The 230,686-nt window shown below is 43.2% G+C and carries 178 protein-coding genes, 3 tRNA genes, 1 other RNA gene and 1 pseudogene (2 of these 183 only partly in view); 107 read left to right on the top strand and 76 right to left on the bottom strand.

Features of this window, described 5'->3' with window-relative positions:
- Both L2730_RS06210 and L2730_RS06205 read right to left on the bottom strand, forming a co-directional pair.
- A protein-coding gene (locus L2730_RS06210) for a PepSY-associated TM helix domain-containing protein (protein ID WP_248973794.1) crosses the window boundary here: on the bottom strand, window positions 1–1,162 show its 5' portion. Its footprint begins 473 nt before the window's first position; 1,162 of the gene's 1,635 nt are visible here — the first part of the coding sequence; its start codon is at window positions 1,160–1,162; its stop codon lies off the left edge, out of view.
- Window positions 1,163–1,164: 2 nt separating this feature from the next.
- Window positions 1,165–1,464: a hypothetical protein gene (locus L2730_RS06205; protein ID WP_248973793.1), complete on the bottom strand. Its 300-nt coding sequence runs from the start codon at window positions 1,462–1,464 to the stop codon at window positions 1,165–1,167.
- A 404-nt stretch (window positions 1,465–1,868) separates the two neighbouring features.
- Here L2730_RS06205 and L2730_RS06200 point away from each other — a divergent pair, with 404 nt between their 5' ends.
- The 3 genes from L2730_RS06200 to hpf all read left to right on the top strand — a co-directional run bounded on the left by L2730_RS06200 (window position 1,869) and on the right by hpf (window position 9,970).
- On the top strand, window positions 1,869–4,805 hold the full coding sequence (locus L2730_RS06200) for a TonB-dependent receptor (protein WP_248973792.1): 2,937 nt from the start codon (window positions 1,869–1,871) through the stop codon (window positions 4,803–4,805).
- Window positions 4,806–4,910: 105 nt separating this feature from the next.
- Window positions 4,911–9,245 (top strand): alpha-1,6-glucosidase domain-containing protein, encoded by a 4,335-nt coding sequence (locus L2730_RS06195; protein ID WP_248973791.1) that lies wholly within the window; start codon window positions 4,911–4,913, stop codon window positions 9,243–9,245.
- A gap of 368 nt (window positions 9,246–9,613) precedes the next feature.
- Complete coding sequence (gene hpf / locus L2730_RS06190; RefSeq protein WP_248973790.1) at window positions 9,614–9,970, top strand: ribosome hibernation-promoting factor, HPF/YfiA family; 357 nt, start codon at window positions 9,614–9,616, stop codon at window positions 9,968–9,970.
- A gap of 896 nt (window positions 9,971–10,866) precedes the next feature.
- Here the strand turns inward: hpf and L2730_RS06185 are convergent.
- The 3 genes from L2730_RS06185 to L2730_RS06175 form a co-directional block, all read right to left on the bottom strand.
- The gene (locus tag L2730_RS06185; RefSeq protein ID WP_248973789.1) at window positions 10,867–12,807 is read right to left on the bottom strand and encodes a monovalent cation:proton antiporter-2 (CPA2) family protein; all 1,941 of its coding nucleotides are present in this window, start codon (window positions 12,805–12,807) and stop codon (window positions 10,867–10,869) included.
- Window positions 12,808–12,809: 2 nt separating this feature from the next.
- Complete coding sequence (locus tag L2730_RS06180) at window positions 12,810–13,427, bottom strand: NAD(P)H-dependent oxidoreductase (RefSeq protein WP_248973788.1); 618 nt, start codon at window positions 13,425–13,427, stop codon at window positions 12,810–12,812.
- A gap of 335 nt (window positions 13,428–13,762) precedes the next feature.
- Window positions 13,763–13,957: a carbon storage regulator gene (locus L2730_RS06175; protein ID WP_248973787.1), complete on the bottom strand. Its 195-nt coding sequence runs from the start codon at window positions 13,955–13,957 to the stop codon at window positions 13,763–13,765.
- Window positions 13,958–14,336: 379 nt separating this feature from the next.
- Between L2730_RS06175 and L2730_RS06170 the strand changes: the two genes are divergently transcribed.
- Together L2730_RS06170 and L2730_RS06165 are read left to right on the top strand one after the other, a co-directional pair.
- Window positions 14,337–15,548, top strand: coding sequence for an NnrS family protein (locus tag L2730_RS06170; protein ID WP_248973786.1), 1,212 nt, complete (start codon window positions 14,337–14,339; stop codon window positions 15,546–15,548).
- A 74-nt stretch (window positions 15,549–15,622) separates the two neighbouring features.
- Window positions 15,623–17,026 (top strand): ammonia-forming cytochrome c nitrite reductase subunit c552, encoded by a 1,404-nt coding sequence (locus L2730_RS06165; RefSeq protein WP_428848436.1) that lies wholly within the window; start codon window positions 15,623–15,625, stop codon window positions 17,024–17,026.
- Between the two features lie 330 nt (window positions 17,027–17,356).
- On the opposite strand, the gene L2730_RS06160 is transcribed toward L2730_RS06165, so the two are convergent.
- Window positions 17,357–18,256, bottom strand: coding sequence for a 1,4-dihydroxy-2-naphthoate polyprenyltransferase (locus L2730_RS06160; protein ID WP_248973785.1), 900 nt, complete (start codon window positions 18,254–18,256; stop codon window positions 17,357–17,359).
- Between the two features lie 453 nt (window positions 18,257–18,709).
- Between L2730_RS06160 and L2730_RS06155 the strand changes: the two genes are divergently transcribed.
- The 5 genes from L2730_RS06155 (at window position 18,710) to ompW (ending at window position 22,571) form a co-directional block, all read left to right on the top strand.
- A complete protein-coding gene (locus L2730_RS06155) occupies window positions 18,710–19,609 on the top strand; it encodes an SDR family NAD(P)-dependent oxidoreductase (protein ID WP_248973784.1) in 900 nt (299 codons plus the stop codon).
- Window positions 19,610–19,672: 63 nt separating this feature from the next.
- Window positions 19,673–20,539, top strand: coding sequence for an acyl-CoA thioesterase II (gene tesB, locus L2730_RS06150; protein WP_220739762.1), 867 nt, complete (start codon window positions 19,673–19,675; stop codon window positions 20,537–20,539).
- Between the two features lie 41 nt (window positions 20,540–20,580).
- On the top strand, window positions 20,581–20,982 hold the full coding sequence (locus L2730_RS06145; RefSeq protein WP_248973783.1) for a YbaY family lipoprotein: 402 nt from the start codon (window positions 20,581–20,583) through the stop codon (window positions 20,980–20,982).
- A gap of 92 nt (window positions 20,983–21,074) precedes the next feature.
- Complete coding sequence (locus L2730_RS06140) at window positions 21,075–21,623, top strand: nucleotidyltransferase family protein (RefSeq protein ID WP_248973782.1); 549 nt, start codon at window positions 21,075–21,077, stop codon at window positions 21,621–21,623.
- A 297-nt stretch (window positions 21,624–21,920) separates the two neighbouring features.
- Window positions 21,921–22,571: an outer membrane protein OmpW gene (gene ompW / locus L2730_RS06135; RefSeq protein ID WP_248973781.1), complete on the top strand. Its 651-nt coding sequence runs from the start codon at window positions 21,921–21,923 to the stop codon at window positions 22,569–22,571.
- A gap of 72 nt (window positions 22,572–22,643) precedes the next feature.
- Here ompW and L2730_RS06130 read toward each other — a convergent pair whose 3' ends face one another.
- A complete protein-coding gene (locus L2730_RS06130; protein ID WP_248973780.1) occupies window positions 22,644–23,411 on the bottom strand; it encodes an SDR family NAD(P)-dependent oxidoreductase in 768 nt (255 codons plus the stop codon).
- 216 nt (window positions 23,412–23,627) lie between these two features.
- Here L2730_RS06130 and L2730_RS06125 point away from each other — a divergent pair, with 216 nt between their 5' ends.
- Both L2730_RS06125 and metA read left to right on the top strand, forming a co-directional pair.
- Window positions 23,628–24,029 (top strand): YbaY family lipoprotein, encoded by a 402-nt coding sequence (locus L2730_RS06125; RefSeq protein WP_248973779.1) that lies wholly within the window; start codon window positions 23,628–23,630, stop codon window positions 24,027–24,029.
- A 72-nt stretch (window positions 24,030–24,101) separates the two neighbouring features.
- Complete coding sequence (metA, locus tag L2730_RS06120; RefSeq protein ID WP_248973778.1) at window positions 24,102–25,049, top strand: homoserine O-acetyltransferase MetA; 948 nt, start codon at window positions 24,102–24,104, stop codon at window positions 25,047–25,049.
- Between the two features lie 215 nt (window positions 25,050–25,264).
- Here metA and L2730_RS06115 read toward each other — a convergent pair whose 3' ends face one another.
- Window positions 25,265–27,955, bottom strand: coding sequence for a TonB-dependent receptor (locus tag L2730_RS06115; protein WP_248973777.1), 2,691 nt, complete (start codon window positions 27,953–27,955; stop codon window positions 25,265–25,267).
- 701 nt (window positions 27,956–28,656) lie between these two features.
- On the opposite strand from L2730_RS06115, the gene L2730_RS06110 reads away from it, so the two are divergent.
- From L2730_RS06110 to L2730_RS06070, 9 genes are all read left to right on the top strand, one after another.
- The gene (locus tag L2730_RS06110; protein WP_248973776.1) at window positions 28,657–29,847 is read left to right on the top strand and encodes an acetyl-CoA C-acyltransferase; all 1,191 of its coding nucleotides are present in this window, start codon (window positions 28,657–28,659) and stop codon (window positions 29,845–29,847) included.
- A 176-nt stretch (window positions 29,848–30,023) separates the two neighbouring features.
- Entirely contained in the window at window positions 30,024–31,523 is a 1,500-nt protein-coding gene (locus L2730_RS06105) for a CoA-acylating methylmalonate-semialdehyde dehydrogenase (RefSeq protein WP_248973775.1), read from the top strand.
- A 208-nt stretch (window positions 31,524–31,731) separates the two neighbouring features.
- Complete coding sequence (locus L2730_RS06100) at window positions 31,732–32,889, top strand: acyl-CoA dehydrogenase family protein (RefSeq protein ID WP_248973774.1); 1,158 nt, start codon at window positions 31,732–31,734, stop codon at window positions 32,887–32,889.
- A gap of 47 nt (window positions 32,890–32,936) precedes the next feature.
- The gene (locus L2730_RS06095) at window positions 32,937–33,710 is read left to right on the top strand and encodes an enoyl-CoA hydratase (protein WP_248973773.1); all 774 of its coding nucleotides are present in this window, start codon (window positions 32,937–32,939) and stop codon (window positions 33,708–33,710) included.
- Complete coding sequence (locus L2730_RS06090; protein ID WP_248973772.1) at window positions 33,710–34,861, top strand: enoyl-CoA hydratase/isomerase family protein; 1,152 nt, start codon at window positions 33,710–33,712, stop codon at window positions 34,859–34,861. Before L2730_RS06095 ends, L2730_RS06090 begins: the two co-directional genes overlap by 1 nt.
- 55 nt (window positions 34,862–34,916) lie before the next feature.
- Window positions 34,917–35,822: a 3-hydroxyisobutyrate dehydrogenase gene (gene mmsB, locus L2730_RS06085; RefSeq protein WP_248973771.1), complete on the top strand. Its 906-nt coding sequence runs from the start codon at window positions 34,917–34,919 to the stop codon at window positions 35,820–35,822.
- A gap of 30 nt (window positions 35,823–35,852) precedes the next feature.
- Entirely contained in the window at window positions 35,853–36,611 is a 759-nt protein-coding gene (locus tag L2730_RS06080) for an SDR family oxidoreductase (protein ID WP_020913431.1), read from the top strand.
- 141 nt (window positions 36,612–36,752) lie between these two features.
- The gene (locus L2730_RS06075; protein WP_020913430.1) at window positions 36,753–36,986 is read left to right on the top strand and encodes a hypothetical protein; all 234 of its coding nucleotides are present in this window, start codon (window positions 36,753–36,755) and stop codon (window positions 36,984–36,986) included.
- Window positions 36,987–37,162: 176 nt separating this feature from the next.
- Window positions 37,163–39,199, top strand: coding sequence for a S9 family peptidase (locus L2730_RS06070; protein ID WP_248973770.1), 2,037 nt, complete (start codon window positions 37,163–37,165; stop codon window positions 39,197–39,199).
- Window positions 39,200–39,216: 17 nt separating this feature from the next.
- On the opposite strand, the gene cueR is transcribed toward L2730_RS06070, so the two are convergent.
- The gene (cueR, locus tag L2730_RS06065; protein WP_248973769.1) at window positions 39,217–39,606 is read right to left on the bottom strand and encodes a Cu(I)-responsive transcriptional regulator; all 390 of its coding nucleotides are present in this window, start codon (window positions 39,604–39,606) and stop codon (window positions 39,217–39,219) included.
- 110 nt (window positions 39,607–39,716) lie between these two features.
- On the opposite strand from cueR, the gene L2730_RS06060 reads away from it, so the two are divergent.
- From L2730_RS06060 to L2730_RS06045, 4 genes are all read left to right on the top strand, one after another.
- Window positions 39,717–41,960 carry a heavy metal translocating P-type ATPase gene (locus tag L2730_RS06060; RefSeq protein WP_248973768.1) on the top strand — a complete coding sequence of 748 codons (2,244 nt, stop codon included), beginning with the start codon at window positions 39,717–39,719 and terminating at the stop codon, window positions 41,958–41,960.
- A gap of 255 nt (window positions 41,961–42,215) precedes the next feature.
- Window positions 42,216–43,811: an ABC-F family ATPase gene (locus L2730_RS06055; protein WP_248973973.1), complete on the top strand. Its 1,596-nt coding sequence runs from the start codon at window positions 42,216–42,218 to the stop codon at window positions 43,809–43,811.
- 582 nt (window positions 43,812–44,393) lie between these two features.
- Window positions 44,394–45,155 carry a DUF6602 domain-containing protein gene (locus L2730_RS06050; RefSeq protein WP_248973767.1) on the top strand — a complete coding sequence of 254 codons (762 nt, stop codon included), beginning with the start codon at window positions 44,394–44,396 and terminating at the stop codon, window positions 45,153–45,155.
- A gap of 213 nt (window positions 45,156–45,368) precedes the next feature.
- Window positions 45,369–46,640, top strand: coding sequence for a GTP pyrophosphokinase (locus L2730_RS06045; protein ID WP_248973766.1), 1,272 nt, complete (start codon window positions 45,369–45,371; stop codon window positions 46,638–46,640).
- Window positions 46,641–47,090: 450 nt separating this feature from the next.
- Here the strand turns inward: L2730_RS06045 and L2730_RS06040 are convergent, their stop codons facing one another.
- Window positions 47,091–47,417, bottom strand: a complete 327-nt coding sequence (locus L2730_RS06040) for an outer membrane protein (RefSeq protein ID WP_248973765.1) — start codon at window positions 47,415–47,417, stop codon at window positions 47,091–47,093.
- 51 nt (window positions 47,418–47,468) lie between these two features.
- Between L2730_RS06040 and L2730_RS06035 the strand changes: the two genes are divergently transcribed.
- The 4 genes and pseudogenes from L2730_RS06035 to L2730_RS06020 all read left to right on the top strand — a co-directional run bounded on the left by L2730_RS06035 (window position 47,469) and on the right by L2730_RS06020 (window position 51,907).
- Window positions 47,469–48,452 carry a transposase gene (locus L2730_RS06035; protein ID WP_248973764.1) on the top strand — a complete coding sequence of 328 codons (984 nt, stop codon included), beginning with the start codon at window positions 47,469–47,471 and terminating at the stop codon, window positions 48,450–48,452.
- Between the two features lie 236 nt (window positions 48,453–48,688).
- Window positions 48,689–49,720 (top strand): acyltransferase family protein, encoded by a 1,032-nt coding sequence (locus L2730_RS06030; protein WP_248973763.1) that lies wholly within the window; start codon window positions 48,689–48,691, stop codon window positions 49,718–49,720.
- 386 nt (window positions 49,721–50,106) lie between these two features.
- A pseudogene (locus L2730_RS06025) lies at window positions 50,107–51,139 on the top strand (transposase).
- Between the two features lie 261 nt (window positions 51,140–51,400).
- A complete protein-coding gene (locus L2730_RS06020) occupies window positions 51,401–51,907 on the top strand; it encodes a DUF2059 domain-containing protein (protein WP_248973762.1) in 507 nt (168 codons plus the stop codon).
- A 242-nt stretch (window positions 51,908–52,149) separates the two neighbouring features.
- Here the strand turns inward: L2730_RS06020 and L2730_RS06015 are convergent, their stop codons facing one another.
- The 9 genes from L2730_RS06015 to L2730_RS05975 all read right to left on the bottom strand — a co-directional run bounded on the left by L2730_RS06015 (window position 52,150) and on the right by L2730_RS05975 (window position 62,512).
- Window positions 52,150–52,686 carry a porin family protein gene (locus tag L2730_RS06015; RefSeq protein WP_248973761.1) on the bottom strand — a complete coding sequence of 179 codons (537 nt, stop codon included), beginning with the start codon at window positions 52,684–52,686 and terminating at the stop codon, window positions 52,150–52,152.
- A 329-nt stretch (window positions 52,687–53,015) separates the two neighbouring features.
- On the bottom strand, window positions 53,016–56,585 hold the full coding sequence (locus tag L2730_RS06010) for a zinc-dependent metalloprotease (protein WP_248973760.1): 3,570 nt from the start codon (window positions 56,583–56,585) through the stop codon (window positions 53,016–53,018).
- Window positions 56,586–56,608: 23 nt separating this feature from the next.
- Window positions 56,609–57,481 carry a hypothetical protein gene (locus L2730_RS06005; protein ID WP_248973759.1) on the bottom strand — a complete coding sequence of 291 codons (873 nt, stop codon included), beginning with the start codon at window positions 57,479–57,481 and terminating at the stop codon, window positions 56,609–56,611.
- A 135-nt stretch (window positions 57,482–57,616) separates the two neighbouring features.
- Window positions 57,617–57,976 (bottom strand): hypothetical protein, encoded by a 360-nt coding sequence (locus L2730_RS06000; protein WP_248973758.1) that lies wholly within the window; start codon window positions 57,974–57,976, stop codon window positions 57,617–57,619.
- A 499-nt stretch (window positions 57,977–58,475) separates the two neighbouring features.
- A complete protein-coding gene (locus tag L2730_RS05995) occupies window positions 58,476–59,840 on the bottom strand; it encodes a leucyl aminopeptidase family protein (protein ID WP_248973757.1) in 1,365 nt (454 codons plus the stop codon).
- Between the two features lie 145 nt (window positions 59,841–59,985).
- Window positions 59,986–60,414, bottom strand: a complete 429-nt coding sequence (locus tag L2730_RS05990; protein WP_020913409.1) for a hypothetical protein — start codon at window positions 60,412–60,414, stop codon at window positions 59,986–59,988.
- 108 nt (window positions 60,415–60,522) lie between these two features.
- Entirely contained in the window at window positions 60,523–61,293 is a 771-nt protein-coding gene (locus tag L2730_RS05985; RefSeq protein WP_248973756.1) for a ribonuclease H family protein, read from the bottom strand.
- 39 nt (window positions 61,294–61,332) lie between these two features.
- The gene (locus tag L2730_RS05980; protein ID WP_248973755.1) at window positions 61,333–61,899 is read right to left on the bottom strand and encodes a DUF1415 domain-containing protein; all 567 of its coding nucleotides are present in this window, start codon (window positions 61,897–61,899) and stop codon (window positions 61,333–61,335) included.
- 19 nt (window positions 61,900–61,918) lie between these two features.
- Window positions 61,919–62,512, bottom strand: coding sequence for a LysE family translocator (locus L2730_RS05975; RefSeq protein ID WP_248973754.1), 594 nt, complete (start codon window positions 62,510–62,512; stop codon window positions 61,919–61,921).
- A 573-nt stretch (window positions 62,513–63,085) separates the two neighbouring features.
- On the opposite strand from L2730_RS05975, the gene L2730_RS05970 reads away from it, so the two are divergent.
- Together L2730_RS05970 and L2730_RS05965 are read left to right on the top strand one after the other, a co-directional pair.
- On the top strand, window positions 63,086–66,040 hold the full coding sequence (locus L2730_RS05970; protein WP_248973753.1) for a M9 family metallopeptidase: 2,955 nt from the start codon (window positions 63,086–63,088) through the stop codon (window positions 66,038–66,040).
- A 236-nt stretch (window positions 66,041–66,276) separates the two neighbouring features.
- A complete protein-coding gene (locus tag L2730_RS05965; RefSeq protein WP_248973752.1) occupies window positions 66,277–66,843 on the top strand; it encodes a DUF4136 domain-containing protein in 567 nt (188 codons plus the stop codon).
- An 88-nt stretch (window positions 66,844–66,931) separates the two neighbouring features.
- Here L2730_RS05965 and L2730_RS05960 read toward each other — a convergent pair whose 3' ends face one another.
- Entirely contained in the window at window positions 66,932–67,750 is an 819-nt protein-coding gene (locus L2730_RS05960; RefSeq protein WP_248973751.1) for a DUF2797 domain-containing protein, read from the bottom strand.
- 339 nt (window positions 67,751–68,089) lie between these two features.
- Between L2730_RS05960 and L2730_RS05955 the strand changes: the two genes are divergently transcribed.
- The gene (locus L2730_RS05955) at window positions 68,090–68,473 is read left to right on the top strand and encodes a hypothetical protein (protein ID WP_248973750.1); all 384 of its coding nucleotides are present in this window, start codon (window positions 68,090–68,092) and stop codon (window positions 68,471–68,473) included.
- 96 nt (window positions 68,474–68,569) lie between these two features.
- On the opposite strand, the gene L2730_RS05950 is transcribed toward L2730_RS05955, so the two are convergent.
- Window positions 68,570–69,070 (bottom strand): glycine cleavage system transcriptional repressor, encoded by a 501-nt coding sequence (locus L2730_RS05950; RefSeq protein ID WP_248973749.1) that lies wholly within the window; start codon window positions 69,068–69,070, stop codon window positions 68,570–68,572.
- 180 nt (window positions 69,071–69,250) lie between these two features.
- On the opposite strand from L2730_RS05950, the gene L2730_RS05945 reads away from it, so the two are divergent.
- From L2730_RS05945 to L2730_RS05920, 6 genes are all read left to right on the top strand, one after another.
- On the top strand, window positions 69,251–71,506 hold the full coding sequence (locus L2730_RS05945; RefSeq protein ID WP_248973748.1) for an ABC transporter permease subunit: 2,256 nt from the start codon (window positions 69,251–69,253) through the stop codon (window positions 71,504–71,506).
- 85 nt (window positions 71,507–71,591) lie between these two features.
- Entirely contained in the window at window positions 71,592–73,244 is a 1,653-nt protein-coding gene (pstA, locus tag L2730_RS05940) for a phosphate ABC transporter permease PstA (protein ID WP_248973747.1), read from the top strand.
- A gap of 31 nt (window positions 73,245–73,275) precedes the next feature.
- Window positions 73,276–74,094 carry a phosphate ABC transporter ATP-binding protein PstB gene (pstB, locus tag L2730_RS05935; protein ID WP_020913396.1) on the top strand — a complete coding sequence of 273 codons (819 nt, stop codon included), beginning with the start codon at window positions 73,276–73,278 and terminating at the stop codon, window positions 74,092–74,094.
- A gap of 24 nt (window positions 74,095–74,118) precedes the next feature.
- Entirely contained in the window at window positions 74,119–74,829 is a 711-nt protein-coding gene (gene phoU, locus L2730_RS05930; RefSeq protein ID WP_020913395.1) for a phosphate signaling complex protein PhoU, read from the top strand.
- 486 nt (window positions 74,830–75,315) lie between these two features.
- Window positions 75,316–77,304: a BCCT family transporter gene (locus L2730_RS05925; protein ID WP_248973746.1), complete on the top strand. Its 1,989-nt coding sequence runs from the start codon at window positions 75,316–75,318 to the stop codon at window positions 77,302–77,304.
- A gap of 175 nt (window positions 77,305–77,479) precedes the next feature.
- Complete coding sequence (locus tag L2730_RS05920; protein ID WP_248973745.1) at window positions 77,480–77,839, top strand: YajD family HNH nuclease; 360 nt, start codon at window positions 77,480–77,482, stop codon at window positions 77,837–77,839.
- 59 nt (window positions 77,840–77,898) lie between these two features.
- Here L2730_RS05920 and L2730_RS05915 read toward each other — a convergent pair whose 3' ends face one another.
- Entirely contained in the window at window positions 77,899–78,144 is a 246-nt protein-coding gene (locus L2730_RS05915) for a DUF1289 domain-containing protein (RefSeq protein ID WP_248973744.1), read from the bottom strand.
- 238 nt (window positions 78,145–78,382) lie between these two features.
- On the opposite strand from L2730_RS05915, the gene L2730_RS05910 reads away from it, so the two are divergent.
- The 12 genes from L2730_RS05910 to L2730_RS05855 all read left to right on the top strand — a co-directional run bounded on the left by L2730_RS05910 (window position 78,383) and on the right by L2730_RS05855 (window position 90,295).
- On the top strand, window positions 78,383–79,555 hold the full coding sequence (locus tag L2730_RS05910; RefSeq protein ID WP_248973743.1) for a chemotaxis protein: 1,173 nt from the start codon (window positions 78,383–78,385) through the stop codon (window positions 79,553–79,555).
- 183 nt (window positions 79,556–79,738) lie between these two features.
- Window positions 79,739–80,983 (top strand): methyltransferase, encoded by a 1,245-nt coding sequence (locus L2730_RS05905; protein ID WP_248973742.1) that lies wholly within the window; start codon window positions 79,739–79,741, stop codon window positions 80,981–80,983.
- A gap of 260 nt (window positions 80,984–81,243) precedes the next feature.
- Complete coding sequence (locus L2730_RS05900; RefSeq protein WP_248973741.1) at window positions 81,244–82,293, top strand: 3-oxoacyl-ACP synthase III; 1,050 nt, start codon at window positions 81,244–81,246, stop codon at window positions 82,291–82,293.
- A gap of 75 nt (window positions 82,294–82,368) precedes the next feature.
- A complete protein-coding gene (locus tag L2730_RS05895) occupies window positions 82,369–83,274 on the top strand; it encodes an alpha/beta fold hydrolase (protein WP_248973740.1) in 906 nt (301 codons plus the stop codon).
- A 6-nt stretch (window positions 83,275–83,280) separates the two neighbouring features.
- Complete coding sequence (gene oleC, locus L2730_RS05890) at window positions 83,281–84,987, top strand: olefin beta-lactone synthetase (RefSeq protein WP_248973739.1); 1,707 nt, start codon at window positions 83,281–83,283, stop codon at window positions 84,985–84,987.
- Between the two features lie 6 nt (window positions 84,988–84,993).
- A complete protein-coding gene (oleD, locus tag L2730_RS05885; RefSeq protein ID WP_248973738.1) occupies window positions 84,994–86,100 on the top strand; it encodes a 2-alkyl-3-oxoalkanoate reductase in 1,107 nt (368 codons plus the stop codon).
- A 46-nt stretch (window positions 86,101–86,146) separates the two neighbouring features.
- The gene (locus L2730_RS05880) at window positions 86,147–86,551 is read left to right on the top strand and encodes a GFA family protein (protein WP_248973737.1); all 405 of its coding nucleotides are present in this window, start codon (window positions 86,147–86,149) and stop codon (window positions 86,549–86,551) included.
- A gap of 38 nt (window positions 86,552–86,589) precedes the next feature.
- Window positions 86,590–87,033 carry a hypothetical protein gene (locus tag L2730_RS05875; protein WP_248973736.1) on the top strand — a complete coding sequence of 148 codons (444 nt, stop codon included), beginning with the start codon at window positions 86,590–86,592 and terminating at the stop codon, window positions 87,031–87,033.
- A gap of 39 nt (window positions 87,034–87,072) precedes the next feature.
- The gene (locus L2730_RS05870) at window positions 87,073–87,300 is read left to right on the top strand and encodes an amphi-Trp domain-containing protein (protein WP_248973735.1); all 228 of its coding nucleotides are present in this window, start codon (window positions 87,073–87,075) and stop codon (window positions 87,298–87,300) included.
- A 93-nt stretch (window positions 87,301–87,393) separates the two neighbouring features.
- A complete protein-coding gene (locus L2730_RS05865) occupies window positions 87,394–87,897 on the top strand; it encodes a rod shape-determining protein (protein WP_248973734.1) in 504 nt (167 codons plus the stop codon).
- 47 nt (window positions 87,898–87,944) lie between these two features.
- Window positions 87,945–88,448, top strand: coding sequence for a GNAT family N-acetyltransferase (locus L2730_RS05860; protein ID WP_248973733.1), 504 nt, complete (start codon window positions 87,945–87,947; stop codon window positions 88,446–88,448).
- A 269-nt stretch (window positions 88,449–88,717) separates the two neighbouring features.
- Window positions 88,718–90,295 (top strand): BCCT family transporter, encoded by a 1,578-nt coding sequence (locus L2730_RS05855; RefSeq protein ID WP_248973732.1) that lies wholly within the window; start codon window positions 88,718–88,720, stop codon window positions 90,293–90,295.
- Between the two features lie 80 nt (window positions 90,296–90,375).
- Here L2730_RS05855 and L2730_RS05850 read toward each other — a convergent pair whose 3' ends face one another.
- The 5 genes from L2730_RS05850 to L2730_RS05830 form a co-directional block, all read right to left on the bottom strand.
- Window positions 90,376–91,092 (bottom strand): 3'-5' exonuclease, encoded by a 717-nt coding sequence (locus L2730_RS05850; RefSeq protein ID WP_248973972.1) that lies wholly within the window; start codon window positions 91,090–91,092, stop codon window positions 90,376–90,378.
- 3 nt (window positions 91,093–91,095) lie between these two features.
- Window positions 91,096–92,979, bottom strand: coding sequence for a DUF294 nucleotidyltransferase-like domain-containing protein (locus L2730_RS05845; protein ID WP_248973731.1), 1,884 nt, complete (start codon window positions 92,977–92,979; stop codon window positions 91,096–91,098).
- A 489-nt stretch (window positions 92,980–93,468) separates the two neighbouring features.
- Complete coding sequence (locus L2730_RS05840) at window positions 93,469–93,918, bottom strand: energy transducer TonB (RefSeq protein WP_248973730.1); 450 nt, start codon at window positions 93,916–93,918, stop codon at window positions 93,469–93,471.
- A 171-nt stretch (window positions 93,919–94,089) separates the two neighbouring features.
- Window positions 94,090–94,950: a mechanosensitive ion channel family protein gene (locus tag L2730_RS05835; protein ID WP_283105667.1), complete on the bottom strand. Its 861-nt coding sequence runs from the start codon at window positions 94,948–94,950 to the stop codon at window positions 94,090–94,092.
- Between the two features lie 226 nt (window positions 94,951–95,176).
- A complete protein-coding gene (locus L2730_RS05830; RefSeq protein WP_248973728.1) occupies window positions 95,177–97,465 on the bottom strand; it encodes a peptidase U32 family protein in 2,289 nt (762 codons plus the stop codon).
- 112 nt (window positions 97,466–97,577) lie between these two features.
- Between L2730_RS05830 and L2730_RS05825 the strand changes: the two genes are divergently transcribed.
- The 6 genes from L2730_RS05825 (at window position 97,578) to L2730_RS05800 (ending at window position 101,075) form a co-directional block, all read left to right on the top strand.
- Entirely contained in the window at window positions 97,578–98,246 is a 669-nt protein-coding gene (locus L2730_RS05825) for a glutathione S-transferase (protein WP_248973727.1), read from the top strand.
- A 63-nt stretch (window positions 98,247–98,309) separates the two neighbouring features.
- Window positions 98,310–98,951 carry a Vat family streptogramin A O-acetyltransferase gene (locus L2730_RS05820; RefSeq protein WP_248973726.1) on the top strand — a complete coding sequence of 214 codons (642 nt, stop codon included), beginning with the start codon at window positions 98,310–98,312 and terminating at the stop codon, window positions 98,949–98,951.
- A gap of 48 nt (window positions 98,952–98,999) precedes the next feature.
- Window positions 99,000–99,407, top strand: coding sequence for a GFA family protein (locus tag L2730_RS05815; RefSeq protein ID WP_248973725.1), 408 nt, complete (start codon window positions 99,000–99,002; stop codon window positions 99,405–99,407).
- Between the two features lie 72 nt (window positions 99,408–99,479).
- The gene (locus L2730_RS05810; protein ID WP_248973724.1) at window positions 99,480–100,052 is read left to right on the top strand and encodes a GNAT family N-acetyltransferase; all 573 of its coding nucleotides are present in this window, start codon (window positions 99,480–99,482) and stop codon (window positions 100,050–100,052) included.
- Window positions 100,052–100,567: an SDR family NAD(P)-dependent oxidoreductase gene (locus L2730_RS05805; protein ID WP_248973723.1), complete on the top strand. Its 516-nt coding sequence runs from the start codon at window positions 100,052–100,054 to the stop codon at window positions 100,565–100,567. The genes L2730_RS05810 and L2730_RS05805 overlap by 1 nt, the downstream gene beginning before the upstream one ends.
- Window positions 100,568–100,751: 184 nt before the next feature.
- The gene (locus L2730_RS05800; protein ID WP_428848440.1) at window positions 100,752–101,075 is read left to right on the top strand and encodes an SDR family oxidoreductase; all 324 of its coding nucleotides are present in this window, start codon (window positions 100,752–100,754) and stop codon (window positions 101,073–101,075) included.
- 82 nt (window positions 101,076–101,157) lie between these two features.
- Here L2730_RS05800 and L2730_RS05795 read toward each other — a convergent pair whose 3' ends face one another.
- Window positions 101,158–103,230 carry a TonB-dependent siderophore receptor gene (locus L2730_RS05795; protein WP_248973722.1) on the bottom strand — a complete coding sequence of 691 codons (2,073 nt, stop codon included), beginning with the start codon at window positions 103,228–103,230 and terminating at the stop codon, window positions 101,158–101,160.
- A gap of 520 nt (window positions 103,231–103,750) precedes the next feature.
- Between L2730_RS05795 and L2730_RS05790 the strand changes: the two genes are divergently transcribed.
- Window positions 103,751–104,515 carry a cytochrome b/b6 domain-containing protein gene (locus tag L2730_RS05790; protein WP_248973721.1) on the top strand — a complete coding sequence of 255 codons (765 nt, stop codon included), beginning with the start codon at window positions 103,751–103,753 and terminating at the stop codon, window positions 104,513–104,515.
- 85 nt (window positions 104,516–104,600) lie between these two features.
- Here L2730_RS05790 and L2730_RS05785 read toward each other — a convergent pair whose 3' ends face one another.
- A complete protein-coding gene (locus L2730_RS05785) occupies window positions 104,601–105,446 on the bottom strand; it encodes a pseudouridine synthase (protein ID WP_248973720.1) in 846 nt (281 codons plus the stop codon).
- Between the two features lie 300 nt (window positions 105,447–105,746).
- On the opposite strand from L2730_RS05785, the gene L2730_RS05780 reads away from it, so the two are divergent.
- Window positions 105,747–107,480 (top strand): phospho-sugar mutase, encoded by a 1,734-nt coding sequence (locus L2730_RS05780; protein ID WP_248973719.1) that lies wholly within the window; start codon window positions 105,747–105,749, stop codon window positions 107,478–107,480.
- Between the two features lie 1,057 nt (window positions 107,481–108,537).
- Here L2730_RS05780 and L2730_RS05775 read toward each other — a convergent pair.
- Window positions 108,538–110,082 carry a KAP family P-loop NTPase fold protein gene (locus L2730_RS05775; RefSeq protein WP_248973718.1) on the bottom strand — a complete coding sequence of 515 codons (1,545 nt, stop codon included), beginning with the start codon at window positions 110,080–110,082 and terminating at the stop codon, window positions 108,538–108,540.
- Between the two features lie 889 nt (window positions 110,083–110,971).
- Here L2730_RS05775 and L2730_RS05770 point away from each other — a divergent pair.
- Window positions 110,972–111,607, top strand: a complete 636-nt coding sequence (locus tag L2730_RS05770; RefSeq protein ID WP_248973717.1) for a class I SAM-dependent methyltransferase — start codon at window positions 110,972–110,974, stop codon at window positions 111,605–111,607.
- A gap of 33 nt (window positions 111,608–111,640) precedes the next feature.
- Here L2730_RS05770 and panP read toward each other — a convergent pair whose 3' ends face one another.
- The 5 genes from panP to L2730_RS05745 form a co-directional block, all read right to left on the bottom strand.
- Complete coding sequence (gene panP, locus L2730_RS05765) at window positions 111,641–113,287, bottom strand: pyridoxal-dependent aspartate 1-decarboxylase PanP (RefSeq protein WP_248973716.1); 1,647 nt, start codon at window positions 113,285–113,287, stop codon at window positions 111,641–111,643.
- Between the two features lie 199 nt (window positions 113,288–113,486).
- Entirely contained in the window at window positions 113,487–114,644 is a 1,158-nt protein-coding gene (locus L2730_RS05760; protein WP_248973715.1) for a glycerate kinase, read from the bottom strand.
- A gap of 126 nt (window positions 114,645–114,770) precedes the next feature.
- Window positions 114,771–116,129 carry a GntP family permease gene (locus L2730_RS05755; protein ID WP_248973714.1) on the bottom strand — a complete coding sequence of 453 codons (1,359 nt, stop codon included), beginning with the start codon at window positions 116,127–116,129 and terminating at the stop codon, window positions 114,771–114,773.
- Between the two features lie 220 nt (window positions 116,130–116,349).
- A complete protein-coding gene (locus L2730_RS05750; RefSeq protein ID WP_248973713.1) occupies window positions 116,350–116,883 on the bottom strand; it encodes a type II secretion system protein in 534 nt (177 codons plus the stop codon).
- Window positions 116,884–116,963: 80 nt separating this feature from the next.
- Complete coding sequence (locus L2730_RS05745) at window positions 116,964–118,112, bottom strand: sugar diacid recognition domain-containing protein (RefSeq protein ID WP_248973712.1); 1,149 nt, start codon at window positions 118,110–118,112, stop codon at window positions 116,964–116,966.
- Window positions 118,113–118,464: 352 nt separating this feature from the next.
- On the opposite strand from L2730_RS05745, the gene L2730_RS05740 reads away from it, so the two are divergent.
- Together L2730_RS05740 and L2730_RS05735 are read left to right on the top strand one after the other, a co-directional pair.
- The gene (locus tag L2730_RS05740; protein WP_248973711.1) at window positions 118,465–120,621 is read left to right on the top strand and encodes a winged helix-turn-helix domain-containing protein; all 2,157 of its coding nucleotides are present in this window, start codon (window positions 118,465–118,467) and stop codon (window positions 120,619–120,621) included.
- A 638-nt stretch (window positions 120,622–121,259) separates the two neighbouring features.
- Window positions 121,260–123,284: a GEVED domain-containing protein gene (locus L2730_RS05735; RefSeq protein WP_248973710.1), complete on the top strand. Its 2,025-nt coding sequence runs from the start codon at window positions 121,260–121,262 to the stop codon at window positions 123,282–123,284.
- Window positions 123,285–123,418: 134 nt separating this feature from the next.
- Here the strand turns inward: L2730_RS05735 and L2730_RS05730 are convergent, their stop codons facing one another.
- A complete protein-coding gene (locus L2730_RS05730; protein WP_248973709.1) occupies window positions 123,419–123,556 on the bottom strand; it encodes a hypothetical protein in 138 nt (45 codons plus the stop codon).
- A gap of 608 nt (window positions 123,557–124,164) precedes the next feature.
- Here L2730_RS05730 and L2730_RS05725 point away from each other — a divergent pair.
- Together L2730_RS05725 and L2730_RS05720 are read left to right on the top strand one after the other, a co-directional pair.
- Window positions 124,165–127,002: a TonB-dependent receptor plug domain-containing protein gene (locus L2730_RS05725; RefSeq protein WP_248973708.1), complete on the top strand. Its 2,838-nt coding sequence runs from the start codon at window positions 124,165–124,167 to the stop codon at window positions 127,000–127,002.
- Window positions 127,003–127,250: 248 nt separating this feature from the next.
- On the top strand, window positions 127,251–129,653 hold the full coding sequence (locus tag L2730_RS05720) for a M6 family metalloprotease domain-containing protein (RefSeq protein ID WP_283105662.1): 2,403 nt from the start codon (window positions 127,251–127,253) through the stop codon (window positions 129,651–129,653).
- A 152-nt stretch (window positions 129,654–129,805) separates the two neighbouring features.
- Here L2730_RS05720 and L2730_RS05715 read toward each other — a convergent pair whose 3' ends face one another.
- The 13 genes from L2730_RS05715 to L2730_RS05655 form a co-directional block, all read right to left on the bottom strand.
- The gene (locus tag L2730_RS05715) at window positions 129,806–130,411 is read right to left on the bottom strand and encodes a uracil-DNA glycosylase family protein (RefSeq protein WP_248973707.1); all 606 of its coding nucleotides are present in this window, start codon (window positions 130,409–130,411) and stop codon (window positions 129,806–129,808) included.
- Between the two features lie 29 nt (window positions 130,412–130,440).
- Entirely contained in the window at window positions 130,441–131,025 is a 585-nt protein-coding gene (locus tag L2730_RS05710) for a hypothetical protein (RefSeq protein WP_248973706.1), read from the bottom strand.
- Window positions 131,026–131,237: 212 nt separating this feature from the next.
- Window positions 131,238–131,774, bottom strand: coding sequence for a hypothetical protein (locus L2730_RS05705; RefSeq protein ID WP_248973705.1), 537 nt, complete (start codon window positions 131,772–131,774; stop codon window positions 131,238–131,240).
- 2 nt (window positions 131,775–131,776) lie between these two features.
- Window positions 131,777–134,464: a lamin tail domain-containing protein gene (locus tag L2730_RS05700; RefSeq protein ID WP_248973704.1), complete on the bottom strand. Its 2,688-nt coding sequence runs from the start codon at window positions 134,462–134,464 to the stop codon at window positions 131,777–131,779.
- 247 nt (window positions 134,465–134,711) lie between these two features.
- Window positions 134,712–136,811 carry an MtrB/PioB family decaheme-associated outer membrane protein gene (locus L2730_RS05695; RefSeq protein WP_248973703.1) on the bottom strand — a complete coding sequence of 700 codons (2,100 nt, stop codon included), beginning with the start codon at window positions 136,809–136,811 and terminating at the stop codon, window positions 134,712–134,714.
- 12 nt (window positions 136,812–136,823) lie between these two features.
- Complete coding sequence (locus L2730_RS05690; protein WP_248973702.1) at window positions 136,824–137,810, bottom strand: DmsE family decaheme c-type cytochrome; 987 nt, start codon at window positions 137,808–137,810, stop codon at window positions 136,824–136,826.
- 104 nt (window positions 137,811–137,914) lie between these two features.
- A complete protein-coding gene (locus L2730_RS05685) occupies window positions 137,915–139,930 on the bottom strand; it encodes an OmcA/MtrC family decaheme c-type cytochrome (protein ID WP_248973701.1) in 2,016 nt (671 codons plus the stop codon).
- A gap of 356 nt (window positions 139,931–140,286) precedes the next feature.
- On the bottom strand, window positions 140,287–142,506 hold the full coding sequence (locus L2730_RS05680) for an OmcA/MtrC family decaheme c-type cytochrome (protein ID WP_248973700.1): 2,220 nt from the start codon (window positions 142,504–142,506) through the stop codon (window positions 140,287–140,289).
- A 473-nt stretch (window positions 142,507–142,979) separates the two neighbouring features.
- Window positions 142,980–145,262: a multiheme c-type cytochrome gene (locus L2730_RS05675; RefSeq protein ID WP_248973699.1), complete on the bottom strand. Its 2,283-nt coding sequence runs from the start codon at window positions 145,260–145,262 to the stop codon at window positions 142,980–142,982.
- A gap of 488 nt (window positions 145,263–145,750) precedes the next feature.
- Entirely contained in the window at window positions 145,751–147,907 is a 2,157-nt protein-coding gene (locus L2730_RS05670; protein ID WP_248973698.1) for an OmcA/MtrC family decaheme c-type cytochrome, read from the bottom strand.
- 70 nt (window positions 147,908–147,977) lie between these two features.
- Window positions 147,978–149,891 carry an OmcA/MtrC family decaheme c-type cytochrome gene (locus L2730_RS05665; protein ID WP_248973697.1) on the bottom strand — a complete coding sequence of 638 codons (1,914 nt, stop codon included), beginning with the start codon at window positions 149,889–149,891 and terminating at the stop codon, window positions 147,978–147,980.
- A gap of 33 nt (window positions 149,892–149,924) precedes the next feature.
- Window positions 149,925–152,048 carry an MtrB/PioB family decaheme-associated outer membrane protein gene (locus tag L2730_RS05660; protein WP_248973696.1) on the bottom strand — a complete coding sequence of 708 codons (2,124 nt, stop codon included), beginning with the start codon at window positions 152,046–152,048 and terminating at the stop codon, window positions 149,925–149,927.
- Window positions 152,049–152,060: 12 nt separating this feature from the next.
- Window positions 152,061–152,975 carry a DmsE family decaheme c-type cytochrome gene (locus L2730_RS05655; RefSeq protein ID WP_248973970.1) on the bottom strand — a complete coding sequence of 305 codons (915 nt, stop codon included), beginning with the start codon at window positions 152,973–152,975 and terminating at the stop codon, window positions 152,061–152,063.
- A gap of 493 nt (window positions 152,976–153,468) precedes the next feature.
- On the opposite strand from L2730_RS05655, the gene L2730_RS05650 reads away from it, so the two are divergent.
- From L2730_RS05650 to glnS, 3 genes are all read left to right on the top strand, one after another.
- Window positions 153,469–153,708 (top strand): FeoA family protein, encoded by a 240-nt coding sequence (locus L2730_RS05650; protein ID WP_020913325.1) that lies wholly within the window; start codon window positions 153,469–153,471, stop codon window positions 153,706–153,708.
- Entirely contained in the window at window positions 153,701–155,995 is a 2,295-nt protein-coding gene (gene feoB, locus L2730_RS05645; RefSeq protein ID WP_248973695.1) for a Fe(2+) transporter permease subunit FeoB, read from the top strand. Before L2730_RS05650 ends, feoB begins: the two co-directional genes overlap by 8 nt.
- 182 nt (window positions 155,996–156,177) lie before the next feature.
- Window positions 156,178–157,848, top strand: coding sequence for a glutamine--tRNA ligase (glnS, locus tag L2730_RS05640; protein WP_248973694.1), 1,671 nt, complete (start codon window positions 156,178–156,180; stop codon window positions 157,846–157,848).
- A gap of 84 nt (window positions 157,849–157,932) precedes the next feature.
- Here glnS and L2730_RS05635 read toward each other — a convergent pair whose 3' ends face one another.
- Complete coding sequence (locus L2730_RS05635; protein WP_248973693.1) at window positions 157,933–158,529, bottom strand: Yip1 family protein; 597 nt, start codon at window positions 158,527–158,529, stop codon at window positions 157,933–157,935.
- Between the two features lie 205 nt (window positions 158,530–158,734).
- Between L2730_RS05635 and miaE the strand changes: the two genes are divergently transcribed.
- Window positions 158,735–159,514: a tRNA isopentenyl-2-thiomethyl-A-37 hydroxylase MiaE gene (gene miaE / locus L2730_RS05630; protein ID WP_248973692.1), complete on the top strand. Its 780-nt coding sequence runs from the start codon at window positions 158,735–158,737 to the stop codon at window positions 159,512–159,514.
- 33 nt (window positions 159,515–159,547) lie between these two features.
- Here miaE and L2730_RS05625 read toward each other — a convergent pair whose 3' ends face one another.
- Both L2730_RS05625 and L2730_RS05620 read right to left on the bottom strand, forming a co-directional pair.
- Complete coding sequence (locus L2730_RS05625) at window positions 159,548–160,264, bottom strand: UDP-2,3-diacylglucosamine diphosphatase (protein ID WP_248973691.1); 717 nt, start codon at window positions 160,262–160,264, stop codon at window positions 159,548–159,550.
- Between the two features lie 10 nt (window positions 160,265–160,274).
- On the bottom strand, window positions 160,275–160,769 hold the full coding sequence (locus L2730_RS05620) for a peptidylprolyl isomerase (protein ID WP_020913319.1): 495 nt from the start codon (window positions 160,767–160,769) through the stop codon (window positions 160,275–160,277).
- Window positions 160,770–161,082: 313 nt separating this feature from the next.
- Here L2730_RS05620 and cysS point away from each other — a divergent pair, with 313 nt between their 5' ends.
- A complete protein-coding gene (gene cysS / locus L2730_RS05615; protein WP_248973690.1) occupies window positions 161,083–162,462 on the top strand; it encodes a cysteine--tRNA ligase in 1,380 nt (459 codons plus the stop codon).
- Between the two features lie 187 nt (window positions 162,463–162,649).
- Here cysS and folD read toward each other — a convergent pair whose 3' ends face one another.
- Window positions 162,650–163,504 carry a bifunctional methylenetetrahydrofolate dehydrogenase/methenyltetrahydrofolate cyclohydrolase FolD gene (folD, locus tag L2730_RS05610; protein WP_248973689.1) on the bottom strand — a complete coding sequence of 285 codons (855 nt, stop codon included), beginning with the start codon at window positions 163,502–163,504 and terminating at the stop codon, window positions 162,650–162,652.
- A gap of 552 nt (window positions 163,505–164,056) precedes the next feature.
- Here folD and L2730_RS05605 point away from each other — a divergent pair.
- The 9 genes from L2730_RS05605 to L2730_RS05565 all read left to right on the top strand — a co-directional run bounded on the left by L2730_RS05605 (window position 164,057) and on the right by L2730_RS05565 (window position 173,081).
- A tRNA-Pro gene (locus tag L2730_RS05605) sits at window positions 164,057–164,133 on the top strand.
- A gap of 63 nt (window positions 164,134–164,196) precedes the next feature.
- Window positions 164,197–164,273, top strand: a tRNA-Arg gene (locus L2730_RS05600).
- A gap of 8 nt (window positions 164,274–164,281) precedes the next feature.
- Window positions 164,282–164,357 (top strand) — tRNA-His (locus L2730_RS05595).
- A 255-nt stretch (window positions 164,358–164,612) separates the two neighbouring features.
- Window positions 164,613–165,917, top strand: a complete 1,305-nt coding sequence (tig, locus tag L2730_RS05590; protein ID WP_248973688.1) for a trigger factor — start codon at window positions 164,613–164,615, stop codon at window positions 165,915–165,917.
- A gap of 89 nt (window positions 165,918–166,006) precedes the next feature.
- Entirely contained in the window at window positions 166,007–166,618 is a 612-nt protein-coding gene (gene clpP / locus L2730_RS05585) for an ATP-dependent Clp endopeptidase proteolytic subunit ClpP (protein ID WP_220736740.1), read from the top strand.
- 84 nt (window positions 166,619–166,702) lie between these two features.
- The gene (gene clpX / locus L2730_RS05580) at window positions 166,703–167,974 is read left to right on the top strand and encodes an ATP-dependent protease ATP-binding subunit ClpX (RefSeq protein ID WP_020913314.1); all 1,272 of its coding nucleotides are present in this window, start codon (window positions 166,703–166,705) and stop codon (window positions 167,972–167,974) included.
- A gap of 148 nt (window positions 167,975–168,122) precedes the next feature.
- Window positions 168,123–170,480: an endopeptidase La gene (lon, locus tag L2730_RS05575; RefSeq protein ID WP_248973687.1), complete on the top strand. Its 2,358-nt coding sequence runs from the start codon at window positions 168,123–168,125 to the stop codon at window positions 170,478–170,480.
- 241 nt (window positions 170,481–170,721) lie between these two features.
- Entirely contained in the window at window positions 170,722–171,009 is a 288-nt protein-coding gene (gene hupB, locus L2730_RS05570; RefSeq protein WP_220736800.1) for a nucleoid-associated protein HU-beta, read from the top strand.
- A gap of 212 nt (window positions 171,010–171,221) precedes the next feature.
- A complete protein-coding gene (locus tag L2730_RS05565; RefSeq protein WP_248973686.1) occupies window positions 171,222–173,081 on the top strand; it encodes a SurA N-terminal domain-containing protein in 1,860 nt (619 codons plus the stop codon).
- An 853-nt stretch (window positions 173,082–173,934) separates the two neighbouring features.
- Here the strand turns inward: L2730_RS05565 and fabV are convergent.
- From fabV to pspF, 7 genes are all read right to left on the bottom strand, one after another.
- Window positions 173,935–175,137: an enoyl-ACP reductase FabV gene (gene fabV / locus L2730_RS05560; protein WP_248973685.1), complete on the bottom strand. Its 1,203-nt coding sequence runs from the start codon at window positions 175,135–175,137 to the stop codon at window positions 173,935–173,937.
- Window positions 175,138–175,464: 327 nt separating this feature from the next.
- Window positions 175,465–176,250, bottom strand: a complete 786-nt coding sequence (locus tag L2730_RS05555) for a peptide ABC transporter ATP-binding protein (protein ID WP_248973684.1) — start codon at window positions 176,248–176,250, stop codon at window positions 175,465–175,467.
- Window positions 176,231–177,238 (bottom strand): peptide ABC transporter ATP-binding protein, encoded by a 1,008-nt coding sequence (locus tag L2730_RS05550; protein ID WP_248973683.1) that lies wholly within the window; start codon window positions 177,236–177,238, stop codon window positions 176,231–176,233. The genes L2730_RS05555 and L2730_RS05550 overlap by 20 nt, the downstream gene beginning before the upstream one ends.
- A gap of 4 nt (window positions 177,239–177,242) precedes the next feature.
- On the bottom strand, window positions 177,243–178,133 hold the full coding sequence (locus tag L2730_RS05545; RefSeq protein WP_020913308.1) for an ABC transporter permease subunit: 891 nt from the start codon (window positions 178,131–178,133) through the stop codon (window positions 177,243–177,245).
- Window positions 178,120–179,151, bottom strand: a complete 1,032-nt coding sequence (locus tag L2730_RS05540; RefSeq protein WP_248973682.1) for an ABC transporter permease — start codon at window positions 179,149–179,151, stop codon at window positions 178,120–178,122. Before L2730_RS05540 ends, L2730_RS05545 begins: the two co-directional genes overlap by 14 nt.
- The gene (locus L2730_RS05535) at window positions 179,151–180,779 is read right to left on the bottom strand and encodes an ABC transporter substrate-binding protein (protein WP_248973681.1); all 1,629 of its coding nucleotides are present in this window, start codon (window positions 180,777–180,779) and stop codon (window positions 179,151–179,153) included. Before L2730_RS05535 ends, L2730_RS05540 begins: the two co-directional genes overlap by 1 nt.
- A gap of 66 nt (window positions 180,780–180,845) precedes the next feature.
- The gene (gene pspF / locus L2730_RS05530) at window positions 180,846–181,904 is read right to left on the bottom strand and encodes a phage shock protein operon transcriptional activator (protein WP_248973680.1); all 1,059 of its coding nucleotides are present in this window, start codon (window positions 181,902–181,904) and stop codon (window positions 180,846–180,848) included.
- Window positions 181,905–182,081: 177 nt separating this feature from the next.
- Here pspF and pspA point away from each other — a divergent pair, with 177 nt between their 5' ends.
- The 6 genes from pspA to L2730_RS05500 all read left to right on the top strand — a co-directional run bounded on the left by pspA (window position 182,082) and on the right by L2730_RS05500 (window position 187,593).
- Window positions 182,082–182,765 carry a phage shock protein PspA gene (gene pspA / locus L2730_RS05525; RefSeq protein WP_248973679.1) on the top strand — a complete coding sequence of 228 codons (684 nt, stop codon included), beginning with the start codon at window positions 182,082–182,084 and terminating at the stop codon, window positions 182,763–182,765.
- 20 nt (window positions 182,766–182,785) lie between these two features.
- The gene (gene pspB, locus L2730_RS05520) at window positions 182,786–183,019 is read left to right on the top strand and encodes an envelope stress response membrane protein PspB (RefSeq protein ID WP_020913303.1); all 234 of its coding nucleotides are present in this window, start codon (window positions 182,786–182,788) and stop codon (window positions 183,017–183,019) included.
- 66 nt (window positions 183,020–183,085) lie between these two features.
- A complete protein-coding gene (gene pspC, locus L2730_RS05515) occupies window positions 183,086–183,481 on the top strand; it encodes an envelope stress response membrane protein PspC (protein WP_020913302.1) in 396 nt (131 codons plus the stop codon).
- 78 nt (window positions 183,482–183,559) lie between these two features.
- On the top strand, window positions 183,560–185,005 hold the full coding sequence (locus L2730_RS05510; RefSeq protein WP_248973678.1) for a YcjX family GTP-binding protein: 1,446 nt from the start codon (window positions 183,560–183,562) through the stop codon (window positions 185,003–185,005).
- The gene (locus tag L2730_RS05505) at window positions 185,002–186,102 is read left to right on the top strand and encodes a TIGR01620 family protein (RefSeq protein WP_248973677.1); all 1,101 of its coding nucleotides are present in this window, start codon (window positions 185,002–185,004) and stop codon (window positions 186,100–186,102) included. Before L2730_RS05510 ends, L2730_RS05505 begins: the two co-directional genes overlap by 4 nt.
- A gap of 312 nt (window positions 186,103–186,414) precedes the next feature.
- Entirely contained in the window at window positions 186,415–187,593 is a 1,179-nt protein-coding gene (locus tag L2730_RS05500; RefSeq protein WP_248973676.1) for a trans-sulfuration enzyme family protein, read from the top strand.
- A gap of 109 nt (window positions 187,594–187,702) precedes the next feature.
- Here the strand turns inward: L2730_RS05500 and L2730_RS05495 are convergent, their stop codons facing one another.
- Complete coding sequence (locus L2730_RS05495; RefSeq protein ID WP_248973675.1) at window positions 187,703–189,097, bottom strand: SLC13 family permease; 1,395 nt, start codon at window positions 189,095–189,097, stop codon at window positions 187,703–187,705.
- Between the two features lie 386 nt (window positions 189,098–189,483).
- Here L2730_RS05495 and L2730_RS05490 point away from each other — a divergent pair, with 386 nt between their 5' ends.
- On the top strand, window positions 189,484–189,795 hold the full coding sequence (locus L2730_RS05490; protein WP_248973674.1) for a ComEA family DNA-binding protein: 312 nt from the start codon (window positions 189,484–189,486) through the stop codon (window positions 189,793–189,795).
- Between the two features lie 185 nt (window positions 189,796–189,980).
- An RNA gene (ffs, locus tag L2730_RS05485) (signal recognition particle sRNA small type) lies at window positions 189,981–190,077 on the top strand.
- 165 nt (window positions 190,078–190,242) lie between these two features.
- On the opposite strand, the gene L2730_RS05480 is transcribed toward ffs, so the two are convergent.
- Genes L2730_RS05480 through dinG form a run of 6 tightly spaced genes read right to left on the bottom strand, consistent with a single transcriptional unit; the run spans window position 190,243 to window position 195,727 of the window.
- Window positions 190,243–190,509: a late competence development ComFB family protein gene (locus tag L2730_RS05480; protein WP_248973673.1), complete on the bottom strand. Its 267-nt coding sequence runs from the start codon at window positions 190,507–190,509 to the stop codon at window positions 190,243–190,245.
- A gap of 42 nt (window positions 190,510–190,551) precedes the next feature.
- Window positions 190,552–191,472, bottom strand: coding sequence for a histone deacetylase family protein (locus L2730_RS05475; RefSeq protein ID WP_248973672.1), 921 nt, complete (start codon window positions 191,470–191,472; stop codon window positions 190,552–190,554).
- A 12-nt stretch (window positions 191,473–191,484) separates the two neighbouring features.
- Window positions 191,485–192,204 carry a DUF2057 domain-containing protein gene (locus L2730_RS05470; protein WP_248973671.1) on the bottom strand — a complete coding sequence of 240 codons (720 nt, stop codon included), beginning with the start codon at window positions 192,202–192,204 and terminating at the stop codon, window positions 191,485–191,487.
- Window positions 192,205–192,213: 9 nt separating this feature from the next.
- Complete coding sequence (locus L2730_RS05465; protein ID WP_248973670.1) at window positions 192,214–192,876, bottom strand: primosomal replication protein; 663 nt, start codon at window positions 192,874–192,876, stop codon at window positions 192,214–192,216.
- On the bottom strand, window positions 192,873–193,646 hold the full coding sequence (locus tag L2730_RS05460) for a sulfite exporter TauE/SafE family protein (RefSeq protein WP_020913272.1): 774 nt from the start codon (window positions 193,644–193,646) through the stop codon (window positions 192,873–192,875). Before L2730_RS05460 ends, L2730_RS05465 begins: the two co-directional genes overlap by 4 nt.
- A gap of 8 nt (window positions 193,647–193,654) precedes the next feature.
- A complete protein-coding gene (gene dinG / locus L2730_RS05455; RefSeq protein WP_248973969.1) occupies window positions 193,655–195,727 on the bottom strand; it encodes an ATP-dependent DNA helicase DinG in 2,073 nt (690 codons plus the stop codon).
- Between the two features lie 101 nt (window positions 195,728–195,828).
- On the opposite strand from dinG, the gene L2730_RS05450 reads away from it, so the two are divergent.
- From L2730_RS05450 to L2730_RS05400, 11 genes are all read left to right on the top strand, one after another.
- Complete coding sequence (locus tag L2730_RS05450; protein ID WP_248973669.1) at window positions 195,829–198,213, top strand: DNA polymerase II; 2,385 nt, start codon at window positions 195,829–195,831, stop codon at window positions 198,211–198,213.
- 232 nt (window positions 198,214–198,445) lie between these two features.
- On the top strand, window positions 198,446–199,669 hold the full coding sequence (locus L2730_RS05445; RefSeq protein ID WP_248973668.1) for a porin: 1,224 nt from the start codon (window positions 198,446–198,448) through the stop codon (window positions 199,667–199,669).
- A gap of 1,135 nt (window positions 199,670–200,804) precedes the next feature.
- The gene (locus L2730_RS05440; protein WP_248973667.1) at window positions 200,805–203,699 is read left to right on the top strand and encodes a TonB-dependent receptor domain-containing protein; all 2,895 of its coding nucleotides are present in this window, start codon (window positions 200,805–200,807) and stop codon (window positions 203,697–203,699) included.
- A 61-nt stretch (window positions 203,700–203,760) separates the two neighbouring features.
- Window positions 203,761–204,027 carry a hypothetical protein gene (locus tag L2730_RS05435; RefSeq protein ID WP_248973666.1) on the top strand — a complete coding sequence of 89 codons (267 nt, stop codon included), beginning with the start codon at window positions 203,761–203,763 and terminating at the stop codon, window positions 204,025–204,027.
- A 12-nt stretch (window positions 204,028–204,039) separates the two neighbouring features.
- Window positions 204,040–204,288 (top strand): hypothetical protein, encoded by a 249-nt coding sequence (locus tag L2730_RS05430; RefSeq protein WP_248973665.1) that lies wholly within the window; start codon window positions 204,040–204,042, stop codon window positions 204,286–204,288.
- A gap of 708 nt (window positions 204,289–204,996) precedes the next feature.
- Window positions 204,997–205,779 (top strand): DUF3450 domain-containing protein, encoded by a 783-nt coding sequence (locus L2730_RS05425; RefSeq protein ID WP_044555953.1) that lies wholly within the window; start codon window positions 204,997–204,999, stop codon window positions 205,777–205,779.
- Window positions 205,779–207,134 carry a MotA/TolQ/ExbB proton channel family protein gene (locus L2730_RS05420; RefSeq protein ID WP_248973664.1) on the top strand — a complete coding sequence of 452 codons (1,356 nt, stop codon included), beginning with the start codon at window positions 205,779–205,781 and terminating at the stop codon, window positions 207,132–207,134. The genes L2730_RS05425 and L2730_RS05420 overlap by 1 nt, the downstream gene beginning before the upstream one ends.
- Window positions 207,134–207,658 carry a MotA/TolQ/ExbB proton channel family protein gene (locus L2730_RS05415; RefSeq protein ID WP_044555952.1) on the top strand — a complete coding sequence of 175 codons (525 nt, stop codon included), beginning with the start codon at window positions 207,134–207,136 and terminating at the stop codon, window positions 207,656–207,658. Before L2730_RS05420 ends, L2730_RS05415 begins: the two co-directional genes overlap by 1 nt.
- A gap of 13 nt (window positions 207,659–207,671) precedes the next feature.
- On the top strand, window positions 207,672–208,076 hold the full coding sequence (locus tag L2730_RS05410) for an ExbD/TolR family protein (protein WP_020913264.1): 405 nt from the start codon (window positions 207,672–207,674) through the stop codon (window positions 208,074–208,076).
- A gap of 1 nt (window position 208,077) precedes the next feature.
- A complete protein-coding gene (locus L2730_RS05405) occupies window positions 208,078–208,698 on the top strand; it encodes an energy transducer TonB (protein WP_020913263.1) in 621 nt (206 codons plus the stop codon).
- A gap of 2 nt (window positions 208,699–208,700) precedes the next feature.
- The gene (locus L2730_RS05400; protein WP_248973663.1) at window positions 208,701–209,948 is read left to right on the top strand and encodes a tetratricopeptide repeat protein; all 1,248 of its coding nucleotides are present in this window, start codon (window positions 208,701–208,703) and stop codon (window positions 209,946–209,948) included.
- A 109-nt stretch (window positions 209,949–210,057) separates the two neighbouring features.
- Here L2730_RS05400 and L2730_RS05395 read toward each other — a convergent pair whose 3' ends face one another.
- Window positions 210,058–210,564 (bottom strand): diguanylate cyclase domain-containing protein, encoded by a 507-nt coding sequence (locus L2730_RS05395; protein WP_248973662.1) that lies wholly within the window; start codon window positions 210,562–210,564, stop codon window positions 210,058–210,060.
- A 120-nt stretch (window positions 210,565–210,684) separates the two neighbouring features.
- On the opposite strand from L2730_RS05395, the gene L2730_RS05390 reads away from it, so the two are divergent.
- The 6 genes from L2730_RS05390 (at window position 210,685) to L2730_RS05365 (ending at window position 216,265) form a co-directional block, all read left to right on the top strand.
- Window positions 210,685–212,463 carry a DUF885 domain-containing protein gene (locus L2730_RS05390; protein ID WP_428848439.1) on the top strand — a complete coding sequence of 593 codons (1,779 nt, stop codon included), beginning with the start codon at window positions 210,685–210,687 and terminating at the stop codon, window positions 212,461–212,463.
- A gap of 148 nt (window positions 212,464–212,611) precedes the next feature.
- The gene (locus L2730_RS05385; protein ID WP_020913259.1) at window positions 212,612–212,890 is read left to right on the top strand and encodes a peptidylprolyl isomerase; all 279 of its coding nucleotides are present in this window, start codon (window positions 212,612–212,614) and stop codon (window positions 212,888–212,890) included.
- A 32-nt stretch (window positions 212,891–212,922) separates the two neighbouring features.
- On the top strand, window positions 212,923–213,456 hold the full coding sequence (locus L2730_RS05380; protein ID WP_248973660.1) for a GNAT family N-acetyltransferase: 534 nt from the start codon (window positions 212,923–212,925) through the stop codon (window positions 213,454–213,456).
- 78 nt (window positions 213,457–213,534) lie between these two features.
- Window positions 213,535–213,768 carry an RNA-binding S4 domain-containing protein gene (locus L2730_RS05375; protein ID WP_248973659.1) on the top strand — a complete coding sequence of 78 codons (234 nt, stop codon included), beginning with the start codon at window positions 213,535–213,537 and terminating at the stop codon, window positions 213,766–213,768.
- Between the two features lie 18 nt (window positions 213,769–213,786).
- A complete protein-coding gene (locus L2730_RS05370) occupies window positions 213,787–214,173 on the top strand; it encodes a ribonuclease E inhibitor RraB (RefSeq protein ID WP_248973658.1) in 387 nt (128 codons plus the stop codon).
- A 121-nt stretch (window positions 214,174–214,294) separates the two neighbouring features.
- Entirely contained in the window at window positions 214,295–216,265 is a 1,971-nt protein-coding gene (locus L2730_RS05365; RefSeq protein ID WP_248973657.1) for an NERD domain-containing protein kinase family protein, read from the top strand.
- 80 nt (window positions 216,266–216,345) lie between these two features.
- On the opposite strand, the gene L2730_RS05360 is transcribed toward L2730_RS05365, so the two are convergent.
- Window positions 216,346–217,233: a LysR substrate-binding domain-containing protein gene (locus L2730_RS05360; RefSeq protein WP_248973656.1), complete on the bottom strand. Its 888-nt coding sequence runs from the start codon at window positions 217,231–217,233 to the stop codon at window positions 216,346–216,348.
- Window positions 217,234–217,354: 121 nt separating this feature from the next.
- Between L2730_RS05360 and L2730_RS05355 the strand changes: the two genes are divergently transcribed.
- Window positions 217,355–218,128 (top strand): TSUP family transporter, encoded by a 774-nt coding sequence (locus L2730_RS05355; RefSeq protein WP_248973655.1) that lies wholly within the window; start codon window positions 217,355–217,357, stop codon window positions 218,126–218,128.
- Between the two features lie 175 nt (window positions 218,129–218,303).
- Here the strand turns inward: L2730_RS05355 and L2730_RS05350 are convergent, their stop codons facing one another.
- The 4 genes from L2730_RS05350 to L2730_RS05335 all read right to left on the bottom strand — a co-directional run bounded on the left by L2730_RS05350 (window position 218,304) and on the right by L2730_RS05335 (window position 222,640).
- Window positions 218,304–219,554 (bottom strand): valine--pyruvate transaminase, encoded by a 1,251-nt coding sequence (locus tag L2730_RS05350; RefSeq protein ID WP_248973654.1) that lies wholly within the window; start codon window positions 219,552–219,554, stop codon window positions 218,304–218,306.
- A gap of 493 nt (window positions 219,555–220,047) precedes the next feature.
- The gene (locus tag L2730_RS05345; RefSeq protein ID WP_248973653.1) at window positions 220,048–221,436 is read right to left on the bottom strand and encodes a sensor histidine kinase; all 1,389 of its coding nucleotides are present in this window, start codon (window positions 221,434–221,436) and stop codon (window positions 220,048–220,050) included.
- Window positions 221,372–222,055 carry a winged helix-turn-helix domain-containing protein gene (locus tag L2730_RS05340; RefSeq protein WP_248973652.1) on the bottom strand — a complete coding sequence of 228 codons (684 nt, stop codon included), beginning with the start codon at window positions 222,053–222,055 and terminating at the stop codon, window positions 221,372–221,374. Before L2730_RS05340 ends, L2730_RS05345 begins: the two co-directional genes overlap by 65 nt.
- 45 nt (window positions 222,056–222,100) lie before the next feature.
- The gene (locus L2730_RS05335; RefSeq protein ID WP_248973651.1) at window positions 222,101–222,640 is read right to left on the bottom strand and encodes a PepSY domain-containing protein; all 540 of its coding nucleotides are present in this window, start codon (window positions 222,638–222,640) and stop codon (window positions 222,101–222,103) included.
- 444 nt (window positions 222,641–223,084) lie between these two features.
- On the opposite strand from L2730_RS05335, the gene L2730_RS05330 reads away from it, so the two are divergent.
- From L2730_RS05330 to L2730_RS05320, 3 genes are all read left to right on the top strand, one after another.
- On the top strand, window positions 223,085–224,227 hold the full coding sequence (locus tag L2730_RS05330; RefSeq protein ID WP_248973650.1) for an exonuclease SbcCD subunit D: 1,143 nt from the start codon (window positions 223,085–223,087) through the stop codon (window positions 224,225–224,227).
- Window positions 224,224–227,289: an AAA family ATPase gene (locus tag L2730_RS05325; protein WP_248973649.1), complete on the top strand. Its 3,066-nt coding sequence runs from the start codon at window positions 224,224–224,226 to the stop codon at window positions 227,287–227,289. The genes L2730_RS05330 and L2730_RS05325 overlap by 4 nt, the downstream gene beginning before the upstream one ends.
- A gap of 297 nt (window positions 227,290–227,586) precedes the next feature.
- Window positions 227,587–228,873: a peptidoglycan DD-metalloendopeptidase family protein gene (locus tag L2730_RS05320; RefSeq protein WP_428848435.1), complete on the top strand. Its 1,287-nt coding sequence runs from the start codon at window positions 227,587–227,589 to the stop codon at window positions 228,871–228,873.
- Window positions 228,874–228,924: 51 nt separating this feature from the next.
- Here the strand turns inward: L2730_RS05320 and L2730_RS05315 are convergent, their stop codons facing one another.
- The 3 genes from L2730_RS05315 to L2730_RS05305 form a co-directional block, all read right to left on the bottom strand.
- On the bottom strand, window positions 228,925–229,335 hold the full coding sequence (locus tag L2730_RS05315) for a hypothetical protein (protein ID WP_248973647.1): 411 nt from the start codon (window positions 229,333–229,335) through the stop codon (window positions 228,925–228,927).
- A gap of 71 nt (window positions 229,336–229,406) precedes the next feature.
- Window positions 229,407–229,913, bottom strand: coding sequence for a M48 metallopeptidase family protein (locus L2730_RS05310; protein WP_248973646.1), 507 nt, complete (start codon window positions 229,911–229,913; stop codon window positions 229,407–229,409).
- Between the two features lie 110 nt (window positions 229,914–230,023).
- Window positions 230,024–230,467, bottom strand: a complete 444-nt coding sequence (locus L2730_RS05305; protein WP_248973645.1) for a DUF3010 family protein — start codon at window positions 230,465–230,467, stop codon at window positions 230,024–230,026.
- A gap of 205 nt (window positions 230,468–230,672) precedes the next feature.
- Here L2730_RS05305 and L2730_RS05300 point away from each other — a divergent pair, with 205 nt between their 5' ends.
- On the top strand, window positions 230,673–230,686 hold the beginning of the coding sequence (locus tag L2730_RS05300) for a YHS domain-containing (seleno)protein (protein ID WP_248973644.1). It continues 433 nt past the right edge of the window; 14 of the gene's 447 nt are visible here — the first part of the coding sequence; it begins with the start codon at window positions 230,673–230,675; its stop codon lies off the right edge, out of view.

Genomic DNA, 230,686 nt, shown 5'->3' with positions numbered 1-230,686 from the left:
TATTGCCTTGCTTTAACTGTTTTTGTTGCTTTTGGCGAATTTTATTAGCCCACAGCAGTGTGCCGGTGGCAATCATGGCGCAGCCCATGATCCCTGAGATAAAGAAAAGTAACCGTAAAGCTGGACCCGAAAAACGACCGGTGTGCAGGGCGATTAAGGTGTCGTGGGTGTTTTGCGCACCAGAATCAGGCTCTACGCCGCTGTTGAGCAATTTGCCATCTACAGCATCAAACACAATGGCGGTTCTTCTGTCAGTCACGGTTTCGCCGGTATCTTTGTAAACATTAACTCTGCTGTTTCGGTCTCCAGGGTTGTTAATGACTACCTGCCTAATGGGCAAGTTTCCGAGAATTCCCTGGAGCTGAGGCAGTAAAGAGGTTAGTTGCACCATGTCTGCTGTTTCGCCAATTGGTTTAACCTGTACTCGACTTGGTCTTAACTCTTTACGAAAGGCTTGTGAGTCGCCATCGTATGCTGTGATTACTGCCCAAGGCATATACATCACCATTAAGGTCACTAGACCCGTATAGGTGATCATCAAATGGTAGGGTAGAGCAAGCACTGAGCTTACATTGTGAGCATCAAGCCACGAGCGACTGCCTTTGTTGCGTCTAAAGCTAAAGAAATCTTTAAAAATGCGCTTGTGAATCACAATACCGCTGATTAAAGCAATCAACATAAACATGGTACAGAAACCGACAATCCAGCGAGCAATTTTGGCTGGCATATAGTGCAGGTCAAAATGCAATCGATAGAAAAAATTACCGCCCTTGGTTTGGCGAACATCGGTGATAAGTTGCTCTTGATCCTTTTGCACGACATGCTCAATAAATTGACCACGTCGTTGACCCGCTTCCGGCTGCGTTTGCCAGCTATAGCTTAGATAGGGTTTGCGGTCTGTAGGAAAACTAATACGCCAATCTCGAGCGCCCTCTGCATGTTGAGATAGGTATTGCTGAGCCTTGTCTAATTCAGGCTCGATGAGGCTCGCATCATAACTTTGGATAACATTTTTATGCAGTTCAGGTTTAGTCCAAAGACTAATATCGTGCCGATAGTAGCTCAATGTTCCGGCAAAGAAAATCAATAGCAATACCCAACAGACAAGTAAACCAACCCAAGTGTGCAGCCAAGTCATGCTGCGAAAAAAGTTCTCTTTCATGGTTAGTTTATCAACCTAATCAACAGATAAAAAATACTGCTCAAACTGAGCAGATCTCGCCAAGCAACAAAATGATTCCTTACGCTGAACACCCAGATAATGGCTGTGGCATAAATTGAAAATGACAGCATCATTGCAGTCAAGGTGCTTTGAGCGGGGGCAAGAGGAATCACAATGGCTAGCAGACCCGACCCTGTCGCGGCCACTAGATAACCGGCAAATATAGCGGCAAGTAATCGAGAAACAATATTAAACGCTTGAGAGTCAATCAAAGGCTTAACATTAGAGTTTAGTGAGAACAAAGTGAATGCATCCGTATATTAGACGTAAATTTTGTGCGTCTAAATGTATAAATTGGAGCAACATTTTACATCATTAAATGTTATTGAGAACTGTTTTTATTCGCGTTTGCGTGTAAATGTTTGAATCCTGCGATGTATGTCGCAAAAAATGGCTTCTCACCAAAATTTGTGCATGAAGACACTTGGGCTGGTTGAACGTTTAATTTCATTTATTCAAAGACTTAAGTTGTTTTGCTTTTTGCTTGTTGTTATCTAAATGTTATGAATACGTATGCAGCGTGTTGTGGTTAAAATTCAACCTTGGCTAGTATGGCTGTTAAAAATAAGCCTAATGTCAGCTTAGTCTGAGTCGTATATGTAGACATTGGGTCACTAAAAAAGTCGCAAGGCGAAGGGGAAAACCAATGTCACACTTTAAACCCAGTGTTCTAACATTAGCGCTAGCTGCTGCAGGGTTGGGAGGCGCTTTTTTTGTTCAGCCTCTACAAGCAGCAGAAGATAACAAAACCAGCGATACGGTTGTGGCTGCAGAAGTCAGCAAACCTGCAGCTGAAAATAAAAATGATGCGGATGAGCCAGAAATTGAACGCATTGAGGTGACGGGGTATAGCCGCAGTCTTATCGACTCACTTAACCAAAAGCGTTATGGCGATACGGTATCTGAGCAGTTAAGTAGTGATGATTTAGGCTCGCTCCCTGATGTTTCTATGGCGGATGCCTTGACGCGTCTACCCGGTATATCAGCGGTACGTACTGGCGGACAAGCTGCAGAAATTAATATTCGTGGTATGTCGGGCGGGTTTGTATTTTCAACACTAAATGGCCGTGAGCAGGTCTCAACCAGTGGCAGTCGCAGCATTGAGTTTGACCAATACCCTTCAGAGCTCATTACATCAGCAGCCGTTTACAAATCACCTAAAGCTTCGTTAATTGAAGGCGGCGTTGCAGGTACCGTCGAGCTTGCCACCGCTAGCCCATTGGCTATTGATAAGCAGCACAGCTTTGTTGCTAACGTGCGCGGCATGTACAACGATCGCGCCAGCGAGGTTTATGGCGCTGAGGACTATGGTCACCGCCTGAGTTTTTCTTATCAAGGCAAGTATTTTGACGACACCTTAGGTGTCGCATTGGGTTATGCCCGCTTAGAGCAGCCAAGTGTAGCAACACAATTTATAGGTTTGGCTTATAACGATCTTAAGGATGTTGATGGACTTGCTGATGATAGCAATGGCCCTGAAGGCACTGATTCCGCTAAAGAGTACATAAGTGAAGGCTTTGAAGTGCAGCATTTAGGCGGTGTTGAGACCCGAAATGGCTATATGGGCGCAATAGAGTGGGCGCCTAACGATACGTTTACCCTGAAAGCTGACGCCTTTGTGTCACGTTTTGATAGCGAAGCATTTGCTCGAGGTTACCGAGTCAAATTGGGGGGGCCGAACGCAGCGGTTGCTAATCCAGTGCTGGATGGTAATGCAGTCATCGGTGGTAATTTTAACCGCACGTCACAAAGCTATACTCGCGTTGAAATCGTCAACGATGATAACCAAGATTATGATGAAGTTGACAGCTTTGGCATTAACGGAACCTGGCAGGCTACCGACAGTTTGAGTGTTTCCGCCGATGTGTCTTACTCTGCGGCAAAAAGTGATTTTAGAAATGGTTTGTTGTGGGCTAATGTCGCAGAAGATGCAACATTAGGCACGCCAATTTTCGATGAAAATGTAGCGATTAATTACCAGTTAAACGGTTTAGATCTGCCTAACGTTGGCTTTAATCAGGCTGAAGCTTTTTCCGATATTGATAAGGTGATGGTCAGCAAATACGGTATTTATCCTTTTGTAAATGAGGATGAAGTTAAAGCCTATCGATTAGATTTTAAATATGAGTTAGATAACGACTACATTGCTTCAATTGAGTTTGGCGCTCGCTACTCAGACAGAACCTACTCCAACGATCGTTCTGTGTTTGAATACGGTAATGATGGCGCGTTTTCAGCAACTGAGCCGCCATTACGGTTAACTGATGACATGACCACAGTGGTCGACTGGGAGGGAGACTTTAACTACTTCCCGTCGTATTTAGCGATTGACCTAGATAAGGCGCTTGCTGCTTGGTTCCCAGATGGTACGCCACAACCGGTGCAAACTTGGGGCAATGCCGATGGGGTTGATGATGCTAAAGGCTATACCAGCAACTACTCATGGTCGGTATTGCAAAGTGGCGAAGTGTACGAAAAAATCTTAGCTGCTTATGTAATGGTTAATTTTGACATGGAGCTTGGCGATCTACCTATTACCGGTAACTTAGGCTTGCGTCGTGTTGACACAGACCAGTCAGCGACCCTACTAGAGAACGTGAAAGGCGACCCTAGCTTAGGTGCTCAATATATTGTTGACGGTGTTGGTATTGTTAACAACTACTATGCGCCGACCATTAAAGGCATTGAATACACTGATTACCTGCCATCACTGAACCTTAATTTTAAGGTGACGGATGACTCTCAAATCCGTTTCGCTGCAGCGAAAGTAATGTCTCGTCCACCAATCAACCGCCTAGCGGGTGATGCTAGTGCTAATGTGAGCGATGATGGTGTGATCAATGGTTCGAGTGAAAACAATCCATTTCTCAAGCCGTTCTATGCCGATCAGTATGATATCTCTTATGAGTATTACCTACCAGATGGCGCGATTGTCGCAGCATTGTTCTATAAAGATATCGACTCATTCATTGAAAAGTTAGCCATCGACAATTTTGACTTTGCCGGTAACGGTTTTAACGTGCCTGATAGCATTGAAGATCCGGTTAGTGGTGAGCAGATTGAAACCACAAATGGCATTTACACCACAGCGGTAAACAACAATAAAGGCGGTTATATACGTGGTCTTGAGCTGGCATATACCCAAGTCTTTACTGCGTTACCTGATGGCCTCAATGGTCTTGGGTTGAACTTAAGCTACTCCTACACTGAAAGTGAAGTTGAAACGACCACAACGCTTGGCGGCGATGAGCAAACGCAATCGCTGCCGGGCTTATCAAACAATGTAGCCAGTGCAACGCTGTTCTACTCCTATGAAGGCTTTGAAACCCGTGTGAGTGCGCGCTATCGAGATGAGTTCGTTTCTGAACAAGTTGCAATTAACAATCAGGTCGTCAATTTCGCCGCAGAAACCGTGGTTGATTACCAAGCCTCATATCAAGTCAATGACGCAATAGGCGTGCTATTTCAAGTGAATAACCTCACCGACGAACCCACCAAAAGTTACTTTGGCAATGAAAGCCAAACCGGCACATTACAGTACTTTGGCCGGGAGTTTTATCTGGGGATGACCTTCACGCTGTAGTGACATTTGTAAAAAATTCAATCCAGGCAAGTCGTTGCATCAATCAGAAATAAAAAGACGCGGCTTGCTTAAATCAACGATTAAATAATTTAGGAGAAATCACTCATGTCGAGGATCTCTAATAATATATCTCTTTTAGCGCTGACTATCAGTGCGTTGAGTTTAGCGGGTTGTGGCGGAGATTCGTCAGAACCAGGTAGCGTGTTGCTTACTTGTAATGTACCTATGGTACCCGACACCGCTGGTACCAGTTGTGTCGCGCCTGAACCCATTAGTTGCCCAGCTCCAACGGTTCCTGATGAAAACAATGAGCAGTGCATTGTTGGCGCTGATCCAACTTTACCCGCGCCTGTATTCACCCCTGCCGCCAATCAAGCCGTGGTGTATTACAACAATGTGCAAGACGCTGACAACAGCCCAAGTGACCCAACTTATGATGGTTACCGGTTGCACACTTGGAACAATGATACGTGTGATGCCTATGCAGCACCGTTCGATAGCTCCGATTGGGCTAATGGTCATCAGTTTGATGGTATCGATCCTAACTACGGTGCTTACTGGATAGTGAACTTGAAAGAGGGTTATAGCGATTGCGGTAATTTCATTATTCACATTGGCACAGAAGGTTCGGGCAAGGCGCTTGGTGATGGCGATTTAAGTATGCCGTTGATGCAAGATGATGAAACATTTGTGCGAATGAACTTTACCCTGCACGGCGAACCGTCGGTTTTTGAATATCCGATATTAAGCTTAGGCGTGCAGCCGTTATCGATAACAGGCATGAGTGCACACTGGCTTGATGCTGACACACTCATTTGGAATCAAGATGATGCCGATATCAGTAACTTTAAGCTGCATTACTCTCTGAATGCAGATATTAGCGTTGAAGCGGAACCCGACCGGATCCTCAATAGTGAAACTGTTGCCTTAACCGCTGTTGAACTTAGCGATGCGCAGAAAGCACTGATCCCGCATATGGCTGACTGGAAAGCTTACAGCACCAATCTAACCGCTGATGAAGCTAAAGCGATTGTCAAAGCACAATTGGTTGTCGCTGCCCATAACGGCGATGACGTGCCAGTGGCTGCGACCTTTGTGCAGGCTGCTAAGGTGCTAGATGCACTTTACACGGTAGGAGAAAGCGATGCCGATGAAGCTAAACTTGGGCTAGATTATAGTGATGGTAGCGTAACCGCTTCTGTGTGGGCGCCAACGGCTCAAGCGCTAAAACTTAATATCTACAACGCTGATAAGAGCTTAAATCGTAGCGAAGAGATGAGCTTTGATACGATGACTGGGATTTGGTCATTCAAAGGCGATATGAGCCTAGATAGGCTGTTTTATCGCTTTGAAGTGACGGTTTACCACCCTTTAACTAAACAGTTAGAGACCGTTGAAGCAACCGACCCATACTCGCTTAATGTGTCAACCAATGGGCGTTACAGCCAATTTGTTAATCTAAGCGATGATGATTTAAAGCCTGAAGGTTGGGACGACCATAGCGTAGCCACTATTAATAACCCTGAAGATGCGGTGATCTATGAAGGCCATGTACGCGATTTTAGTATTCGTGATGAAAGTACCTCTAAAGCGAACCGCGGTAAGTATTTAGCTTTTACTGAAGAGGGTACAGCGCCTGTTGAACATCTTAAAAAGCTGGTGGCGAATGGTTTAACCCACTTCCACATGCTACCTGTAACTGATATCGCTAGTATTAACGAAGACAGTGCAGAGCGTATAGAGTTAACTGATACCTTGGGGATGTTGTGTGACAAAATTGATAATGCAGCAGATGCCTGTAGCACTCAAAATAAAGCCGCAACCATTGAGACAGTATTAGCTGACAGCCTACCAGGCTCAGCTGATGCACAGGCGATTGTAGAAGCCATGCGCGGCCTAGATGGTTTTAATTGGGGTTACGATCCACATCACTTTATCGCGCCAGAAGGCAGTTATGCCAGTTCAAGTGAGGGCACTGCGCGAGTACTAGAGCTCAGAGCGATGAACAAAGCTCTGCATGATATGGGGTTAAGGGTGGTGCTTGATGTGGTTTATAACCATACCAGCTCATCGGGACTTTGGGACAACTCAGTGCTCGACAAACTCGTACCAGGTTATTACCACCGTTATAACGAAGAGTCGGGTGTTATTGAGCGTTCAACTTGTTGTGAAAATACCGCGACCGAACACCGTATGATGGATAAATTTGTCAGTGACTCTATGGTGATTTTAGCTAAAGAGTACGGCTTTGACAGCTTTAGATTTGACGTGATGGGGCACATGCCTAAGCAGAGCATTCTCCATGCTCGCACTGCTGTACAAGCGGTTGATGCTGATAATTACTTCTATGGCGAAGGCTGGAACTTTGGCGAAGTCGCCGATAATCGATTATTTGAGCAAGCCACACAGGCCAATATGGCGGGCAGTGAAGTGGGCACCTTTAATGACCGCATTCGTGAGAGTGTTCGCGGCGGTAACCTGTTTAAACTCGAAGCATCGGATGACGCGCTGCGTGACCAAGATACCTTACGTCTATCGATGGCCGGTAATCTTAAAAACTACATCCTTAAAGATTTTAATGGCAATTCGGCAAAAGGCAGTAGCTTTAGCTGGAATAACCAACCAACGGCTTACACTTTAGATCCTGCTGACAGTATTAATTATGTCTCTAAACATGATAACGAAACTCTGTGGGATAACCTGCAATATAAAAATCCAATTGGAATGACATTAGATGAGCGTGTGCGGGTGCAGAATATCGCCGCGACATTGCCGTTACTCAGTCAAGGGATCCCATTCTTACAAATGGGTGGAGACCTACTAAGATCGAAATCAATGGACAGAAATAGTTATGACTCAGGAGACTGGTTTAACTGGGTTGATTTCACTAAAAATAGCCATAACTGGAACGTTGGTTTACCTCGAAAACAGGATAATGAAGCTAAGTGGCAGGAGATTGCTGGGATCTCGGCCAATCCTAATGCAGCTGCTTCAATGTCTGAAATTGAGATGGCTTCTAATGTCTTTAACGAGTTCCTAAATATTCGTAGTCAGAGCCCGTTATTTAGACTGACAACTGAAGCAGAGATCATAGAGCGTGTCGGTTTCCATAACGTCGGTAAGCGTCAAACTCAAGGTGTGATTGTGATGAGTATTGATGATGGCGCTGACTTAGTTGATATAGACCCTGCTATCGATGCGTTGGTCGTGATGGTGAATGCTAGTGCCAATGAGGTCAGCCACACTATACCTACAGCAACTGGGTTTGAGCTCCACCCAACTTTAATGTCGTCGGTTGATTCTACTGTAACTGGGGCTAGTTTTAGCGCTGGAGAGGGGGAAGGTAGCTTTACTGTACCAGCTTATACCAGTGCCGTTTTTGTTAAAGCTCAGGGCGATGCTCAAGGTTTTGGTTTAGCAGCCAATGCAACCGTTGGCGCACCAGATGTGGTGCCTTTTGGCAGCACTGAAGTCTTTGTGCGTGGTGGCATGAACGATTGGAGCGAATCGGACAAGTTAACCTACATTGGCGATGGTGAGTACCGCATCGCGATTACTTTAGCGGCTGGCGATTATGAGTTTAAAGTTGCTTCGGCTGATTGGAGCAGCGTAGATTTTGGTGGGTTATCTGCTGAAGAGGCGCAAGTTGAAGAGGGGGTTGATGAGCCATTAACTCGCTCTGGTGCAAACCTGCATTTTACCGCAGCTACCGATGCAACTTATGTGTTCTCGTTTAATGCAGCTGATAAAGAGGCACCTATCCTTAAGGTCTACAATGAAGAGCCTTTTGTTGGTACAGAAGTGTTTGTTCGCGGTGCCATGAATGGTTGGGGCACAGACGATACGTTAACCTACATGGGCGCAGGTGTTTATCGCGCTGATATTTCATTAGCAGCAGGTAACCATGAGTTTAAGGTGGCATCAGATGATTGGTCTACAGTGGACTATGGTTCTGGAGAATCAGACGCAGCAGTTTCCATTGAGGTAGCAGAGTTGCTGGCTGTTAGCGGCGCCAACATGACCTTTGAAGCTGTGGAAGCGACGACCTATGCGTTTATATTTGATGCATCAAATAGAGACGAGATCACCCTTACGGTGTATAAAGCTGAGATGTTTGCTGGTCATACAGTTTACATTCGTGGTGGCATGAATGGCTGGGGTGAGGTCGATGCCTTTAGCTATCAAGGCATGTCTACCTATACTGTCGATATCGCGCTAGAGGTAGGTGATAATGAATTTAAGATTGCCACCGGCGATTGGTCTACGGTTGATTTAGGAGCGGCGGCTGAGCAGGAGAATGTATCGCTTAATATCGGACAAGTTTTAGCCTCAAAAGGCGCTAATATGCATCTGAATATTACCGATGCTGGGACTTATAAATTTACCGTAACAGGACCCGATCCAAAGGCTCCAATATTTAGTGTCAGTAAGGTAAATTAGCGCTAAGTGTTTGATGTGAAAAAAAGCACTCATTTATTTTAAATTTATTTGTCAAAAGCGTGATAAAAACCCAGCTAAAGCTGGTTTTTTTGTCTAAATTAGTAGGAGGCAATTTTGATTAAGAGTGTATGGTTTATTTCTCGTTAGTCAGTAATTGTCCAATTCGCATATGTTTTAACCATAGTAAAATGACAAATTTATTAAAAACTGAAAATATTATTTTTTTGACTTTACTGATAGGCTCTGGGCTGCAGCGATTAGTGACAATTTTTGAGCAATAATTTGCGTAAATTTTTATTAATAAAGCTTGTAATTTAGCGCGCTAACCCCAAATGTATTAGAAGAAGTCATTGTAAAAAGGAAAACCTATGAAAATAAATCTTTCTGGTCACCACGTTGATGTAACTGATGTTGTTAAGCAGCATGTCCAAGAGAAGTTTTCGAAGATAGAGAGTCATTTTCCAACCCTGATCGCACTTGATATTATCATTGCTAAAGAGCATGGCGAATTCCAGGTTGAAATTAGAACCAATTATGAGGGAAGTCGAATTTCATCGTCAGGTACAGATCCAGTTATGTACCCAGCGATAACCAGCGCAGCTAAAAAACTCGATGCGGCACTAAAGCATCGTAAAGGCCAACTAAAGGCTGATCTTCATTCAAAGCCAGTGGTTACTACTCCAGAAATTGCCCATGAAAAAGTTCAAGAGATGAACTTAAGCTAATAGAGGCGTTTTAATAAGATCGCCCCGCGCTAATGAGTTAGCCCGGGGCTTTTTTATGCTTATACCAATTGCATTAAGTATTTGGCCAGCTCAGAACCCCTCAGTCCTTTCAATACAAAGCACATTGGTAAATTAATGGTTATACCAATTGCGTTAAGTATTTGAGCAGTTCAGACCCCTCAGTCTTCTCAATTAAAAGCGCATTGGTAAAGAAATGGTTATTCCCTTTTAAGCCAATGCAAAACAGAAGTGGAAAGACTGAGGGGCTCACGAAGTGCGACTTAGGTGAAAAAAATTGGCAAAACGTTATACCAATCAGTATAAAGATTTGATCGCTCAGCGAGAGTTTAGCGACTTTGAGGTAAGGTCATTAAATGCTCCTGCATTAATGACATTCACCACATCCATGTGGTTTGCAGTGAGTGAAGTACATAGTTATTCTACATTCAAGTTCATTAACACAGCATCAAAGCCGCTAAAACTCGCCTGTAAGGAGTGTTTTTGGCTTCCTACTTCTGCGTTGAATAAACTCATAAGGGAATAACCATTGTGTCATTACTCACTTTGGATTAGCCTGCCTTGAATTAGTTCGCCAAAAACACTCTGAGTAGATCAACTACTTATACTGATTGGTATTATATGCTTCGCTATGGGATTTGGATATACGACTAAATGGTCTATTTTGTTCCATACAAAATAAGACATTCCGGCCCTCCTTGGCGGTCAGATTTAGGAGGTACGAGACCAAGGATGGTCGAAGGTAGAATAATGCAGGAGCAATTATCGAGAGCGAAGCAGGATGCCTGAGCCGATAATAACTATTAGCTCAAACCCCACTACTTGCCTACAGCGTTTTGAATTGCCGCTGAATGGTCAAAATTTTAATACAACTGGTATTAGGTTTCGACTTCATCAGACTCAGATTTAGAGAACACCGTATGGTTATCTTTTGGCGGTGGTGTCCAGCCACGCTCCATTTTTGAAAAACTACGATAACGCTCATCTTTCATTGCTGCGCTGAGTGTTTCTTCCAACTGAATAAACATATCGCGGTAATGCACCAAGTGTTTATCATCTTCTGCGAACATCTTCCAAGATTCGTAGAGAGTATCTTTATGGGTCATTTCAGTTTCAAAAAAGATAGCTCGTTGTTGCTCCGCTTTAAAGGGGTGTACCCCTAGTTTGGTTAACGCATGTTTACCTAGTTGCAATGCCGAATGAAAGGTCTCACTGACCATAAAGTCAGCCCCCGCTTTGCGTAGGCGATATAAATTGCTCCTATCAAAAGCTCGGGCAAGCACGATGACATTAGGGTAGGTATGCTTGATATATTCCGTTAGCTCAACAGCTCTATCTGGGTTATCGATAGCAATGACTAGCATTTTGGCTTCAGCAATCCCTGCAGTGTGTAACAAATCCGGCTGTGTTGCATCGCCATAGTAACTTTTAGTTTTAATTTTTCTGAGATTTTCAACTTGCTGGGCTTCATGGTCGAGTACCACGGTTTTAAACCCATTGGTCACAAGCAGACGATTGACGACCTGGCCGAAGCGACCAACGCCTGCGATGATAACGGTGCCCTTCTCGTCGATAGTATCAGGGTCGCGGGTGTTTTCTGACTGCTCATAGCGCGGCAAGATCACTTTGTCATAGAAAATGAAGAGCCCGGGAGTGAGGAACATGGATATCGCAACGACAAGCGATAACATTTGTGCCAAATCAACTGGAATGACGTGGTTTTGCACGGTGTAGCTCAATAGTACAAAACCAAATTCGCCGGCTTGTGCAAGGCTCAAAGCAAACAGCCAACGGTCGCTATTCTTGATTTTGAAAATCATCGCCAGTACGAGTAATACGAGCGCCTTAATTAACATCACTGCTAATGTTATCGCCATTACCGGTCCGATATTGCTGGCGAGCACGGTAAAATCAATTCCCGCACCTACAGTAATAAAAAATAGCCCCAATAATAGCCCTTTAAAGGGTTCAATGACCGATTCAAGTTCATGCCTAAACTCACTGTTAGCCAGCACTACACCAGCTAAGAAAGTGCCTAAAGCGGGCGACAGCCCCACTAGACTCATTAGCGCGGCAATTCCTATGACTAACATTAGCGCGGTAGCGGTAAAAATCTCGCGTAAATTTGAGCTGGCAACATAGCGAAATAGAGGTCGGCTAAGATAGTTTCCGCCTACAACAACAGAAGCAATGGCCAGCAGCACCACAATGCCGTAAGCCCAGCCAGGAAGTCCAGCAACTAAAGACATCTCTTCATGGTGCTCTGCAGCCGATGCTGCGGCAGATTGCGCCTTCTCGATCAGCTCTGGTAATGCAAGTAATGGAATAAATGCCAACATAGGAATAACGGCGATATCTTGAAATAGCAGTACCGAAAATGCGTTTTTCCCACCTTCAGTTTTAGTTAGGTTCTTTTCGTTAAAGGTCTGCAGAACGATAGCGGTGGATGATAATGAAAATATCATCCCCACGGTAAGTGCTACGGTCCAAGTCAAACCAAATGTAAGCGCAATTCCCATCACCACAAATGTTGATAGAGCGACTTGGAGTCCACCTAGCCCCATTAGTTTATGGCGCATATCCCATAACATTCGTGGCTCAAGTTCAAGACCCACGAGGAAAAGCATCATCACCACGCCAAACTCTGCAAAGTGTTGCAAGGTGTTGGTTTCACTGCCTACAAGACCGGCAATAGGGCCTATGACAACACCTGCGATGAGGTAGCCTAATACCGAGCCTAAACCTAATCGTTTAGCGAGAGGAACGGCAATAACGGCAGCTGATAGATAGATAAAAGCTTGGATAAAGTAAGCGGTCATTATCAGTCCTTTATTAGCGTGGGTAGGTTTTCGTTAAGTTTCGGTAATGTACTGGCTTGTGTAATATCTAAGGTGTCATTAGCTAGCGCTGTTAATATCTTTTGCCAATCTTCGATGTGAGATTGCAATCGATTCTCTTCAAAGGCACTGCGGGCACAAAATAGCGCAAAAGGCGCTAGATAGGTCATACCGGTAAGGCAAGCTGTTTGCTCTAGCGGAGATAACAACTCCCTTAAAGTGAAGCTGTTATAACCGTCGTGTTGGTAAGCGGATTCACTGCCGCCAGCGCTGATAGCGCATAAAAAGGTTTTACCTTTTAAAGCATTACCATCAGCGCCATAGGCAAAGTTATATTCGAGCACAAGATCTTGCCACTCTTTTAGGATCGCTGGCGTTGAGTACCAGTACAGCGGAAACATAAATACAATGACGTCATGTTCAATCAGACGTTGTTGTTCCTTATCGATGTTGATCCTGAATGTTGGATATTCAGCGTAAAGGTCAACGGCGGTTACATTGTCCTGATGCACAGTTGCATTAAACAGCGGCTTGTTGATCTCTGAGCGTTCTTGAGAGGGGTGTGCATAAAGAACCAGAATTTTTTTTGTTGCTTCAACCATTGTTAATCCAGTTAAGTCATCCTAACTACTTGTTATTTAATCTAGCACATCGAGCTAAAAGCAATAACAATCTTCAGAGATAAACTAGGCTCTGTTGATCTTTCATGGTTGTTTTAGCCACAGCATATTGGCTATTCTGGCAAGGCCAAGACTATGTGGTTTAGTCATTCTGCACAAATCACCTACAACGCGCTTTCGCTTCGTTAGCTAAGCATCATCGCTCAAGTCATGTCCTAAATGGATTGAGCTTGAACAAAAACTAAGCTTAAAAAATCTACAACCAGTCGTAATAAGTTCAATACGCTGCGTTACTCTGGCACTCTATTGTTTGAGTATCATTTACAGTCTTGTAATTTTCGCTCAGCGTCGAGCGCTTCTGCACGCACAATATCAATCGATTTATCGGCTTTTACGCCGATGCGATTATCCTTAAAAATGTTGATTTCGATTTCACCTAACGAGTTGCCATGTTCATCGTAGATATTACTTAAAATTATCGCACTATTTACCGAGCGGGTGAGAATTAACATAATACATCCTTGTATATGAACTGCTGCTTCTAGTCTAGACTAATATATAAACCGTCGAGCTGTAATTTAGAGACTTATTTAGTTATTTCCTCTACGCCATTTAATAGGTGTTAGTGATTTTGCCAATGAAAACTGCAAATTATAGTTTAACCATTTAGCTGGTATTTTTTGTGAGTGAATCTTCTAACAGTCATTCTAAAGAGCGGTAATTTGATGTTTTATACCTATAAAGGAATAACCAAATCAGACAGATAACTACATAGTTCACAGAAGTCACAAACAACTTCAATATCATTTGTTATCGAAAATATTGCTCGATACACTAGTGCTACTATTTAAAGGTACATTAAAAATGCCTGTTAAAGATTAAGGCTTAACAATGCTAAATATTGATGATCCAGCGGCAACAGAGAAAATTCCAGCTTTGTTTCGATTAGGCTTTAGGCCGTTTTTTCTTGGCGGAGCAACTGTTGCGATGTTGTTTGTGCCGCTTTGGTTGGTGACTTGGTTCTATCCTGATTACAGCCTTTTTCAAACGGACTTTTGGGTAAAAGTGGTACCGCTATGGTGGCATCCCCATGAGATGCTTTTTGGTTTTGCATTAGCAATAGTATGCGGTTTTTTGCTCACATCAGTGCAAACGTGGACCAATCAACCGGGCATGAAAGGTTGGGCATTGGCGCTAACGTTTGGCTGCTGGCTACTTGCTAGAATAATGTTATTGCTGCCAGTTTCGATTCCGCTATGGTTGCCAGCGATCTTTGATTCCCTGTTTATTGGACTAACTGCTATCAAGTTGTGGCGCTGTATTTACAAGGTTAAGCAGTGGCACAATATCGGCTTTCCGATCATGCTGCTTGCAGCATTATCGATAAACTTACTCAGCTATTACGCGTTAAGTAGCAGAGATTTCTCCCTTAGCCTACAAATATGGCAAGCGATGATCTGGTGGTTAGGTTTACTGATCACTATTGTTGGTGGTCGTGTTATTCCATTTTTCACCGCGATAAGGATCAAGCAAACGAAACCAACTCCAATCGCTCTGTTAGAAAAAAGCTTGATTGTGGTAATGATAGTTTTAGTCATTCAAGCAATGACTAAAGTGCTGCCACAAGGCATTGAGCAGGGGTTATTAATGCTTGCTGGTGCGTTGCATCTTGGGCGTTGGTTGCGTTGGTTCCCCCATAGAACGTTAAAAGAGCCAATGCTTTGGTCACTGCATATCGCTTATCTTTTCTTGCCAATTACTCTGTTCGCACTTGCTGCCAATATTGATGACTCTATGGCTTATCGCCATTTAATACACCTGTTTGCAATAGGCACTTTGGCTGGAATTTGTTTGTCGATGATTTCCAGAGTATCCCTAGGTCATACAAGTAGAAATATCTATGAAGGGCCTAAGATGGCGGTTGCCTTCTTATGTATACCTATTGCAGCAGTGCTTCGGTCTTTAATGCCGATTATTGCACCCGAACATTATCAATTATGGTTGTGGTTAGCTGGAGCATTTTGGTCGTTAGCCTTTGCGATGTTTGTGGTGAACTATGCTTCAATATTGTCCAAGCCCCGTATCGATGGCCGACCTGGATAGTGCTGTCAATTTGAGTTCAGCTATATTGTTTAGATAAAGAATATAAAATATTAGTCAAGAAAGTTGAGAATTAGATGAGTGTAAAAATGTTAGTAAATGTCGTTAAAACTGCTGGGTTAGTGTCGCTTCTTTGTATGACCAGTTTGACCCAAGCGTCAGAGCCAAGTGCTGCAGCCAAAGAGCAAGCTGCCCGTGATGCGAGCTTGAAACAGAAGTTCCCTGTTCAATATGAGAGTTGGTTGGAAACCTCTGAGCAGACCGAGCGTGAAGATATGTTAGCAAGTTATCCCGCTGCGATTATTTTGTGGGCGGGCTCCTCTTTTGCGAAAGAGTACAACAGCCCTAGAGGCCATCATTTTGCGGTAGCTGATGTTACTCATACTCTGCGAACTGGCGTGCCGCCTAAAGCTGGAGATAAAGGTTTGTCAGCCAGTTGCTGGACGTGTAAAACGCCTGATGCCCCGCGCTTAATGAATGAGTTGGGTATTGAAGGTTTTTCAGCGAAGAACTTCACTGAAGTGGGTAAAGAGGTCAATAGTGTCGTTTACTGCACCGATTGCCACGTGGATGGAAAGGCAGAACTTGCATTGCCGCGACCACATGCCCAAGATGCGATGGCGAAAGTACATCTTCCTTTTGAAAAGCAAAATAACAACATGAAGGGTGCGCAGGTGTGTGGCCAATGTCATGTCACTTATTACTTTCAACCTGAACGCAGCAATAAAGTTAATATCCCTTGGATCTTTGGCAATAACGTCGATGATATTGAAAAGTATTATGACACCCGTCGTTTCTATGAATGGATCCATCCTATATCTCAAACGCCTATCTTAAAGGCGCGTCATCCTGAATTTGAGCATTGGAGTCGCAGTAAGCATGCTGAGGCAGGTGTTACCTGTATTACTTGTCATATGCCTGAAACTACTGATGAGCAAGGTAATAGCTTTACAAGCCACAAGGTAAGTAAAGCACTGGATCACTTTGATGAGGTATGCCAGAGCTGTCACAAGAGTGAGAAGAAAATCATTAGTGCGCTCGATAAAAACAAGGCAACGATTGACGCTAAAGCGCGTGAAGTCGAAGGGTTATTGGTTAAGGCACACTATGAGGCCGGAGCGGCTTGGGATGCTGGAGCGACATGGCCTGTGATGAATGATGCCATTATGGCTATTCGTCACTCTCAATGGCGCTGGGACTTTGCGATGGCGTCACATGGTTTGTATGCACATAACCCTGAAGAGGGGAATGCGCTGCTTGATATGGCACTAAGACAAGTAAAATATGCTCGTACATCCCTTGATGAAATTTTGAAAAAGTTTGATGTAAAGAGTGTTAACTATCCTGATATCAGCACTAAAGCCTCTGCTCATGCCGCTGTTGGTATTGAGCTTGAAAAGCTAACTGAAGCGAAGAAGAAGTTTATTAAAGAAGATGTTGATAAGAATTGGTCTGAAGTGACCAAGTACGGATACGAGTAACTAATTTAGTCATCTTAAGTGATATAAAAGCCAGCTGAATGGTTAATTTAGCTGGCTTTTTTGTGGGCTATGAAAACTAAATGCTAAGTAATACCAATCAGTATAAGAAGTTGATCTACTCAGAGCGTTTTTGGCACGCTAATTCAAGGCGGATAAATGACATAATGGTTGTTCCCTTATGAGTTTATTCAACACAGAAGTAGCAAGCCAAAAACACTCCTACAGGCGAGTTTTAGCGGCTTTGATGCAGCGTTAATGAAATTGAACGTAGAATAACTATGTCCTTCATTCATTGCCTTACCTCAAAGCCGCTAAACTCTCGCTGAGCGATCAAATCTTTATACTGATTGGTATAAGCAAATCAATGATGAGTCCGATACTAAATAAGGCACTAAAGATCATTGTGAGTTTTGCCGTGCGGCCAAGTAAAGGGTTAAGTGCTGCGCCTGTCACCTCGTTAAAGTCTCTACACAAAGTGCGGGCTAAGATAAATGCTAACCCAGCTAGCAGCACAGGTATTCCAGGAAGTGCTCCCATTAAAAAGCCAGCGATTATGATTGCAAAAGGCATATAGACAAAGCTTTGATAAAAAATACGCGCTTGGGCTAAACCAAGGCGCACTGCCAAAGTCTTTTTACCCGCCTTGATATCAGTGTCCATATCTCGAGTGTTATTGACCAGCATAATCGCTGCATTTAAAAAACCTATAGCAGAGCCGAGTAACCAAGCACTGCTGCTGGTTTCAGCAGCTTGTAGAAAGTAACTGCCAACCACAGCAACCAGTCCGAAAAAGACGAATGCAGCAACTTCACCTAAACCATGAGAAGCAAGTGGGTAGGGACCGCCGCTATAACCTAAAGCGCCTAATATTGCTGCTGCCGCAAGAAATGCTATTGGCCAACCACCATGCGCGATTAAGAACGATCCCACAATTAATGCAAGTATAAGGCATAGAGCCATCGCATTACGTACCGCATTGGGCGTTAACATGCCGCTTTGGGTGACTCTAATTGGGCCTACTCGTTCATCTGTATCAACACCACTTTTATAATCAAAGTAGTCATTGGCTAAGTTAACTGCGATTTGTAACAGCACAGCACATAGCATTGATATAACAGCGATAAACCAACTGAACTGTTCTAGCTGCAGCGCTAAAACATTGCCCACTAATAGTGGTCCAATCGCCGCTGGTAGGGTACGTGGGCGTATTGCTAATATCCAAGGATTCATTATTTATTATTACTTTACAGAGAGATACATCGACTGGTTGCAATGTAACAAAAGGAGGTATGTCACATATGATAGCAAGATTGACGGCATCTAAAAAGTGGATTTTATGTCGCCAATTACGTCGAAGTTAACATTATTGTCAACTTAAGGCTCTGGTCTGCTTAGCCATTTGAAATTTTAGAGCTAGCGCACACTTGTGCCCTAGTATTGTATGCAATATTGGGTATCTAGCTTAAACGTACGTATTTAGTATTCGCTTCTAAATATTTTAAGCCGTTGTTTGTGTTACAGGGAAGTGGCCTACATCCAAATCACTCGTAACTACAAATCTTAAGATATCGAAAGTGATTACGAGCATCATAAAGAGCTCGTATCTTCGCAGCACTGCAAATTTAGTGTATTGAAGCCGCTTGAGTGTGTAACCAAATTTTTAGATGTTTGAGGGCTAAGGACATGCGTTTTGAAGAGCAAGTTGCCATTGTTACTGGCGCCGCAGCGGGGTTAGGACGAGCTTATGCGATCGCTTTAGCAGAGCGTGGAGCGAAGGTGGTCATTATAGATAATGAGCCACTCTCAAGCAAAGACTCGGGACTACGAAGCTGTGCCAAAGCTATCACTACTCTAGGTGGAGATGTACAAGTTTTTTGCCTCGATATAAGTGATTCCGCCGCTGTTAACGCTATGGTTGATGACGTGATATCAGCCTGGGGAAAAGTAGACATACTCATCAACAATGCTGGGATTCACCGTTCATGCCCGTTCGAGCAGTTAAGTGAGTCGACATGGAAACGTCAATTTGATGTTGATGTAAATGGTAGCTTCAATATGACTAAAGCCGTGTGGCCAAGTATGAAGCGCAGTGGCTATGGTCGCATTATTATGACTTGTGCTAGTTCAATTTTTGGTGATGTCTATGAAACGAGTTTTAGTGCCAGTAAGATGGCCTTAATAGGGCTAGTCAATAGTCTTCATCTAGAAGGGCAAGAGTTCGATATCGCGGTTAATACCATTACGCCTCACGCCGTCACTCAAATGACTGCCGAACATTTAGCACCGACCGTTAGGCCTCTATTCTCAAAGACAACCGCGCTATCGGCAGTGCTCTATTTATGCAGTGGAAAATGCCCATCAGGTAAACACATACTCGCAGCTGCAGGTAGCATCAGTGAGGCAGAAATTATTGAATTTTCAGCCAGCCGCTTTACCGCTGAAGAGTGCACACCTGAGATTATCCATAGCCGTTGGGGGGATATCCACAGGACGAAGCCTTATCGCAGTCGATCATCGGGCGAAGCGCAGGTGCTTGCTTGGGCTAAAGCTTCAGCTGAACAGCGAGATATTGAGTTAGAGTAACACTAGCGAGGCGAGGTGAACTTGAGTTAAGCTAGCGCTAATAGTCACAACTTTTAGGTTCCGATGAGTCAAGTATTAGACGATCTTCTCGCGCTACTTTCCTTAGAGCAAATAGAGGAAGGGTTATTTAGAGGCCAAAGCCAAGATCTAGGTTTTGGTCATGTGTTTGGCGGTCAGGTTATGGGGCAAGCATTAAGCGCTGCCAAGCAGACCGTTTCTCCTGATCGTAAAGTGCACTCTTTACACTCCTACTTCTTACGTGCAGGTGATGAAAAGCTACCGATTGTCTATGACGTTGAAATTATGCGTGATGGCGGCAGTTTTAGTGCTCGCCGCGTCAAAGCTATCCAGAAAGGTCGACCTATATTTTATATGACCTGCTCTTTTCAAGTATTTGAAGAAGGTTATGAACATCAAGCTAAAATGCCTGAGGTTGAAGGTCCTGAGGGCTTGCTTAATCAGCAAGAGTTGGCGATGACACTGCAAGATAAAGTGCCAGCCAAAATGCTAGAAAAGTTCATGGCAGACACCCCAATTGAGATGCGTTTGGTTGACCCATGTAATCCAATGGCACCTAAAGCTACAGAACCTGTACGTCATGTTTGGATCAGAGCAAACGGTAAGGTACCAGAGAACTTCTGTGTGCATGATTATCTACTTGCTTATGCATCAGACTTTAACTTTTTGGTGACTGCTGCTCAGCCTCATGGCGTGTCCTTTTTAACGCCTGGGATGCGGATGGCGACAATCGATCATGCGATGTGGTTTCACCGACCATTCGATTTAAGTCAATGGCTGCTTTATAGTATTGAAAGCCCTAATGCGAGTGGCGGACGTGGCTTTGTTACTGGAAGGTTTTTCAATCAGCAGGGGCAATTAGTCGCGTCAGCAACCCAAGAAGGTCTTATTCGTATGACCAGTAAAAAATAGATAACTACAGAAGTGTTGAATTTGATATTCAGGAAGAGACAATGATTACTGCATTAAAAAAGTGGACTGTTTTATTATGTTTAATCGCATTGACGGGCTGTGTCACGGTTAAAGATGTGCCACCAGTCATGGTCAATGGCGCAGCGGGTTACCTGGAGAAGATAGCGCTACCGCAAGGGAGTTCTATTACAATAGCAATTATAGATTTCGATACGCCAGGCTCCATAATTGCGCAAAAAAGTTTTGATATTGTCAGAGCACCAGTGCCTTTTAAGTTTCTGTTGCCAGCAGATACCATTGATAGTGCTATTAACTACGGTGTAGTCGCGATGATCAAGTATAAAGGCCAGGTTATTTTCCAAACCTATGATCGCTTTCCTGTCATCAACAATGACAAGTTCACGACTGAAGTGCTTATGAAAGCGGTGCCTGCACCGAGGTAAGTCGATATTTTAATCAAGGAGCTACGGCTCCTTTTTTATTGCATTCCATTTGATAGCTAGGCTGTTAGCCGTTAATTGAGTTTTTAGCCGTTATGATTGAGCGCCGTAAACAGATTATTCAATGGTTAGAGGAGGATAAGTATCGCTACCAAGCATTATTGATAGCTGAAAGTCTCAACCTTCCTCAATGGATGCTGGCTGCCGGTTTTGTGCGAAATTTGGTTTGGGATAAACTGCATGCACTTAATTCTCGCCAGTTAAACGATATTGATCTTATCTACTTTGATGCAGATAACCTAGATCCTGAAATCGACAAGCACTATCAAAGTCAGCTCAACGCAAAAGCCCCCGAGTATCCTTGGTCGGTAAAGAACCAAGCGAGAATGCATCTGAAAAATCAAGATAGAGCTTACCATTCTTGTATTGATGCGATGAGTTATTGGCCTGAAAAGGAAACTGCGGTTGCTGCGAGCATAAGTCGTGCAGCTCAGCCACAGATAGAGCTATATTCCCCATTTGGTTGTGAAAGGTTATTCGAACTTACTGTTTCCCATAACCCTATCAAATCAAAGCTGCTTTTTGAGCAAAGATTGAAGAGTAAAAAGTGGCTTACTCATTACTCTCAATTGATTGTGATATAAATCGCAAACACCTCCCAAACTCCCCCTAAGTACACGTTAATCAAATGTAATTCAGTCGATGTGAGCCGGCTGCTTGGTTTTTGATCTTGCGTGTTGTATGTCACTAAAATTGAAGCTGCAACTTCAATGTACCTTATAAAAGCGTGATCGCGATCACTGGTAGCTATTACTAAATAGGTATTTGGTTTTGTTGTTGATCTGGATCAAAAAATGGTTGCGAATATTCTGGCAGGCTACGCGCAAATGTAAGGATATTGATAACAAAAACAGCAGCTCATGTTGTATTGATGGAGTAATATGATGAACAAAAATATCGTTTCTGGTTTGATCGCCACAGCCCTACTGACTACCGGTTTTACCTCTTCAGCACTAGCTCACCAAGCTGGTGATATCATTGTACGTGCTGGTGTTGCTGCAGTGACGCCGAATGAATCTAGTCCAGTTGTTGCTGACATTGCCGAGTTCAGTGTCAGCAACAATACTCAACTTGGCCTTAATTTTGGTTATATGCTTACCGATAATATCGGTATTGAGCTACTTGCAGCGACGCCATTTTCTCACGACATCTCACTGGGTTCTCTTGGAAAGATTGCTGAAACCAAGCACCTACCACCAACCTTAGTGGCGCAGTACTACTTTGGTAATGCCAACTCTAAGTTGCGTCCATATGTCGGTGTAGGTGTTAATTTCACCAACTTTTTTGATAATGAATTTACTCAGGAAGCTAAAGATTTAGGGCTTTCAGAATTGAGCTTATCAAACTCTTGGGGTGTTGCGGCGCAAGTCGGAATCGACTACCAAATGAATGACAATTGGTTGATCAACGCTTCAGTCTGGTATGCACAGATTAGTACAGACGTTACCTTTAACTTAGGTGATGCTCCGCAGAACGTTGAAACTGACATCGATCCATGGGTTTACATGGTGAGTGTGGGCTACACCTTTTAATCATATTGATTAACTTGGATTCCCCCCAATAAAAAGGAGCCTAATGGCTCCTTTTTATGTTGAACACAGAACCTAGTCTTTTTTAGCCGCTTTTTCAGCTTGCTTCTGTGCTTTAGTTTTCCAGTGACGGGTGTTGTAAACAAACTCAGGTAGTAGCTTTGTTAGCCAAGCAACAAGGCGCCAGCGTTTAGTGACATATACTTTGCGTTTGCCCGCTTTCATTGCTTTGATGACTTGTCTTGCGACTTCTGCCGGTGGAGATAACCAAATACGACTTTGCTGCAGGGCGGCTTTATCAAGCAGCCCCAGTTGGATATCGGTTATTGTTATAGGCAGTTTTAGCCTCTGGGCATGCATACTTAAACCTTCGAAGTAGTTTTCAGCAAAGGCTTTTGACGCATGGTAAGCAACGTTAGGCCCACCCCTTAAACCTGCAATCGAATTGATCGCGGCTAATTGACCATAACCTTGATCGCGAAATAGCCTGAAGGCGGTATTGCATATCGCTGAAAAGCCTTGCACATTAACCGTGATGATATCTTGCTCTGGTTGCCAAGGCAGCTCGGGGTCATAACTGTTTAGTCCAGTATTAACCAGTACCAGATGAGCACCTCCAAGAGAGTGCCACACTGCATTGAGTGTCGAAATTACCGCTTGCGGATCATCTATTTGCAATGGAAAAACCTCTGCCTTGGTTGGCAGAGATTGGCTAAACTCAATAAGAGACTGTGGATCTTGGGCTAATAAGGCGAGCTCTACGCCGTCATCAGCAAGCTGTTTTGCTATTTCACGGCTGAGTAATGAGCTAGCGCCGACAATTATTGCAGTTGCTTGTGTCATAAAGGTATTCGACTTCGAATCGGTCACTTATCATAGGAAGTTAAGTGTATTAGAACAAGATTAATTGTTTGTTGCTGTGACAAGGGTGCTGAGTTCTCTTCAGTGAAATGTTGTAATACCAGCCTGTGGCAGTGACATACAACGTGAATTCATACAAATTTCAAGTACAGACATATAGACTTCTAGAAGTCTTAATGTATTATTAGGAGCGTTAACATGAAAAACTGCGTTAAATTTTTATTCTCTTTTGTTGTTGCAGCGAGTTTGTTGTCGGGTTGTGCGACCTCTAATGCCATGGTCGAGATCCAAGGAGAGGTTTGGTACAAAGAGCGTATCGCCTTGCCTCCAGAAGCGGTCATTTCAATAAAAGTACAGGACGTATCTTTGATGGATGCGCCAGCGGTTGTAATAGCAGAGTTCGAGCGCAGTGATGTCAGTACGCCAACACCGTTTCAGTTTTTGATCAACAGAGATCAGTTTGAAGCTGGGCATACTTATACGATTGGGGCTCGCATTAGCCTTAATGACAAACTCATGTTTATAAATGAACAAGCATATAAAGTTGACCTAGACTCCTCAGAGCCAATGTCAGTTTTACTGCAGAAAGTGGCGCGGTAATAATCAGCTAGATTACGACTTCTAATCGGCGCCTTTTCTGTTTGATTTTTCTAATTGAATAAGAGGCGCTGTATGCCCGTTAAAATCCCTGATAATTTGCCTGCTGCTGAGATCTTAGAGTCGGAAAACATCTTTGTAATGTCTGAAACGCGCGCTGCGAATCAGGATATACGCCCGATGAAGGTATTGATCCTCAATTTAATGCCTAACAAGATTGAAACCGAAACGCAGCTATTACGTTTACTGGGTAATACGCCGCTGCAAGTCGATGTTGATCTGCTGCGTATTCACGATAAAGAGTCCAAGCATACTTCGATTGACCACATGAACAATTTCTACCGTGATTTTGAACAAGTGAGAAATAAAAACTATGACGGCCTAATTATCACCGGGGCACCGTTAGGGCAGGTAGAGTTTGAAGATGTTTCATACTGGGATCATATTCGAGAGATCATTGACTGGTCGCAGCAGCATGTCACTTCAGTGCTATTCCTATGCTGGGCAGCACACGCGGCGCTTTATCATTTATATGGTTTAAATCGCAGCTTACTAACCAGCAAACGCTCTGGCGTATTCTGCCATCAACGAACCCGTGAACATTTTCCTTTGTTGCGCGGCTTTGATGATGAGTTTTATGCGCCTCATTCTCGCTTTGCCGAGATGGATATTGAACAACTTAGAGCGCACCCAGAGCTACAAGTATTGACTGAATCAGATGAAGCGGGCGCCTATATGGTACTGAGTCGGAGTAACCGTAACCTGTTCGTAATGGGGCACCCTGAGTATCAAAAATCGACCTTAAAAGATGAGTATGACAGAGACTTGTCTCAAGGCTTATCACCTGAAATACCACAAAACTATTTTGGCAATGATGACCCAACTCAGCAACCCATAGCCCGTTGGCACAGCCATGGCAGTTTGCTAGTTAGCAACTGGCTAAATTACTACGTGTACCAGTTAACACCTTATAATCTTGATGATATGAGCGGCCGTACTCCGTGGGAGTCTGAAGTGTTGTAAGCTGCTTTGGTTTTTTTGAGATTTAATGAACCGATATCCATATCGATATTGGTTTTTTTGTCTAAGTTGGTGCAGATTATAAGGCGATTATGTTTGAGCTGTGATCTAGATTGAAAGAGCATAAAAAATGGCACTCAAGGAGTGCCATTTTTTGATTTAAACTCAGATTACTTTGGCATAGTTAAATAATTTAGCTAGCCTTAATAAATATGAAGTTAGAAGCGTTGGGTAAATGATGCCCAGTAGCTTCTACCGTTAATGTCATAAAGACTTGCTTCATAACCACCGTTATAGTCAAATGCAGGTTCTTCGTCTGTTAAGTTATTCACACCAAGGCTAATAGTATTATTCCATGGCATATCATAGGTATATGTCAGGGTGTGGTAAATTACAGAGTCAATTTCAAATGTTGAACCATTATCTTCAACAAAGTTTGTGCTTTGAGAGTCAATATAGTCAGCTTTGTAGTAAAGGTTATGATCTTCTGCAAAGAAGTAATTAGTGGTAAAGCTGATGCGGTCATCAGGGTTATCCCATTTACCAGCTTTGTTATGTGAAACGACAAGTGCACCGTCTTCAGGAGAAGTCTCTGTATACTTGATGTAGTGAGACCAAGCTAGACCTAGCTTAAATTCACCAATACCAGTTTCAAATGTTGCAGCAACATTTGCATCAATACCTTCACGTTCAGTTTCGCCTAAATTGATGTTTCTGTTTTGCATAGAAACAAGTCGACCAGCACTATTTCGTGTAACACTTGTACCAGGGAATAGATCGCCAAGTTCCGCTCTAGGTTGACCAGCAGCATCGGCAGCTTCCCATTGCTTTGCTAAAAACAGTAGTAGTGCATCTTCTCCCATTGTATCAATAAGATTGTCAGTAGACAGCTTCCAGTAATCTACCGTCATATTGATATTGTCGGTAATATCCCATACAGCGCCAAGGTTATAACTTTCTGACTCTTCAGGTTTTAGCTCAGTGTTCTTACCAATGTACGTAGGAATGTTGTCCTCAACTCCACATGAGTCAAGTTCCCCTGCTTCATAACATGATAGGTAGTTTGTAACGTCTCCCCAACCTTCAGAAGGATCTTGGTTTAACTGAGCCAAGCTCGGTGCTTTAAAGCCTGTGCCCCAAGATGCACGCAATAGCAACTGCTCAATAACGTTGTAACGAATTGAAACTTGTGGGTTAAATGTATCACCAAAATCTGAGTAATCGTCATAACGTGCAGCTAAGTTAAGATCTAGGTTTTCAAGAATAGGTAATGATAATTCAGTGAATACTGCTTTAATGTCGCGCTCGCCAATGCCACCACCGCCGCCACTTGCGCCTTTGATCTTTCCTGCTGCAGAAAGTGCATCAGCTTGAGAGTCGAGGCTTTCCTCACGGTAAGATGCACCTAGGTACATGCCAACACCGCCAGCGGGCAATTCGAAAATTTCGTATGACGCTCCACCAGAAATTTCGCTGTACGATGCCGTTTGACGCATATCGAAGTTGGCCGTAGCACCTTCAGGCATTGCAGATTTTGGATCACGAGGATCCCAGCCCTCAAATACACCAGTATCAGGATCTACAGAACCAAGCAGGTCACTTGCAGCTCTTGCTAATTCGTAGCCTGTACCCCAAACGAAGTTGTTATAACGGTTATAAGTTGCAGATAAATCCCAGTCGACTTCACCTGTAGTACCTGTGAGGCCAATCAGGATATCGTACATGTTGTCATGATTTTCTTTGTGGCGGTTACCTGAAGTGTCGTAACGATATTTCATCGAAGCACCTACAGGTGTCGCTCGAAGATCTAACCCTTCTGCTGTTGTATATGCAGGCATAGCTTCATTGAAATAAATAGTACCTGGAACGGGAGCAGATTGGTCAATGGTCTTATTGGCAGCCCAATAAGCGCGAGCTGTTAGCTCTATATCGTCAGTGATGTTGTAAGTGTAATTGATCAGAGTATTGGTACGCTCTCTATCAACGTCTAAAGCCGCTGCATGAGTGTAATCATATGCACATGCTGTATCTCCGCCGTACTTAGAGTCAGTTAAAGGACCGACGAAGCGTTCACCATAAACTTCTGCACAGGTTAGGTCGTTATTTGTGAAAGGGGCTAACCAAGCCCAGCCGCCGTTGCTTCCCATATCAAGTGTACGACCAGTTTGACTCAAACCTCTCCAACTTCTGTAATCTTGAGGATCGTCACCAAGACTTGGCATTGCAGCTGTATAATCACGGTCAGCCATTAGTACTTTTGACTTTTGGTAATGCTCCATAGTAAATACTAACGAACCAAGTTCTGAGTTCAAACCACCAGAAAATGAAAAGTTTTTGCTATTACCGCCTTCGGCTTCTGGACGCTCAACACGTGCTTTAAACTCAATGCCCTCAAAATCCTTCTTAAGAATGATATTGACTACACCTGCGACAGCATCAGTACCATATACTGCCGATGCGCCATCGGAAAGGATCTCTACTCGCTCGACAGCAGCTGATGGAATGGTGTTAATGTTAGCCGCATCTCCGCCCAATACTGGAGATTTTGCCATACGTTTACCATCAAGAAGGATAAGCGTATGTCCAGGTCCAGCCCCCTTAAGTTGAATAGTCGCTTGTGATGACCATGAGTTGTTTGCTGTGCCACCATAAGAGCCAAATGAGTTCAGGTTTGAAGCGCGAAGCGCATCGCCAACTGTAGTAAAGCCAGCAGCAATCATGTCATCAGCAGTAATAGTTGTTACTGGGCTCGCCCCCTCCATGTCAACACGCTTAATACGTGAACCTGTTACAGCAATGCGCTCAACTTCGCCATCTTCGTTTTGTTCTGCAGCGTATACTGGAGACGATAGCGCAACGATGCTACCGCAGGTTAGGCCAACAAATTTGGCCAATTTATTCATGTTCATACTCTTCCCTTAATAAATCCATTTCTAGTTATTCGACACAGCAGTAAAGATTGTTATCTTTTTGTTACTTTCGCGGTCGGTTTTTGTTATATCATATGGTGGATATTGTATGCAATTAACGCAGGGAGGAAATTGAGAGGAATAATTAAAGGAGGGTTTGTGTTTTTTTCAGAATAGTTAATTGGTAAGTGTTTAATTTCAGGGTGTTAGCGATCTTTTGTATGGTAGGTTAACACCCTTATGTTTCTGAGTTGTGTCCACTCTCCATACCTTGACTATTTTTCATGTTCATTGGTGGCGAGATCAAGGGATGAGGTACAGCACCCATTTTTATCCTTTCTTTTATCTGCTCTGCCTATTTTGGAAGTCATGACTGAGATAGCTGCGCTTTATTGGTAAAAGTCACAAAATCGATGCACTCAATTTTAACGCTGTAAATGCAAAGTGACATCTGCTGCTAATACTTTGGTAGATGTTTGACCAGCTAACGCTTGCTTTACGTTCGCGTAAACGTCACAGTGTGGAAATGTTGAGCGAGATCACATTTAGTCACTGAAAAATGTGAGGCCGATGACAAATAGACTTTGAGTCGAAAATTGTAGATTAAGTCATTGTTCTTACGCTTATTAATACTGATGTGAAAATAGAGTTTAAGCGTAAATCTCGCAGAGAATAAGCCTAATAGTATTACTGGAGTATTTATGAGTTCAGAACTGTCAAACCAAGATATCGTTATTGTTGCAGCTAAGCGCACACCAATGGGTGGATTCCAAGGGGCACTTGCAACCGTCGCTTCTCCAAAATTGGCGGCGACTGCGATTAAAGGTCTGATGCAGCACAGTGGCTTAGCGGGTGAGCAGGTAGATGAAGTGCTAATGGGCTGTGTACTGCCAGCAGGTCTTGGTCAAGCGCCTGCGCGTCAAGCGACTCTTGGTGCTGACTTACCTTTATCCGTCGGTGCAACCACTGTCAATAAAGTGTGTGGTTCTGGTATGAAAACCGTGATGCTTGCGCATGATTTAATTAAAGCTGGCAGCGCCAACGTGGTGATTGCTGGCGGTATGGAAAACATGAGCCAAGCGCCTTATCTGCTAGATAAAGCCCGCGGCGGTATGCGCATGGGTCATGGCAAAGTGCTTGATCACATGTTCCTTGATGGACTAGAAGATGCTTACACCGGCGGTGCAATGGGTACCTTTGCCCAAAACACAGCTGATGATTTTAACTTAACACGTGAGCAAATGGATGGTTTTGCACTCAGTTCGCTAGAAAAAGCGAATACAGCTATTGCAGCAGGCGCGTTCAATGCTGAAATTACGCCAGTAACAGTTGCGAATCGCCGTGGCGATGTTGTGATTGATACCGATGAACAGCCCGGTAACGCCCGTCCAGATAAAATCCCGACATTACGAGCAGCATTTGCTAAAGACGGCACCATTACAGCGGCTAACTCTAGCTCTATTTCAGATGGTGCTGCAGCGTTAATGCTAATGACCCGCGCACAGGCGAGTGAGCTTAAATTGGAAGTGATGGCCACTATTAAAGGTCACACAACCCATGCACAAGAACCTTCAATGTTTACTACTGCGCCAGTTGGTGCGATGAGTAAACTGCTAGAAAAAGTAAGTTGGAGCAAAGATGAGGTTGATCTGTTTGAGATCAACGAAGCCTTTGCTATGGTCACCATGTTGGCAGTGTCTGAGCTTGGGCTCGATAGCGAGAAAGTAAACGTTAATGGCGGCGCTTGTGCACTAGGTCATCCGATTGGCTGCTCTGGCGCACGTTTGCTGGTTACCTTAATCCATGCACTAAAAGCTCGCGGCCTTTCTAAAGGCGTGGCGTCACTGTGTATTGGTGGCGGCGAAGCAACTGCAATGGCGATTGAGCTTTAAGCGCTATTGGACGTAAGGTTTGAATATTAGTAATCAACAAGACTCGATTTAACTAACAGCCTGCAAGCTAGCTTTGTACTCCAGCGCTAGCTTGTAAAACAAAATAATAAAGGCGCTAGTTAAATCATCATTTTGCTCATCACTATCCCAGATAGATGATGAAAATAGGAAGCGATATGACCACTCAAGTTAAGCACTACATCGATGGCGAATGGATTCTAGGTAATGGCGAGCAGCAGATCGCCGTCACTAACCCTGCTAATAACGAAACAATAGCAGTAGTAAATGCAGCACTTCCAAGTGAGGTCGAAACGGCGATTGCCAGTGCAAAAACAGCATTTAGCAGTTGGAAAGAGGTACCTGTTTCTGAGCGTGCTCGCGTTATGCTTAGGTACCAACATTTGCTAAAAGAGCACCACGACGAGATTGCAACCATCCTTGCACAAGAGACGGGTAAAACCTTCGATGATGCAAAAGGTGATGTTTGGCGTGGTATCGAAGTCGCTGAGCATGCATGTAACATCGCTTCTATGATGATGGGCGAAACCGTTGAAAACGTAGCCCGTTCAATTGACACTTATAGCTACACCCAGCCTTTAGGCGTGTGTGCTGGTATCACTCCATTTAACTTCCCAGCGATGATCCCACTATGGATGTTCCCGCTGGCGATTGCTTGTGGTAACACTTTCATTCTTAAGCCGTCTGAACAAGATCCTATGACGCCGCAACGACTCATTGAGCTGTTTGAACAAGCGGGTGCACCAAAAGGTGTGGTGCAGCTAATTCACGGTGATAAGACAGCGGTTGATATTGTGTTACGTCACCCTGACATCAAAGCCATCTCATTTGTGGGTTCAGTGAATGTTGGCCAGTACATCTATAAAACAGGTACTGATAACCTTAAGCGCGTGCAAGCGTTTGCTGGCGCTAAAAACCACTGCGTGATCATGCCAGATGCTAACAAGCAGCAAGTGATTAATAACCTAGTTGGCGCATCTGTTGGTGCGGCAGGTCAGCGTTGTATGGCGCTTTCGGTTGCCGTCTTTGTTGGCGCAGCAAAAGAGTGGATCCCAGAACTAAAAGAAGCTATTGCTAAGGTTAAGCCCGGTCTTTGGGATGACAAAGATGCCGCTTACGGTCCGGTCATTAGTCCTGCTGCTAAGCAGCGTGTAGTCGGTCTTATCGCCCAAGGCATTGAAGAGGGCGCAGATTGCTTACTTGATGGCACAAACTTCACCGTTGAAGGTCATGAGTCAGGTAACTGGGTAGGTCCTACCATGTTCGATAAAGTCACTACAGAGATGAGTATCTACAAAGAGGAGATTTTTGGCCCAGTACTGTGTTGTATGAACGCTGAAACTCTAGAAGATGCGATTGCGATAGTTAACGACAGCCCATACGGTAACGGCACTTCAATCTTTACTGCCAGTGGCGCTGCAGCGCGCAAATACCAACATGAAATTGAAGTTGGTCAAGTAGGTATTAACGTACCTATCCCTGTGCCGCTACCTTTCTTCTCATTCACTGGTTGGAAGGGCAGTTTCTACGGCGACCAACATGCTTATGGTAAGCAAGCAGTGCGTTTCTACACTGAGACTAAAACGATTACTGCACGCTGGTTTGAGTCAGACATCGCCGTGGCATCAGCGCCAAACATGACCATTGACCTTAAGTAAAAGCAAAAGTTAATTGCCACCTCACTGAGGTGGCAATATTCGTTTAGCTAGTGGCTTTCAAGCCTAGTAAACGAACCCTTTAATAATGAATAGAGGTCAGCAGCGGGTGACATTACATACCCGCTAGCTAAAGACCCTTAGCCTATATTGCAGCAGCAATCATAAAGGCAATAGACAGTATTGTACCAAGTACAACAGGAGTACCCAGATGGACTTTAATCTGAATGACGACCAACGCCAGTTTGCAGATCTTGCACAACAGTTTTCTACCGAAGAGTTAGCTCCTTTTGCAGCCAAGTGGGATGAAGAGCATCACTTTCCTAAAGATGTCATTCAAAAAGCGGGCGAGTTAGGTTTTTGCTCTCTCTACTCGCCAGAATCAGAAGGCGGTATGGGGCTGTCACGCCTCGACTCGTCGATTATTTTTGAGCAGCTAGCAATGGGCTGTACCGCCACTACCGCGATGCTAACCATTCACAATATGGCCACTTGGATGGTCACTAGCTTTGGCTCACAAACATTACGTGATGAATGGTCTGAACAACTCACAACTGGCGAAAAACTGGCATCGTACTGCTTAACGGAGCCGGGTGCAGGTAGCGACGCGGCTTCATTGCAGACTAAAGCGGTACGTGATGGCGATGACTATCTAATTTCGGGCTCTAAAGTATTTATCTCGGGTGCTGGCGCAACCGAAATGCTGGTTGTGATGTGCCGCACTGGCGAAGCCGGTCCTAAAGGGATCTCTGCCATTGCGATTCCTGCAGATGCTGATGGCGTGAGCTATGGCAAAGCGGAAGACAAGATGGGCTGGAACGCACAGCCAACTCGCCAAATCACCTTTGACAATGTACGCGTACCAGTGAGCAACCTTCTGGGTGAAGAGGGGCAAGGTTTTACCTTTGCAATGAAGGGGCTTGATGGCGGTCGAATCAATATTGCTACCTGTTCAATCGGTACCGCGCAAGCAGCGCTTGAGCGTGCAACTGAATACATGAATGAGCGTAAGCAGTTCGGTAAACCTTTAGCAGCCTTTCAAGCGCTGCAGTTTAAATTAGCCGATATGGCAACAGAATTGGTTGCAGCAAGACAACTGGTACGTTTAGCCGCTTTTAAATTGGATCAACAAGATCCTGAAGCGACGGCATATTGCGCCATGGCCAAACGTTTCGCGACTGATATTGGTTTCCAAGTGTGTGACGCAGCGCTGCAGATCCACGGTGGTTACGGTTATATTCGTGAATACCCGTTAGAACGCCATGTACGTGACGTTCGAGTGCATCAGATCCTAGAGGGAACAAATGAAATTATGCGTTTGATTATCTCTCGTCGTTTACTGGATGAAAACGCTGGTGCAATTTTATAAGCATTAGGCTTTTCATTGTCGAATAAAATTATTTAAAAGGAGTTTCCATGTCACTGTTATTAGAAAAAATTGTCGGCCATACCGCGGTTATCAGCATGAATAACCCGCCGGCAAATACATGGACAGCGCAGAGCTTACAAGAGCTTAAAGAAAAAGTACTTAAACTCAATGATAACAAAGAAGTGTATGCACTAGTTATTACTGGTGAAGGCGAAAAGTTCTTCTCTGCTGGCGCCGATCTAAAATTATTCGCCGATGGCGATAAAAGTAATGCTGCAGATATGGCACGTTACTTTGGTGAAGCGTTCGAGACCTTGAGTGCCTTTCGTGGGGTATCGATTGCTGCGATTAATGGTTACGCCATGGGCGGAGGTTTAGAAGTCGCACTAGCCTGTGATCTGCGTATATGTGAAGAGCAAGCACAAATGGCATTGCCTGAAGCGACTGTCGGTCTGCTTCCTTGTGCAGGCGGTACCCAAAACCTAACAGCATTAGTCGGCGAAGGTTGGACTAAACGTATGATCCTCTGCGGTGAGCGCATTAAGTCGGCTAAAGCAGAAGCGATAGGCTTAGTTGAAGAGGTGGTAGCAACGGGCGATAGCTTTAATGCCGCAATGGCGCTTGCAGAAAAAGTAGCAAATCAAAGCCCGAGCAGCGTGGCAGCATGTAAACGATTAGTGCAAGCGGGTCGCACAATGCCGCGCGCAGAGGCGTTGCCACTAGAGCGCACTGAGTTTGCTGACCTGTTTGATACGCAAGATCAAACCGAAGGTGTTAGCGCATTCTTAAATAAGCGCAAAGCAGTTTGGAAGAACAGCTAATGACGACAACTTCTAATACGCAGAGTAACAGCGTGGTGTTCCAAACTTTGGGCACAGTGTCAGGTAAGCAGATAGGTGTTGCCACCCTTAATATCGAAAAAGCGTTAAATGCGTTGAATATAGAGATGGTGCAGGCACTTACTCATCAATTAGGCCAATGGCGCAGTGACAATAATATTGCGGCAGTAGTATTAGATGGCGCTGGAGAAAAGGCTTTTTGCGCAGGCGGTGATGTGAGGGCGATATATCACGCTGCGGTTGCAACCCCTGGTGCTGTGACCGCGCAAGCGACCGAGTTTTTTAGCCAAGAGTATCAGCTCGATTACCTGCTCCATAGCTTTGGCAAGCCAGTCGTGGTTTGGGGCGATGGTATCGTCATGGGCGGTGGGCTTGGTTTGATGGCGGGCGCCAGTCATCGCGTTGTCACTGAGCACTCGCGTATTGCGATGCCTGAAGTCACTATTGGCTTGTATCCAGATGTGGGTGGCAGTTACTTCTTAAACCGTATGCCCGGTAAAGCAGGGCTGTTTTTGGGAATGACTGCATACAACATGAATGGCGCTGATGCCCACTATGTTGGTATTGGTAACCACTATCTTAATCGTGACGATAAAGAGCTGTTATTTGATGCGATGGCAACCATTGATTGGTCAGATGACAAAGCGTTAAACCATGAGATGTTGCATGCGCTTATCGACGATATGCAAGCAGACTGTAAAACGCCATTAGCAGAGAGTCAGCTGCAAGCCCATCAAGCGCAAATCGATGAGCTAATGAGCGGTGATTTACCAGCCATTGTTGAACGCGCAAGCTCACTTGAGAGCGAGATTAAAGAGGCGCTGCCTTGGTTAGCCAAAGCCTGTAAAGTGATGGTAGCGGGTAGCCCAATAAGCTTGGCTTTGGTGCACAAACAGGCGCAACTAGGCACTGAAATGACTTTGGCTGAAGTGTTTAAGTTTGAGTTAGGTTTAAGTGTAAATTGCTGTGCTAAAGCAGACTTTGCTGAAGGTGTACGTGCACTGCTAATCGATAAAGATAGAAATCCAAATTGGCGATATAAAGACGTAGCTTCAGTACCCAATGAACTGTTGGTGTCATTGATGCAGTCACCTTGGGATGAAAATGATCATCCATTAAGGCTACAAAGCTAAACTATTTGTACAAAGGAAAGATTAACGCACTTGTAAAAGTGCCCAGGAGCAAAAGATGAGTACTGTTGCATTTATTGGTTTAGGAAACATGGGCGGCCCAATGGCCGTTAATCTAATTAAAGCGGGCTTTACCGTTAGAGTGTTTGACTTGGTTCCTGCGGCGATGCAAGCGTTAGCCGAGCAAGGCGCACTCACTGCAACAAGCGCATGTGGCGCTGCAGCAGGTAGTGATATCGTGGTGACAATGTTACCTGCGGGCAAACACGTGCGCAGCCTTTATGTTGGCGATGCTGATAACAAGGGGCTTATCGATGTGGTGGGTAAGGGAACCTTACTGATTGATTGCTCGACAATCGATGCTGACAGCGCTCGTTTTGTGGCAAACCATGCTGCTGATAAAGGTCTCGAATTTATCGATGCACCAGTCTCTGGCGGCACCGCAGGCGCTGCTGCTGGCACACTGACCTTCATTTGTGGCGGAACAGATAACGCCTTTGAACAGGCACAAGGTGTGCTTACTGCAATGGGGGCGAATATCTTCCATGCTGGTGGCCCTGGTGCTGGCCAAGTCGCCAAAATTTGTAATAACATGCTGCTGTCAGTATTAATGGTAGCAACGTCAGAATCTTTACAGATGGGCGTCGATCACGGGCTTGACCCAAAAGTGCTTTCTGACATCATGAAGGTCAGTAGTGGTGGTAATTGGACGCTAGATAAATATAATCCTTGTCCAGGGGTGATGGACTCGGTACCGTCATCCAACGATTATCAAGGTGGCTTTATGGTTGACTTGATGGTGAAAGACTTAGGATTAAGCCAAGAAGCGGCATTGTTATCGAATTCAAGCACGCCTATGGGAGCCTTAGCGCGCAGCCTTTATGTGAATCATGCACGTAAAGGCAACGGTAGAAGAGATTTTTCGAGTATTTTTGAGCAGTTTGCTCCTAGCTCATCAGAGTAATCAACAAGTAAAAAAATAAAGGGTAATTCAATGGATTTAAAAGATAAGGTAGTTGTTATCACTGGCGGTGCTGGTGGACTAGGTTACGCAATGGCGGAAAATTTAGCCGCTGCAGGCGCTAAGCTAGCACTTATCGACGTTGACCAAGAGAAGCTGGAAAAGGCTTGTGCCAACCTTGGGGCAACTACAGAAGTTCAAGGTTACGCACTAGACATTACCGACGAAGAAGATGTTTTTTCTGGTTTTCAGTTTATTAAAGAAGATTTTGGTCAAGTTAATGTACTGATCAACAACGCGGGTATTTTGCGTGATGGATTAATGCTAAAAGCCAAAGAGGGGCAGGTGATTGATCGCATGTCTTTCGACCAGTTTCAGTCGGTGATTAATGTGAATCTTACTGGCACATTCCTATGTGGCCGTGAAGCGGCAGCTGCGATGATCGAAACTGGCCAAGAGGGCGTTATAATTAACATCTCTAGTCTGGCTAAAGCGGGTAACATGGGGCAGTCAAACTACTCAGCCTCTAAAGCTGGTGTGGCGGCGATGAGTGTCGGTTGGGCAAAAGAGCTTGCGCGTTATAATATCCGTAGTGCGGCAGTCGCTCCAGGGGTGATTGAAACAGAAATGACCGCGGCAATGAAGCCTGAAGCGCTTGAGCGACTAGAAAAAATGGTGCCGGTTGGGCGCTTAGGGCAAGCTGAAGAGATTGCATCAACAATACGCTTTATCATTGAAAACGACTATGTAAATGGTCGTGTATTTGAGATTGATGGCGGTATTCGTTTGTAATATCAGCTTCAACAACATTAACGGGCTTAGGCCCGTTTTTTTATGGCAATATTCGCGACTGAACGGACGCCAATTGAACTATAGCCAAGGTATAGGCCATAATATAGCAAGACGTTATTGTTAAAGGAGTGTGGGGCTTAGATGGAGTGGTTAGAGAAAACGACTAAATGGATGATGCTTATTGTTGGCACTTGCGGCCTGCTGGTGATCTATTTCGGCTTTTTTTATTTGATGTTTAATGGACGAAGCACCGCCGTTATCCCTTGGTATATTTTAATCTCCCCGTGGATATGTATCTACTTTGGCCTAAAACAACGCACCCAAATTGAAGTGATACGTTGGTTTATGAGCAAGTTCAGCCGCAAACAACCTTAAGCTAAAGCTATACGACTAATAAAGTCTCTATACTGGATAGCAAGCAACCGATCCCTTTGGATTAAATACATTTAATTGCCGTTTCATTAATGCAGTTGATATAATCGCCATATTAGCTTTATCATCACTATAAGATTGAAAGCAACTTCATCACTCATATGATTTCTAGGCGGCCAATGAGATTTATATTTGCATCGATATTAACTGCTACCTTGTTATTGACCATTACTGGTTGTGACGTTTCGCCTAAAAAACAACCCAAAGTCGCCGATTCTGAAGCGCTGCCCGATGGTGTTCAGGTGGCTGATTATGGTAGCTGGAAATCCCCGGTTGATGCGGAGCATGTATACGATCTATCAGACAGTATTGGTGAGCTGCAAGTTACCACCGGCAGTATCTATTTCACCATACGCGATGAAAGTAATGAGGGGCGACGTGGTGTACAACGCATAGAAGAAAATGGCACTGTTACCGAAGCTATTCCATCGAATTTTGATATAGGCAGCCGAGTACACGAATATGGCGGCGCTCCCTTTGTTGCCATTGGCAATAGTTTGTTCGCCACTAAATACTCTGATCAGCTGTTATACCGTATTGCGCCTAATCAAACACCGTTTGCATTAACGCCTCCTGGAACGCGCCACGCTGACTGTATATCAAACCCAAGAGCTTCCCGCTTAATATGTGTTCGTGAAGACCATCGAGAGGCTGGCAAAGTCACAAATCAGCTGGTGGGCATTAATTTGAGTTATGCCGATGAAGGCGAGGTGCTTGCTACTGGCGCCGACTTTTACTCAACTCCAGTATTATCACCTGATCAAACTCAATTGGCATGGGTGACCTGGCAGCACCCGAATATGCCTTGGGACAACACCCAGCTATGGCTTGGCAATATTGATAACAAAGGTGCTGTTATTAATGTTAAACAGGTGGCGACGGAGCAGTCAGGCTCGATTATTCAGCCACTTTTTAGCCCTAGTGGGCAGCTATACTTTATCGCCGATTATAGTAATTGGTGGAATATTTACCGTTTAAATGAGCTGGGACAAGCTGAAATTGTATTGGCACAGGAAGGAGAGTTTGCTGTTGCTAATTGGCATCTAGGTAATCACAACTATGCATTCGAAAGTGATCAGACGATAGTTGCAAGTTACAACCATGAGGGGCAAGCAGGTTTGGTTCGAATCGACACTGAAAGTGGCGTAACAGAACCTATCGCGGTTGATTTTGCTGATATCGCTTATGTCACTAAAAGTGACGATGGAGTGATTTTTGTTGGCTCTAAAGAGACACCTGAAAAAGGGATTTATAAAGTGCAAGGTCGCGCTGCAGAGCTGATGTATGCGCCCAAATTGGCGGTCATGGACCCTAATTTCATTTCAAGAGCTGAAAGCGTTAGCTTTAAAACGGGTGATCGCGACACCGCTTACGGGTATTTCTATAAACCCGAGAATCCGAATTTTCAAGCGCCAGCAGGACAAGAGCCGCCTTTGGTGATGTTTCTGCACCGTGGCCCGACTGCACAAGCAAGTCGAGTCTTTAGGCGCGATATTCAATATTGGACCAGCCGCGGTTTCGCCGTTTTCGATCTGAACTATCGTGGTAGTACAGGCTTTGGTAGGGATTACCGCAATAGTTTATATGGTCAGTGGGGTCGTTCGGATGTAGAAGATGCTGTTCGCGCCGCAGGCTTCTTAGTTAATAGAGGTGATGTAGACGGTCGTAAACTGGCCATTAGAGGTTCTCGAGCGGGTGGCTTTACTGCACTGTCAGCGGTTGCCTATTACAGTACTTTTGGTGCCGCCGTGAGTTATTCAGGCATTAGCGACGCGCAGTCATTTAGACGTCATTCCAATAAGTTTGAAAGTAACTATTTAGAAAGGCTGATTGGAACAATCGATAACTATAAGCTGCGTTCGGCAATGAATAATTTATCAGGGATCAATGAACCTTTGCTGCTTATTCAAGGGGTGAATGATTCATTGATCCCCGCTGAACAAACATTGCAGCTTTATAATGCGGTCAAACGTAAAGGAACGCCGGTCGCTTACTTAGAGTTCAATGACGACGCAGCCAATCGCGTTTCCCCTGAAAGTAAAAAACGGGCGCTCGAATCTGAGTTATCTTTCTATGGTCAGGTATTTGGTTTTGAGCCAGCAGGAAAAACACCAACGCTTATCATTGAGAACATCGCTAACTTAAAGCGCAGATAAATATCCTGGCTAGATTATTAAGGGGTTGGACTAAGCCCCTTTAAAATGGCACAGTTAGGTTGTTTTCCGCCTTTACAATCATGTATTAGATGCTGTAACTGGTTTTTCAAATTAGTCAGGTGAGCAATCCTTTGCTCGACATCCTCAAGGTGGTGCTGGGCTAGTGCTTTCACATCGGCGGCATTACGCTGGCTATCTTGCTGCAGATCGAGTAGCGCTTTACAATCTTCTAAGGTAAACCCCAATGCACGGCAGTGATGTATAAAGCTCAAAGCATCAATCTGTGCTTGGCCATAATCTCGGTAGCCGTTATCGTTTTTTACCCCCTCCACCAAACCGATGTCATGGTAGTAACGTATGCTTTTTACTGACAAATTTGTCAGTTTTGCGACAGCGCCTATCTTCATTATTGCCCCACTCAAAAATAAATTGGATTGATGTTTGACTCTCCCCTTATGGGAGACATTACGCTTAATACATCAAAGGTTCAAATATTAAGCAGATCTGGAGCAGAACTATGCAATCAATCAACCTCTATGTGCCCAGTATGAGCTGTGCAAGCTGTGTCGCCAAAATCGAGTCAGCGTTTACGCAGGCTAATAACCAAACAAAACTAAATGCTGATATTAGCGCTAGGGTAAACCTTGCTGACAAGCAGGTGCAGGTCTTCGGTGAGATAACTGCAGACAAAGCCATTGCGTTGGTTGCAGCCGTTGGCTATCAGGCTGAGCTGCTACAAGATCCACGCAAAGGGGCACAGCAGAAACAGCGGGATGAAGCAAAAGAGTATAAAGTTCGCATTATTCAAGCTGTCATCGGCCTTGGATTAGGCGTGCCATTAATGTTGTGGGGCTTACTTGGCGGCGAGATGATGGTCAATAGCCCAACCCAGCAATTGAGTTGGGGCATTGTTGGCTTAGTGACGTTACTGGTGATGCTCACTACTGGACGGCATTTTTATCAAGGCATGTGGCGCGCAATAAAAGCCCGCAGCGCGAACATGGACACCTTAATTGCGCTAGGCACCAGCGCGGCATGGATTTATTCAATGTTGGTGGTCACTGCGCCGCAATGGTTCCCGGCTGATACACGTCATGTCTATTTTGAAGCCAGTGTGATGATCTTGGGTTTAATCAACCTCGGTCATGCTCTGGAGCTTAGAGCGCGGGGAAAAACCAGTGAAGCAGTGCAGCGCTTACTTGGTATGCAAGCCAACACCGCAATTCGGATAACCGATGCAGGCGATGAGGAGGTTGAGATAAACCAAATTAAGCTAGGCGATAAGTTACGCTTAAGGCCCGGCGCGAAAGTGGCACTCGATGGCGAGATTGTTAGCGGGCAAACATTGATCAATGAATCGATGTTAACTGGCGAGCCAGTGCCAGTGCACAAAGCTGAGGGAGACAGCGTTAATGCCGGTACCGTTAATGGTAATGGCAGTTTGATTTATCGGGTCACCGCGGGCGAAAAAGACACTAAACTGGCCAAAATTATTGAGCTAGTACAGCAAGCACAAACATCTAAAATGCCGATTGGCCGTTTAACCGACAAGATATCCGCCTACTTTGTACCAGCAGTCATCGTTATCGCACTAATAAGCGCCATTATTTGGTACCTAGCAGGCCCAGCACCTGCATTGTCACATGCGTTAGTCGTGCTCACTAGTGTGCTTATTATTGCGTGCCCCTGTGCACTTGGGCTAGCAACACCTATGTCGATTATGGCGTCAGTGGGACGTGCTGCAAAAATGGGAGTGCTGGTTAGAAATGGCGAGGCGTTGCAAACCGCCAGTAAAGTCACAACCGTAGTGTTAGATAAAACCGGCACGGTTACTCAAGGTGCGCCGCAGGTGACCGAATTTATTATGCTACAGCCACAAATGGATGAACAAAGCCTTCTCAGTGATGTGGCCGCGTTAGAGCAGCATTCTGAACATCCGCTCGCGAGTGCAATTTTAACCAAAGCCAAACAGTCGAATGCGACCCTGTTAGAGCCTGAGCTATTTACTAACCTACAAGGGCAAGGCATTACGGGCAAGGTAAAGGGTGCACAATACGCGATTGGTAACCTGAGCTTAATGCAGCATATCGGTATCGATGATGTTTCAGTGCACCAACCGCAAATATCTCGGTTAACAAGCTTGGGTAAAACGCCAGTATTTGTCGCTAAAAATCAGCATTTAGTCGCCATCATCGCAATAAGCGACCCAATCAAAGAGGATGCTGTAGCAGCCATAAGCGCGATGAAAAACAGTGGCCTCAAGGTGGTGCTATTAACTGGCGATAATCAGCAAACAGCCAATGCTGTGGCAGATGTCGTTGGCATTAGTACAGTATTTGCCAATGTGCTACCTGAGCAGAAACAGCAAAAAGTGCTAGAGCTGCAACAAAAGGGTGAGGTGGTCGCCATGGTGGGTGATGGCATCAATGATGCGCCTGCATTAATGAGTGCAGATATTGGCCTTGCCATGGGAAGTGGAACGGATATCGCCATCGAAAGCGCAGATTTTACGCTTTTGTCAGCAAGATTGATGGTGGTTGCAGAGACCCTAATGCTTGCAAAAGCCAGCATGAGAAACATCAAGCAAAACTTATTTGGCGCCTTTATTTATAACAGTTTAGGGATCCCGCTTGCAGCTGGCGTGTTGTTTCCATTTACCGGTTTATTACTAAGTCCTGTGGTCGCTGGCGCCGCGATGGCGCTGTCGTCACTCACTGTGGTCAGCAATGCAAATAGACTGCGTAAGGTAAAGTTGGTTTAACGTTATAGACAGAGATAAAAGCTGATTTCAGCTATAGCCAACTTTTTAATAGTTATCTCATTCGCTGAGGACGATCGCAGTTGATAATTTAGGCTAGAATGCTATAGTATCGCGCTTAATTTTATAGGCTGTACGCCCACTTGCGTGAGTCTTCGACCAGTAAGTTGAGGTGGAGTGAAGCACTCTACTCGATTTACTGGTTTTTGTTTTATCTATGATCTCTTTAAGTCATATAACCAAAAGCGGAATGTCACTTTGATTACTACAGCTAACATCACCATGCAGTTTGGCTCTAAGCCACTGTTTGAAAACATCTCAATTAAGTTTGGCGGCGGCAACCGTTACGGTTTAATCGGCGCCAACGGTTGTGGTAAATCAACCTTTATGAAGATCCTTGCCGGTGATCTTGAGCCAACTTCAGGTAACGTTTCATTAGATGTTAATGAGCGTTTAGGTAAGTTGAGCCAGAACCAGTTTGGCTACGAAGAGTTCAACGTCGTTGATACTGTGATCATGGGACACGCTGAGCTTTGGGAAGTGAAGAAAGAGCGAGATCGTATTTACTCTCTACCTGAAATGACTGAAGAAGACGGCATTAAAGTTGCCGATCTTGAGATGGAATTTGCAGAGATGGACGGTTACACCGCTGAATCTCGCGCTGGCGAACTGCTAATGGGCGTAGGTATTGGTGTTGACCAGCACTTTGGCCTAATGAGCGAAATCGCACCGGGCTTTAAGCTACGAGTGCTATTGGCACAGGCACTATTCTCAGACCCAGATGTACTGCTACTTGACGAACCAACCAACAACTTGGACATCGACACTATTCGTTGGTTGCAAGAGATGCTGAACCAACGTAACAGCACCATGATTATCATCTCGCACGATAGATATTTCTTGAACTCAGTATGTACTCACATGGCTGACTTGGATTACGGTGATATCCGCGTATTCCCAGGCAACTACGATGAGTACATGATGGCTGCACAACAGTCGCGTGAGCGTTTGATGTCTGACAACGCTAAGAAGAAAGCACAGATTGCTGAGCTTCAAGGCTTCGTCGCACGTTTCTCTGCTAACGCATCTAAAGCAAAGCAAGCCACATCGCGTGCTAAGCTAATCGACAAGATTAAGCTTGATGAAGTTAAAGCTTCTAGCCGTGTGAACCCGTTTATCCGTTTCGAGCAAGAGAAGAAATTGTTCCGTAACGCGTTAATCGTTGAAGAGCTCAGCAAAGGCTTTGACGAGCAACTGTTTAAAGACCTTAACCTTATTGCCGAAGTGGGTGAGCGTATCGCCATTTTGGGTGACAACGGTGTGGGTAAAACCACCTTGTTACGTACATTAGTACACGATATCCCACAAGATAGCGGCACTATTCAATGGTCTGAAAACTCATCGATTGGTTACTACGCCCAGGATCATGAGTCAGATTTCGAAAACGACATGACCTTGTTTGAGTGGATGAGCCAGTGGCGCAAGCCAGAAGATGATGACCAATCAGTACGTGGTTACTTAGGCCGTATGCTATTTGGCTCTGACGATATTAAAAAGTCAGTCAAAGTGCTTTCAGGTGGTGAAAAGGGTCGCATGCTATTTGGTAAGCTTATTATGCAAAAGCCAAACATCTTGCTACTTGATGAGCCAACCAACCACATGGATATGGAATCAATCGAGTCGCTCAACAACGCACTTGAGATGTATGAAGGTACATTGCTGTTTGTCAGTCATGACCGTGCATTCGTATCATCACTGGCTAACCGTATTATTGAGATCACACCAACAGGTGTTAATGATTTCAAAGGCACATACGATGAGTTCCTAGTCAGCAAAGGTGTCGTTGAAGGTTAATCCTTTAAACATTACTTTTTGACTAAAAGCCCGATGATGTCGGGCTTTTTTGTGGGCGCTGTTTAGGGCAAAGCGATTGTTTCCCTTTTGAATACCTGCAACATTTCTGAGTACCAATATCCATTGAGTGTCCTTTAGCGGACAGTTTTTTAAAGCAAAGATATTTATAATCAATTTGTGTAAGTAGGCGAGGGGGCTAATAGAGCACTATTCTTTTTGCAATATTTTTTCATCACTCGGAAAGATCGGTGCTTGTATTTTTACACTGTATTATTGGTTTTGTGCGGATAATCATCAAATTATGCGCAGTCAGTTCTCGGTTTGCTATTGAGCGAAAATAAAAAGAAGAGTAAATTCAAGTAAATAAAAGAGATCTTGCTCGGTTTGCAGGAGATACGAGGCAAACAAAGTGTGCATTGTCGTTTTTCCGGCGGCTGCTTTGAGCGGGTTTGTTAAAAACGACTGAAAATCAATCGCTTATTGATACACGCGCTGACAGATCTAACCTGATAAACGCGCAAGACGTGTATATAAATGTTAGGGCTCTAAATTCGAAGTAAACTGAACGTCGGAGATGTAGTAATGTTCAAAAAAAAATTTAAAATCATCCAAAAGCGTATGGATCTTCATTTAGAAGAGATTAGAGCTACGCTAAGTCATCGTGGAGATAGAGGCAGTTCTGCTGAGAGCATCCTGAAAGACTTTTTAAAAGAATATTTACCACCCTACAATAGGATTGGTGAAGGTGAAATAATTGATACCAAAGGTAATCAGTCAACTCAATTAGACATTGTTATCACAAATGATGGACAACCATTTTTAAATGATCTGTCAGGCCCTGAATTATTTATAATCGAAGGTGTATCATGTGTAGGTGAGGTTAAAACTAAGCTCAACTCTCAAGATGTAAATACACTAATCGAAAGCTGTATTACATATAAAAAGATTAAACCTGTAATTCAGCGTGGTACCATGACTTGTTCAAATCCTGAAGATACCATGCGTTTTGTAAACCATAGACCATATTTTATTTTTGCTTATGAGTCACAGCTAACGTTACAGACAATTCATCAGAAAATCACTGAACATTATGCTTTAAATGAAATACCATTAGAACATCAAATTGATGCAATATTCTGCTTAGATCGAGGTGCCATCTGGAATTTTGGTAATGGAAACGGGGCTTATCATTTTATTACAGACGATGGTAGCAAGTTGCCCGGTATTCATATTACAAATGACGGTAAAGATGGAGTATTATTCGACTTCATGACATGGCTCAGCTATGCCATGCCAAAAATCAATATGCCATCCTCACCAATTGAGCTCTACCTCAAGCCCTAACAAGGCACTTAAACGATACTAAAACAGCGGGTTACGTTTAGCTTCGTTACACATTTTAACTCTCTATTTTAGTCCGCTTAATGCGGCGTTATGTCTTTCTTAAAATGAGTTATAACCCACTTAAATAAAAGATATTTATCGTATAGCTGTATCGTTCCCGTTTAGAATGACATCTTTGTCGCTAGGGTTAGTTCTGCAAGAATGTAGGTAATTATGAGTGTAATTGAAGATTTTTTAGAACAGTATAATCGTCAGTATGATTTTTATACGGAACTAGCAAGGATAGGTTCAAATCAACTAGAGCAGGAACTAGCAAAGCGTGGTATTAAGGCAATTGTATCTTATCGGGCTAAAAAACCTGAAAGGCTTAAAAGTAAACTAGAGCAAAGAAATGCTGATAAACCGTACAAAAAAGTGAGTGATGTTTTTGATGATATCGTTGATCTTGCTGGTGTTCGAGTCGCTCTTTACTTTCCATCGGATCGAGAGTTAGTGAATGAAATTGTGCATGAACTATTTTCGGTTAATAAGAGAAAAGAGTTCCCTGAGAAATCTTATAAGCCAAAATTTGAGAAACGATTTTCTGGGTATTGGGCATCTCATTATCGCGTTAATATAAGTAATATCAACAAGGGTGCCGACAGGTACAAAAATGCGACATTTGAGATACAAGTAGCATCAGTTCTTATGCATGCATGGTCAGAGGTCGAGCATGATCTAGTTTATAAACCTCTTTCGGGAAGCCTTTCTGAGGAAGAGCTATCTATTTTAGATGAGATAAATGGTTTGGTACTAACTGGAGAAATCGCATTAGAAAGACTTCAAAAAGCTATGACTAAGCGTACTAAAGAGAGTAATGATATTTCAAATAGATATGAGCTGACTAGCCTAATAACCAATTCTTTAAATAAGAATTATTTAAAGAAGCTAAAACTAGGTGACACAAAAATACTATTTAATTATTTAAAAGATGAAATAGATTTTGATGCAAATAAGTTTTCAATCTATTTGAATAAAGTAAACCAAAGTGAAAGCGAAACAATATCGGATCAATTACTTACAATGATGCTAACTGATAGTTATATCTCTGGCAGTGAAGACAATAAAATACGAAAATATTTCCAACGCTCTCTAGGGAAAGTAGCAGATGTTTCTGGATTTGAGTCTTTTGTAAAATCGTGGATAGTCCTTGAGAAAGCTGTTTCCATAATTAATAGTGAGCAGAATAAACACCATAAAAAATACCACACAGCAAAGTTTGACGACTTAGTAAATAAAAATATTTTAACAGAGGAAGAAGCTAATGAACTTAGCTATTTCAGACGAATTCGGAATAATTTGCTTCACGGTGTCGAGACCCCATCAAATGAAGAGTTAATTCAAGGTTGTGAGCGATTAAAAGAATTATCGATTAATGTTATTTCAGCAATTAAAAGCGCAGAAGAAAAGGACAAGCTTACTTCAGAGTTAGTTCTTATCAGCTAAAAACACAACAAACAATTTAAGAGTGATTCGACACGCTTGGCATTTTTGGTTTGGGTTCAGTATAAACGAAATACATAGACAGCCATAGTTAATGGCATCAATCGCGAGCTCCTACTATGCTTGATTTGAGCATTTAACAAGGAGGTCGCATGCCGAGACCAAGACGAACTTTCATTAGTATTGAGCTCTTTATTTGGTAAGAAGTCCCTATTATCACTGCTGTAGCCGTGTTGTTCGGCGTGCATGCTGTCGAAACAAAAAGTGTGTGGTGATGATAAAAAATTCATAGACAGCCATAGTTAATGGCAACTTGCATTTCTTGGCCACTACAGCAGATACAAAAAAGCCTCAGCGCTATTAAAAGTGACTGAGGCTTTAGTTATTTAGGTTTCAAGCTTTAGGGTACAGAGCAGCATTTTTGTAAGCGGGCTGCAATCTACCTATGAGTGGTTAAAACTTATAGTCAACACCTAGCATGACAGCATCTAGCTTGTAAGCATCGTGAGATGAAATGCGCATCGCTTCTAAGCTGATCCCAAAGTTGTCTGTTACTGCGTAACGTACGCCTGCACCAAAGCTGGCGCTGCTCTCTGAACCACTCGATTTAGCTTTACTTTGTGGCACTGCAATTAAGCTATCTTTTGGTAGATTGGCTGCGGTCATTCCGGCCAATCCATAAACAGATATTGACTCAGTAATAGGGTACTGAACTTTTGCATAAACCGAAGCAAAGCTATTCAGTTCGAAAAATACATAGACAGCCATAGTTAATGGCATCAATCGCGACCTCCTACTATGCTTGATTTGAGCATTTAACAAGGAGGTTGCATGCCGAGACCAAGACGAACACTTATTAGTATTGAAGACACTCCCTACTATCATTGTTGTAGCCGCGTAGTTCGGCGTGCCTTTCTGTGTGGGGATGATAAATACACAGGTAAAAACTACGACCATCGCCGTGGTTGGGTTGAAGAACAGCTCATCAAGCTATGCGAGGTGTTTGCTATTGATGTAGCTGCTTATGCCGTGATGAGTAATCATTTGCATGTGGTGCTTTATATTGACCTTGAAACGGCGAATAGCTGGTCAGATAGAGAGGTTGTTGAGCAATGGCATAAGTTGTTTAATGGTACAACGCTCACGCAGAAATTCGCTAAGGGTGAAGTTATCGATGAACATTTAGTGGTTCAACTCAAACAACTCATTGCGACCTATCGCTCAAGGCTCTGTGATATCAGCTGGTTTATGAGGTGCCTCAATGAACCTATCGCCAGGCAAGCTAATTTTGAAGATAACTGCACCGGGCACTTCTGGGAGGGGCGTTTTAAGTCTCAAGCGTTGCTGGATGAAGCTGCAGTCCTTGCCTGTATGGCGTATGTGGAACTCAACCCTATACGGGCTCAAATGGCGAGCACGCCTGAAAAATCAGACTTCACCAGTATCAAGCTAAGAGTCAAAGCTGCGTTGAGCGGTGAGCAGCCCAAGCAGCTGCTACCCTTTATTGGCAATGAGAGAGTACACCAGCCTAAAGGCATTGCTTTCTCACTCAAAGACTACTTAATTCTGGTTGATGAAACGGGTCGAGTAATCCGTGATGACAAGCGTGGCTCAATATCTTCCAGTGCAGAAGCTATCTTGAGCAGACTAAATATTCCAGCTGCAAACTGGATTAAAATCGTCGCCGAATTTGGCCAACTATTTCATGGTCCAGTTGGTACATTGGAGGAATTCAGCCGCTACTGTGAACACCTCAATAAGCGACGACGGCACTTTTCAAGTAGTTGCGAATATATGCACAACCACTCACTCTAAATGGCACTAAAACATCAACTTACCTCAGAAAAAATAGCTGGGTTAACCAACTGCGCTTCTCTGAAAGCTATTTCAGCCAAATTTCATCACTTTTCGCATAATTCACACTTAGATCCTCTTTAGGGAGGAATATTCACGATAAGAATACGACTAGGTCATTGAAGTCTAGCTCCTAGCTCGTTATGTTGTTGATTATCAATGGCTGGCTAGTAATTATTTTGAGTCCGGAGTTTTAGTTGGAGATTAGAAAATTAAACACATTGCGTGGGTTGGCTGCATTAATTGTGTTTATTACTCATTTTAGCGATATTACAAATTGGCTTAATGGAATGTTAGGCGGAGGCTCTGGAGCGTACGGTGTAATGCTGTTTTTCTTGCTGAGTGGTTTTTTAATGTCTCACTTATACCTGCCCCAAAAATTCAGCAACGTTAATATCAAGCGCTACTTATTAGCTCGAGTCGCAAGAGTAGTTCCATTATTCTTGGTTATTGTACTTAGCTCTTATGTTTTGTCCTTAATCGGCAATGATAGTCTTTATAACATTCCAGATGCGAATGCACTGATTAGTCATCTACTATTTTTATATGGTGACAGTGTACTTTGGTCAATCCCCCCTGAAATACAATTTTACTTCGTATTCCTGATTTTTTGGTCATTTTCAAAGAATAGGAGAGGCTATATTTACCTTTCAATATTAGCGGTTATGCTCCTGCTATTTTTCGCAAACTTTCCACGAGTATATGGAGACATAAACGGAGTTCGTTACAACTTATTTAATACGTTAAGAAGTTTACCTTATTTTTTTATTGGGGTTATTTTTGGAATGCATTATAAGTCTTTTGATGTACCGAAATACCTTAAGAAACATTACTTTATTTTCGTGTTACTCTTAATACCTGCTATGTATCCAGAGATCTCATCTGTTACGTCTGATGCTAAGACAAGAATGTGGTTAAGCTATGAAGTATTACTTGTAATGAGTTCCGTATTTTTTTGTATTGTATTTTTAGTTCCTGATAACAATGTACTATTAGCTAACAGGTTCGGTGACTTCTTGGGAAAAGTATCTTATTCATTATATTTGCTTCACATGCCAATTATTATTTTTGTAAACAAGCTCAATTTAAGTGTTGAATTGAAATTATTATTATCTTTCGTTCTAACTGTTTCAGTAGCATTTGTATCATTTAAATATTTTGAAAAGCCCGTTGCTAGGTTCATACGTAACATAGCATCTAACACATATGAGCCTCCTGCTGGTCAATAGGCGAGCCTAACTTATTTGGCTGCTTTGCAGTCAAATTAAAACCAATCAACAAATTCATCTACTTCGTCTGTCAGTTAGCTGTCAAATCATCGTTTACAGCAAACACATATAGAGGCTCTCTTAGTGCGATCTTATCGCTGCCTGACGCTTTTCAATCCTTTGAAATATCAGGGGCACTAGACAGTTATCGGTTAACCCTAAGATGGCACTATTCAAGTCAGAGGTGCTTTTTGCACAGTTAGTTTCAGGCTCATTTAAGGTGTAAACGACTTTGGTGATTGTACTCATTAATGCGCGCCAATAATAAATACTTAGACAGCCATAGTTAATGGCATCAATCGCGACCTCCTACTATGCTTGATTTGAGCATTTAACAAGGAGGTTGCATGCCGAGACCAAGACGAACTCTCATTAGTATTGAGCTCTTTATTTGGTAAGAAGTCCCTATTATCACTGCTGTAGCCGCGTCGTTCGGCGTGCATGCTGTCGAAACAAAAAGTGTGTGGTGATGATAAATACACAGGCAAAAACTATGACCACCGCAGAGGCTGGGTTGAGGAGCAACTACTCAAGTTAACCGAAGCATTTGCCATTGACGTTGCGGCATACGCATTCTTTACCAAAGAGAGGGAGTAATCATTTGCACCTTGTACTTTATATTGATTTAGATACCGTGAATAGCTGGTCAGATAGAGAGGTTGTCGAGCAATGGCATAAACTGTTCAATGGCACAGCGCTGACGCAAAAATTTGTTAAAGGTGAAGTGATTGAAGAGTGCATGGTCGCACAACTTAAACAGCTTATCGCGACTTACCATTCACGCCTTAGTGACATCAGTTGCTAACGTTTTCATAAGAGTTGCGGTGCTTGAATGAACCTATCGCGAGGCAAGCCAATATTGAGGATAGCTGCACGGGGCACTTCTGGGAAGGGCGTTTTAAATCTCAGGCGCTGCTAGATGAGGCTGCAGTCCTAGCCTGTATGGCCTATGTTGAGCTCAACCCTATTCGTGCCAAGATGGCGAATACACCGGAGAAATCTAATTTTACGAGTATCAAATTAAGAATCGAAGCTGCACTAAAAGGCGAGCAGCCCAAGTCACTCTTGCCCTTTATTGGTAACGAAAGAGTCAATCAGCCTAAAGGCATTGCATTTTCGATAAAAGATTACCTACAGCTTGTCGATGAAACGGGAAGAGTTATTCGCGACGATAAGCGTGGGGCCATCTCTTCGAGCGCAGAAACCATTTTGAATCGACTCAATATACCATCAACAAATTGGGTTAAAATCGTCAGAGAATTTGGCCAATTGTTTCATGGTCCCGTTGGTACATTGCAGGAGTTCAGCCGTTACTGTGAGAATCTCAACAAACGGCGAAGGCATTTTTCAAGCAGCTGCGAGTATATGCCAAGCCATTAACCCAGCGTTTTTCAAAATAGAGGTCATCTAATATCGACTTTCCTCAGACAATATCGCTGAGTTGATTATCTGCGCTCCTTAGAAAGCAATATCAGTCAAATTTCATCATTTCAGGCATATTTCACCAGCAGAATGCTGTTAGCTAGGAATATTCATGATAAGAATACGACCAAGTATTGAATTCGCGCTCTTAGCTCGTTATGTTGTTGATTAATAATGGCTGGCTATTAACTTTTGCGACATTTAATTAAGGGATTAATAATGAAAATTTTTACGATGCTGTGTTTTATATCTTTGGTTACGTTTTCTGCTCACGCTGAACAACAGTCATCAAAAGAGTCTGTTGAAAAGTTAATGGAGTTAACTGAGGTGGCAAAAATGATGGATGCTATGCACGGACAGATGCGCCTCATGTTTGATGAAATGTCAAAACAAATGGATATTTCAGAAAAGGACAAACCTATTTATGATAATTATATGAGTAAGTATGCGGATTTATTAGAAGAGCAGATGAATTGGCAAACTTTTAAGGGGCCAATGATCGAGGTATATTCAAACCATTTCACCGAAGAAGAGGTTAAAGGACTCATCACTTTTTATGAATCAGACACTGGGAAAAGTATGGTTAGAAAGATGCCTATGATAATGCAAGATTCGATGCTGGTTTCACAAGAGTTGATGAAAGACTTTTTACCTAAAATGCAGGCGTTATCAATCGAAATGCAAACAGAGATCCAAGAGGCTCGTAAAGGTGGTACTGAAGAGTAGGTTGACTCAATAATAGCCTATGGTCTAGCACTTTATTGAAATAGTGGGAGCTGCCAGGGCCAGAGTAAATACATAGACAGCCATAGTTAATGGGCCATTGTTAATGGCAACTTGTATTTCTTGGCCACTACAGCAGATACAAAAAGCCTCAGCGCTATTGAAAGTGACTGAGGCTTTAGTTATTTAGCTTTCAAGTACAGAGCAGCATTTATGTTAGCGGGCTGTAATCTATCTATAAGTGGTTAAAACTTATAGTCAACACCTAGCATGACAGCATCTAGCTTGTAAGCATCGTGAGATGAAATGCGCATCGCTTCTAAGCTGATGCCAAAACTATCCGTTACAGCGTAACGCACGCCAGCACCAAAGCTAGCGCTGCTTTCAGAACCACTCGATTTGCTTTTACTATGTGGCACTGCAATTAAACTATCCTTCGGTAAGTTTGCAGAAGTCGCACCTGCCAATCCATAAACAGATAATGACTCAGTAATAGGGTACTGAACTTTTGCATAAACCGAAGCAAAGCTATTCAGTTCAATATCAGATGAGCGCTGGTTAACACCGCCATATCGTACTTCTGCGCCAAAGTAGTCGTTAAAATCATAGCCAGCCTTAATGGCTGCTACGCCAGTTGTTTCAGCCTTTTCCATTAACTGATGGCTTTGCTGGCCAGAGCCTGCGTTGGCACCTAAGTAAAAGCCCGTTGCATTGGCTGCCATTGGTGCTGCAAGTACAGTAGTAAGCGCTGTTGCTAGTGTAATAAGTTTTACGTTTTTCATAATCAATTCCTCAATAAAGTTTAGTTTTAAAAGCAAGGTAATCCTTGGTTGAGGTAATAATCCCATTAAAAATGAAATACATTAAATGACTTTGTATATGCAATTCGAATGCTTCAGCAGGGTGAACACAGAATAAACCTTATACTTACCCCTTTATCAAGCGCTCTCGGGCCAGAGTAGATGGTTTAACTTCGTGTCTCCCTTCAGCAGGCCAACTCAATGTTAAGCAAGATATGCTTTCAATAAAAAAGGCCTGTAGATACAGGCCTTTTTGGGGGAGCAGTCTTTAACTACTGGTTAGGGCTACTAACCGTTATCTGATCTAACCGTTATGACAATACGGGTAGGTAAGTCAGCACGCGTTTGTCTCTGGCGACCATAGGATCGACGATTAACTCTTTGAAGGTGGCGCCATCGGCATTCATGACATGATCCATCAACGGCTTATTGGTCATTAATGTATCAAGCTGTTCTAGTTGCTCAATCAGTGCTATCGCTAGCGTGTTTTCGTCAGTGGCTACATAGTTCTTGCCCTGTAGCGAGATGGTTTTCACTGAACTGACTGCGTCACTTGCCAAATGAATACCGGCAAATTCACGCCATACTCGGGCTTTCTCTTCGCCGCGGTAGTCACTGTCATGTGAGGCCAGCACCACTTGCTTGAGCATCATCTGCAGCAGATTGCTCTTACCTTTCATTTCGCCAGTGCTTTGCGGGAAGCCAAAGTAACGCCCAAGTGATGTGGCATAGCTCGGTAGGGCTTCTATCTGCTGGTCGGCATAATCCACATCGCTACTATAGTATTGTGGGTCAACATCGGCACAGGCATTTTTAAGCGCTGGGTTAGTTAGGTAACCATTAAGATCACTCACAGTATTGCCCATGGTCATGTGGCAAAGCATGCCTTGCAATTGGCCATGAACTTTTGCGGTATCGGCCAATGCATAGTAAGTACGACCTGTGGTGCTTCTAGGTGACTTTCTGGTTAGCAATTGGCGCACAGCTAACAGCTTATCAGGCCACATTCCCAGTACATCTCTTTCGTTAACATAAGGATGGTTTGGGTTTGATTGTGGCGCTTTAAGACCGTTAAGTAGACGTCCTTTATTGACGGTGACATCGGCATAAACCAGATCTTGGTAGGCAGGCACTACATCTGCTTTTACTAATAGTTGCTTAAGCTTCTCAGGATCTTGCTCAAAGCTGATGATGATTTTACCAACATCTAAGCTTTCATCGAGTTTATTCCCGTTGAGACGGTAAATTCTCGCCAGTAGATCTTCCAGTGAATGAACCTTAGTAAATGCCGTGCTGTCATCGCTGTTCATTTTGTAGGTGACATGCAGGAAGATATCATTCATGCCTGCCACTTTTAAAAATGTGTCAGCAGCTTTATTGACTGCTCGTTGGGATGCACAGAACCAGTACGTTTGATGCGTAGGACAAAACTCGGCCAGATCGTTTTGACTAAAGGCAAATAGCTCCTCCGCCGTCGCGGTATCTTCAACAAACTGACGAATATCGTTAAAGCCGCTGAGGCGGTCGATAGTGTAGGGCAGTATATTGTCTTCAAACAGCGTTTGACGGTTGTGACGTACGTTCATGGTGTCGTAACTGTCGAAGTATCGATCAACATAGTATTGCGCGATATCATCGTTGTTCGTCCCTGCATCAAAACGGTTACAGTTACTGTTTAACGACACGTGACCGTCGGTACAGAAAGCAAAGTACCTTAAGTCATTTTCGGCGGCAATGTTATGCAGTGCACCATATTGCGTTGCACCAGTTAAGTTACCCTCGCTAAGCTCTTTACGACGAATTGCATCTTGCTCTTTCAGTGACACCATAGCGCCATCTGTGGTTTCAACGTTACGTGCATAACCAAAGCGCAGTGCGGCGAGGTCGTACTTCTCAAATGTAGTGGCAAAACGGTCAGCGTTATAGTCCATTTGGCTTGAGAAATCCGCTTTTACAGTGAGGTTGGGGTAACCCGCGGCGGCAAATGCGGACTCAAATTTGCTGATCTCTTGTTCATTAAAGAAGTTAGCTTGATCGCGACTACCAGCAAAGTTATGGCGTAAGCCAAACGTATGCCCAAGTTCATGGGTTAGGGTGCCTGCAAAGGCCTGCGCTGCAAGTTTGATGACCAGATCTGATTGGAAAGCGGTCGACATTTTTTCGATGTCTTTTAATTTTCCACCGACAATACCATCGATCCAAAATTCGCTATTGGTCCAATCAATTTCATGACCTTTCAGACCTCTTGGTAGTTCCCGCAGCGCACCGCCACCTAGACCAAATGCTTCGTTAACACTCATTAGGTTGTGTTCAGCCCAGAAGTCATCGGTTTTGTTGTGTTGATTGACCAGCTCTTCTAGTGGTGCACTGTCGGCTGTGTCAGTTGAGAGCGTTGGGATTTTCGCTTGCGGTAGCTCAGCTTGCAGTGGCTGGCTGCTCATTGAGCTATCGCTGGTCGCTGTTTGCTGGGCAACCAATTTGTTGGTCGCCACTTCATTGGCTCGGGCTATCACCTCAGGTGCTGGAGTGTAGTCGACACCTGTGAGTGCTTTTACTGAGCTTGGGTCAAGCATACCGCGATTATAGTCGAGCTGAACGCGACGGTAGTAACGGGTAGAACCTTGCTCTAGGTTGGCGCTATATTGATCGACCCGGCCGCTAACAATTTCGCCGGTTAATGGGTTAGCCGCTGATGGACCATACCCTGCCAAGCCATTGTCGAGTGGCTCATCAAACAAGGTAATATTGCTATAACGCAGATCGCCGTGACGGTGGTTGCCCGCTTTTTCTAGCTTGATTGGCGGTAAGCCTGTTTCGAACATCTTATTTTGGATGTTCATCGCGGTGATGCTTTCGTTGGCAGCATCTAAGAATGGCTTGTTTTTATCTTCAAAAAAGTTATTACTGAGGTAATAGGTAATCGCCGCTTTTTTCGGATTGTAGTGGTTCAAGTATTGACGTACATAGCCGTCTTTACCCGCGGCATGATTGCCGTCACGATAGTTATGTTGGGTTCTAAAAAAGCCATAGCTGCCATTTTCATCTTCACTATATGGCACCACGTCAAAGTCATCACTGGCGAGTTGGTCAACAGCTACAATGGAGATATATTCAGTGGTTGTGAAAGAGAGGTTGTCGAAATTACCTTTAAAGAACTTACCAAAACAAGCGGGGTTGGCTTGATAGGTATGCTCGATTTCAAAGTTGATTACGCCATTGGCTAAGTCCATTTCATAACCGTGCCAATCGCCATCTTTAACTAAGTGCGCCGATTCTGTTTCGGTGGTGCACTGTTTGAAGGTGACCAGATCGGTATAGTTCTCTTCGGCAATTTGTGCCGCTTCAAAGTGAGGAATAAAGAATTTCTTTTGATCCCAAGTGACATTGCGGTCGGTGATCTCTTCCTCTTTGTTAGTGCAGTCATTCCAATTGTCTTTTTGGCATTGGAAATCAACGTATTCACCAGGAATGGTTAGCACAGGGGCTTTGTTGTACTCATTGTCGTAGCGAGAACCATGGCCAAGGCCGATGTTATCGCGGTCTATTTGCCGTACTTGAATACCGTTTTCAGTCATACGTAAGGTGACGAGTTTTTCATCTCCTTGCGAAAAGCCATGTATGGGGGCTGAATACCTTGGTGCGTCGCCTAAGCTGCGGGTATATAGAAACAGTCGCTCTGGCTGTTTAACTGCAAGTTCAGACAAGGATGTAGCCGTCGTTTGTTGGCCATTGGTTACGCTGGTGTCAGTGGTTGCTTCTTTGAGATTTTGCACCGAGACCATTTTCTCATCTTTCTTCACTTCCTGATACGGCTCATCAGAGCCACAACCATTGAGGGCTATGGCCCCAACAATGGCGAGCGTTATCGTCGATATTTTCATGTAAACCTCTCTTCCAATTAATGTTATAAGTATTTTGTTATCGACAAGTAAAAGACTGAACTTCGTTTGTCATAGATCTCAAATCCATGAGATGAACCTCTTTCTGGGTCATAGAATCCGCCGCTGTTATTGTGGCCAGCAGCGACTATCCAACTGGGTGAAAATTCCCAGCCAATCTCTTGGCTAGCAGTAAATAAATTGTCATAGCGACTGCTATTGAACTTCTTGGCCATACCGTACGAGCCACTGACATCTAAATACCAGTTATCGGTAAACTGCCAGGTCGCATCTGCCAATATGTCGATTTGATGCTCTACAAAATGCTCGCCCTGTCGGCCGATTTCATACTTGTAGGCGTTGTACCTAAACCTTGGTGATATATAGAAATTCCATACATTATTGGGCCGATAGAACAGGTAACCTGCGACTCGAGGTGCAGCTTGTAGTTTGTTTTCTTGACTGGTGTGGCTCGTAGGCAAAAATACCCCCGCGCTGCCGATTAAACTCCAGTCTGAGTTAAAGCTTTTCACTGGCGTGCGGTACTCAAGAAATGTGTCGTAGTAGTACGATTGGTCGTGATGGGTCTCGACCTCTCCCCCAACAGATAAGCGGATACTGCCCCAACTGTCTCGATAACCTATACGGCCATTGCCGCTTATTGATTGATAAGAGCTAGGCTCCGATTGCCCGTAGACGTTGGTTGTTGCGGTCGCACTGACATAACCTGACCAGTTGGAAGTGGTTGAGCTATTTGCCGCTGATACATTTTCATTATCAGCGAGAGCTGATGACGATAATGTGCAACTCAAGCCCATTACAGCAGTGCAAAGTAGTGCTTTTTGATAACTGAGTCGGCGTTTGCCCGAAAGCAAGGCGCAGTTATTCTTAGACGGCATAATTCCACCCTTTAAGAGATCACTTGTTGATTAGCTGGCAATGATTAAAAAGCCAAACGGTTAAGATTTAATTTTCAGTTTTTGCTGCTTTATCCGATTATCGGATCAGCATTTTGATGACTCAAAGTGAGTCAGTTAGGAAGGGCAGCCTTTAATTGGCTTGATCCAGCTATGGACAATCGACACCAAATTGATGATTTTTTTAGGCGTCTTGTGTTTGAGGTTTCTTATTACTAAGTAATTGCTGAAGAGTAGCAATAGACAAAAGAATGCCGAATTAGCTGGGAGTAAATTAATATCAAGCTCTTCGGTTTCCGCCACGAGTGTGCTCGATACACGCTCGACAGTTGAGCTCACCTTTTGGCACAGCATAGTAACAATAACGACTTGAGACAGCGCAAACTTGTTTTTATACAGCGAAAACTCATGCTGCTTTGTCTGCAGTAAAGACTGATTATTAGACGAGACAGCGTCAACTTCTGTTTTAGTTACCATAAATTGACCGACCAAAAAGATGGCGATCAAAATAGGCAAACAAAGTAGAGTTTTACTTAATCTCTTCAAACTGGTTCTCAATAAATTAGTGCTGAATAGGTCATTTTAAACTCAAAACAGTTGATACAAAGTGATACAAATGTTTTTAAAGCTAAATTTCACTGTAGGAAATTAGTAAAAAAATTTCAATGGCTAATTGATATGCAGATGAATAATGTGACTCTAGTCCCATAAAATAAACGCTACAAACACTAGCAACTTAGTGGTTGCAACTAGTTTGTTACATTGTATCTTTGACTTAAACTTTTTATTTACAGTGTTGAGGTAGGCGGTTGGTAACCTTGTAACGTTTAGGCATGCGCAATGTTTAATTGGGTTGAAGTGAATATGCGTGGCGAAGTAAAGAGTGAGAGGGGAGGCAGTAATGCACTGTAAATAACCAGTGCATTACTAAACTTGCTAACTTGAACTTTAAAAGGTGACCTTGGTGAGGCGGCTATTAGGCTTTTACGTAGCGGTTTTGCAAGTAATCAAATACCGCGCGAATACCAAAGGCTTCACCACCAACTGGGCGACCCGGTAGCTTACGGTTGTTCCATGCCATCACGTCAAAGTGGCTCCAGCTGATCTCTTTGTCAACAAAGGCTTCGAGATAAAGTGCTGCGGTAATCGCGCCGCCAAATGGGGTTTTACCACAGTTGGCTAAGTCAGCAATGTCGCTGCCAGTTAACTCTAGATACGGCTTATGTAGTGGCATACGCCATACTGGATCGTCAACACTTAAGCCTGATGCGGTAATGCCAGCGGCAACTTGGTCATCATTACTAAAGAAGCCTGGTAACTCTGTGCCTAGTGCGACCCGCATAGCGCCAGTTAGCGTGGCAAAGTCGATCATTAACTCTGGTTTGTCGTTGTTGGCTTCTGCAAGGGCGTCACACAATACCAAACGGCCTTCAGCGTCAGTGTTGTCAATCTCAACGGTAATACCTTTGCGAGTGGTGATCACATCACCGGGTCTAAAGGCATTGGCTGATACTGCATTTTCAACGGCTGGCACCAATACACGTAGGCGGATGGGTAAGTTGTTAGCCATAATCAGCTGCGCTAAACCAATAACATGAGCGGCGCCGCCCATGTCTTTTTTCATCAAACGCATACCAGCGCCTGGTTTTAAGTCGAGCCCACCAGAATCGAAACATACCCCTTTACCGACCAATGTCACTTTTGGTGCTGATTCGTCGCCCCAAGTGAGGTCGATAAGTCTAGGTGTATTTTCACTCGCACGGCCAACCATGTGAATAGTTGGGTAGTTTTGCTCAAGCAGTTCATCACCGACAATTTGGGTCAGCGTAGCGCCAAACTCATTTGCCATTGTTGTCATGGTTTCAGCCAAGTGTTGCGGCATCATATCGGCGGCGGGAGTGTTGACTAAGTCGCGTACTAAAGAGACTGAGCGAATGAATCTATTAGCTTCGTCTGCTTGTGCTTGTGTTGGCACGATAAGTTGCGGGTGCTGCTTGTCACTTTTCTTGTAACGGTCAAACTGGTATGCACCTAAACCCCAACTAAAAGCAGCGGTTTTAATCTGCTTATCATCGGCATTTAATTGATACTGACCCGCAGGCAGTTGGTTAACTAAATCTCCACAAAGCCAGTAGGAATCGTCGCTGTTACTCACAAAAATAACTTCAGCGAGTTCGCCTTGGGTATTTGGGATAAGGCTCATGCCTTTGCCTGAGAACTGTGTAGTCTTCAGCCAGTTAGTCACACTGCTAGCTTGCTTATCGCGCCATTGTGCAAATGTTTCGCTGTTGAAAATAGAAAGGGGAATGCCTGAAACACCTGAAACGATGATATTGCTCATGTAGGGACTCTTTATAGTAATAACGATTAGTTAAAAAGATAGCTATAAGAATATCAGGCTGGAGTCTATCTAGAAAGCAAAGAGATGATTTTACGAGGATATGTAACGTTATCGCTGTGCGAGGTTTTCTGCGATTAGGTTGGCGTTATTGCCCCGCATTACTGGCTTTTATGCGATTCTTTCTAGCACTATTTCTTGAAAGCTGGCGTGCATTGGCTTTACGCTCAGACATGTTATTAAACGAGCTCGGTAACACATCTACCCCAACCATTTTGCCAAGCTTCAACACCAATGGAATGGTTAATGGTGCAAAGGGTAAAACGGCAAACACGCCAAGACCTAAGCCTTTTAGTAGGTCTGCAAATTGTTTGTTAGCATCGGCTAATTCATCTTTACTTGCTTGTTTGCGCGTATAGCGTTTGTAGGTGACCAACATCTCTTTGGTTTCTTGCTTCTCTTGAGATAAGGCTTCTTTCACAACCAACATATCCAGTTTTAAACGCAGCCAAAAACGACGTCTTCCAATACGGAGAACGCGAATAGGGGCTTTGTGTATAAGCAGGTATATGTTCATGGGCGCGATTGTCGCATAGCCTTAGTCTTAAGCCTATTAATTAAAGGTAAAATTATGTGATATAAGGTCAGTTTAGTTGGTTTTTAAACTGACCGTAGGTTTTGACGGTTAACCAGCGCGCAGACTAAGGATCGCGGAGAGCTCAATGGGGTCAGGGTAACGGCAAAACTGGCTGTCTTTTTTATCTATAGCGTAGATAGACATTCGGTCGGCAAGTTCATTACCTTCAATACCCACATGTGCCGGCACATGTTTGATTGAAAGTTTATCTTTAATGCTGTCATACAACTCATGAGATTGCTGAATGATATCGAGGTTTTTAATATCACCTGGCTTTTGTCGCTTCCAGCCTTTAGCTTTCCAGCCGTAAGCCCAATTGGTAATACAGTTAATTGAGTATTGCGAGTCACTTAAAATTTGTACTGTTTGCCCCAGTTTAATGCCTTTATCAGCTAATAGTATTGCTTGGTGTAGTGCATTTAATTCTGCTGAGTTATTGGTGCCATTAGCATTATATAAGCCATACCAAAGTTCACTTAGTTCGCCGCTGCGATAAACGGCAATCCCAGAACCTGCTTTTCCTGGATTAGGCTCGCAGCCGCCATCGGTAAAGATAGATAGTTCAAATTGGCTTAAATCCATTGTTTTACTAGCTTTTTCAACCTTTGTGGCTGTACTTTTTGTGCTAGTCGGTGATTTTTTTTGCGCTGCACCGCCGTAACTCGGTACACGCTTAAATGCAGCTTCTGCTTCTGCTTTGGTCTTGAACGACTTATATTTCGCTTGCGGGAACTTATCTACCTGTTTTTTTGTGTAGTCCCAGCTGGTAAAAATGCCTGTTTCGCGTCCTGCCCACACTACATAATACTTAGTTGCCATCTGTTGTTATTCCTCGTATTTAATACGCTATGGGCAGAGTTATTGTGGTTTTTTGCACTGAGCGAGTAGCTCGACAAAAAACTCACTGCCTTTACGTTCAGCAAAGGCGATATTGCGCTCAGGGATCGTTTCTGGGTCGTCGTAATTGGCTAAGGCGAGCTCCATACTGGCTTCACGAATAATGTGCAATGTCGGTAAAGGTGAACGATTAGTATAATTGGCAGCACTGTCTTGTGGCTCGCCATCAAAGCAATAATCAGGGTGAAAGCTCGCGAGTTGATATTGTCCTTCATAACCCTGTTCAAACAACAAGTCAGTTGCAATATCCACCAGATCTAAATAGGGGTAAAAGCCCTCAAAACCACGAGGCAATATAAACAGCGTGGTCTCGACCTCGTCATGTTCATCAAGGAAGATACACTCTTGGATTAATGCTTCTAAAACCAACTGCAATTTAGCTTCGTCTATGACGGCATAACGAATGCTAGCACGCTCGACTTCGCGACGAGCAAAAGGGCAAATGTTGTACTTCATAATCACTTGCTTAACCCAATTCTCTGTTTGGGTTGCATACTCTTGCAATTCTGGGTCGATATTATTGGTCATTGCATACTGCCTGTGGTTGTTATGGCGCGATCATAGGGATGATTGAGAGTACAAGCAAGAGCGCCATGGTGACGTTAAATATTTTCTGTTGCTTTTGATTCTTTAATAGTCGTTTTAGCACAACACCAAACCCAAGCCAAATAAAGGCACTTGGTAGCGCAACACAGAAAAACACGGTCGCTATAGTGATGACTTGCGGCGTGAGTGCTTGCTCCATAGTGGTAAAGGTGGCAATTGCACCTATGCCCATAATCCATGCTTTGGGATTCACCCACTGAAAAGCGGCCGCTTGAATGAAGCTAAAAGGTGCAGGAGTATTTTTACCTTTTAACTTATTACTGCTGTTGGCAATCAACCAAGCTAGATAGAGCAGGTAGGTGATCCCGACATACTTAACGATGACATGCAACACGGGGAAGAGTTGGAACATGGTGCTTAAGCCTAATCCTATGGCTAATACCATGGCTGGAAATCCAAAGCAGATCCCGAATAGATGCGGCAAGCTACGCTTGATGCCAAAGTTTACACCTGATGACATCAACATAATATTATTTGGACCAGGGGTGATACCCGATGAAAACGCAAACAGCGCGATGGTGAAAATAAGTTCCATTAAAGCTAAAGCCAAAACTGCTGAAATCGATCTTCATTCTATCTTTCCTTTCGTGCATAGCAACGATTTTACAGAGATATCTAGCAAAGGTGGTCTGTATTGTGCCTAAAAAGCACCATTAGTATAGGTGGTGGCTAAACGATAACTCGCCCCTCACTTTTCAAACGATTTACGACGGTACTCATCGGAGTTTGTACACTTGTTCTGTTCAATGCTTCCTCAGTCTAAATATGATTAGCTTACTATTTATAATGAGTTACCTCTATTTTTCGGCACTCATTTTGTTTTTTGCACATACGTAACTGAAAGCTATTACAGTATTTTAATGTCTTTAATCTTCTGCCAATTACAATATTTATTGCCAATAAGTGTGTTTTCTTATAAGTAATTTCCCCCTCAATGTTGACTGTATACAATATAAATTATAGGTTGTATCTGCACTGTTACATATTTGTTAAATAGTGTTAACAATAAAACTATAAGCGTGGCAATGAATACCTTTGAGTATTCCATTAACTCACTTCCCTGAATTAGGTGATTGATGCAGATTTACCACAGTAAGCGGAGTAATTTATGCAACAACTATTGAAGAAATCAAAGCAAGATAAGACTTTTAAAGCGCATGTATTGGCTATCGCATGTTCTGCAGCACTTTTTCCGGCTATGAGCATGGCAAATGACAAGCCTAGTCCGACAAAAATTGCCGAAAAACCAGCTCACATTGAGCAACCTGCTCATAGATTTGAACGTGGTGATAACATTCCTGGTGGTGATGGAGCTGAGATTAATCAAAAAGAGTATTTGCCAGAAGCAAAAAAGGGCGAAGAAAAGGCAAAAGTTGAAGGTGCGAGTGGACAAAGGGGGCTCAAAGGGGCTGCGGGCCCACAAGCCGAGGTGCAATGTACCGATTATAGCCGATTTGCTAGTTTGAGCGGTCAGGCATTATTTGATCATGTCCGCACCGTGGACATGTCGTGTATTAATCAGCTGTTTGATAATGACGAAACTTCAGTTGCAGTTTACCAAAGCCAAAACGTGGTTGATGTTGCTAGTAGAGCACTCAATATAGCGGCGAGTTACGATAGCAGTAATGGTGATGAGATGCTCAAGCTCATCACGTTTTTACGTGCTGCATTTTACGTTGAATATTATAACGATAGCTTAACTTACACAGATACGAGTGCAGCGAACGCGGTGACTGATGTATTGGTTGCGTATGGAACAAATCCTTACTTTATTGATACTAGTACTATGCAGGCTGAAACACTGACCGAGTTTTTCATTGCTTGGGGTAACGCTGGTAGTTATAAGGAAAGTGTGCCAAGTATTACTCGCTATTTAGATGGGTTTAACTCTGCTCACTTAGCTAATGCACAACATAGTAAAGCGCTCACTAAAGCATTAACAACGCTATATTATGCACGCAATGATACTCGATTTAGTCAAGCGGCTGAAGGATATGGCGAGTTGCTTGATGCATTGCGTAAAGTGGCAACAGCTGACTATATAATTAACTCATCTTCAGATTTTCAATCTAAAGACGCGTTTAGTGAGTTTGCTCGATTCTATGTACATCACAAAGACAATAATTTGTCGGCCAGTTTTAAAACACGCTTGAATAACGGTACAGTTGCTTATAAAGACAAGTTTGAACTTTACAGTGCTGAGTGGGCGAATGCCGCTGATTACCTCTCTTATTACAATCCGAATGATTGCCAACAGTTTGGTGTCTGTAACTGGAAAGAAAATCTTGAAGCGAATGTATTGTCAGTTGATTACAGCTGTAGCAGTACCATCGCCATACGCGCACAGCAGATGACAACTTCAGAGCTACAACAATCTTGTGACCTTATGGGCGAAGAGGAGGTTCTGTTTCACAATGTTCTTGGGACTGGCAATCAACCTGTCGCTGATGACTACAACACCAACCTCGAAGTGAATATCTTCAACAGTACTGCAGATTATAAAGACTTCGCTGGAACTATTTTTGGTATTAGTACTGACAATGGTGGCATGTATCTAGAGGGCACGCCGTCTCAGCAAGGCAATCAGGCACGCTTTATCGCCCATGAAGCCACCTGGCTTGATGATGTACTTGTGTGGAACTTAGGCCATGAATATGTACATTATCTTGATGGTCGCTTTAATTTATACGGTTCATTTAGTCATTTTAATAATAAGACAGACAAGTCAGTTTGGTGGACTGAAGGTTTAGCTGAATATATTTCTAAGCAAAACCGTAATGATGATGTCATTGCTTTGGCTCGTGCTCAAACGTATACACTAAGTGAAATTCTAGCCAATGATTATGACAGTGGCAGTGAGCGAGTATATAGCTGGGGCTATTTAGCCGTGCGCTTCATGTTTGAAAATCACCGCGCTGATGTTGACGAATTGCTGGTTCATGCTCGTGCAGGGAATACGACTAGCTGGTTAACTTACATTAACAGTAATATAGGTCAGTACTATGATGCAGAGTGGAATACTTGGCTTGCAACTGTAACGAGCAACAATACTGGCATTGATACTGGGGTTACGCCACCGACAGATAGTGATGGTGATGGTGTTATTGATAGCGAAGATGCTTTCCCACAAGATCCAAATGAAACTAAAGATACCGACGGTGACGGCGTGGGTGATAATGCTGATGCATTCCCAACCGATGCAACTGAAACGAAGGATACTGATGGTGATGGTGTAGGTGATAACAGCGATGTTTTCCCTAACGACTCTTCAGAGTGGGCGGATTCAGATGGTGACGGTATCGGTGACAATGCAGACACTGATAATGGCACAACGCCAGTAGAAGACTGCGGTGTGACGACTATTACTGGCGGTAACCTAGTTGCTGATAATGCGTATTGTGTATCAGGGACTGGGCGTAACTCTTACTACACTTATGTCGATGCAGACAATACACCACTGTATATCTCAACAGCGGGAGGAAGCGGAGACGTTAATGTTTACTTCAACCAAAATACTTGGGCAGATGTAAATAGCTATACTGCTAAGTCTGAAAATGTCGGAAACAAAGAGCTAGTGAGTGTGACAGCTAATCGCGGTTGGGTTTATATCAGTCTTGTGGCTGTTTCTGAATACCAAGGCGTTAGCATTACGGTAAGCGAGACTGCACCGACTGGTAGTAACCCTGATAATGGTGGTGGCGATCCAGTGACACCAATACCTGTTGTTGAAGATGCTTGTGCAACAGAAAATCCATACAGCTACGGCGGACTTAATGCCGATGATGCAATCTGTATTGCTGATGGGAATGCTAGCTACTACTTCTATATACCAAACGGTGCGACAGAAGTGACAGTAAAGAGTGGTAATGGTAGCGGTGACGTCAACTTATATGGAGATAGCCGCACATGGGCAAGTGCGTCTTCCTATGAAGTTAAGTCTGAAAATAGTGGCAATGCTGAAACATTAACAATCAACAATCCAGCTAGCGGTTGGTACTATATTAGTGCTGAAGGCGCGCCATCTAGCACTGGGGCAAGCTTGGTTGTTAGTGTGCAAAACTAACCACTAAAGTGAACGAACCCTGTATTAAAGCCGGCGCGATATAAGCCGGCTTTTTGCTTTTCATTTTTTCTATTGCTTCTTTTTATCCTGCATTTATACCAATCAATTAGCCATGTACCTGAATTAATCCAGAATCGCTAAACAGAGATAATAGGTGCAATTGTTATTAGGTCAGGTTAGGTTAATGTTTCAGATGTTAACCTGTCACGCACATGAAGAGATGGAATTTAAAACATATGACTAAACACTATATTACCGCAATATTGCTTGGACTCATGGCGCTGACTGGTTGTAGCTCTCAACCGACAGAAGAGTTGCAGGTCATTCGAACCACAATGGTTACCTCTGGAGATCTGTCTGTCATTAATAGTTCCACTAAGGTTTTCGATTGGCACCCAACTATGCTTGCGGTTCATGCAAATGATGAAGTGAATAAACAAGTGGTGGTTGCACATATGAAAAGTGCCATTTCAAAAGCTATGCTAGCCAAAGGCTACCGACAGGCAGCTGCCCATGAAGCACCCAATATACTGGTTGGGTTTGGCTTAGCGTTGGAGTCGGAGATGAGTGATAAAGAGATATTAAAGCGCGCGGGTTTAGTCGCTGGTTTATCGACTCAAGGTGTGGATGATAAATACGAGAAAGGTTCGGTGCTGGTTGCTTTGTTCTCTCCTCATAATCCACAACCAATCTGGCGCGTATTAGCACAAGGCTTTACTGAGTTAGATAAAAAGCCTGCCAATAGAGAGCAGCGATTTGATCAGTTACTATCGACGATGTTGAAACCGATTCCTACCGTTTAATGATATAGAATATCGCTAGTAAAACGCCCTGGTTACTGTTTGGTATTAGAACAGGGCGTTTTTGTATGCTCATTGCACTCTATTTGTACTAATAAGAGATACTGATTTCGTAAGAGCCAAATTTACGGATATTAATCACGCCGGTATCAAAGATTAAGTACTGACCTTTAATGCCTTTTAACACGCCAGAGACTTCAGGGTTCTTATCGAAATTATGCGAAGCAATTTTGGTTGGGAACTCGCTTACTGGGAAATTAATTTGTTGGATAGGCTCATCAAGTTGAGTCACAGCATACTCACCGTGCTCGGCGGTAATTTCAGCTAAGCGCTCAGCTATCTGCGGGATCAGTGTTTGTGCTTGGGTTTTAAGGTCGAGATCATCTGCATTCCCTTTAAGCATCGTGCGCCAATTGGTTTTATCTGCAATCATCTCAGCTAATGCGGTTTCAACTAGACCTGAAATTAACCGGGTCTCGACTTTGAAGATCGGTAAACCTTGAGTTGCGCCTTGATCTATCCAACGTGTTGGCAACTGCGTATGGCGGGTAATACCTACTTTAACACCTGAAGTATTAGATAAATAAACATAATGCGGCACAAAACAGTTTGCCTCGCCCCAAGATGGCTCACGACATGTTCCAGCGGCAAAATGGCAGGTTTCGGGTTTCATAATACACATATCGCAACTGGCAAGCTTTTGCATACAGACGTAGCAATGGCCTTGCGAATAACTCTTCTTGGTTTTTTTACCGCAATTACAACAGAGTATTTTTCCTGTGTGTGTCAGGGTTATTTCAGAGCCGATAAGTGGGTTTAAATCAAGTAACTCTTCACCGACGGGTAATTGATATTGCACCTGTTGATTTTCATCAAGGTGACTGCGCATTTTTCTGAGTGTTCCAAGCATGACATTACTTTCTTATTAGGTTTTAGAACAGTCTAACAGATTGTTTGTTGCTATCTGGAATGGTTTTATCGATTGCTATTGTTTATTTTTATCATGAAAGCGATGATTAAGTGTTTTATTTTTTATTGCGGATTAGGGTTACAGCTACGCTGTTTGTAGTGAGAAAACTACATGAAGTGAGCTTGTCATCAGTGCTTATTATGCACGGTGACTGTGCTGCATGCCCGGATGGTGGTGCAGAAATCAGTACGGGCATTGTTTAATTATTAATGCTTGTACTGATTGATATTAGTTAACGCCGGCTAATGATGAGTTAGCATCGAGTCAAAGGAGGGTTAAATGATTAAGGATGATATCGCTAAGGTAGATTTTCCGATTGGTGAACAACAGCTTAAGGATGAGCTTGAGATAAGTGGCTTCGATGTTACCGCTAAAAACGGCAGGCTAACAATTAACTTGGGAGATTTGTGCCGTGCACAAGTCGAATATGATTTTGCTAAAGCAAGGTATGTTATTCATACACGGGCGATAGCGGCGCTGCTTTCAAACGGCTTAATATTAGGTTTGTCAATTTTTAGCATATTGCACAATAAACCTTTCTATGGGGTCATATTGAGCCTAGTCATCATAGGGTTGTTTCACATTCTATTACAAGAAATCAAAGTGAGCAGAGCTCGTGACGTAGTGGAGCGCTATAACCGTGAGCAACGGACTAATCATTAGTTCAGGCGTAATTTTGATGTCGCAATGAATAAAGGCAGTCAAATTGTAACTTGACTGCCTTTTTTATAAATATGCTGCAAGGTCGGCATAAATTACTTAAGCCGTAAGGTTATCTAATACCACATCATCACCAATAGCATGCAAGGCTTCGGTTAACTTATCTTCATGGCTTGCATCTTTAAGGCCGACATTAAATTCTGCTCTAAACAGCGCAATACCTGTGTGACTGGCACTCTCGTACCGGGTACTCATGTGCTCGATATTAATGCCAAGTGCACTGATTTTATTTGAGATCTCATGCACGAGCCCCGGTCTGTCGTAAGCGACTAAAGAGTAACTTAGGTGGGTAACTTTATCGGCGACTTTTTTTGTTTTTGCAAAGGTTAACGCCACACCTTCCAAACTTTCCAAGGTTTCAATGAGCTCATCCCAATGAGCAGAAGGTACCTCAAGTAATAAGATGGCAGCAAAAATACCATCGATATGACGTAGCTCAGAATCTAACCAATTACCGCCATGATGGCTAACTGCATGGGCTATTTGTTCGACTAAGCCCTCTCTATCTGTTGCTTGTAGCGTAACTAGATACCTTAACATACTGATATAGCTCCATTAATTAATAAGTTAACCACTGTAACACTAGTGTCATTTTTGCGTCATATAATGCACCACATTAGAATACGTCACTGTAGTGCTTATTTGGTAACACTACAGTTAGCATAGTCGTTGATACAAGCCCAGTTTATTTTGCTGGCTTTTTAATAATCGAGGTTCTTAATGGAAACTCAGGTATCTCAGCCTGGATCTGCTGCAAAAAACCTATTGATAAACAATGGTACTTCGCGCAGAGCAATCATGGACAAAGCAGCCCAAGTTGGTGTCACCGTAGGTGGTACTATGGTTTTTGTGGCCTTGCTACTGATCTTCTTTTACCTACTTTATGTGGTTAAGCCGATATTTGATAGCGCTGAGGTAGCCCCTGTTGCTAGCGCTGATTATCACGATAGCAAACCAGCATTAATGGTTGGCAGCGATGAACAAAACGAAGTGATGTACCGTGTATCACAACTGGGTAAAGTGGATTTTTTTGATACACAAACATCGCAGCTAGTTAGAACGGAACAGATAAATACGCCTGCTGGCTCTCATGTGGTAAGTAGTTCTGCGGCAATGCCGAGTGAGCAGCGTTTTGCACTTGGCTTAAGCAATGGGCAAGTGATTATTGCAGGGGTTGAATTTGGGGTCACATACCCAGATAACAAACGTCTTATCACCCCTAAGCTTCGTTTTTATAATGGTAGTGCGCCATTGACCGTTGATGCAGATGGACATGCCCTTAACCATTTAGCATTCGATTACAGCAGCGATAAAATGAGCTTTGTTTATCAAGATGATAACAAAGTATGGCGCATCTCTCGTCAAGAAGGCGAAGAGAACATGATGACCGAAGAGGTCGAGTGGGTTTCTTATTCTGGTACCATTCCTGATGCTCCAGTGAACGTGCAGCAGCAATTGATGACTCCAGATCAACGCCAACTAATATTGAGCTCGGGTGACAAGCTATTTGTTTATGATATTCGTGATGCTGAAGCTGTCAGCCTTAGACAAGTACTAGAACTGGGACGTGCTAAAGCCAAAGTCACTAACGTGAGTTTATTGGCGGGAGCAAGCTCTTTGCTTGTTAGCTACGATAGCGGCCTAGTGCAGCAATATTTTCAAGTTAATGGTGATCAAGGACGTCAATACCAAGAGATCCGTGATTTCGACAATCACGCAGGTATTAAGAGTGTTGCCTCAGAATTTTATCGTAAAAGCTTTGTTACCATCACCGATGATGGCAATCTAAGCCTGCTTTACACCACCAGTCAGCGTGAACTGTTCTCTGAAAAGTTTGACCTTAAAAACCCTGGCACAATTGGCTTTAGCCCACGTTCAAATGCATTGGTTGTTGAAGCTGGTGGCAAGTTAAACTTGTTTAGTGTTTCCAATACCCACCCTGAAGTGTCGTGGAGCGCAATGTGGAGTAAGGTGTGGTACGAAGGTTACCCTGAGCCTAAATATGTATGGCAGTCTACATCGGGTTCAGATGACTTTGAGGCTAAATTAAGCTTGATGCCATTAGCATTTGGAACCATGAAGGCGGCGCTATATGCCATGTTGTTTGCTACACCACTGGCAATTGCTGGCGCGGTTTACACTGCCTACTTCATGTCGCCTAAAGTGCGCGCTATTGTTAAGCCGACCATTGAAATTATGGAAGCTCTGCCAACCGTTATTCTTGGCTTCTTAGCGGGTCTTTGGTTAGCGCCGCTGATTGAAGATAACTTGCCCGGAATATTGACCCTGCTGGTGTTGCTGCCAGCTTCAGTATTGTCCAGTGCATATGCTTGGCATAAATTACCTGCAAAGTGGAAGCAGCGTCTGCCTGATACTTATCAAGAGATCATGCTTATTCCTGTGATCCTGTTTATCGGTTGGTTCTCATTTGCAATCAGCCCAAGCCTGGAATCGGCATTCTTTGGTGGCGACACCCGTATGTTCATTACTAATGAGCTTGGCATCACCTTTGATCAACGTAACGCCCTTGTGGTGGGAATAGCGATGGGCTTTGCGGTGATTCCGACTATTTTCTCAATTGCAGAAGATGCAGTGTTCTCTGTGCCTCGTCACCTCTCAAACGGTAGTTTGGCATTGGGCGCAACCACATGGCAAACATTGACCAGAGTTGTGCTACTGACTGCAAGCCCTGGTATTTTCTCCGCGGTAATGATGGGACTTGGCCGTGCAGTCGGCGAAACCATGATTGTGCTGATGGCCACAGGTAACACCGCGATTATGGAGTGGAGTGTTTTCGAAGGGATGAGAACGCTAGCTGCCAACATCGCTGTTGAGATGCCAGAGTCTGCCATTGGCAGTTCTCACTACCGCGTATTGTTCCTTGCAGCATTTGTACTGTTTATCTTTACCTTCTTCTTCAACACGATTGCTGAAGTGGTGAGACAACGTCTACGTGAACGCTATAGCTCACTGTAACCGCTTATTTATATGGATGTTGAGATGATACTGAATATGTTTTTAATCAATAAGAAGTCGCTTGTGGCCGTAAGAGGTTTAGCTAATGGGTAAGTGGTTTAAGTCTGGTTCTCCGTGGATTTGGATGACCAGCGGCGCTGTCAGCGTATGTCTAATTGCAGTACTTGGATTGCTGTTGCTTATCGCATGGCGTGGTTTAAGTTACTTCTGGCCTGCTGATATTTATCAGTGGGAGATAGAAGATCAAAATAATGTGCGCTCCACCATTATCGGTGAAGTTTACGACAGGGAAGAAGTGCCTGTTGAGCGTCTACTTTCTGCTGGTCACACCTTTGATGCGGATGTGGGTGATACCGTTACTCGCTACCTGATTAAAACCGGTAACCGCGAATTCGTCAGCTTAGATTTTCGCTGGGTTATGGAGACTGATATTATTTCGCGTTCTAAGCCTAATGATATCGCGGTGATTGAACGGAGTAAAAATGGCGATTTTTATGGTTACCCTGTTGGGATCATTGAAGATGGTAAACGTTTAACCCCAGATAATATTGAATCTGCTTTTGCTGAACATATCGAGCGTGCAGTCGCGCTAAACGATAAAGCGCTTGATATTCAAAAAGGCGATATTGGCACCATAAACTATGAGCTGGAGAACCTGCGCTTAAAGTCACGCAAATATGAGTTAAATAACGCGCTCACCGAGAGCCGTAAAGCTGACATTGAATCGCAAAGGGCCAAACTTAACGCACAGTATCAGATTGTCGAAAAAGAGTTCTTTGCTCTTAAAACCGAAGCTGGTCGTGACTCTGTCATTATTCGAGACATGCGCGGTGAAGAGGTTGTGCTTAAACTCGATACGATTTTAGATGTCACCTACGCAAATCGACTTGGCATTTTAGGTAAAGTTGGCCACTGGTTCATCGGTATTGGTAAGTTTGTCAGCGATGACCCACGTGAAGCCAATACGGAAGGTGGCGTGTTCCCTGCTATTTTTGGCACCGTATTTATGGTGATGTTGATGGCGGTAATCGTGACTCCGTTTGGCGTTATCGCTGCAATCTACCTGCATGAATACGCTAAGAAAGGACCCGTTACTAAGATGATCCGTATTGCGGTCATTAATTTAGCGGGTGTCCCTTCTATCGTTTACGGTGTATTTGGTTTAGGTTTCTTTGTTTATATGTTTGGTGGCTCGATTGACCAACTGTTTTACCCTGAAGCACTACCAGCGCCAACCTTTGGCTCGCCTGGTGTTATCTGGTCGGCATTAACACTGGCTATTTTGACCTTGCCGGTGGTGATTGTATCGACTGAGGAGGGCTTAAGCCGTATTCCTAGTTCGGTACGTCAAGGTAGTTTGGCACTAGGTGCGACGAAAGCTGAGACTCTATGGCGAATTATTATTCCAATGGCAAGCCCTGCCATTATGACTGGATTAATTTTAGCGGTAGCACGAGCGGCGGGTGAGGTGGCCCCTTTGATGCTGGTTGGCGTGGTTAAGCTGGCACCAACACTGCCTATCGACATGAATTTCCCATTTGTGCATTTAGAGCGAAAGTTCATGCACTTAGGTTTCCATATCTATGATGTTGGATTCCAAAGCCCTAACGTAGAAGCGGCGCGTCCTTTGGTATACGCTACTTCCTTCCTTTTGGTCTCGGTGATTGTGGCGTTAAACTTAACTGCCATTGGTGTCCGAAACCACTTACGCGAAAAATATCGTTCGCTTGAGCATTAATTGACGATTATCCTTAGTGATAGGAAACAACATGATTTCAATAGATCAATCGGTAATGAAGACTGACATGCTAGACCTAGAAAACTTAAGCAAAGAAGATACGGCATTAGAGATCCGTGACTTAAATCTTAAATATGGTGATAAACAGGCACTGTTTGATGTGTCTATGCATATCCCTAAGAAAAAGGTCACCGCCTTTATTGGCCCAAGTGGTTGTGGTAAATCAACGCTACTGCGCTGTATTAACCGTATGAATGACTTAGTTGATAACTGTCATACCAGTGGTGAGATTTTGCTGCATGGTCAGAATATCTACGACAAAAAAGTTGATGTGGCGGCATTGCGTCGTAACGTAGGTATGGTATTCCAGCGCCCAAACCCATTTCCTAAATCGATTTATGAGAATGTGGTTTATGGACTTCGCCTTCAAGGGGTTAATAATCGTCGTGATTTAGATGATGCTGCTGAGCGTTCACTGCGTGGCGCAGCAATTTGGGACGAAGTAAAAGACAGACTACATGACAATGCATTTGGTTTATCTGGTGGTCAGCAGCAGCGTTTGGTTATCGCGCGAGCGATTGCGATTGAACCTGAAGTGTTACTGCTCGATGAACCGACATCGGCACTTGATCCTATCTCTACATTAACCATTGAAGAGTTGATCACTGAACTTAAATCTAAGTACACCGTGGTTATCGTGACCCATAACATGCAGCAGGCTGCAAGGGTGTCAGATCAAACCGCCTTTATGTACATGGGCGAGCTGGTTGAATATGCCGACACCAACACTATTTTTACTACGCCGCGTAAGAAAAAGACCGAAGATTATATTACTGGCCGTTACGGATAAATTGAACTGATAGGGTTTATTGCAATGGAAAACATGAATTTAAATAAACATATCTCTGGTCAGTTTAATGCTGAATTAGATGATATTCGCAACCGAGTATTAACCATGGGCGGCTTGGTTGAACGTCAACTTGAGCAGTCGCTTGATGCGTTAGCGGCACTGGATTCTGAATTGGCGCAAAAAGTGATAGAGGGTGACCATAAAGTTAATGGTATGGAAGTGGCCATTGATGAAGAGTGCACCCGCATTATTGCTAAGCGCCAACCTGCAGCCAGTGATTTGCGTTTGGTGCTGGCTATCTCTAAAACCATTACCGACTTAGAGCGTATTGGCGATGCCTGCGTGAAGATTGCTAAAGCAGCGATGGATAAGCGCTCTAAGAATCAGCAACCACTGTTAGTGAGTATTGAGAACATGGGGCGTCATGCGACTCGGACACTGCACTCAACACTTGATGCACTGGCTCGCATGGACGCTGATGTAGCGCTTGAATTGCATAAAGAGGACATCAAGCTTGATCAAGAGTATGAAGGTATTATTCGTCAATTGATGACTTATATGATGGCCGATCCGCGCTCTATCCCTGAAGTGCTAGACGTACTTTGGGCTGCCCGCGCTGTTGAGCGTGTCGGCGATCGCTGTCAGAACATTTGCGAATACATTATCTATTACGTTAAAGGTAAAGATGTACGCCATATCTCTTATGAAGAGATGGAAAAAGACCTCAATTTTTAACCTTGACGTTTTGCAGACTAGATAGCCTCTGACACGAACGACTTAAATATGAGACCAGCGCCACAGATTGATTGTTGCTGCTGGTTTTTTAGCCTTAAAAACAGCATTTTTCTGTTTTTTTTGTATTTGAGAGCTGGACGAAAACTTCAACTCAGGAAATAATATATTATCGTTGATGAATTTTGTGACCGTTAATCATCAAAGACAAATTCTATTAAATAGCTGGATCAGGCCGTTATGGCAGATTTGGGGTTGAGCTATTCAATGCAATTTGGAATATGTAAGTTGCTCAATAGCTAAACTCACACAGTTTCAGGCTATTGGTTTCATAAGCATTACTTTGGTGAGTACAACTCACGGGCCTAACCACAAAATGATAATCCCGCCAGTGTATTCTTATATTAATCTATAAGCTTCTTATCTCTGGTAGGCCACGTATGCGCCGAGCTAGATAGAAGCGCGTACTTCATTAACTGCGGTAACTGTATGTCGATTAAATCGAGTATTAATCCACCTGTTTTCTTCTCTTCTGTTTTTCTTATTACTGTAATGGTGCTGTTTGGTGCAATTTGGCCAACACAAGCCCAAGAAGTGTTCTCTATTACTAAATCCTGGTTTGAGCTTAAAGCTGGCTGGCTTTATATCTTAGGCGTAGCGATTTTTTTACTGTTTGTTATTTTCGTTATGGTGTCACGGTTTGGTGACATTAAACTCGGCCCAGACCATTCTGAACCCGATTACAGCTATAAAAGCTGGATAGCGATGCTGTTCTCTGCGGGAATGGGTATAGGCTTGATGTTCTTTGGTGTTGCTGAACCTGTGATGCATTATCTTGCGCCACCTGATGCCACCCCAGAGACCATTCAAGCGGCTAAAGATGCGATGAAGATTACCTTCTTCCACTGGGGCATACATGCTTGGGCTATCTATGCTGTAGTTGCATTAAGCTTGGCGTATTTCTCTTATCGTCACAAGTTACCATTGTTACCACGCAGTGCACTTTACCCATTAATTGGTGAGCGTATTTATGGGCCGATTGGTCATGCTGTCGATACCTTTGCGGTATTAGGCACCATGTTCGGTGTCGCAACCTCTCTTGGTTTTGGTGTGCTGCAAGTTAACTCAGGTCTTAATTACTTGTTAGGTGTACCAGTCAACACCTACGTGCAAGTTGGCTTGATTGTGGGGATCTCGATTATCGCGACTTTGTCGGTATTTTCAGGGCTAGACAAAGGAGTTAAACGCTTAAGTGAGCTTAATTTAGGTCTCGCGGTGCTGCTGTTGATTGTTATCATGATATTCGGTCCAACGGTTGAACTGCTGCAGTCGTTTGTGCAGAACACGGGTGGCTACCTAAGCGATATTGTTGGCAAGACATTCAATCTCTACGCCTATGAGCAAAAGAACGATTGGATTGGCGGCTGGACCCTACTTTATTGGGGCTGGTGGATTTCATGGTCACCATTTGTTGGTACCTTTATTGCGCGTGTTTCACGTGGTCGGACTATCCGTGAATTCTTAATCGGTGTGTTATTCGTGCCTTCGGCTTTCACCTTCTTGTGGATGACAGTATTTGGTAATACGGCGATTGACGCCATTATGAATCAAGGTGCAACTTACCTTGCTGATGCGGTGTCTTCAGATGTATCTGTGGCGCTGTTTGTGTTCTTTGAACATATGCCATTCTCTACATTGTTGTCGACCATTGCACTGTGCTTAGTGGTGACATTCTTTGTGACATCATCGGATTCTGGCTCGCTGGTCATTGATAACTTAACCTCTGGGGGCGATCATAATGCACCTGTGTGGCAGCGAATTTTCTGGGCTCTACTGCAAGGAGTTGTAGCATCTGTGCTTTTGCTTGCAGGTGGTTTACAAGCTCTGCAAACGGCTGCCGTCGCTAGTGCCTTACCGTTCTTGATTGTCATGTTATTAATGTGCTTTGGACTATTTAAGGCACTGCAAGATGATTGGCTGAAAATCAGCAGTGTACAGTCACATAACACCAGTGTGCAGTTCACTAAAACCAATGTTAGTTGGGAAGATCATATTGACGTTTTGGTGTCGCATCCAAGTGAAGATGAAGCGCTCGGATTTTTAGATAAAGTTGCCAAACCTGCGCTGAATAAAGCCTGTGAAGCCTTTAATAGCAAAGGCGTCTCGGCGGAGTTATTGAATTTCGAAAACAGAATTCGATTCATCATTGCTAATGAAGAGCATAATGACTTTGTCTATGGCTTGCGGATCCGTGCTTTTAGTATTACCAACCCGGTTGAAAGTGAGGTTGCTGAAGTTGCTGAGGGTGGATCGGAGTATTACCGCGTGGAAGTGTTCTTAGAGCACGGCGGGCAACACTACGATGTAATGGGCTTTACGCAAGAGCAGGTGTTGGCTGACGTGGTAACGCAGTACGAAAAATACTTACATTATTTGCACCTTTCTAGCTCTGAATATATGGGCGACGAGGCAAAGTAACCTAAGTATATATCTCCTGAGTGCCACGGCATTTAGGAGATTGTGTGACTTAAAATAGTCAATGTAATCACGTTGGCCAAACAGTCGAGAAAGCTAGCTTTAGAAGCTTGGGTATAGATGACTTTCAGTGTTAGAATCCAGCTCATAAGTGTTAATTCAAGATGAGATAAAGTGAATGCCTGCACCAGGACAAAGTAAGTTAGATAAAGTACTGGCCGAAGCTAGAGAGTATAAGGCTAAACGTGAAACCGGTTACCGAGAGCAAGCGCTTAAGCTTTACCCTTGGGTTTGTGGCCGTTGTACTCGTGAATTTAACAACGCCAACTTACGAGAATTAACGGTGCATCATCGTGATCATAATCACGATAACAACCCATCGGACGGCTCGAACTGGGAATTGTTATGTCTGTACTGTCATGACAACGAACATTCGAAATTTGAAGAGTTGATTCAGTATGGTGCAACGACAGAAACCAAGGTGGATGCGGCAACCTATAATCCGTTTGCTGACTTGAAAAGCATGCTCAAGAAGTAATCGACTTTATTGAAGAGTCATACATTATAGAAAAAGCCGCATAATGCGGCTTTTTTGTTTTATGTTGAGCTGTTGTCAGCGTCAGCTATTCTAGCCTCAGCTTCTAACCATTTGGCTCGGCTTAAAATCGCGCTATTCTCTCCATCGATCATGTCAGCTTTACGCTGTTTAAGCTTTGACCAGACTTGCGCTTTTCTTTCTTCACTGGCGCTACCCCAACCGACAATTTCGTCAATGTGGCGATAGCATCCCATACAGTAATCATCTTCATTTAGCCCACAACGAGCTACGCAGGGTGATTGCATTTTATTGTGTACTTGTTCGAATTTGCGTCGAAGTGTAAGTTAGCTAGAATTGAGTTACAAGTGAGTGGTTATCTCTTTGATTTGTAATCTAGTAATAACTGACTATTTATCAATTGGTTAAATGAAATTTATTGGTGCATAACTTTACAAGTAGTGCTCAAGCTTAACCAGTGATAGAATCCGCGGAAATCACACTTTAGATATAATATTCAGCATGTTGCAATTTTTTGGAGGCTTTATGAGAGCGATGTATCGCTTTTGCTTTGTCAGTGTTATTGCCGTGTTAGTGGCTGGTTGTTCGCTATTAGAGGTAAAGCTTGAGAGTGGTATTGAACCATTGCCAAAAGATCAGCTAAACATGCGGGTGTTTAGTCGCGATTTTAGTACTGTATTCTACAGCCAAGTGGAAAGTGCGGCTGATATGATAGAGCGAAATAGCGATAGTATTCCAATCAAATCTAACACTTTAATGTGGAAAATTAATGCCGAGCAAAACTTGCAACATACCATCTTTCAAGCATCACCGACCGCAGCGATGGTTGATACATGGGTATTCACCGAACAGATGGCGCAGTTTTTTGAAGCGGGTGCAGGCAAGAATGTATTTGGTGAGCAGCAACAAGCAGCGATTGATGTCAGCAATAGTTTGAGAGACCAGTTTGAACGAACAATTAAAAACTTTGGTGCCAGTAATTTTAAAAAGAATCAAGCATTCGTAAAGCAGTATGTGGCCAAGTATCCGATTAAAGATATGTCGTTTACTCGCCAATCGGCCTTCACCGACTGGCTTGAATATAATGAGATCAATGAGTTTGATGCGGTAACTACGTTTGGCACCGTGCCTGAGGTGATGAGTGATATCTCTGACAGGATGGCAATGATCGCCGAGCAGATGCCAAAAATACTTGGGTGGAAAGCGGAGTTATATGCCCTGCACTCCAATATCAACGCGGAAGAGGTACAAGCAACCTTGATGAGTATTAGTAATACTTCAGCTAAGTTCCAGCAGTTGATGGCTCAAAGCCCTGAGATGATGCAAGCACTGGCAGTTGATCTACGTCGAGAGCTTACACCATTGCTTGAACAGTTAAGTGAGACCACTGACGATAAACTTAGTCAGCTCTCTGTTGAGCGACAAGCATTAGAATTGATGGTTAGAAATGAGCGTGTTGCGCTTGAAACCATGGTTGCCAGAGAAAGGGCTGCGGCGGCTGTTGACTTAGAAGCAATCTCGGAGCAAACGGTTAAAGTGGTGTTTGAAGAGCTCACCAAAACCTTAAAAAGCTTAATCCTCTATTTTGTGCTGTTCTTGCTGGTGGTATTTTTTGCACCACTTGGACTCGGGGTGTGGTTGGGTAAACGCATGCAAATGCGAAGCAGTGACAAGCAGGCTATAAAACCTAGCACGTAGCTGTGATAAGCTAGCGGCAATAATTGTAAGGAGACACAGACTGTGCCTCCTTTTATCGTTTTTGCTACTGACCTATATGCCAGCAAGTATTAAGCCGCGAATATTTAAGTGCTCAATATTAAAGTCGTCAGTATTGAAGTTGCGTGTATTACACTTTCATCGTTGAATTAACCATTATTGAATATGCCGCAAAAAAATAGCCATACACTCAGCTTTGCCGCTCAATTGAAGCAACTTGATCGCTTACTCTGTGCCAGTCGCCCACTGTGGCAGAATCGCAGTTTTGAGTGTACACAGTTACCTTGGGCGGAGACATTTCCGACTCTTGCTGAAACGGTGTGGCAGCTAGCTGACATTGAACTCGATGAAATTGATACTTGTCAGTCACGTCTTAGTGAGTTGCTGTTGCCATCGCTGCAAAAAGATTTATTGGCGAAAGGTAACGATTGGGACTTAAATTTACTGTTGCCGAGCTCGTTTACAACAGCTACCGCCATAGAACCCTTGCTTGATTTTGATGATATGGCTCATTTCAGTGCACATATTAAAGGCCGAAAATGGCAGCAGATAGCCGCATTTTCGGCGAAGATACCGGAAAGTAATCTACCTGTGCTTGAATGGTGCGCAGGTAAAGGTCATCTAGGTCGCTTGATTGCTAAGTTAAATCAGCGCAGTGTTACCAGTTTAGAATGGCAGCAGAACTTATGTGATGCAGGCCAACAGTTCGCCGATAAATGGCGACTGCCACAGCGCTTTATATGCGCTGATGCGTTTGATGCACAGCAACAGCAGCTTAAAAAAGAACAACTTGCAGTGGCGCTACATGCGTGTGGCGATCTACATGTCACTTTGCTTAAACATGCTACACAAGCCGGGACTAAGCAGCTGGTGATATCACCATGTTGCTACCACCTTATTAAGGCTAAGACCTATCAGCCACTGTCTAACGTCGCTAAAGAAAGTGAGCTCTTATTGAGCCGAGCAGATCTGCAGTTGCCACTGCAGCAAAGCACGATAGCGAGTGAGAAACACAAGCAATACCGCTTACAAGAGATGGCGTGGCGACTAGCTTTTGATTCATTACAGCGAGAAATGCGCCAAGTTGACGAGTACCTGCCTGTTCCGGCTATAAAGCAGAGTCAGCTAAATGGCTCTTTTGAGGCTTTTTGTCGCTGGGCTGCTGCTAGCAAACAAGTGGCTTTAAATGAGTCGATAGATTGGGCACATTATCAAGCATTGGGATATGAGCGACAGCGACTGACTCGCCGAATAGATATAGTGGCGCATCTGTTTAGAGCGGTTCTCGAAAAGTGGCTGTTACTTGACCGCGTTTGCTATCTTGAAGAGTGTGGCTACCGAGTTGAGTTGAGTGAATTTTGTGCAAACAGTGTTAGCCCTCGAAATGCGCTAATTAGTGCATTTAAATAGAAAAACTGTAGATTTGTAATTTAATAAGTGCGTAACAAATTGTTTATTAAGTTGTAATTAAGTCTGCTGTGATTGAATTAGGTGTGAAAGTAGTGCCATTTTTATAGAAAAGCCGATGATATAGCGTATTAAAAGGTCTCAGATGTGAGGTTTTTTATTGAATCATCGGCTTTTTCTTGCTCAAATGGCTGGTTAATAATAAATAATTATCTATGTTGGTTGATATTTAACCAATGCAGTGAGCGATTAAATTAAGTTTCATGAAATATTCCCGCGTTTTTATCAATAGCATGGCCTACGAATTAGCGCCTGAAGTTGTCTCGACTTCAGAACTTGAATCTCGTTTAGCGCCGTTATACAAAAAGTTTCGTATCCCAATGGGGCAACTTGCTACATTGACAGGGATCCATGAAAGACGCTGGTGGCCAAAAGGGCATCGACTTTCTGATGGAGCTTTGGCGGCGGCGCATAAGGCAATTAATGAAACTGATGTTCAGATCAGCGATTTAGGCGCGGTGGTTTACACCGGTGTTTGTCGTGATCAACATGAACCTGCTACCGCATGTCGTATTGCCGCTGAATTGGGCGTTTCCAAAGACACCGCCATTTACGATATCAGTAATGCTTGTCTAGGCGTGCTGTCGGGTATCCTTGATATTGCAAACCGTATCGAGCTGGGGCAGATCAAAGCAGGCTTAGTGGTCTCATGTGAATCCGCGCGTCATATTGTTGATATCACTATCGATAAAATGCTGGCTGAACCAACCATGCAGAATTTTGCTCAGTCACTGGCCACGCTAACCGGTGGTTCAGGCGCTGTTGCTGTGTTACTGACTGATGGTAGCTTGGGTTTAAAAGGCGCTCGTCAGCATCAGTTGTTAGGTGCAAGTCATTTGTCTGCACCGCAGCATTACGATTTATGTCAGTGGGGTCTTGAAGAAGCTGGACCACAATTATACCGGGAGTTTATGCGTACCAATGGCGTAGCACTATTGAAAGAGGGTGTCGAACTTGCACGTCATACTTGGACGCACTTCTTAGATCAGCGCGATTGGTTGGTAGAGCAAGTCGATAAGGTGATTTGTCACCAAGTCGGCTCATCGAATCGTCGCAATGTACTTGAAGCACTGAATATTCCAGAAGAGAAAGAGTTTCCTACCTACAAACTATTGGGCAATATGGGCACGGTTTCTTTACCTGTTACCGCTGCGATGGCGCACGATCAAGGTTTCTTGAAAACGGGCGACCAAGTGAGCTTTTTAGGTATAGGCAGTGGCTTAAACTGCATGATGCTAGGGCTGAAGTGGTAATTGAATACACTAGCAGTTAAACACTGCTAGCTAGCCCTACATAGATAAGCTCAGTAAAGAATTATAGGAAGCGTCATGTTAGACACTCTGCACCCATTTAAACGTAATTATTTAGATAGAAACGGCAATAAACTTCAATACGTCAACGAAGGCTCTGGTGATCCTGTTGTCATGGTTCACGGCAATCCAAGTTGGTCGTTCTACTACCGAAATCTTATTAGTGCATTGAGCGACAAGCATCAGTGTATTGTCCCTGATCACATTGGTTGTGGCTTATCTGATAAGCCAGATGATAGCGGCTATGATTATACCCTTAAGAGCCGTATTGACGATCTTGAAGCGCTGCTTGAGCATCTTGATGTAAAAGATAATATCACGCTGGTAGTTCACGACTGGGGTGGAATGATTGGTATGGGTTATGCGGCCCGTTATCCTGAGCGCATTAAGCGTTTGGTGATTTTAAACACTGGCGCGTTCCACCTGCCAGAATCTAAGCCTTTTCCATGGGCGCTATCAATTTGCCGCAATACGTTACTCGGTACTTGTTTAGTGCGTGGTTTTAACGCTTTCTCATCAGCAGCATCCTACGTTGGCGTTAAGCGTAAGCCTATGCATAAAGATATCCGTGAGGCCTATGTCGCGCCATTTAACTCGTGGGCTAATCGTATCTCTACTTTACGTTTTGTACAGGATATCCCGTTAAAACCGGGCGATCGTAACTACGAGATGGTGTCCGACATTGCTGCAAGTTTAGATAAGTTTGCCAAGGTGCCAACCGTTATCTGTTGGGGTCTACAAGACTTTGTATTTGATAAGCACTTCCTTGATGAGTGGAAACAGAGAATGCCCCATGCAACCGTGCATGAATTTGCAGACTGTGGTCATTACATTTTAGAAGATGCATCTGATGAAGTGATTGCGCATGTAAAAACCTTTATCGATGAAAATAGCATTGAAGCTGTCCAAGACTCGGTGGCTTAAAAAACGATGAACAAATCGCTTGAGAGCCAGCAGGTAGGAGCTAACCTTTGTCGTCACTTGGTTAATGCTGCTAACAATACTCCCGACTCTCTTGCGGTTGCGGTGCAACACTCGCATGGCCAGTCCGTTGCGGGCTTAAGCTATGAAGAGATGGACTTTCAAACGCTTAATACCCAAAGTGACCGCATAGCGGCGGCGCTTATTCAGTTTGGGCTAAAGCCCGGTATGAAATCGGTATTGATGGTTACACCGAGTATCGACTTTTTCTGTTTAACTTTTGCGTTATTTAAAGCGGGGATCATCCCTATCTTGGTTGATCCTGGTATGGGGGTTAAAAACCTCAAACAGTGTTTTATTGAAGCAAAACCAGATGTATTTATTGGCATCCCTAAAGCCCATGTTGCTAGGCGTTTATTTGGCTGGGCGAAAGGTAGCGTTAAACACTTAATCACTGTCAGTGGTGGTAAGCTTGCTAGCGTAATAACTGGCGCAGTTCGACTTGAGCATATTGTCAGCCAGGTTACTGAAGATAAACCGTTTGAAATGCAATGGCTCGCAAAAGACGCCATGGCGGCAATATTGTTTACCAGCGGCAGCACTGGCACCCCAAAAGGCGTGGTCTACTCACATAAGATGTTTGAGGCGCAAATTAGCGCACTTAAACATGATTACGCCATTAAAACGGGTGAGCGTGATTTAGCCACGTTTCCGTTATTCTCGTTATTCGGTCCAGCTCTTGGCATGGCTTCTATTGTGCCTGATATGGATGCCAGCAAGCCGATAACCGCAAACCCCGATTTTATCTTTGCTGCCATTGATAAGTATCAGTGCAGCAATATGTTTGTTAATCCCGCGCTAATAGAGCGTTTAGGGCAAGCTGGAAGGCTGACTAATCATCAATTAGGCAGCATTAAACGGGTTATCTCCGCGGGAGCTCCCGCCACGATATCATCAATAAAACGTTTTAGCAGTATGCTCAATCACGATGTTGAGGTGCTTAACTCTTATGGCGCGACTGAATCGCTGCCGTTAAGTAAAATTGGCAGCAAGGCCCTATTTGAGACGACGGATGTCACTGACAATGGTGGTGGGATCTGTGTGGGTAGCCCCATTGATGGCGTTGATATAACTATTATTGATATTGATGAAAGCCCGATTAACCAGTGGCATGATGAGCTAACGCTTGCGGCCAATCAAATCGGTGAAATAGTGGTAAAAGGCCCAATGGTGAGCCGTGCATATTATCAACGAGATAGTGCTACTCAGGCCGCTAAAATCATCGATGGCGATGATGTTCGTCACCGTATGGGCGATCTAGGCTATCTGGACGACAATGGATTGTTATGGATGTGTGGCCGTAAGGCGCACCGAGTTGATGCAACAACCGCTGGTGACAACATACAGCGTTACTACTCTATCCCAACTGAGCGTATTTTTAATACACACCCTGATATTAAACGAAGTGCGCTAGTGGGGGTTACTGTTGCAGGTAACGTAACACCGTTAGTTTGTATTGAACTCAATCAGTCTTTGGCGTGTGCAAACTCAGCGGTATTATATGCTGAGCTTAGACAACTGGCAGAGCAACATAGCTACACCCAAGGGATAGAACGTTTCCTTATCCATGCAGATTTTCCGGTTGATATTCGTCACAACGCCAAAATATTTAGAGAGAAATTGGCCGTTTGGGCCCAGAAACAGATCAAGGAATAGTTGATTGTGTCTGACTATAACGCAAATACTCCCGTGCTAAGTGATTTTGCTCAAGCCGAGCAAGTTGCACTCACCAATTTAAAACAGTACGCATCCCATGCATTTGTGACTGGCGCGGGTGGCTTTTTAGGTAAAGCCATTTGTGAGCGTTTGTTGGCTGTCGGCATTAAAGTGACAGGCTTTGCCCGTGGTGATTATCCGCAGCTCTCTGCAATGGGAGTGACGATGGTCAAGGGCGACCTAGCTGATGAGTCGGCTGTAATGGCTGCGATGCAAAGTTGTGACATTGTATTTCATGTTGCGTCTAAAGCCGGAGTTTGGGGCAGTAAACAAAGCTATTACTCACCCAATGTTGATGGGGCTCAGTACATCATCAACGCGTGTAAAAAGACCAATATCAGTAAGCTTATCTATACCAGTACCCCAAGTGTGACCTTTGCCGGTGTTGATGAAAACGGTTGCGATGAGTCTGCGCCTTATGCTGATAAGTACCTCAATTTTTACGGTGAATCTAAAGCGGTTGCTGAGAAGATGATGATAGCGGCTAATGGTGATGCCACGATAGCTGGTGATAAATTGCAAACGGTATCGTTAAGGCCGCATCTTATTTGGGGACCGGGCGATCCACATTTGGTGCCGCGGGTACTTGAACGTGCCAAAGCGGGGCGTTTAAAGCTTGTGGGTAAGCAAGATAAATTGGTTGATACCATTTATGTCGGTAATGCTGCTTATGCCCATATTTTAGCGGCTGAGAAGTTATGCGTTGCCAGTGCGCACGAAGTACAGGCTAAGTGTGCAGGTAAAGCTTATTACTTGAGTAATGATCAGCCCATTACTATGGCAGCTATGTTAAATAAAATTCTTGATTGCAAAGGCCTGCCAGCTGTTAGTAAGCGAGTGCCTACTGCGGTTGCTTATGGCGTGGGCGCGTTGCTTGAATCGATATATAGCTTATTGGGTAAGACAGAAGAGCCTATCATGACTCGCTTTGTCGCCCGACAACTTTCAACGAGTCACTATTTTGATATTGGTGCTGCTAAGGCTGATCTAGGCTACAACGCGATTGTTAGTATAGATGAGGGTATGCAGCGGCTTAAAAAGTCGTTAGCTTAAAGCTTTATTTCAATCGCATTCAAGTCGCAACTCAAGGAGTAGAGTTATGCAAACAGCCAGCTGCAATTGTGGCCAATTATCCCTATCTGTAAGCGGTGATCCCATTCGGGTTTCCGTGTGTCATTGCAATGCCTGCCAAAAACGTACTGGTAGCGCTTTTGGTGTGCAAGCCCGTTACTCATTAAAGCAAGTCTCTTTTACTGGTGTCAGTCATCACTATCAACGTGTTGGCGATGATGGTGCGACGATAACTTTTGAGTTTTGCCCTCATTGTGGCGGAAATCTGTGGTTCACCATGGATATTATGCCGGACGTGGTTGCTATTCCATTAGGCAATTTTGCCGATGATGCGGTGCATAAATCCCAGCTTGCAGCGCCTAGTGTGGTGGTTTATCAAGACCGCTGTCATGATTGGGTAAAGCTTGAAGGAATTGATGAAGTTTATGATTAATTGAGCTTTATATACTGGTTGCATTTTAAGGAAAAAAAATGAAACATCTCTATTTGCGAATAACGTTAGTAATAGCTGCATTACTTGGTGTTCAAACTTCAACGCTTGCGGCGGACAATCCCTTTGTTGGCAGCTGGCAACTTGTGTCTGGAAAGTACCTTGATGGCAAAGGCAAGTGGATACATTACGGTGACTTGAAATTAAGCGCTATTAAAGTTATCTCAGCCTCCCACTTTAGTTTTACCACCATGAAGAATGTTGGCACTCTTGATAAACCTAAGCAAGAGTTTTGGGCTGCCGGCACTGGCAGCTATACCTATAGTGAAACCGATTATATTGAATACCCACAGCTAAACTCCTTTGGTGTTGCACCAGATAAGCCTTTCGCTTTCACTTATGAGATAAAAGGGGATAAGTGGCAAACACAGCGGGTTGAAAATGGTGAGTTAAAAGAGCAAGAGTTATGGAAGAAACTAGATTGAATGCTGAAGATTGAATTAGCCAACAAAGATAAGGGGTAAATGATGACTGTTAAACCAAAAAGAGATATCGAAAAAGGCTATACAAACGCAGAGTTTGCAGCCAAATTAAGACGTCTAGCTGACGCATTAGAGACTGGTGATAAATTTGAAATACAAATTGCAGGTGAGCGAGTTTATGTGCCTGTTCGCGCGGAGTACACGGTTGAACATGAGCGCAGCGACGATGAAGAAGAGATTGAGTTTCAGATAAAGTGGTCACCAAAGTAGCCACTAACCGCAGTTTTCATTTTTGCTAAGAGAGTTGTGGAAATGGCGCCAGTCGATATTGTAGATAGTGTCGTTTCAACAAAGGATTGATTTATGTTTAGCCGTTTTACCAAAAAGCTCGGCACTACTCTATATGTTCAAATATGGGAAAATCGCATTAGAGCCGTCGATATCGACAGCAATAATGTGTTTGATGAGCAGCCGTTACTTCAGTTTAATAGCTTAAAAAATGGCAAATTGGACGTTGTCGCATTTGGTAACCAAGCCTATGTTGATGCCGTAAATCCGTTTTCTCATCCGAGAACCCTTTTGCGTGATTTTTTTATTGCTGAGCTTTTATTGAAACAGATCATACAAAAACTCGGCGGAAACAAATTGACGTTATCGGCGCCAGTAATCATTGTTCATCCCATGGAGAAAACAGAGGGTGGCTTAACCATGATTGAAATTAGAGCGCTGCGGGAAATGGCGTTAGGCGCAGGGGCTAGAGATGTTGCAGTCTACCAAGGTGAAAATACATTAGCAGCCTCAACAATTGTATTTAAAGATATTGCTCAACATGAAGTTATGGCTGCAGCTGCCAGCAGTCCAATGTGATCAGCAAATATTTGTACATTTAACTAAGCCTAATCTCGGAGGTTCTATTGAAGCTTGTTATCCCATCAGCCGCTTATGAACAGAGTTATCGAGAGTACATTAAAGAGTTGGGCGATGAAGAGCGTTATCCGTTTCCCCTCGATTTCGAGTCCGATGATTTTGAGCAATTGCTCACACGGCTAAATGACTTTGCCCAAGGTATTAACCTACCCGATGGTTATGTTCAAAGCTCCACGCTGTGGTTAGTGGATGATGAACAGATTGTCGGAGTCACTAATATTCGGCATCGCCTCAATGATGCAATTAAATACTGTGGCGGTCATATTGGTTTAGGCATAAGGCCTTCATACCGAGGCAAGGGTATTGGAGTACAGCTAATGCAAATGTCCATTCGCTATCTAGTCCAGATGAATGTGTCGTCTATTCATATTCATTGTCATAAACACAACCTCGCATCAGCGAATATGATAAAAGCCTGCGGCGGAAAGCTTGATTCTGAAATCACCCAAGCTGGATTGGTCGTTCAACGGTTTGTTGTTAAGACTATCTAATCCGCAATTTTAGTATTAAAGATAGGCATACTTGTTGGTTTAGCTAAGTATGATTTAGCGTATATACACCTATTTAACATGTCTTAAAGTAAAATATTTTGGTATTTCAAACTAAATCAAACTAAATCAATTAACTCACAACTGCTAAGCTATAGTCTGTAAAGTGACATGTGACGCGTTTGTTAGGAATCTATAAGCTGCAAGTTATCGTCAAATAAAGTAAAATAAACCCACATTTTTCGAATGAAATTCGTTCTAAACGAGGATCAATGAATATTAAAAAAGATAAATATAGTATTGATAATACCGATTACACAGTCGGACAAGATAACATTCAAAAGTGGGGGTTCGATGTTCACAACCCTGTTTTCGGGATCAGCGCTTCCTTAATTGGACTCTTCTTAATAGCGATATTAGTGGTCGACCCTGAAACCTCTAAAGCTGCATTAGACGGCATAAAATGGAAAATCATTGGTGCATTTGATGGTTTGTTTATGTGGTCTGCCAATATTTTCGTGGTGTTCTGTTTAGCCATGATTGTCTCTCCGTTTGGTAAAATCCGCTTAGGTGGCGACGAAGCCAAAACGGATTACTCGATGATGTCTTGGGTTGCGATGTTGTTCGCTGCTGGCATGGGTATTGGCCTTATGTTTTGGGGTGTCGCAGAGCCTGCTGCGTACTTTACCGGTTGGTATGAAACTCCGCTGAATGTCACGCCAAATACGCCAGAAGCTGCGAAATTAGCCCTTGGTGCCACCATGTACCATTGGGGACTACACCCATGGGCCATTTACGGTGTTGTGTCATTGTCGTTAGCATTTTTTGCTTACAACAAAGGCTTGCCGCTCTCAATGCGCTCGGTGTTTTACCCTATTTTAGGTGATCGTACTTGGGGTTGGCCTGGACATGTTGTTGACATCTTAGCGGTGCTTGCGACCCTGTTTGGTTTAGCAACATCGCTAGGGCTTGGCGCTCAACAAGCTGCAAGCGGTTTCCATCATGTGTTCGGCATGGATAACGGCTTAATGTTGCAAATAGCGATTATCTTTATCGTCACCCTGTTGGCTGTTGTTTCGGTTATTCGTGGCATTGATGGTGGCGTAAAAATCATCAGTAATGTCAATATGCTACTAGCGGCAGCTTTAGTGCTGTTTGTTGCCTTGGTGACCTTTGCAGTATCAATGGGCACGATCCCGACAACAGTAATGGGCTACATTGAAAATATTATTCCGTTGAGTAACCCAAGTGGCCGAGAAGATGAAGCTTGGATGCATGGCTGGACAGTATTCTACTGGGCGTGGTGGATCTCATGGTCTCCTTTTGTGGGCATGTTTATCGCACGTATTTCTCGTGGACGCACAATTCGTGAGTTTATGACGGCAGTACTGATTGTCCCTACCGTAGTGACCACGCTGTGGATGTCTGTGTTTGGTGGCGTTGCGATTGATCAAATCACTAATAAAATAGGTACCTTAGGCGAGAAAGGTTTAACTGAAGTACCATTAGCAATGTTCCAAATGTTTGATGCTTTACCAATGGGTAATATCTTGTCTTTGCTTGCTGTTGTATTGGTATTGGTCTTTTTTGTGACCTCATCGGACTCAGGCTCATTAGTGATTGATAGCATTACTTCGGGTGGTAAAGTTGATGCGCCAGTGCCTCAGCGCGTATTTTGGGCCTTTATTGAGGGAGCTATCGCTGCTGGTCTTGTTTGGGTTGGTGGCACAGAAGCCATTGAAGCCTTGCAAGCTGGCGCCATTTCTACTGCCTTACCATTCACCATTATTTTATTGGTAATGTGTGTCAGTCTGATCTTGGGACTACGTACAGAGAAGCGCTTTCGTTAAGCTGAATGTAGATTAGCAAAAAAGGCCGTGTGATTTATCATACGGCCTTTTTTATTTTTTATAGGTTTAATATCGAGCTATTATAGCCAAAGCTTTTTGATAGGGGTCTCAGGGCTGAAGTGGTGATAGATCTGTGCCTGCAGTAACTCAGCAGTTGCAATAGCATCTGTGAGTGCATCGTGTGGTGGATAGGTCGGTAGGTTATAGCGAGTACGACTATTGGCCAGGCGAATTGATTCGGGGCGGCCTTTTTTAAACCAATCTAAAAAGCGCTTTGGTTTGGCTTGTTGAACATCAGCTTCAATTTGCATGGTATCAACAACGGGGAAAACAATGCCTTCATTGATTAGACTTCGCAGTGCAGCATCGAAAAAGTCCCGTTCAATTCTGCGATAATGCACCACGACTATCTTACCCGCTAGCTCGTCTAAGAGTTGCTCCAATATTCGCAGCAGATCCGGCGCGCCTTTCAGGTCGGAATGGGTGATCCCGTGGATGATAACTGAATCTTCCTTGAGCTTGTCCTCTGGGGTAATAAACCAGTGTTTAGCTTGGCGACAGGCAATACGTCGCAGAGTGAATGGTACTAAACCAATACTGATGATGCTGTTCTCATTGGCATCAAGACCTGTAGTTTCAAAGTCTAAGGCGACAAACTTAATATCTTTCAGCGCTGTTTCACCATGATAGGTGCTGACATTGTAAAAATTGGTGAGGCGACTATCTTTACTTTCTTGCGCTTTAATTTGCAGAAATGCTTTCCAGTTCAACACCTCTTGGTTGGTGAAGTTTTGCATCATTTACCCCTGCATACTGTTGGCACTGTAGCGGAATTTTAAAAAGTTTTGCGCGCTGCTTAGTACTAAAAAAGCGTCCTTTAGATTTCGCCTTTCAAAGTCGGACATGTTTTCAGGTTCAATATTGTTATCAGGCTCCTGTTCTGCCTCAATATCGAGTGCCTGATGGCGGATACGCACTAAGGAGATGAACTCCATAGCATGTTGCAGGTCTTTGCCCTTTAACGGTGGTAAAATACCAGCCTCAATAATGTCTTCCAATCGATCAAAAGAGTTTTGTGATTGAGAACCAATAGCAAGCGCATGCACACGAATCAGATCCGCCAATGGTGCAGTACCGCGCCTTTTTAGGTTAATTGAGTTGTTGTGTCTGCCATCTTTTTCCATCACGAAATCTTTAAAAAATCCCAGCGGTGGCGTGCGGTTAATCGCATTTCTAGCAAGGCAAGCTAAAAAGCGGTTGTTCTTTTTCGCTTTTCTTAAAATAAAGGCGTTTAACTGTTCCGCCCATTTAGGTCTGCCATAGACGCCATAAAGATCGAAAAAGATTGAGCTATTTAGCAAAGCTTGTGGATTTGGGTTTTCAATCCAATCGGCGAAACACTCCTCCCATTGTGATTGTGTTTTTCGATATTCAGGGTTAGTGGCCATGATATCACCAGTGCAATAGGTATAGCCGCAGGCGGCTAATCCATCACACACAAAGGTGGCGAGTTCTCTAAAGTACTCACCATGAAGCGATTCTGAGTAGTCGTTATCGAGAATAATGGCGTTATCTTGATCGGTTACAATTAGCTGCTCGTCACGAGCCATCGAGCCCAAAGCTAAGAAGCAGTACGGGACTGGAGGAGGGCCAAGCTTTTCTTCTGCTAACTCTAATAAGCGCTGCTTAAAGCTTCTGCCTATCTCTGACATCGCGCGTCCAACCATGTGTGAGTTGGCATCTTCGTTTACCATACGTACAAAGCAATCCTTGAGCTGACTGGATAGCACAATGAGGTCATCAATACTGTTTTGCTGAAATATACTACTGACAATCAATAAACTGTTTTGAGACTCATAACGAATAATGTCGGTGACTTCTATTAAGCCAATAGGTTGCTTGTTTTTTAATATCGGTAGGTGATGGACGTTGTATCTAAGCATTAATAGCATTGCTTCGAAAATATAGGCGTTGTGATCTAAAGAGATAAGTTCAGTCGACATCACTTCAACTACCGGCGTATCAACGTCTAAGCCTTCAGCAATCACTTTAGCGCAGAGATCTCGAACTGTAATGATACCGACAAAGCTGTTGCCGCCCTCATCAGCAAGGTTAGGATCATGAATAATAGCAGCCGAGACATTCTCCTCTGACATAATGCTAGCAACACCTTGAACAGTGGTATTAATCGGCAGCATGACTGGCGCGCCACTGAGTAAGGTTTTTACTTTAGAGGTGGTTAGTGAATTGGCATCGTCACTATTATCTTCAACAGCTTGCTGTAATCGAATACTGCCTTCAACTTCTACAAAGTCTGCAAAGGCGTCGTACTGCTCACAAAGCTCACCAAAAACACTTTCAGGAATGCAGTACAGCAAAGTGTCTTTTACAGATTTTGCAGGAAAGCGAACCTTATTACGGGTTAGTAGCCCCATCTGTCCAAATAAGCCGCCCTGGTCAAGACGGTTATAGAGCTCGCCAGTACGACGATAAATTTCAACAACACCACTGCGGATCATAAACAAATCGTGGATCTCATCACCAAACTCGATGATCATGTTGTCTGCGCGGTAATAGGAGATCTCGACACTTTTCGATACGTCGATTAATGCCTCTTCTGGCAGCTGATCAAACGGTGGGTATTGGCGAATGAAATTTCGAATTTCAAGTAGCTCAGCTTCCATTAGGTACTCGATGTTGATGATAAATAGAATGTATAAACAATAGTATACCTGTTCTACATGAAGATGCTGGGTTCAGTGGGAGTTTAATGGACTTTAATCAAGGGATATATTAGGGGCTGTTGATTTTTCACGGTTGTTTTTGCCGCAGTTTATTGGCTATTTTGACAAGGCGGAGGCTATGCCGTTTAGTTATTCTCCACAAATAGTCTACAACACAGTAAAAATAGCCAAGAAACGCGGCCCTTTGGGTTCGATTCAATGCTTCTATTCTTTTATGACTAGAATGTGTTTTGAGCTTTTCACTTAGCTAGCTAAGCTTTATCGCTCAAGCCTTGTACTAGAAGCATTATTCCTTACGATAAAGAACCGAACAAAAACTAAGCTCGAAAGATCAACAGCCCCTAGTAACGTTAGCTTTGCTCCCTTTTAGATGCGTAGCTTTAAAGGGAGCGGTATGAGACTTGGTGTGCTTATGTTGATTTGATATCTTTAATTGGTATTGCAGGCAAGTTGAGTTTGCTGTTGGCACATTTGTAGTGTTTGTTCGGATGATTGATCATCTATACAGAAGTCGAGTCGTAATGTTCTTTTTTCTGTCTTAGCTTCACCCGCTGTTGAAACTGGAATCCATTTCCACTTCTTTAGCATTTTTCTAGAATATTTACCGAGGCTTCTGTGCGGTACTGATTGAATAGCCTCTATATTCTTAGCTTTACCAGATTCTGAAATATCAAAAGATAACACGGTGCAGCCTTGAAGTCCTTCACGTGCCAGCTCCATCGGATAATGAGGGGGGGCTGTGTTTTCGCGTTTCCAAAGAGCATTATCGGCTGGGCTGATGTTTGTTACTAGCACCTCCCCGTACACATTCTTACTCCTAGCGAAACTCGTCGTTGATATTGTCATCATAGCTAACGCGATAAGCAGTAAATATCTCATATACATTCCTTTGTTTTATCGTTTAAGTATTTGATAAGCGAGAATTGAACCTTTGCTATCCTTTGGTGCTGCTGAATGAACTGAGCAAATTAGTCGATTTTCCAGCTATTTTGTAAGCATAAAGACTGATCACTATACCTTTGTTTTATAAGGTAACAATAGTAATAAAGTCTATATAGTAACCGCTGATTGTTCAGTATGTGCCTCTTTTAGTCCAAAAGCTTGATGGTAGGCAATCATAAAATCTTCTCTTATCTGTTGCTCAAGGTGTATGGCTCGCTCTGTCGGACAGAAAATCATAATATGCACTAATTGCTCGCCAGCGGGACCGCTGTTGACGTGGATATGGGGTTCACTACCGGGTAGATCTACACCAGCATGTTTTTCAATGATGTTGTTGTACCGCTTTGCCACTTCATTAAAGTCTTCACAATGCTGCTCTATTTGGCTGGTAAGTGCTGGGAATAGCGGGTAAAGATTAACAAATTCAACCACTGTGATATTAAAGCTATGGTAAACATAGCGTTTCATAAAGTTTAGATTTTTTACGGCATAGGTGAAAAACATGCTGTTAGGCAAGGTGGCTGTCTTTCCTGTGAAATGGTATTGACCATGGTGCAAGTCGATCTCTTGAATCACTGTGGCCATTAGATTGTGCTCTATCACTTCACCACAAATCTTGCCAACTTCAATCCAATCGCCGATCACAAATGAGCGAGAACTTGCCCGCTGAATCGAACCGGTAAAGCAAAGAATGATCTCTTTAGACGCGACCACGAAAGCGATAGCTATCGCGGTAACAGATAGGGCAAACTTGCTTATTTCGGTTTGCCATAGCATGAATAAAATCATGACGATGATAAAAAAGGTGCTGTTTTTGGTGCGTGACATCCATTTACGTTGTACATCAGACAGGAATGCGACGTCGCCTCTAATCCGCGAAATGATAAAACGCTTCACTAGCGAGATAAGTACGATGATTAACACCGTTAATAGGAGTTTGTGCTCGAGAAAGAAGTCGACGACTAGCATTATCTTGTCCACAAAAATGGCTACCTCTATTGTTTTTTCAAGCGATATTAAAGGTTGGTTAACCTTGACACTATATAATTACTTTATGGGGATTTCGATTGTAAAACAAGGTGCTTAATAAAGACTTAAGAATTGCTTTAGGTCTATGTTCAAGGATAGAGAGCTTGCAAAAAAGCCAGAGTTGAACAACTTATTATTCCTGGCTTTTTTGCAATTGTCCGTTAATTTATAACCCGTTGTGGTACTGCTGTACTGTTGATTGCGTCACCATGCTATCAAGCGTAGTAATAGCACTGTGATTACCAGCAAGCAGTTGTTCAAACTGGCTAATTAATTGCGCTTTATCAGGAGATGGTTTGTCACCAGCACCTATGTTGGTGAGATCAACCATAAAGCCGTCAAACAGGTGGGCTAGATCGTCAATAATCTCAGTATTTAAGAACTGATCTTGATTATAGATACTCGGATAACCTGCCTTTTGCTTATCAATGGCAAATTCATCACCTTTAAGGTTAGTAATGCTGGTGGACTTATCACAAGAGAGCATACAACCATTGTCGATGCGGGGTTTCTCACAGCCAACACTTTGTTGGAAAAAGCACTGGCGGCTGGCCATCAGTAAAATAGGGTGGTAGATGCTATACATCATTTTAAAGTTTGCCGGGCGAGCTATATGCTTGATTTGCTGCTGATTGATCTCATTTGAGATAAATGCGCCGTGGCAATCAAACTGCTCCTGCATCGCTAGCAACGCATAGGAGTTGGTAGTATTTAAAAATGGGCCAGCAATCCATTTTATGCCTAACTCGTAGGCGCGATTAGCAATACCGGTATTATTGGTCACGATCAACGGCGGTCGTACCTGCTCTAAAATGTTCAATGCAACGTCGTAATCTTTACCAATTAATACCGATGGAAACCAAGGGATGAGTCTTGGGTTTTGCTTGAAGAAATCAACATACTTAGTGCAGCCGCGCTTATAGGCGTCAGGCAGCTTGAAGTAAATGTCGGCATCAGTGATGTCGGCAAGGGCAATATCCGCTTCATCACAGATAAGCAATGATAACTTAGGGGCTTCCCCTACAGGCTTTGGGTGCTTCTCTAATTTGGGTAGATCTATTGCAGGTAATACAGCTTTACCGTGATGAAGGGCTAACAACAGCTGCTTTTTCAAGGTGGTTAACTCTTTAAATGGAACACTCAAGCCTGCTACTAATGCTTCAGTTTGCAGGGTAAGCTCAAACTCTGCATTGTTTAAGCTCTTGAAGCGTTTTTCTATCGCGCTAATATCGATGCTGGCATCATCACTGCTGCTGAGTAAGCTACGAGATTGAACGGTAAAGGTTTTGTTGACTAACTGAGTTTGCCCAACAACAAAGTCTTGAGTGCTAACCGTGATCGATAGCGGCTCGCCTATTTGACCAGAGAATGTCAATGTTAGTGGCAATTTAGCGATACTTAAGTGTTTGATTTTATCATCGACGCTTGCTTGAATTTGGCTTTTTTCCTGCTGCAGTGTTTGCTCTGCATCATGGATCTGCACCACCGAAATAGACTGGGTGCCGTTTTGAGTCAGCTTGTCTTTGAGATGATTCTTTGAATTATCGCGCGGGTTATCGATAAACATCGACTGATTCAAATCACCCTTTAAAAATGAATTGGTGAGATCGCGGTTAAACACCTTATATAAACGCTCGCCATCTTCAAGTAGCTCGCCGGTTTTCAGGTAGCCATCTATCTGTTTTCGGAAACTATCAATCACTGTGTGAACGTAGCTTGCGCCTTTGATGCGACCTTCTACTTTAAAGGAGTGCACGCCAGCTTCAATTAATGCGGGTAGATCAAAAAAGGCTGAATTATCTTTAATATTAAGTGGGAAGTTATGCCCTGACTCAGTCGTTTCGTACTCTTCTCGGCAGGCTTGACTGCATCGACCTCGGTTGCCTGAATTACCGACACTGGCAGAAGTTGAATAGCATAGACCCGAGAAAGCGATACAAAGCGAACCATGAACAAACACCTCGGTGGTGATGTCATGTTCACGACCGGTTGCCGTTAGCGCAGTAATTTCACGTAAATTAAGCTCTCTTGAAAGGTTAACTCGCGATGCGCCAAGCTTTTTAAGAAACGGGATCTGCCCAGCGTTATGAGTGGTCAACTGAGTCGATGCGTGCACATCTAATGTTGGAAAGTGCTTTTTAATCAGCTGGAACATGCCGATATCTTGCACTATCACGCCATCTAAGGTGGTGTTAACCAGTTTGCTCAGTAGCTTGGCAAGGGTTTTAAACTCGTTTTCTAAAATCACAATGTTCAGTGTGAGAAATATTTCGCACTGGTATTGGTGGGCGAGACGAATGATACCAACCAGTTCATCAAAGGAAATATTAGCTGCACGGTTGCGCGCATTAAAGGTGTCTAAGCCGCAATAAACAGCGTCGGCTCCAGCAATAATAGCTGCTTTAATCGCATCAATATCTCCGCCTGGTGCTAATAATTCTATCTTTGGATCCATGGTTACCACTTGTCGTTAGCAATTTAATGGGGGGATGTTACCCGTATATTTTGCTAATGAATATCGTTAAAGTAAATTATTCACATTCTCTAATGGAGCGACTTGAGCAACAATGAGTGAAATCATGGCATTACCTGTACTGTATTCTTTAAGAAACTGCCCTTACGCAATGCGGGCTAGAATGGCTATTTACGCCTCTGGTCAGCAAGTACACCTGCGAGACATAGTGCTTAGTGATAAGCCCGCTGAAATGCTACAGGCTTCACCTAAGGGGACGGTGCCAGTGCTTGTCACCGCAGATAACCAGATTATTGATGAGAGCTTAGCGGTCATGTTGTGGGCATTTACCCAGTCCGATCCTCAAAATTATCTCGGTGGAGACAGCCCGAGTGCACTCGCTGATATGCTGTTATTGATAAGCCTATTTGATAGTGAGTTTAAAGGGCACCTAGAGAAATACCGCTGCTCAAAGCGCTATCACGAACCATCGCTCACTGAAGATAGAATGCAATGTGAGCGCTATCTTGTTGATTTAGAATCACGACTTTGCCGCCATCAATACTTGATGTCAGATAAACCCAGTTTGGTCGATTTAGCGTTAGTGCCGTTTATTCGCCAGTTTGGTCGAGTAGAGCGGCAATGGTATCTGCAAGCGCCATATCCGAAGTTAAGGCAGTGGCTAAATAGCTATTTGCAGAGTCGATTGTTTAGTAAGGTGATGACGCAATACCCAATGTGGTTAGATGCGAAGCAAGACATTGTTTTTAGTAACAGAGTTTAATGCGTATTACATTCCCAATGTGTGTAATCGATAAAGGTTGAAAGATAGAAAACAGGAGTCATTATGTTTGGTCCAAACCCCGATGATAAATCGCCGATGAAAGGCTTCCCGCAAGTGGGGTATTTGAAAAACTATATAAAGGGCGACAACATCATAGTCGGAGATTATACCTATTATGACGATCCCGATGGTCCTGAGAATTTCGAGAATAACGTGCTTTATCATTTCCCCTTTATCGGTGACAAACTGATTATTGGGAAGTTTTGCGCTATTGCTAAAGACGTCAAGTTCATTATGAATGGTGCTAACCATAAGGTGTCTGGCTTTTCGAGCTACCCGTTTCAGATTTTCTCTAATGGCTGGGAAAAGGTGATGCCGAAAGAGGGCGATTTACCTTTTAAAGGTAATACACATATTGGCCATGATGTGTGGATTGGCTATGACGCGACGATTATGCCAGGGGTCACAGTGGGCCATGGCGCCATTATCGCCAGTAAGTCGGTAGTGACTAAAGATGTACCTGCATATGGCGTGGTTGGCGGTAACCCCGCTGAACTTATTAAACTCAGATTTGAGCAAAATATTATTGAGAAACTTGTCGATATTGCTTGGTGGGATTGGACTGCTGAGAAAATTACTACCAACTTAGAGGCCATAGTTGGCGCTGATATTGCCGCCTTACAACAAGCAACGGAACCTCGATGAGTAATAGATTGTAACCTATTAAACAGTTAATCAAGGAAAGACAATAGCATGTACTTAGGACAATGTTTATGCGGTGAAGTTAACGTGGCCATTAGTGGTGAGATAAGTGAAATTATTCATTGCCACTGTTCACTTTGTCGTAGAAATAGCGGCACTGCTTATGCGACCAACGGATTTGTTGCCGCGAGTGACTTTGCCATTACCAAGGGGGCGAGTTCATTAACTAGCTTCTCATTTAAACCAGGCCGTCAGCGTCATTTTTGTCAGTATTGTGGCTCGCCGGTTTATAGCTCGAACGCTGAAGACCCTAGCCGAGTCAGGGTGCGATTAGGGATTATAGAGTCTGATATTACTGAGCGGCCCATCTCGCACAACTTTGTGAGCTCTAAAGCCAATTGGGATGAGTTGGATGCAGCTCTGCCCCGATATGATGGCTTTGAGCCAGGCCGCAGTTAATTAACGCATCAGTGTCATCAATGAACAGTAATAAAAAAGATTAAATGGAAAGTGTATCTAGGGAGTAACACCTTGCAAATTAGATTAGCTGAACAAAAGGACATGCGAGCATTTTTTAGCTACCTCTCGCGTCAACTTGCGGAAAACGGTGTTGGCGGTGCAGCGATATTTCAGCCTATGTCTCGTAAAGAGTCTTACTTGAGCGACGCGATGAAATCTCGCTTCACACATGGGATAGCGACTGAAATGGGTGAGCAAGGTTGGCGTAAAATGTTATTAGCATTTATTGACGGTAATATCGTTGGTCATATTGATATACGCGCTCACGCTGAAGGACATACCGCTCACCGAGCTTTATTGGGTATGGGAGTTGATGCTACTGCTCGTGGGAAAGGACTCGGTAATGTGCTTATAGAGTCAATTTTTAACTGGACGGCAGCCCACACCGATATTGAATATATCGACTTGTGGGTATTATCCAATAATCAAGTGGCCTGTCGACTCTATGAGCGCAGCGGTTTTACCAAGTGCGGTGAAGTAGCAGACATGTTTCGTATCGATGGCACCCCTCAATCTTACAGTATGATGTCAAAAGCGGTAATGCCTGCAAATCTACTTGCTTCAGCTGACAGAGAGGAACGCTGATGACTCATACCAATATTAGTACCAGTCAACATAAAGTGGCGATAGTTACGGGTGCGAGCAGAGGCATTGGCGCTGCAACCGCTAAGTTATTGGGCGCACAAGGATATAGTGTGTGCGTGAATTACCATAAGCAATTACAAGCTGCAGAGCAGGTTGTCAACGATATAAAGTCCGCGGGTGGACAAGCTATTGCCATTCAAGCTGATGTATCAAAAGAGGTGGATGTTGTCAGGCTCTTTGCTGAAACGGCGCAGCAACTGGGCGTAGTGACGCACCTAGTGAATAACGTCGGCGTGTTGTTTACTCAGTCAAAGCTGGTCGACATGAGTTTAGCGCGGTTTAATCGCGTGATGAATACCAATGCCAGTAGCTGTTTCTTATGTTGCCGAGAAGCCATTAAAACAATGCAAGCAGGCAGCGCCATCGTTAATGTCTCCTCTGCAGCGTCTAGAAGCGGCGCACCCAATGAATACATACCCGTTCAACTTCAAAGTGCAGGTTTCAGAGCTGCCTGAGCGGATTCATTTCAAGGCGCATTGTTGTAATAATGACGTTTCCTTATGAAGTAATGCAACATAGAAGTGGATATGCTCAGACGCTCCCGTTGGGTGGGTTTAAAAGTGGTTTATACTGCGTTACAGACCTTGACAGTAGGCTAGCTATTGCACAGCGGTCTAAGCCTTGTCTAAACCACTTTTTATTCCCACTGAAATCCCGCATCTTGAGGTCGAACGGGTATATTATTATGCCGCATCAAAGGGGGCTATGGATTCATTGACCAAAGGTTTATCACTGGAGTTGGCTGCTGATGGAGTACGCGTTAATGCAGTGCGGCCAGGCTTTATTCATACCGATATGCATGCCGATGGCGGCGAGCCTAATCGCGTTGAAAGGTTAAGTCCACAAATACCACTGCAGCGGGGCGGGGAGCCTGAAGAGGTTGCTGAAGCAATTGCTTGGTTGCTGTCAGATGCTGCTTCCTATGTGACAGGGTCATTCATTGATTTAGCTGGTGGAAAGTAACTGAATATCCGTTTACCGTTGTAACCAAAAAGCCCAGACTTGAGCCTGGGCTTTAAAATATCTAATTGGGAAACTTAAGATTTTAGAAAGTATAACTTACGCCAAACTTAACCGTTCTTGGTTTACCCACATTCACCTCACCATTTTCACCGCCACCTAAGTAGTCAGTGTCAAATAGGTTTTCGATGTTAACTCTTAGCTGTAGATCTTGCCCTGCCACAGGTATAGCGTAACTAATTCCGGTATCAACACGAGTATAAGCATCTTTTTCAAAGGTATTCGCTGCATCACCAAAACGTTCACCTTCGTAAAATGCACCTAGGTTTACGGCTAGTCTGTCAGTGACTGAATATTTAGCCCAGATTGAAGCTGTCCATTCAGGTACATCTTCAGGGCGGTTACCCTCAAATTCATCGTGTGAGCTATATTCCGCATCGAGATACATTAACGAGGTGATTAAAGAGAGGTCATCGTTTATTTGCCCCATGCCACCAAACTCGAATCCACGATGGCGCTGTGCGCCGCCTTGGGTGGTAATAGGGTTATCAGAGGTGCCAGCATTCGTTAGAATATTCTCTCGTTCGATATCAAACACTGCAGCGTTTAAGCGGATTCTTCCCGATAGCAGTTCCCATTTAGTGCCCAATTCAACCATTTTGCCTTTAATTGGGTCGAGCTCTAAACCATAGTTGCCATCTTCATCGTCAAGTACGCTGCCTTGTGGCTCAAAACTCTCACTGTAGTTGGCATAAATAGAAGCATTGTCGACCGGATGGTAAATGACTCCAAATTTAGGTAAGACTGAATTGCTGTCGGCATCGGTTTTGTCTTGCTGATCGTAGCGCACGCCCAGTAACACTTGCCATTCATCGGTGAGTGAGATCAGATCTTGAGCAAACACACCGTAGTATTGGTAGTCTTCGCTAGAAGCTTTAGCGTCGGCATAATCTAAGTCTGGCTGAGGCACAATAACGCCAGTATTGATATTACCGTTGTCCATTTTCCCTTTCACTTTGAGTGAGCTGTATTGATGGTCAACATAGTTACCGCCAAATAGCAGGTCATGTTGCATACCCGCGAGTTCGATAGAGCCAACAAAGTCAAAGTAAAATGCCTGCTGCTGCCAATCTTCAAGCTTGTTGTAAGGCTTATTTTTATAGCTGCCAGTGTCTGGGTCGTAACTGCTAGTCTGTGGCTTGCTTTCCCAACGTTCACGTTCATTGTGCTGCTTGTTGTAACCTGCTGCAAATTCCCAATCGTCAGACAATTGGTAGCGTAGATCGGCGCCATAGTTTTCACTTTGGGCATCAATTTTGGTCCAAGGCATGTCCCATATCATCTCGTTACCACCAACAACGTCGCCATTGTCATCGACTAGGGCGCCACTGTCTTGGCCTGCAAGTTCATCAGATTTGTCGTAGTGTAGCGATAGCGTGAGGTCATCGCTAAGATCGAAATCAGTCATTAAACTACCAACGAAGAAGTCACTCTCCTGTGCGCTGCCATCTTGGTACTCACGCCAGTTCTTGTTCTGCTCCTTTTCAAGAACCGCACGATAACGAATAGTTTGTTCATCATTTAAGCTGCCACCTGCATCGAGTGAACCTCGAATCGAGCCGTGCTCATCACCCTTAATGCCTAGGGTTAAAAACGAATCGTAAGTTGGTTTTTTAGTGACCAAATTTACAAGGCCACCTGGTGTTGATTGGCCGTAAAGCAAGCTTGATGGCCCTTTTAATACTTCAACATTTTCAACCAATGCCATCGGTAAGCGGTACTTAGAAAAATGCTGATGGCCGTCTTTGAGCAGGTTAGTACTTTCATCCAAACTAAAGCCACGCAAACTAAAGCGTTCTCTGTCGGTGGTCACTCGACCAATTGAAATACTCGCATCATTCTTGAGCGCATCACCCAGTGTGCGCACTAACTGGTCATCCATGATTTCTTTAGGAATGACGACTACAGATTGGGGAGTATCTAGCAAAGATACATCTGATCGCATCGCACCATGGGCTTGATCGGTTTTGTAATGCTGCTGGTGCCCAGTCACTGTGATGACCTCGATATTGGTATCATCAACAGTGGTTGCGAGTGCTGAACCTGAGTATAAAATGCCTGTTACTAGCGCGGAAATTAGCTTTACTTGAGTATTCATGTGGTCATGCCTTTATAGCTCTTTGCGACGACAGCTCTTACGTAAGCTAATTTCGATATTCCGTATCAAATGTTAAGCGCAGGCTAAAGTTAATTGAATTATGTTGTAGAGGTTTGCTTTATGGGTGCGAATGCTAATGAGAATTGCTATCAATAGCAATTTTAATTGGTTGTTGTCTGAGCACTTGATTCTGCTGTTGATAATTTATGTGAGCATTGTCACTTGTGGTCGTTATTGATTTTTATAATTCAATAACCCTTAAAGCCCCTTTGTGTAGGGCTTGTGGGCGTATTGATTCTATTTTACTTAGCGGGGGCATATGCGGGATAATTAATGAATATTAACTGAAACTTAATTTCCCAGGTTTATAATGACTTTTTTGTCACCTTCAATTTGGTAGCAACTTGGTATCAATTAGTTAGCAATAAGGTCACTGAAATAGTGGTTTTACAGCGCGAGTAAATTCGCGGTTGATTTACCTTTATTACCATTTTAAAAGGCTAGGGGATCTAGAAGTAATATGAACGACAATTTGAGTCATAAAACTAATAATAACAAAGCGGAAATTGGAGTCGTAGAGTATCGAGTTTGGGATAAACCAGTTAGGATTTTCCATTGGATTAATGTCATCCTTATTACAGCGCTCATGTTTATTGGATTAATTATGCTGTTTAAGCCTGAACTTGGGATCAGCGGCCTACCTGCAAAGATCAAACTGAAAGAGTTACACACTATCATTGGCTATTTGTTTGCCATTAACCTTCTCGTTAGGTTGGTGTGGGGTTTTGCGGGGAACCATTTTGCTAAGTTTGCCAGTATGCGTCCAAAAATCAGCGAGGTTACCGCTTATAAGCAACGCTTAAAAATCGGTGAAAACCCTCAGTACCTTGGGCATAATCCTATCGGCAAGTTTGCCGTGGTTACGATAATGGCTTTGTTGGTTGTAATCATGGTAACTGGGTTAATGCGCGCTGGTACTGATATCTATTACCCACCATTTGGTGGCGCTGTCACTCGTTATATCGCTGCGGATACTGTTGACCCGACAACCATAAAAGCATACGACGATACTGGGGTGAATTTAGATAAAAAGGCCAACATCAAGCCTTATAAAAGTCTTGCTGGCGACATTCACCTGTACAGTGTTTATCTGTTAATGCTGCTGATACTCATGCATGTCATCGGTGTGATATTTGCTGAGTTGCGTCATCAACCAGGGGTTATTTCAGCGATGTTTTCAGGCAAGAAACGTATAGCAGGCAAGTGTGAAGACGGTAATGAATAATGGCTAACTGATGTCCATCAATGATACTTGATTAAGTTTTTATAATAGAAAAGGCCACTGCTTAATAGCCGTGGCCTTAGTTTTATCAACTTGTTTTAAAGTGAGGTCGATAAGCTTGAGGTAGCTCAAACACCTTATCTTGATGGGTGATTGGGCAGATAAAGTTTAAGTAACATGAGGTGAGCTGTAAATTGGGCGTCGATTCATTGCCATTACCGTGCAGTCTGTCACCAATAACAGGATGACCAACACTTGCCATATGCACCCGTATTTGATGTTTACGACCTGACTCGATTTCCACCTGCACTTTAGACTGATTTAATTCACTATTGTATTCAAGCCTATGGGCGTGAGATAACGCTGACTTGCCATCTACATCACTATTGATAGTGATTTTTGAATCTGGAAATTCACCCTCGACGATCACTTGATAGTATTTATCTAAAGCGCGAGTTTCAAACAATTTGGCAATAGCCGCAGTGATCTTTTTGCTATGACCCAGCACAATCAATCCGGTGGCAGCGAGATCGAGTCTATGGATAATATAAGCACTACGAGCGGGCGTTAGACGTGTCTCTGCAAAACGATTAATCGTGGTGTGGTCGCTCCATTTTGACCCTTGGCAGCGCATACCAAATGGCTTATACCAGACGCTATATTGTCCTTCATCAAATAGTAACTCAGCAGCTTCAATTTGTTCATCTAATACTGCTTGATTGTAATAAAGATGCAACTCATCACCTTGATTAAGCGCTTTTTTTGCTCGTCTTAAACGGTTGGTTTGTTTACCGTGAGTGAGCCAAACCGCACCTTTTTGCATCGCCTGCTTGATTAACTGTTTGCTCAGACCTGTTTGCTTAGCTAACAGGCTGACAGCATCAATTTGAGGATCGATGACTTTGATATGGCATTCAGTTTTTTGCAGGCTCATGGCTTGGTTACATAGTCTTTAAAGATTGGCCAGCTATTTTACACTAACTACTGCAAGCGCTGCGACCTCTATCTATCAATGTGTTTAATACGAGCGTATCGAGGCAACGATTTTGTAAAGAACGTTGGCAGCTGAACATACAGGATGAAGGCGTTTGGCTAGATGTAAAAATTTTAATGCAAATTATCTTGTTCTCGCTATGAGCTAGGCTTAATGTGGATCTTAATCGTTTTCAATTGCAGTAACCGACACTGGTATTAATCAGTGCGGCTATTTAGCAGGTAAAAACTGGAGTGAATCATGGATACGCAGTTAAAGTTTAGAGTGCAAAACTGGCTCAACAATGATCCCGACCCATTAATGCGCGCAGAGCTACAGGCTTTGCTTGACGCTAATGACAATGAAGCCATAGCCGCGCGCTTTGCTGGGCGTTTGGCATTTGGTACAGCAGGCCTTCGTGGCGTAGTTGGCGCAGGGCCAACTCGAATGAATCGTTTAGTGGTGCAGCAAACTTCTGCTGGTCTCGGCGCATATCTACAGGCACAAGTGAGTGACATTGCCACTCGCGGTGTAGTCATTGGTTATGATGGCCGCCACGACTCACAACAGTTTGCTGAAGATGCAGCCAGTGTATTATGTGGATTGGGTATTAAAGTGTACCTGACCAAACAGATAGCAGCCACGCCGCTGGTGGCATTTGGTGTGCTGCACCTTGGTGCAGGAGCGGGCATAGTGGTGACCGCGAGCCATAATCCACCGCAATATAACGGCTATAAAGTGTATTGGGGTAATGGCGCGCAAATTATTCCCCCCCATGATAGCGGGATTGCTGCATGTATTGAAAAAGCGGCCACCGAGCAGATAAAGCTGCCCACGTTAGATGAGGCCTTAATGGCTGGCCATTTACAGATCTTAGGGGATGACTTTTACCAAGCTTATCGTGATGGCGTGCATCAGTCGCCAGTGTTACAAAATAACACTGAGCCCGCACAAGTCAGCCTCGCTTACACTGCTATGCATGGCGTGGGTAATGAGATGGCGTTAAACGTGCTGCAAGATGCTGGCTTTGACAACGTTTACTCGGTAGCGGCGCAGTCACAGCCCGATGGTGACTTTCCCACGGTGAATTTTCCAAACCCTGAAGAGAAAGGGGCGATGGATTTAGTCATTGCAGAGGCGAAAAAACATAACGCGATGTTGGCCTGTGCTAACGATCCGGATGCCGACCGATTTGCGGTTGCCGTGCGCACCGCTGATGACAACGATCAGATCAACTATCAAATGCTCACAGGCGATCAAGTCGGCGTCTTGTTTGGTCATTACTTGCTATCACATGCCAGTGACAACCAGCGTTTAACTTGCACAACGATTGTGTCATCAAGCCTATTATCAAAAGTGGCCGCGAGCATGGATGCGACTTGCACAACCACACTCACCGGCTTTAAATGGTTAACCAATGTGGGTATGAGCGAGCAAACAGATGCTAATCAGTTCTTGTTTGCCTATGAAGAAGCACTCGGGTACACCCTTGGCACTATGGTGTGGGATAAAGATGGTTTATCGGCGTTGGTTGGATTCGCGCAGCTCACTGCAGAACTTGCCAGTCAAGGGCAAACGATTTGGGACAGATTGGAGCTCATCTATCGGCAGCATGGTTTCCATCTTAATAGCCAAGTGAGTATCGCATTAAAGCCGACCACACCGAATATTGGCGCTTATCTGCGTGATAACCCGCCGCAAGCAATCGCAGGGCATAAAGTGGTATCAACCGATGACATCAGTATAGGCAAACGCCTTTTTGCCAATGGCAGTGAAGAAGCCATTAATTTGCCTACCAGCGATGTGCTTATCTACCGCCTCGATAACCATGCCAGAGTGATTGTAAGGCCATCAGGCACAGAGCCAAAGATTAAGTGCTACTACGAAGTGGTCGAGACTATGAATGCAAACGACACGCTAGCCAGTGCACAGCAAAGAGCACAGGCTAATATGGACGCATTTATTAACGCTCATCAAGCAGATTTGCCTAAATAGCTTAATCGCCATTTTAAAATTGAGAAGCCACCGCAAGGTGGTTTTTTATTGGAATAGACGGTATTGATTGCAATGTTAGTGGCGTTTAACCTAAATAAGAAACCATTTTTGCATAGGTATGAGGTAGCCTGAGGAATCTAAAGATCAGTATCGAGGTTAAGCAGCCAAGCGTCATGCAGCTGCATTAAGCTTTTGTAAGTCGCCGAGAATATATCCCTATAGGCTCTGCTAAATCATCCATGATTTAGAAGCTCGCACAACCCAAACCAGATGAATAACGAGTAAGTCTACTTTAGTCGCTAACTCGCTTTTGGACAAAAGTTTGTTGGTGCTTAAAGCACTTCTGCATCTAAAAGCCAAACCAATCAAACTTCGTTTGATGTAAGGTCGTGGCGCTTCGCCCACACCCGAGCCAAGGGGGAAAGCGCTTGTCCCCCTTAACAAACCCTCAGCGCCCCAGACGAAGTTGTATCCCTTGTACTTATTCGAAATAACCTAACGCTTCCGATGGGACATCCTGTCCCGCGAAAGCTATGCCCACGTCCGTGTGGGCATTACCGCTATTTCTTCAACGCACTTCGGCAACTCCAATGGGGAGTGGGTGTATTGGGTGAGTCTGTAATGGCTGTTAGTCACTAGATATCTGCCTAACGGGCAAGCTAATTATTGGACAGAAGCCACTTAGAGCATTGAGCCTGATTAGACTGACATTGATAAGAAAAAGTATCTTAATTTATCCAAAGGCTATAACTCGCACCGCCTTGATCTTCCAAAATACAAGACCTACCCCGTAATGGCATGGATGCCAAAGAACGGTTTGCCCCACGAAAACTACTGCCACAACCATGTGGCACTTACACTATTGTCTCCGACGCCCTGCGGCAGGGAAATCTATTTACCTAGCCAATTCGCTATCCCTAGCTCTCGTTCATAAGCTCATGACTGCGTCATATTCACCTTCCAACGGGGACTAATTGTAGCGTTAGCCGCTATTTGAAATACTTAAGACGGTTTGCTCCCTCTTAGCTTCCCCATCTGAAACCAAAGCAGAATTAATTTATGAATCAAATGAAGTTGCCAATTCTACCCAGTTCTTATAATCACCCTTTGATTGCTCTAAGCTAAGCATCTCCACACCTATAAAGTTTTTTATAGGTGCAGACTGATTTTGATCTCTTGAACAAATGTGTGTTATTTCAGCAAGGTACTTTCTGCTATCGGTACTTGTGTGAGTGCTTTCAAGTTGTACTGATAGCAACTGAATATAACTTACCGAATGCTTTCCATTTTCAATATTTATCTTGTATCCGCGGTTTCCAGATGAAACGTATCCATCCTTAAAGTATTTATATGGCTCTAAATTCAATTCAATTAGCTTCCCAAACTCTTCATTAAAAAAAATCTCTTGAATGATTCTAGGATGATGATAAAGCTCATTCTTTCCTAATGGACATCTCTCGAACATAATATCTTGATAGTAATCAAAATACCGATCATGAATAATCATCAAGGAACAGAGCAGTAAAATATCAATTTTCTTACCTTCAACCGTAAAAAGAACGGCTTTTAACTTATCTACAAGTTGCTCTGTTTCTCGAAGCGGTAATGAAAAAACATCTGCAATGGAAGCAACTAGATATGATATGTGTTCAACATCACTATCTATGGCAGGCCAAATTACCTCATTAAAGTTAGCAAGTTGTGACTCGCTCAAGCTAGAGAGTTTATTTTGGATAAACTCTAACCTAGGCTGCTCTTGCAATGTACAGCGCCTCTGAAAGAACCTACTTAAATATACATTGGCATTAAAATCATTCCCATAAACAGCTTTCACGGCATGTTGTAATTGCTCTGTATCGGTTGCGACAACAAAAACAACATTCGGCATATCAAAGAAATGCTTGATGACCTCTAGCATTTCTACAGCATAAGTTGGGCGGCATCGATCTAACTCATCAATAAATATGAATGTTGGGTAACTTTTTTCTGTACAACTAAGAGTGTCATTTATGAACGCAGCTATTGAGTCTTTAAATTCTTTGATGCTCTTTAATTTTGAATCATGATCTTTAATAATTGCGCTAACTAACTTCCCAGAAGCGTCTGCAAAATCTTTGCTTTCAAATGGATTAGAATCGTTGCTTTCGTTGATAACCTTGTCGACATCTATGCCGCTTAATTTCTTTACAACAGCTTTAGTTATCTCTGGGCTAGCTTGTTTACAGAAACCCCAAGCTTTACTTCCAATGTTTTGTATCTTTTGTTCACATTCACTCTGGGATTGAGCGCGAAGCTGAGAGATAATTGAGCTAATAACGGCGAGCATGGGATCATTCGAAAAATCTTGCTTCCAAGCATCAATATATACTGTAGGATGAGCTTCATCGATAGAATGCTGCCAACGCTTAAGGAAGTATGTCTTGCCTGTCCCCCAGCCTGAGTTCAAGTTTAGTACGTAGCCTTTTTGTGCCTCACCAATGAGAAAATTAGTAAGAAAATTAGCGTACTTAGCACGGTCTAATTTATCAGAGCTAAATTCGGAAACACGCTCCAATGTGACAGAGTCACTCCAATCAAACTTGTAGCTACACTCATTTGACATAATAAGTTCTCATTAATCAACCTGTTAAAATAAGCATTTACACTCTATTCAGACCAGCAAGGTTAAATACTTAAACATTCCTCAGCTAGCCACTTAAGATACTGATATAGTTTATTTTTGTCTACTTTTATACGCTTTTCTTCATGTTCTCCGTGGTGACGCGCTCTCTTTTACTCTATTAGCGCTAATTTATGACACGCTAATAAAAAAGATGAAAAAGGTATAACTTCTAGATTGTGCATAAACTTTCTGATTAGCTTTTCTATAGCTAAAGCTTTAGTAGCTCTATCGCAGTTTTGAAATCCGAAGTTCACTTAGGGGCAAAAGTTAGTTTCAAAAGCTTACAGAACACACAACTCCCCATCGGAGTTGCCGAAGTGCGTTGAAGAAATAACCGTAATGCCCACACGGATGTGGGCATAGCTTTCGCGGGACAGGATGTCCCATCGGAAGCGTTAGGTGATTTCAAATAAGTACGAGGGAAATAACTTCGTCTGGGGCGCTGAGGGATTGCCAAGGGGCGCAAGCGCTTTGCCCCTTGGCTCGGGTGTGGGCGAAGCGCCACGACTTTTCTTTTACTTAAAATGGAAGCAAAGCTTCATGAACGTAACTTGGATTGGGGCATAAACGTGCTAGACCCTAACCTAACTCTGGGAAAACGGTTTACGAAGCCAATAGAAAACACTTATTCCCTGTCGAAGTTGCCAAACTACGTTAGCTTATAATGCTAGAACGCACTTGCGGGTTAATAGCATAGTTAACTCGTAATTGAACCTTGCTTGAATTAGCTGTTGTAGAACAGCTAATTGCACGCTAGTGTAGATGATTAAATAATAAACAACATCAAAATTAGAATTCATACAAAGCACCAAGTGCTAGGGAATAGGCAATGGATAATAATCAAATATCGGTCAATACTTTTGATAAATTAGCGCAAAGGTATGAAGACAAATACATGGATCTTGCGATGCATGCTGATACTTTTGATTCTTTCATCAACCATCTGCCAACTGATGATGCCCGTGTGTTAGAGCTGGCTTGTGGGCCAGGAAATATTACCAAAATGTTGTTATCTGAGAAGCCAAATTTGTCGATATTGGCGACGGATCTCGCGCCCAATATGTTGCTGCTTGCTAAGAAAAACAACCCTAAAATTGAAGTGTTGCAGTTAGACAGTCGCCACTTAAGCAAGGTTACAGAAAGGTTCGATGCAATAATGTGTGGCTTTTGTTTGCCTTATCTTGATAGAGATGAGGCTATTGCACTTATCGATGCCGCGGCTGAAAGGCTGAATCCTCAGGGGGTTTTGTATTTAAGTACAATGGAAGGGGAGTGCCCAAAAGTACGCGAGGACACTTCAAGTGATGGTGATAAGGTTTATACCTATTTTCACCATGCAGAGCTGTTAGTGCCAGCATTGAGCCGACGTGGTTTTAAGCTATTGGCACTAAAGCGTAAACAGCAGTTAAGCCCGATTGGTGAGGTGACGGATCTATTTATCACCGCTAGGCTAGATGCTGACTAAAATGCACGTGAAGTGTGTTATTAAGCTTAAGCGTTACTGCGCTGCTAGCGTCAAAAGTTGCGGTAAAAAACGCTGCTCTTGAGAAGCAATAACGGTTTGCTCAGCAAGCACTTGCTGCAAGATCTCTGGCGTCGTTAGTGGATTGGCTAGTACCACTCTAAATACCACCGCTTTGATGTCCATCATTTGCGCGTTTTCAGGGTTAATCCGCGTGCGAGAAACAAAAGATGTGCCTTGTTCTCGCTGACGTTTCTGCACAAACTTAGTTAATCCATCCAGTAGTGCGTTAAACTCTGTTAGTTTTTCTACATCATTATTTGCTCGTGCATTGGCCATTGCGATTTGCACGGTCTGCGGCACATAGCGGTAGGTTAACAAGCAAAGCTCTGGTTTTGACACCAGCTCAAACTCTTGATGTTGATTGATCAAATCAGCAAAGTAACGGGCTTTTTCCAAACTGTTATTGATCAGTATTTCATAGCCGTCACGACCAATAACTTTTAAACATGCATGGACTAGCATTGCCATGCCGGGGCGTGAGCCCTCTAAGGTTTGGCTGCCTAAATCTTTCGAGCCTTTTCTGAGAATATACTCGGCGTGGTGTTTAATCGCATTAGCGAAAGTGGGATCTTTAAAGATCACCATGCCCGCGCCCATAGGTACATACATCTGTTTGTGAGCATCGATGGTGACAGAGTCTGCGCGTTCTATGCCTGCAAGCAGGTGACGATACTTTTCAGATAACAGGCTGGCGCCGCCCCATGCTGCATCAACATGGAAATGGCAATTGAGCTCGCCCGCTAAGTCAGCGAGCTCATTTAGTGGGTCGATATTGCCGGTTTCAGTGGTGCCTGCAACGCCTACAATCGCCATCACTTTGATTTTGTCTGCTGCCAATTGATTGGCTAAGTCCCGCATTTTTGATACGTCGACTTTGTTGTCTTCTGCTGTGGGTACTTGGATGATATTTTCGCGGCCAATGCCGAGTAGGTCGGCTGTTTTGCCTAAAGAGTAGTGGCCACGCTCAGACACTAGAATGGCTAAGTCGTCATAACCGTAATGTCGTAGGCCCTTCATTACCCCTTGCGCTGCGACGCCGCGGTAACTGCCATCAGCTTTTAACAGTTGGTTACGGGCAGTCCAAAGAGCAGTAATGTTAGCAACGGTGCCACCAGAGCAAAATGCGCCTAAAGAGACGTTAGCGCTGTGCATCCAGCTTTGATAGAAGTCGTCATTTTCCGCATAAATGAGATGATGCATCATGCCTAACACTTGGCGCTCTAACGGTGTAAAGGCTTTTGACGTTTCTATTTTGACCAGATTTTGGTTTAAACCCACCATCATTTTTGATAGTGGCAGTACAAAGTAGGGCAGCGCTGATGTCATGTGGCCAATAAAGCTCGGCGCAGAGGTATGCACAGAGTGGGCGACAAGCGTTTGCATCATGTCGTCGGCGTAATCAGAGACAAATTGCGGCGCGGCTGGAATTTGGTGTTGTTGGAAGTCTAGTTCAATCTCGGTGAGAGGTTTCTCAACCGCGACTACACTTTCCTGCAAAAAGCCCATTAAGTTCTGTGAGATATTTTGCTCAATAACACTAAGGGTTGAATCGGGGGCTTCTGGAACCGTAAAAATTCTCAGTAGTGCCTCTTCAGAAGCGGTGGCTCGTCTTGGTGTCATTGGCTAACTATCTCTACTTATCACACTACTTTTGTGCGTTGGATCAGTCTTTAAGTTGGTGGCTAACTTTACTGTAAGCTTTATAGCGCATCAAGTAGAAAAGTGCTTTGGGATTGTGGTTAGCTGTTTAAGTGACGTTGCAATAAACAAAAAGACGCCTAAGCGCCTTTGGTTTTACAACTGATTTATTAGTTACTTGCTACTTGCTACTTGCCGAAAGGGTGTACAGTGCAGCCACATTTTTGCTACAAGCATACAAATTGCCTTTGGCGTTGCCAAGTACCTTGGCTAACGGCAGAGCTCGTGGCGTTATTGAAAATAGTGCGCTAAAACCATGTTCTAGCAGTATATTGGCGTCGTCACTGACACAACCTGCTATCGCAACCACTGGTACGTTGAGACTATTGGCAACGCCAGCAACCCCCATCGGCGTTTTACCATGTAAAGTTTGGCTGTCTAGTCGACCTTCACCTGTGATAACTATACTCGCTCCTTTAATATGGCTTGCAAGATCAACGGTGTGCATCACGATGTCTATTCCAGGTTTTAGTTCGGCATCAAAAAATGCCATCACACCTAAGCCCATACCGCCAGCAGCACCAACGCCGCTTAAGTGACGATTATCTTTAATCCCCGCTTTTGCAATCACATCAGCGTAGTGATTTAGCGCTGTGTCGAGCTGCTCAACCATCTCGCTCGTTGCCCCTTTTTGCGGGCCAAAGATTGCAGAAGCGCCATGGTCGCCACAAAGTGGGTTGTTGACGTCGCAAGCGACTTCAAAGCGACATTGGGTCAGTAAAGGGTGCAGGTCTGTTAGGTTAATCTGTTGTAAAGTTGCTAGCGCCGCGCCACCGGGCGCGATAGGCTTATTGTCTGCATCTAGAAGGTGAGCTCCTAGCGCCTGTGCCATACCTGCACCGCCGTCATTGGTAGCACTACCGCCCAGTCCAATGATGATATGTTTGATACCACGATTAAGCGCATCAACAATCAACTCTCCCGTGCCGTAGCTTGTGGTAAACAGTGGATTACGCTGCTCACCAGTGACTAAATGCAAGCCTGAAGCGGCCGCCATTTCGATGACTGCAGTTTTCTCACTGCCGTGGTTACTGTCGCCTAAAATGCCATAAAAGGCATTCACTTTGTCGCCAGCAGGTCCCGTTACCGTTGTCCAAATCAGGCTGCCGTTTGTGGCATCAATCATTGACTGTACCGTGCCTTCACCGCCATCGGCTACAGGCATTTTTACATACTCAGCATTAGGTAATACTGTGCGAAATCCTCGCTCAATTTCGTTAGCCACTTCCATTGCGGTTAGGCTCTCTTTAAATGAATCGGGGGCAATCACAATTTTCATGCAGTGTTCCTATTTTTAACTCATCGCTGAAACTGGTGAGATAAAGCTTAGCGTTGTAATGGTAATCTTAATGAGTGGTATGTGCAGGGTAAAGGCGAGTGGGAGTGCTCGCCGTTAACTATCCGCTTATAGCAAGACTAAGCTTAGTATGTACACCACTGTCATGGCGGTAAGACCTTGAACCAGTGTTGCCATTGTTTGTGCTTTATAGGCTTGTTTAACGCTCATGCGGCTAAACTGAGTCACTACCCAGAAGAAGCTGTCGTTAGCGTGTGAGACTGTCATTGCACCGGCACCAATAGCCATAACCGTTAGTACGCGGCCCATGTCGTTTGCAAGACCGATATCACCTAGCATTGGCGCAACAAGTGCAGAGGTCGCCACTAGCGCAACAGTCGACGAACCTTGCGCAGATTTGAGCGCGGCAGCGACGATAAACGGCATAAAGATGCCTATTCCGAGTGCCGATAGCGAAGTCCCTAGGAATGCGCCAATTTCTGTTGCTTTAAGGACTGCGCCAAATGCACCACCAGCACCAGTAATCAGTAGAATCGGTGCCGCAACAACTAGCCCCTGGCTAATGCGCTCACTAAACTCTTTAACTTTGTCGCTGCTTTTAAGTAGAGACAAGGATAAGAAAAGACCAATCATCAGTGCATTGACTGGCTGGCCGAGAAATGCCAATACATCAAATAATACGCCATTACCTAGCGGAGCTGACGGGAAATTAGCAATTGAGCCAAAACAGATAAGTAAAATCGGCACAAAGATAGGTGCAAACGCGCGGGTAGGGCTAGGCAGTTTTCCGTATGTTTGCTTAAGCTTTTCATAATCTTCAGTTTGATTCTGCAGCTCTTCTGCGCCTTCGCCGTCAGGTTGAACATTAGCAAAGCGGTTAGCCCACAGCGTACCTGCTAGCGCTGCAATAGCGGCTACAAATACACCGACAAAAATCACTAAGCCTAGGTTAGATTCAAGGCCTAAGTTGCCCGCTGCCGCAATTGGTCCTGGCGTTGGTGGTACAAAGGTGTGAGTAGCATAAAGGCCTGTTGCTAACGCGACACTCATCGACACACTTGAAACCTTCATGCGATTTGCCATCGATTGCTTCAGAGAGTTTAAGATCACAAAGCCCGAGTCACAAAATACGGGGATAGAAACGATATAACCGATAATTGACATGGTCAGTGTTGGAAAACGCTTACCCAATACTTTGATCACCACGTCTGCCATGGTAATTGCCGCGCCGCTTTTTTCAAGAATAGTACCTATGATAGTACCAAGTACTATCACCAGACCGATATAACCTAATATGCCACCAAAACCTGAGGTTATGGTTTTAGCAATATCGGCACTCGGTAGGCCGTAAGCAAATGCCGCCATAAAGGAGGCGAGGATTAGCGTCAAGAAGGGGTGGAGCTTGAATTTTGAGGTAGCAATTACAATAAATGCAATCACTGCCAGTAAGATCAGTACGAGGCTCATAGCGTTTCCCTGTAGGGGTATTTTTAGTTAGGTGTAGGGTTTTAAGCCAAATATAACAATCGCTCTTATTAATTAGAGGTCATAGAATTTCAGGCTAGATTATTATGGGGGCGCAAGTGAGGAAATTCTTTGGCGAAAAGCACTAAATACTTTACCTGTAATGAATTATATTTGTGCGTACGCACAGTATGTGATTTTAAGTGGAAAGGTTCGCTTTATTTTAACAGTCATCTGTTCTCAGGAATACTTCATACTGGCTACTGCTTTCGTTGTTTTGATAGAGGATATGACAGTCAAAGTTGACACTCTTATCGGCTAAATCTTCTGAAAAAAAGATATAGATTTGGTTATTAGCCGATGATTTATCGATAAAAAGCGGCGCTGCATTATTGTCTTGTTTGATTGCTGTTAATGAAACAGAGTCAATGTCTAGCCAAGCTTGTACTTGCTCATTAAGCTCATCGAAACTATCGCCACCATCCACGGCGGGATAACCATTATAAAGCGGTATATCAATACCTGCGTGGGTGATGGTACCTGCTTCGACGCTTTCTCCTTCAATAGCCGCTTTACTGTAAACAAGCGACAGAGCACTTTTCATTGCTCCTTCAATAGCTTGCAGATCAGCTATTTTGGCATCTGTTCGCAAGTTTAAAAACTTAGGTGCTGCGATAACCGAGAGAATGCCGAGCACGATAATCACAACGACTAATTCAATCAGTGTGAAACCTTTTTCTAGTCGAGAATTAGTCATATATTGCTTCCGTATCACTGTAAAGCCTTTCATCACATGGAGTCATCCAGGCTGAATTTAGGGGACAACTTACTTGTTGATTACTGCGTTAACAATACCTGACCTAAGTATAGTTGCAGCAATCCATCCAGTTGTTGCATGCTGACTCCAGTAATCTTCTCGATTTTTTCAATACGGTAGCGCAGGGTATTGCGATGGATGAATAATGCGTTAGCACATTGTTGTTGATCACCAAAATTTTGTAAATAACAACTTAAGGTTTTGCTGAGTTGACCATTTTTATCTGCATCAATTAAAGATTGGTAGGGGCTGATTAACTCCTTCCCACGCCAGTTTCCTTTAAGGGAAGACAAAAGTACTAATAGCGAAAAATCTTCATAAAGGTATTTACTCAACTCTGGCTGCATATGACTACCTATAGATAGAGTCTCTAACGCTGTTTGATAAGAACGATTTATCTCTTGTGGTTTAGGGAAAAAATGCCCAAGAGATACTTTAAGCCTGCTTCTTAACTCAATGGGTAACCGCGTTATCAATTGATCTATACGTTGGCTTTCAAGTTCAGCATCCCACGCCTTACCGTCAAGAAATGCAGGCTTTAAGATCACCAGTTCGGTCATTGATGTCATGGCGACTAAGTTGCCGCGGGATGGGTTTTCTAGCAAGTGAAGAACTTGCTTTAACATCGAGTTGGCAGAGGTTTCTTCTTCATCAGCTCGTACTTGAATAATCGCTGCTACACGGGGGGTATCGAGATTTATGCTTAACTGAGATGCCCAGTTTCGCTGGTGAGCACTAAAGGGCCCGTCAGATTTGATGAGATCAATAATCAGCTCCTCTTTTTGACGATACTGCCACTGTGCTTGCTCAATGGAGTTTGCTTGTTCAACAATAATTTCGGCGGTCATTTTTAACAACTCACCATAATGACCAAGTTCGGTTGGGTCACCGGTGATACCAATAACGCCGATGATGTCACCTTTATAGTGCAGTGGCAGGTTTATGCCAGCTTTGACACCGTGTAACGTTCCTTCACTCGCATGACTTATTTCAACGGTTCTCTGCTGGCTAATTGCCAGTAGCGCACCCTCATGTACTTCACCGATACGCTGGGATTCTCCTGAACCAAGGATTACGCCATGCTTATTCATTACATTGATATTATGACCAATAATCTTCATGGTTCGGTTGACTATTTGCTTGGCAAGTGCGCCATCTAAAAAGTACATGTCGGCTACTCTATTGGGTTTGGTTTAGCTTAAAGTATTCTGCTTTTGTTAACTATGAATTATGGGTCGCTTTTTTGTTTATAAATATAAAACAGTGAAGTGAGTCAATTGCGCGCACTTATAAATTACTAAGCTAAAAGCATCTTAGTATCGCGTTTTTTACTTAAAGAGTGATGTGTAAAATACTATCATCGATTTTTAGTCTTTATGCCTTGTGCCGTTTATCTAAATGGAATAATAGTTCTTAGTTATGCGTTCGCTGCAGGCCTTTTTTAATATAGCTAACTTGTAATTCATACTATTGTCATATAGCGTATTGTTTCGCATAAAGAATAATAAAAATGACATTCTAATGGCTAAATTTTCTGCTGTATTTAGGGTTGGCAATATTGATGTTGATCCGAAAACTGATCAATTAAAATGTGCTGATAAACAGATTGAAATTCAATCGATGGCGATGAAAGTGCTTTGTTACTTTTGCGAGCACTCTGATAGGTTAGTTACTCGAGATAATCTGCGTGACGATGTTTGGAAAAATACTGCCACCTCCAATCATACTATCAACAACCATATTTATAGTTTACGACGAAATCTTGGCAAGCTGGATCCCGATGTAAAATATATTCATACCGTTACCGGCGGTGGAAGCAGTGGTTATCGGTTGGCAGAGACTCTTGTTCATTATGATGCCCGTCAGTCGCCTAATGATGATCCTGCTGAAATTGTACCTGCTGCATCACTTGTGCAGGCTAATGATAAAGAGATAAGTCAAATAACGCAGCATGTTAGTGGGCGGATGTTGGCTGCAATAGTGGCTGTTGTTTGTCTTGTTGTTCTTGGTTATTACCCGTTTTTTCAAACGAGTGATTATCAAGATGTTCAGCAACTAACTGAGCTACCCGGTCGTGAGCAGTCTGCTAGCGTCGCAGCAAATGGTACCTTCATCGTTTTTGCCAACAAAAAGACTAAGCAGCAAGCTTGGGAACTGTTTGCTTCGAGTATGGACAATCCTTCAAAAAGCGTAAAAGTGTTTAATAACGAAGGTAACAGGGATAACTTTCCGAGCATCGCCCCAAGTGGTCGAAAAATTGCGTTTCACCGTTTGAAAGATGGGGACGAGGGGATCTACGTTGCTACTTTTGATAGTTCAACCTTAAAGGCGGCTCAAGAACGTAGGGTTATTGCTTTAAAACCGAATAACCTTTCAACGTCAATAAGCTGGTTAGATGAAACCCGCTTTTATTACAGCATTCATGAAGTCTCTTGGGCGCCTAAAAAGATCTACCTTTTTGATACTTCAAGCGGGTTAAGTGAGCAGATCAGTTCTCCTGCACTAAACTCCCATGGTGACTTTGCAAATACGGTTTCACCAAATAAGCAGTGGATGGCTATTTTACGAGCGGATAGTTATTGGGATATTGAACTTATCTTGTATGACATTATGGCCAATAAGTTTATAGAGACTGGCATAAAGTTAAGTCATTTCAGACTTAATGTTAGCTTTAGCGATGATAGTAAGTCAGTTTATTTTGTTGATAGTAATGGTTATTTATCTGAATTTAATCTAGCTAGCAGTATTACTGAACGCATTTCTCAGCAACAGTATGTTGGTTATTGGCCGCTTAAAATACCAGGGCAAAACCAGTTTTTGTTGCAGCAAGATTGGGGCTTGTCTTCGCTTACAACCGAAATTGTTAGTGTTAATAATCCTGTCGTCGGCGGAGATGGTACTCGGCAAGTTGTGGTTAACAACGGTTTAGCGATTCGAGCAATTGAAGGAGTCAATGATGGTGGGTTTATATTTGCCTCTGTTAAACCTAATCGTCAGATCGAACTTTGGCGTTATAAGGAGGGCAAAGCTTACAAGCTCGATGAATTTATTGAAAAAGCAGCTTACCGTTATCCGCTTAGTTTACATTGGCAACAAGGTAGCGAACAAGCTTTGTTAGCGGTGGATGGAAGCTGCCGCAGTGTTAATATAAACACAGGTAAAGACAGCCCTTTGTGCCCTAAAGGAGAGATGTTATACGCTGGAACTTACTCTGCCGACCTGCAGTCAATTTACTTCGCTACATTTGATAATAATCAGTCAAAAGCCGTTAAAATGGGTTACACAGGTTATCCTATTGAAGCGTTGCCTTTATTGAAAAACGCCAATATGGTTCGTGATGGTGGCAAGGGAATACTCTATTATCGTATAGAACCCGGTAATGATATATATCAGTTTGATTTAGTTACACAAAAGTCAAAAAAGCTGATTGATAGAAGTTATATTGCGAACGGTTACACCACCAATGATTTTGTCGTTGTTAATGAGGGGATCTATTTTATGGATAAGCCTCTAAATCAAAGTAATGCTATCTATTACTATGACTTTTCAAATAATTCAATTCGTTATCTATTTGATACTCCCAATTTATATCCAAATATCGTATTGAGTGATGATCAGCAACTCATTTACTTGCTCCAATCCGCTCACAATGATACTCACTTGCTTTTATTACAATGATAAACGTTGTATTTAGTGCATGGGTTAGCGTTTATATCGCTGAACGCTAACCACGTAATCTAAGCGGAGTTTTGGTACTTGCTACTCACAATAGTTTTGATTGTTATGGCTACTTGTCAGTGCTGAATACTTGCCTCCTGCTGGTAATCCACGCTGACTCAACAGGTGAACACTTGCAAAGTAGCCATATCTTTATAATTAATGAAATTATAGCGACACAAAATAGCCTTGAGCTTTACTTTTTGAGCTTAGAATGTTGAGCCACTATACATCTGCTTTATCAATTTAGGCTGTTTTTAGGTCTTGTAACACATAGTGTAGCGTCATAATTTATCATCTATATCACGATTTATAATTTCTTATTAATCGTCACACTAATGAAATATTCTACTTAAGTAGTTGTATATGTAGAATTTAAACTTCACTCGATTTGTCGATATATCCTATTTTGAGTCAATTACCTCTGTTGTTGCCTGTATTTAAGCGTGCATAGAATTGGCTTGCTTATCTTTCGAGCAATCATGGTTTTACCACATGTGCGGTGCTTCCGATGAGTGAGTTTTATCATTCTCGTCAATAACTATTGCGTTATGCGGCGCAGTTATTGGCAATTTTGACTTTCAACATGGAAAGCAACTATGCAATTAAATAATAAGAAAAACCTTAAATTGGAAACATCCAATAAACCGGTCTTAGTGAGAAGGTTTATTGGCATGATGACATTGATGTCATGCCTGACAAGTCAACATCTATTGGCCGCGTGCGCTGTTTCGCCTGATAGCCGTTATGAATTTATCGACACTATTACTGTGAATGGGGCACAACTTGTCGCTGGAGCGGATATTACTGCTGGTGATGTTATTCGATTATCTCCAAGTTTTGCCAGTTATCGATATCAGGAATATTGGAGCGTATGGGTTGACTTAAATGGTGATGGAGATTTTGCTGACGCCAATGAGCGATTACTGCAAACAAGCAGTCCGACAGATGATGAAGTTGAAGCAACGCTTATCTTTGCTGACGACATATCGCTTGATAATACGCAACTTAGGGTGCTGCTTCATGCTAATGCGGTGAGTGGTGATTCATGCGGTTATGATAGTTACGGTGATGTGAGAGATTTTAGTGTCAGCATTAACTCTCACATTGATAACGATAATGGCAATGATGATTATGCATTAACGACTCAACCTCGAGGGGGCGCAAATGAACATATTGCTTATGTCGAGATCGCCGGAGATAGTTTCACATCTGGTGATGATAGAGGCTATAAAGATAACTCAAACAATAAGAGTTTTGAGGTTACAGATGGAGATACCATACAACTAACACCAATTAGCGACTGGAGTACTGATTGGGGGATTTGGATCGATAGTGACAACAATGGACAATTTGATAGTCATGAGCAGGTTTTTTCAGCTGCAGCTCAACGAGGCGCTGTGGTAAACGGCACCTTAGATTTGAGTAACATCGTTGCAGGAAGCCACCGAATGCGAATTGCAATGAGTGGCGATAGTGCTGCCATCGCCACTGGGTTTAGGTATGGTGAGATAGAAGACTATAGTGTCAATGTTATTTTAGACGGCAATGACAATGACAACGAAGCAAAGAATTACGGTCCACATGTACAGTGGGAACATGACTCAGTAACTGTAAAAATTTTTAGATTCGAGTTTGACGATGTTGAGCTTACTTGGTCGATCGGTCGCATTGAATCTGAAATGGCAGAGATTGTCGATTACTTTGATAAATCGTCTTATGGCCGCTTTGAAGTGAACTATGAGATCTATAGTGATGTTATCCAAGTTGGCGAGAAGATTGCGGTATGGGACAGTAAGGAAGCAAATGATTGGAAAGATTATTACGCTGATAAGCTGGTTGCATTGGGCGAAACAGAGTTCTGGGATATCGATGATAATATTATTTACTTAATCTTGGCACCACAAATCTCAGACTGGGGCATTAAAGCGGGTGTAAACCCTGGTGCAATGCGCGTGTACGATACTGGAGATGAACGCTCGCAAGCTGGCGGTATCGCACATGAAATGGGTCATGCTATGGGGCTGCATCATGCTCAAGGGCTTGATGGACAAGATACCGTTTTTGGAGTCGGCGATTATGACAGCGAAATGATTGGTTATGGCAACGCCTTCAGTATGATGGGCAATAACGCTTGGGATTTCGGCAGTTTTAATCTGTACTACAAAAACTTCTTTAAGAGTTGGGGAATAGAAGCTGAAGTACCGCTAATTACCCAATCAGGAACCTATAGGATCTACACCTTCGATCAAGGTTCGGTAAAAGGAGACTTAGGGTTACGATTGAAAGCAGGAAATGGTGAAGTAACCTATTGGGTAGAGTATCGAACCGGAGATGGTGCAGACTCGCGCGGAGTGCTTGTTAATACTCAAGGATACTTCCCCGATGAGGATGCCCGTTCATATTACTACGGCACTTCATTTTTACTGGATATGACGCCAAATACTAAGCCAGATGATCTGAATGATGACTATGACGATTTTGAAGACTTTCTTGATGGCGCATTAGTTATTGGAAAAAGTTACACCGATAAATGGGGTGCATTTACCATTACGCCAAAAGAAACGGGTGGCACTTTAGGTACAGCTGGTGCTTGGATTGATGTCGAAGTGCAACTGCACTAATTTGTAATGTTTATGCACATGTCTCGCACTTCCCTGTGCGAGACATTTTATATCGGTGATAATCCTCTATTTTTCCTACTGACTTCTTGAGCAAAACCTGCGTAATAATAGTGATGTTGTAAGTTAAGAATATATCATCCAGTTTCTCTCACTTTGGCCACCATTCTGGCTAAACCTAAACCTAAACCTAAACCTAAACCTAAACCTAAACCTAAACCTAAACCTAAACCTAAACCTAAACCTAAACCTAAACCTAAACCTCCTAACTTCAAAACATTCAGCGCTTCAACTGCAGCTAACACCAGTCTGTGTTGTTTTTAAGGGTCAGCGAATAGATATCAATAAAGCACTTAGTGGCTCAAGGGATATGATCTCATTACTATTATTCTCTCCTATTTCTTTAAACACGAGCTTGATGACTCGTGTTGGTTTGAGGTGCCAATCAATTTTTTGCTAAGAATATGACAGTTTTATCTCTTATAGAGATACAAAGCAGAGTGGCATTTTGCTCTTTAGAGCAAGGCATTTTGAAGGTATAGCTTATATAGCGATAATCTTTAATCATCATTTATCATTTTGCTGCAACATCCAGCTCATCTATTATCATCTTTCATTTATAACTAGATAAATATCGCCATTAAAGTGTTGATTTTAACGCTTTATTTTTCTGCGTTGGTTTCTTGGGTCTTCATTTCAAACAAATCTCTCACAATTTGAAAACCACTTTTTATACTGTATAAAATTATCTAGCGAATGAGGTTGTAGCTATTTATTTGGAGCGATATAGCACTGATGAATGGCATCTGACTGTAACTGATATTTGCACAAAGTTAGTTTTTAACAATAAGAAAAATAATTTTATTTTTTTAAAGGAAGGGTTATGAAAGCATTGAAGTTAAAGCCAATATTTGTGGCGGTCATGTCGAGTTTAATCGCGCAAAGTGCGGTTGCTGAGGCGGCTCTTGTCGACGATGGCGCTAATGAAGAAGGCTACGAAAGAATCGTTGTTACCGGTTCTCGTTTGGCAAGAGCCGGTGCTGATACCACTGCGCCAGTGACAGTGGTTACCGCTGAAGAGCTAGCGATTACTGGCAGCATGAACCTAAATGAAATGTTAGCTACATTGCCACAATTTCAAGGAATTGAAGCATCTGCAAATTCATATAACCCAGAAAATGCAGGCTTAAGCACTACTGAATTAAGAGATTTAGGTACTATCCGTACTTTGGTACTGGTTGACGGTCACCGACCGACGCAAACATTAAACTCTAGTGACTTACTTGTTACTGATCTAAACAACATTCCGGCGACGCTTGTCGACCGGGTCGAGATCTTAACGGGTGGAGCTTCCGCTGTTTATGGCTCAGATGCGGTCGCAGGGGTTGTGAATATTATCCTTAAAAAAGATTATGAAGGCCTTGAGTTTAATGCTTATGGTTCAACGACCGAAAAGGGCGATGGCGAACAAGCTGGCGTAACTTTAACAACCGGCCTGTCTTTTGATGACAGTAAAGGCAACTTCGTTGTCAGTTTAGATTATTCAAAACAAAATGAATTGCGTTATGCTGATCGTGCAGGCTCTCGCGCAGAAACGAGTTATGTACGCAATAAACTTGACCCATACGGTGAAAAGGAGGGGATCCCCGATCTCATCACTTTGCGTAACGTTGGTTGGGTCGATTACAACATTCCGGTAGATCGGCCGACTATTTACTTACCTGATGCAGATTATAGCTATTACCAGTTTGGTCGAGACGATGATGGTAGTTTAACGCCAGGCTATTTGTCTGCAACGGATGAAGAGTTATACAGCTATTACAAGCAGTCTAGAGTTGATAACCCTTATATGTACTCGAGTAACGGACCTGTACAATTTCAGATCCCTGATGAAAAATACAGTGCTTATGTCAGTGCTAGCTACGACTTTGATAACAGCATACGCTTATCTGGTAACGTGCAATACAGCAAGGTAACGGCGAAACAACGCATCGATCCTGAATTCATGTACTCTACATGGCTGGATACAGCTAATGCTAATTTCACAGTACCTCAAGAAGTACTCGATGTAGTTGCTGATCATAATGATGGCAGTAGCTGGATTAAGGTGCCATACACCTTTCAACAGATTGGTGACCGAGTCACTGAGAATGAACGCGAGTACCTATCAGCATCAGTAAGCCTTGAGGGTGATATCTCTGATGATTGGTATTGGGATACTTACCTCTCTAGTGGCAAAACAGATAAAGATCGCACTTATTCAAATTACGTAGATACCACACGTTTTTCCAAATTTGAGACCGTCGGTGTGTGCGAACAGACCAATAGCTGTCCAGAGTTTAATCCGTTTATGCCGTTATCGGATGAGACACAAGATTACTTACGTTTAGATCCATTTACTGATACCACTAGTAGCTTCCAGCATACTGTTTCCGCCAATGTTAATGGCACGGCATTTGAATTACCTGCAGGTCCACTGCAGGTTGGTTTCGGCGCTGAGTTCAGGCAAGAGGGTTTTAAAGTTGAACCTTCTGATGTGATGCTGTTGGGGTTAAATAGAGGTAACACTGTTGCTCCGCAAGATGTCGACCGCAACATTACCGAAGGTTATGTTGAGGTTAATATCCCGGTGATTGCCGACGTTGCCTATGCTGAGTCGGTAGATGTAGAAGCCGCACTACGTGTTGCCCATTACTCGACCTCAGGGACTAACGATAGCTGGAAGTTTGGTGTTAACTGGGCGATTAATGATGAAGTCCGCGTACGCAGCGTATATGCCAAAGCCGTTAGAGCGCCACAATTGACTGAATTATTTGCTCCCGAGTCTACAGGTTCTTTTAAAATAACTGACCCTTGTGACATGGATAATCTGCACCTTGGGGACAACCCAGACGTTCGAGCAGCAAACTGCCAAGCGTTAGGTGTACCTGCTGATTTTGTATCGGATCTGCGTATCGAAACTCAAGTTGATGGTGCCACCAAGGGTAATGAAGACTTGAACCCTGAGCTCGCTTATACTTTAACGGCAGGTTTAGTCTATACCTCGTCAATGCTAGATAACTTTATTGTGTCGCTTGACTACTACGATATTGAAATTGAAGATGTAATTACTAGAGTTGGTGCGGGCACAATTGTTGACCGCTGCGTAGATTCAACAACGATTAATAATCCATTTTGTAGCCAAGTGACACGTAAAGCTGACGGCAATATCAGTTTCGTTAATGACACCTACGTCAATAACGCCAAAATGAAGCGCAAAGGTATCGACTTTCAAGCCAATTACGATTGGGATCTTAATGACGGCGCTAATATCGATCTGACGTTATACGGTACTTACGCTATCCATAGTAGTTTCAAAGATGCAAACGATTCAGAGGTTCATAATTACGTTGGTGTAAGAGAGGCTCCTGAGTGGAAATCATCTTTCATTACTACTTATGCAGATGCAGGCTTTAAGGCGACTTGGCAGATCAACTATGTTTCAAGCACTAAATATAGCCGTACAGCGACTGAGGAGACCCATGATACCCCAATTATGCCATCTTCAATCTTGCATAATACCCGCTTAAGTTACGACTTTACCGACTCTGTTCGCGCTTATGTGGGAGTGACTAACGTGTTTGACCAAGACTGGTTGGGAACTGCGGGGGCAAGTAGCGGTAGTACAACGTACCCAATTCGTGGTCGTGGTTATAACGCAGGTTTCAATATTCAGTTTTAACTCGTTATAAAGCATAGAGTGGCATGTTGATGTCGCTCTATTTTTTTCCATTAATACAGACCGATTTTTAATAAAAGACATAATTTAAAAAGTTCTACTCTTATTGAGCTTTTAACAAGTCAGTTTGATGATTTGTATTATTAATTGCTCATTATTTATTGGCTGTCTTAGCCTTAATATTTATAACCAAGATGACTTAGTTTTTAATTAAGCCGTTGTATCTTGCCGATTAACCTTAAGGAAATATAATGAATAAAAAACTTAAGTTGGCATTATTATCTAGCGCTATATTCGCGCCATTATTTGCAAATCACGCTCCGCTGCATGCAGAACCTGCTTCTAAGAAGTTGATTGAATTTAAACAAAGTGACGGTAGCACAGTCTGGCTTCGAAAATGGGGTGATGAGTTTGCCCATGGCTGGGAAACCAAAGAGGGGGTTGTTGTACAGCAAGATGAGCTGAGTGGTGATTGGTTTGTCACTCAATTTGATGCTAGGGGTTACCGCAAGAAATCAACAATAAATATTAATCAAGCGAGAGCTGCAAATAGAAAAGCAGTTGAACCACGTATTAAGGGAGAAGCCCTGCGACGGGCAAATTTACGTCGAACACAATCTCATCAACAAAATTTATTCTCGCGTTCTATGGCTGATGGCCTATCGACAAGCAGTGGTGGCATTAATACGACTGCTGTTGAGCAGGTATCGGGGACGGTTAACGTACCAGTGATCCTGGTTAATTTCGCTGATACCAATACTAAAGTCACTCGCAATGATTTTGACCAATTTTTGTTCCAAGATTCACAAGGGCTAACTGCTTACTACCAAGAAGTTTCCTATGGCCACCTGAATTTGCAAGGCGGAAGCAGTGGTGTGATTGACTGGGTAAACCTGCCACAAACCCATGACTTTTATGGTCGTAATAACAGTGCGGGTTATGACAGTAATATTGGGGTGATGATTGAAGATACTTTAACGGCTGCCGATGCCCGCATCGATTTCTCCCTGTATGCCGATATTAACCAAGACTGTCAGGTTGATTTAGTCTCATTTATCTATCAAGGCAACGGTGAGCACCAAGCTGTTGGCGTAAACAATGACATATGGGCGCACAAGTACAGCATGTACTGGCTTGAAACTGAGGGCGATGGTAATGGGGTATATCGTACTGATGACATCTGTTTAGCCGATCCTACAACCACGGTGACCATTAACGATTACTTTGTTGCACCAGAGCTCAGTAATGCTGGCACTCGGGCCAATGTTGGCACCTTTGCCCATGAGTTTGGTCACGTGTTTGGTTTGCCTGACTTGTACGATACCGGGGGCAGCAACTCGGGACAAACTGCTGGTGCAGGAGACTGGAGTCTTATGGCATCGGGGAGCAAAACAGGGCCTAACCGAGATGGAGAATCGCCAGCGCACCTTTCCGCTTGGGGTAAATATACCCTTGGTTGGATCGCTCCGACCAAGCTCAATGGTGTTAACAATAGCGGGATTGAAGTTGGCGAGTCGGCCAATAACCCAACAGCATTCCTCTATGAAAACCCGAGTAACCCTCAAGAGTACTTTCTGATCGAGAATCGCGATCAACAAGGGTTTGATGCCTATGCGCCAGGAAAAGGGCTCGCGATTTGGCATATAGATGATGCGATATCGGCGCCTAAATCAGATGGAACAGCCCAAAGCGATGTGAATGCTTACCCATGTGATCTGGGCTTTCAAGACTGCTCGACGTTGCACAATGGTGTACAACTTGTCAGTGCTGACCATTATTTTGACTTAGAGCATGACTTTAATGACGGCGATATTCATGACTTATTTGGTGAAGATGGTGACGGTGGCAGTGACGAATACAGTACCGAGCAAGACTGGGACACAGAGTTTTCTAGTCAAAGCCAACCAAGCAGTCAGTGGTGGGATGGCAGCGAAAGCGAGTTAGTGATGACAAACATCTCCGCCAAAGGGGCGGTAATGACCTTTGATTTAGGCAGCGGTAGCGCAACGCAGGAGATTGTATTGCAAAATGGTGTACCAGTGTCTTTGGTTGCAAACCAAGGTGAGGCACTAACGGGTTATATCGACATACCTGCAGGGGCGAGCAAGCTTCAGTTATCGCTCAGGCATAACAGTGGTGGAGATGCAGATCTATATGTTAACTACGGCATAGTTAATGACAGTAGCAGCGCCGACTGCTTCTTAAACAGTTCAAGTGCCGTGGAGTTGTGCACAGAGTCTGAGTTTGGGGAAACCCTCGAAGGGCGCTACTTCTTTGTGGTTAAAGGATACAACGGACAAGCTTTTGCTGATGTCTCTTTGGTGGCCGAATATGACTTAGGCAGTGAACCACCAGGAGGCAATGGCTCTGTAACCAGCTATAAGGTTGATGTGGCAAGCGGCAGTTATCAGCACTTCATGGTGGCAGTGCCAGCTGGGAGCACAGTGATTGAGGTGAGTCTGGATGAAAGCGATGGCTCAGCGATGCTGATGCTAAATGAAGGCGAGGAAGCGAGTGCTCGCAGTTATAGTGCGAAAGATAACAGCGGTGAATTTGTAGCCATTGATGCTCCAGCAGCAGGTGAATGGTTTGTCGCCGTTAGAGGAACAAAGCAAGGCGTTGCAAACGGCTTACTGACTATAACGGTTAAATAACGGTAGTTTTGTTGATGGAGTGACTGGTTTATTTTCCCTTACCATTCTTTTCCTTACACCCTCAAGCCAGATCCTCGGCTTGAGGTTTTTTTATAGGTGATTGAGTATCAATTTTCATCGGCGCAGTAAGCGACACTTATAGAATCTCAATACTATTTGACGTCTATGAGCTCGGAAACACGTTGCTGCAATTTAGGAATGATCAGATTTTCAAACTCTGGGTGTCGTTTTAGCCAGATATTGTTTCTTGGGCTAGGGTGGGGCATAACCAATATTTCTGGCCATAACTCTTGCCACTGTTCAACAGCTTTAGTGACGGTTAGCTTTTGTTTTAGATGCCACTCAATGGCATATTGGCCGACTAGTAAAGTGAGCTCTACGTGCTTAAGTTCATTGAGAATTGGTTTGCGCCAAGTGGCTGCGCATTCTGGACGCGGTGGCTTATCACCACTTTTTTTGTCTGCTGTTGAGTAGCTTCCCGGAAAACAGAAACCCATAGGCAGAATGGCAAACAGTTCAGGGCTATAGAACTGTTCGCGAGTGACCCCTAGCCAACCCCTGAGGCGCTCTCCGCTGGCATCGTCAAAAGGGTGTCCTTTGTGATGTGTTTTTTGCCCAGGTGCTTGTCCAGCAATCAATATTTTTGCATTGCTAGCAAGTTGCACAATGGGCTTTGCGGCAAACGGCAAGTGTTTACTGCAAAGCTGACAGTGTTGCACTTGATTAAGTAAATTATCGAGACGGTTGTCTTTTGGCATTATTCACTTTTAGCCTAGTTTGACTGCGTTTAACTATGCAGTGCAATTTGATAAGCCCAATATCCTAAATAACTGTAACCTGCAATGAGTGTAGCGTAGCTAAGTAGTTTGCTGACTATACTGCCACGACTACAGGCTGCGACATGGGCAATAGCAATAGCAAATAGTGTCAGCGGCGCAGCGTAATAAGCGCTAAGCATCATCAACAGGGCTACAATCGCTAAAATCAATGCTGTATTTTCTGTTGGGGCTTTTGCATGGTGGCTCAGCTGTATCGGCAGTAAGCTCAGCGCAATACTGACGATGATAACGCCTATATTAAGTGAGATTGCACCGGCACCCTTGATATAAACCATAGCGACAACAAAGGTAATAACTGCCGGGATAAGCGAGATAAATGAGTGCAATTTAGCAAAACGGCTACTCTGGTATTTACCAGTAAAGTAAAACAAGCCCGTTAGTAATAAATTAAAAAAGCAAAAGCCACCTAATGTAATCGCCAACATTAAAATATTGGTGGTATCAGATTGAAAGGCCAATGCAGGCATAGGGGCTAATATAGTGCCTAAAAGCAGAGGTAATGTTGACCTTAAGCGATATTGTGTGTGATTCATAAGCAAAGGTTAGTCATTGAGAATGTAAGCTACAATCGCCTAAAGTGAGCCTGACTGCAACATGAAAACAAACAATATTGTTAGATTTAGAACTGGGTCGGCTATCAAAGCGAAGAGCTGTTTAGATCTTGTTTAAGTCGAAAGTAGCAAGTTCGCAAATAAAAAGCGGTAACGGGTTGTTACCGCTTTCGTTTGATTAAAGCTGTAATTACCTATTCAAGAGATAGCAGCAAATAATTTAGATGGTGGGAGTCGAGCTCATTTGCAAAATGCGCTGAAATAACAGGACTGCGATAGGACTCTATCCAAAGTTGATAGCGTCTACCGTCATAGCTGAAATCTGTTTTAGATTGAATATCCATTTTAATTTCGCCATTGGGTAAGCTAAGCAATAAATTCGTATCAGAAAAATCTTTAACAAAAATCTTAACGGGATGGTTATTTTGCCAGATTATAATCCAGTTTCGAAATTCGTCGACTTTCGATGCTTTCCACTTATCAGCTTCGAATAATTGATAAGTTACTGATGGCCCAGATGGGTGCAAATCAACTATTTGCTTAATATTACAAGTATTGCACATCTCAAATGCCGTAGTTGATTGCCAGTCCGCGGTTTCAGAGGCAAGCCAAAGGCTTCCGTGCTTTATTTGCCAGTTGGCTTGCTCACTGTTGCTTGGGCTACAGCCAAGCAACAGTGATAACAAACAAACTATACAAACTATACAAGCTGTTAAGGATGATGTATTCATCACTACTGACGATTGAGCATTTGTATTTCGCGGAAGAACTGCTCACTAGGGGCCTCTTCTTTGATAGTCACTTGCTTGTCATTGTTCATCACGTTTTGTGGTGAGTCATCAGATTTAGTTGAATTGTCTGCACCACTGACATTACCGCTCCAATACTTGGTAAACTGGAGGTCTAACATTGCCCACTCATCGACATCTCTAATGGTATCAGTGTTACTTCCTGACCAATCGAGATCGAAGTTAGTGAGAACGTCATTAGCGTTGCCATTACAGTTGAAGTCGATCGCTACAGAGTTTGCATATTGGAAACCTAAGTTTTCATCTATTGAGGTTTTATCAATGTTAGCGCTGGCTCCTGAAGAGTAGTCAAGCTTAAAATCTTCTGGTGAAGCACTTGGTCCGTTGACAAGCTCATTATCTTCTAGGTTACAATCTAGATTTCCCCAGAAGTAAGCTTTGTAGTACCTATCACCTTCACGTTCGCCTATTGTAGGTAAGCCGTTTAGTTGATAAAGATAGTTCATGCTACTTATGTGATTTGGTTTCCAGTTCCTGTTTTCATCACCACCATGCCTAAGGCCTAAGTTATGCCCGAGTTCATGCAGAATGGTTGATGATTGATAGTTAATTGTTTGATTTCGACCTGTTTCAGTCTCCATCTCTAAGCCCCAGCTCCCGATACTAACAATTAGATCATTACCAAACATTTCTGCGTAACCTGAAGACCCGCCTGAGCCGTCTGCTTTTTGGCTATTAGCCATCAGTAGATAATGGAAAATCGGTTTACGTCTTATATCAGAATGTTTAACTTTAAGGTCTACAATACTAGGTGTTGTGTCACTAGATTCAAATGAAGCCTGAAGGTAAAACTCGACTTCATTACCGCCACCTAAGTCAAAATACTCAGTTGAGGTTCCTTCCTCTTGGTGGTAAAGATCGCCCACGTCGAAATGTATAGCGTGCGCCACTTCTTGTTGTGCGAATACATCTACTACTTTTTGCAAAGCCTCTTGATGAGGAGTGATTCCTGGGTCATCACTTTGCATATAGTCAACTTCGACAAATATATCTTTCACGCCTACTCTAGCGCCCCAGTCGTATAGAGGGAGGCCTGCAAATGTACTACCTTCGGTTTCTGCGCAGTCTGGTATACCATCGGCATCTGAGTCTTCAGTACAGGTAACATCATTTTGTCCGCCTGGGGTCATGAACTGTGCTACTTGCCAATCATTACTAGAGTTTGTATCACTCGCACCCATTGTTCGAATTATGCTCATTCCTAACGTATTGTGGATCCCAGGTCCAGAGCTACGAGTATCCCATTGCGCTGCGGTAACGGGTTCTTGAGCATCCTCACCAAAACGATAAAAGTCTACAGTTTCTGTTTCATCTTTATTGAGTAGCTCCACAAAGCCTGATTCATCCCAATATGGTCTTATGTTGTCACTATCATTACCTATTAACGCCAGTTGCGATGATTCTTCAACACTCGATTGCCAGTAACCATTGCCAAAACGTCCCTGAACAACGATATAGTTACCGGGTTCTATGACTTTCTCTGGTAATGAGAAAGTCTGCAGACCAAGTTCTGTATATGTATCAAGATCAATCGTCTCAGTGTGTACAACATAATTGCTTAAATTTATTTCCCGGTTTGTTCCGTTAAATATTTCGAGCCAGCGATTGTCATCCCAATATTTAGAAGACGATATTTCGGTTATTTGAAGATCGTTATTAGCTGTTCTAAAGGTTGTTAGAATCGCTTCTTCAGCTGCCACACTATGAAAGTTGCTTGCATCAGCGGTAACTTTAACTTGATAAGTTCTGCCAAATTCTAGTGTATTGGGGGTTAAAGTGAATAGCTTTTGGTTTGCACTGGCAACGGAATAAGGACTGCAGGTTTGGAAGTTATCAAGAGATATTTGTATTGGTCCCATACAGGTATTGGCATCTACGTCTGCAAATGCAGACATAACATCATCAAACTCCACTATTACTTGGGTATTAACTTCAACCCTCTCACTATCTACCGCTGGTGATACAGATAGCGTATTTGGCGAGCTGTTATCAACAATGTTTAAGCTCACGATTGCAACTGCAGTATCTACACCATCAGAGATTTCGATATTGATTGTGTCTGGACTAATGTTGTCGCTTGCAGATGTGTACTGATATTGATGTTGATCAGCATCAAGTAGCTCAATGCTGCCGATGCTTTGCTGTTCTGGGAAGCTCGCAGTTAACGTATCACCATCTAAGTCACTGACAGGGAGAGTAAACTGCAATATATCGTTAAATTCAATGTCTAGCTCGATATCTTCAGTTATTGGGGCCCGATTGACATGCTTTATTAATGTATTAAAGCTAGTACTCGCAGTATCACCGTCGTTATCCATAACGGTGACCGTGAAACCAATAGTGGTGTCTTCTGTCACTTCTGGAACGTCAAACTCGATACTTGAACCACTGTCAGTAAAGCTTAATTCAGGCCCAGAGTCTTGTGACCACTTGTATGATTTTATTGAACCATCGGCATCTTTTGCTGTGACAGAAAGAGAGGCTGAAGTTCTTTCATCAATACTTACTGGTGCATTTGAACTGACCGTAGGGGCTTTATTTTCGTCATCACAACCTGTTAGGCCCGTTAAGGCTAACGTGATAAGCGAGAGTTTGAATAACGAGGTTTTCAAAGGAACATCCTTGTGTTTAATTTAATAAGGAAGATAAATGTATACAATATGTTAAATGCGTGAAAGTGAGTATTTTTAATGTTGTTTACGGTGGAGTTTTTAATCAGAAGGATTGTTGGTAGTTTGCTAGTAAAGCGAAGTATATTGCTGTGTTGAGCGTTTTTGAGAGGGATATAAACAGGTTGTCGTACAATACTGTACACATAAAAAAACCCGCACTAGGCGGGTTTTTTAGAGAAGCTAACAACTATAAACGGTAGCTCATGCTTAGCATGATTAGGTGCGCGTTGTAGTCGTGGCTGTTGCTGCCAAAACTTAACACGTTCCAGATCCCGTCTGGCGCAATATCGTTGCCAGCGTCGTTATCTTTGTATTTTTCCATCTTGTAGTCTATGCGTACGTCCATTTTGTCTGTTGCGCGGTAAAGTGCGTAAACATTCACGTTATGAACTTTGGCATAGTAGTCGCCGTAGTCACCAGTGATCCCCTGGGTAACTTGAGTATTACTATTAGAATCTGAGTAAGTGTAATCAACGCCTAAACGCAGTTTCTTTTCCATCAGGTTGTTATAGCTATACCCTGCGCCTATGACGTCAACTTGATCTTCTACTACACCAAACCAGTTTGGCGTAGAGAGGTTGCTGCTGCCAGCTTGCTCTGAATCGATGTTTTGACGGTTGTAGAACGCTGTCAAAGTCATGTCTTCAGTGAGTAGGTAGCTCACACTTGCATCGTAGCTGATATCTTTCGATTCAGTTAAACCAATTTCAGTTTCGCTGTAGTCATCAAGTGCATAGCGAGCACCAAAGTCGATGGTTAACGTTTCAATTGGGCTGTGAGTAACACGAGCTTCAACTTGAGTACGCTTTCTGTCGGCTAGGTTGTACTTGCGTAGTAAGTCATTTGACTCACCAGAAGTCCATTCTGATGCTTGGTACTCAGAACCGTCACGTTCGCCGTAGCTACCTTTAACCCACATGTCCCACTTGTCGAATGCGCTGATACGGTATTTTGCCCATACTGTGCTTTCTTCAGTGGTTTCGCGGTCTTGATAGCTGCGCTCATCTTTACGGTAGTCGAATCCACCTTCAAGTTTATGGCCACGTGCAAGACGGTAGTCTGCACCTAGTTTAGCTTTGTGTGTGGTGATGTCGTAAGGCGTGTTGTAAGCCGCTTGACCCGTTGTTGAGTCGATGCTGATCTGCGTCCACTCTTGAACGTTGGTTTGGTTGTCACGATCGTTGTAATCGTAGCTGGCATTTAAGCGTAGCTGGCGATTGATACGAGACACAACCTTAAGGGTTGCACCCGTGGTTTCAACTTTACCGTCAAGCGATTCAGAAGGCATTTGATAACCGTAACCAGAAGTATTGAAATCTTGGTCTTGGGTCATCTGACCATAATGAACGCGACCGTTCATGATGGTTTTGCCAGCAACATATTGACCCATTAACGATACAGTGTGGGCTTCGTTGTCTGGATCAAGTGACATATAACCTGTGGTTTGTGCACCAAAGGTTGGGCTAAACGCGTTGTCGTAAGACAATTCGCTATAAGCGTTTTTAAACATTGAGCCGTTGTAGTTTAGGGCGGTAAACCAGTTGTCACCGCTAAAACGAACGCCGGCATCTAAAGTATCAGTCGTGTAGTCAACAGGTTCTGCAATCATCATTGATTGATTGTAGAAGCTACCAGAAGCTTGCTTAAGGCCTGTTTTATCTTCACGCATATAGTTGATATGCGTGCTCCATAGCGACTCACCTTGATACTCAATACCTAAACCCGCTCTTTTACGCTTAAGCGAAAGCTCAAGTGGATTAAGGCTGGCGTTTAAGTTGGTCATATCTTGGGTGCTACCAGCATGAACCCAGTCACCAGGAAGGGTAAGGTCATCACTCCCAACCCCTTGGTATGGACTCATAGCGCTATCTGTTTTGTAGGTAGCAATTTGGCGGTAGTTAAGGTTTAGATTGTATTGGCCTGCTTTACCGACATTGATGTCAGCGCTGCCATTTTCCATCCCTAAATTATCAGCCTCAATAGAAGCTTGGTAGCCGCTTTTACCTGAGTATTTTAGGTCAGCATCAACTTTACCAGCGAATTCGTCTTCTGCAGCAAACGCGTTCGCTGAGTGAATGTCGTCACTGTCGTTGTAACCAACGCCGACACCGATAGAGCCGCTGTAACCTGTTTCAACAGCACAACGCTTACAATCCCATTTTTCGAACTTCACTTTGTCAGTATTCGCATTTTGAATACCGTAGCCGTCTGCCATTGCTATGCTAGGTGCAACTGCACCAGCACTTGCAAGTAGGGCGAGCGTGACCAAATTTAGTTTGAATTTCATCTTCTCACTCCTTTAGCGCTGGAACAGCTTGCCAGATGGATGGTTTGAACCATGGATCTGGTTATGGCAATTTAGACAGCTACGACCACCGGTAAAGGCGTTACCGCCGACAGTCGATCCTTGTTCTGTATTACCAAACTGAGGTTGACCGCTATGAGGCGAGGCATGACATTGCTGACATAATTGCGGAGCACGAGTTTTTAGCATGCCTTCATTGACGCTGCCATGAGGGTTGTGACAAGTGACACAGTTCTCAGTGACGGGTGCATGCTCCCACAATTTTGGGCCACGTTTCTCCGCGTGGCATGAGTAACAGGTATCGTTAACGCTAGGCTTAACAAGATCTGAGTCGCTCATTGTTCCATGTGGGTTATGACAATCGCTACATACCATTTGAGCCCATTTCATTGGGTGGCTAGAGCGCTTGTTCATGTCAGCTTTTTGCTTGGTATGACAGCTAGTACAGACTTCCATCTCAGTATTTTTAGATAACACTGGATCTTTGGCTGTGTGAACTGAGTGACAAGAAGCACAAGCGATATCGGCATTGTCATGGTGTCCACCATTCCAATCCATACGCTTGTCATCTTTGTGACAGCTCATACATACACTGTTTTGCTTTTCAGCAGCCAGTGTAGAGTCTGGGCCAAAGGCGATCATTGGCTCATTGCCGCCACGGTTATGTTTACCCATTGGGCCATGACATGCTTCACATTGAAGGCCTGCCATTGGACTCTTGCTTGAGTCTACAGAACCGTGAACACCATTAAAGATGTCCATGACTTTTTCTGATTTACGGTGACACATAAGGCAAGAATCAGCACCTTTAGGAGAATATTGTCCTTCGGCGAATTTCTTATCTAGTGTGGCTTCAACTTCATCAGGGCTCATCTTGGCATCCCACTTTGACGCTACTGCTGTTTGAGCAAAGCCAAGTGAAAGTACTGCCGAGGCGACTAGCGCTGGAAGTAAGGTTTTTAATTTCTTGGTGATCTTCATAATCGATTTCCTAAATTTGCACAATTTTTGTGAAAGCGGGGGAGAGGACTCCCCCTATTTTCAACACTCTTAATGACTTAAGTCATTGAGAAGAACTGCACAAATTACATCTTAACCGCAGTGTGATCCGCTGGTGTTGGTGCGTGGCAGTAGAAACATGTTTCTAGTTGCGCAGCATCAGTCGCTGCTTCTTTAGATACATTAACCAGTGCGCCTTGTCCTTCAACGTGCGACTTGAACTTGTCCATGTTGTAGCTGTGACAAGATGCACAAGTTGCTGCGATAGGTGTGGTGTATTGACCGCCAGCAGTTGCTAGAGCACCTTTTTTCTTAAAGGCGTCGCGGTTGAAATCGCTATGACACTGGTCACAGTTCATACCTGGGATAACAGCATAATCGCCTTGGCTATGAGTCTTATGCAGTTTCATCTCCAATGCGCCCATGTTCACACCGCCAGCGTAGGTGCCATCTGGTGTGTGACAAGAAGCACAAGCATCAACACCTATGATTGGCATGCCATCAGCATCATTAGTGTGAGCAAGTTGCTCAGACATTACGAAGCCTGCATGGTGGCCACCTTTATGTACTTGGAACTCATCAGAGTGACAGCTTGCACAAGCGCTGAAGTTAACTGAGTCAACGTGACGCATGCTTGGCGCTTCACCAGAAAGTGTTGCGAAAGCAAGATCAGCTTTCATACCTGTGTATTTGTCAGTGTCTTTACCATCAAAGTCAGGATCATCACATTTAACAAACTCACCGTTTGCAGAGCACATAGCCCAACCAACGAAGGTGAACGCGGTTTCGTTATCAGCACCGGCTTCAGTATTTAGCTTAAGATCTTTAGTGGTTGTGTAAACTAGCTTACCGTCTTCGATAGCAGCTTTTGCGTCCACAACACCGTTCTTAATCGCGTTGATTGAGTCTTTTCCACCGTAACCTAGGGTGACGTTGTTTGGCCCTACGTTAGTGATAACTTCAAAACGCTGTACCATTGGTAAAATAGTGTTGATATCAACTTCAGCACCAGTTGAATCAACAACTTGAATGCTGATTGTGGCAGCTGTAGTTGTGCTATCAATAGTAGAAGTTACGTTGATACCGTATGTATCAATCAGTGCTTTAGTGTCACCGAAGCTGCTAGTGTGTAGCTCTTCTGTCCAGCTTGAGTTATGACATGCAATACAGTTGGAGTTATCAGCTTGCTGAGAGTGGCCTTTGCCCGCTTCAAAATCGATGTTAGTGTGACAACTAGTACAAGTTTCCATCGTTGGAATACGTGACCAGTTGCCCCATTCAGCTAGCTCACCGCTATCAGCTTCTGGTTCAACGTGACAAGATTTACAGTTGTTTTGAATAAGTGCTTCAGCTGCTTCACCGGTATATTCTTTACCGTACTTATCTTCGAATGTCTTCGCAGTGTTATGAATATTGTGGATTAAGTGGTTCCACTGAGATTCAGTCGACATTGAACTGCTGTGACAAGTTGCACAGGTTTCTTGCGTGTAGTAGCTGCTGTGACGAGTGGTTAGCGGCTCACCTTCAGCATGACAGTTAGTACAAGTTTCATGAGACACGATGTCTTTAGTGTACTTGGCTTCATAGCCTTGACCGTCAAAGTCTGCAACTATTTCACGGCGTGGAACTGTTGTCGCGCCGTCGGCAAGTGTTGAGCCTTTGCCACCTGCGTATACGTTAAAACGCTGAGTCATGTCAGCACTGTATTCGCTAAGTTCGAGTGTAAATGAGTATGAACCGTCTTTGTTATCTATGTAGCTGTCAACGCCAGAAGCGCGAGCTGTACGGGTCCACTGTGCACTATTACCTGCACCAGTAGCACCTTGAGGTGTTAATTGAGCAGCAACAACACCTAGGTCTTGTAGACCAATAACTGGAAGGTCTTCTTCGTTAGTGGCAAACACTTTAATAGTGGGTTGACCATCAGTGTAAGTCACGTCAGTAACTTTAAGATTCAGCGTATTGATGTAATCAGCTGCTGGGCCACCAGGGTTACCTGGGTTGCCGTCAGTACCATCATCGCCACCACAGCCGGTTAAGGCCATTGATACAGCGCCTGCTGCTAGCAGCAGTGCAATTTTAGATTTTTTTACGTTCATCATTTTTTCCCTGCATAGGTTTGGCACTGTCTCAAACGTGTGGCCTGATTGGGTAGACCGACTGTAATTTTTTAATTGCCGTTTAAGTCAATGCTGGAAATAAGATTCCCCAATGAAAGGCTAACGTAATGTAGGGCTAAAATCAGCAGCCTAGGTGCTAATGTGTGATGCGGATCTTTCTATTTCTAAAGAGGTATTAGTAAGGGTGGGTAAACGACGTTTTGGAAGCTTAAAATAACGTTAAATGTACAAAATATGTAAGAAAATTTGTATTGATGACTTGGGAATAACTCTCATTAAAAAAGGGAGGCCAAGCCTCCCTTTTTAGTGGTATATCCGTTAACTATTTAGCGGACAAACTAGTGGCTGCTGCCCCAGTTTGAATGAGCTTCAAGAATCTGGCTATCATTGTGACAAGTAGAACAAGTCTCTTGCACATTTAGCGTTTCATATGTAGACGCTGGAATACCAAGAGTCGTTAGCTCAGCACCTTCTTGCAATAACACACCGCCCATGCCTTGGATATGAGAAGCAGTAGCATCATTAAGGCCGTAAGGCGCTTGGTGACAGCTTACACAAGCCGCAGTTTGTGGTGACACAACAAGTTGCTCGTCTCCATATACTGGCTTACCTTCGGCATCAATACCTGTTGTTACTTTACCGAAAGCTACTGGTGCTGCGTCGCTAACAATCTTGCTTAGCGAGTAACCATCTTCACCGTGACAAGCTTGACATTCAGTCTTCTTGAAGAACAAATCGCCTGAGCTGTCATAGACGTAGTGCTTGCTATGAGCAATATAAGCTAGGTTAGAAGAACCTGTGCCTTTCTTGTCTCGTGTACCATTGTGACAACTTGCACAGCCGTCCATGTCGTTACTAAAGCGATGCTTAATTGCTGTGGTATGACATTGCTGACAAGCCGCCATCTCTGCGTGTTGAACACGTGGAGAGGTAGTCACTGCAGTGCCGTTTACTTCAAAGTAAGCAGTGTCTGAGTTTGCGTAAGGGCCTGAGTTACTTACTGTTGTTCCGTCAAAATCACAGTCTTCAACTGTGCCTTTACCATCGAAACAAACATGAATCTGGCTACTTAGTGCAACGTTAACGTCTGCTGTATTCATCACATCTTCAACAAGGAAGAAGTCATGTGGATCATCACCCGTTTGCATCAAAGATACATCTTTAATTGTTACGTCAATAGAACCATCGGCACCAGCAGTAAACAGGTTGTAACCCACTTTCTGATAGTTAACCAAGAAGTCATCACTCACAACACCGTTAAATACGATAGCACTTGTCATTCCGCCATACTTGTATGGGCTAGGATCAATTTGTGCCAATGTAATAGTGTTATCACCATTGGTAACAGTCATGTTAGCGACAACTGTTTTAGCTGCTGCATTGTAAGTCATGCTATTGAAAGTGACTTTGGTTTCCGCTGCTTGAGCATTATCATTTTTCAGGTAGTGACCAGATTCAGCACCGCGTTGGCCGCCGTTTGGATCATTATGGCAAGATACGCAGTTTTCTTTACCTTCTGCAATCTGACCTTTGTCACTATCCCAGTGCCAGCTAGGCACTGCATATGGGCTGTTGTGACAGCTCATACATGTTGCAGTATCTAAATCAGCCTTCCAAGCATCTGCCATAGCGACATTTTCGTCTGCTTGGTGACATGTTTGACAGTTTGACGCAGATTGTGGGTAGACGCCATTATAGTAAGCATGGCTATGAATATCGTGTGCCATGGCTTTAATTGAACCATCAAATTCAACGCTGCCGGTTACATTGCCATCTTCGTCTTTTACATCTTTCATGTATGAGTTGTAATCAGCATGACAGAAAGTACAAGATTCGAGTGTGACGTGTTTGCCACCGTGCATCGCTAATGAGCCATCTTGACCTGGGCGGTGACAAGACTGACAGGTTTCATTGGCAATAACTGCTTTTGGCTTGTCTTGTTCGGTATCAGAACTTGGTTGCCAGTAATAGAAAGTGTTATTGACTAGAGTTGAACCAGCATCATTTGCTGATTTAACACCTAAATAGATACCAGTTGTTGCATCTGCTGAATAAGAATATTTTTCTAAAGTATCAATTTCTTTATTTAATACTAATGTGTAACTACCGTCGCCATTATCAGTTAGGCAATCTTCACAGTTTTTACCTTGGAAGTATGAAGAGCCAGTATAGTAGCCTTCACCTTTGTCTTTATTGAAGTAGCTTAACCAAACGTCTCTTGGAGAACCTTCAAGATCGGTTGTGCCTACTTCATCTTCTGAACCTACGCGGCCGAAAGATACTGCACCAATTCCATCTTGTTGAAGACCGAATACTGCTGCACCATTTGCGTCACTAAGGTTGAAGTTTACCGTTAGGAAACCGTCTTCGCTGACGTTCGCTGAGGTAATGTCTGCTTTAACTTGAGACACTTCACCGATAGGTGAACCTACTGGACCAGGTTTACCATCTTCGCCATCTTTACCATCATCACCACTACAGCCAGAAACTGCTAATGAAAGCACCCCTGCTGTAAGTAGCGCTTTTGAAGTTGCGCTTAAGTTGAAAAATTTCATCATTTTTGTCCCTGCAATAGTTTTTTAATCATCACTAAAAAGGGATTCAATTTGAGAACAAATCTCATTTACCCTTATTTAGTGTGTGGAATTTTATTTCCACCTCTAAGGCTAACTAACAGCGTAATTTTTAGCAGGTGTTTTAGATGCTTTATGTGATTAAGGTCAGACTATTTCTTTAGGGGTAGAGAGAAAAGTGTGTTTTTAGGACTATTTTAACGATCACTTAAGATTTCATTCTAATATTTGCCTGAAATGTGGGTTATTTGTTGCGAGAGTGCAGCGTTGCTGTTCTTTGGTAAGCGTCTGTGTTGACGGCGTTAATTAGTTTTATATCTTTAGCGCGTTTGTCGATTGGTTTCATTTTTATTTAAAACGAAAAAAGCGAGAAGATAAACTTCTCGCTTAGGCGTTTAAACACTAAATGATGACTAAAAGGTAGTAGTCATAACCGACAAAGCCGACTATTAAATCACTTATTTTAGTTTATGGTTTTCCGCTACTTTGTCTGCATTGTGACAAGTTAGACAAGTCTCGTTGGCCATTTGTGCATCTTCATAGGTACCAGCGACGATGCCGCCCATGTTTTCTATGTGAGATTTGGCTGACTCAACTTGTGGGCTGTCTTGATAGCTCTCTGAAACGTGACAAGATGCACAAACACCAGCTTGTGGGCTTGAGAATGTTTCATCTTTACGATTCCAGCGCATTGGTGTCGAACGAGCATTTTCTAAGCTGTAGTTTGCATCATCGTGACATGCTGTACAGGTCTTAGAATCAACTAAAGACTGAACGTCTTCGCGACCGTGCGCTTTGCCAAATGTACCGTGAACTCGGACAATCATGCTGTTGTAATCACCGGCTTCATGACACTGAGCACAGGTATGAAGGTCTGCATTACGATAGTGCGGAGCGCCTTTACGAACAACCATGTCATTATTGTGGCAACTGGTACAATTGTCATAATTTACCGCACTGGCACGTTCTGCACCGTCTGAGCCGTCTAGCTTTAAGAACTCAGTTTTCGCAGCATTGGCACTTAAAACCCCAGAACATTCACCTTCAAAATCTAGTTCAACGAGAGTTGATGTTTTATTGGTGAAACAGGCGCTGAAACTTGCTGATAAGGCAAGGTCTGCACCATTATCAATCGCTTCTGCTAATGCCGGTAGCGTGTAGCCAGTTCCTGTAGCATCAACCACAACTCCAAAACTTCCATCTGCATTTGCTGTTACTGTTGCACTAGGGCGTGATGCAAGGAAAGCATCAGGTGCAGCCGCATCAATTGCGTTGGCATAAATTGATACTCTAGGAGTATGAGTACTGGTAACAGCTTGTTCGCCTAACATTAGGTTAACGGTAAAGCTCAGTTCACTGACATCTGAATTCCAAACGATATTGCTGTATTGAGTTTCGATAAGTTTGCCAGCTTCAATCGCTGACTCTCGGCTATCTTTTTCGTGACCAGCAAAGTGACGGAAAGCACCACCACGGGTATTGCCATCATTTGAAGAGTGACAAGCTACACAACCAACATATGAAACGCCGGTCTCATCTGTAGTCGTTCGACCACCGTAATGATAATCACCGTGGCAAGATTGGCAGCTATCAGCGTCCATATCTTTAAACCAGTCAAGCGCATGAACAGTTACATCTTCTGGTAATGTCTCTTCAGTTTCAGTGTACTGTACGTGACAACTTTCACAGCTAGCAGTCACAGCCGGGTAGTTAAGCGGTTTTAACGGGTTACCTTCTTCATCGACTTGCGCTGCACGGTCATATTTATAACCAAATACAGGGTTCTTTGCTGCATTGCCGATAACGGTTTCAAACTTGCCAACATCGCGGCGGTCAGCTTCAGTGGCACCGGTATGGATTGCGTGAGCTAGGCCCTTGATTGAACCATCAATGGTAAAGCTGATTTCATTACCTTCATTGTCAGTACCTGTTCCAGCGTATTGAGTGTAATCGGTATGACAGAAAAGACAGCCGTCAGCAGTGTTGCCGTAGTTGCCGTGACGAATGTGTTCTTCGCCGACGTGACAACTAGTACATGTTTGGTTTTCTAAAACAGATTTTGGCGAGCTGACAGGGCGCTCTGTTGCTGGCTCCCAGTAATAAGCTTCAACATTTTTAACTTTGTTAGCGCCAGCGCCATAAGTCATTAAGTAAATACCTTGAACTTGGGTAGCGTCGTAGCCGTAATCTAAGCTCTTAGTGTCAATGACATCTGGTGCTGTAATGCGGTATTTACCGCTGCCGAGATACTCTAAACACTGCTCACCATCCGGGCAGTTACGATTTGGGCGCCAGTTGTCAGTACCTGTGACTAAATCATCTTTTGATTTGTTACGGTAGGATAACCAAATTTCACGCTCACCATCGCCACGAGAGTCAACCGTTGTGCTATTACCCTCTGAGTCGATAATATCATAAGGCAAGAAAGCTTCAGCTCTCGTTCCCATTCGGCCATAGCTAAGGCGCAGAGGGTCGGTTAAATCTTCAAGACCAGTCACAGCTACACCATTTAGGTTCGTTAGGTTAAATTCTACAGTTAGCGTGCCACTTGTATCGTCGTAACTTGCTAGGTCAACTTCAGTTTTGACTGCTGTAACACTATCAATGTGTACTGCAATTTCACCATTATTACCATCTTCGCCATCTTTACCATCACTACCACAGCCAGCGAGCACGAAAGAGAGTGCGCCGATACCGATTGCTGACTTTACAGCTGTTGCGAGTTTTATTCGATTCATCATTTTATTCCCTGCATAGTTTTTATCTGCTGTGAGGTTTTTACCTCTTACAGCGTGAGGAGCTTCCTCACCACGATCTTACCCAAAAGAGGTAGTTCTAAAAAAAATGACAAAGATATATGTGATGCCAGTCAACTTGAGAATATTAAAAACTCAACCCAATATAAGTCTTTGTAAAACAAGGCTTTGGCGGTGGCGTGGAGGCTCTATTAAGCTTGGGTTAATATAACTAAGGCTTATCTTAATTGAGGCTGAAATTGATTCGAAATTTAGAGATTAAAATTGATTTAGATCATTAATTATTCAGGGTATTCAAAGGTGTTGGTAGGCTCTCTTGTAGCTGTTATGTGGCAAGTGTTTGCATGTTGATAGGGGTTGTGGTGTTGGTGTTGCGGGTTTGTATGTGGCGCGTTGGTTTTATCCCGATTTCTGTGGCGAAATAAAAAGCGGCGTGTTAACGCCGCTTTTATTTTAGAAAAATAGCTCAACAACTACCATTCAACAGGGTGGACCGAATCAACACCGTTGGTTTTACCTTCAGCATGGCAGGTTGCACAAGATTCACTTCCTGGAACATAAGTGCCGCGAGTGTCATTTGCTGCACCGCCATTACTGCGGATATGTGAGATTAATGAGTCTTTTGTACCATGACAACTCACACATGTTGATGCGATAGGAGAGAACTCAACCATACCTAAGACTGCATCGGTAGAGGGTGTAGCGACCATCGCACCAAGTCCATCCATTTTAAGCTGACCCTTATCATGACAGACAGCGCAGTTACCATAGTGCTCTGGGAAGGTAATTGGATCTTGCATCGAGCGCTTATTGGCATGATGTGCATGTATACGTACTTTAAAGTCAATATGGTCTTGAATCGACTTAGAGTCAGCCCCTGAACGAGTCGGGTTATGACACATCTGACACTCGCCTTCAAAGTTACTGTAACTGCCCCCGTGTTTGAAACCTATACCAAATTTGCCGATGAACTTTTCGTCGTGACAATTTGCACAAGTATCGTTACTTACCACGACTCGTCTAGCCATCACGCTGTCATCACCATTAAGGTTGAATGCTACCAAATCACCGGTGATCACCGCAGGATTATTCGATTCGTCGGTACCTGTACCACAAGCCACTCCCATTAGCGTATCTCTATCAACACACATTTTGGTTGAAATAACACCTGTAGCTGCTTGGTTTGTATCGGCTGTAATTGACGTCGATGTTGTGTATCGATAAATACCATCACTCACTGCTGTTGGTGTTAAACCGAGGAGGTCCACTTTTTGTGTTCCTGAACCAAAGTCGATGTCATTACCAAAGCCAAAATAGATTGCGCTTAATGTAATACGCTTATCGGCATCAGGACTCATCACTGGAGTCGTTAAGGAAGAATCTGCAAATTGCACATCAAATGTCATCATCCCCGTCGCGACTGACACTGAACCTGGTACTAACGTTGCGGAGTAGCTGTCTTTAGCATTATCTTTAGCGACTGCATCAGTGAAGTGGTGCGCTGCGCCTGGTTCGCCTTTTTCTGCATGGCAGGTACTACAATCAGTGGTTTCGATATATCTGTCGTGCATATCGGTTTTTATCTGTTCAGGATCGGTAGAGTCTGAATGACATGAACCACATGCTAATGCGCGATGGTGCTTAAAGTTAAACGCGTCAACAGGACTCGTGTCGCCTTCTTGATGGCATGCGCGGCAGTCATACATATCAGCAGGGAAGGTCACTTCGGAGTAATCGTGGATACTGCCACCATAACCCACCATCAAGTAATCACTCTTATGGATTTTATGTACCATATAGCCCATGTCGATTGGTGCGCCGGTTTCAGGATCTCCTGCGTAACTGGTGTGACACATTTGGCAATTAGCGATATCGAAACGTCTGCCGCCGTGGAATAACAGTTTTGACGCCCAAGGGTGGTCATAATCGTCACTATGACAACGTAAACATGATTGTTCTAAAAACTCTACTGTACGAGTCGCATCTGCTGCGACCATTTCACCCGATGAGGGTAAAAAGTCGTAATGTGCATTGATGAGTTTATTGGCCGTACCATCAGCTCTCAGCTCCATGGTAACTCGGTGAGTTAGACTATCATCAAAGGTTAAGTCGAGTCCCTCAAGTTCAGGCACGTCATTTAAATTAAGTTGGAAGGTATAGCGGTACATACCACTGCTTAGATTTTCTATACACTCCTGAGCACAGCTAGATTCAAGCCCCGGCTGGAACTGTGTACCCGCTTTGTCTTCGTATCCTGGTGGGACGTTAGCAGCGACGGGTTCAACAGTACTATTAATGTAGTTTACCCATTGCGGTGTTTTATAACCTTTGCCTTCAGTAGGGATTAATTTCGCGATCCCCATACCTATCCAGTCGACAGCTTGGTAGGTGTCGAGATCGGTGATTGCAACGCCGTTGGCATTTTCGAGTGTGAACTCGACTGCAATCACACCTTCAGTCACAGAGGCCGATGAGATGGACGCTTTCAACTCGTTAGCTTGAGCAATTGAAAAACCAACTTCACCATCTTTACCATCTTCACCGTCATTACCGTCGCTACAACCAAATAACAAAGCGGCACTCGCGAGAGCAATCAAACTGAATTTTGAGCTTCTAGTTTTGATTTCCATAATTTTGCGTTCCATTTCTCATCACTAAACATTGAAAGCCCAATAACGGAGGTTATTGGGCTAATGATTATTATTTTATTGGGTGAACTGCCAACACATCGACCGATGCACCTTGACCATGGCACGTGGCACAACTTTCTGTGCCAGATGTTGCATCAGCTTCTGTGCCGTTAAACACACCTCCTTGCTGGGTCATATGACTCTTAGATGTGTCACTGGTATGACAGGCGCTACAGATGGCTGACGTGGGGCTAGTAAAACTACCGTCGTCAAAAGCTAATGGCTGCACTGCACTATTAAGTGGCAGCGCTGCTGTAAGCACGCCCGAAGCATCTTCTGTGTGGCATTGGGCGCAGTTACCTATGTTGGCTGGGTAGTTAATATCTGGGTAGCTTTCACGTGACCCTGCATGCAGAGTGTGAGCTAAGTGCTTGTAGTCGGCTGTTGATGCCGACGGATTAGCAGCGCTCGCTTCAGCTTGCATGTTAGGGTTATGACAAACTTGGCATTGGCCTTCAAGATCATTACGAGAGCCATGATAATTAAGCTCTTGGTCACCATGACAGCTACCACAGGTCTCATTCGTCACAACAACTCGGCGACCCACATCTGTAATTGCAGAAGCACTAAAGAATTGATGGCTAGATTTCAGGTTAGTGGTATTGTCTATATCTGCACAATTTGCCAGCATATCGTCATCACTACATAGTTTACCTTGGATAGCTAAGGTACCTTTGTCATCCTCAAGTTCAGCTGGAACAGTTAAGCCCGTTATCTGATAATTAAAGATGCCATCACTACCAGAGATAGGCGTTATATCTTGTAACTTAATAGACTTAGCGCTTCGAGTTGTATAATCAACACTTACGCCCCAGTTGGCATAAACCCTAAGGTCATTGACAAAGTTAAGCTTGTCGGCGCTATCGCTATAGATCTCGTTAGTGGCTGGATTAGATAACCTCACCGCTAAATCGACCGTTGTGCCATTTAAAGATGCGCTGACAATTTCAACACTAAATTGACCAAGAACCGCATCAGTATCTGCTTGGCTATGGGCACTCATGGTCCAGTCTGAGTTATGGCATGCGACACAATTGCTGTTGTCTTGCTGAGTCGGATGTCCTTGTCCGGCGGGGAAATCAATATCAGTGTGGCAACTACCACACGCTTCCATTGTTGGCACTCGTGCCCAGTTCATATTTTCAGTCAATGTCTCATCGGGTGCATGACATGTTTGACAATCTGCTAGTGAGCCTGGAAATCCAGTTAAATGCTTGCCGTGAACCATAGGAGCAAAAACATTATCTGGGTTACTGACCTTATCGGTGTTATGACAAGTTACACAAGTTTCAACTTCGTTGTATTTACTACCATGGAAAGCGAGATCACTGTGACAGCTGTTACAAGTTTCCATCTCGATGAGGTTTCGCGTGTAGGCAGGGGTGTCACCTTTATCTTGCCAATCATAATGTTGGTTGGTTATTGGCAGTGCTGTACCATCGGGTAGAGAATCGCCGCCAATTTTTATGACCACACGTTGGGTGCCGCCTGGCATAAAGCTGACGTCATTCATGCCGTCAAATGCACCACTGAAGGTGTAGCTATATTGACCGTTTTTATGGTCGACAAATTCGCCGTCACAAACGTCTGAACAAGACTCCGAGGTAAAGTACTGCCATTGACTCGCATTACCTGCATTGGTGTAGCCCATAGGTAGCAGTTGTGCCGCAAGGTAAGTTGCAGAAGGGATACCGACTACTGGCTCATCTTCCTCATTCGTGATGCGGTAATTAACCGTGGCAATACCAGCATCGAAAGCTACGTCTTTGACTGTGATATTTAGCTCGGTAATCACTGACGCGGGCGGTCCTCCCGGTTCTCCTGGGTTGCCGGGTGAACCGTCGTCGCCGCCACAAGCGGCTAATATGGCGATTAGACCTAGAGGAATACTTTTATGAAGTCGTGATTGGGTGATCAGTTTCATTTTTATTTCCTTGAATTCCTTTTATTGACAGAGCTACATTTGGTAGCTAAATGTCAGGCCAAAATAATGAGCGTTATAGTCGTGGCTTAAATCGCCAAAAGTCAGCACGTTGGGGATTGAGTCGACGGATAAACCTTGGTTCAACCAATCAGAGTCTTTATAGTTCTCGAAAATCCAATCAAAGCGTAATGCCATTTTCTCAGCGAGCTGATACTTAGCGAAGGCATTAATATTGTGTTTTTCGGAGAAGTAATCACCGTAAGGAGAAGTGATCCCTTGAATAACATTGGTATCGCTTTGCCCGTCGGCGTATGAGTAATCTAGGCCAAGATTGAGTTTGCTATCTAACAAGTTTTGGTAAGTTAACCCTGCACCGACTAATGTGGATTGCTCATCGGTGTTGGCATACCAATTAGCTAAGCCAAAGTTTGAGCTACCAGCTTGGTCACTGTCACGCCAATCTTGGTTGAGGTAGGCGTTAAGATTGAAATTCTCGCTTATCATGTAATTGGCTGATATATCGTAGCCTTGGGTATCAACCCGAGTTAAACCAATTTCTGTATCGTTATAATCGTCATAGCTAGCATGCAAGTTGGCACTGGCAGAAAATGCAGCTGAGCCACTGTAGGCCACGTTAAGTTTATATTCTTGACGCTGTCTATCTGCAAGGTATGACTTTCTTAAATATGGATTACTTGGACTTGATGTCGTCGTTACAGCTTTATAGGTACTTCCTGTTCTATCACTCGCTTCGGCTTTTAACCAAGCAGACCAAGCGGGAGAGATTCGGTAGTTTAGCTTTGCATAGAGGCTATTTTGCTGCAGAGAGTCTCGGTCTAAATCGCTATAGTCGTTATGGTCATAACGATAGCCGCCATCTACGTATATACTGCGGTTGAAACGGTATTTCGCGCCAACATCGACTAACTGCTTAGTACGATCATACTCTGGGTTAACAGCTGTGCCTGCATAATAACTATCGGTGATGACTTGTGGATAGGCATTCAGTGCTGTTTTATTGTCTCGATCTGAGTAGTCATAACGCGCTCTTACGCTTAAGCCTCGTAAAGGTCGGCCAGAGTATTTAAGTTTCATGTCGGTGGTATCAACCTGACCGTCAAGGCTACTGGTTGGCAGTGCGGGGGAGGGACCATTTATCGTTGCGGGTAGGAAAGCTTGATCTTGAGTAAAGCTCGCAACACTTAAGTTCATCAACACTTGATGACCGTTACCATTCAGTTGTGCATTTGCGCCAACTCGATAGGCTTTATTATCAGGTGCTGCAGCACTTTGTCCTGCATAGGCTGCACCAAATGTGGGTGTAAAGGCTGACTCCCAATTAACGGCTTGATGGTCATTCTTGTACTGGCTAAAAGAAGAGTCTATGCCGACTAACCAACCTTTACCGTTAAAGTAGATTTTTGCACCAAATTCATCGGTTGTATCATCAATAGGCTGGGCTAGCATGGCACTATTGGTGAGTAAATTACCGGAAAAAGTGCGTTTACCTTCACGCTTTTCATGCTGGTAATTAATATCAGCCTTGTAGAAGCTACCTTTATAGTCAGCTTCTAATAAAAACCTATCACGTTGAGTTTTTAACGCTGTATCGGAAATGTCGTCATTTAGGTTCGACATTTGCCCCGTGGTTGCACCTGCTTGCCAATCATCGGGCAGAAAAAGCTGATCTCCACTATTCATATAGGGTGTTAGCGCCGCATTGGTGTCGTAGTTCGCCAGTCCTCGATAACCTAAAGCGATGGAATATTGGCCTCTTCGGCCAGTTTCTATTGCCGCGCTGCCAGTGTCATACCCCAGTTTGTCTGCTGTTATTGTGGTTTGATAACCATTTTCTGATTGATAATTAAGGTCAGCTTCTATATGCCCGACTGCACCGTCTGTATCAGTTCCGGTCGTATTACCAAAATGAATGTCACCAGCATCATTATAGGCGGCGCCTATGCCCACACTGCCATTAAAGCCTGAGGTTGTTACGCAGCGTTTGCACTCCCACTTTTCGACTTTTGCTTTGTCGCGGTTGGCATTCTGGACGCCGTAACCTGTTGCATGCACCGATGTTATAGATGCGCTGACAGCCAACGCTATTAGAGAAAGCTGCAACGGCTTATTGATATGGAACTGTATACTTTTCATCATTGCCACTCCTTGTTAGCGCTGTAGCAGCTTGCCAGATGGATGGTTAGAGCCATGTACTTGTGAATGGCAGTTCATACAGCTTTGGCCCGCATTAAATGCGTTGGGGTTTCCACCGAATACGGCATTTGAGGTGTGTCCAACAGATGCGTGACATTGTTGACATAACATAGGCGGTTTACTGATCAGCATCGCTTCGTTGACGCTGCCATGTGGATTATGACAAGACGCACAATCTTCTGTAACCGGCGCATGCTCCCATAATTTTGGACCACGTTTTTCGGCATGGCATGAGTAACAATTTTCATTGACGCTCATCTGCTTTAAGCTGGCATCTGCAAGCGTGCCATGTGGATTGTGGCAGTCACTACATACCATCTGTTGCCATTTTAATGGGTGAGAAGAACGTTTATTCATGTCAGCTTTTTGCTGAGTGTGGCAATCAGTACATACTGCAACTTCAGTTGCTCTATCAGCGATTGGGTCGTGTCCAGTGTGAACTTGATGACAGTTGGCACAACTGACATCAGCATTGTCGTGATGATTGCCGCTCCAAGCTATGCGTTCATCATCGTTGTGACAACTCATACAAACACTGTTTTGTTTTTCAGCGGGAACGGGTGAATTTGAACCAAATGTAATCATTGGCTCTTTACCACCGCGGTTATGTGACCCTAGTGGACCGTGGCATGCTTCGCATTGAAGATCTGCCATTGGTGAACCTTTTACATCGGAATTGCCGTGAACACCGTCGAATAGCGCCATCACTTTAGGACTTTTTCTGTGACACATTAAGCAGGTGTCAGCACCTTTAGATGAATACTTTCCTTCAGCAAATTTTTTATCTAGTAGTGCTTCAACCTCTTTAGGTGGTTGATCGTCCCATGGGGCTGACATGACATTAAAGCAAAATGCCATAGTCGTAAGCATTAGCAAGTTCACTAGCTTTGTAGAGAACCATCCTGTGGTCTTGTTCATCATGTCATTCCCATTCCATTCGCTTTCTAAGCGTTCTTTTTTGAATTGTTACATTAGTAATTATGTAAATTACTAACATAAAATAATAGAACAAAAACATGACAAACCCATAACAAATAAGTGGGGTTAGCTATTTTTATCGCTGATCTTTAAAGGGTAATTGTCAAAGTGTGATCTACGTCACGCCACCTTGGGCTGAGCTATTCAATTGAATTAAGTGTAAATAATAACCATTTATATTTAAGGGTGATAAGTCATTTCTAATTTATCTGGGTTGAGGTCATTTATTAGTTGAGAGATTTGTCACATAATAGAGAACACAATTGAAAATTATTATCGTTTACAGTCTGAAATGTTGATCTAGGTAAAGTTATTGAGATCAACAGTCCTTTAGAATCAGTATCAATTCAAGAAAGTTGAGGCCTGTAATTAGGTGGGATGCACAATGAAGTTAAGTGAACTAAATCCGGGCGATTTCGCCAGAATTTCTCAAGTAGGCCAAATTGACCTACCAGCCGTTGTTAAACGCAAACTCCTATCGATGGGGATCACTCCCAACACTCGATTTTCTTTGATCCGCAGAGCACCAATGGGCTCGGGCGTAGAATTAGATATCCGAGGCAGTAAGTTATGCATGCGTCGCGATTTAGCAGATATTATTGAGGTTGAAAAAGCGAATGGATAAGCAATTTAATTGCGTCACCGTCGGTAACCCTAACGCGGGTAAGTCGACACTTTTTAATGCTCTTACTGGGTCGAATCAACAAGTAGGTAACTGGTCTGGAGTTACTGTTGAAAAGAAAACGGGGCAATTCGCATTGCAAGGTACCGATGTTTTTCTTACTGACCTTCCCGGTATCTATGACTTACTACCTGCTGGTAACAGCTGTGACTGCTCTTTAGATGAACAGATTGCGCAGCAGTATCTTGCTGATCAGCCTATCGACGGTATTATTAACCTTGTTGATGCAACCAATATTGAACGTCACTTGTACTTAACCGTACAACTGCGTGAGCTTGGTATTCCATTAGTTGTAGTGCTAAACAAAATAGATGCTGCGATTAGTCGTGGTATTCATATCGATGTAGCACAGATGAGCAAAGAGCTAGGTTGTCCTGTTGTGGCCGTCTGCTCACGTGATGAACAAGACATTGAGAAGGTAAAACAGCAATTTGTTGCTTTACTCGATGGTAAAGTTTCTGAAGCGCCTCTAGTACTTGATTACGATACTGAAATTGAGTCTGGTGTCAGTAACCTGCTTGCTGCCGATGACAAATTAAGTCGAGGCCGTGCACTGGCGATGCTCGCTAATGGATTAGGCTGTGGTAAGTGTAAAAATAGTCAAATGGTTAGTGAGGTAGAGCAATATTCTCAAGCGTTGTCTGCTCAAGGTAAAGATATTGAAATTATGGTGGCCACCACTCGCTTCAACTTCGTTGAGCAGGTGTTTACTGGTTCAGTTAAAAGTGACAATGCCGAAACATTAACCGATAAACTAGACAAAGTGGTGCTGCACCCAGTTGCAGGGATCCCAGTATTCCTGTTTGTGATGTACCTAATGTTTATGTTCAGTATTAATGTTGGTAGCTCATTTATCGACTTCTTTGATATCGCAGCTGGGGCTATTTTTGTTGATCATTTCGGCGCATTAATGTCGAGCTTAGGTTCTCCTGAGTGGTTAGTGACTATTGTAGCTGGTGGTGTTGGCCAAGGTATTCAAACTGTTGCCACGTTTATTCCAGTTATTGCAGCGCTATTCCTAGCCCTATCAGTACTTGAAGGTTCTGGTTACATGGCGCGTGCCGCGTTTGTTGTAGATGGATTGATGCGCCGCATTGGTCTTCCTGGACGAGCTTTCGTCCCTATGATTGTTGGCTTTGGTTGTTCAGTGCCAGCGATTATGGCGACTCGTACGCTAGGTAGTGAGCGTGAACGTATCGTCACTGGCATGATGGCGCCATTTATGTCTTGTGGTGCACGCCTTCCTGTATATGCATTATTTGCAGCAGCTTTCTTCCCTGAATCCGGTCAGAATTTAGTGTTCTTGCTATATATGATTGGTATTTTTGCTGCGATTGGCACCGGCTTATTGCTACGTTCCACGTTACTACCAGGCTCAAGCAGTGCGGTAGTAATGGAGCTACCTAGCTATGAAAAGCCGAAGTTCAAAACAGTAATGGCGCGAACAGGTAAGCGAACAAAGAGCTTTATCATGGGCGCGGGTAAGACGATTGTCATCGTTGTCACCTTACTCAACTTCGTTAATGCGATCGGTATTGATGGAACATTTGGTCACGAAGATAGCTCTGAGTCAGTTCTCAGTGTAGCAAGCCAAAAAGTCACCCCGTTATTTGCACCTATGGGTGTAGAGCAAGATAACTGGCCTGCAACCGTGGGTATTATCACCGGTATCTTTGCAAAAGAAGCGGTTGTTGGGACTTTGAATAGTCTTTATTCTGACAGTAGTGCTGGTGATGAAGACTTAGCGCCGCTATCTGAAACCTTTACTGAAGCACTGGCAACGATCCCTGAAAACCTATTTGGTATTGCACCTGAAGATCCACTGTCTATCTCTGTTGGCGATGTATCCTCTGTAGAGTCTGCATCAGAAGAACTAGAAGTTGATACCTCAACCTTTAGTGCGCTGCAGGCTGGTTTCTCTGGTGTGACCGCGGCATTTGCCTATCTATTGTTTGTATTGCTATACACTCCGTGTGTTGCTGCAATGGGTGCACTTGTAAACGAATTTGGCGGGCGTTGGGCTGCATTCGCAGGATTGTGGACCTTTGGTCTAGCATATGGCACTGCGACGGTATTCTACCAAGGCGCTACGTTTGCTCAGCACCCTCTGCAATCAAGTTTATGGATTGGCTTCTTTACTATCGCGTTAGTTGTATTTTATGTATGGCTGAAGAGGAAAGGGCGAAAAACGCAGACGATTATTCCCGGTATTAAAGTGATTACGGAATAGCAGTATTAGCGTATAATCTGAGTGTATAGATAAAAGCAGCGATGATTCGCTGCTTTTTTGCCTTTAAATGGCTATGCTGTAACCATTAACCTGTGTTTTTAAGCGTGAACCGTTGACCCTACTGGGGATCTGTAGGATTATGCTTTTTTCGCCATTAACCATCGTTCGCAAAGAGGAATTCCATGAGTCATGTGGACACTGAAGTACGTCCTAGTAACTTCATACGTAGTATCATAGATGAAGATCTTGCCAGCGGTAAGCACAGTGCTGTGCATACCCGTTTTCCGCCGGAGCCCAACGGTTTTCTTCATATCGGCCACGCTAAGTCTATTTGCCTAAACTTTGGCATCGCACAAGACTATCAAGGTCAATGTAACTTACGTTTTGACGATACCAATCCTGAAAAAGAGGACATTGATTATGTGCACTCTATTCAGAATGATGTGCAGTGGCTTGGTTTCCAGTGGAGTGGCGATATTCGTTACTCTTCAAATTACTTTGATCAACTGCACCAGTACGCCGTTGAATTGATCACTAAGGGCTTAGCTTACGTTTGTTTTTTAAATGCAGAGCAAACTCGTGAGTACCGAGGCACGTTAAAAGAGCCAGGTAAAAACAGCCCATACCGTGATACAACACCTGAAGAGAACTTAGCGCTATTTGAAAAAATGCGTAATGGTGAGTTCAAAGAGGGCGAATGTGCGCTAAGAGCAAAGATTGATATGGCATCGCCATTTATGTGTATGCGCGATCCGATTATTTATCGTGTACGCTTTGCGCATCATCATCAAACAGGTGATAAGTGGTGCATATACCCAATGTACGACTTTACTCATTGTATCTCTGATGCGATTGAAAACATTAGCCACTCGCTTTGTACTTTAGAGTTTCAAGACAACCGCAGATTGTATGATTGGGTGTTGGATCATTTAGATGATTTCCAGTCTCCAAGCCGTACGCGTCAGTATGAGTTCTCAAGACTAAACCTTGAGTACACGCTAATGTCTAAGCGTAAACTGAACGATCTTGTGGCACGTAACATTGTCTCTGGTTGGGATGATGCGCGTATGCCAACGATTGCTGGCTTTAGGCGTAGAGGTTATACCGCTGCTTCAATTCGTGAGTTTTGTAAACGTATCGGCGTGACTAAGCAAGAGAACATGATTGAAGTTGCCATGTTAGATGCTTGTATCCGTGAAGAGCTAAATGAGCATGCTCCGCGGGCAATGGCAGTTATTAACCCTGTTAAGGTAGTGATTGAAAACTATCCTGAAAATCAGGTTGAAACAGTCCAAGCACCTATACATCCAAGTAATGAAGAGATGGGCAAACGTCCGCTGTCATTCGGGCGTGAACTTTACATCGACGCGGATGATTTCCGTGAAGAAGCGAATAAGAAGTTCAAACGTTTAGTGCAGGGCAAAGAAGTTCGTTTGCGTAATGCTTATGTCATCAAGGCTGAACGCTGTGATAAAGACGCTGATGGCAACGTGACCACTATTTACTGTACCTATGATGACGAAACATTGGGCAAAAATCCAAGTGACGGTCGTAAGGTTAAAGGCGTGATCCATTGGGTTGAAGCAACGACAGCTAAACCAGCTGAATTCCGTTTGTATGAGCGTTTATTTAATGATGCTAATCCTGCTGCTGCAGAATCAGTTGACGAAGTGCTTAACCCACAGTCGTTAACGGTTAAACATGGATTTGTTGAAGCTGGGCTCGTTAATGCTGAAGTCGAAAAAGCTTACCAGTTTGAGCGAGAAGGTTACTTCTGTGCAGACAATAAAGATTCAACAAAAGATAACCTAGTCTTTAATTTAACAGTACCACTGCGTGATTCATTTGCGTAAAGTGATACAAATTTGAGTTAAATAACTCAACGATCTAAAAAGCCGACGAAATGTCGGCTTTTTTGTTAGCAAAAAATATCAAATTTATTGGTACATAGGACCAAATCCCACGCTCCATAAAATCACACTTGATGCCATCAGCCCGACAAGTAACACTAAACCAGCTGTCACAACTGAGCTAGCATAAATAAAGCCTTTTTCTTCCGGAATATTCATAATGATTGGAACCCCGGTATAGAGCAGATAAATCGAATAAGCCAAACCAGCTAAACCTACCACCATGATGAACCACAATGTTGGATAGAGAGTCGCTAAGCCCACCATAAATAATGGAGTGGCAGTGTATGCTGCTAACTCTAATGCTTGAGTGTAACTTGGTGTTGCATCGAATGTCTTAGCCATCCAAAAAGCAAGGTAGGCCAGTGCAAATACGCCGATAATTAGGCCAAAATACATACCCGTAGACATGATTAAAGCGCTGTTAGCGGTTAAGAACTGACGCTCGCCAACGCCGAGATCCCAACCAATTTGTGAAGTTGCAAAAAAAGTGCAGATAGCAGGAATGAGCGCAATGATTAAGATATGGCTCAGGCTGCTTCTAAGCGCTTCGTGGTTTTTTTCAATTGTGTGCCACTCTTCTTTTGGATGAGTGTATAACCCCATTAAGTGATTCAATATCATTATAGTTATCCTTGTTTAGCATTTAACTTTTAGATTAAATTGGCTCGCCAAACTGCAGACGAACTTTTTACAGCTCTAAGGCTATTTATTGAACAAAACTAACCAAGAGTCAAGCCAATCATTTTAAGCATAGATGTTAAGCTGGGATTGTGCTGAAAATAACTGATAAAATACTGGGTCTAACATCAGCCTAAAGAGCCTTTACATGCAGCAGTTACTTGCCCCTATTTACTCATTTTTGAAATGTGAAACCCCAGATAGTTGGATCGAAGAAGCAAAAAAGCCGGAACAGCTCGAAGGTTTGCTGATTGATCACTGTAACTGTGAGTTAAAAGCGGCGCAAACTGCGATGTTTTTGGTGCGTAAATATGCCATTGATAAACCAAGTGGTCAGATTCTATTGGCTTGGGCAAAACCTTATGAAGATTTTGTCTACATTAAAGATCGAGATGCGACAGCGTTTTTATCAAAAGACAGTAAGAAGAATGAGTTAGCTGGTGAGCTTGTTGCCCGCAAAGACTTTGCCCATAGTGATGATCTTATTCAAAAAATGGTGCGCTTGATCAAAGAGGAATTCCACCATTTTGAGCAAGTGTTAGAGATTATGCATAGTCGTGGTATTGAATACAGAAATACCCGAGCCGGCCGTTATGCAAAGGGGATGATGACACAGGTACGAACCCATGAGCCAGCCACGCTAATTGATAAGCTTATTGTTGGTGCATTTATTGAGGCTCGCTCATGTGAACGTTTCGCTAAGCTTGCTCCACATTTAGATGAAGAGTTGAAGAAGTTTTATATCTCTCTATTGCGCTCTGAAGCTCGTCATTACCAAGACTATTTAAAGCTCGCACAGGCTATTTCAACCACGGATATAGCTGACAGAGTTAGCCATTTCGCAGCAGTAGAAGCTGAATTAATCTCGTCATCAGATGAAGATTTTAAGTTTCATAGTGGTGCGCCATTGATTGTGGAAGCAATTTAAAAGCGGCGAAAAAGTTGAGAGGCAAGTAGAAGGTTACTTGCCAAAAGGCAGTTCTATTAGCTCTACATTGTCTTCGCTAATACATAGCATGCTGCCTTGCTCATACCAATCACCGACAACGATACGGCGTTTTCCATTTGAAAGCTGATGGATAGCGGGACGGTGTGTATGACCGTGGATCATCTGCTGCGAATTAGTATTATCAAGTAGTTCAAGCACTGCGGAGGGTTCAACATCCATTATGCTATAACTTTTATGCTGATTACTGCTTTGGCTGTTACTACGTAATTTTGCGGCGATACCAAGTCTTTTAGATTTGGGAAGATGGGCATACAGCCACTTTGCCCAATTTAGGTTACGAAACTTTCTAAAACGTTGATAAGGCTTATCTAGAGTACAAAGGCTATCACCATGTAGGATAACGGTTTCAATACCATAGAGGTTAATGGTAAAGACTTCAGGTAATAAAGTCATCCCGCTACGTTTGGCAAATGCGCTGCCGATAAGAAAGTCTCGATTGCCATGGATAAAGAAAATAGGCAGTTTTTTTGAGGCTAATTTAATGGCGTCTGCTAACTGATTCGCAAATGGTTCTGCAATATCATCCCCGACCCAAACTTCAAACAGATCGCCTAGGATATAGAGTGCTGAGGTATCAGTAAGCTGAGTCTCTAAGAAAGTAAGAAAAGCTTGGGTGATATCGGGGCGATCTGCACTTAAGTGCAGATCGCCCACAAAAAGTGTGCGCATCGAGTTAATCTTATTCTTCGATAGTCACTTTTTCGATGATCACAGCATCAAGAGGAACATCCTGATGCATGCCACGATTGCCCGTGCTTACCGCTTTAATTTTATTTACAACGTCCATGCCTTCAGTAACTTCACCAAATACACAGTAACCCCAACCTTGTGCTGACTCAGACTTGAAGTCTAAGAAAGTGTTATCGTTGATGTTGATAAAGAACTGAGCTGTTGCTGAATGCGGATCTGAAGTACGTGCCATAGCAATGGTACCTACTTTATTCGAAAGACCATTGTTTGCTTCGTTTTCAATGGTTTCATTACAGCTTTTCTGTTGCATATCTTCAGTAAAACCACCGCCTTGAACCATGAAACCGTCAATTACACGGTGAAAAACAGTTCCGTCGTAAAAACCTTCTTTGACATATTTCTCAAAGTTGGCTGCAGTTTTTGGTGCTTTTTCAGCGTCAAGAGAAAGCTTGATTTCGCCGTGGTTGGTATGAAGTGTGATCATAATTTTTACTCTCGCAATTTAACACATGGTAAATAATGGCTGGATTCTAACGTAATTGCGCTGCTGCATAAAGTGTTGCGTGATTTGTCACTTTAAATAATGCATTCAGTGAGCAGCTAATAGATAAGCCATAAAAGCATGAGTTGTGGCTAATAATGTAACCAAGTTGGATGAGAGAACGCTTTCTAGACAATATTAATCAGTTCAGCACGGTTTTGCGCACTTGGTATGGGAAAACTGCTTGGAACCGTGAGTTTTGCAGTGGTAGACTGAACGACCTATTTCTGAATATAGCCGTTGAAGAGAATAATCAATGTTGAAGCTTTACAATACGCTTACCCGCCAAAAAGAACAGTTTGTACCAATACAGCCCGGAAAAATAGGCATGTATGTGTGTGGGGTGACCATTTATGATTTATGTCATATCGGTCATGGTCGTACTTTTGTTTCATTTGACATGATTGTAAGGTACTTGAGGTATAGCGGTTACGACGTTAATTTTCAGCGTAATATCACCGATGTTGATGATAAAATTATCAAACGCGCTAATGAGAACAATGAAAGCTGTGACTCGTTAACAGAGCGTTTGATTGGTGAGATGCACAGAGATTTTGATTCTCTTAATATGGCACGTCCTGATTTTGAGCCTCGTGCAACGCTGCATATGCCAGAAATCATCGAAATGGTTGAGAAGCTCATTGCCCGAGAACACGCTTATGTGGCGTCCAACGGTGATGTTTTATTTAGCGTATCTTCTTTCCCTGAATATGGTCGTTTATCAGGGCAAAATCTAGAGCAGCTACAAGCTGGTGCTCGAGTCGAAGTTGAAGATACTAAGCGCGATCCGATGGATTTTGTTCTTTGGAAAATGTCTAAACCAGGTGAACCTACTTGGGAGTCACCTTGGGGACCTGGTCGTCCAGGTTGGCATATTGAATGTTCAGCAATGAACAGTAAGCATCTGGGTAACCATTTTGATATCCATGGCGGCGGCAGCGATCTTCAGTTCCCTCACCATGAGAATGAAATTGCTCAGTCTTGCTGTGCCCATGATACCAAATATGTAAATTACTGGATGCATACTGGCATGGTGATGGTTGATAAAGAAAAGATGTCAAAATCTTTGAATAACTTCTTTACCATCCGTGACGTGTTAAACCATTATGATGCTGCAACTGTACGCTACTTCTTATTGTCAGGACATTACCGTAGCCAGCTTAATTACTCAGAAGAGAACCTTAAACAGGCTAAATCTGGATTAGAGCGTATTTACACTGCACTTAAAGATTTGGACTTAACGGTAGCTGTTGCGCCTGCTGAAGAATTTGTTGCGCAGTTTAAGCGTGCAATGGATGATGACTTTAATACACCTGAAGCTTACTCAGTGTTGTTTGAGATGGTACGAGAGATCAATCGACTTAAGCTAACTGATATGACACAAGCCTCTGCATTAGGTGTTGCCTTAAAAGAGCTCGCTGATGTGTTGGGGATCCTTGGTCAAGATGTTGATACTTTCTTTAAAGGCGAAGGAAGTGATGATGAGGTAGCTGAGATTGAAGCGTTAATTGCTGAGCGTAACCGAGCACGTACAGAGAAAGATTGGCCGGCAGCAGATGTGGCACGAGATGGACTTAATGCGTTAGGAGTTATTCTTGAAGATGGGCCAGAAGGCACCACTTGGCGTAAGAAGTAAATCTATTGCGATTAAGCATTAAAAACAAAAAAGCCTGCAGTTAGCAGGCTTTTTTATGTCTGGAACATTTATGCCAAGCCCCAGGGATGGGATCGCTTGGTATTTATGTCTGGAACATTTATGCCAAGCACCAGGGATGGGATAGCTTGGTATTTATGTCTGGAACATTTATGCACTTAGCAAAGCATCAGTCGTGGTATTGCTCGCAGGCATAAAGTGTATTTTCCAACAAGCTAGCAATTGTCATTGGTCCAACGCCGCCGGGTACTGGCGTGATGAAACTAGCATTTTCTGCTGCTTTCTCAAATTGCACATCACCAACCAATTGACCGCTTTCTAGACGGTTAATCCCCACATCAATCACAATCGCGCCAGGCTTAATCCACTCACCAGGAATAAATCCAGGCTTGCCTACAGCGACAACAACTAAATCTGCTTGTCTAATCTTTTGCTCAAGATTACGAGTGAAGCGATGACAGGTTGTTGTCGTACAACCCGCGAGAAGCAGCTCTAATGACATCGGACGACCGACGATGTTTGATGCACCAACAACCACGGCATCTAAACCATAGGTATCAACCCCCGTCGACTGAATAAGAGTCATAATGCCCATCGGTGTGCATGAACGCAGTACTGGAATGCGTTGAGCGAGTCGACCTACGTTATATGGGTGGAAACCGTCGACATCTTTATCTGGGCGGATGCGCTCGATAACCTTTGATTCTTCGATATGTTCAGGTAGTGGGAGTTGAACCAAAATACCATCAATACTCTGATCTTCATTGCATTCATCGATAAGAGACAGCAGGGCGTCTTCAGAGGTGGAACTGTCTAAGTCGTAAGAGCGGGAAATAAAGCCTAGTTCTTCACAGGCTCTGCGTTTGCTGCCTACGTACACTTGTGAAGCAGGATCCGCTCCTACGAGAATTACAGCTAAACCTGGTACTCTTTGACCAGCCTCTTTACGGGCGGTTACTTTGTCTTTGAGCTTAGTTCGAATGGCTTGAGCAATCGCTTTACCATCGATGTTTTGAGCGGTCATGGGGCAAGGTGTCCTTTATACGGCACGATAATGGAAAACGGCGACATTTTAACAGGACATGTCCGAGGTGTCATTGATTTAGGTTGCTAACAATCAGTTCTTAAATACGGATAATGAGCTCGCTTAGAGTTGTAGAAAGTATGCAGTATTAGGCAGTTAATAAAATTGGACTGAAGCTATTTAGAAGAGTCGACTTATTTAGGCGAGGATTACTTGAGTGGTCTAATCTAGTTTACAGACTATGGTTTTATCGTTGCTCTATAAATTTAAGCCATTATTGAAAGAAATCTATGGGTAAGAAGTCGCTGCTGCTTGATAAGCGCTATATTAAATTATCGAGCGAATAGTTGTTATGTTGAACACATTGTTTAGGAAGGCATCAATGAGTAGCGCTATAGCGTGTTAAATAAGCAGGCGAATGATTTTTTTAAAAAAGTCGTTGACGACTTTTAGGCTAGGGGCTACTATGCGCTCCGTTCTCAACGAGACTGCTCGTTGAAAACAGAAACTGAAAATATTTCCCAAATATGTATTTTCACTAAGTTTCAATTTCGGTGATTAGCGCAGCCCGGTAGCGCATCTGGTTTGGGACCAGAGGGTCAGAGGTTCGAATCCTCTATCACCGACCACATTTTAAGCTAACGTGGAACGTTAGTTGCCCAGTTCAGGAAATGAAATTATTTCATTGCCGAGCGCCCGTAGCTCAGTTGGATAGAGCACCCGCCTTCTAAGCGGGTGGCCGCAGGTTCGAATCCTGCCGGGCGTACCATTTTTGTGGTGATTGTAGCTCAGTTGGTAGAGCCCCGGATTGTGATTCCGGTTGTCGTGGGTTCGAGCCCCATCAGTCACCCCACTCATTCTGTAAAGAAGTTCAAAAAGCGACCCTAGGTCGCTTTTTTTACGTCTGTAAATCATGCTTTGAGGCTCGACTCCAGCGCATTCGATAGCTATAATGTCGCGTCTTGATCATTATCAACTAAGAGTGACCAGTGCCGAACGCCAGCGTTTATGGGCATTTTGGTTAAATTTACGAGTCAAGAAACGAATACCTTAATAGTTGAAAATTCGACTATTACAAAGGACGATAGACATATTTCGAGGTAAAAAAATGCAAGTTTCTGTAGAAACCACACAAGGCCTAGAGCGTCGCCTAACTATTTCGGTACCTGCTGAGCAGATCGAAAATACAGTTAAAGAAGCATTAAAAAGTGAAGCTAAGCGTGCTCGTATCCCAGGTTTCCGTCCAGGAAAAGTACCTGTAAGCGTTATTAATAAGCGTTATGGTAAAGCTATTCGTCAAGACATCACTGGTGAAGTGATGCAGCGCAACTTTGTTGAAGCTATCATTGCTGAAAAGTTGAACCCAGCGGGTGCACCAACTTTCGTTCCTGGAACGACTGAAGGCGAAAGCTTCGAGTTTGTTGCTACTTTTGAAATCTTCCCAGAAGTAGAACTTAAAGGTCTAGAGTCAATTGCTGTTGAGCAACCTAAAGCTGAAGTAACTGAAGCTGATGTTGATGCAATGATTGAAACGTTACGTAACCAACACGCTTCTTTTGAAGTTGTTGAGCGTGCAGCTGCTGAAGGCGATAAAGCTAAAATCAACTTCGTTGGTTCAGTTGACGGTGAAGAGTTTGAAGGCGGGAAAGCTGATGACTTCGAACTACAACTAGGCAGCGGCCGTATGATCCCAGGTTTCGAATCTGGTGTTGAAGGGCATAAAGCAGGTGAAGAGTTCGAAATCGAAGTTACTTTCCCTGAAGATTACCACGCAGAGAACTTGAAAGGTAAAGCAGCTAAGTTTGTTATTACTTTGACTGAAGTTCAAGGTGCTGACCTTCCTGAAGTTAATGACGAGTTCGCAACACTATTTGGTGTTAACGAAGGCGGAATCGACGCGTTACGTGCTGAAATCAGCAAGAACATGGGTCGTGAGCTTGAGCAAGCGCTTAAAGCGAATGTTAAAGAACAGGTTCTTAACGGCTTAGTAGAGCAAAATGCTTTGGAACTACCAAAAGCATTGATCGAAGGCGAAGTAGAAGTATTGCGTAAGCAAGCTATGCAACGTTTTGGTGATCAAGCTGCAAGCATGCCTGAACTACCTGCAGACTTGTTCACTGAGCAAGCTGAGCGTCGCGTTAAAGTTGGTTTGCTACTAGGTGAAGTTATCAAGACTAGCGAACTTAAAGCTGAAGACGAACGTGTTCAAGGTTTAATCGCTTCAATGGCGTCTGCATACGAAGATCCAAGTGAAGTTGTGGCTTACTACAATGGTAACGAAGAGCTTATGCAAAACATGCGTAACGTTGCACTTGAAGAGCAAGCAGTAGAAGAGTTACTTAAAACTGCAACTTTGACTGAAAAAGAAGTCAATTTTGAAGAATTTATGAACAAGGCTACCGGTCGCGCATAACGATCGCTTGACTTAAATGGCTATTAGCCATTTATAATGGCTCGTATGAGGTTCCTCATGCGAGCCATTTTTATTTAGGGAAGTTAATCATGCACAAAGCACCAGAATCAGTACTTAATGCACTTGTGCCTATGGTTGTTGAACAAACAGCTAAAGGTGAACGCTCATACGATATCTATTCTCGTCTTTTAAAAGAGCGAGTGATCTTTTTAGTCGGTCAAGTTGAAGAGCATATGGCGAACCTTATCGTGGCTCAGTTACTGTTTTTGGAGTCTGAAAGCCCAGATAAGGATATCTACTTATATATCAACTCGCCAGGTGGTTCAGTTACAGCGGGTATGGCTATTTATGACACGATGCAGTTTATCAAGCCAAACGTAAGTACAGTTTGTATCGGCCAAGCGGCTAGCATGGGCGCATTCTTATTAGCAGGTGGAGCTGAAGGAAAACGTCATTGTTTACCTAATTCACGTGTTATGATCCACCAACCATTAGGTGGGTTCCAAGGCCAAGCATCAGATATTGCGATTCATGCGCAAGAAATCTTGGGTATAAAGAACAAGTTAAACACCATGTTGGCAGAACATACTGGCCAGCCACTTGAAGTTATTGAGCGTGATACTGACCGCGATAACTTTATGAGTGCTGACGAAGCGGCTGAATACGGTCTAGTTGATTCAGTTTTAGCAAAACGAGGCTGATTTTTACTTTCTGCTGAGCTATGCTGAGTAAAGAAGTGAAATAAAGAATTCTGCAGCCGATAGGCTGCAAACAGAGGTAAGGTAATGAGCGAGAACAAAGGTGACGGCGGCAAGCTGCTGTACTGCTCTTTTTGTGGAAAGAGCCAGCATGAAGTAAGAAAACTTATTGCTGGACCTTCTGTATATGTTTGCGATGAATGTGTAGAACTCTGTAACGACATTATTAGAGAAGAGATCAAAGAGATCTCTCCTAAACAAGATCAAGACAAGTTGCCAACACCGCATGAATTACGAGCGCACTTGGACGATTATGTTATTGGCCAAGACAAAGCTAAAAAGGTGTTATCTGTAGCGGTATATAACCATTACAAACGCCTTAAAAATGCCAGCCCTAAAGATGGGGTTGAGCTGGGTAAGAGTAATATCTTGCTGATTGGTCCAACGGGTAGTGGTAAAACATTACTTGCAGAGACGCTCGCTCGTTTCTTGAATGTACCGTTTACTATGGCCGATGCAACTACGCTAACTGAAGCGGGTTATGTGGGTGAAGATGTAGAAAATATCATTCAGAAATTATTGCAAAAGTGCGACTACGATGTAGAGAAAGCCCAGCGCGGAATCGTCTATATCGATGAAATTGATAAAATCAGTCGTAAGTCTGACAATCCATCAATCACTCGTGATGTTTCTGGTGAAGGTGTTCAGCAAGCTTTGCTTAAACTTATTGAAGGCACAGTTGCTGCGGTTCCACCTCAAGGTGGTCGTAAGCATCCGCAGCAGGAGTTTTTACAGGTTGATACCTCTAAAATTCTGTTCGTCTGTGGTGGTGCGTTTGCAGGCCTAGAGAAAGTGATTGAACAACGTTCTCATGTGGGTACTGGTATTGGTTTTGGCGCTGAAGTTAAAGGCGAAGCTGACAAAGCGACAATCTCAGACACGTTATTGCAAGTAGAACCAGAAGATTTAGTGAAATTTGGTCTAATTCCAGAGTTTATTGGTCGTCTTCCTGTTCTCGCCACGTTAGCTGAGCTTGATGATGCTGCACTTATTCAAATTCTTTCAGAGCCTAAAAATGCGATAACTAAGCAGTTTGCTGCTTTATTTGAAATGGAAGACGTTGAGCTAGAGTTCAGAGAAGATGCACTTAAAGCGATTGCTCTTAAAGCACAGACCCGTAAAACCGGTGCTCGTGGTTTACGCTCTATCGTTGAAGGCATTTTACTCGACATCATGTATGACCTACCTTCAACAGATGATGTGGTTAAAGTGGTTGTCGATGAGTCGGTCGTGAAAGGTGAATCAACACCTATACTTATTTACGCGACAAATGAAGCTCAAACAGCAACGGCTGAATAAGTCATTGCTGCAATAGCATCAGCGTATCGAAAAGGAGCCTTTATGGCTCCTTTTTTGTGCAGTTTATTATTTAATTGTTATTCGCCATTGAAACCTATCGAATCATCCCAATATACTCTTAAGTATTCATATAAAACGGAATCGAGCTATGACTCAAGAGCGTGATACGCGAATCGAACTACCCGTACTACCACTGAGAGATGTGGTGGTTTATCCTCATATGGTAATTCCGTTATTCGTAGGACGAGAAAAGTCCATTCGTTGCTTAGAAAAAGCAATGGATAAAGGTAAACAAATTATTTTGGTCGCTCAGCGTGATGCTGAGCTCGATGACCCAAGCAGCGACGATATTTTCGACGTTGGTACCGTAGCTTCAATCCTGCAACTTTTAAAACTCCCTGACGGCACCGTAAAAGTGTTGGTCGAAGGTGGTCAACGTGCGCGCATCGATAACTATTCAGAGCAGGATGATATCTTCCAAGCCACGGCTCATTATTTAGAGTCAGAGCCTCTTACAGAAAAAGAGGAAGAGGTACTTGTTCGCTCTGCAGTGGGTCAGTTTGAAGGCTATATCAAGTTAAACAAGAAGATCCCACCTGAAGTACTTACATCTTTGTCTGGCATCGATGAGGCTGCACGCCTTGCTGATACTATGGCTGCACATATGCCACTTAAGCTAGAAGATAAACAATCTGTGCTTGAGATGGTTGATGTGGGTGAGCGCATCGAATATTTGATGGCGATGATGGAATCAGAAATCGACTTATTACAAGTTGAAAAACGTATTCGTGGTCGCGTTAAAAAACAGATGGAAAAAAGTCAACGCGAGTACTATTTGAATGAGCAAATGAAAGCTATTCAAAAAGAACTGGGTGATATTGACGAGTCTCACGATGAGTTTGAAAGCTTAGCGAAAAAGATAGAAGAAGCCAAGATGCCTGAGGAAGCTCAGGAAAAAGCAAAAGCTGAACTCAACAAGTTAAAGATGATGTCTCCAATGTCAGCTGAAGCGACAGTGGTGAGAAGTTACGTTGAGTGGATGGTATCTGTCCCATGGCATAAGCGTTCTAAGATCAAACGCGATTTAGCCAAGGCGCAGGATGTACTTGATACAGACCATTTTGGTTTGGAGAAAGTCAAAGAGCGTATTTTAGAATACCTAGCAGTTCAAAGCCGAGTTAAGCAGCTTAAAGGACCAATCCTTTGTTTAGTTGGACCTCCAGGTGTTGGTAAGACATCTTTAGGGCAATCTATCGCCAAAGCGACAGGACGTAAGTACGTACGAGTTGCTCTTGGTGGTGTTAGAGATGAGGCTGAGATCCGCGGTCATCGTCGTACCTATATCGGTTCAATGCCAGGTAAAGTGATTCAGAAAATGTCAAAAGTGGGTGTGAAAAATCCACTGTTCTTGCTTGATGAAATCGACAAAATGAGTAGCGACATGCGTGGCGATCCTGCATCGGCATTACTTGAAGTGCTTGACCCAGAACAAAATGCGACATTTAGTGACCATTACATGGAGGTCGATTATGACCTGTCTGATGTAATGTTTGTTGCTACATCGAATTCAATGAACATACCTGGGCCTCTTTTAGACCGTATGGAAGTGATTCGTTTGTCGGGTTATACCGAAGATGAAAAACTTAACATTGCCAAGCAGCACTTGTTGCCAAAGCAAATTGAACGTAACGGCCTGAAAACAAAAGAAGTAACAGTTGATGATAGTGCCATCATTGGTATTATCCGCTACTACACTCGTGAAGCGGGTGTGCGTGCACTTGAACGTGAACTTTCAAAAATCTGTCGTAAAGTTGTTAAACAGATCCTGCTTGATAAAAGTATTAAACACGTTGAAGTGAACCAAGAGAACCTTAAGTCGTTCTTAGGTGTGCAGCGTTGTGATTATGGTAAAGCAGAATCTAACAACCAGATTGGCCAAGTAACGGGTCTGGCATGGACCGAGGTCGGTGGCGATTTGCTAACGATAGAAGCGACGTCTGTACCGGGTAAAGGTAAGCTGTCTTATACCGGTTCTTTGGGCGATGTAATGCAAGAGTCGATTCAAGCGGCTATGACAGTTGTTCGTGCTCGTGCTGAGCAGATGGGCATTAATCCAGATTTTTATGAAAAGCGCGATATTCATGTGCATGTTCCCGAAGGAGCAACGCCTAAAGATGGTCCTTCAGCCGGTGCTGCAATGTGTACGGCGCTAGTATCTAGTTTGACGGGCAATCCTGTTCGAGCTGATGTTGCTATGACCGGTGAAATTACGCTTCGTGGAGAGGTGTTACCGATCGGTGGTTTAAAGGAAAAATTACTTGCAGCTCATCGCGGTGGAACGAAAGTCGTTCTAATTCCAAAGGAAAATGAAAGAGATTTGGAAGAAATTCCAGCAAATGTGATTGCTGACTTGAAAATTTACCCAGTGAAATGGGTTGAAGAAGTCCTGAAACACGCGTTAGAACGCCCAGTTGAAGGCTTCGAAGTAGTGGAAAACGTGGGCTAACGCAATAAATTGCAGTATTGCACAAAAAAAGTGTAAAAAGGGGCTTACCAAAGCCCCTAGCTGTGGTAGCCTAAGTCAGTGGAGAGTCAGTCGCTCCAGCCCTTGGAGTGACTGGTTTTGAGCAGTATCCTAAAATATTTATTTGGTTTTCCTATAAGGCTTGAACTTTGGTTCCAAGCTTGTTATAAAAAGCCTCCGCAGACCGCTCTAGACAAGGATTTGGGTGCGGTACAAAAATTACATTCAAGGGGATGACATGAACAAATCTGAACTAATCGAGAAAATCGCTTCTGGTGCTGACATTTCTAAAGCCGCTGCTGGCCGCGCATTAGATTCTTTCATCGGCGCTGTTACTGACGGCCTAAAAGAAGGCGATAAGATTGCTCTTGTTGGTTTCGGTACTTTCGAAGTGCGTCAACGTGCAGAGCGCACTGGTCGTAACCCTCAAACGGGTAAAGAGATCAAGATCGCTGCAGCAAACATTCCGGCATTTAAAGCTGGTAAAGCGCTTAAAGACGCTGTTAACTAAGAAATTCGTTAACTGCAGCTTTTGTAAGGTTATTGTAAAAAGCACTACTTGATAGTGCTTTTTACGAGTAAAAAGACAATGGCTAAGTATTTACTTAGTGATGGTCAAAAGAGTAAAGAGATATTTGTCTCTTTACTATTAAATTACAAAAAGGCGCATCCAAGAAGTGATGCGCCTTTTTATTTTATTAATCGCAACCAGCGAGAAGTCTGATGTTAGAAAAGATTCGTGAAGGGTCGCAAGGCGTAATTGCAAAGAGCATTTTAGTCTTAGTGATACTTTCATTTGCATTTACGGGCGTGAGTAGTTATTTAGGTTCTTCAACTGAGGTTGCAGCTGCTACCGTAAATGGTGAAGAGATCAGCAACTCAGCGTTAGAACAAGCATATGAGAATGAACGTGGTCGTCTTGAGCAACAGCTTGGTGACATGTTCTCGACTTTATCTGCCGACGACAATTATATGCAAAGCGTTAAGCAAAGTGTATTAGAGCGTCTTGTGGCTGAAAAGTTACTTGATCAAAATGCTGCTGAGCTTGGACTTCGTGTATCTGATGAACAGATCCGCACTGCGATTATGCAGGAACCTGCATTCCAAACTGACGGTAGATTTGATAACGATCGTTATCAAGCTATTTTGCGTCAATTGGGCTATCAAGCCAATTCATTCAGAGACATGATGCGTGTTGATATGACACGTCGTCAGTTAGTGGCAACGCTAGTCGGTTCAGAATTTGTGTTACCAGGTGAAGCTGAATATTTGGCTAATATCCAAGGTCAAACACGCGATATTAATTATTTAGTTATCGATTCTACTCCTTTCCTTGCTGCGGCGAGTGTGACTGATGAGCAGATCCAGACTTATTACAACTCTAATCTTGGTCAATTTGTAAGACCAGAGATAGTCAGCCTTAACTATATTGAACTTGATGCTAAGCAGTTAGCAGCCGATGTGACAGTGACTGAAGCTGATGCTAAAGCGTACTATGATGAAAACAAAGTTCAATATTTACAGCCTGAAAAGCGTTTAGCTGCCCATATCCTGATTGGCCTAGACGAAGATAATGCTGAAGAGAAAGCTGAAGCAATTTACCAAAAGCTACAAAATGGTGAAGATTTCGCAGCGCTTGCTAAAGCTGAGTCTCAAGATACATTCAGCGGCGAGCAGGGCGGACAACTTGATTGGTTTGAAGCTGGTGTCATGGAGCCAGAGTTTGATGCTGCACTTTTTGCTTTAGATAAAGGCAGCTACTCAAACGTGGTTAAGACCAACTTTGGTTACCACATTATCAAAGCGCTAGATATTCAAGCTGGTGCAGAAGCGCCTTTTGCTGACGTAAAAGAGAAAATCATTGCCCAACTGCAAGAGCAACAAGCAGTAGATAAGTTCTATGAGCTACAGCAAGTGCTTGCGGATACTAGCTATGAAGTTCCAGACACCTTATCTGAAGCGGCAAGAGAGCTTGGTGTTGAAGTTAAAACAACGCCAGAGTTTACTCGCAATAGTGCGCCAGCCCTGTTTTCAAAGCCAGCTATCCTAAAAGAAGCGTTCTCATCAAATGTGTTGCTTGATGGCATGAACAGTGATGTGCTTGAAGTTGAAGCTAATCATGTTGTTGTTATTCGTGTTAACTCGCATAAAGCTGCAGGCACCATGGAGCTTGCTGAAGTCAGAGACGGTATTGCTGGACGTTTGAAACAAGAGCAAGCCAATGAAAATGCACGCCAACAAGCTCAAGATGCAATGACTGCATTTAAAGCTGATGGCTCTACAGCTGGCTATTTGGTCAAAGAAAAGTTAGCACGTTTCGAGCAAGACATCGATGCAGCTGTTGTGAGTAAAGCATTTGCAATGGCTCAGCCTACAGATACTGCTACCGTAGATACTGTAGCACTTGCTACTGGTTACGCAGTTGTTGTACTTAATAAGGTAAACGCAGCTGAAGGCGTAGATGCAAACCTTATTGATGCATTAAAGCAGCGTTTGAACTCGCAATACACTGAAAACGATTACCGTGCAGTGATTGCAGGCTTAAAAGCTAAGGGTGAAGTACTTTACCCCGTTGTTGAATAAGCAATAAGCGACTTCATCAATAATTAAAGCCGGCAATAGCCGGCTTTTTTGTGTCTGAAATTTGACTCTTCTAGGGCTTTATTGATTTAACGGTAGTTAGCGAGGAGATGTGCTTCTGTGGTGTTAATCAGAATTAATTCTTAGAGCTAAAAGAGCAGATATAAGGCGGCTATAAAGCAACTTTTAATGGAAAGGTTATAATCCGGACTGGTTTTCAGGAAAGTAATCAATGACGGCTTATGACTGCGCTTTTATCGGTAGTTGTTAGCTTTGTTGTATGAGCTATACAGTAAGTGAGACCTCAAAGTTTACATACCAATCAATATAAAGATTTGATCGCTCTGCGAGAGTTTAGCGGTTTTAAGGTAAGGTCATTAAATGCTCCTTGGTAACTGCTCCTGCGTTACTCTCGATAATCACTGCTGTTATTCTAGCTTCGAGCGTCCTTGCTCTCGTACCTCCTATATTAGACCTTCAAGGAGGGAGGGTTGCCTTAAGTATGTCAGGAACATGAATGGCCATGTGGTTTGTAATGAGTGATGGGTATAGTTGAACTAGGTTCAAGCGCGTTAATGCAGGGTTTGAGCTGCTTAAAATCGCCTGTCAGGAGCATTTTTTGCTGTCTATTTCGGTAAAGAATAAACTCATAAGGGCGTAGCGATTATATCATTACTCACTTCGGATTGGCCTGGCTTGAATGAGTTTGAAAAAGCACTCGGAGTAGACCAACTTCTTAAACTGATTGACATCAGAGCTGATAGAAGTCTGCAGGGCTGGGTGGCATTGTCGATTTTAAGCAAAAAAAACGCCGCATATAGCGACGTTTAGACTGTGTTATATGACTTATCTAGCTTTAGATAGAAACCACATCAAACTCAACATTAGGGTTTACATCTTGCTCGTAATCGATGCCTTCAATACCGAAGCCGAACAGTTTCAAGAACTCTTCTTTATATTCACGGTAATCTGTTAGTTCAGCAAGGTTTTCAGAAGTCACTTGCGGCCACATATCACGGCAATGCTGCTGGATCTCTTCTCGTAGCTCCCAATCATCTAAGCGTAGGCGATTGCTCTCATCTACTTCAGCAGCACTACCATCGGCTTTATAGAGGCGTTCACTGAACATACGGTTAATTTGTTCAATACAACCTTCGTGAAGACCTTCTGCGCGCATCTTCTTAAATACCATCGCAATATACAATGGCATTACTGGAATTGCTGAACTGGCTTGGGTAACAACACTTTTCAGTACTGCTACATTCGCACTGCCGCCAGTGGCTGATAACTTATCATCCAATGCATGTGCTGCACGGTCTAGGTCCATTTTTGCTTTACCTAGTGCGCCATGCCAATAAATTGGCCATGTAAGTTCGGTACCAATATAGCTATAGGCAACAGTTTTGCAACCATCGGCCAATACGCCCGCTTCTGCGAGAGCTTGCATCCATAGTTCCCAATCTTCACCGCCCATTACGGTAACAGTGTCTGCAATTTCTTGCTCTGTTGCTGGCTCAACACTGGCTTCAATAATGATATCTTTGTTGGTATCTACCGCTGTTGCTTTATAAGGTTCACCAATAGGCTTTAATGATGAGCGAATAAGGTCGCCGCTATCAGGAAGCTTTCTTACTGGAGAAGCTAGCGAGTAAACAACCATATCGACTTGGCCTAAGTCTTCTTTAATCAGTTCAATGGCTTTTTGTTTAGCTTCATGGCTAAAGGCATCACAGTTAATACTCTTTGAGTATAGGCCTTCAGCTTTAGCAAACTTGTCGAATGCTGCAGAGTTATACCAGCCAGCGGTGCCTGGCTTGGTCTCTGTACTTGGTTTTTCAAAAAATACACCTAAGGTGGCCGCATCACTACCGAATGCTGCAGTGATCCGCGAAGAAAGACCGTAACCACTTGAAGAACCAACAACTAATACCTTTTTGGGACCATTAGCAATTTTGCCTTTAGCTTTGGTAATGTTGATCTGTTCAAGTACATTGGCTTCACAACCAACAGGGTGAGTTGTTGTACAAATAAAGCCACGGATTCTAGGTTTGATAATCATATTTTCTATTTCTCTGAAAAAATTGTATCTAGGATAAATAAACCCACACCAAATGACACTTAATTTTCGTTAATTTGTGTGATTTTATCAGTGGTTGGAGCAGTTATACTCATCTAATTAAACATCTGATTGTACAGCAGAGGCTAAGTCCTATAAATATAGGACCATAGCTCTGCTGTACCCATGAAATCGTATCTAGCGATATATTATGCATCGTATGAATTTTTCAGGAGCCCACTAATGCCTAATATCGATTTTAAATGGAGCAAGCATTTACAGTAATACATCTTGTATTGAAAAGCCTCTGCAGCCTTGAAACAAGCGGTATTACTTCTTACGGGTAAAGAGGCTTTGTTCCTGAATTAGGCGCTGGGTGTATTCGTGTTGCGGTGCATTAAATAGCTGTTCAGTGGTGGCTTTCTCAATGAGCTCACCTTTTTTTAATACCATAATTTTGTCACTAACATGGCGAATGATGTTCATATTGTGTGACACAAAAATGTAAGAAAGTCCCATCTCTTTCTGCAATTCTAGTAGCAGATTTAATATCTGTGCTCGGACAGAGAGATCTAGCGCAGTGAGCGCTTCATCTGCAATAATAATTTTAGGATCAAGCATTAAAGCGCGTGCTACCGCAACCCGTTGCTTCTGCCCTTCGGAGATCATATGTGGATAGAAGTCTACATGCTCTGAAAGTAAACCCACCTTTCGAAGTTTATCGACCACTATGGCACGTCGTTCGTTCTCGGGAAGATCAGTATTAAATTTTAATGGCTCATCAAGCAAATCACCAATTGTTAACCTTGGATTTAAAGAGGTATTTGGGTCTTGGAAAATCATCCTTATCATACGACAGCGTTGCTTTAAATTATGCTTATCTAGCGATTCGCCTTCAAAATATATTTCACCGCCACTTCTAACTTCGGCGCCAACTAAGATCCGTGCAATGGTGCTTTTCCCTGAGCCTGCTTCTCCGACAATGGCGAGTGTTTCACCAGTGTTAAGTTCAAACGATACTGGAGATAGTGCCTGGTTATATTGACGCTTGAAACGCTTATAACCTGCATAGTAACTTTTACTCAGGTTGGTGACTTTAAGAAGAGGTGTCGTCATTACAAGGCTCATTATGGTATGGGAAATGGCAGGCGAAATAGCGATCTTTTTTATGACATAGGCTAGGTTGGCTAACACACTTTTTCTGCGCTTGAGGGCAGCGAGGACCTAATCGACAACCAATCGGTAAGTGTTGCAATGCGGGTGCAGAGCCCGGTAACGTTTGCATCATAGACTTATGCGGTAACTCTCCGGAATAATCCGGTGCATTCTCAACAAGTGCTTTAGTGTACGGATGAAATGGCTGTGCTATTAGTTCTGATGTTGGACCCGATTCCATCACTTGACCACAATACAGTACCGTTAATTGGTCGCACCAGCCTGATAAAGTTTCTAACTCGTGGCTTATCAATAAAATGGATACATTTTGCAGTTGGTTGAGCTTACTCAATAACCGAAAAATTTGCGCTTGAGTACTGAGCTCCATTGAGTCTGTTGGTTCATCAGCTATTAGTAATCGTGGCTGATTGGCAACAGCCATCGCTATCATTACTTTTTGGCACTCTCCTTCAGAGAGTTCCCAAGCATAACTATCCATGACTTTATCGGTGTTTTTAATCCCTACTTTATGCAGCCACTTTTCAGCTATTTTCCTGCGAACTCTACCACGCTTCCAAAGCGGTAAACTTTTATCTATGGGCATAGCTTCAATAATTTGGCTGCCTACAGAAATGGCGGGATCTAAACTACTGGTTGGGTCCTGAAAGATCATTGCGATCTCACTGCCCATAAGGTTTCGTCGTTGCTTGCTGGACATCTCCATTAAGTTCTGTCCATCCCACATCATGCGATCAGCGGTAATGGTCCAATTATGACCCGGTACACCTAATATCGCTCGAGCCAATAAGCTTCGCCCAGAACCAGACTCTCCAACCAAACCATGTAGTTCTCCTGGGTTAATGGTTAAAGACACTCGTTCTAGAGCTTTGACGCGCCCATGGGGAGTATCTAGTTCAATGGTGAGGTTTCTAATGTCGAGAAGAGGCATATTATTAGTTTCTTATCGGCGATAATGCCGATCTTAATCCATCACCGACTAGGTTAATGGCCAGTACACTACATAGGATAGCAACGCCCGGAATTGTCACTGTCCATGGCGCTGTCAGCAGGTTATCGAGCCCTTGGGACACCATAGCGCCCCATTCAGGGCTCGGCGCCTGGGCGCCGAGGTTGAGAAATCCTAATGCTGCAATATCTAAAATAGCGGCAGAAATAGCTAAGGTAGTTTGAATAATAAGAGTTTCCCAAACATTTGGCATAATCACATACCAAAAAATTTGGATGGAGTTTGCACCATCAAGTTTAGCGGCTGTAACATAGTCTTTTTGCAGCTCTTCATGTACCGCCTGGTGAATTGCACGAACAAATTGTGGCGTTAATGCGATCCCTACAGCCCAAAAGACGTTACTTAGGCCTGGCCCCATAACGGCGACCACTAGAATAGCCATTAATAGAGATGGGATTGATAACAAGGCATCTAGCAAGTGGCTTAATATTGAAGACTTAAGCCCTTTCATCATGCCTGATATCGAGCCTATCACGAACCCGACAGCAAGAGAGGCCATAACGATAGCTAGCGCCATGCCAAATGTTAAGTGTGCGCCATGAAGTAGTCGGCTAAAAATATCTCGACCTAGATCATCCGTTCCGAGAAAATGCTCAACGGTACCACTGGCATCCCATGACGGGGGCAGAAGCAGCGCTAATGGATCTTGTTGTTCAGGTGAAAATGGTGCTATCCAGGGGCCGAAAATTGCCAAAAACAATAAACAAGTTACAGCCCATAAGCCCATGAGTGCAAATGGGTTATCAGCAAAGGCTTGCCAGAGCTTACGCATCGGAGATGGGATGTCATCTTCCTGATAAATGCTAATTCGCGGCATAAATTTCTTTCCTGCTGATAGGGTTAATGGCGTTGTGGAGTACTTCAATCAGGATGCTGAAAAAAATGATAATCAATGCCACACCTAAAACACCGCCCTGGATCACCGTATAGTCCCGTTGATAAATTCCTGAAACCAGCCAACTGCCAACGCCAGGCCATGAGAAAATGACCTCCACAATCATTGCGTAACTAGCAAAAGTACCTAGCATCAGCCCCATATTTTTAAGTACAGGGATTAATGCGTTTGGAAGTGCATGACGCAGTACAATGGTTCCCGTATGCAGGCCACGAGCTTCTGCAGCGCGAATGTAGGGCTCATTCATAATATGCAGCATTGCGGCTCGAGTGATCCTTACTACCACCGTAAAGGGTAATACCGCAAGTGTAATTGCAGGCAGTACGATATGTTGCAGCGCATCTAGGAAAGCAGATATGCGGTAGATAGAATCCGATAAGAGTGTATCTATTAACATAAAGCCAGTTATTGGCTCTATTTCATATAATAGATTTATACGTCCTGAAATGGGTAACCAGCCAAGTTCTACTCCAAACCACAGTGACAAGGTAAGCCCTAGCCAAAACACTGGGATTGAATACCCTGTTAGGGTAATTGCCATAATACTGTGTTGAGTAATTTTATTTTTACTTAGTGATGCTAAGACTCCAAGTGGAACACCGAGAAGTATTGCTAATAATCCTGCAACAATGGCCAGCTCAAATGATGCGGGTAACACTTGAGTTAACTCGTCAATGACGGGTTTTTGTGAGGTAACGGATAGACCAAGATTACCGCTCAGTCGCTGCTCGGTATAGGCCAGAAACTGGTTGAAGCCATTGCTGTCGAGTTTAAACTCATCGCGACTTAATGCTTGCTGCTGCAAGGTTGGTGACTCTATGCCTGTTAGTGCGTACTGCTTATCAACTGGGAAATAACCTGTGGTGATAAACAACACGGCAATTAGTACCAAAGATGTCGCTAAAAATAGGTTAAGCCTTCTTAGTAGATAACGGCCCATTAATGTTTGTCCTCTGGGACTATTTTCATGGTGTTTTCAAATGAAATCCCACCAAATGGTGTGAGTTGGGTTTGTTTGATATTTCTCTGTTTAATTGTTAATTGAGTCGCGTGAGCAAAAGGTAGCATAGGTAACTGCTCACGAAAGAGTTTTTCAGCTTGTTGATAAAGCGCTTTTCGCTCGGCTGTATTTGTTGTGGCCTTGGCTTTAGCTAAAATACCATCCATTTTTGCGTTACACCATTGGGCTCTATTGCTGGAAGAGCGTTGTGCATCACAACTTAACATCGGAGAGAAAAAGTTATCTGGATCGCTATTATCAGCATTCCAACCTATGAGTACTGAATCATAGTCTCTACGGCTCAGTTTTTGGTTAAAAACACTCCAGTCATAAGTAACAATGTTGACTGTTACACCTATGTTGGCCAGATCGGCCTGGATCAGTTCCGCTGTTTTTAATGCATTTGGGTTGTAGATCCTGGCGACAGGCATCGCCCAAACATCAATATTTAACTTATCTATACCTGCTTGCTTGAGCAAAGCTTTAGCTTTTTGTGGGTTATAATCATAGCGACTTTTATTGTAGCTGTATGCCCATGACTGCGGGGGCAGCATACCTGTTGCTTCAATAGCTGTCTCTTGATACACCGCCCTTAAAATATTCTGGCTATCGACGGCATATGCGAGTGCTTGTCTGACTCTTACATCATTAAAAGGTTCCTTTTGGGTATTGAAAGCCCAAAATGCAACGTTAAATCCGAGCTGGGTATCTAGCTCTAAATGCGGGTGTTGTTTAATTACTGGCAGCTCACCGGCTTTAGGAAGCGCTGACACATTACAATCACCAGTGATGAGTTTGGTTAGTCGAGCGGTGCTTCTCGGTGTGATATCAAAAACTAGGTGTTCAAATTCAGGGAGTTTTCGCCAAAACTGCTCATTTCGGTGGTAGCGAATATATTCATTTTTTACGTACTTGGTTAACTTAAAAGGTCCGGTACCTATCGGGTACCTGTCGAGATCCTCAGCTTTATCATCTGCGAGTAAATTATCTGCATACTCTTTGGATAGAATAATCGAAAACCCTGTGGCAAGGTTCGATAAGAAAGAGGCGTCACTATGGCGCAAATGAAATATGACTTCGTTATCGGAGACTTTCTCTATGTTACTGATTGTTTGACTAAGTCCGATGCTTTGGAAAAATGGGTAACCATTCGCGGCAACCTCGTGATAAGGGTTTTTACTATCAATAATGCGATTAAATGAAAACAAAATATCATCGGCGTTTAAATGACGGGTCGGTGTAAAGTAATTTGTTTGATGGAATTGAACACCGCTACGTAGTTTAAATCGATAGCTCAAGCCATCATCACTGCTATACCATGAAGTGGCAAGCGCTGGAACAATAGAACTGGTCACAGGGTCGTAATCTACGAGTGTGTCATATAGCTGTTGCGAGGTGGCATCGATAGTGGTTCCCGATGTCACGGTTTGCGGGTTAAAGCTTTCTGGATTGCCTTCGGAGCAATAGACAAGGCCTGTGGGGATCTTTTGCGGACCACAGGCAACAAGTAGCATGTTTATCGCAGATAAACAGGTTACTAGACCTATTCGCTTGAGCTGCTGTTTCATTAAGCAATCATTATTTTAAACTGAACGTTAACAGACATTTTAACAGTGCCTACAGCGTAACAGCAATTATTTATCCAGTAAGTTGTATTTCTTTAAGATCCCACGAAGCTGGTGGTAGCTCAAACCCAGTAATTCTGCGGTTTTTTTCTGGTTAAACTGACCCGCTTCCAGCGCTTGTTTAAGTAAACTGACTTCACTCTCTTCACAGTGAGTTTTAAAGTCGATTGGGAAGCGAACTGGCTCATTGATGTTGGCACTGCTACTGGGCTCTGTTGCTTTACTGGCAACTGGAGCATCAGCTGTTTGCTGTCTCTCTTTAGTTTTTACCCGCGTAGTGGGTCGATAAGGAGATGCAAATGGATCTAAAATAATGTCATCAATTGCTTTGCCTGTTTCTGCATTGCGATAAACACTGCGCTCAGCTACGTTTTTCAATTCTCGAATATTGCCTGGCCAACGGTACTCCATTAACTGCTGTACAGCACGTGGGCTAAAGCCTTCAAATAGCTCCATTTTTAGTTGTCTCGCCATGCCAACAGCAAAATATTCAGCGAGAGGCATAATATCTTCAGTTCGGTGACGCAGTGGTGGCAAAGTGATGACGTCAAAGGCTAGTCTATCTAACAGATCGGGTCTAAATTCGCCGGCTTCTGCTAATGAGGGCAGATCTTCATTGGCTGCACAAATAAGTCTAACATCGGTTTTAACGGTTTTATTACCGCCAACCCGTTCAAATTCGCCGTATTCTATCACTCTTAACAATTTTTCTTGAATGAGCCCTGAGGTATTGGCCAGTTCATCTAAAAATAGAGTGCCACCATTTGCACGCTCGAATCTGCCTTCATGCTTCTTGTTTGCGCCTGTAAAAGCGCCTGCATCGTGGCCAAACAGTTCGCTTTCGAGTAAATTCTCGCTCAACGATGAGCAGTTAAGCTTGATAAAACTTTCGTCCCAACGCTTTGATAGGTAGTGCAAACGCTCTGCAATGAGTTCTTTGCCCGTGCCTCTCTCACCAATGATTAGCACTGGCTTAGACAAAGGAGCAACTTGAGAAATATGTTCCAGGACCTCTAACAATGCATTAGATTGTCCAATAAGATTATCTTGCTGAAATTGATTACTCACAGTAAGTTTTAGTCTTTCACGCTAATAATTGGTGAAAATAATAATATGATGCTCTGTTTATAAATGAAAGTAAAAGTTAATATTTTGGTTAACTTATTGTATTATAACGAAAATGAAAAAATGGCACGAATGATGAATAGTAATTATCGAAACCAACGTTAATTTAAGGAAAATATTATGGGAATTTTTTCACGCTTTGCAGACATCATAAATTCAAACATCAGCGCATTACTTGATAAAGCTGAAGACCCTGAAAAAATGGTTCGTCTGATCATCCAAGAGATGGAAGATACTCTAGTTGAAGTTCGTTCAACATCAGCGAAAGTACTTGCTGAAAAGAAAGAGATTATTCGTCGAATTGCTAAAGTGCAGCAGCAAGTACAAGATTGGGAAAGCAAAGCTGAACTGGCATTGTCAAAAGATCGTGAAGACCTTGCTAAAGCGGCGCTAATAGAAAAGCAAAAGGCCAATGAGCTTGCTGACACTTTAGCAGCTGAGTTGGTTGTCGTCGAAGAACATATTCTTCGCTTGAAAGATGAAGTTGGCCTATTACAAGAGAAGCTTGTTGATGCCAAAGCACGTCAAAAGACGATTATCATGCGTAAACAAACAGCATCTTCACGTCTTGAGGTTAAAAAACAGCTAGATTCAAGTAAGATTGATAACGCGATGAGTAAGTTTGAACAGTATGAACGTCGCGTGGAAGGCTTAGAATCACAAGTTGATGCCTATGACCTTGGCAACAAGAAAACCCTTAACGATGAGTTCGCCGCATTGGAAGCAGAAGATTCTGTAAACGATGAGCTTGAAGCCATGAAAGCTAAAATGAAGGCTAGCAAGAGCAAAACAAAAGCTAAATAACAACGGAGCAGAGGTGAGTTATGGACATGGATATTTTGATCGCCCCAATTATTATTTTTATGATTGTCGTGGCTCCGATTTGGTTAATACTGCATTACCGCAGTAAACGACAAGTGAGTCAGGGGCTTACCGATGAAGAGTTTGGCCAGTTAAACGAACTTATTGCTAAAGCTGACAAAATGTCACAACGAATTGAAACCCTTGAGGCAATCTTGGACAGTGAGGCACCACAGTGGAGGGGGCGAGATGAATAGATCACAAGGTTTTGCCACTGAGGTAAATAAATTCAATTTGGTGATTAAATAAAGGAGGAGTTAGACATGAGTGAAGGCACAAGCAGAACTTTATATCGAATTCCTCAATCAGGTAAAATAGCGGGAGTATGCGCAGGGATTGCAGATTACTTCAATTTTGAAACATGGTTAGTCAGAGTGCTTGCAGCCTCTATCTTTTTACTTGGTGGCTCCGGAATTGTATTGATTATCTATGTTTTGCTTTGGATGATTTTAGATATCAAACCAGGCACAGATAAGAACAAGTCGAGCCATAAAGAGATAGAAGTAAAAAAGAAAGTTTGGCAATCAGGTGAACCAGCTAAGATGGCATTAAGGGATGTGAATAGCCAATTTAGAGCACTGGAGCTTAGATTACAAAGTTTAGAGCGACATGTAACTTCTGATAATTACGATCTTAAAAACGAAATCAATAACCTATAGTTCGAAGCAGGGCAGCACATACAAGTATATACCCGTATACTGCCCTAGAACTCCCCTCAACAGGTTCGAATTCTGCCTATGGCAAGTATCAAACGTTCTCTTAAAAAACTAAGTAAAAATACTCAAGCGCTAGCCCTGCGAACTACCGATAAACATTTACGCTTAGCGGTAACGGGTCTTGCTGGCGCAGGTAAGACCGCTTTTATCACCGGGCTGGTTAATCAACTATTACACAGCGGCATTACAGAGGGGAACAGTCAGTTACCTTTGTGGCGGGTTGCTAGAGACAGTCGTCTTTTTGGTGTTAAACGAGATTTACAACCTGATCTGACCATTCCAAGTTTTAACTATGAAAGCGCGATTAGCGCGATCAGCAATGAGCCATCATCATGGCCGCAATCAACCCGCAATATCAGTGAACTTAGGCTAGCCATTAAGTACCGCCCGGCAAAAGGATTGCTGTCAAAGCTAACTGATAGTGCCACTTTGTATTTGGATATTGTTGATTACCCCGGTGAGTGGTTGCTTGACTTGCCAATGTTAAAACAGAATTTTCAACAGTGGTCAGAGTCGCAGCTTGAGCGAGTATCAATATTTGAGTGTTCAAGCTACTTTAGCGACTTTATAGAAGTCCTCAATAGCATTGAATTAGCAGCCGTTGCTGATGAAGCAAAGCTACAACAAATTACTGATAGTTATCAAAAGCTATTGCTCGATTGCGTTGAGCAGCATGGATTTTACTATGCTCAACCAGGGCGACTGCTGCTGCCTGGAGAGCTCGAAGGTACGCCTGTACTGGCGCTTTTCCCATTGATAAATGTCAGCACTGAGCAGTTCTCTATACTTGAAAAAACTGAATCAAATAGCTTTTATAATACGTTGAAACAGCGATACGCTGAATACGTCTCTCGCGTAGTGAAGCCTTTTTATCATGACTACTTCGCAAAATTTGATAGGCAGTTAGTATTGGTCGACTGCTTTACGCCGTTAAATCGTGGTAAGCAGCAGTTTGACGATATGACAAATGCACTTCAAGCGGTGATGGAAAGCTTTCAATTTGGCCAATCAAGTTTATTAAAGCGTCTATTTTCTCCCAAAATTGATAAATTGCTGTTTGCCGCAAGCAAAATTGATCATGTCACCCGCGATCAACAGGGTAATGTTTTGTCTTTGCTTAGTCAGCTGGTGCAACAAAGTCAGCAACATGCCAAATTTGAGGGCTGTGAGGTTGAGACTATGGCTATCAGTGCCATTAAGTCGACGACCCACGGTATGGTAAAACAAAATGGCCGTGACGTTGAAGTTGTAAAAGGAATCGATCTTGATAATCGTGAAGTGGTTACGCTGTTTCCTGGAGAAGTGCCTAAATCTCTTCCTTCAGCAGACTTTTGGCAGCAGCAAGGCTTTGATTTTGTCAGTTTTGCGCCGCGTAAGGTAGCTAGAAAGCAAGGGAATAAGGCTGACTTTGAGCATATTAGGCTCGATCATGTATTGCAGTATCTAGTTGGTGATAAATTAAAGTGAATACAGATAACATTTCAATTAAAAAGCAACAGCGATTCGAATCCGTTGATGAAGATACAGTATTGGACATTGCGCCGGCATCTAGCTTTTCGACGAATGAAGAATTTGTCGAAATTGAGTCACTATCAGAGCAAGAGTTAGAAACTAAGTTAGATGAGCACTTTGATCATGTCGAACAGCTTAATGATGGCCTTTCTTCAACGCAACAAACAAAGCGTGGTTGGTTAGGCAGAGCCTGTCTACTTGGTGTGTTAGCTATTGCAACCGTTGAGACGAGCCTCGGTTTATATGATGCATTTGTCCAAAGCTCATGGTTGTTTACTTTGTACGCCGTTGTGGCAACACTGGTGGTATCTTGGGCACTAAAAGTCAGCGTTACTGAATGGCGTAAACTAAAAAGGCTTAAAAAGGTTGAGGAAACCCAGGCAACAGGCATGCGATTACTCAACAGTATGCAGATGGGAGAAGCCGATCTCTTTATCGATAAGTTATTAGCGCAGTTACCCAATAACTCACACCGTGAGCGCTATTTGCAGCAAGTGAGTGTCGAGCATAACGACGCTGAGAAGCTGGTGTTATTTGAAGCTTGTGTGCTGGTCGATAGAGATCTACAGGCTAAAAAAATAGTGAGACGTTTTGCACAAGAATCAGCGCTGTTGCTGGCTGCTAGCCCATTAGCTGTGCTTGATATGGCAATTATTCTTTGGCGTAACCAAAGCATGATTAACCAACTCGCTCAATGTTATGGCATTGAACTAGGGTATTGGAGTCGTATTAAGCTCATTCGTGGCATTATTGGCAATATTATCTACGCGGGTACCAGTGAAATCGTCACCGATTTGGGTACTCAACTGTTGTCAGTTGAAATGTCGGGGAAGCTGTCTGCACGTTTAGGTCAGGGACTAGGTGGAGGGCTGTTGACAGCACGTTTAGGCTATCAAGCGATGGCGCTCTGTCGGCCACTTGAGTTTAATGAACAGACAAAACCTAAGTTAAAAGGGATCCATAAAGAGCTATTATTGGATTTAAAAGAGTTAACCTCTGTGGTCATGGGCAAAACAGCCAAGAAGGAAAAGCAAGAAGTTGAAGACAGATAGCAAGTTTTGACCGACTGCTGTGCCTTATAGATAAACACATGCCGCCCTCACGTAACATTTATTTTACAAGCCGCAAGATATTAATCTTCACTCAATAGTATTTAATTACCTTGGACTAGTCCAAGGTAATTATCTAAAACACGTGTAATTTGAGCTCAAAGTCATCGGCCATTAATGGCCTAATGAAATGAGCTACATCGTAGCCAGCTATGCAGTTCTAATTGTTACTTATTGATTTAGTTGGCACCAGGCAGATGCAAACAACAACTATTAAATCGCATCAGCTCAACAAGCATTGAGTGGGAGATTGAAATGCAGGACAAGTGGCAGCAAGCAACGCAGGTTATTCATGCTGGGCATATATCTAATGAACATGGTGCGCTGGTTACACCGCTATGCCAAAGTGCAACTTTTGTGTTTGACAGTGCAGAGCAGGGCGGGGCTAGATTTGCCGGGGAGGAACCAGGCTTTATTTATACTCGCTTAGGTAATCCGACTACCGCTGAGCTCGAACGCAAAATCGCAGCACTCGAGGGCAGTGATTGTGCTGCGGCGACCGCATCAGGGATGGCGGCGGTTTCGGCCGCATTATTGGCAAATTTAAGGAGTGGCGATCACCTCATTGCTTCTAATGCTGTCTACGGCTGTACGTTTGCGTTGATGAACTCACAGCTCGCCAAATTTGGTATAGAGGTGAGTTTAGTCGATTTTAGTCATCTCGATGAAATAGAAGTGGCTATCAAACCCAATACAAAAGTCATATTTTGTGAAACCCCTGTTAATCCTCATCTAAAGGTGTTCAATCTTGATGCCATTGCTCGGATAGCAAAAGCACATAAGCTGGTTAGTGTGGTTGATAACACGTTTATGACCCCGTTGCTGCAACAACCAATAAAACACGGTATTGATATTGTGATCCATAGTGCTACTAAGTACCTCAATGGACATGGCGATGTGATTGCGGGAGTAGTGTGTGCAAGCCGTGAGCAGATGGACGTGATTAAGTATGAAGTGCTTAAAGACATTGGTGGGGTTATTTCTCCTCACGATGCTTGGCTCATCCTACGTGGGCTTAAAACTCTCGATGTCAGATTACAGCGCCACTGTGATAGCGCTGAACGTGTGGCAGAGTTTTTAGAGGGGCATGTTAACGTATCAAAGGTTTATTACCCTGGACTAAAAAGTCACAGTGGAAATGCGCTTATTGGGCATCAAATGAAACGAGCAGGTGGCGTAATAGCCTTTGAACTAGATGCGGATCTGCAAGCTTCTATTAAGTTTATAAACCAGTTAGAGCTGTTCTCTATTGCCGTGAGCCTAGGAGATGCTGAGTCATTAATTCAGCATCCTGCATCAATGACACACTCACCTTATACGCCCGATGAAAGAGCGAAGGCGGGAATTACGGACAACCTATTGCGGATTTCAATCGGATTGGAAGCCGTTGAAGATATCATTTCCGCGCTCGATAAAGGATTAGCTGCGTTATAATTTGCAGTCATTCAAGCAGTAAAGCCGCTGTAAGTGTTCACTTACAGCGGCTTTACTGACTCAATCAAATTGCTTTATTAGTTAAACGCTAGAATTGACCTCGGAAGCGCTAAATATTCCAGAAGGTGTGCGCAATAATGTAAAGCGCAAACATACTAATGAAGTTAATAATAACGCCTGCTCGCATCATCTCGGACTGCTTAATGTAGCCTGAGCCATAAACGATGGCGTTGGGCGGTGTGGCGACTGGTAGCATAAATGCACAAGAAGCAGCAATACCGATGAGGACTGACAGCATCACAGGTGATAGTCCCAGCGCTTCTGCTATAGCGGCAAACACGGGGACTAAAAGTGCTGCGCTAGCGGTATTGCTGGCAAATTCGGTCAGCATGACAACAAATGCTATTACAGCAAAAATAAATAGTGCCATGTGAGCATTACCAAATATATCGGTAACCCAATGGGCCAAAAATACACTCGTCCCAGTAGCTTTAAGTACAGCGCTTAACGTGAGGCCACCGCCAAATAGAATTAATACACCCCAATCGGTCGTTGACTCAATTTTTTTCCATTGCACTAATCCAAGTCCCGCGAGGGTCACAACAGCGCTAAGCGCCACAACTGTATCAAACTTAGAGATGCCGCCCAACGCCTGTGAAAGCGGCTTACTAAATATCCAGCAACAAACTGTTGTGATGAATATAAGTAGTGTCAATTTACCTTGGAAAGTTAGTGATTGCTTTTCAGCTTTTACTTCGCAGATCATCGACAGATCGGGCTTTAAATATAAGTAAAGACCCACTAACATCAACGGCAGCATGATAGCGACAGTGATTAAACCGAACTCTAGCCAATCACTAAAAGATAAACCGACTTGAGCTGCAGCAATCGCATTCGGTGGGCTACCCACTAATGTACCAATACCACCAATGTTTGCAGAATAAGCAATACCGAGAAGTAAAAACAGATAGGTACTCTTATGTTTAGTTATGTCTATCTGATGCAAAATCCCAAGTGCAAGAGGCAGCATCATTGCAGTGGTAGCAGTGTTGCTTATCCACATCGACAGTAGTGCTGTGATCCCAAATAGCATGACACAGGCTACAGATAACCGGCCTTTAGATGCCATGAGTACTTTCTGGGCAATCAGTCGGTCTATCCCTTGATGATTCAAGGCCGCAGCCAATACGAATCCACCAAAGAAAAGATAGATGATGGGGTTGGCAAAATGGCTCATCGCAGCTTGTGTTTCAAACACGCCAAAGAGCACCGCGAGTATCGGGATCATAATCGCGGTAATACTGATGTGTATTGCTTCTGTTAGCCACAATATGGCGGCAAAGGTCAGCAAAGCGAGTCCAGTATTAACTCCCTGTTCAAAAGGGAGAAAACTATACATCAGGAAAAGCAATACTATATCTGCGGCTAGTATTATTAGCTTTTTCTGTTGAGCAGTAATACTACTGCTGATCGGATTGGGTGCTTCTGTAGAGTCTAATGACATTTGTCAGTCCATTATTATTGTCGATTGAAACACTCTAGAGCAGTCGTGATTAACTTCAAAATGAGTTGAGTTGTTATTATCTAACAAAACTGAAGCGCAACTAAAGTGATGCAGAGCTCATAAAGTGGCTAAGTTTGAGGTGTGTTTGTAAAGTGTGTTTGCGACTTACAAATTTATCCGTCAAACGGAATCGATTTGAATACTTAGTTAGAATAATTGAAAGTTCATTTGTAAGGTTGTTTTGTGATCTTGATCGCTGCGTAAAACTTTAGCGTGAGATGTTGGTCGGTTTGTGGCGTATTTCGTGGGTGTGATCTACATTTTGCAACGTAACCAAGGAGACGGAGTGAGGTTACTAACTAATGGAACATACAAGGATACAGTCAATGAATAAGAAATTAATACCCGCTTTATTACTTACTAGCCTTATGTCATTTTCATCTGCACAAGCAGCCGTTGATAACGTTGCTGCCGAAACTAATAAAGTATCTACTCAAAAGAGTGCTCAGATTATTAGTATTAACTCTGCCAGTGCTGCTCAATTATCGGCCTTGAAAGGTGTTGGTGATTCAAAAGCGAAAGCAATAGTGGACTACCGAACGACACATGGTAAGTTTGGCTCAATCAGTGACCTATCAAATGTAAAAGGTATCGGAGAAAAGTTGATAGAGCAAAATAAGGCAGTGTTGAGCCTGTAGTGATATCGTTTTACTCAGGCAATTAAGGATAAATAAGCCTTCTATTGAAGGCTTTTGTCTATAGAATCAGCGATTGAACCAAAAGTAGCGGCTGAAACTCGATAATGACTTGCTTGGAGTCGATACATGGTAGATAATGCTGCCGTTCTTGAGAGCAACTGCTTTCAACGAAATCAGTGGTGACCCTAGGGTCCCCCCGCAATGATAACTTGTGAACTCGGCCAGGCCTGGAAGGGAGCAACCGCAGCAAGTGACTCATGTGCCGGGGTGTGGCTCTAGGGAAACCTCCAAATCCTTTCTACTTCTAACTTTCCTGGTTATTACCCTTATAAATCTTATAATTTTTGTGAATAATACCAATATTAACAGTGACTCATGTGATTGTTAACCAATGTGGTGTGGCTCTAGGGAAACCTGCAAATATTCTGTAAGCTTCCCATTATTGTGTTAAGCCTCTTTTTTCTGATTTGCCTTCAAAAATGCTCTAGATTCTTCCAATGCTTGTTGGATCTCCGACTTCATTTTGGTTAGCTCGGCATAATCTTCAAAAAAGTAGGTATCAACTAAGTGTCGAATATATCGAGTCGGTAATTTATTCAGTGTAATGCAGCATAGATCTGCAAGATAATCTGCAGGTAACTCATCTAACAAGCCTTCGTCTGAAAGCATCTCAAGTAAAAGAACTTCATAGTAATTTCTAATGTCCAATTGCATATACCTCTCCCTGAATCATTTTTAATGATCAAATCTATAAATCTATTTATTAAGGTCATTGCTAAAAACGGTATTAGCAGCTAAAAACAGCTGGCTATGTCGAATGTTGAGTTGGTGTTGTTCATTACTGTATCCCCCTCCAATCACACAAGCAATGGGTATTTTGGCTGAATACGCTTGCTGTATTACCGACTTGTCGCGGGCATAAATACCTTCAGTGCTGATATTAAGGTAGCCGAGGTTGTCATCAGTATGAATATCGACACCGGCATCGTAAATAATGAGATCGGGCTGATGTAGGCGAATAAGGTAGTTAAGAGTTTGACTTACAGTTTCCAAGTAGTATTTATCAGCAGTACCGCGAGGAAGTTCTATATCGTAATCTGATTGCTGCTTACGTGCGGGGAAATTATGTTGGCAATGAATAGAGCAAGTGATGATGCTATTAAAAGTGGCTGCGGTTGTCGCGGTGCCGTCGCCCTGGTGCACATCACAGTCAAAAATGAGTACCTTGTCTATGTCTGGATACTTTAAAGCTTGTTGAGCTGCATAGGTTAAATCATTGAAAATACAAAAACCGCTGCCAAATTGATGATGGGCGTGATGGTAGCCTCCACTTAAATGGATGGCGCAGCCATATTCTATGGCTTTTCTGCAGGTTAATTCAGTACCCGCGACAGAGCGCAGTGTTCTTTCTAATAAGGACTTGCTCCAGGGAAACCCAATGCGTCGCATTAATTTAGCATCAAGTGTGCCATTGATGAAGTGACTTACGTAGTTGCTGCAGTGTGTTTCAGTTAATGCTTGTTGTGTGACCGCTTGTGCAGCGAAAAATTGCGATTGCTTCGCAATGCCTTGCTGTAACAGATACTGGTATAGATAAAGATATTTAGTTGCAGGAAAACGGTGTTTGGAGGGTAACGCCAGCTTGGAATAGCTGGCGTGATAGATGAGTGGCAGCATGCTTTAAAAAACTTAAAGCTGTTTGATAGCCCAACTCATAAACTCTTTACGTGTTTTCTCATCTGCGTGTAACCACCAGTACTGTAGCATCTGTTCGGCCTTTGCAGCGTCATCAGCTGTAGTGACCGTTCTATTCGCTGTAGCAGCTGTCGCTGTGACTGCGGTTGCTGCAACAGCTGGTGAAGCTTTACTTACTGGCGCTACTGGCGTTGAAGATGCCGTAGCTGCACTTGCTGCAGCCCCCGTTGCAACTGCCGCTTCGACATCAATATCAGTCGCGGTATTGCCGCTAAACAGGCGAGATACAAATGACTCTTCTGTAATATTAGTCTGCTTTACTTGGTAGTTTACATTGCCATTATCGTTACGAGTGATAACCACTTGAGGCGATTTAGCAAACTTTTTTGGGTGCTTAACAAAATCGCCATCTGCTGGTTTCATCTGATATTCATAATCACCATCAACTTTAAGCGTGATGATAAACGGAGATGACTTAACATTGGTTTCGCTGTCGCTAAAGTCGTCTTCGACAAGATCGTTATAACGAATGGCAATTTTGTGGGTGCCGTTGTCCAATTCAAGCTCAGATTTGTGGTTAAACAAACTGGTTTCAACTTCTTTTCCATCAAGCGCAATATACTCAAATGCCATAGGAATATTTAAATTTGCAGCAAATGCCGCAGAAGAACCACATAAAGCGAGAATAGCGGTGATGGGTAGTAGCGGTTTCATTGTTGCTCCTTAACGATTTTGGCTCTTGAAAGGTCGCTCAAATAATTGGATACGATCTTCAATATAGCTAGTAGCTTGCCGACACTTGCCGAGGCGAGAGTGTTGAGCAAGGATCTCATTCTGTAGCTTGATTTTGTCAGCACTATGACAGTTTTCAAGAGAAGATTGCAAATTTTCAATTTTTTGTTCAATAATTTTAGCCCAGTTCAAATGTTTGTTAAGTTCTTCATACAGTTGATGGCTGTTTTGCATGACATTTGATGCTATCCAGCTAAATCCACTTTGTTGGTGAGCCTTCGCCCCCCGCTTAATTGCATGTGCTCGGCGGGTACGCTTTTGTTGCTCTAGCGACTTAATGTTGATATTGGTGGTTGCCAGCGCGCGGCGCACTGCACTAAACCTGTCTTGGATCTTCTCACAGCTAGAGATAATGGTAGGATGTGAGCGCTTTGCAGCAAGGAGCTGTTGCAGTTGGGCTATATTTTTAGATAGCTGATCGATACATGGTTTGAGCTGAGCGCCTTCTTGTATAAAGAGCTCATTATTAAAGCGCTCAACATCTTGCATCATTTTACGCTGCCCTTGCGGCAATTGTGCATCGTGCTGCAATACATCTTGTTCTAACTGTTTTAGCTGCTGCTTGAGTTTATTGATGAGTTCATTGGTATTCATACCCAGGCACTCCAAGCTAACTGGGCAGCAATAAGTAAAATCATGGTGACGAAAATAGGCCTAATAAAAGGGAGGCCAAACTTAATGGCAGAATGCGCGCCAATATAAGCACCAATCATCATACATACTCCCATTGCTAGGCCAATACTTATATTGACTTGTCCCATCACAAAAAAGATGATGAGTGACGTTAAGTTACTGGTAAAGGTCATCGCTCGAGCAAGCCCTAAGCTATAAAGCAAAGGCAGTTTGTGCATCCCGGTACTGGTTACTGTCCAAAACGCACCAATACCCGGCCCGGCAAACCCGTCGTAGAAACCAAGTGGCAGACCTTGTAGCCACTGCTTAAACCTACTTTTGGGTTTCACTGGAATGTCACAGTTTTTGCAACCCATGGCATTGGGCTGAAAAAGAGTATAGATAGCAATAGCAATAATTATTAGCGGTAACCACTTTTCTAGCCATCGGTTATCGATTATCGAAACAATAAAGGTACCGATAACTGCGCCGATAAAAGTGGCTATAAATGTGTGATACCACAAGCTAGGAGAGAATAGCCGTTGCTTATAATAAGTGTATGCAGCCATTGATGAGCCAAAGCACGCTGCCAGCTTATTGGTAGCCAGTGCCATGTGAGGAGGTACTCCCATGGTAAGCAAAGCCGGTATTGATAGTAGTCCTCCGCCGCCAGCAACCGCGTCGATAAACCCTGCAATTAACCCTATCAATGCCAGTAAAGCCCAGCTACTCGGGTCTAGTATTAAGTCCAATCGTTGTCCTATTCAATAACACGTCGAAAAGGTGGTAGGGCATCTAATAAAGATTTTCCATAACGCTTGGTCACTAAGCGTCTATCTAAAATAGAAATTCGGCCATAATCCTGTTCTTTTCGGAGTAATCTACCACAACTTTGTACCAGTTTGCGCGACGCATCTGGGATTGTGAGTTGCAAAAAGGGATTTCCACCTTTTATTTTAATATATTCTGAGTGAGCTTGCTCTACAGGGGAGGTCGGCACAGCAAAGGGTAGCTTAGTGATGATGAGATTTGTTAAGTAATCCCCCGGTAGATCGAGTCCCTCTGAAAAACTGCCAGTACCAAAGATAATACTTGGTTTGGTGTCATCACAAAGGGCTTTGTGCTGCTTTAAGATCTCTTGTCTTGGCAAGGTACCTTGGATGAGTAAGCTTGTTTTAATTTTGTTTTCGACCAGATCTGCCACTTTTTCCATCTGCCAGTATGATGCAAAAAGCACTAAGCTTGCCATTTCATCTTCAACAAGCGCGATAATCTGTTTTGCCAGCTCATCGGTATAATTGTCATGGGTTGGCTCCGTGTCCATTTGGGGTAAGAACAAGGTGGCGTTTTGTTCAAAATCAAACGGTGAGTCGAGCGCAAGGTAACGGCTACCATCATTAATAGACAGACCGACTTGATGAGTGAAATGATTAAAATTGTTCAGTGCTCTGAGTGTTGCGCTACAAAGTACAACCCCAGCAGCTTTATCCCAGAGTAAATTCTCAAGCATAAAGCCGACCTCAATTGGTGAAGCACTGAATAAATAATCTGATTGCTTACCTGTCAGCTGTTCTATCCAGCGAGCCATTGGTGCGCCTTTAGGATTATCTTGTTTAGCCATCATCCTCCACAGCTTTTGTAAATTCTCGATTCGCTGCAGCATAAAGCCGGTTTCTGACAGTAATGCCTCCGATTGATGTTTGGGGATATCACCATCTTTTATCGCTTCATTGAGCAGGGCGAGCATTTTATTAAACTGTTTAAGGGCAACATTAGAGGCCGTGGCTAAGTTTTCTGCGAGAATAAGCAGAGCTGGTGGTAATTTACCATGTTCGAAACGAAAGCGATTTTCAGGGTTATCGAATTGCTTAGCTTGGCCATCACAAAAATGGGCAACTTGGTTGAGTAAACCACTGATATCACCGATATGGTCAAGCATTGCTTGCGCAGGGGCAATAATATAATTGCTCTTAATCTGGTTTTGCAGTTTCGAAGTCGTTTTCGTTAGCTTTTCCAGCCAATCGGTGGCACCTCGAATTGTGGCTTGTGCACTACTAAAATCACGAGCAACGATAGGCAGGTGATGTGCTTCATCTATGACATAATAGAGATCTTCTGGATCGGGTAAAATAACACCTCCTCCGAGTTCTAGATCTGCAAACAATAAGCTGTGGTTAGCAATCAGAACATCCCAAGTATCGATATCTTCTCGGGCTTTATGAAACGGGCAGTTTCTATGGCTGGCGAGTTGTTTGTGACAGCTATGTTTATCACAGGCTATTTGCTGCCATAGGTGATCTGGCAGTGGTTTGGTGAGTGTATCGCGCTCACCATTCCAACGGGACTCTTTAAAATCTTTAAGTAGGCCTTCGAGCATATCAACTTGGCTTTGATCGGGCTTTGATTGCCACATTGCCATTTGCGAACTGTTGTCTGGACCAACAAGCATCTCTAGCTTTGATAAACACACATAACGCTGACGGCCTTTGACTAAACCAAAGGTAAAATCCAACCCTGAATGCTGCAGGAAAAAGGGCAAGTCTTTGTGCAGTAACTGCTCTTGCAGTGCCACAGTCGCCGTTGCGATACAGACCTTTTTTTTACTGGCTAATGCCAGTGGGATTGTCCCTAGAATATAGGCCAGTGACTTACCAATACCCGTGCCTGCCTCTACTACTATTATTCGACGCTGTTTATCGTATTCCCCCGCAAGCGTTTTCGAGATCTCCGCGACGATATAGTTCTGTTCTCGCCGAGAGCGAAAGTTGGGCAAAGACGAAGCGATGCCTTTATATATAGTACGGATCTGGGTTTTAACGTCTGCGGATAACATGAATGCACTGGTCCAGTAAATAATGCTGTACATAATAACAGTGATTACATAGCCTAAGAAGAAATAAGTGCTTATTCGTGAATTTAATTGAGTCTATAGCTATGAACCCTACTGTTAGTGCGTCACAGATATTGAAAGGTCGCGTGCTAACTCGTCACGTCACCCAGCAAAAAACGGGGTTAAGTTTAGCATATGTTGTGGCGACCGAATTTGGCCCCGTCATAGTTGAAATTCCGGAGCAAGAGCATGTTTGCTTTATTCGGACAACAGATGAAGGGCTACTCAACGAGCACCGTGAGCTTACTAATATCCGCAGCAAGCGTTTGCCGCTAAGAAACTTCCAACTCGAAAACGTTAGCGCACTTTACTGCAGTGATATAAGGCAGCAACGAAATTTGATTCGAGTTGCTAAAGACCAAGCTATAGAGCTGTATGAGAGTGACATTAGGGCTGAGCATCGATTTCTTATCGAACGCTTTATCGCCTTAGATGTTGAATTTAGTGGTCATTATGTAGAAGCTGAACAAGGTACAGAGCCGCGATTTATCGCTAAAAAAGCTCGACCGGCAGAGCTCGTACAACCTCTAAAAGCTGTTTCGCTTGATTTTGAGTGTAGTTTTTCTGGTGAGCTCTATTCTGTTGGCTTATATGGCCAAACGGAAAATGGTGCCGTATTTGAAAAAGTGATAATGGTAGGGCAGCCTCAAGAGGTTGAGGTTAATTATATTGAGTGGGTTAACAATGAAGTGGCATTGATCCATGAGCTTGTCGCTTGGTTTAAAGAATACGATCCAGACATTATTATCGGTTGGTCTGTAGTGACATTTGATTTAGCCTTGCTATTTCGCCGCGCAAAACATCATGGCATAGCACTGGCCATTGGACGCAATAACCAAAATCTATCTTGGAAAGTCGAAGATAAATTTCGACCTGAGACGCTCTCACTGTATGGCCGAGTTGTGCTTGATGGCATTGATTGGTTAAAAGCTGCTTTTTACCAATTTGATCGCTATTCACTGGAATTTGTTTCGCGAGCATTGCTAGATGAAGGGAAAGCTATCGACAATGTTGTCAATAGAATGGATGAGATTAATGAACTCTTTGCAAATGATAAGCCTGCCTTAGCCCATTACAACCTAACAGACAGCCGATTGGTATGGGACATATTTGAGAAAACCCAGTTGTTTGATTTTGCTATCGAGAGAGCCAAGCTGACCGGCTTGGAACTTGGGCGGGTAGGCGCTTCTGTTGCAGCATTCATGAACCTCTACTTACCGCATTTGCATCGAAGTGGCTATGTTGCGCCAAGCTCGCCTGCAAGTGATGGAATTGAAAGCCCCGGCGGTTATGTGATGGACTCTGTACCAGGACTGTATAAGCATGTCCTAGTGTTAGATTTTAAGAGCCTTTACCCTTCAATTATTCGAACGTTCCTTATTGATCCTAAGGGACTCGTTGAATCTGCAGAGCAAGCTGAAACAGAAACGGTATCAGGTTATTTAGGTGCAAGTTTTAGTCGTAAAACTCCTATATTGCCGCAGTTGATTAAGTACCTTTCTGAGCAAAGAGAGCAGGCCAAAGCCAGCCAGGATGCTCCTTTATCTCAAGCAATTAAAATTATTATGAATTCGTTATACGGGGTGCTCGGCTCTCGTGGCTGTGTATTTCATGATGCCAAGCTTGCAAGCTCTATCACAATGCGTGGCCATGAAATAATGAAACAGACACGCAGCTGGATCGAAGAAGAGGGGTTTGAGGTTATTTATGGCGATACCGATTCAACATTTGTGTGGTTGGGAAATGATTATGACGAACAACAAGTACAAGCGACCGGTAAATCTCTAGCATCAAAAGTTAATCAGCGATGGCGACAAAAGTTAACCAACGACTTTGAACTAGAGAGTTTTCTTGAGTTGGAGTTTGAAACCCATTTTGAACAGTTTTTTATGCCAACGCTCCGCGGCTCTACCGAAGGGTCTAAAAAGCGCTACGTCGGTACCAAACTAACTGTTAAAGGTGAGAAGGAGTTAATTTTTAAAGGGATGGAGCAAGTGAGAAGTGACTGGTCCCCCTTAGCTAGGCGTGTGCAATATGAGCTGTATGAGCGACTGTTCGATCATCAAGATGTAGAGGGCTACATTAAATCCACGATTGAAGCACTAAATCGAGGAGCCTATGACGAGGAGCTGATCTTCGTAAAAAATCTAAGGCGTAACCTTGAAGACTACACTGCAAAGTCTTCTCCACACCTAAAAGCGGCTAGAATACTGTTTGACGCTACCAACGATGAGAGCGTGACGAAAAGAGGAGCCAGAATAGAGTACGTGATGACAACATCAGGCGCAGAACCTGTTTCCCACCAAACATCTCCCATTGATTTTGATTACTACATTAATCGTCAATTAGGGCCCATTGCCGAACCAATACTTTCAATAATGAATAAAAGTTTCAGTCAAGTGACATCAAATCAGATGACGTTAATTTAGATTGAAAGCTATTAATAAGCTGCTGCTTAAATGTTAACAGTTGGTTTAATCCTTTGTGGGTTGTGGTTTCACTAGTTAATTTAGTGCAAAACATGGCTGTATTTGTGATGTTCGTCTTTGAGTGATTGCTAATCTTTTGCTAACCTCGTTTGCAATTAGGATAGAAAGAAAACAACGGAATGGAATAAATATTGATGAAGCAGACTGAACATAATTAAAGGTTAGGCATTACATGAAAAAGACTTTAGTAGCATCGGCTTTGGCCGCAGTGATCTTTGCACCAACAGCATCAGCAATCGAAATTTATAAAGACAGTAAAAACGCAGTTGAAATCGGCGGCTTCATTGATGCTCGAATCATTAACACTCAGGGTGATACTCAAGTCGTAAACGGCGCTTCACGCATTAACTTCGGTTTTACACGTGAAATGAGCGACGGTTGGAAGGCCTACACTAAATTAGAGTGGGGCGTTAACCCATTTGGTAACAGTACTATTGCATACAGCAGTGAAAGTAACTTTGAATCTCAAAGCAGTGACTTTCTTAATAACCGTTTAGGTTATGTTGGTTTAAGCCACGATACTTATGGTTCTATTACCATTGGTAAGCAGTGGGGCGCATGGTATGACGTCGTGTACAACACTAACTACGGTTTTGTTTGGGATGGTAATGCTTCTGGTACTTACACCTACAACAAAGCAGACGGTGCGGTAAATGGTACTGGTCGTGGCGATAAGACTGTTCAATACCGTAATGCATTCGGTGATTTTAGCTTTGCGCTACAAGCACAGTTAAAGCAAGACAGTTTTGATGTAGATGAAGAGCAAGATGGCTCATCACCAATCTTACCAACTGCTAACTTTATGGCTGTTAAAGCGATTGGCACAAATACTGCCGATGCTGTAACAACGGTTGAATACAACTACACCTACGGTGGTGCGGCAACCTATAACGTTACTGACAAGCTTACACTTACTGCTGGTTTTAACTTAGGTGAGTTTGAAGCGACGACTTCAACGGGTCAGCGCTTTACTGAAACTGACTCAATCTATGGTGCTGGTATCACGTGGGGCGACTGGGACGGAGAAGGTTTCTACGGCGCAGCAAACGTCAACAAGCAAGAGTTCCATGATACTGATAACCTAGGTCGCATGCTTCCAGAGGCATGGGGTGTTGAATCACTGTTCTCATACAAGTTCGATAACGGCATCCGTACCTTCGTTTCTTACAACATTTTAGATGCTGGTGACGAGTATGAAGCAGCATATAATGGTGATGTGTTTAAACGCCAGTTTGCAGTAGCAGGTGTTCACTATGTTTGGGATTCAAACACTGTACTTTACTTAGAAGGTCGTAAAGATTTTAGTGACTTCACTAGTGCAGATAAAGCACAGCAAGCAGCTATGGAGATCTCAGAAGACGACGGTATCGCAATTGGTATTCGTTACACGCTGTAACGCTTGAAGACAGTTTAAACTTTAAAAGCCAGTAGCTTATGTTACTGGCTTTTTTGTTTGTGTATCTGATAGGGAAACTCTCTCATTTAGGGAGGAGACCTCCCCCAAGAACTAAAACACTATCAATAAAACCTCATTAACACCGCTCATAGATGAGTACTGAGCGAATTTAGTGCTCAATCAAATTCTATCTAATCTAGATAAGGAATACTGACATCGTCTAAGTAAAAAGCAGCTAGCTTAATTTGCTGTAAACCTCCAATGGAAAAATATCTCTCTATGAATATCATTCTTAATAGCGATATCTAATGCTTGAAGGTTATCTATTCGGGGCAAGCTAGATGAGTTTACAAGCAGTCAAAAGCCAAAGCGAGGTTAAACAGATATAGATTGATTTATATGGCGCAGTAAAGCCATTTTCCTGCTTATCAGTTTAGATAGACTGTAGATATTGACTGATACGAATGTACAAAAGGGTAAATATTAACCATTTAATAATTTTTTTAAAAAAGATTATCTAATTTTACTTTTAATGCAGCTAGTAATGCTATTAATTCTTATTAAACATTGCTTTAGCGTGAATAGTTTGAGCGTTCGTGATGAAGATTCTGTTGTAATGAAGACTTTACAATAGAACCTCTATTTCTCTATGTTCGGCATAATTTTTGGTAATAACAAAGAGTGTGGCCTCATCGAAGAGTTTCAATATTTGGGCTGAAAAAGTTACTCAACTTTGCCACTTTACTCGTCAGTATTAATTACCATAAACAAGATTTAACAGTTATTCATTATTCACTTTTACTTGTTACATCTTATTTTTTTACAATAACTTAACGTTATCAGAGTTTGATTGTACTTTTGCTAAAGTAATTTTTTAGTTTCAGTCTATTCCTCAAACTCAGTTACTTCGGCGCTTTACTCCTGTTCCGATATCACAGTACCTCCGATTCTAATTACTTATACCATTCAATAGCGATCCTAAAAGTAACTCATGATTATCTCTGTCTAGTCATACGTTTGTTGTAAATATGTTTCTAATATGTTTTTATTTGGCTGTAGGTGGTGTTTGTGTAACATTTTGTTAACCACGTTGTCCGCCTCATAAAATAAAAAAGAAAGTCCAGGGAGATTTACAATGTATAAGAATAACTTACTTGCTAACTCAGTGCGCCTCGCATTAGTTAGTGGTGCTATGACCGCAGCTTTTACTGCTCCAGCAGTATTAGCGGCTGAAGAAAGTACAGTAGAACGTATTGAAGTAACTGGTTCACGTATTAAAAGAACTGATATGGAGGGCGCAAACCCTGTAACGACTATTGACGCAGCATCAATCGAAAAGATGAGTGTTAATAACGTCGGTGATCTTCTGCAAAACCTTACTTCATCTGCTGGTGCCGCGACCAATACTCAAACCAACAACGGTGGCGATTCAAGTACTCGATTCTCTCTACGCGGTATTGGTTCAGAACGCACACTCGTATTGATCAATGGTCGTCGTGTTGTTGCGGGCGGCGGCGGTGCAAACTCATCTGTCGATTTGAACACCATTCCAACCGCTATTGTTAAGCGTGTAGAAATTCTAAAAGATGGCGCATCAGCAACCTATGGTTCTGACGCTATTGCTGGTGTTGTAAACATTATTACTAAAGACGATTTTGAAGGTTTCGAGGCAAAACTAAATTATGGTGGTAGTGATAAAGGTGATGCTGTAACTAAGGGTATCGATGTTACATTTGGCGCTGCTAATGATAGAGGTAACGTTGTTGTTGCTTTAGGTTATAGCGACCAGGGCGACGCGTTTATGGGCGACCGAGACTTCTCTGAGTTTGAATTACGTGCTTATGAAGATGGTACAACTCAGGAAGGTGGTTCTTCAGCACCGCCATGGGTAAACGCTAACACTGCAGACGGCCGAGTTACTCGTGGTCCTGAATATGGTGATTGGAGAGCGTATGATGGTAGTACAGATTCATATAACTACAACCCTGTAAACTACCTTCAAACACCGAGCAAGCGTCGTTATGCGTCAATGTTTGCAAACTACACATTAGGTGAATTTGGTTTCTTAGGTGAAGTTAATTCTTTTGCTGAAGCAAGTTATGTGCAGACAACGGGTAATAGACTTATTGCTCCTGAGCCATTAGCACCACTTATCTTCTTTGGTTCACCAGCTCCTTACTCACCAAATAACTACTACAACCAAAAAATGGGACCAAAAGATTCAAACGGTGATGCATATGTCATAGATGACTGGCGTCGACGTATGCTTGAAACTGGTGGTCGTGCGAATGAACGAGATTACAAAACATTCCGTACAGCAGTTGGATTTAACGGTGCACTCAACAATGGCTGGGATTGGGAACTTTCATACGTTTGGGGCCAAAGTGACTCAGTTGAAAAAGCTGCTGGTTACTTCAACCTAGATCGTGTAGCTGAAGCAGTTGGACCTACGGGCTGGTTAGATGCGAACGGAAACTTAATTGTTGATGGTAATGGCGATGCTATTGTCGATGCTAGTGGTTCACAGCTTGTTTGTCTAAATGATGAAGGTGCCGCTATTGACGGATGTGTTCCATTAAACATCTTTGGAACTCCAGGTTCTGCGGATGAAATCTCGCCTGAAATGCTGCAATATATTTCTGGTGATTACAACACAACAGAAACAGGTCAAAATAAGCAAGAAGTACTTTCGGCAATTATTTCTGGTGATTTATTTGACTTACCTGCTGGCTCAGTAGGTTTCGCAGCAGGTTGGGAAAGCAGAACTGAATCTGGTTCATATACGCCTGACTCTCTGATTCTTCAAGGTATTACTACTGCAGGTTCTGCGGTTGGTACAAGTGGCGGATATGACGTACAAGAATTCTTTGGTGAATTAATTGTTCCAATTTTATCTGAAGCTCCTATGGCTCACTTGCTAGACTTTGAAGCGGCAATTCGTTACTCGGATTACAGCACATTTGGTACAAATACTAGTGGTAAGCTGGGTGTGAAATGGATGCCAGTAGAATCACTAATGGTTCGTGCTACTTTGTCGGAAGCTTTCCGAGCGCCTACGACTTCAGATCTATATGGTGGAGCATCAGTCGGTTTCCCTGAAGCGATCGACCCATGTGATGGTAATTTCTATACCGATGCTGAATACGCTGCAATAAAAGCGTCTCCAAATTGGGCTAACTGTACTGCAACTGGCGTGCCTGCAAATGGATACGATTCAGGTGGCGTAGAGCAGATCCCAACTAATGGCGGTGGTTCAGACAACTGGGGTGGCACACAAGATTTGACACCAGAAACTGCTGATGTATTTACTGCTGGTGTTGTATTTAACCCTGACTTCATTGAAAACTTCTCGATGAGTGTTGACTACTGGAAAATTGAGCTAGAAAACGCAATTTCTACTGTAGGTACTCAGACTCGTTTAGATGGTTGTTTTGAATCAGCTGAATACTGTGACTCGATTACTCGTTTCGGTGCTGATAGCGCGGCAGCTGGTGGTATTATAACAGTTGATAACTACACAGTTAACGTTGGTGGTATTAATACTTCTGGTATCGATTACGACCTTCGTTATACATTTGAGTCAGGATTTGGTGATTGGGGTCTAGGTTTAGACGGTACATACTTGCTTGAATATGATAAGTTCCTTGCAGACGGTTCAGTGATTGATCATGTGGGCCGTTTCGAAGGAAATCATGATGGTATGTTTGCAGAGTTAAAGACTAACTTTACCATTAATTGGTCAATTTCTGATTTTGATACATCTCTAATTACTCGTTATATTAGCGGTGTAACCGAAACTGAAGCAGGCTGGTGGACAGATCCATTTGAAAGAGATGTTGACTCAAATATTGTTGTAGATTTCCAAACTAACTACAACGTTTCTGAGCACTTAGTGCTAACAGCTGGTGTTGATAACTTATTTGATGAGCAACCACCATTTGTTTACTCAGCATTTGGTGCCAACACTGACGTTTCTACTTATGATGTTATCGGACGTACTATCTATGTACGTGCAGGTATTCGATTCTAAAGTTGAACCAAATATAAGGGCGCATTTGCGCCCTTTTTTATTTTAGACCAAGGAGCGGTTTATGAGATATACAGTAATGTTCTTATCACTTTTACTCATTGGATGTGAGTCCTCTCAAGATATGTTTAAGAATCAAAATGAAGAGGGGCAAATCGTTGATTCCGGCATACGCTGTGAAATGATGGCGAGAACGGGTTCCAATAGAAAAATGAAAGTATGTAGAACAGTGGAGCAGATTAAGAAGGACGAAAAAGAAGCTTATTCTTCACTTAATCGTAAGCAAAGAACAGGTTACACAATTCCTAGGGAAGGTGGGTTGCCTAATTAAGAGGGAGTTTACATGCGAAAAATAATTATATTATTCGTCTTTGTTTTAAGCGGATGCGAGTCTTCGCAAGATATGTTTAAAACTCAGAGTGATGAAGGTTCCACCGTCGATGCTGGAGTAAGGTGTGAAATGATGGCTAGGACCGGAACAAATAGAAAAACTAAAGTCTGTAGGACTATTGAGCAAATAGAGAAAGATAAAGAATCTGCAGAACGTTCTTTGCAAAGAATGCAAAAGACTGGCGGTACAGTTGGTAGTTAGTCTTTTCTTTTTAAATACATGCCTATTTTAACGATACACTCTGTTTATTTGTTTTAAATGGGCAATTTACCCTCTTCGCTTTTAACTACAATATACACTTCATATCTCCTCGCATTTTACTACTACAAATTATTTTGTTTTATTAGCTGGACTTCCCTCCATTCAGTGCCGTTGCACCCTGTAAACAAATTATTAGAAACACTTAGCAATAAAAGCATATTCCCAAAAATACATGATGGAATAGGTGAGGTGCCGTGCTGTTTGGGGACGATTATCTGAATGTCCTGCTAAAAAATTTGCTAACTTACGAATGTTAGGTTAATGAAATGTTAAACTTTCTTGGTCTTGGTGGATTTTAATAAAACCAGTAATATCAATAGTTAAGTTTATTTTTTTAATTCGGTTTGTACCAATCTTCTACAGTGTTGTTTTGCATAGTTGTTTAAAAATGCCCCTTTTGCATGTTTTGTATCCTGTAAGCCCCTTTTTAGACAGTTATAGGTGATTCCAAATGTTGACACAGGTCAACATTTTGTGAAATGATGCCAGCGGGTCTACATCCTCGAAGGTGTAGAAAAGGGAAGATAATAATTAACAATCACAATAGAAAGACGAGCTTAGGCACTGGGAACTAAAGCAAAATAAGCGTACGCACCCTGTTGTCGATAAGTTAAAGCTTTTTTAATCACTTCAAATTGGTTGGGAACTATGTCCAAGGTAAGCAATAAAACAAAAATCGCTACAGCGCTAATAGGCGCACTAGCCCTAGCAGGCAGTAACTTAGTGATTGCCGATCCTCTTTCTGATGTTCAGAAAGCAGACAGTAAAATTCACGCTGAAGCGGCAACGTCTCAGAAGAAAGTTGATAAGTATTTTGACCAAGCTCAGGACATGTTGTTCGAGTATGGTTCAGTTGCTGACGAGCGTGAGTCACTAAAATCTTATAACGATTACGTAGCAGGCTTGGTTGCAGACCAAGAAGCTACCATGAAATCTATTCAAGATGACATCAACGGTGTTGATGCATTACGTCAAGGCGTTGTGCCATTGATGTTTAAGATGGTTGATGCATTAGAGCAGTTTGTCGCTCTTGATCTGCCATTTAACACTGAAACACGTGTAGAGCGTGTTCAAAACCTTAAGAACCTTCTTAATAGCGCTGAAGTTACACTTGCTGAAAAGTATCGTCTAATTCTAGATGCATACTCAATTGAGCGTGAATACGGCAGTTTCGTAGCAGTTAAAACCGGTCAGCTAGAGCTTGATGGTAAAGAAGTACTTGTTGACTTCTTCAACCTTGGTCGTGTTGCTCTATATGCACAAAGCTTAGACGGAAAGGCTGCTTGGATGTATAACGATGAAACAAAAGGTTGGGACGCATTAGATGATAGCTATCTACGTGAACTAACTAAAGGTATCCGAATTGCACGTAAACAGGGTGCTCCGGATCTATTCTCGTTACCAATTCCTGCTGCGGAGGCTGCACAATAATGAAGAAGTTAATTACTACAGCAATCGTTGCTGCGAGCCTGACATTAACTGCAGGTTTTGCTAGCGCTGCTGATGCACCAAAAACAATCGATCAACTACTTAATCAAGTTAAAGTTGACCGTGCGAATGCATCTAAGACTAACGCAAAGCGTGAGCAAGAGTTCAAAAACGAGCGTGGCGATAAAGCTGCACTGTTAAAGCGTGAGAAAAATGCTTTAGCTGCAGAGCGTCAACGCGGTAAAGACTTAAACCAAGCTTTCTTGGACAATGAGCGTAAAATTGGCCAGTTAGAAGAAGACTTGAAAACAGCTCAAGGTGACTTGGGTGAGATGTTTGGTGTTGTTAAAGGTGATGCAGGTGATTTCGCTGGTAAGCTAGGCGGTTCAAACATCTCTGCACAGTACCCTGGTCGTGACGTATTTATTGCTGACCTTGGTGCTCGTAAGCAACTACCTAAAATTGACGAACTAGAGCGTTTCTGGGAAGAGCAGCTGTTTGAAATGGCTGAATCTGGAAAAGTTGTTAAGTTTGACGGTTCAGTAACTGGCATCGACGGTAGTGTTACTAACACAACAATTACTCGTGTTGGTCCTTTCAACCTGCTTGCAGATGGTAAGTACGTTGTTTATAACGCTGACCTAGGTCTAGTTCAAGAGCTATCACAGCAGCCTGACGGTTACCAAGTAAGCCCTGTCGCTAAGTTCGAAGCAACGACTTCAGGCACTGCTAAGCTTTACATTGACCCTGTAAAAGGTGTTCTACTAAATATCTTTACGCAGAAAGCGACTATTGAAGAGCGTATCGAAGCGGGCGGAACAATCGGTTACATCATTATTGGTCTACTTATCCTTGGTGCTCTAATTTCTATCGAGCGTTTAATTACTCTTGGTGTTGTTGGCGCTAAAGTGAATGCACAACGTAAGAATGTTGATAACCCTGGTAACAACGCATTAGGTCGTGTACTTAAAGCTTACCAAGACAACAAAGATGTTGATGTTGAAACGCTAGAGCTGAAACTTGACGAAGCAATTCTAAAAGAAACGCCAGCGCTTGAAACTCGTATCTCTATCATTAAGGTACTTGCGGCTATCGCTCCTATGATGGGTCTACTAGGTACTGTAACCGGTATGATTGCAACCTTCCAAAGCATTCAGTTGTTCGGTACGGGTGATCCTAAGCTAATGGCTGGTGGTATCTCTATGGCGCTTATGACAACGGTACAAGGTCTAGTTGCTGCTCTACCACTTATGCTTATGCATGCAGTTGTTATCGCACGTAGCAAGTCAATCGTACAAGTTCTAGAAGAGCAAAGTGCGGGTATTGTTGCTTCACACGCTGAGAAGAGGAAAGCCTAATGTTATTCCTGATGGATATCTGGGATTCCGTCAGGGGCTTCATGGCCTCCGGGGGCGACGTCCTCTGGCTGGTTGCGGCTGTATTGTTTGTCATGTGGGTATTGATGCTTGAACGCTACTGGTATCTAAATTGGATATCACCAAAAGAGCACAAAGCAATCATTAGCGCATGGGAAGCACGAGAGGATTCAACCTCTTGGTATGCTCACCGCATCCGTGAAGCTTGGGTATCCCAAGCGAAGCAAGATTTAACCGCACGTATGCTGTTAATCAAAACACTAGTAGCAATCTGTCCTATGATAGGTCTACTAGGTACTGTAACCGGTATGATTTCAGTATTCGATGTGATGGCAGTTCATGGGACGAGTAATGCTCGTATGATGGCAGCTGGTATTTCAATGGCGACCATGCCGACAATGGCGGGAATGGTTGCAGCATTATCGGGAGTATTCTTTAGTACTCGCCTTGATGCAAAAATGAAAATCAGTTTAGCAAAGCTAAAAGACAGCATGCCTCACCACTAGAGAGAGATTGAACATGGCACGTAGAAAGCATTCAAGCGTAGACGAAGAAGCTGAGATTGATATGACACCGATGCTCGACATCGTGTTTATCATGCTGATCTTCTTTATTGTAACAACCTCGTTTGTAAAGCCATCAGGCCTTGACTATAACAAGCCTGAAGCGTCACAAGCGACTAAGAAGCCTTCTGCTAACATCTTTATTGGTGTGAGCAAGACAGGTGTCATCATGATGGAAAACCGTCAAGTTGATATCGAGCGTGTAACTGCAAACGTAGAACGTATGCTTGCAGAAGCACCTGAGGCTGCAGTATTAATTCAAGCAGACCAAGAAGCTAAACATGGTTTAGTGGTTAAGGTCTTAGATAACGTTAAAGCTGCGGGTATCGATAAGATATCTGTATCGGCGGGGAACGAATAATATGCTGAGAGGAATAGTATCATTCATTATTGGTGGTGCTGTGACTTTTGCTTTGTTTGTCTTCATGGCATTTTTGGTAGGTGGCGGTCCAACCCGCCACGATTCCTCGACAGAAACACCTGTCATTGAAATCACCATGAACAAAGATGATGCATCAGCGCAGAAAAAGCCAAGGGTTAAGCCTAAACCGCCTACGCCCCCAGAGCAGCCGCCAAAGCCGGATACTACGCCACCAGATAGTTCATCTGACATAGATACAAATATGTCATTTAACATGGGTGGAGTAGACGCTGGTGGTGCTAACACTGGATTTAAACTGGGTAATATGATGACACGAGATGGCGATGCTACGCCTATCGTACGAATCGAACCTCAGTATCCAATTGCAGCAGCCCGTGATGGTAAAGAAGGCTGGGTACAGCTAAGCTTTACTATTAACGAACTGGGTGGTGTTGAAGACGTAAAAGTCATTAAAGCTCAACCTAAGCGTATCTTTGATAAAGAAGCTCGTAGAGCACTTAAAAAGTGGAAATACAAGCCTAGAATTATTGATGGTAAAGCGCAAAGGGTACCAGGTCAGACTGTCCAACTTGATTTTACTTTAGATAAAGGAGGAAGATAGTTATGCGTAAAGTTAATACTATCGCAGCCGCCTTATTGCTTAGCTTAGGCGGAAGCCTTGCTATCGTGCCTGCAGTATCTGCTGCAGAGAAATGCCCGATAGAAAAGCGTAAATCTAAAGCTGTAGGTCAAAGTGTAGCTAAAAAAGTTCAGAAATCATTTGACGCTTATACAGAAGGCAATCTTGATGAAGCACTTGCTATTCTGCTAGAAGCAAACGCTAAAAATGATTTTGATAAAGCCTATGTAGCAAGAATGCTTGGTAACTTTTACGCTGAAAAAGGTCAGATGAAAACCGCTGTTAAGTATCTAAAAACAGCTGTTGATGCCGATATTTTAGGTGGTGTTGACCATGCAGGCACTCTGAGGCTTTATGCTGATCTCTTGATTCAAGAGAAGAAGTTTAAGGAATCAATTCCAGCTTATTACAACTGGATGGAGTTTACCTGTAAGGAAGACGCACAAGTCTATCGTCGTATAGGTATCGCGCACTCTGAGCAAAAGCAGTGGGATGACGTTCTTAAAGTTGCAGATAAAGGTCTAGCTATTTCTGAAAAACCTGATAAAGGTTTATACCAGATGAAGCTGACTGCTTATTTCAACAAAAAGAACTATAAGCAAGCCGTTAAAGTACTAGAGACCATGGTGCCGTTGTTCCAAGACGATAAACGCCTTTGGGTTCAACTTGCTCAGTTCTATCTGATGACGGAAGACTTCACTAAGTCGTTAGCGACTTATGACTTGGCTTATAAGAATGGATTTTTGGAAACAGCGGGTAACATTCAACGTTTAACCCAGTTGTTAGCACAGAATGGTTCGCCATACCGTGCAGCTCAAATCTATGCTAAGCATATGAAGTCAGGTTTAGTTAAAGAAGATGAGAAAACGCTGACCATCTTGGCTGGTTTTTACCATAACGCGAAGGAGCTGAAAGAGGCTGCTGCGACTTACGGTAAAGCTGCTGCTATAGATAATGACGGTAAGCTTTACCTTCGCCAAGGACGTATTTTGTCTTTGGATGGAAAAAGCAAATCTGCAATTACAGCACTTAAGAAAGCACTTGATGCTGGCGTTAAGAGCCCTGGTGAAGTTCAGTTTGAACTCGCACTTGCTTACCTTAACTTGAAGCAGTATAAGAGCGCATACAAGTATGCCAAGCTTGCGGCAAACGACAAGAAAACAGGTCGTGCAGCTAAAAGTTATATCTCTTACATTAAAGAAAAAGCACGTGTTCATAACGTAACGCTTTAACTTTAACGAGTGAAAAAAAGCCTCTTTATAGAGGCTTTTTTTATTTCTGTAATAAATAAACCTGAAGAAAACACCGCTTATATGTACTTATCGAAGCGGAGTGCAAGACTCAAAGTTTAATCAGTTGGCCTGCTCTAGAGTGATTATCACGCATGCTGAGGCTTTGCTGTTCGACTGTTTCAAAGAGTGTTTCTGGGTATTTATTGGCTGAAGGCAGACAGATGCAACCATTTAGTTCATAGGATATTTCCGTATGCGCTTGGCTTTGATAGGTTTTATTGAAGTCGGCTATTTTATGTTCTACGCGGTCAATAACCACCTTAGCACCATTAATATCTGTTTCGAAAATAGCTAGTGCAAATGATTGATTATTTATCCTAGCGAGCAGATCTGTGGTGCGCATTAACGCCTGTTGAACCTGCTTCATGAATAATTCTAACAATTGAGGTTGGGAAATAGTTTCATGAATGTGCGGGCATAGATACAATAAGGCCAGACTTTGGTGATCGCGTATATGGCGATGCCATTCACGATTGAATACTTCCATGAAATAGGTTTGGTTATACACGCCAGTTTCAGGATCTCTAAAACCAGAATTACTAAAAGAGTAAATCATGAGTCACTCCTATACGACTTATGGTTAAGTATAGAAAAGATCGCTCACTTACATTGAATAAAAGGAAGATTTGGAATGAAAAAGGCGATAGTCGCATTGTCCATAGGTATGGCACTTGCTATGACAGGTTGTGGTGAAAAATCAAACAGCCAATTAAATGAAGTAGATACAGTTAAGAATCCAGTCGCCAGCCAAGAGCAGACTGTTGCGCAAGAGTATCTATTATTAGTCGATAATTTTTTCAAAAAGCAGCTAGAACTAGAGCCCATTTATGCAACTTTTGTTGGCGTAAATGATTTTAACGACCAATTCGGTGATGGTTTGTCTGATGAGTACCTTACTAAGCGTCACAATTTAAATAAGCGCTACTTGGCTGAAGTTAAAAAGTTAGATCGCAGTCAGTTACCTGAAGATCTTAGGCTCAGTTATGACATGTTTACTTATGATCGTAATGTCGCCTTAGCTGATGAGACATTCCCGAATCACTTTATGCCGATGAACCAGTTTTATAGCACTGTGATTAGCATGGTTCAGTTAGGCAGCGCCGAAAGCGCACAACCATTTAAAACGGTGGAAGATTATCGGAATTGGGAAAAGCGTCTGCTTGGTTTTATCGAGTGGATGAAGCAAGCACAAGTGCGTATGAATGAAGGGATTGAGAGCAAAGTTGTGTTACCGCGAGTGCTAGTCGATCGCATTATCCCACAGCTGACTGCTCAGTTAGTTGCTAAGCCAGAAGATAGTTTATTTTATACACCTATCAGCATGATGCCAGATTCGTTCTCTGCTGAAGATAAAGCAGCGCTAACGGCCGAATATACAGCGCTTGTTGCTGACAAGCTGATCCCAGAAATGACGGCGTTGAGAGATTATTTCCAGAATACGTATCTCAAGTCAGCGCGCGCGAGTGACGGTTGGTGGGGCCTGCCTAATGGCAAAGTCTGGTATCAACATTTAGCCAATACTCATACTACAACTACAATGCCTGTCGATGAGATCCATAAAATAGGTCTCGAAGAGGTTGCCAGAATACTATCAGAGATGGATAAGGTGCGTCAGCAGGTTGGCTTTAAAGGCGATTTGACCGCTTTCTTTGCATCGCTTTCTTCTGAGCCACAGTATTTCTTTGACGACCGTCAAGGGCTTGTAGATGGCTATATGGCGTTAAAAGATAAGATAAATGTTGAATTACCTAAATATTTTAACGTCATGCCAAAGGCCGATTATGTTGTTAAACCAGTTGAAAGCTTCAGAGAGAAGTCTGCTGCGGGTGCATCTTACGAGTCTCCGGCTGTTGATGGATCGCGTCCTGGTGTTTTCTATATCAATACCTATAACCTAAAAGCGCAGCCAAAGTGGGGGATGACGACTCTGTCATTACACGAAGCTGCACCAGGACATCACTTCCAGATAGCGATTAAGCAAGAGCTAACCGGCGTACCTGAGTTCCAGCGTTTTGGTGGCTATACTGCTTTTGAAGAGGGTTGGGCACTCTACGCTGAGTATCTAGGCATTGAAATGGGACTTTTTGAAGATCCATATCAGTACTTTGGTAAATTGTCAGATGAGATGCTCCGTGCGATGCGACTCGTTGTTGATACAGGTTTACATGCCAAGGGCTGGACGCGAGAACAGGCTATTCAGTACATGATGGATAACTCACCTATGGCTGAGTCTGACATCATTGCCGAAGTAGAACGTTACATGGCAATTCCTGGTCAAGCATTATCTTATAAGGTTGGTCAGCTTAAGATCCTCTCTCTAAGAGCACAAGCGGAAGAAGCCTTAGGTGATAAGTTCGATCTGAAGGCATTTCATGATCAAATACTGACTTCAGGTTCACTGCCAATGGAAGTGATGGAACTGAAAGTTAATGAATGGATTGCATCTCAACAGTAAATGAACTTTTGCTGCTCGAGCAACAGGTAATATAAATACTTTTTAAACCCAGCTTTTATCAATATACTAGCTGGGTTTTTATTTTCTAAAATTCGTCAAAAATACATAAGTATTGACTGACAGGTTTATAATCATTAGGAGTTACCCCATGGTACAAGCAACCGCAAGACACTTACTCGTAGAAACAGAAGAAAAATGTGAAGAGCTAAAGCAACAGATTATAGCTGGTGCTGATTTTGCTGATGTAGCGAAAGCGAATTCTTCTTGCCCATCTTCAGCTCAAGGTGGCGATCTAGGTTCATTTGGCCCAGGTATGATGGTTAAAGAGTTCGACGAAGTTGTGTTTAGCGCGCCTTTGAATGAAGTTCAAGGTCCTGTTAAGACTCAGTTTGGTTACCATTTATTAGAAGTAACAAGCAGAGGCTAACCACAATTGTTTGTGGTTAAGTAGGACAATGTATGCTCGAACTATATACCGATAGACTTAGACTAAGGAGTGTTGTCTGCAGTGACTGGGATAACTTTCTCTATACTCATTCAAGTGAAGAGTTGAATAAGTATGTGCGAAAACCTCAATCTGAATCGGTTATACGGCAAAAGTTCGAGCGTATTATTCAACCGAATAAATTGGAAGAAGACGATACATTATTGCTGCTGATAGAGGATGTTCATCGACACTTATTTGTAGGTTTTATTAGCTTACATAATATCAGCGAGGCTTTAGGGCAATTAGAAGTTGGTTATATGTTGCATACTGAGGCCCATGGGCAAGGTTATGCTAGTGAAGCACTCAAGGCATTGGTTGATTGGGTATGCCTAGCGCATAGGCCACATAAACTGATCGCTCATTGTGCAAACGACAATATTGCTTCGACCAAGGTACTTGATAAGTGTGGCTTTATTCAAGAAGGCTTACTAAGGCAAAACTGGAAAGTCGGTGATACATGGCTAGATGAACGACTATATGGGTTGCTCGTCGCAGAAAGAGTGTAATCACAACAAAAGCTTTCAGGTCGATTGCCAATACAGTGTTATAATGCTGTCAGTTTAGTTATTTTAAGGCGAATTACAGTGAGTTCAGATACTCCAACGCTGACATTAAAGTCAGGCGAAGAATACATAGAATTATACAAAGTACTTAAAGTACAGGGAATGATAGGCGGTGGCGGAGAAGCCAAGCATGTTATTTCTGAAGGTATGGTTACTGTTAACGGTGAAGTTGAAACCCGAAAACGTAAAAAAGTGATTGCTGGTGAAGTGGTTAGCTTTAACGGTGAATCTGTGCAGATTATTGCCGAAGCTTAACAATCAAACGAGGTTTATATGCAGTTTCCAGATGATGACAACGGCAAAATGCTTGCAGCGATGGCCGATGCTGGTATCGATCTATCCGTAGCACTCGATGTTGATTTTTTCTTGGTGTTTGAAGATCAACGTGATGCCGAATCTGCGATTGAAGAGTTAGGAAAGTCAGACTTAGAAGGCGAGATCGAGCTTCTATTAAATGATGACTCTGGTAAGTGGGAATTGATCGTATGTCTGAATATGATCCCTGAGTACGATACGATAGTAGAGCAAGAGCTTAGCCTGCATGAGTTTGCACAAGAGTTTGGTGGTATCACTGATGGCTGGGGCGTTATGCAGCATCAAGAGGGCGACGATGAGTTCGCTGAAGATGACCACGAATGCAGCGATGACTGCAAACACTAAATTGCGCATAAATTAAGCGTAAGGTGTTAGTTTTAAAAAAGGCCACTTAAATAAGTGGCTTTTTTGTGCCCAGACGTTGAGAATGTTGAAGATAATATAATTGCCACTGAAGGAGATAAGAATGGCAAGAATGATTAGTTTTGGAACACCGGTGAACGATGCCGAACGTTGGGCATTCTCCCTGTTGGCCGACGAGCTTCCTGAAGACTATATCTTATTGACCAATGTTGAGATCCCGACTAAATCGGGTCAAGCAATGGAAGTTGATGCACTCGTCATTGGTGAGTGGGGCGTTTATGTCGTCGATGTTAAAGGTTATATAGGACGATTAGATGCAGGATTGCATGCATGGTCTCTTGATGGACGTGAAGTTGATAATAGTTTAGCTAAAGCCAACTATGTAGCGCGTGTCTTAGCGGGTAACGTCAAGCACAAAATCCCTGTCGGCGTTTATGCTCCTTGGTGCCAAGGTATGGTATTTATTACTGGGCGAAAGGGCGAAGAGATTGAACTCGAAAAGCATCAAGGCTCATTAAGTATCTACACGCCAAAGCAGATAGTTGCAGCGCTTACTAAAGAGTGGGGGCTGACTGCACCGAGGAAACACCAAGTTACCGATACCCAGAAAGAGTTGGTACTTGAAACAATTGGCCAAGTGGCAATTGTTGAGCAGCGAAATAACAAAATTCAAGATTTTACCAAACTAAAATGTTTGTTTATTCAAAGCGGCTTAGAAGTATGGCAAGCCGAGTATAACCCAGGTGAATGGACGGCACCTTGGCTGTTGAAAGTATTGATCCCGACTCAGTTTGAAGAGCGAAGCCAATCAGAAACACATGAAGCTCAGTTAAGAAGCGAATTCCAACGTTTACAAGCATTATCAGGCTGCAGTGGTGTACCGTATTGTGCGCCATTAATACAAGATGGTGAGCAATTAGTGCTACCTATTCGTATGCCTCGTGGTGTACCGCTCAATGTACTTGAGTCTGAGCAGATGACCACTTATCAATTACTGGAGATCCTACGCCGAAGTGTGTCCGGGTTGCAACAGATCCATCGCCGCGGATTTACAGTCAGCGGCTGGACGAGTAATTGTGTATTTGTGACTGACATGGGTGACGTCGAGTTTATCGATATTAAGGACACATTGAGTGTGAGTAGCGATATTAAAGCTTACGCACAAGGTTTCCTAGCGCTAGCAGAACAAACAAAGCAGCCTAGAGTTTACCAATGGTACAGAGCCGCTGTAGCGGGAGAAACAACAGATTTAGATGCGTTGCGGTGTGATCTGTCAGCCTTGATTGATCAAGGAGTATGTGACACGGTTCCTGAGAAAATTGATATTACTAAAGGGGCGATAATTGACCACCATTTTGAGCTAAAACAGTTTATCGCCGCCACTAATACGAGTCAGTTTTGGCGTGCAAAGCACCTGCAAGGCCAATATCAATGTGGTGTGTCAATATACAGCAGTGTAGAAGCGACTTGGCCAATGTTGAGTAATATCTACCGAAGCTTGGCAAAAGTGTACCACCCTCATATAGAGAAAGTGCTTAGTTTTGGGCAATTGCCACAAAGTGAAGAACTGTTTATTGCGAGAGCTTGGGAATATGGGGTTTCAATTGATGAGCTTACCGATATTGAACTGGGTCAACCAATAATGTGGTTTACCCAGTTAATTACTGGTTTGCAGTATATGCATCAAATGGATATCTACCACGGCGCCATCTGTCCTAAAAATATTATCTGTAACCCAAATAAGGCAATTTTGGTCAATTTTGGAATAGGTTTAGATATCGCTGCAAGTCACTACGCAAGTCAATATGCTGATCCTACACTTTGGGATGTTGAGGGGCCGGCTGAGAAGGATCTTTATGGTCTGGTCGCTAGCTTTATTGATGCATTGACTCCAGGCAATCTAAAGGGTGATTTAGGGCAAGCAGGGATCATACAAGCACTTGATGCATTTGATCGAGAATGGTTCGGAGAAGCGCTCTACGATGTATGCCAAAAGGTGTTGCGATTTGAAATAAGTATTCAACCTGGAATGAACTATTTAGAGTTGTTCGATTTAGTTGAAGAGGAGTTTTAGATCTAGCTATCCTCTCATTCTACTTCAATTATTATGTTGAAGTAGATGAGGGTTAACAGTCCTTAATTAAAGCCGCTTTATCAATTACGATAGGGTTGAAAGATTTCCAGTAACCAATCAATAAATGATTGTACCTTCAATGATAGGTTACTTGATTTTGGCGTTAATAAGTAATAACTGTATGGGCTGGTAAATTTTGCGTCAAAGGGGATCACCAGTTTACCGCTCGCGAGTTCATCTTCAATAAAGAAACGCGGAATGAGTGCCACTCCCATACCACTGGCTGCAGCTTGGCTCAGCATATAAAAATGCTCTACGCCAAACTTGTTTTCGGTGGTGAGTTTTATGCCAACATCTTCAGCCCAGACATTCCAAAGATCGGGCCGAGTTGTGTGTTTGAGCAGCGTCATTTGATTGATTGCTTCCAAAGAGGATAGTTGCAGACTCATTTCTGGTGAACAAACAAGGCAAAGATCCTCATCCATCAACTTCATCACATTGGCACCTTTCGGTGCACTTGTAGCGCTGCGAACCGCAATGTCGTACTTAGCACTACTGAAATCAACATCGAAATCGCCAATGGAGAGATCAACATAAAGATGCGGAAAGCGTGATTTAAACTGCTCCATTCTAGGAATAAGCCAGCTGATGGTTAAGCTTGGCAGTACATTTATCGCCAGTGTCTGCGCCTGTAATGGCTGAATCATCAAATCAGCGCTAGCGCTATTTATTGTTTGTAGCGCCGATTGAATGCTGACAAAGTACATTTCGCCCTCATCAGTGAGCCTTAGACTGCGGTGTTGGCGAATAAAAAGAGGCAAGCCAACATACTCTTCTAATATTTTTACCTGTTTACTAATAGCGCCATGGGTAACAAATAATTCCTTGCTAGCAAGCGTAAAACTCATGAGTCTTGCTGCAGACTCAAATGCTCGTAGTGAGTTAAGTGGCGGAAGATGTGAGTACATTTGTCATGCCTTAGTAATTTTTGTGTGAGTTTATCTCACTCTAAATATACGATAACTCCTTTGTGTTTCGACTGCAAACCTCGTTTAATAGCTGCACTTAATGGCTTGGGCTTTATTCTAAATGACAATCGAACTTACCTTAGAGCTTATTGCTCTGCTATTTTTTGTGGCAATGCTAGCTGGTTTTATAGACGCCATTGCTGGAGGAGGCGGCCTGTTAACGATTCCAGCTCTTATGTGGGCAGGATTACCACCAACAGCAGCGTTAGCCACTAATAAGTTACAAGCCTGCGGTGGTAGTTTTTTTGCCAGTATGTATTTCGTCCGTAAAGGGCTCGTTAGTTTGGCAGATATGAAGCTCAGTATTGCCTGCGCCTTTGTTGGCGCTGCTCTTGGTACTATTGCTGTTCAGATGATAGACACGGCGTTTCTTGAGGTGATGCTGCCGTTTCTAATTTTGGGAATTGGTGCTTACTTTCTGTTCTCAAAGAAAATCAGTGAAGAAGATAAGCATCAAGTACTTACGCCAGCCGTTTTTGCCTTTACAGCGGCGTTAGGCGTTGGGTTTTATGACGGTTTTTTTGGTCCTGGCACGGGTAGTTTCTTTGCTTTAGCCTTTGTATCGCTCGCAGGTTTTGGTTTGGCAAAAGCGACAGCCCACGCCAAGGTACTTAACTTTTCCACCAATATCGCATCACTCACTTTCTTTGCCATCGGCGGTAAAGTTTTCTGGGTGCTTGGCGCAGTCATGCTTGTTGGTCAAGCAATAGGAGCAACATTAGGGTCGCGTTTAGTGGTCACTAAAGGTACCAAAATAATCAAGCCATTAGTGGTTATTATGTCTATTGCCATGAGCGTAAAGCTACTGTCTGATCAATATGGATTTTTTTCTTAAATTGCTGTATTGGATTGATGCCCCGTATGAGAAAACTATCTACATTAGGGCATTACATTACTGAATTGGTACGAGTTTTTGACTACAGGTGTGTGTCATTCATTGTCGTATTAAATTGCGCTGCAGATAAGTAAAACAGAGCTTATATGATCTATAAGCTCTGTTTAGTAATAGGCTATGCTTGTTTATACGCCTTAATCACTTCTTCAGCGATTATCGCAATTCCTGTGCGCATTTTTTCTTCATCCTGAACGTAGTTCATCCGTAAACACTGATGTGCGTGTGACCAATCTTCTTTTTGACCAAAGAAGAAATACTCACCAGGAACAATCAATACCCCCCGTTCTTTAAGGCGGCGATAGAGTTCCATAGTGGTAATCGGCAGTTCATCGAACCAGAGCCAGAGAAACATAGCCCCTTCGGGTTTATGTATTTTGAATCGTTTATCAGTAATTGACTGTTGCAGCAATGACAGCGCAAATTCAGATTTTTTCTGATAAAAAGGTTTAATAACCGATTCACTTAAGCGCAGTAGATCGCCAGATTCAATCATGTGCTTGGCAATCGCAGGTCCGAAACCTCCAGGTGCTAGACTGATGATGCCATTAAGGTTGGTCAATGCTTGTGTTATCTTTTCATTCGCTATCACTATGCCGCAGCGAACGCCTGGCAACCCCAATTTTGATAGGCTCATACATAAGATGGTATTGCTGTTCCAAAAAGGAGTAACCTCCTCAAAAATGATATTGGGAAACGGCGTACCGTAGGCATTGTCGATGATAAGTGGTATGTCATTATCACGGGCTAATTGATCGAGCTTGGCGACTTCGGCGTCAGTCAGTACATTCCCCGTTGGGTTAGTAGGGCGAGATACACATATTGCCGCCACTGAATCATCAACCTTTAGTTGTTCAAAGTCGACATGGTATTTAAATAGGCGGTTATCGAGTTGTTCAATTTCAGGGCGGTAAGAGACAAAAATATCATCGTCTAAACCTGCATCATTGTAGCCAATATATTCAGGTGCTAACGGCAGTAGAATTTTTTTATGACTGCCATCAGTTTGCTTGCCTGCGAGCAGATTAAATAAGTAGAAAAATGCGCTTTGGCTACCATTAGTGAGACTGATATTTTTTTCGCTGATCTCCCAGCCATAGGTCTCTTTAAGTAAGTTTGCCAACGCCTTTAAGAAAGTATTTTTCCCTTGAGGACCATCATAATTACCTAAGGCTGCTACAAGTTCGCCATTTGCTAGCATTTTTGCTGATGCTTGATGAAAGTAATCTTGCATTGCTGGAATGGTGGCTGGATTGCCGCCTCCCAGCATAATCGCACCTGGTGTGCGCAGTCCGTCGTTAAGATCTTGCATCAATTGGTTAATGCCGGAATTACGATTAAATTTCTCACCAAACTTTGAATACTGCATGAAAACGATACCTGAAAATGACGAAAGGGTTTATCAGAGCCTGTAGTAACAATATTCACCGACAAACGCACTGATTTTTTTATTTAATAGTGACTAATTTGCAATGGGTCATGTTTTGTAAGATAAATCGTAAATAATTTGTCCACATTAGAGTATTAGCCATCAAAGCGGTCAATGTTAGCCGTTAAGCTTGATTGTCTTACCTGAGCTGACTTTGTTTACCACTTTAATTTGCAGATTCTAATCGTGGGTACACTGTGAATGGCATTATCTGCCCCAGAGCAAGTTCATCATTGCACTTTTTTCTGCGGTCAGCATCTCCATTTCTGAGGCAATTCTTCTTTGTTGCTAACTCTATAGCCACATATTTTTACTCTTGTAGGTACAAGCTGTCACTATGGCGGACCACTTTCCAAGCTGGGCCGTTGAACATTAATGGCAAAGCACAATAAAAGTGCTCTGTAAGCGGCTGGTAGATAATTACGAATAGCACTTAGTCTGAGAATGTAATTTGAACAGCGAGCCCTGGTTTATTATCCAACAACTCAATGGTGCCACTATGCAGTTGTATTATGGCTTTTACTAAGGTTAAACCTAGGCCAAAACCTGCAACTCCACGGCTTTTTTCAATGCGATATAACCGCTGAAAGACTTTCTCTTTTTCGCTATCGCTGATCCCAGGGCCATTATCGCTAATGATAAATCCGTTAGGCGTCAATCTCGCTTCAATTTGTGCATTAACACCTGCATATTTACTGGCGTTTTCTAATAGGTTGTATATGGCGCGAAACAGTAAAGTGGCATCACCTTGGAGCGATAAAGGAGACGGTAGCTGCAGAGTCACAAGTTGTTGCTTCTCTTCAGCAAGAGGCTCGATTAAGTCGACTGCGTCGATGATGACTTGTTGTAAATTAACGTTAGTGAAATTTTGGCTATTGTCCTCTCGTTGCTGCTGCAAACGGGTGAGCTCAAGCATTGAACTAAAAGTGAATAGTATTTCATCAAGTTTATGTAGCATCGATTCCAATTGTTCAGTTGGCAGGTTTTCAAGCTGCTTATCTAATATTTCAGATTCCATTTGCTGTCTTAAATGGCTAAGCGGAGTGCGTAAATCATGGGCTATCGCATCAGTTATTCCCGCTATGGTTTCAAAAGAATGTTGCAATTGACTAAGCATAGTATTGATATGTGAGGCCATGTGGTCGTACTCATCATTTTGCTCTGATACCGCAACCCGCGCGCTAAGGTGTCCTGCTTCAACCTGCAACGCCACTTGGTTAAAACCATTGATGCGTTTTAACACTCGTTTGGAGAATATTAAGCCTGTTATTAGGCCTAGCAAGATGGCCAAACACAAAGCTATCGCAGATGCGCTAATGAATTGTGCTTTAAGCTCATATAATGATTCATCATCAACGGCGACGATGAGCGTTCCCGAGCCTAAAGGCTGTGCACAACCAGAAACCAGTCTAATTTCATCGTATTGATCTAACCAAATTGGGAAGCGACTTAGGGTTGGGCATTGAGGTAATGTAGGGGCTTCACTCAATCTACCAATAGATTGTTGTTTAGTTTGATAGCTTAAGATGTATTGCCTTGAGCTTTGAGCTTGTAGTTCAAATTGTTCAACAAATTGCGCAGTCGTCAATTGCTCAGCAAGTAATGTTTGTTGAGCAATAATATTCGCCATTTGTAATTGTTGTTGTCGGTTCATTTGACCAATGCTTAATTGGTACAATACAACAAGCAAAATGGCGACTACTGATAGTAATAAGCCCGTATATAAGCGGGTTAAACGCCATACTGAGTGAGCAGATTTAACCCTGTTCCACCATGCGGTAACCAACGCCACGTACTGTTTCAAGAAGGGAGGGAAGACCATCAAATTCTACCTTTTTTCGTAATCTTGCCATATGCACATCAATCACATTAGTTTGTGGATCAAATTGATAATCCCAAACGGCTTCAAACAGTAATGAGCGAGACACGACTTGTCCGCTATGCTCCATTAAATAACGTAGTAGCTTAAACTCTTTGGGTTGAAGAATAACTTCATTATTTCCTCTAAACACTTTTCGAGACAGTAATTCCATCTTTAGATCAGCGACCTGCAAGACATTGGTTTGTTTGTCACTGTTCGACCCTTTACGCTGAATCAATATCTCAATACGTACTAGCAGTTCAGAAAGAGCAAAAGGTTTGATCAGGTAATCATCACTTCCCTCACGCAATCCTTTTACTCGTTCAGAAACGCTGTCTAAAGCACTTAGAATTAAAACGGGTGTTTTTTTGCCCGCATTTCTTAACGTGGTTAATACTGTTAAACCATCTAGTTTAGGCAGCATCCTATCAAGTAAAATTAATTGGTAGTCGCCTTCAAGGGCTAAAAATAAACCATCTTGGCCATTTTCAGCCAAATCAACCTCATAACCCTGTTCTTTAAGGGCTTTTTGTAAGTATTGACGAGTTGTTAGGTTATCTTCAATAACAAGAATTCGCAAAAATACTCCTAAGGGGAGTGTGTCTCCCCCATAAAATAGACTGAATTAGCGCTTCATGACCGGTATAACTTTACCTGTTGTGACATCTACAATGACACGAGTTAGGCCTTGTTCACCCATTAATTTAAATTTGTAGAATGTAATACCTTTTTTGCTCTCTAATTCAAATTCGATGACATCGGCAGCATATTTTTGCTTCAACTGGGCAATGGTTGTACTTAAGTTAAAGTTTGATGCCTGTAACTCTTGTAATGCTAGCAAATCCTCATCATCTAAGCGGCTTAAGCTATTTTTAGTTTTGTGTTTTAGCACGCTACCATCAGTAAGGCTTAATTCAATCTTATGTTTCTCTTCCGCTTTAAGGTTAACCGCTTCAATTTCGTAGGTTGCTTGATTATTATGATCATCAATTTCAAACTCGACGATATGTTTGGCGTAATCGGTAGTAACCTTATCGACTGCCTGTTCTAAGCTAAAATTCGCCCGTTGCAGTGCCAATGTAGCTAGAGCATCATCTTCTTTGTCGGCAAAGGCTGCAAGTGGTGTGAAAGCCAGTGCAATACAGATTAATTTAGTACATTTCATTTTGTTATCCTAATGAGTTGTTTGCTGAGAACTGAATTGTACGTTGCGCTCCTTGCACCAACGTGGATGATTCATTACAAAAAGTTAATGCGGGTAATAGTCCAAATAACCAAACTCTCCCCCTTAATCGTTAATTGGCTATTTTAACAAGCTGGAGACTATTCCGTTTAGTTATTCTCCACAAATAGCCTACAGCGCAGTAAAAACAGCCAAGAAGCGCTGCCCTTCGGGTTCGTTTCAATGCTTTTATTGCTGCGTGATGAGCTTTTCACTTAGCCCGCTAAGCATCATCGCTCAAGCCTTGCCTTAAAAGCATTGAATTCGAAAAAAAAACTAAGCTCGAAAGACCAATAGCCCCAAGACGGGCAATCACACTTGTATAGCAAGGAGGCTTTTCTTACTATAGAAGCCTCTCTCATCTCCTTCATTTTTAAACGAGAATGCATGAAATTTATCCACACTTCTGACTGGCATATTGGCAGACAACTGCATAATCAGTCGCTACTAGACGATCAGCGCTATGTCTTGCAGCAAATTATTGAAATGGCAAAAGAGCAAGACGTTGATGCCCTGATTATTGCAGGTGATATTTATGATCGCTCAGTGCCGCCAGCAAATGCAGTCGCATTACTCGATGAAGTGTTAAATACCTTGGTTAATGAACTTAAAATATCAGTCATTATGATTGCTGGTAATCATGATGGCCATGAGCGATTAGGCTTTGCTTCAAGACAGATGCAGGACAGTGGACTGCATATTGTGGGGCCTTTAAGTGCTTCGCTAAATCCTATAGAGCTGAAAGGCAAGCAAGGAAACGCTATTTTTTACCCGCTTCCTTATGCTGATCCTGCCACGGTGCGTCACGTGTTTGAATGTGAAGTCAGTACTCATGAAGAGGCGATGATAAAGCTGCTTGAGCAAGTGACTGAACATGATGCTAAAGAGCTACCTAAAGTGGTGATCAGTCACTGCTTTTTAGATGGTGGCAGTGAGTCGGATTCTGAAAGGCCAATAAGTATTGGCGGCGCAGATAAAATATCACCAAGTCTATTTTCTGATTATCAATATACGGCCTTAGGGCATTTGCACGGCCCTCAATATAAAGGCAGTGAACAGATCCGATATTCAGGCTCGCCGTTGAAATATTCTTTTAGTGAGCAAAATCAGAAAAAGTCAGTCACTCTGGTTGAGTTTGACTCGGCTGGCAAAGCAGATATTAGTTTGTTACCCCTAAATGGCATGCGAGATGTTCGTATCGTTGAAGGGCTGTTATCGGATATCTTAGTTGCGGGACAAACTGACCTTAACCGAGATGACTACTTAATGGTTCGCCTTCTTGATAAAAGTGCGATTCTCGACGCCATGGGTAAATTACGCGCGGTGTATCCTAATGTATTGCATCTTGAGCGAACCGGTCTAATGGCACAAAATCAACAGCTTGATATTGGTAAAGAGCATATTAAAAAAGGTGAACTGGATATGTTCAGTGACTTTTTCTCTCAAGTGTATGGCGAGTCTTTAACTGAAAAGCAGCACAGTGCGATAGTCGACACCATAGATTCCCTGCATAAGGGAGAGCAAACATGAGGCCGATTAAGTTAACCATGTCTGCATTTGGGCCCTTTAGTGGCCAACAAGTCACAGATTTTGAAGCACTTGGCGTTCATCCACTGTTTTTGATTAATGGCCCAACAGGCGCGGGCAAGACAACCTTACTCGATGCAATCTGTTTTGCGCTTTATGGTAAAACCACCGGTGATGAGCGTGAAGGCAGCCAGATGCGCTGCGATATTGCTAATGATGATGTGTTAACAGAGGTCACTTTTACGTTTGCATTGGCTGACAATCAATATCGTATCCGCCGGGTGCCTGAGCAGCCGCGAGCGAAGAAAAGTGGCGATGGTTATACAGTACAAAAGCCTGAAGCGCAGCTATTTAAGCTGGATGCCGATGGTACTGAACACCTGCTTGTAGCGAGTAAAGTGTCTGAAGCTACGGCAGAGATTGAGCTACTCACTGGACTCGATGCGGATCAATTTCGGCAGGTGATGGTATTGCCTCAAGGTAAATTTAGAGAGTTGTTAATGGCAGACTCTAAAGATCGAGAGAAGATATTCAGCCAGTTATTCCAGACGCAAATTTATCGAAAAATAGAAGATAAACTTAAGTTTAAGGCTGCGGCAATAAAAGGCGCCGTGCGAGATCACCGCAATAAACGTGAAGGTATGTTGCATAATATAGCAGTGGAGTCTGATGAGGCTTTGGCAAATGAGCTTAATAGCCTTGCACCAGAACTTACTGTGTCAGCAGAGAAGAAAGAAGCCGCACAGCTTGCTCTTATTGAGATCAATAAGCAGTTTGAAATGGCTAAACTGCTGCGAAACGATTTTGAATACTTAGATAAACTTAAGCAAACCGCTACTGAATTAGCCGCGCGAAAAGAGACTGTTGAACTACAGCTGTCAAGTCTAGACGCAGGTCAAAAGGCACTGCAGCTCAAACCTGTGCTTGAAATGTCTTTAGCGCGCGATACCGAGGCGTCACAAGCTCAACATGTGGTGACGCAGGCGCAATTAGCCAAGCAGCAAACTGAAAACGCATTGGCGCTTAGCTTAACTCAATTTAATCGCTTGGCGGGACTAGAACTAACGCTTCAACAAACTCAAAGTGAGCAACAACAATTAACTCAGCTGGTCCCTCAACTTCAAGGGCTAGATAGTGCGCAAAAAGCCTTGGCATTAGCAAGCAGCCAGCGCGAGCAGGCGCAACAAAAAGGTGTGGCAGCAAAAGCTGCGCTTGATGGGTTATTAGCTGAAAGGCAAACGGCGGAGCAGCAAGTGCCACAGCTTGAGTTTACGGCTACCGAGTTGGTGAATGCTCAACAAGCGCTTAGTGGGCACAGTGAATTAATTGAACGCTTTACTCATTGGCAAAAAGCCAAATCTGAAGTTGAGATCACAGAGGCTGCTTTGGCAGCTGCAAAAGCCCAAGGTCAGCAGCTTCGGCAGGTATTTACACAAGCTCAGACTCAGCATCAAACATTAAAGTTAGTTTGGCACCGTGGACAGGCGGCGATGTTGGCCCAACAGTTGACTATGGGACAACCTTGTCCTGTTTGCGGCAGTGTTGAGCACCCTCATCTTGCTCAAAGTGAGCAACAATTGCCAACTGAAGAGCAATTGCAACAAGCACAGTTGGCTGAGGACCAAGCAGCGGAGGCTCTTACTCAAGCTAGAGCAAAATACTCCGGACTCAGTACTAAACTGCAAGAGCAAGTAAAGGTTGCTGATGAACTGAAGCAAAGAATAGAGCTTACAGCCGATAGTGCTGCATTATCAGCTGAGCAGCTTGGCGAGCAACAACAAGCGTTGAATAAGCAAGTTGAAACCGCTAGCCAAGCAACACAGCAATTAGCAAGATTAAGAGAGCAGCTACAAACTTGGCAAGTTAAAGAGCAGACACTGCGAGCAGCACTAGATACAGAGCGCGAGCTATACCAAGGCGTACAGACACAAGTTGCCACATTGCAAGGGCAGTTAGAGCAGCTTTTGGCAGCTATTCCAGAGCAATACCGCACTGTTGATTCGCTTAATAGCGCAATCGCTCAATCTAATCAGCAGTTTGCTAAGCAACAAAAATCGATAAACGCTATTCGTCAATCTCACACTGATGCGCTGGAGCTAGATGCATCAGCCAAAGCGGCGCTGGTGAGTGCAGAGGTTAATCTGTCGCAAGCGACAGAACTTGCTGGTAACGCAAAAATATCACTTAACGAACAGTTAGTATCATCAGGCTTTAGTGAGCAACAGTCATTAATGCAAGCCATGTTGCCGGAAGCGCAGTTACAGCAACTTGCTGCCGAGATAAATCAATATCAGCAGGATTGTGTCGCAAACCAAGCTAATTTGGCTCAGTTACATGAGAAACTGCAGCAGCAATCGAAACCTGAACTGGAAGATATTGCAGCTCAAATGAGCCTGTTACAAACAGCGCGCCAGCAAGCTGAGCAAGAATGGCAAGCAATGCAAGGGCGCATGACTCAGCTAACGCAAACTCAAGAGCAGCTTAACGATGCCGATTCCCAAGCTAAACAATTAGAAGATGAGTACGCAATCGTTGGTACTTTAGCAGATGTAGCCAACGGTCAAACGGGCAACAAGGTAAGCTTACAGCGTTTTGTATTGAGCGTATTACTTGACGATGTATTACTCGAGGCGAGTGAACGTCTGCAGCTTATGAGTAAGGGGCGTTACCGTTTAATCCGCAAGGAGGAGCGTGCCAAAGGCAATAAAGCATCAGGGCTGGAGCTTGAAGTGGAAGATGCCTACACCTCAAAAGTAAGGCCTGTTGCAACACTCAGTGGTGGCGAAAGCTTTATGGCTGCTCTGTCTATGGCATTAGGATTATCGAATGTGGTGCAGGCTTATGCTGGTGGTATTAAGTTAGATACCTTATTTATCGACGAAGGTTTTGGTAGCTTAGATCAAGATTCGCTCGACTTGGCGGTTCGTACTTTGATGGACTTGCAATCAGCAGGGCGCATGATAGGGGTTATCTCTCATGTTTCTGAAATGAAAGAGCAGATTGCCACCCGTATCGATATTAATAAGAGCGCAGTTGGTAGCGAAATTTCTATCGTTCTGCCTTAAAGTGATAGTGCTTGCCGTTAGAAACCTGCTTTAAGATTTTAACAAGGCCTAGATATTCGACTTAGGCCTTTTTTGTATCGATTAAGCATTTTTATCGACGCTATATTTCAAGTTAATTCACCTGTTTGCAGGATTATTACGGATGAACTTCAGGTTAAACATGCAATAAAATTGCTGTTTTGTGCGCTGAAATAGTTTTTTATAGGCAGTTTATTTGGTATAAATTGGCGCTAGCCTTCATTAATAGGGGGCATTTGGCGTGAATGAAACAAATAATAATTCAAGGTTGGACTTAGGTTGCAGTCAGGTAAAATTTCTTTTTTTAAAATGTCGCTTTTTCGTTTTGCAGCTCTGCCTTCTCTGCATCGGAAAATCTTAATTGGTTCGGTTTTACTGTTTGGCGCTGCATTTATGTTGCCACAGAATCAACAGTTATTATCACAAAGGATCCCTGTAGAGCTCGATATAGATGCTTTGATCTCGCAGTCAACACCGATCCCTGCAATCAATACACTGTTAGATAAACCTAGATTTGAAAAAGTGATTGTTAAAGGAGACACGTTAAGTGGTCTTTTTGAACAAGGTGGCGTAGATCAACAAACCATGTATCGTGTGTTAGAAGCAGATCTAAACGTACTTGCACTTGATACATTGCAACCTGGTAACGAGATTCAGTTTTGGCTTGATGAAGCTGATAAACTTGAGAAGTTAACACTCTACTTTAGCGCTGCTAGACAGGTTACCTATAGCCGTTTTGATGATGGCTCCTTTAATGTCGATGAAGTCAACATTGAGGGCATTTGGCGTAATCGCAGTGTTACTGGTGAGATAAATGGTTCTTTTTATCTCTCAGCGCAGAAAATGGGGCTAAATGCCGCCCAGATCCAACGGGTTGAGTCATTATTGAAAGAGAAACTTAATTTTGCTCGTGACTTACGTGCAGGCGATAAGTTCTCTGTATTGATCAATGATCAATATATTGACGGCGTAGCTACGGGGTCTAGTGATATCTTAGGGGTCACTATCGACCGTGGCCGCAGCAGCATTAATGCTTATCAATTCACCGATGGTAATTTCTATGATGAGCAGGGCAGAAGCTTAGCGCGCGCCTTTCAGCGAATTCCACTGCAGCGAAATTATCGTATAAGCTCTCGATTTAACCCACATCGTCATCACCCTGTAACAGGCCGTACAAGCCCACATAATGGTACTGATTTTGCCACGCCTATTGGTACCAAAGTTGTAGCGCCTGGTGATGGTATTGTCTCATTGGTTACCGATCATCGATTTGCAGGTAAGTATGTGGTGATAGAGCATGGTAATAAGTACCGCACTCGCTATTTACACCTGTCGAAATCTTTGGTGCATAAAGGTCAGCGAGTATCTCGTGGCCAAGTCATTGCGCTATCGGGCAATACAGGCAGGATTACTGGGCCGCACTTACATTATGAATTCCATATTAATGGCCGAGCGGTTGATCCAATGAAAGCCAAGATCCCAATGGCAAATCAATTATCTAAAAAGCAGATGGGTGCCTTTGAACAATTAGTTCGGGTGAGAAAGATGATGATGGGACAAGTTTAAATTCGGTATTTCAAAGGCGAATATAGCCAATCTTCGTCAAAATAAGCAAATCTATAAAGCTTGCAGGCGCTGTTGCTGTTTCATCGCGCAAAGGCAGGCTTTGCCTCTAAGTGCTGGACAACTCTTACATGGATTAGCTTTGTAGGGGCGATGAGCCATTGTGCTACTAAGATCTAATTTGTTGATGAGTTTCAGTGATGTAAAAGCACCGTTGTCATTCGCGCTATGCAGCCTTTTATAAGCAATAGTATGTGAGATTACGTTATTGAGGCTTGCAAGCTTCGCTTGATACTTGAGAGTTTTAAGCTGATATTTCTCTATTTTTCGTTGGCGCTTTTTCTGTGATATAGCACGCTCGATGCAGTTTGTTGCGGTTAAAGACAAGTAAAAGTTAAGTTTACGCTGTGATTTAGCTAACTTGATTTGATATTTTTGTTGATGACTTTGCTGCTTTGGCTTCATTACAACTCACAGATTGACTTTACTGTGCATATTGTAAATGAAAATCGTTATCAATAAAAGGGTGTTCAAATTTAGCAATAGGGGTTTTGCTCAGCATCGATTAGGGTTAACAACAGCCTAAGTTCAAACTCAAGTTGATGATAATCGCCTTCCATATGACAACATAACTGATAGAAAGCTTTGTTGTGCTCTTTCTCTTTTAGATGGGCAAGTTCATGTATGACCACCATTCTTAGCAGCCCTTCCGGTACTCTCTTTAGTCGTGAAGATATACGAATTTCATTCTTCGCTTTTATCTTTGAACCTTGCTTACGTGCAACATAGGAGTGTAAACCCAGTGCTTGATGCTTCAGGGATATCTTGTCATCAAAGATAACTTTAGACAGTGGCTGAGACTTACGCAGATATTGATTCTTTATAGCGATGGTGTAGTCGTACAGTGCTTTATCTGTGCGTACTGAATGGATTTCTGGATGTCTTTTCAGTAGCACATCAGCCAGTTTACCTTGAGATAATAAGGTTTGAACTTGCTGTTGAATTTCGCTCTGGTAGCCGTTTAGATAGGGAAGAGGTTGCATAATGAGTTTAGTAAATTAGGGGATATTACAAAAGGGACGATGGCATCTAGCCTGGCCTTAAACAATGAATTTTCATCAAGGTTAACGTCCCTAGCTGTGTTTCTCTGTAATTACTCTTCTTCTACCTTGAAGATGGTTAAGTTATGTGCAGCATAAGCCGCTTCGAAAGCATTCTTTTGGAATCGCTTAAGCCCAAGACCTTCAAAGTCAACTTGCGGTGGATTACGCTTGAGCTGTGCTTTAACCGTAACAGGGGAGATGAGTGTTACCGGCAGTGATAATACTTGAATCGCAGCCTCAAGTTTAAAGCTCGTCACGCTGCCTGCGTTTTTGCCTTTTTGTTCACGTTCAATGATGACAACTTCATCAACACGGTAATCTTCTAGTAGTTTACCAAAGGCAAAGTGAAACTCTCGAATCGTTTCGGTTTGCGCTGAGTTTGAAATAGCGAATGATTTCTGACGGCAATCAGGCACATTATAGGTTTCGCCTTCATAACTTAATAAACTGATGATGGCTTCGCCACCTTTTAACTCTACGCCACAAACTCTCATGATAAACCTTAACAATAACAATATTGCGCATATTGTAGCGTTATTTTGCTCAGTGGTCAGCGTTTAGCATTGGCATATTGCAAATATATTTTGGTTTGTTGTATGACATTTCAGTTAACTTCATTTAAATGAGTAGTAATGAAATACGTTATGCCGTCGCTCGGTCTAGTTGGTTATGTATTGTGTAATGGGAGAGAGGGAAATTATGAAACGGATCTA

The organism is Shewanella kaireitica, assembly GCF_023284045.1.
Lineage (GTDB): Bacteria > Pseudomonadota > Gammaproteobacteria > Enterobacterales > Shewanellaceae > Shewanella > Shewanella kaireitica.
This window is presented reverse-complemented; position numbering and strand designations above follow the sequence as displayed.

Bases quoted from the DNA above. Each gene is read 5' to 3' on its own strand.
- L2730_RS05985 (WP_248973756.1), bottom strand. From the start codon at position 61,293: ATGGCAACTAAGTATTATGTAGTGTGGGCAGGACGCGAAACAGGCATT.
- L2730_RS05440 (WP_248973667.1), top strand. From the start codon at position 200,805: ATGTATAAGAATAACTTACTTGCTAACTCAGTGCGCCTCGCATTAGTT.
- L2730_RS06130 (WP_248973780.1), bottom strand. From the start codon at position 23,411: ATGACACAAGCAACTGCAATAATTGTCGGCGCTAGCTCATTACTCAGC.
- L2730_RS05665 (WP_248973697.1), bottom strand. From the start codon at position 149,891: ATGAAACTGATCACCCAATCACGACTTCATAAAAGTATTCCTCTAGGT.
- L2730_RS05335 (WP_248973651.1), bottom strand. From the start codon at position 222,640: ATGAAATGTACTAAATTAATCTGTATTGCACTGGCTTTCACACCACTT.
- L2730_RS05970 (WP_248973753.1), top strand. From the start codon at position 63,086: ATGCAACAACTATTGAAGAAATCAAAGCAAGATAAGACTTTTAAAGCG.
- L2730_RS06155 (WP_248973784.1), top strand. From the start codon at position 18,710: ATGCGTTTTGAAGAGCAAGTTGCCATTGTTACTGGCGCCGCAGCGGGG.
- L2730_RS06185 (WP_248973789.1), bottom strand. From the start codon at position 12,807: ATGACCGCTTACTTTATCCAAGCTTTTATCTATCTATCAGCTGCCGTT.
- L2730_RS05910 (WP_248973743.1), top strand. From the start codon at position 78,383: ATGAGAGCGATGTATCGCTTTTGCTTTGTCAGTGTTATTGCCGTGTTA.
- L2730_RS05540 (WP_248973682.1), bottom strand. From the start codon at position 179,151: ATGGGCCGTTATCTACTAAGAAGGCTTAACCTATTTTTAGCGACATCT.
- L2730_RS05920 (WP_248973745.1), top strand. From the start codon at position 77,480: ATGCCTGCACCAGGACAAAGTAAGTTAGATAAAGTACTGGCCGAAGCT.
- oleC (WP_248973739.1), top strand. From the start codon at position 83,281: ATGAACAAATCGCTTGAGAGCCAGCAGGTAGGAGCTAACCTTTGTCGT.
- L2730_RS05365 (WP_248973657.1), top strand. From the start codon at position 214,295: ATGGCAAGAATGATTAGTTTTGGAACACCGGTGAACGATGCCGAACGT.
- L2730_RS05495 (WP_248973675.1), bottom strand. From the start codon at position 189,097: ATGTCATTAGACTCTACAGAAGCACCCAATCCGATCAGCAGTAGTATT.
- L2730_RS06145 (WP_248973783.1), top strand. From the start codon at position 20,581: ATGATTACTGCATTAAAAAAGTGGACTGTTTTATTATGTTTAATCGCA.
- L2730_RS05715 (WP_248973707.1), bottom strand. From the start codon at position 130,411: ATGCCAAAAGACAACCGTCTCGATAATTTACTTAATCAAGTGCAACAC.
- cueR (WP_248973769.1), bottom strand. From the start codon at position 39,606: ATGAAGATAGGCGCTGTCGCAAAACTGACAAATTTGTCAGTAAAAAGC.
- L2730_RS06045 (WP_248973766.1), top strand. From the start codon at position 45,369: ATGAGTGTAATTGAAGATTTTTTAGAACAGTATAATCGTCAGTATGAT.
- L2730_RS05795 (WP_248973722.1), bottom strand. From the start codon at position 103,230: ATGAATACTCAAGTAAAGCTAATTTCCGCGCTAGTAACAGGCATTTTA.
- lon (WP_248973687.1), top strand. From the start codon at position 168,123: ATGACTCAAGAGCGTGATACGCGAATCGAACTACCCGTACTACCACTG.
- dinG (WP_248973969.1), bottom strand. From the start codon at position 195,727: ATGTTATCCGCAGACGTTAAAACCCAGATCCGTACTATATATAAAGGC.
- L2730_RS05535 (WP_248973681.1), bottom strand. From the start codon at position 180,779: ATGAAACAGCAGCTCAAGCGAATAGGTCTAGTAACCTGTTTATCTGCG.
- pstB (WP_020913396.1), top strand. From the start codon at position 73,276: ATGATTTCAATAGATCAATCGGTAATGAAGACTGACATGCTAGACCTA.
- L2730_RS05480 (WP_248973673.1), bottom strand. From the start codon at position 190,509: ATGCAATTGGACATTAGAAATTACTATGAAGTTCTTTTACTTGAGATG.
- L2730_RS05855 (WP_248973732.1), top strand. From the start codon at position 88,718: ATGAATATTAAAAAAGATAAATATAGTATTGATAATACCGATTACACA.
- L2730_RS05790 (WP_248973721.1), top strand. From the start codon at position 103,751: ATGAACGACAATTTGAGTCATAAAACTAATAATAACAAAGCGGAAATT.
- L2730_RS05785 (WP_248973720.1), bottom strand. From the start codon at position 105,446: ATGAGCCTGCAAAAAACTGAATGCCATATCAAAGTCATCGATCCTCAA.
- L2730_RS06105 (WP_248973775.1), top strand. From the start codon at position 30,024: ATGACCACTCAAGTTAAGCACTACATCGATGGCGAATGGATTCTAGGT.
- L2730_RS05305 (WP_248973645.1), bottom strand. From the start codon at position 230,467: ATGAGAGTTTGTGGCGTAGAGTTAAAAGGTGGCGAAGCCATCATCAGT.
- L2730_RS05670 (WP_248973698.1), bottom strand. From the start codon at position 147,907: ATGGAAATCAAAACTAGAAGCTCAAAATTCAGTTTGATTGCTCTCGCG.
- L2730_RS05510 (WP_248973678.1), top strand. From the start codon at position 183,560: ATGGCAAGTATCAAACGTTCTCTTAAAAAACTAAGTAAAAATACTCAA.
- L2730_RS05445 (WP_248973668.1), top strand. From the start codon at position 198,446: ATGAAAAAGACTTTAGTAGCATCGGCTTTGGCCGCAGTGATCTTTGCA.
- L2730_RS05945 (WP_248973748.1), top strand. From the start codon at position 69,251: ATGGAAACTCAGGTATCTCAGCCTGGATCTGCTGCAAAAAACCTATTG.
- L2730_RS05680 (WP_248973700.1), bottom strand. From the start codon at position 142,506: ATGATGAAATTTTTCAACTTAAGCGCAACTTCAAAAGCGCTACTTACA.
- L2730_RS05490 (WP_248973674.1), top strand. From the start codon at position 189,484: ATGAATAAGAAATTAATACCCGCTTTATTACTTACTAGCCTTATGTCA.
- L2730_RS05895 (WP_248973740.1), top strand. From the start codon at position 82,369: ATGTTAGACACTCTGCACCCATTTAAACGTAATTATTTAGATAGAAAC.
- L2730_RS05840 (WP_248973730.1), bottom strand. From the start codon at position 93,918: ATGAGATATTTACTGCTTATCGCGTTAGCTATGATGACAATATCAACG.
- cysS (WP_248973690.1), top strand. From the start codon at position 161,083: ATGTTGAAGCTTTACAATACGCTTACCCGCCAAAAAGAACAGTTTGTA.
- L2730_RS05760 (WP_248973715.1), bottom strand. From the start codon at position 114,644: ATGAAAATTGTGATTGCCCCCGATTCATTTAAAGAGAGCCTAACCGCA.
- phoU (WP_020913395.1), top strand. From the start codon at position 74,119: ATGGAAAACATGAATTTAAATAAACATATCTCTGGTCAGTTTAATGCT.
- L2730_RS06180 (WP_248973788.1), bottom strand. From the start codon at position 13,427: ATGGTTGAAGCAACAAAAAAAATTCTGGTTCTTTATGCACACCCCTCT.
- L2730_RS05975 (WP_248973754.1), bottom strand. From the start codon at position 62,512: ATGGAACTTATTTTCACCATCGCGCTGTTTGCGTTTTCATCGGGTATC.
- L2730_RS06005 (WP_248973759.1), bottom strand. From the start codon at position 57,481: ATGCCGTCTAAGAATAACTGCGCCTTGCTTTCGGGCAAACGCCGACTC.
- L2730_RS06125 (WP_248973779.1), top strand. From the start codon at position 23,628: ATGAAAAACTGCGTTAAATTTTTATTCTCTTTTGTTGTTGCAGCGAGT.
- L2730_RS05500 (WP_248973676.1), top strand. From the start codon at position 186,415: ATGCAGGACAAGTGGCAGCAAGCAACGCAGGTTATTCATGCTGGGCAT.
- pspB (WP_020913303.1), top strand. From the start codon at position 182,786: ATGGACATGGATATTTTGATCGCCCCAATTATTATTTTTATGATTGTC.
- L2730_RS05415 (WP_044555952.1), top strand. From the start codon at position 207,134: ATGTTATTCCTGATGGATATCTGGGATTCCGTCAGGGGCTTCATGGCC.
- L2730_RS05925 (WP_248973746.1), top strand. From the start codon at position 75,316: ATGTCGATTAAATCGAGTATTAATCCACCTGTTTTCTTCTCTTCTGTT.
- L2730_RS05360 (WP_248973656.1), bottom strand. From the start codon at position 217,233: ATGTACTCACATCTTCCGCCACTTAACTCACTACGAGCATTTGAGTCT.
- L2730_RS05875 (WP_248973736.1), top strand. From the start codon at position 86,590: ATGAAACATCTCTATTTGCGAATAACGTTAGTAATAGCTGCATTACTT.
- L2730_RS05815 (WP_248973725.1), top strand. From the start codon at position 99,000: ATGTACTTAGGACAATGTTTATGCGGTGAAGTTAACGTGGCCATTAGT.
- tig (WP_248973688.1), top strand. From the start codon at position 164,613: ATGCAAGTTTCTGTAGAAACCACACAAGGCCTAGAGCGTCGCCTAACT.
- L2730_RS05410 (WP_020913264.1), top strand. From the start codon at position 207,672: ATGGCACGTAGAAAGCATTCAAGCGTAGACGAAGAAGCTGAGATTGAT.
- L2730_RS05430 (WP_248973665.1), top strand. From the start codon at position 204,040: ATGCGAAAAATAATTATATTATTCGTCTTTGTTTTAAGCGGATGCGAG.
- L2730_RS05400 (WP_248973663.1), top strand. From the start codon at position 208,701: ATGCGTAAAGTTAATACTATCGCAGCCGCCTTATTGCTTAGCTTAGGC.
- L2730_RS05690 (WP_248973702.1), bottom strand. From the start codon at position 137,810: ATGAAGATCACCAAGAAATTAAAAACCTTACTTCCAGCGCTAGTCGCC.
- L2730_RS05315 (WP_248973647.1), bottom strand. From the start codon at position 229,335: ATGAAGCCAAAGCAGCAAAGTCATCAACAAAAATATCAAATCAAGTTA.
- L2730_RS05865 (WP_248973734.1), top strand. From the start codon at position 87,394: ATGTTTAGCCGTTTTACCAAAAAGCTCGGCACTACTCTATATGTTCAA.
- metA (WP_248973778.1), top strand. From the start codon at position 24,102: ATGCCCGTTAAAATCCCTGATAATTTGCCTGCTGCTGAGATCTTAGAG.
- L2730_RS05660 (WP_248973696.1), bottom strand. From the start codon at position 152,048: ATGATGAAAAGTATACAGTTCCATATCAATAAGCCGTTGCAGCTTTCT.
- L2730_RS05820 (WP_248973726.1), top strand. From the start codon at position 98,310: ATGTTTGGTCCAAACCCCGATGATAAATCGCCGATGAAAGGCTTCCCG.
- L2730_RS05635 (WP_248973693.1), bottom strand. From the start codon at position 158,529: ATGATATTGAATCACTTAATGGGGTTATACACTCATCCAAAAGAAGAG.
- L2730_RS05470 (WP_248973671.1), bottom strand. From the start codon at position 192,204: ATGAAACCGCTACTACCCATCACCGCTATTCTCGCTTTATGTGGTTCT.
- L2730_RS06070 (WP_248973770.1), top strand. From the start codon at position 37,163: ATGAGATTTATATTTGCATCGATATTAACTGCTACCTTGTTATTGACC.
- tesB (WP_220739762.1), top strand. From the start codon at position 19,673: ATGAGTCAAGTATTAGACGATCTTCTCGCGCTACTTTCCTTAGAGCAA.
- L2730_RS05385 (WP_020913259.1), top strand. From the start codon at position 212,612: ATGGTACAAGCAACCGCAAGACACTTACTCGTAGAAACAGAAGAAAAA.
- L2730_RS06010 (WP_248973760.1), bottom strand. From the start codon at position 56,585: ATGAAAATATCGACGATAACGCTCGCCATTGTTGGGGCCATAGCCCTC.
- L2730_RS05685 (WP_248973701.1), bottom strand. From the start codon at position 139,930: ATGATGAACGTAAAAAAATCTAAAATTGCACTGCTGCTAGCAGCAGGC.
- L2730_RS05380 (WP_248973660.1), top strand. From the start codon at position 212,923: ATGCTCGAACTATATACCGATAGACTTAGACTAAGGAGTGTTGTCTGC.
- L2730_RS05620 (WP_020913319.1), bottom strand. From the start codon at position 160,769: ATGATCACACTTCATACCAACCACGGCGAAATCAAGCTTTCTCTTGAC.
- L2730_RS05705 (WP_248973705.1), bottom strand. From the start codon at position 131,774: ATGAATACATCATCCTTAACAGCTTGTATAGTTTGTATAGTTTGTTTG.
- L2730_RS05900 (WP_248973741.1), top strand. From the start codon at position 81,244: ATGAAATATTCCCGCGTTTTTATCAATAGCATGGCCTACGAATTAGCG.
- L2730_RS05395 (WP_248973662.1), bottom strand. From the start codon at position 210,564: ATGATTTACTCTTTTAGTAATTCTGGTTTTAGAGATCCTGAAACTGGC.
- L2730_RS06040 (WP_248973765.1), bottom strand. From the start codon at position 47,417: ATGCCATTAACTATGGCTGTCTATGTATTTTTCGAACTGAATAGCTTT.
- L2730_RS05710 (WP_248973706.1), bottom strand. From the start codon at position 131,025: ATGAATCACACACAATATCGCTTAAGGTCAACATTACCTCTGCTTTTA.
- L2730_RS05695 (WP_248973703.1), bottom strand. From the start codon at position 136,811: ATGAAATTCAAACTAAATTTGGTCACGCTCGCCCTACTTGCAAGTGCT.
- L2730_RS05850 (WP_248973972.1), bottom strand. From the start codon at position 91,092: ATGCAAAACTTCACCAACCAAGAGGTGTTGAACTGGAAAGCATTTCTG.
- L2730_RS06050 (WP_248973767.1), top strand. From the start codon at position 44,394: ATGTTCAAAAAAAAATTTAAAATCATCCAAAAGCGTATGGATCTTCAT.
- L2730_RS05390 (WP_428848439.1), top strand. From the start codon at position 210,685: ATGACAGGTTGTGGTGAAAAATCAAACAGCCAATTAAATGAAGTAGAT.
- L2730_RS05420 (WP_248973664.1), top strand. From the start codon at position 205,779: ATGAAGAAGTTAATTACTACAGCAATCGTTGCTGCGAGCCTGACATTA.
- L2730_RS05350 (WP_248973654.1), bottom strand. From the start codon at position 219,554: ATGCAGTATTCAAAGTTTGGTGAGAAATTTAATCGTAATTCCGGCATT.
- L2730_RS05750 (WP_248973713.1), bottom strand. From the start codon at position 116,883: ATGACTAATTCTCGACTAGAAAAAGGTTTCACACTGATTGAATTAGTC.
- L2730_RS06000 (WP_248973758.1), bottom strand. From the start codon at position 57,976: ATGGTAACTAAAACAGAAGTTGACGCTGTCTCGTCTAATAATCAGTCT.
- L2730_RS05995 (WP_248973757.1), bottom strand. From the start codon at position 59,840: ATGAGCAATATCATCGTTTCAGGTGTTTCAGGCATTCCCCTTTCTATT.
- L2730_RS05475 (WP_248973672.1), bottom strand. From the start codon at position 191,472: ATGCTGCCACTCATCTATCACGCCAGCTATTCCAAGCTGGCGTTACCC.
- L2730_RS05755 (WP_248973714.1), bottom strand. From the start codon at position 116,129: ATGAGCCTCGTACTGATCTTACTGGCAGTGATTGCATTTATTGTAATT.
- L2730_RS05980 (WP_248973755.1), bottom strand. From the start codon at position 61,899: ATGACCAATAATATCGACCCAGAATTGCAAGAGTATGCAACCCAAACA.
- L2730_RS05675 (WP_248973699.1), bottom strand. From the start codon at position 145,262: ATGATGAATCGAATAAAACTCGCAACAGCTGTAAAGTCAGCAATCGGT.
- L2730_RS05830 (WP_248973728.1), bottom strand. From the start codon at position 97,465: ATGGATCCAAAGATAGAATTATTAGCACCAGGCGGAGATATTGATGCG.
- L2730_RS05905 (WP_248973742.1), top strand. From the start codon at position 79,739: ATGCCGCAAAAAAATAGCCATACACTCAGCTTTGCCGCTCAATTGAAG.
- L2730_RS05735 (WP_248973710.1), top strand. From the start codon at position 121,260: ATGCAATTAAATAATAAGAAAAACCTTAAATTGGAAACATCCAATAAA.
- L2730_RS05835 (WP_283105667.1), bottom strand. From the start codon at position 94,950: ATGCTAGTCGTCGACTTCTTTCTCGAGCACAAACTCCTATTAACGGTG.
- L2730_RS05740 (WP_248973711.1), top strand. From the start codon at position 118,465: ATGGCTAAATTTTCTGCTGTATTTAGGGTTGGCAATATTGATGTTGAT.
- L2730_RS05655 (WP_248973970.1), bottom strand. From the start codon at position 152,975: ATGCTTACGACTATGGCATTTTGCTTTAATGTCATGTCAGCCCCATGG.
- clpP (WP_220736740.1), top strand. From the start codon at position 166,007: ATGCACAAAGCACCAGAATCAGTACTTAATGCACTTGTGCCTATGGTT.
- L2730_RS06020 (WP_248973762.1), top strand. From the start codon at position 51,401: ATGAAAATTTTTACGATGCTGTGTTTTATATCTTTGGTTACGTTTTCT.
- L2730_RS06075 (WP_020913430.1), top strand. From the start codon at position 36,753: ATGGAGTGGTTAGAGAAAACGACTAAATGGATGATGCTTATTGTTGGC.
- pspA (WP_248973679.1), top strand. From the start codon at position 182,082: ATGGGAATTTTTTCACGCTTTGCAGACATCATAAATTCAAACATCAGC.
- L2730_RS06035 (WP_248973764.1), top strand. From the start codon at position 47,469: ATGCCGAGACCAAGACGAACACTTATTAGTATTGAAGACACTCCCTAC.
- L2730_RS06090 (WP_248973772.1), top strand. From the start codon at position 33,710: ATGACGACAACTTCTAATACGCAGAGTAACAGCGTGGTGTTCCAAACT.
- L2730_RS05870 (WP_248973735.1), top strand. From the start codon at position 87,073: ATGATGACTGTTAAACCAAAAAGAGATATCGAAAAAGGCTATACAAAC.
- L2730_RS05745 (WP_248973712.1), bottom strand. From the start codon at position 118,112: ATGTACTTTTTAGATGGCGCACTTGCCAAGCAAATAGTCAACCGAACC.
- folD (WP_248973689.1), bottom strand. From the start codon at position 163,504: ATGACCGCTCAAAACATCGATGGTAAAGCGATTGCTCAAGCCATTCGA.
- L2730_RS06140 (WP_248973782.1), top strand. From the start codon at position 21,075: ATGATTGAGCGCCGTAAACAGATTATTCAATGGTTAGAGGAGGATAAG.
- L2730_RS05310 (WP_248973646.1), bottom strand. From the start codon at position 229,913: ATGCAACCTCTTCCCTATCTAAACGGCTACCAGAGCGAAATTCAACAG.
- L2730_RS06175 (WP_248973787.1), bottom strand. From the start codon at position 13,957: ATGTTAATTCTCACCCGCTCGGTAAATAGTGCGATAATTTTAAGTAAT.
- L2730_RS06100 (WP_248973774.1), top strand. From the start codon at position 31,732: ATGGACTTTAATCTGAATGACGACCAACGCCAGTTTGCAGATCTTGCA.
- L2730_RS05805 (WP_248973723.1), top strand. From the start codon at position 100,052: ATGACTCATACCAATATTAGTACCAGTCAACATAAAGTGGCGATAGTT.
- L2730_RS06200 (WP_248973792.1), top strand. From the start codon at position 1,869: ATGTCACACTTTAAACCCAGTGTTCTAACATTAGCGCTAGCTGCTGCA.
- L2730_RS05780 (WP_248973719.1), top strand. From the start codon at position 105,747: ATGGATACGCAGTTAAAGTTTAGAGTGCAAAACTGGCTCAACAATGAT.
- L2730_RS05370 (WP_248973658.1), top strand. From the start codon at position 213,787: ATGCAGTTTCCAGATGATGACAACGGCAAAATGCTTGCAGCGATGGCC.
- L2730_RS05425 (WP_044555953.1), top strand. From the start codon at position 204,997: ATGTCCAAGGTAAGCAATAAAACAAAAATCGCTACAGCGCTAATAGGC.
- L2730_RS05845 (WP_248973731.1), bottom strand. From the start codon at position 92,979: ATGGAAGCTGAGCTACTTGAAATTCGAAATTTCATTCGCCAATACCCA.
- L2730_RS06170 (WP_248973786.1), top strand. From the start codon at position 14,337: ATGCTAAATATTGATGATCCAGCGGCAACAGAGAAAATTCCAGCTTTG.
- L2730_RS05555 (WP_248973684.1), bottom strand. From the start codon at position 176,250: ATGACGACACCTCTTCTTAAAGTCACCAACCTGAGTAAAAGTTACTAT.
- L2730_RS05355 (WP_248973655.1), top strand. From the start codon at position 217,355: ATGACAATCGAACTTACCTTAGAGCTTATTGCTCTGCTATTTTTTGTG.
- L2730_RS06115 (WP_248973777.1), bottom strand. From the start codon at position 27,955: ATGAACATGAATAAATTGGCCAAATTTGTTGGCCTAACCTGCGGTAGC.
- L2730_RS05565 (WP_248973686.1), top strand. From the start codon at position 171,222: ATGTTAGAAAAGATTCGTGAAGGGTCGCAAGGCGTAATTGCAAAGAGC.
- L2730_RS05880 (WP_248973737.1), top strand. From the start codon at position 86,147: ATGCAAACAGCCAGCTGCAATTGTGGCCAATTATCCCTATCTGTAAGC.
- panP (WP_248973716.1), bottom strand. From the start codon at position 113,287: ATGACACCAAGACGAGCCACCGCTTCTGAAGAGGCACTACTGAGAATT.
- L2730_RS05770 (WP_248973717.1), top strand. From the start codon at position 110,972: ATGGATAATAATCAAATATCGGTCAATACTTTTGATAAATTAGCGCAA.
- L2730_RS05775 (WP_248973718.1), bottom strand. From the start codon at position 110,082: ATGTCAAATGAGTGTAGCTACAAGTTTGATTGGAGTGACTCTGTCACA.
- L2730_RS05625 (WP_248973691.1), bottom strand. From the start codon at position 160,264: ATGCGCACACTTTTTGTGGGCGATCTGCACTTAAGTGCAGATCGCCCC.
- L2730_RS05550 (WP_248973683.1), bottom strand. From the start codon at position 177,238: ATGCCTCTTCTCGACATTAGAAACCTCACCATTGAACTAGATACTCCC.
- L2730_RS05650 (WP_020913325.1), top strand. From the start codon at position 153,469: ATGAAGTTAAGTGAACTAAATCCGGGCGATTTCGCCAGAATTTCTCAA.
- mmsB (WP_248973771.1), top strand. From the start codon at position 34,917: ATGAGTACTGTTGCATTTATTGGTTTAGGAAACATGGGCGGCCCAATG.
- L2730_RS05825 (WP_248973727.1), top strand. From the start codon at position 97,578: ATGAGTGAAATCATGGCATTACCTGTACTGTATTCTTTAAGAAACTGC.
- L2730_RS05725 (WP_248973708.1), top strand. From the start codon at position 124,165: ATGAAAGCATTGAAGTTAAAGCCAATATTTGTGGCGGTCATGTCGAGT.
- L2730_RS06080 (WP_020913431.1), top strand. From the start codon at position 35,853: ATGGATTTAAAAGATAAGGTAGTTGTTATCACTGGCGGTGCTGGTGGA.
- L2730_RS05345 (WP_248973653.1), bottom strand. From the start codon at position 221,436: ATGGTCTTCCCTCCCTTCTTGAAACAGTACGTGGCGTTGGTTACCGCA.
- L2730_RS05955 (WP_248973750.1), top strand. From the start codon at position 68,090: ATGATTAAGGATGATATCGCTAAGGTAGATTTTCCGATTGGTGAACAA.
- glnS (WP_248973694.1), top strand. From the start codon at position 156,178: ATGAGTCATGTGGACACTGAAGTACGTCCTAGTAACTTCATACGTAGT.
- clpX (WP_020913314.1), top strand. From the start codon at position 166,703: ATGAGCGAGAACAAAGGTGACGGCGGCAAGCTGCTGTACTGCTCTTTT.
- feoB (WP_248973695.1), top strand. From the start codon at position 153,701: ATGGATAAGCAATTTAATTGCGTCACCGTCGGTAACCCTAACGCGGGT.
- L2730_RS05405 (WP_020913263.1), top strand. From the start codon at position 208,078: ATGCTGAGAGGAATAGTATCATTCATTATTGGTGGTGCTGTGACTTTT.
- ompW (WP_248973781.1), top strand. From the start codon at position 21,921: ATGATGAACAAAAATATCGTTTCTGGTTTGATCGCCACAGCCCTACTG.
- L2730_RS05325 (WP_248973649.1), top strand. From the start codon at position 224,224: ATGAGGCCGATTAAGTTAACCATGTCTGCATTTGGGCCCTTTAGTGGC.
- L2730_RS06060 (WP_248973768.1), top strand. From the start codon at position 39,717: ATGCAATCAATCAACCTCTATGTGCCCAGTATGAGCTGTGCAAGCTGT.
- pstA (WP_248973747.1), top strand. From the start codon at position 71,592: ATGGGTAAGTGGTTTAAGTCTGGTTCTCCGTGGATTTGGATGACCAGC.
- L2730_RS06160 (WP_248973785.1), bottom strand. From the start codon at position 18,256: ATGAATCCTTGGATATTAGCAATACGCCCACGTACCCTACCAGCGGCG.
- L2730_RS06195 (WP_248973791.1), top strand. From the start codon at position 4,911: ATGTCGAGGATCTCTAATAATATATCTCTTTTAGCGCTGACTATCAGT.
- L2730_RS05915 (WP_248973744.1), bottom strand. From the start codon at position 78,144: ATGCAATCACCCTGCGTAGCTCGTTGTGGGCTAAATGAAGATGATTAC.
- L2730_RS06110 (WP_248973776.1), top strand. From the start codon at position 28,657: ATGAGTTCAGAACTGTCAAACCAAGATATCGTTATTGTTGCAGCTAAG.
- miaE (WP_248973692.1), top strand. From the start codon at position 158,735: ATGCAGCAGTTACTTGCCCCTATTTACTCATTTTTGAAATGTGAAACC.
- L2730_RS05465 (WP_248973670.1), bottom strand. From the start codon at position 192,876: ATGAATACCAATGAACTCATCAATAAACTCAAGCAGCAGCTAAAACAG.
- L2730_RS05960 (WP_248973751.1), bottom strand. From the start codon at position 67,750: ATGCTTGGAACACTCAGAAAAATGCGCAGTCACCTTGATGAAAATCAA.
- fabV (WP_248973685.1), bottom strand. From the start codon at position 175,137: ATGATTATCAAACCTAGAATCCGTGGCTTTATTTGTACAACAACTCAC.
- L2730_RS05435 (WP_248973666.1), top strand. From the start codon at position 203,761: ATGAGATATACAGTAATGTTCTTATCACTTTTACTCATTGGATGTGAG.
- hpf (WP_248973790.1), top strand. From the start codon at position 9,614: ATGAAAATAAATCTTTCTGGTCACCACGTTGATGTAACTGATGTTGTT.
- L2730_RS06095 (WP_248973773.1), top strand. From the start codon at position 32,937: ATGTCACTGTTATTAGAAAAAATTGTCGGCCATACCGCGGTTATCAGC.
- L2730_RS05990 (WP_020913409.1), bottom strand. From the start codon at position 60,414: ATGAACATATACCTGCTTATACACAAAGCCCCTATTCGCGTTCTCCGT.
- L2730_RS05330 (WP_248973650.1), top strand. From the start codon at position 223,085: ATGAAATTTATCCACACTTCTGACTGGCATATTGGCAGACAACTGCAT.
- L2730_RS05545 (WP_020913308.1), bottom strand. From the start codon at position 178,133: ATGCCGCGAATTAGCATTTATCAGGAAGATGACATCCCATCTCCGATG.
- L2730_RS06165 (WP_428848436.1), top strand. From the start codon at position 15,623: ATGAGTGTAAAAATGTTAGTAAATGTCGTTAAAACTGCTGGGTTAGTG.
- L2730_RS05450 (WP_248973669.1), top strand. From the start codon at position 195,829: ATGAACCCTACTGTTAGTGCGTCACAGATATTGAAAGGTCGCGTGCTA.
- pspC (WP_020913302.1), top strand. From the start codon at position 183,086: ATGAGTGAAGGCACAAGCAGAACTTTATATCGAATTCCTCAATCAGGT.
- L2730_RS05720 (WP_283105662.1), top strand. From the start codon at position 127,251: ATGAATAAAAAACTTAAGTTGGCATTATTATCTAGCGCTATATTCGCG.
- L2730_RS06015 (WP_248973761.1), bottom strand. From the start codon at position 52,686: ATGAAAAACGTAAAACTTATTACACTAGCAACAGCGCTTACTACTGTA.
- L2730_RS05965 (WP_248973752.1), top strand. From the start codon at position 66,277: ATGACTAAACACTATATTACCGCAATATTGCTTGGACTCATGGCGCTG.
- L2730_RS05950 (WP_248973749.1), bottom strand. From the start codon at position 69,070: ATGTTAAGGTATCTAGTTACGCTACAAGCAACAGATAGAGAGGGCTTA.